201 protein-coding genes, 2 pseudogenes and 5 riboswitches (2 of these 208 only partly in view) are annotated in these 230686 nt (G+C 45.4%); of the genes and pseudogenes, 127 read left to right on the forward strand and 76 right to left on the reverse strand.

Annotated features, from left to right (window positions below; translation table 11 throughout):
* Both MST20_RS07615 and MST20_RS07620 read left to right on the forward strand, forming a co-directional pair.
* Positions 1–722 carry the 3' portion of an AbiJ-related protein gene (locus MST20_RS07615; protein WP_243941256.1) on the forward strand. It extends 571 nt beyond the left edge of the window, so the window shows 722 of its 1293 coding nt (coding positions 572–1293); its start codon lies off the left edge, out of view; it ends in the stop codon at positions 720–722.
* Positions 723–884: 162 nt separating this feature from the next.
* Positions 885–3587, forward strand: coding sequence for an ATP-dependent DNA helicase (locus MST20_RS07620; protein ID WP_243941259.1), 2703 nt, complete (start codon positions 885–887; stop codon positions 3585–3587).
* 209 nt (positions 3588–3796) lie between these two features.
* On the opposite strand, the gene MST20_RS07625 is transcribed toward MST20_RS07620, so the two are convergent.
* The 6 genes from MST20_RS07625 to MST20_RS07650 all read right to left on the reverse strand — a co-directional run bounded on the left by MST20_RS07625 (position 3797) and on the right by MST20_RS07650 (position 9394).
* On the reverse strand, positions 3797–4399 hold the full coding sequence (locus MST20_RS07625; RefSeq protein ID WP_243941260.1) for a response regulator transcription factor: 603 nt from the start codon (positions 4397–4399) through the stop codon (positions 3797–3799).
* Positions 4396–5535 (reverse strand): sensor histidine kinase, encoded by a 1140-nt coding sequence (locus MST20_RS07630; RefSeq protein WP_243941262.1) that lies wholly within the window; start codon positions 5533–5535, stop codon positions 4396–4398. The genes MST20_RS07625 and MST20_RS07630 overlap by 4 nt, the downstream gene beginning before the upstream one ends.
* Before the next feature lie 6 nt (positions 5536–5541).
* A complete protein-coding gene (locus tag MST20_RS07635; protein ID WP_243941264.1) occupies positions 5542–6279 on the reverse strand; it encodes an ABC transporter permease in 738 nt (245 codons plus the stop codon).
* Entirely contained in the window at positions 6276–7178 is a 903-nt protein-coding gene (locus MST20_RS07640) for an ABC transporter ATP-binding protein (protein ID WP_243941267.1), read from the reverse strand. Before MST20_RS07640 ends, MST20_RS07635 begins: the two co-directional genes overlap by 4 nt.
* A 264-nt stretch (positions 7179–7442) precedes the next feature.
* Entirely contained in the window at positions 7443–7754 is a 312-nt protein-coding gene (locus MST20_RS07645) for a nucleotide pyrophosphohydrolase (protein WP_075212816.1), read from the reverse strand.
* Positions 7751–9394, reverse strand: a complete 1644-nt coding sequence (locus MST20_RS07650) for a DUF2075 domain-containing protein (protein WP_243941269.1) — start codon at positions 9392–9394, stop codon at positions 7751–7753. The genes MST20_RS07645 and MST20_RS07650 overlap by 4 nt, the downstream gene beginning before the upstream one ends.
* Positions 9395–9871: 477 nt before the next feature.
* Between MST20_RS07650 and MST20_RS07655 the strand changes: the two genes are divergently transcribed.
* Both MST20_RS07655 and MST20_RS21250 read left to right on the forward strand, forming a co-directional pair.
* Positions 9872–10027: a hypothetical protein gene (locus MST20_RS07655; protein ID WP_243941271.1), complete on the forward strand. Its 156-nt coding sequence runs from the start codon at positions 9872–9874 to the stop codon at positions 10025–10027.
* A gap of 343 nt (positions 10028–10370) precedes the next feature.
* The gene (locus MST20_RS21250; protein WP_243941273.1) at positions 10371–10889 is read left to right on the forward strand and encodes a YecA family protein; all 519 of its coding nucleotides are present in this window, start codon (positions 10371–10373) and stop codon (positions 10887–10889) included.
* A 140-nt stretch (positions 10890–11029) separates the two neighbouring features.
* Here the strand turns inward: MST20_RS21250 and MST20_RS07665 are convergent, their stop codons facing one another.
* A complete protein-coding gene (locus MST20_RS07665) occupies positions 11030–11458 on the reverse strand; it encodes a MarR family winged helix-turn-helix transcriptional regulator (RefSeq protein WP_243941275.1) in 429 nt (142 codons plus the stop codon).
* A 120-nt stretch (positions 11459–11578) separates the two neighbouring features.
* Here MST20_RS07665 and MST20_RS07670 point away from each other — a divergent pair, with 120 nt between their 5' ends.
* Positions 11579–12166 (forward strand): NAD(P)H-dependent oxidoreductase, encoded by a 588-nt coding sequence (locus MST20_RS07670; protein ID WP_212110916.1) that lies wholly within the window; start codon positions 11579–11581, stop codon positions 12164–12166.
* A gap of 126 nt (positions 12167–12292) precedes the next feature.
* On the forward strand, positions 12293–13627 hold the full coding sequence (locus tag MST20_RS07675) for an FAD-binding oxidoreductase (RefSeq protein ID WP_243941277.1): 1335 nt from the start codon (positions 12293–12295) through the stop codon (positions 13625–13627).
* Positions 13628–13691: 64 nt separating this feature from the next.
* Here MST20_RS07675 and MST20_RS07680 read toward each other — a convergent pair whose 3' ends face one another.
* Complete coding sequence (locus tag MST20_RS07680) at positions 13692–13970, reverse strand: DUF2306 domain-containing protein (RefSeq protein WP_243941279.1); 279 nt, start codon at positions 13968–13970, stop codon at positions 13692–13694.
* Positions 13971–14155: 185 nt separating this feature from the next.
* On the reverse strand, positions 14156–16081 hold the full coding sequence (fbp, locus tag MST20_RS07685; RefSeq protein ID WP_243941281.1) for a fructose-1,6-bisphosphatase: 1926 nt from the start codon (positions 16079–16081) through the stop codon (positions 14156–14158).
* Between the two features lie 469 nt (positions 16082–16550).
* Positions 16551–16630: riboswitch (glycine riboswitch) on the forward strand.
* 146 nt (positions 16631–16776) lie between these two features.
* On the opposite strand from fbp, the gene MST20_RS07690 reads away from it, so the two are divergent.
* Positions 16777–18129, forward strand: a complete 1353-nt coding sequence (locus MST20_RS07690) for an amino acid permease (protein ID WP_243941283.1) — start codon at positions 16777–16779, stop codon at positions 18127–18129.
* Positions 18130–18415: 286 nt separating this feature from the next.
* Here the strand turns inward: MST20_RS07690 and ahpF are convergent, their stop codons facing one another.
* The 12 genes from ahpF to MST20_RS07750 form a co-directional block, all read right to left on the reverse strand.
* Positions 18416–19945 (reverse strand): alkyl hydroperoxide reductase subunit F, encoded by a 1530-nt coding sequence (gene ahpF / locus MST20_RS07695; protein ID WP_243941285.1) that lies wholly within the window; start codon positions 19943–19945, stop codon positions 18416–18418.
* Between the two features lie 13 nt (positions 19946–19958).
* Positions 19959–20522 carry an alkyl hydroperoxide reductase subunit C gene (ahpC, locus tag MST20_RS07700; protein WP_020453590.1) on the reverse strand — a complete coding sequence of 188 codons (564 nt, stop codon included), beginning with the start codon at positions 20520–20522 and terminating at the stop codon, positions 19959–19961.
* Positions 20523–20769: 247 nt separating this feature from the next.
* The gene (locus MST20_RS07705) at positions 20770–22065 is read right to left on the reverse strand and encodes a chloride channel protein (RefSeq protein WP_243941287.1); all 1296 of its coding nucleotides are present in this window, start codon (positions 22063–22065) and stop codon (positions 20770–20772) included.
* 13 nt (positions 22066–22078) lie between these two features.
* Positions 22079–22690 carry a DUF421 domain-containing protein gene (locus tag MST20_RS07710; protein WP_243941289.1) on the reverse strand — a complete coding sequence of 204 codons (612 nt, stop codon included), beginning with the start codon at positions 22688–22690 and terminating at the stop codon, positions 22079–22081.
* A 155-nt stretch (positions 22691–22845) separates the two neighbouring features.
* A complete protein-coding gene (gene adhE, locus MST20_RS07715) occupies positions 22846–25449 on the reverse strand; it encodes a bifunctional acetaldehyde-CoA/alcohol dehydrogenase (RefSeq protein WP_243941291.1) in 2604 nt (867 codons plus the stop codon).
* A gap of 280 nt (positions 25450–25729) precedes the next feature.
* Positions 25730–27133 carry a decarboxylating NADP(+)-dependent phosphogluconate dehydrogenase gene (gnd, locus tag MST20_RS07720; RefSeq protein ID WP_243941293.1) on the reverse strand — a complete coding sequence of 468 codons (1404 nt, stop codon included), beginning with the start codon at positions 27131–27133 and terminating at the stop codon, positions 25730–25732.
* Between the two features lie 29 nt (positions 27134–27162).
* The gene (locus MST20_RS07725) at positions 27163–28509 is read right to left on the reverse strand and encodes a GntP family permease (protein ID WP_243941294.1); all 1347 of its coding nucleotides are present in this window, start codon (positions 28507–28509) and stop codon (positions 27163–27165) included.
* A gap of 21 nt (positions 28510–28530) precedes the next feature.
* Positions 28531–30072 carry a gluconokinase gene (gntK, locus tag MST20_RS07730; protein WP_243941296.1) on the reverse strand — a complete coding sequence of 514 codons (1542 nt, stop codon included), beginning with the start codon at positions 30070–30072 and terminating at the stop codon, positions 28531–28533.
* Positions 30065–30796, reverse strand: a complete 732-nt coding sequence (locus tag MST20_RS07735; RefSeq protein WP_243941297.1) for a GntR family transcriptional regulator — start codon at positions 30794–30796, stop codon at positions 30065–30067. Before MST20_RS07735 ends, gntK begins: the two co-directional genes overlap by 8 nt.
* A 182-nt stretch (positions 30797–30978) precedes the next feature.
* Positions 30979–31413, reverse strand: a complete 435-nt coding sequence (locus MST20_RS07740; protein ID WP_243941299.1) for an EVE domain-containing protein — start codon at positions 31411–31413, stop codon at positions 30979–30981.
* Complete coding sequence (locus tag MST20_RS07745) at positions 31407–31799, reverse strand: rhodanese-like domain-containing protein (RefSeq protein ID WP_243941302.1); 393 nt, start codon at positions 31797–31799, stop codon at positions 31407–31409. Before MST20_RS07745 ends, MST20_RS07740 begins: the two co-directional genes overlap by 7 nt.
* A gap of 12 nt (positions 31800–31811) precedes the next feature.
* Positions 31812–32237, reverse strand: a complete 426-nt coding sequence (locus MST20_RS07750; RefSeq protein ID WP_243941304.1) for a MarR family winged helix-turn-helix transcriptional regulator — start codon at positions 32235–32237, stop codon at positions 31812–31814.
* Between the two features lie 152 nt (positions 32238–32389).
* On the opposite strand from MST20_RS07750, the gene MST20_RS07755 reads away from it, so the two are divergent.
* Positions 32390–33562, forward strand: coding sequence for an ROK family transcriptional regulator (locus MST20_RS07755; protein WP_243941306.1), 1173 nt, complete (start codon positions 32390–32392; stop codon positions 33560–33562).
* 36 nt (positions 33563–33598) lie between these two features.
* Here the strand turns inward: MST20_RS07755 and galT are convergent, their stop codons facing one another.
* From galT to MST20_RS07770, 3 genes are read right to left on the reverse strand one after another with little or no spacing between them, the layout of a single operon-like run.
* Positions 33599–35086 (reverse strand): UDP-glucose--hexose-1-phosphate uridylyltransferase, encoded by a 1488-nt coding sequence (galT, locus tag MST20_RS07760; protein WP_243941308.1) that lies wholly within the window; start codon positions 35084–35086, stop codon positions 33599–33601.
* Positions 35083–36084 (reverse strand): UDP-glucose 4-epimerase GalE, encoded by a 1002-nt coding sequence (gene galE, locus MST20_RS07765; protein ID WP_243941310.1) that lies wholly within the window; start codon positions 36082–36084, stop codon positions 35083–35085. The genes galT and galE (MST20_RS07765) overlap by 4 nt, the downstream gene beginning before the upstream one ends.
* A gap of 14 nt (positions 36085–36098) precedes the next feature.
* Positions 36099–37268 (reverse strand): galactokinase, encoded by a 1170-nt coding sequence (locus MST20_RS07770; RefSeq protein WP_243941312.1) that lies wholly within the window; start codon positions 37266–37268, stop codon positions 36099–36101.
* A gap of 242 nt (positions 37269–37510) precedes the next feature.
* Between MST20_RS07770 and MST20_RS07775 the strand changes: the two genes are divergently transcribed.
* The 6 genes from MST20_RS07775 (at position 37511) to ganB (ending at position 45565) form a co-directional block, all read left to right on the forward strand.
* On the forward strand, positions 37511–38503 hold the full coding sequence (locus tag MST20_RS07775) for a LacI family DNA-binding transcriptional regulator (RefSeq protein WP_243941314.1): 993 nt from the start codon (positions 37511–37513) through the stop codon (positions 38501–38503).
* Between the two features lie 142 nt (positions 38504–38645).
* Entirely contained in the window at positions 38646–39914 is a 1269-nt protein-coding gene (gene ganS, locus MST20_RS07780) for a galactooligosaccharide ABC transporter substrate-binding protein GanS (protein ID WP_243941316.1), read from the forward strand.
* A gap of 81 nt (positions 39915–39995) precedes the next feature.
* Entirely contained in the window at positions 39996–41252 is a 1257-nt protein-coding gene (gene ganP / locus MST20_RS07785; protein ID WP_075751753.1) for a galactooligosaccharide ABC transporter permease GanP, read from the forward strand.
* Between the two features lie 3 nt (positions 41253–41255).
* The gene (gene ganQ, locus MST20_RS07790; RefSeq protein ID WP_243941318.1) at positions 41256–42095 is read left to right on the forward strand and encodes a galactooligosaccharide ABC transporter permease GanQ; all 840 of its coding nucleotides are present in this window, start codon (positions 41256–41258) and stop codon (positions 42093–42095) included.
* A gap of 35 nt (positions 42096–42130) precedes the next feature.
* Positions 42131–44185 carry a beta-galactosidase gene (locus MST20_RS07795; protein ID WP_279599971.1) on the forward strand — a complete coding sequence of 685 codons (2055 nt, stop codon included), beginning with the start codon at positions 42131–42133 and terminating at the stop codon, positions 44183–44185.
* Positions 44186–44290: 105 nt separating this feature from the next.
* Positions 44291–45565, forward strand: a complete 1275-nt coding sequence (gene ganB / locus MST20_RS07800) for an arabinogalactan endo-beta-1,4-galactanase (protein ID WP_243942516.1) — start codon at positions 44291–44293, stop codon at positions 45563–45565.
* 159 nt (positions 45566–45724) lie between these two features.
* Here ganB and ald read toward each other — a convergent pair whose 3' ends face one another.
* Positions 45725–46855 carry an alanine dehydrogenase gene (gene ald, locus MST20_RS07805; protein ID WP_243941320.1) on the reverse strand — a complete coding sequence of 377 codons (1131 nt, stop codon included), beginning with the start codon at positions 46853–46855 and terminating at the stop codon, positions 45725–45727.
* A 313-nt stretch (positions 46856–47168) separates the two neighbouring features.
* Between ald and MST20_RS07810 the strand changes: the two genes are divergently transcribed.
* Together MST20_RS07810 and MST20_RS07815 are read left to right on the forward strand one after the other, a co-directional pair.
* Positions 47169–48593 (forward strand): alanine/glycine:cation symporter family protein, encoded by a 1425-nt coding sequence (locus MST20_RS07810; RefSeq protein WP_075751748.1) that lies wholly within the window; start codon positions 47169–47171, stop codon positions 48591–48593.
* 162 nt (positions 48594–48755) lie between these two features.
* Entirely contained in the window at positions 48756–50441 is a 1686-nt protein-coding gene (locus MST20_RS07815; protein ID WP_243941322.1) for a methyl-accepting chemotaxis protein, read from the forward strand.
* A 27-nt stretch (positions 50442–50468) separates the two neighbouring features.
* Here the strand turns inward: MST20_RS07815 and MST20_RS07820 are convergent, their stop codons facing one another.
* Positions 50469–50840 carry a YxeA family protein gene (locus MST20_RS07820; RefSeq protein ID WP_243941324.1) on the reverse strand — a complete coding sequence of 124 codons (372 nt, stop codon included), beginning with the start codon at positions 50838–50840 and terminating at the stop codon, positions 50469–50471.
* A gap of 181 nt (positions 50841–51021) precedes the next feature.
* Between MST20_RS07820 and MST20_RS07825 the strand changes: the two genes are divergently transcribed.
* The 8 genes from MST20_RS07825 to MST20_RS07860 all read left to right on the forward strand — a co-directional run bounded on the left by MST20_RS07825 (position 51022) and on the right by MST20_RS07860 (position 59273).
* Positions 51022–51729: a response regulator transcription factor gene (locus MST20_RS07825; protein ID WP_065643488.1), complete on the forward strand. Its 708-nt coding sequence runs from the start codon at positions 51022–51024 to the stop codon at positions 51727–51729.
* Positions 51726–52733 (forward strand): sensor histidine kinase, encoded by a 1008-nt coding sequence (locus MST20_RS07830; RefSeq protein WP_243941325.1) that lies wholly within the window; start codon positions 51726–51728, stop codon positions 52731–52733. Before MST20_RS07825 ends, MST20_RS07830 begins: the two co-directional genes overlap by 4 nt.
* Positions 52734–52824: 91 nt before the next feature.
* The gene (locus MST20_RS07835; protein ID WP_243941327.1) at positions 52825–53589 is read left to right on the forward strand and encodes an ABC transporter ATP-binding protein; all 765 of its coding nucleotides are present in this window, start codon (positions 52825–52827) and stop codon (positions 53587–53589) included.
* Positions 53564–55450: an FtsX-like permease family protein gene (locus MST20_RS07840; protein WP_243941329.1), complete on the forward strand. Its 1887-nt coding sequence runs from the start codon at positions 53564–53566 to the stop codon at positions 55448–55450. The genes MST20_RS07835 and MST20_RS07840 overlap by 26 nt, the downstream gene beginning before the upstream one ends.
* 146 nt (positions 55451–55596) lie before the next feature.
* Entirely contained in the window at positions 55597–56685 is a 1089-nt protein-coding gene (locus tag MST20_RS07845; RefSeq protein ID WP_243941331.1) for an acyltransferase family protein, read from the forward strand.
* A 183-nt stretch (positions 56686–56868) separates the two neighbouring features.
* Complete coding sequence (locus tag MST20_RS07850) at positions 56869–57096, forward strand: FeoA family protein (protein WP_020453562.1); 228 nt, start codon at positions 56869–56871, stop codon at positions 57094–57096.
* The gene (gene feoB / locus MST20_RS07855; protein WP_243941333.1) at positions 57093–59105 is read left to right on the forward strand and encodes a ferrous iron transport protein B; all 2013 of its coding nucleotides are present in this window, start codon (positions 57093–57095) and stop codon (positions 59103–59105) included. The genes MST20_RS07850 and feoB overlap by 4 nt, the downstream gene beginning before the upstream one ends.
* A gap of 15 nt (positions 59106–59120) precedes the next feature.
* The gene (locus tag MST20_RS07860; protein WP_243941336.1) at positions 59121–59273 is read left to right on the forward strand and encodes a FeoB-associated Cys-rich membrane protein; all 153 of its coding nucleotides are present in this window, start codon (positions 59121–59123) and stop codon (positions 59271–59273) included.
* A gap of 22 nt (positions 59274–59295) precedes the next feature.
* Here MST20_RS07860 and MST20_RS07865 read toward each other — a convergent pair whose 3' ends face one another.
* The 3 genes from MST20_RS07865 to MST20_RS07875 all read right to left on the reverse strand — a co-directional run bounded on the left by MST20_RS07865 (position 59296) and on the right by MST20_RS07875 (position 61243).
* A complete protein-coding gene (locus MST20_RS07865; protein ID WP_243941338.1) occupies positions 59296–59664 on the reverse strand; it encodes a VOC family protein in 369 nt (122 codons plus the stop codon).
* A 34-nt stretch (positions 59665–59698) separates the two neighbouring features.
* Positions 59699–59926: a hypothetical protein gene (locus MST20_RS07870; RefSeq protein ID WP_243941340.1), complete on the reverse strand. Its 228-nt coding sequence runs from the start codon at positions 59924–59926 to the stop codon at positions 59699–59701.
* A gap of 357 nt (positions 59927–60283) precedes the next feature.
* On the reverse strand, positions 60284–61243 hold the full coding sequence (locus tag MST20_RS07875; protein WP_243941342.1) for an iron-hydroxamate ABC transporter substrate-binding protein: 960 nt from the start codon (positions 61241–61243) through the stop codon (positions 60284–60286).
* 172 nt (positions 61244–61415) lie between these two features.
* Between MST20_RS07875 and MST20_RS07880 the strand changes: the two genes are divergently transcribed.
* From MST20_RS07880 to yidA, 4 genes are all read left to right on the forward strand, one after another.
* On the forward strand, positions 61416–61877 hold the full coding sequence (locus MST20_RS07880) for a DUF3052 domain-containing protein (protein ID WP_243941344.1): 462 nt from the start codon (positions 61416–61418) through the stop codon (positions 61875–61877).
* Positions 61878–62024: 147 nt separating this feature from the next.
* Positions 62025–62675 carry an MtnX-like HAD-IB family phosphatase gene (locus MST20_RS07885; protein WP_065643497.1) on the forward strand — a complete coding sequence of 217 codons (651 nt, stop codon included), beginning with the start codon at positions 62025–62027 and terminating at the stop codon, positions 62673–62675.
* Positions 62675–63724, forward strand: a complete 1050-nt coding sequence (locus MST20_RS07890; protein ID WP_243941347.1) for an iron-containing alcohol dehydrogenase family protein — start codon at positions 62675–62677, stop codon at positions 63722–63724. Before MST20_RS07885 ends, MST20_RS07890 begins: the two co-directional genes overlap by 1 nt.
* Before the next feature lie 155 nt (positions 63725–63879).
* Positions 63880–64692 carry a sugar-phosphatase gene (gene yidA / locus MST20_RS07895; RefSeq protein ID WP_243941349.1) on the forward strand — a complete coding sequence of 271 codons (813 nt, stop codon included), beginning with the start codon at positions 63880–63882 and terminating at the stop codon, positions 64690–64692.
* Between the two features lie 34 nt (positions 64693–64726).
* On the opposite strand, the gene MST20_RS07900 is transcribed toward yidA, so the two are convergent.
* Positions 64727–66265: an ABC-F family ATP-binding cassette domain-containing protein gene (locus tag MST20_RS07900; RefSeq protein ID WP_243941351.1), complete on the reverse strand. Its 1539-nt coding sequence runs from the start codon at positions 66263–66265 to the stop codon at positions 64727–64729.
* A 428-nt stretch (positions 66266–66693) separates the two neighbouring features.
* Here MST20_RS07900 and htpG point away from each other — a divergent pair, with 428 nt between their 5' ends.
* The gene (htpG, locus tag MST20_RS07905; RefSeq protein WP_243941353.1) at positions 66694–68574 is read left to right on the forward strand and encodes a molecular chaperone HtpG; all 1881 of its coding nucleotides are present in this window, start codon (positions 66694–66696) and stop codon (positions 68572–68574) included.
* 51 nt (positions 68575–68625) lie between these two features.
* On the opposite strand, the gene glpT is transcribed toward htpG, so the two are convergent.
* The 4 genes from glpT to MST20_RS07925 all read right to left on the reverse strand — a co-directional run bounded on the left by glpT (position 68626) and on the right by MST20_RS07925 (position 72940).
* Positions 68626–69984 (reverse strand): glycerol-3-phosphate transporter, encoded by a 1359-nt coding sequence (glpT, locus tag MST20_RS07910; RefSeq protein WP_243941355.1) that lies wholly within the window; start codon positions 69982–69984, stop codon positions 68626–68628.
* 22 nt (positions 69985–70006) lie between these two features.
* Complete coding sequence (locus MST20_RS07915; RefSeq protein ID WP_243941357.1) at positions 70007–70900, reverse strand: glycerophosphodiester phosphodiesterase; 894 nt, start codon at positions 70898–70900, stop codon at positions 70007–70009.
* A gap of 256 nt (positions 70901–71156) precedes the next feature.
* On the reverse strand, positions 71157–72092 hold the full coding sequence (locus MST20_RS07920; protein ID WP_243941359.1) for an aldo/keto reductase: 936 nt from the start codon (positions 72090–72092) through the stop codon (positions 71157–71159).
* Between the two features lie 83 nt (positions 72093–72175).
* Positions 72176–72940: a DeoR/GlpR family DNA-binding transcription regulator gene (locus MST20_RS07925; protein WP_243941361.1), complete on the reverse strand. Its 765-nt coding sequence runs from the start codon at positions 72938–72940 to the stop codon at positions 72176–72178.
* Between the two features lie 468 nt (positions 72941–73408).
* On the opposite strand from MST20_RS07925, the gene iolA reads away from it, so the two are divergent.
* The 15 genes from iolA to MST20_RS08000 all read left to right on the forward strand — a co-directional run bounded on the left by iolA (position 73409) and on the right by MST20_RS08000 (position 90167).
* On the forward strand, positions 73409–74872 hold the full coding sequence (gene iolA, locus MST20_RS07930) for a methylmalonate-semialdehyde dehydrogenase (RefSeq protein WP_243941363.1): 1464 nt from the start codon (positions 73409–73411) through the stop codon (positions 74870–74872).
* A gap of 75 nt (positions 74873–74947) precedes the next feature.
* Complete coding sequence (gene iolB / locus MST20_RS07935; protein WP_243941365.1) at positions 74948–75763, forward strand: 5-deoxy-glucuronate isomerase; 816 nt, start codon at positions 74948–74950, stop codon at positions 75761–75763.
* 27 nt (positions 75764–75790) lie between these two features.
* Positions 75791–76768, forward strand: a complete 978-nt coding sequence (gene iolC / locus MST20_RS07940; protein ID WP_243942519.1) for a 5-dehydro-2-deoxygluconokinase — start codon at positions 75791–75793, stop codon at positions 76766–76768.
* A gap of 31 nt (positions 76769–76799) precedes the next feature.
* The gene (gene iolD, locus MST20_RS07945) at positions 76800–78713 is read left to right on the forward strand and encodes a 3D-(3,5/4)-trihydroxycyclohexane-1,2-dione acylhydrolase (decyclizing) (protein ID WP_243941367.1); all 1914 of its coding nucleotides are present in this window, start codon (positions 76800–76802) and stop codon (positions 78711–78713) included.
* A gap of 13 nt (positions 78714–78726) precedes the next feature.
* A complete protein-coding gene (gene iolE / locus MST20_RS07950; RefSeq protein ID WP_075751726.1) occupies positions 78727–79629 on the forward strand; it encodes a myo-inosose-2 dehydratase in 903 nt (300 codons plus the stop codon).
* A gap of 12 nt (positions 79630–79641) precedes the next feature.
* A complete protein-coding gene (locus MST20_RS07955) occupies positions 79642–80946 on the forward strand; it encodes an MFS transporter (RefSeq protein ID WP_243941369.1) in 1305 nt (434 codons plus the stop codon).
* A gap of 24 nt (positions 80947–80970) precedes the next feature.
* Positions 80971–82005 (forward strand): bifunctional inositol 2-dehydrogenase/D-chiro-inositol 1-dehydrogenase, encoded by a 1035-nt coding sequence (gene iolG / locus MST20_RS07960; RefSeq protein ID WP_243941370.1) that lies wholly within the window; start codon positions 80971–80973, stop codon positions 82003–82005.
* A gap of 23 nt (positions 82006–82028) precedes the next feature.
* On the forward strand, positions 82029–82895 hold the full coding sequence (locus MST20_RS07965; protein ID WP_026589371.1) for a sugar phosphate isomerase/epimerase family protein: 867 nt from the start codon (positions 82029–82031) through the stop codon (positions 82893–82895).
* Positions 82896–82961: 66 nt separating this feature from the next.
* Positions 82962–83798, forward strand: a complete 837-nt coding sequence (gene iolI / locus MST20_RS07970) for a 2-keto-myo-inositol isomerase (protein WP_243941372.1) — start codon at positions 82962–82964, stop codon at positions 83796–83798.
* Between the two features lie 21 nt (positions 83799–83819).
* Positions 83820–84698, forward strand: a complete 879-nt coding sequence (gene fba / locus MST20_RS07975; RefSeq protein ID WP_243941374.1) for a class II fructose-1,6-bisphosphate aldolase — start codon at positions 83820–83822, stop codon at positions 84696–84698.
* Between the two features lie 207 nt (positions 84699–84905).
* Positions 84906–85844, forward strand: a complete 939-nt coding sequence (locus MST20_RS07980; protein WP_020453537.1) for a DMT family transporter — start codon at positions 84906–84908, stop codon at positions 85842–85844.
* On the forward strand, positions 85801–87078 hold the full coding sequence (locus MST20_RS07985) for an ATP-grasp domain-containing protein (RefSeq protein WP_243941376.1): 1278 nt from the start codon (positions 85801–85803) through the stop codon (positions 87076–87078). Before MST20_RS07980 ends, MST20_RS07985 begins: the two co-directional genes overlap by 44 nt.
* Before the next feature lies 1 nt (position 87079).
* The gene (locus tag MST20_RS07990) at positions 87080–87646 is read left to right on the forward strand and encodes a prephenate dehydratase domain-containing protein (protein ID WP_065643509.1); all 567 of its coding nucleotides are present in this window, start codon (positions 87080–87082) and stop codon (positions 87644–87646) included.
* Positions 87643–88881, forward strand: coding sequence for a DUF6421 family protein (locus MST20_RS07995; RefSeq protein ID WP_243941378.1), 1239 nt, complete (start codon positions 87643–87645; stop codon positions 88879–88881). Before MST20_RS07990 ends, MST20_RS07995 begins: the two co-directional genes overlap by 4 nt.
* Positions 88878–90167, forward strand: a complete 1290-nt coding sequence (locus MST20_RS08000; protein ID WP_243941380.1) for a valine--pyruvate transaminase — start codon at positions 88878–88880, stop codon at positions 90165–90167. The genes MST20_RS07995 and MST20_RS08000 overlap by 4 nt, the downstream gene beginning before the upstream one ends.
* 230 nt (positions 90168–90397) lie before the next feature.
* Here the strand turns inward: MST20_RS08000 and MST20_RS08005 are convergent, their stop codons facing one another.
* The 5 genes from MST20_RS08005 to MST20_RS08025 are packed head-to-tail and all read right to left on the reverse strand — an operon-like array spanning position 90398 to position 97407.
* Positions 90398–92524 carry a cellulose biosynthesis cyclic di-GMP-binding regulatory protein BcsB gene (locus tag MST20_RS08005; RefSeq protein WP_243942521.1) on the reverse strand — a complete coding sequence of 709 codons (2127 nt, stop codon included), beginning with the start codon at positions 92522–92524 and terminating at the stop codon, positions 90398–90400.
* Positions 92525–92529: 5 nt separating this feature from the next.
* A complete protein-coding gene (locus MST20_RS08010) occupies positions 92530–93792 on the reverse strand; it encodes a glycosyltransferase family 2 protein (protein WP_065643512.1) in 1263 nt (420 codons plus the stop codon).
* Positions 93785–95515 carry a DUF2334 domain-containing protein gene (locus MST20_RS08015; protein WP_243941383.1) on the reverse strand — a complete coding sequence of 577 codons (1731 nt, stop codon included), beginning with the start codon at positions 95513–95515 and terminating at the stop codon, positions 93785–93787. Before MST20_RS08015 ends, MST20_RS08010 begins: the two co-directional genes overlap by 8 nt.
* Positions 95505–96344, reverse strand: coding sequence for a diguanylate cyclase domain-containing protein (locus MST20_RS08020; protein WP_243941385.1), 840 nt, complete (start codon positions 96342–96344; stop codon positions 95505–95507). Before MST20_RS08020 ends, MST20_RS08015 begins: the two co-directional genes overlap by 11 nt.
* A complete protein-coding gene (locus MST20_RS08025; RefSeq protein WP_243942523.1) occupies positions 96325–97407 on the reverse strand; it encodes a lipoprotein YdaJ in 1083 nt (360 codons plus the stop codon). The genes MST20_RS08020 and MST20_RS08025 overlap by 20 nt, the downstream gene beginning before the upstream one ends.
* A gap of 284 nt (positions 97408–97691) precedes the next feature.
* Between MST20_RS08025 and MST20_RS21255 the strand changes: the two are divergent.
* Both MST20_RS21255 and MST20_RS21260 read left to right on the forward strand, forming a co-directional pair.
* Positions 97692–97850 (forward strand): annotated as a pseudogene (locus MST20_RS21255) (DUF4275 family protein); the annotation flags it as partial.
* The gene (locus tag MST20_RS21260) at positions 97838–98038 is read left to right on the forward strand and encodes an ATP-binding protein (protein ID WP_347880858.1); all 201 of its coding nucleotides are present in this window, start codon (positions 97838–97840) and stop codon (positions 98036–98038) included. The pseudogene MST20_RS21255 and the gene MST20_RS21260, both read left to right, overlap by 13 nt.
* A 314-nt stretch (positions 98039–98352) precedes the next feature.
* On the opposite strand, the gene MST20_RS08035 is transcribed toward MST20_RS21260, so the two are convergent.
* Entirely contained in the window at positions 98353–98718 is a 366-nt protein-coding gene (locus MST20_RS08035; RefSeq protein ID WP_243941389.1) for a MerR family transcriptional regulator, read from the reverse strand.
* A gap of 201 nt (positions 98719–98919) precedes the next feature.
* Here MST20_RS08035 and MST20_RS21265 point away from each other — a divergent pair, with 201 nt between their 5' ends.
* From MST20_RS21265 to MST20_RS08140, 20 genes are all read left to right on the forward strand, one after another.
* Positions 98920–99687 carry a carboxymuconolactone decarboxylase family protein gene (locus tag MST20_RS21265; protein WP_347880859.1) on the forward strand — a complete coding sequence of 256 codons (768 nt, stop codon included), beginning with the start codon at positions 98920–98922 and terminating at the stop codon, positions 99685–99687.
* Between the two features lie 607 nt (positions 99688–100294).
* The gene (locus MST20_RS08050) at positions 100295–101233 is read left to right on the forward strand and encodes a sugar-binding transcriptional regulator (protein ID WP_243941391.1); all 939 of its coding nucleotides are present in this window, start codon (positions 100295–100297) and stop codon (positions 101231–101233) included.
* Between the two features lie 125 nt (positions 101234–101358).
* A complete protein-coding gene (gene deoC, locus MST20_RS08055) occupies positions 101359–102030 on the forward strand; it encodes a deoxyribose-phosphate aldolase (protein ID WP_243941392.1) in 672 nt (223 codons plus the stop codon).
* Between the two features lie 81 nt (positions 102031–102111).
* Positions 102112–103293, forward strand: a complete 1182-nt coding sequence (locus MST20_RS08060) for a NupC/NupG family nucleoside CNT transporter (RefSeq protein ID WP_020453525.1) — start codon at positions 102112–102114, stop codon at positions 103291–103293.
* A gap of 30 nt (positions 103294–103323) precedes the next feature.
* On the forward strand, positions 103324–104625 hold the full coding sequence (locus MST20_RS08065; RefSeq protein ID WP_243941394.1) for a pyrimidine-nucleoside phosphorylase: 1302 nt from the start codon (positions 103324–103326) through the stop codon (positions 104623–104625).
* A 790-nt stretch (positions 104626–105415) separates the two neighbouring features.
* A complete protein-coding gene (locus MST20_RS08070; protein WP_165428479.1) occupies positions 105416–105808 on the forward strand; it encodes a DUF5082 domain-containing protein in 393 nt (130 codons plus the stop codon).
* A 9-nt stretch (positions 105809–105817) separates the two neighbouring features.
* Positions 105818–106087, forward strand: a complete 270-nt coding sequence (locus MST20_RS08075) for a YwqI/YxiC family protein (RefSeq protein ID WP_044789527.1) — start codon at positions 105818–105820, stop codon at positions 106085–106087.
* 17 nt (positions 106088–106104) lie between these two features.
* Complete coding sequence (locus MST20_RS08080; RefSeq protein ID WP_243941395.1) at positions 106105–107697, forward strand: ribonuclease YeeF family protein; 1593 nt, start codon at positions 106105–106107, stop codon at positions 107695–107697.
* Between the two features lie 15 nt (positions 107698–107712).
* Positions 107713–108492 carry a hypothetical protein gene (locus MST20_RS08085; RefSeq protein WP_243941397.1) on the forward strand — a complete coding sequence of 260 codons (780 nt, stop codon included), beginning with the start codon at positions 107713–107715 and terminating at the stop codon, positions 108490–108492.
* Between the two features lie 830 nt (positions 108493–109322).
* The gene (locus MST20_RS08090) at positions 109323–110768 is read left to right on the forward strand and encodes a DEAD/DEAH box helicase (protein ID WP_243941399.1); all 1446 of its coding nucleotides are present in this window, start codon (positions 109323–109325) and stop codon (positions 110766–110768) included.
* 113 nt (positions 110769–110881) lie between these two features.
* A complete protein-coding gene (abnB, locus tag MST20_RS08095) occupies positions 110882–112285 on the forward strand; it encodes an arabinan endo-1,5-alpha-L-arabinosidase AbnB (RefSeq protein ID WP_481747894.1) in 1404 nt (467 codons plus the stop codon).
* A 337-nt stretch (positions 112286–112622) separates the two neighbouring features.
* A complete protein-coding gene (locus MST20_RS08100; RefSeq protein ID WP_243941401.1) occupies positions 112623–114629 on the forward strand; it encodes an AAA family ATPase in 2007 nt (668 codons plus the stop codon).
* 215 nt (positions 114630–114844) lie between these two features.
* Positions 114845–115834 carry a choloylglycine hydrolase family protein gene (locus MST20_RS08105; RefSeq protein WP_243941403.1) on the forward strand — a complete coding sequence of 330 codons (990 nt, stop codon included), beginning with the start codon at positions 114845–114847 and terminating at the stop codon, positions 115832–115834.
* Positions 115835–115915: 81 nt separating this feature from the next.
* Positions 115916–116395, forward strand: coding sequence for a hypothetical protein (locus MST20_RS08110; protein ID WP_243941404.1), 480 nt, complete (start codon positions 115916–115918; stop codon positions 116393–116395).
* A 329-nt stretch (positions 116396–116724) separates the two neighbouring features.
* Positions 116725–118569 carry a beta-glucoside-specific PTS transporter subunit IIABC gene (locus MST20_RS08115; protein WP_243941406.1) on the forward strand — a complete coding sequence of 615 codons (1845 nt, stop codon included), beginning with the start codon at positions 116725–116727 and terminating at the stop codon, positions 118567–118569.
* A 40-nt stretch (positions 118570–118609) separates the two neighbouring features.
* Positions 118610–120019, forward strand: a complete 1410-nt coding sequence (gene bglH, locus MST20_RS08120) for an aryl-phospho-beta-d-glucosidase (RefSeq protein WP_243941408.1) — start codon at positions 118610–118612, stop codon at positions 120017–120019.
* 111 nt (positions 120020–120130) lie between these two features.
* The gene (locus tag MST20_RS08125; RefSeq protein WP_243941410.1) at positions 120131–120817 is read left to right on the forward strand and encodes a response regulator transcription factor; all 687 of its coding nucleotides are present in this window, start codon (positions 120131–120133) and stop codon (positions 120815–120817) included.
* A 5-nt stretch (positions 120818–120822) separates the two neighbouring features.
* Positions 120823–121827, forward strand: a complete 1005-nt coding sequence (locus MST20_RS08130; RefSeq protein WP_243941413.1) for a sensor histidine kinase — start codon at positions 120823–120825, stop codon at positions 121825–121827.
* A 100-nt stretch (positions 121828–121927) separates the two neighbouring features.
* On the forward strand, positions 121928–122689 hold the full coding sequence (locus MST20_RS08135) for an ABC transporter ATP-binding protein (RefSeq protein WP_243941415.1): 762 nt from the start codon (positions 121928–121930) through the stop codon (positions 122687–122689).
* On the forward strand, positions 122679–124619 hold the full coding sequence (locus tag MST20_RS08140) for an ABC transporter permease (RefSeq protein ID WP_243941417.1): 1941 nt from the start codon (positions 122679–122681) through the stop codon (positions 124617–124619). Before MST20_RS08135 ends, MST20_RS08140 begins: the two co-directional genes overlap by 11 nt.
* Before the next feature lie 130 nt (positions 124620–124749).
* Here MST20_RS08140 and MST20_RS08145 read toward each other — a convergent pair whose 3' ends face one another.
* Positions 124750–126912, reverse strand: a complete 2163-nt coding sequence (locus tag MST20_RS08145; protein WP_243942529.1) for an ArnT family glycosyltransferase — start codon at positions 126910–126912, stop codon at positions 124750–124752.
* A gap of 214 nt (positions 126913–127126) precedes the next feature.
* Here MST20_RS08145 and yhfH point away from each other — a divergent pair, with 214 nt between their 5' ends.
* Genes yhfH through aceA form a run of 3 tightly spaced genes read left to right on the forward strand, consistent with a single transcriptional unit; the run spans position 127127 to position 130182 of the window.
* A complete protein-coding gene (gene yhfH / locus MST20_RS08150) occupies positions 127127–127264 on the forward strand; it encodes a protein YhfH (protein WP_023856901.1) in 138 nt (45 codons plus the stop codon).
* A 42-nt stretch (positions 127265–127306) separates the two neighbouring features.
* Positions 127307–128896 (forward strand): malate synthase A, encoded by a 1590-nt coding sequence (gene aceB, locus MST20_RS08155; RefSeq protein WP_243941419.1) that lies wholly within the window; start codon positions 127307–127309, stop codon positions 128894–128896.
* Between the two features lie 14 nt (positions 128897–128910).
* On the forward strand, positions 128911–130182 hold the full coding sequence (gene aceA, locus MST20_RS08160) for an isocitrate lyase (RefSeq protein ID WP_243941421.1): 1272 nt from the start codon (positions 128911–128913) through the stop codon (positions 130180–130182).
* Positions 130183–130232: 50 nt separating this feature from the next.
* Here aceA and MST20_RS08165 read toward each other — a convergent pair whose 3' ends face one another.
* The gene (locus MST20_RS08165; RefSeq protein WP_243941423.1) at positions 130233–130391 is read right to left on the reverse strand and encodes a hypothetical protein; all 159 of its coding nucleotides are present in this window, start codon (positions 130389–130391) and stop codon (positions 130233–130235) included.
* Between the two features lie 206 nt (positions 130392–130597).
* Positions 130598–130702, forward strand: a riboswitch (TPP riboswitch).
* 113 nt (positions 130703–130815) lie between these two features.
* Here MST20_RS08165 and tenA point away from each other — a divergent pair.
* The 9 genes from tenA to MST20_RS08210 all read left to right on the forward strand — a co-directional run bounded on the left by tenA (position 130816) and on the right by MST20_RS08210 (position 141848).
* Positions 130816–131502 (forward strand): thiaminase II, encoded by a 687-nt coding sequence (gene tenA / locus MST20_RS08170; RefSeq protein ID WP_243941425.1) that lies wholly within the window; start codon positions 130816–130818, stop codon positions 131500–131502.
* A complete protein-coding gene (locus tag MST20_RS08175; RefSeq protein WP_043925260.1) occupies positions 131499–132098 on the forward strand; it encodes an ECF transporter S component in 600 nt (199 codons plus the stop codon). The genes tenA and MST20_RS08175 overlap by 4 nt, the downstream gene beginning before the upstream one ends.
* On the forward strand, positions 132073–133665 hold the full coding sequence (locus MST20_RS08180) for an ABC transporter ATP-binding protein (RefSeq protein ID WP_243942531.1): 1593 nt from the start codon (positions 132073–132075) through the stop codon (positions 133663–133665). Before MST20_RS08175 ends, MST20_RS08180 begins: the two co-directional genes overlap by 26 nt.
* Positions 133662–134396, forward strand: a complete 735-nt coding sequence (locus MST20_RS08185; protein ID WP_243941427.1) for an energy-coupling factor transporter transmembrane component T family protein — start codon at positions 133662–133664, stop codon at positions 134394–134396. Before MST20_RS08180 ends, MST20_RS08185 begins: the two co-directional genes overlap by 4 nt.
* Positions 134397–134589: 193 nt before the next feature.
* Positions 134590–135423: a BglG family transcription antiterminator LicT gene (gene licT, locus MST20_RS08190; protein WP_243941429.1), complete on the forward strand. Its 834-nt coding sequence runs from the start codon at positions 134590–134592 to the stop codon at positions 135421–135423.
* Positions 135424–135732: 309 nt separating this feature from the next.
* Positions 135733–137592: a PTS beta-glucoside transporter subunit IIBCA gene (locus tag MST20_RS08195; RefSeq protein ID WP_243941431.1), complete on the forward strand. Its 1860-nt coding sequence runs from the start codon at positions 135733–135735 to the stop codon at positions 137590–137592.
* On the forward strand, positions 137582–139000 hold the full coding sequence (locus MST20_RS08200; RefSeq protein ID WP_243941433.1) for a glycoside hydrolase family 1 protein: 1419 nt from the start codon (positions 137582–137584) through the stop codon (positions 138998–139000). The genes MST20_RS08195 and MST20_RS08200 overlap by 11 nt, the downstream gene beginning before the upstream one ends.
* Positions 139001–139166: 166 nt before the next feature.
* The gene (locus MST20_RS08205; RefSeq protein ID WP_243941434.1) at positions 139167–139619 is read left to right on the forward strand and encodes an AraC family transcriptional regulator; all 453 of its coding nucleotides are present in this window, start codon (positions 139167–139169) and stop codon (positions 139617–139619) included.
* Positions 139620–139766: 147 nt separating this feature from the next.
* Positions 139767–141848: a catalase gene (locus MST20_RS08210; protein WP_243941436.1), complete on the forward strand. Its 2082-nt coding sequence runs from the start codon at positions 139767–139769 to the stop codon at positions 141846–141848.
* Positions 141849–141912: 64 nt separating this feature from the next.
* On the opposite strand, the gene MST20_RS08215 is transcribed toward MST20_RS08210, so the two are convergent.
* Complete coding sequence (locus tag MST20_RS08215; protein WP_243941438.1) at positions 141913–142287, reverse strand: hypothetical protein; 375 nt, start codon at positions 142285–142287, stop codon at positions 141913–141915.
* A 142-nt stretch (positions 142288–142429) separates the two neighbouring features.
* Positions 142430–143623 (reverse strand): nucleoside transporter C-terminal domain-containing protein, encoded by a 1194-nt coding sequence (locus MST20_RS08220; RefSeq protein ID WP_243941440.1) that lies wholly within the window; start codon positions 143621–143623, stop codon positions 142430–142432.
* Positions 143624–143757: 134 nt separating this feature from the next.
* Positions 143758–143859, reverse strand: a riboswitch (purine riboswitch).
* 472 nt (positions 143860–144331) lie between these two features.
* Here MST20_RS08220 and MST20_RS08225 point away from each other — a divergent pair.
* The 5 genes from MST20_RS08225 to MST20_RS08245 all read left to right on the forward strand — a co-directional run bounded on the left by MST20_RS08225 (position 144332) and on the right by MST20_RS08245 (position 149114).
* Positions 144332–144628 carry a DUF4176 domain-containing protein gene (locus tag MST20_RS08225; protein WP_243941441.1) on the forward strand — a complete coding sequence of 99 codons (297 nt, stop codon included), beginning with the start codon at positions 144332–144334 and terminating at the stop codon, positions 144626–144628.
* 2 nt (positions 144629–144630) lie between these two features.
* On the forward strand, positions 144631–145269 hold the full coding sequence (locus tag MST20_RS08230) for a hypothetical protein (protein ID WP_243941443.1): 639 nt from the start codon (positions 144631–144633) through the stop codon (positions 145267–145269).
* Between the two features lie 18 nt (positions 145270–145287).
* Positions 145288–146721, forward strand: a complete 1434-nt coding sequence (locus tag MST20_RS08235) for an alpha/beta fold hydrolase (RefSeq protein ID WP_243941445.1) — start codon at positions 145288–145290, stop codon at positions 146719–146721.
* Between the two features lie 10 nt (positions 146722–146731).
* A complete protein-coding gene (locus MST20_RS08240; protein WP_243941447.1) occupies positions 146732–147895 on the forward strand; it encodes a hypothetical protein in 1164 nt (387 codons plus the stop codon).
* A gap of 124 nt (positions 147896–148019) precedes the next feature.
* Positions 148020–149114, forward strand: coding sequence for a hypothetical protein (locus tag MST20_RS08245; protein ID WP_243941449.1), 1095 nt, complete (start codon positions 148020–148022; stop codon positions 149112–149114).
* Positions 149115–149218: 104 nt separating this feature from the next.
* Here the strand turns inward: MST20_RS08245 and galE (MST20_RS08250) are convergent, their stop codons facing one another.
* From galE (MST20_RS08250) to MST20_RS08270, 5 genes are all read right to left on the reverse strand, one after another.
* Positions 149219–150211 carry a UDP-glucose 4-epimerase GalE gene (gene galE, locus MST20_RS08250; RefSeq protein WP_243941451.1) on the reverse strand — a complete coding sequence of 331 codons (993 nt, stop codon included), beginning with the start codon at positions 150209–150211 and terminating at the stop codon, positions 149219–149221.
* A gap of 28 nt (positions 150212–150239) precedes the next feature.
* Positions 150240–151238 carry a glycosyltransferase family 2 protein gene (locus tag MST20_RS08255; protein ID WP_020453486.1) on the reverse strand — a complete coding sequence of 333 codons (999 nt, stop codon included), beginning with the start codon at positions 151236–151238 and terminating at the stop codon, positions 150240–150242.
* On the reverse strand, positions 151238–153481 hold the full coding sequence (locus MST20_RS08260) for a glycosyltransferase family 39 protein (RefSeq protein ID WP_243941454.1): 2244 nt from the start codon (positions 153479–153481) through the stop codon (positions 151238–151240). Before MST20_RS08260 ends, MST20_RS08255 begins: the two co-directional genes overlap by 1 nt.
* Positions 153482–153620: 139 nt before the next feature.
* A complete protein-coding gene (locus tag MST20_RS08265) occupies positions 153621–154751 on the reverse strand; it encodes a 5-methyltetrahydropteroyltriglutamate--homocysteine S-methyltransferase (protein ID WP_243941456.1) in 1131 nt (376 codons plus the stop codon).
* A 73-nt stretch (positions 154752–154824) separates the two neighbouring features.
* Positions 154825–154934, reverse strand: a riboswitch (SAM riboswitch).
* Between the two features lie 90 nt (positions 154935–155024).
* A complete protein-coding gene (locus MST20_RS08270; RefSeq protein WP_243941458.1) occupies positions 155025–155576 on the reverse strand; it encodes a hypothetical protein in 552 nt (183 codons plus the stop codon).
* A 181-nt stretch (positions 155577–155757) separates the two neighbouring features.
* Here MST20_RS08270 and MST20_RS08275 point away from each other — a divergent pair, with 181 nt between their 5' ends.
* On the forward strand, positions 155758–156441 hold the full coding sequence (locus MST20_RS08275; protein ID WP_243941459.1) for a DUF3298 and DUF4163 domain-containing protein: 684 nt from the start codon (positions 155758–155760) through the stop codon (positions 156439–156441).
* A gap of 98 nt (positions 156442–156539) precedes the next feature.
* Here MST20_RS08275 and MST20_RS08280 read toward each other — a convergent pair whose 3' ends face one another.
* Both MST20_RS08280 and MST20_RS08285 read right to left on the reverse strand, forming a co-directional pair.
* Positions 156540–157070: a chorismate--pyruvate lyase family protein gene (locus tag MST20_RS08280; protein WP_243941461.1), complete on the reverse strand. Its 531-nt coding sequence runs from the start codon at positions 157068–157070 to the stop codon at positions 156540–156542.
* Positions 157071–157257: 187 nt separating this feature from the next.
* Positions 157258–158232 carry a LacI family DNA-binding transcriptional regulator gene (locus tag MST20_RS08285; RefSeq protein WP_243941462.1) on the reverse strand — a complete coding sequence of 325 codons (975 nt, stop codon included), beginning with the start codon at positions 158230–158232 and terminating at the stop codon, positions 157258–157260.
* 233 nt (positions 158233–158465) lie between these two features.
* Between MST20_RS08285 and MST20_RS08290 the strand changes: the two genes are divergently transcribed.
* Genes MST20_RS08290 through MST20_RS08310 form a run of 5 tightly spaced genes read left to right on the forward strand, consistent with a single transcriptional unit; the run spans position 158466 to position 164322 of the window.
* On the forward strand, positions 158466–159764 hold the full coding sequence (locus MST20_RS08290) for an ABC transporter substrate-binding protein (protein WP_243941464.1): 1299 nt from the start codon (positions 158466–158468) through the stop codon (positions 159762–159764).
* Between the two features lie 11 nt (positions 159765–159775).
* A complete protein-coding gene (locus tag MST20_RS08295) occupies positions 159776–160714 on the forward strand; it encodes a carbohydrate ABC transporter permease (protein WP_059230909.1) in 939 nt (312 codons plus the stop codon).
* Positions 160711–161559, forward strand: a complete 849-nt coding sequence (locus tag MST20_RS08300; protein ID WP_059230907.1) for a carbohydrate ABC transporter permease — start codon at positions 160711–160713, stop codon at positions 161557–161559. The genes MST20_RS08295 and MST20_RS08300 overlap by 4 nt, the downstream gene beginning before the upstream one ends.
* A 34-nt stretch (positions 161560–161593) precedes the next feature.
* Positions 161594–162829, forward strand: a complete 1236-nt coding sequence (locus MST20_RS08305) for an MFS transporter (protein WP_243941466.1) — start codon at positions 161594–161596, stop codon at positions 162827–162829.
* 14 nt (positions 162830–162843) lie between these two features.
* The gene (locus MST20_RS08310; RefSeq protein WP_243941468.1) at positions 162844–164322 is read left to right on the forward strand and encodes a glycoside hydrolase family 32 protein; all 1479 of its coding nucleotides are present in this window, start codon (positions 162844–162846) and stop codon (positions 164320–164322) included.
* 154 nt (positions 164323–164476) lie between these two features.
* Here MST20_RS08310 and pepT read toward each other — a convergent pair whose 3' ends face one another.
* Positions 164477–165709: a peptidase T gene (pepT, locus tag MST20_RS08315; protein WP_243941470.1), complete on the reverse strand. Its 1233-nt coding sequence runs from the start codon at positions 165707–165709 to the stop codon at positions 164477–164479.
* Between the two features lie 139 nt (positions 165710–165848).
* Here pepT and MST20_RS08320 point away from each other — a divergent pair, with 139 nt between their 5' ends.
* The 5 genes from MST20_RS08320 to MST20_RS08340 all read left to right on the forward strand — a co-directional run bounded on the left by MST20_RS08320 (position 165849) and on the right by MST20_RS08340 (position 171224).
* Positions 165849–166262: a hypothetical protein gene (locus MST20_RS08320; RefSeq protein ID WP_065644367.1), complete on the forward strand. Its 414-nt coding sequence runs from the start codon at positions 165849–165851 to the stop codon at positions 166260–166262.
* 95 nt (positions 166263–166357) lie between these two features.
* On the forward strand, positions 166358–166927 hold the full coding sequence (locus MST20_RS08325) for a sigma-70 family RNA polymerase sigma factor (RefSeq protein ID WP_243941472.1): 570 nt from the start codon (positions 166358–166360) through the stop codon (positions 166925–166927).
* Positions 166897–168288, forward strand: a complete 1392-nt coding sequence (locus tag MST20_RS08330; RefSeq protein ID WP_243941474.1) for a DUF4179 domain-containing protein — start codon at positions 166897–166899, stop codon at positions 168286–168288. The genes MST20_RS08325 and MST20_RS08330 overlap by 31 nt, the downstream gene beginning before the upstream one ends.
* A 156-nt stretch (positions 168289–168444) precedes the next feature.
* The gene (locus MST20_RS08335; RefSeq protein ID WP_243941476.1) at positions 168445–169764 is read left to right on the forward strand and encodes a PTS sugar transporter subunit IIC; all 1320 of its coding nucleotides are present in this window, start codon (positions 168445–168447) and stop codon (positions 169762–169764) included.
* 23 nt (positions 169765–169787) lie between these two features.
* Complete coding sequence (locus MST20_RS08340; protein WP_243941479.1) at positions 169788–171224, forward strand: glycoside hydrolase family 1 protein; 1437 nt, start codon at positions 169788–169790, stop codon at positions 171222–171224.
* 54 nt (positions 171225–171278) lie between these two features.
* On the opposite strand, the gene MST20_RS08345 is transcribed toward MST20_RS08340, so the two are convergent.
* The 6 genes from MST20_RS08345 to argR form a co-directional block, all read right to left on the reverse strand.
* A complete protein-coding gene (locus tag MST20_RS08345; protein WP_020453468.1) occupies positions 171279–171956 on the reverse strand; it encodes a Crp/Fnr family transcriptional regulator in 678 nt (225 codons plus the stop codon).
* Between the two features lie 109 nt (positions 171957–172065).
* Positions 172066–173016, reverse strand: a complete 951-nt coding sequence (arcC, locus tag MST20_RS08350; protein WP_243941481.1) for a carbamate kinase — start codon at positions 173014–173016, stop codon at positions 172066–172068.
* A gap of 21 nt (positions 173017–173037) precedes the next feature.
* Complete coding sequence (arcD, locus tag MST20_RS08355; protein WP_243941483.1) at positions 173038–174444, reverse strand: arginine-ornithine antiporter; 1407 nt, start codon at positions 174442–174444, stop codon at positions 173038–173040.
* A 53-nt stretch (positions 174445–174497) separates the two neighbouring features.
* Entirely contained in the window at positions 174498–175505 is a 1008-nt protein-coding gene (argF, locus tag MST20_RS08360) for an ornithine carbamoyltransferase (protein WP_243941485.1), read from the reverse strand.
* A gap of 29 nt (positions 175506–175534) precedes the next feature.
* Positions 175535–176770: an arginine deiminase gene (gene arcA, locus MST20_RS08365; RefSeq protein ID WP_243941487.1), complete on the reverse strand. Its 1236-nt coding sequence runs from the start codon at positions 176768–176770 to the stop codon at positions 175535–175537.
* Positions 176771–177037: 267 nt separating this feature from the next.
* Positions 177038–177478, reverse strand: coding sequence for an arginine repressor (gene argR, locus MST20_RS08370; protein ID WP_243941489.1), 441 nt, complete (start codon positions 177476–177478; stop codon positions 177038–177040).
* Between the two features lie 168 nt (positions 177479–177646).
* Positions 177647–177753: riboswitch (guanidine-I (ykkC/yxkD leader) on the forward strand.
* Between the two features lie 84 nt (positions 177754–177837).
* On the opposite strand from argR, the gene MST20_RS08375 reads away from it, so the two are divergent.
* From MST20_RS08375 to MST20_RS08400, 6 genes and pseudogenes are all read left to right on the forward strand, one after another.
* The gene (locus MST20_RS08375; protein ID WP_165428418.1) at positions 177838–178674 is read left to right on the forward strand and encodes a YitT family protein; all 837 of its coding nucleotides are present in this window, start codon (positions 177838–177840) and stop codon (positions 178672–178674) included.
* A 156-nt stretch (positions 178675–178830) separates the two neighbouring features.
* Positions 178831–179386, forward strand: a pseudogene (locus MST20_RS08380) (YfjD family protein).
* Between the two features lie 272 nt (positions 179387–179658).
* Complete coding sequence (gene ltaS, locus MST20_RS08385) at positions 179659–181578, forward strand: lipoteichoic acid synthase (RefSeq protein ID WP_243941491.1); 1920 nt, start codon at positions 179659–179661, stop codon at positions 181576–181578.
* Between the two features lie 129 nt (positions 181579–181707).
* Positions 181708–182355, forward strand: a complete 648-nt coding sequence (locus MST20_RS08390; protein WP_243941493.1) for a hypothetical protein — start codon at positions 181708–181710, stop codon at positions 182353–182355.
* Between the two features lie 144 nt (positions 182356–182499).
* Entirely contained in the window at positions 182500–182769 is a 270-nt protein-coding gene (locus MST20_RS08395; protein ID WP_243941495.1) for an excalibur calcium-binding domain-containing protein, read from the forward strand.
* A 139-nt stretch (positions 182770–182908) separates the two neighbouring features.
* Positions 182909–183769: a glycerophosphodiester phosphodiesterase gene (locus MST20_RS08400; protein ID WP_243941497.1), complete on the forward strand. Its 861-nt coding sequence runs from the start codon at positions 182909–182911 to the stop codon at positions 183767–183769.
* A 42-nt stretch (positions 183770–183811) separates the two neighbouring features.
* On the opposite strand, the gene cimH is transcribed toward MST20_RS08400, so the two are convergent.
* Positions 183812–185164, reverse strand: coding sequence for a citrate/malate transporter CimH (gene cimH, locus MST20_RS08405; protein WP_165428416.1), 1353 nt, complete (start codon positions 185162–185164; stop codon positions 183812–183814).
* Between the two features lie 573 nt (positions 185165–185737).
* Between cimH and MST20_RS08410 the strand changes: the two genes are divergently transcribed.
* Positions 185738–187996, forward strand: coding sequence for a glycosyltransferase (locus tag MST20_RS08410; RefSeq protein ID WP_243941499.1), 2259 nt, complete (start codon positions 185738–185740; stop codon positions 187994–187996).
* Positions 187997–188014: 18 nt separating this feature from the next.
* Here MST20_RS08410 and MST20_RS08415 read toward each other — a convergent pair whose 3' ends face one another.
* A complete protein-coding gene (locus MST20_RS08415; RefSeq protein WP_243941501.1) occupies positions 188015–188563 on the reverse strand; it encodes a pyridoxamine 5'-phosphate oxidase family protein in 549 nt (182 codons plus the stop codon).
* A gap of 94 nt (positions 188564–188657) precedes the next feature.
* Here MST20_RS08415 and pdxR point away from each other — a divergent pair, with 94 nt between their 5' ends.
* Positions 188658–190061 (forward strand): MocR-like pyridoxine biosynthesis transcription factor PdxR, encoded by a 1404-nt coding sequence (gene pdxR, locus MST20_RS08420; protein WP_243941503.1) that lies wholly within the window; start codon positions 188658–188660, stop codon positions 190059–190061.
* Positions 190062–190143: 82 nt separating this feature from the next.
* The gene (locus MST20_RS08425) at positions 190144–190980 is read left to right on the forward strand and encodes a polysaccharide deacetylase family protein (RefSeq protein ID WP_243941505.1); all 837 of its coding nucleotides are present in this window, start codon (positions 190144–190146) and stop codon (positions 190978–190980) included.
* Between the two features lie 37 nt (positions 190981–191017).
* Here the strand turns inward: MST20_RS08425 and MST20_RS08430 are convergent, their stop codons facing one another.
* On the reverse strand, positions 191018–191266 hold the full coding sequence (locus MST20_RS08430) for a hypothetical protein (protein ID WP_243941507.1): 249 nt from the start codon (positions 191264–191266) through the stop codon (positions 191018–191020).
* A gap of 333 nt (positions 191267–191599) precedes the next feature.
* Positions 191600–191791: a hypothetical protein gene (locus tag MST20_RS08435; protein ID WP_243941509.1), complete on the reverse strand. Its 192-nt coding sequence runs from the start codon at positions 191789–191791 to the stop codon at positions 191600–191602.
* A gap of 238 nt (positions 191792–192029) precedes the next feature.
* Here MST20_RS08435 and MST20_RS08440 point away from each other — a divergent pair, with 238 nt between their 5' ends.
* Complete coding sequence (locus tag MST20_RS08440; protein ID WP_243941511.1) at positions 192030–193076, forward strand: lactonase family protein; 1047 nt, start codon at positions 192030–192032, stop codon at positions 193074–193076.
* 84 nt (positions 193077–193160) lie between these two features.
* Here MST20_RS08440 and MST20_RS08445 read toward each other — a convergent pair whose 3' ends face one another.
* A complete protein-coding gene (locus tag MST20_RS08445; protein ID WP_243941513.1) occupies positions 193161–193508 on the reverse strand; it encodes a helix-turn-helix domain-containing protein in 348 nt (115 codons plus the stop codon).
* Between the two features lie 215 nt (positions 193509–193723).
* On the opposite strand from MST20_RS08445, the gene MST20_RS08450 reads away from it, so the two are divergent.
* From MST20_RS08450 to MST20_RS08465, 4 genes are all read left to right on the forward strand, one after another.
* A complete protein-coding gene (locus MST20_RS08450) occupies positions 193724–194713 on the forward strand; it encodes an asparaginase (protein WP_065644383.1) in 990 nt (329 codons plus the stop codon).
* 22 nt (positions 194714–194735) lie between these two features.
* Positions 194736–196163: an aspartate ammonia-lyase gene (aspA, locus tag MST20_RS08455; RefSeq protein ID WP_065644384.1), complete on the forward strand. Its 1428-nt coding sequence runs from the start codon at positions 194736–194738 to the stop codon at positions 196161–196163.
* Between the two features lie 243 nt (positions 196164–196406).
* Complete coding sequence (gene nhaC / locus MST20_RS08460) at positions 196407–197804, forward strand: Na+/H+ antiporter NhaC (RefSeq protein WP_243941515.1); 1398 nt, start codon at positions 196407–196409, stop codon at positions 197802–197804.
* A 34-nt stretch (positions 197805–197838) separates the two neighbouring features.
* Positions 197839–199170: an NAD-dependent malic enzyme gene (locus tag MST20_RS08465; RefSeq protein WP_075751660.1), complete on the forward strand. Its 1332-nt coding sequence runs from the start codon at positions 197839–197841 to the stop codon at positions 199168–199170.
* Positions 199171–199187: 17 nt separating this feature from the next.
* Here the strand turns inward: MST20_RS08465 and MST20_RS08470 are convergent, their stop codons facing one another.
* Both MST20_RS08470 and MST20_RS08475 read right to left on the reverse strand, forming a co-directional pair.
* Positions 199188–199577, reverse strand: a complete 390-nt coding sequence (locus MST20_RS08470) for a DUF1259 domain-containing protein (RefSeq protein WP_243941517.1) — start codon at positions 199575–199577, stop codon at positions 199188–199190.
* A gap of 84 nt (positions 199578–199661) precedes the next feature.
* Positions 199662–200450, reverse strand: coding sequence for a formate/nitrite transporter family protein (locus MST20_RS08475; RefSeq protein ID WP_243941519.1), 789 nt, complete (start codon positions 200448–200450; stop codon positions 199662–199664).
* A gap of 208 nt (positions 200451–200658) precedes the next feature.
* Here MST20_RS08475 and MST20_RS08480 point away from each other — a divergent pair, with 208 nt between their 5' ends.
* The 6 genes from MST20_RS08480 (at position 200659) to MST20_RS08505 (ending at position 208138) form a co-directional block, all read left to right on the forward strand.
* On the forward strand, positions 200659–200994 hold the full coding sequence (locus tag MST20_RS08480) for a hypothetical protein (protein WP_243941521.1): 336 nt from the start codon (positions 200659–200661) through the stop codon (positions 200992–200994).
* Between the two features lie 247 nt (positions 200995–201241).
* Complete coding sequence (locus MST20_RS08485; RefSeq protein WP_243941523.1) at positions 201242–202648, forward strand: cytochrome ubiquinol oxidase subunit I; 1407 nt, start codon at positions 201242–201244, stop codon at positions 202646–202648.
* Complete coding sequence (gene cydB, locus MST20_RS08490; protein WP_231005483.1) at positions 202635–203651, forward strand: cytochrome d ubiquinol oxidase subunit II; 1017 nt, start codon at positions 202635–202637, stop codon at positions 203649–203651. Before MST20_RS08485 ends, cydB begins: the two co-directional genes overlap by 14 nt.
* Complete coding sequence (cydD, locus tag MST20_RS08495; protein ID WP_243941525.1) at positions 203651–205375, forward strand: thiol reductant ABC exporter subunit CydD; 1725 nt, start codon at positions 203651–203653, stop codon at positions 205373–205375. The genes cydB and cydD overlap by 1 nt, the downstream gene beginning before the upstream one ends.
* The gene (gene cydC, locus MST20_RS08500; protein WP_243941527.1) at positions 205372–207123 is read left to right on the forward strand and encodes a thiol reductant ABC exporter subunit CydC; all 1752 of its coding nucleotides are present in this window, start codon (positions 205372–205374) and stop codon (positions 207121–207123) included. The genes cydD and cydC overlap by 4 nt, the downstream gene beginning before the upstream one ends.
* A gap of 163 nt (positions 207124–207286) precedes the next feature.
* Positions 207287–208138 (forward strand): NAD(P)H-hydrate dehydratase, encoded by an 852-nt coding sequence (locus MST20_RS08505; protein ID WP_243941529.1) that lies wholly within the window; start codon positions 207287–207289, stop codon positions 208136–208138.
* 37 nt (positions 208139–208175) lie between these two features.
* Here the strand turns inward: MST20_RS08505 and MST20_RS08510 are convergent, their stop codons facing one another.
* The 4 genes from MST20_RS08510 to katA form a co-directional block, all read right to left on the reverse strand.
* A complete protein-coding gene (locus MST20_RS08510) occupies positions 208176–209201 on the reverse strand; it encodes a pectate lyase family protein (RefSeq protein ID WP_243941531.1) in 1026 nt (341 codons plus the stop codon).
* Between the two features lie 332 nt (positions 209202–209533).
* A complete protein-coding gene (gene hemH / locus MST20_RS08515; RefSeq protein ID WP_243941533.1) occupies positions 209534–210487 on the reverse strand; it encodes a ferrochelatase in 954 nt (317 codons plus the stop codon).
* A 6-nt stretch (positions 210488–210493) separates the two neighbouring features.
* A complete protein-coding gene (locus tag MST20_RS08520; protein WP_347880860.1) occupies positions 210494–210910 on the reverse strand; it encodes a Fur family transcriptional regulator in 417 nt (138 codons plus the stop codon).
* A 116-nt stretch (positions 210911–211026) separates the two neighbouring features.
* The gene (gene katA, locus MST20_RS08525; protein WP_243941537.1) at positions 211027–212484 is read right to left on the reverse strand and encodes a catalase KatA; all 1458 of its coding nucleotides are present in this window, start codon (positions 212482–212484) and stop codon (positions 211027–211029) included.
* A 185-nt stretch (positions 212485–212669) separates the two neighbouring features.
* Here katA and MST20_RS08530 point away from each other — a divergent pair, with 185 nt between their 5' ends.
* Together MST20_RS08530 and MST20_RS08535 are read left to right on the forward strand one after the other, a co-directional pair.
* Positions 212670–214268: a catalase gene (locus MST20_RS08530; RefSeq protein ID WP_243941539.1), complete on the forward strand. Its 1599-nt coding sequence runs from the start codon at positions 212670–212672 to the stop codon at positions 214266–214268.
* A 304-nt stretch (positions 214269–214572) separates the two neighbouring features.
* The gene (locus tag MST20_RS08535; RefSeq protein WP_243941541.1) at positions 214573–215004 is read left to right on the forward strand and encodes an enoyl-CoA hydratase; all 432 of its coding nucleotides are present in this window, start codon (positions 214573–214575) and stop codon (positions 215002–215004) included.
* Positions 215005–215022: 18 nt separating this feature from the next.
* Here MST20_RS08535 and MST20_RS08540 read toward each other — a convergent pair whose 3' ends face one another.
* On the reverse strand, positions 215023–216234 hold the full coding sequence (locus MST20_RS08540) for an MFS transporter (protein WP_243941543.1): 1212 nt from the start codon (positions 216232–216234) through the stop codon (positions 215023–215025).
* A gap of 153 nt (positions 216235–216387) precedes the next feature.
* Here MST20_RS08540 and sigY point away from each other — a divergent pair, with 153 nt between their 5' ends.
* The 7 genes from sigY to MST20_RS08575 all read left to right on the forward strand — a co-directional run bounded on the left by sigY (position 216388) and on the right by MST20_RS08575 (position 220668).
* Positions 216388–216921, forward strand: a complete 534-nt coding sequence (sigY, locus tag MST20_RS08545) for an RNA polymerase sigma factor SigY (protein WP_165428397.1) — start codon at positions 216388–216390, stop codon at positions 216919–216921.
* On the forward strand, positions 216918–217241 hold the full coding sequence (locus tag MST20_RS08550; protein ID WP_243941545.1) for a YxlC family protein: 324 nt from the start codon (positions 216918–216920) through the stop codon (positions 217239–217241). The genes sigY and MST20_RS08550 overlap by 4 nt, the downstream gene beginning before the upstream one ends.
* Positions 217242–217460 carry a transcriptional regulator gene (locus MST20_RS08555; RefSeq protein ID WP_279599974.1) on the forward strand — a complete coding sequence of 73 codons (219 nt, stop codon included), beginning with the start codon at positions 217242–217244 and terminating at the stop codon, positions 217458–217460.
* Positions 217457–217669 (forward strand): PLD nuclease N-terminal domain-containing protein, encoded by a 213-nt coding sequence (locus MST20_RS08560; protein ID WP_243941547.1) that lies wholly within the window; start codon positions 217457–217459, stop codon positions 217667–217669. The genes MST20_RS08555 and MST20_RS08560 overlap by 4 nt, the downstream gene beginning before the upstream one ends.
* Positions 217669–218556 carry an ABC transporter ATP-binding protein gene (locus MST20_RS08565; protein ID WP_243941549.1) on the forward strand — a complete coding sequence of 296 codons (888 nt, stop codon included), beginning with the start codon at positions 217669–217671 and terminating at the stop codon, positions 218554–218556. Before MST20_RS08560 ends, MST20_RS08565 begins: the two co-directional genes overlap by 1 nt.
* Positions 218553–219329 carry an ABC transporter permease gene (locus MST20_RS08570; protein WP_243941551.1) on the forward strand — a complete coding sequence of 259 codons (777 nt, stop codon included), beginning with the start codon at positions 218553–218555 and terminating at the stop codon, positions 219327–219329. The genes MST20_RS08565 and MST20_RS08570 overlap by 4 nt, the downstream gene beginning before the upstream one ends.
* Positions 219330–219438: 109 nt before the next feature.
* On the forward strand, positions 219439–220668 hold the full coding sequence (locus MST20_RS08575) for a multidrug effflux MFS transporter (protein ID WP_065644406.1): 1230 nt from the start codon (positions 219439–219441) through the stop codon (positions 220666–220668).
* Positions 220669–220709: 41 nt separating this feature from the next.
* On the opposite strand, the gene bslB (MST20_RS08580) is transcribed toward MST20_RS08575, so the two are convergent.
* Together bslB (MST20_RS08580) and bslB (MST20_RS08585) are read right to left on the reverse strand one after the other, a co-directional pair.
* Entirely contained in the window at positions 220710–221183 is a 474-nt protein-coding gene (gene bslB / locus MST20_RS08580) for a biofilm surface layer hydrophobin BslB (protein WP_075751643.1), read from the reverse strand.
* 226 nt (positions 221184–221409) lie between these two features.
* On the reverse strand, positions 221410–221961 hold the full coding sequence (gene bslB / locus MST20_RS08585; RefSeq protein WP_243941553.1) for a biofilm surface layer hydrophobin BslB: 552 nt from the start codon (positions 221959–221961) through the stop codon (positions 221410–221412).
* Between the two features lie 313 nt (positions 221962–222274).
* Between bslB (MST20_RS08585) and MST20_RS08590 the strand changes: the two genes are divergently transcribed.
* The 4 genes from MST20_RS08590 (at position 222275) to MST20_RS08605 (ending at position 226425) form a co-directional block, all read left to right on the forward strand.
* A complete protein-coding gene (locus tag MST20_RS08590; RefSeq protein ID WP_243941555.1) occupies positions 222275–222937 on the forward strand; it encodes a rhamnogalacturonan acetylesterase in 663 nt (220 codons plus the stop codon).
* A gap of 114 nt (positions 222938–223051) precedes the next feature.
* Entirely contained in the window at positions 223052–224767 is a 1716-nt protein-coding gene (locus MST20_RS08595) for an ABC transporter ATP-binding protein (protein WP_243941557.1), read from the forward strand.
* 143 nt (positions 224768–224910) lie between these two features.
* Positions 224911–225219, forward strand: coding sequence for a PadR family transcriptional regulator (locus tag MST20_RS08600; protein ID WP_020453412.1), 309 nt, complete (start codon positions 224911–224913; stop codon positions 225217–225219).
* A gap of 12 nt (positions 225220–225231) precedes the next feature.
* Entirely contained in the window at positions 225232–226425 is a 1194-nt protein-coding gene (locus tag MST20_RS08605) for a chromate transporter (RefSeq protein WP_243941559.1), read from the forward strand.
* Between the two features lie 43 nt (positions 226426–226468).
* Here the strand turns inward: MST20_RS08605 and prpB are convergent, their stop codons facing one another.
* The 4 genes from prpB to MST20_RS08625 all read right to left on the reverse strand — a co-directional run.
* Positions 226469–227386: a methylisocitrate lyase gene (gene prpB, locus MST20_RS08610; RefSeq protein WP_243941561.1), complete on the reverse strand. Its 918-nt coding sequence runs from the start codon at positions 227384–227386 to the stop codon at positions 226469–226471.
* A gap of 12 nt (positions 227387–227398) precedes the next feature.
* Positions 227399–228838 (reverse strand): bifunctional 2-methylcitrate dehydratase/aconitate hydratase, encoded by a 1440-nt coding sequence (locus MST20_RS08615; RefSeq protein WP_243941563.1) that lies wholly within the window; start codon positions 228836–228838, stop codon positions 227399–227401.
* Positions 228839–228874: 36 nt separating this feature from the next.
* Complete coding sequence (gene mmgD / locus MST20_RS08620) at positions 228875–229990, reverse strand: citrate synthase (RefSeq protein WP_243941564.1); 1116 nt, start codon at positions 229988–229990, stop codon at positions 228875–228877.
* 78 nt (positions 229991–230068) lie between these two features.
* On the reverse strand, positions 230069–230686 hold the 3' portion of the coding sequence (locus MST20_RS08625) for a GntR family transcriptional regulator (RefSeq protein ID WP_243941566.1). The gene runs 54 nt beyond the window's last position; 618 of the gene's 672 nt are visible here — the last part of the coding sequence; its start codon lies beyond the right edge, outside the window; the stop codon is at positions 230069–230071.

Here is a 230686-nt window from a genome sequence, read left to right on the forward strand (position 1 = left end):
TACTAGAAAGTTATAATTATAGCTATAGGAAAACAACTGAAACAGGATGGCAATACGATGTCTTGGTAAGTGAAGAGGTTTTTAATGATATAAGGAAATTTTACTCCCCTAAGTGCTTTAATAACCAAAAACAATATGTTGAAACTGATAGCCTAAAAGAATTTATATACTACACATCTCCTTATTGTGTGTTAGATGCGATAGAATTTTTAGAGAAATATTGTAAAAATAACTATGTAGCAAAAATTAATGCAATATTAAAATTGAATGATATTTCTTTGAAATTAAATAATGGAAAAATTGAAAGTATTTCAGACAGTCATTTAAAGAAAAATACATTGATTTCAATTGGCGAGACAGGACTCAAAGAACTGCTTCAAGAAGCAAATACATATTATGAAAAAGGGAATTTAAAAATTGCTGTTGAAAAACTCTGGGATGCGTTTGAAAGGTTAAAAACATATTATGCTCCAACATTAGATAAGAAGAAATCAGTAAATAGAATTATTGATGATATGAGCCGTAACAAGGAACCCTTTAAAAAAATGTTTGAAAAAGAATTTTACGAACTAACAACGATTGGAAATAACTTTAGAATTCGTCATCATGAAACTACAAAAATTGATATTGAGGATGATGAGCATTACGATTACTTTTATAAACGGTGCCTTTCATTAATCACGGTTGCAAGTCAATATTTATATAATGGAAGAATAATTTAAATATATATAAGAATCTTTTCGAATAGATCGTTCAATAGACGTGATATTAACCCGATTATTACCTGATAAACCAACTTTACACATTACCATTAGAAAGTATTTATCTTTTTTCAGTTAGACATTTCATCAGGTGGGAAGTTTATAAATGGGGGTGAATGTTTTTTGAATAGAATTGACACTGAGATTTCAGATATTGATAAAGTCATTTGCAGAAATATTGATAGGTTTGACTCCTATGATAGAGGATTATTGTCACAAAATATTTTATCACAGCTTAGAAATTTTGTTGAACATATTTCATTAAAAGCATACGCTAATGGCCAAGATATTGAAAATAGCTATCAAAACATTGAGAAAGCAAATGCCTATGTTAAATCCAGAGGCAATTTAAAGTTTCTAAGTAAATTTCATAAACTTTTACAGATAACTGTATCCCATTATACGCTTAGTGAGGAAAACTCAGAAAGACTAATGTTGAAGTATTATGAGTATTTGCTTAAAATAAAAACCCTCCTAAAGAGCGAGTATAATCTTGATGTCCTAAATAACATAGATAAATACCCTATTAATATGGATTCAAATCTTAAGGAGTATTATAATAAAATCTCGAAGAAAATAAATCAACCATATTTGACTGGAAAAAGAAATACATATAAAGATCGTTACTATATTCAAAGAATAAAGCCATTTTTCGTAGATTACAATGTGTATTATGAAGTGACATTTACTGTTGCAAATGACAAAGCAAGCAAGTTTGATAGAATTATTGCGTTCACAAAACTAGAGCTTTCGCATAACTATGCTGTAAAACTCTCAATAAAAAATGACACTGTTAGTATTTTGGGAAAAAAAATGCCGATCCTAATTATTGATGGATGGGAAGTATCAATCCGTCCTTGTGAACTAAATAATTTTGCGAATATATTTGGGCTTTATTCTAAAATACAAAGTGGAAATACTGAGTATCGCGAGTTAATGAGATATCTAACTGAAACCGGACTAAATTTAGATGAGGTCATTGATTTTTCAGAAAGTAATTATTTGAGTATTAAGAGCCAAATAACTCAAAAAGCAAGGGTATTACACTTTTTTGATATAATGGACAAATGTCGTGAATTGACAAAAAGTAATAGTCCAGGAAGTAATATTATTAGATATTTACTTTACAGACTAAATAATAAAGTTATAAAACGGCAATACGAGTCTGGGGGATGCGAAGCATTATCAAATCTAAATTTGGATTATGGGTGTATACCATTTGATCAAATGCCGTTTAATACATCGTTAAGAAATCATAATCCTAAATTTTTGGATTTACTCGACTGTATCGAAACAACTAATCGAGATCATGAGGTTTTTGCAAGACTTATTAAAAACAATACAGAAATAAAGGGGCAATTATATACTCCCAAAAACGATATTATAAGTTTTGAAGGTATTGAAGGTTTGATGAGGGCTTATAACAGTAAGCTATATTATAAACATCAACATCGAAGGTTAGAGAATTATAAAGAATATTTTTATATAAAAGGTTATGAAGAAGATACGCTAAGTATTATACAAAAACTAAAAGAATTAGCTTCATCAGGAATTGATAATTACTCAAACTCAGTTCATTTTTGGTTGCAGTCTTCCCCCTATGATATTGATTGCGATGAGAAGAAATCTGCTCTAAAACAAATGTTTGAGAATTCCAAAGTAGCTTTAATATACGGTTCTGCTGGAACCGGAAAATCCACTATGATAAATCATATTTCAAACTTTTTTAATGACAAGAAGAAGCTCTTTTTAGCAAATACTAATCCGGCAGTAGATAACTTAAAAAGAAGGGTTAATGCTGCTAATTGTACCTTTAAAACCATAGCGAAATTTAAAGCACAGAGGAATTGCGATATAGAATTTGATTTATTGGTTATTGACGAGTGCAGTACAGTTAGTAATTTAGATATGCTTAAAGTTATAACTAAAGCTTCTTTCAAATTATTAGTTTTAGTCGGAGACGTTTTTCAAATCGATTCAATAGTTTTTGGAAATTGGTTTGACGTTGCTCGTTCATTTGTTCCCGAAACATCAGTATTCGAGTTAACAAAACCTTATAGAAGCAGTAACCCCAAGCTGCTTACTTTGTGGAGTAAGGTTAGACGTATGGATGAGGACCTACTAGAACACATTACCAAAAATAATTATTCAATTAGTTTGAACGAGTCGATTTTTGAGCATTCTGAAGAGGATGAAATAATACTATGTTTAAATTATGATGGGCTTTATGGAATAAACAATATAAATAGATTTTTACAAAGCAGCAATGAAAAAAACGCGGTTCAATGGGGTATTCAAACTTATAAGGTCAACGATCCCGTTTTGTTTAATGAATCAGAAAGGTTTGCTCCCTTAATTTATAACAACTTAAAAGGGAAAATAGTTGGCATAGAAACGTTTAAAGATAAAATACAATTCGATATTGAACTAGATAAAGTGATAAATCAGTTGGATTTGGAGGGATATGATTTTCAGCTGATAGCTAATTCGGATAAAGGTAATTCAATTATTCGCTTTTTTGTCAACAAGTATAGAAGCACCGATGAAGATGATGATTTATCATCTGAGGCTGTAGTTCCTTTCCAGGTTGCCTATGCTGTTTCAATCCATAAAGCACAGGGGTTGGAATATAAATCTGTTAAAATCATTATTACAGATGAGATTGAAGAAATGATTACTCACAATATATTTTATACGGCAATAACTCGGGCGAAGGAGAAATTAAAAATATACTGGTCGCCAGATACGGAGAAGAAAGTTTTAAGTAAAGTGGAAATAAAAAACAGCAGAAGGGATGTTTCTCTATTATCATCAAGATATAGTTAGCTAGTCAGATACTTTGACTTTAAAGATTCTTTAAACTCCCATAAGGGATCTATGTTCTGAAACATTATTATGGACTTTATAATACATCCTAAAACAAGAGTGTGGACGTTAGATGATATTGTTTAATAAATGGTTATCCTGAAAGCTCTAAAACCAATTAAGCTTCAAAATGTACATCAGAGAATCAACTACTAATCATCCGACCACACTCAAACCCACCCCTCCCCCTCCGCAACCTTCGCCGCCTCCGTCCGGTTCTTCGCACCCAGCTTATTCATAATCTCAGAAATATAGTTTCGGACGGTACCGGCTGATAAGAACAGTTCAGAGGAGATTTCTTTCGTCGTCTTACCGAGAGCGGCGAGGCGCAGGATTTCCTGCTCGCGTTCGGTGAGCGGGTTTACCTTGCGGATGGCATCAAAGGTGAGTTCCGGGCTGAAGATTCGCTTGCCTTCCTTACATTTTCGGATGGCGTCTGCGAGGTCGTCGATTTCTCCGTCTTTGAGCAGGTAGCCGTGGACATTGCTTTTGACGGCGCGTTCGAAGTAGCCGGGGCGGGCGAATGTTGTTAATATGATAACCTTACTTTTTGAGCCCCGTTTCGTCAGCTCTTCAGCCACCTCTAAGCCGCTTTTGACGGGCATTTCGATATCCATGAGGCAGACGTCCGGTTCTAGCTTGAGAATGGCGGTGAGCGCTTCTTCGCCGTTTGTCGCCTGGCCGATTACTTTCATGTCTTCTTCAAGATCAAGCAAGGATCCCAGTGCGCTTAACAGCATTCTTTGGTCTTCGGCAATAAATAAACAAATCATTGGGGTGCTTCCTTTCGTTCAGCTTTCTTTACAATTGGAACGGCGATGCTTAAAACTGTGCCGTTATGGGTTGAAACGTCGAGTGCGCCGTCGATTAATGCAAGTCTTTCCTTCATTCCGCGCAAGCCGTTTCCAAATGGTGTTTGCTGATCCATTCCCATTCCGTCGTCCTTGATGGTGATGCTTAGTTTTTCATCTGTTTGAGAGATGGAAATGGTGCAATGGGTGGCACGGCTGTGTTTGACGATATTTGTGGCGGCTTCGCGTATACACATGCTGACGATGTTTTGTGTGACAGGAGAAATATTTGAAAAATCGGAACCTCCCATGTATTCGAATGTGATGTCTGCAGCCCGCAGGATTTGCTGGATGTGGATGAGCTCTTCTGCGATCGTTGCCGTTTTCATATCAGACACGAGTTCCCGGACTTGTTTTAAGGCTGCTCTTGATGTGGTTTCCATTTCTCTTGCTTCTTTTCGCGCCCGTTCCGGGTCGCTGGCGATGGTACGCTGGACAAGCTGGCTTTTTAATGTGAGAAGTGAAAGAGTATGGCCAAGTGTATCGTGCAGATCACGGGCAATTCGTACACGCTCCTCGCGCTTGACCAGTTCCTTAATTTGCTGATTTGCCTCATCAAGCTCTTGTTCCAGTTCCATGCGGCGGTTCATGGAGCGGATGCCGTATGGTGAAATGAGCATAATCACGAGAAAGGGCAGAAAATAAAAGAGCCGATTTAGCAGGGATGGATCCTTCAGCAGATGATAGATAAAAGGGGCGACCAATACAACAACCAGGCTGGTAAGGCCGCGCCGAAATATCTTTTTTTCCCGGTAATAACCGATAAAGTTCGCTGAAAAAAAGCCTAAAAAGACTAAATTGATATCATAAAATACAGTGTAGATCAAAATGATTGAAAGCTGGATGGCCAGCCAATAAGTAAATAATTTTTTGTGCGGCGAAATAAAAAAAAGCTGGCGATATGTCACCAAGAAAAGCAGCACGAGTCCAAAACCGATCAGCTGCTTGATCCCCGAGGTCTGATTCGTCAAATAAGAAATGGGCAGCAGTAAATAGATTAAAAAGATATAGGGAAAAAAGCCGTACCGTTTCGGAAACATGCTGAAGTTTTTTTTCATTCTTACTCACACCGCTTCTTGTTTTCTTCTTATATATTTAGATAGTAGCATAATAACGATTGAATAGGCGAATAGGAAGAGAATATTTTTCCAGTTTGGCATTTGACCTCGAGCAATTTCCCAGGCACCGCTGCCATAATGATAGGACGGCAGCCAATAGCCGATATTCTGCATCATTTTTGGCATAATTTCAAGCGGCATCCACATCCCTCCGCATACAGCGAGGCCCATATACAACACATTGCTGATTCCGGCTGCTGTATCCACTTTTTTCATCATCCCGATCAATGTCCCGATCGCAAGAAACGGGAGCGAGCCAAGCAGGGCCCACAATCCGCACAGGAACCATTCCAATGGGGATAAAGAAACGCCGTTAATCAAGGCGCCGGCTAAGAAGATTACTGTAATCGAAAGAATATGAATGACGCTTTGCCCCGCCATTTGAGCGATAAAATAAATGTGGTCGGGAAGAGGCGTTACGCGAATGAACGTCGACCAGCCTTGGGTGCGTTCTTGAACCATGCGGATGCCGAGCGTCATGATCGAAGAGCCCATGACGCTGAATGTTGTCATCGACATTAAATAATGCGCATTCCAAGCCCCAGGGTCCGGAGCATTCGTATTGACGACATTTGTAAAAATATAATAAAAAGCAATCGGCATAGCCAATGACCAAAAGACAAAATAGCGGTTTCGAAGCATTCTTTTGATTTCCATTCTGCACTGCATCTGAAATACATTCATTTTACATCGTCTCCTTTGCCTGTCAGCTGGCGAAACGCCTCTTCAAGGTTTCCGCGTTCAATGTGAATATCATAAGCGCCGATCTTTTCTGCGAAAATGAGTTCCAATATTTTGTCCGTATTGGCTGTGTCGATATAAACCCGGTTGTTTTTACGAAAAATCTGTTCGATTTCCGGGTGCTGATACAGCCTCTCGAGCGACTGTTCCGGATCGACTATAAATGAAACCGAATGCTTCGATATTCTTGATTTTATTTGGAGCGGCGTCCCGTCAGCTACTATGCAGCCGTCTTTAAACAGCAAGATTCGTTGCGCGGCATCATCTGCTTCCTGTAAGTAGTGTGTAGAAAAAATGATTGTTTTTCCTTGCTCTGCGAGCGTTTGAACCGTTTGCCAAAAGCGGTTTCTTGAAGTGATATCCATTCCGACCGTGGGTTCGTCAAAAATCATCAGTTCTGGATCGCCGGCAAGCGCCAAGGCAAAGCCGAGACGCCGCTTTTGCCCGCCTGACAATTTTTCCGCCTGTGTTTTTAAATCCTTGTCTGTCAAACCTGTCAGCGCTCTAAGCTTCTGAAAGGATAGAGGATTTGGATAGTAGCTCCTAACGAGTTCGATGATTTCACCTGCACGCAAACCAGGCATCACACTGACTTCCTGCAGCATCGTGCCGATTTTTTCGCGCACCCGTTTTTCATGCGGCATGGAACCGAATAATGTGATGTTGCCTGCCGTTGGTTTTAACAGCCCCAATATCATTGAAATCGTCGTCGTTTTCCCGGCCCCGTTTGGCCCGAGAATCGCTACAATTTCTCCTTTTTTAATTGAAAAATCTATCTGATCAACCGCCGTTTTTTGGCGGAATGTCTTTGTCACATTCGTCAAGCTCACAACATTGCTCATGGTTTACAGACCACCTCCTGATTTACTCATTTCATTGTATAAGCTGAGGGAGGCGGATTTTAGTAAGTGATGTCATGAAAATCGGGTGACAAATGTCATTTTTTTTAACAATGTGCAGAAAGAACCGAAGGGTGTAAAAGCAAATGAAGTGGGGGGATTACGGTAAGATAACAAAGCAGAGCGCCATCATCATCAACGCATCATGGAGATAGAGAGAGCGGTCTTCAATTGTGAAACAAGCTCTCTCTACTTAAAAGGAGAGTCTTAGCCATTATGATTAACCGGATACTTCCTTCCATTCTTCACAATCTTCTCTTCCACAATCTCTTTCACGTCCAGTCCAAGATCGTTACATAACATGAATGAGTAAATTAAAACATCTGCGATTTCTTCACGGATGTTTTCTTTATTTGCTTTGAGTGCTTCTTCACTGCTGATCCATTGGAAGTCTTCGAGCAGCTCTGCTGCTTCGATTGAGATTGAGATGGCGAGGTCTTTTGGGTTATGGTATTGTCTCCAGTTTCGTTCATCTCTGAATTCGTTGATTGCGTTGATTAGGCTTTGGATATCACTCATGATGATTTTCCCCTTTCTAACTCGAGTAGTCTTTTTCTTAATTTAGGGTCTGTCGCATAAATATAGAGACCGTGTATGCCCCGTTTCATCAGGACATTTATTGAATTTAAGATGATTTGTTCTTTGATTTGTTCATTCTTTTCTGGCGATAAATCTGTACGAGAAATGAATGCCCCTGTATCTTTGTATTTTGAAGTATCAATTACCAGTTCGTCGTTGTCTTCATCATAGCTTACGGAAGGGCCGAGAACGACGCCGACGTAATTTAAATCAAACCCTTGAACAGTATAAATGGAGCCGACTTCTTTAATAGAATTCGGATTTTCGGCCCATGTCACTTTATCCTGGGTGCTGTTCCAGGGCATGTTAATCCCTTCTTCATCAACGATGTAAGTCTTTTTATCTTTTTTATGTAAATAATCAAAGGTCGAGACAATTCGAGAGAGACCGTCTTTGTTGTTTTTACTTTCAATGGCTTTCTTAAACGCAGCAGCATCTTCGAATATTTTTAGCTCGAAGGAGGAGTCTTCAGTCGGCAAAGAAAGAATTTTCTTTTCAACAAAGCTGTCAATCCACTTCATCGTTTCTGGATTGGCGTTCATTCTCATTTGGTCTGTAAGTTTTACGGTTTTCGCATCATACTGATTGATGATTTCTTCGAGCAATCTGTCGTTCCAATAACTTTTAATCTTTAAGACTTGTTTTGGATCAAAGATCACAACAGTGATTTTACTTCGCTTAATGATCTCATCCAGCTGGTTTTGGTAGCGGAAATTGTTATAGGAATCTTCCTTTGTCAGAAGCAGGTGAGCTTCGTCGACTAATACGATATCCGCTGTTGCTCCCGTCTTTGTTTTCTCGTTAATAAAAGGTGTTGGCTTCATGAGACTCTTTTTCTTCAAATTCGGTAAGCTGTTGGCGATGCTTTTATAAGTCTTCAGCATTTCGCTGTGATTTACCAGCAAGTAATTATCTGTTTCTCTCAAATAAGGGTCTTCGCTCTTCGCCAAATCTTGAATTGTATTAAACAGAGAGCTTAACAGGACACTTTTCCCTGTGCCGGCGTCTCCTTCAATAACAATGACATGATTTCCTTCTTTTTGTATACGTTCTTTACAGAAATCAAGGATCTTATTTTTAATATCGAGCTGCTGAGGGGAGAGCTCTTTATAAGGAGATAACTTATAAATGTCTTTATTCCTAAGGTTTTCAAGAGAATCGCTCACAACTTTCTCTTTTCTCAGCTTCTCCCAAATAACTTGAAAGATATTTTCATTATAAAAGGGTTTCTGATAGTAATTGTGCATTTCCCTAGACCTTGTCTGGCTCACGTTTTGAAGCTGATAGCGGTTATCTGCGATAAAATAGTTAATTAAATTTGATTCAATATTGTATGTCGCAGACTGGTGAAATTTCTCATGCCCGATTAATATAAAACGATTCAATTTCTTTCGCTTTTCATCATCTATATGATTCTTCAAACGCCGTGCAGCTTGAACCGTTTGCCCAATATATGCAGTCGGTTTCTTTTTCTCATTATAAAGGATGTACACAATCGGATAGTTATTTAAATGCAGTGTTTTTACAACATTCACATGATCTGAAGTAAACTTTCTCTTTTCAAACACAAGTTCATTCATTGTTTTTAGCCTCTGAATCTCTTTTTTAAAATAATAGTAACATATTTATGGCAGCTTATTGATATAAGTCTGCAAATGTTTTCCGGTGGTGATAAGTTCAATGCCGGGTGAGAAGACAGCAGAGGCTTTGCAGACGCGTAGAATAGGTGGCTGCTTATATCGCTGCGTTTGAATGCGATCCCGTCAAGGTTCGTTGCGGTGACGAGGAGCAGCCCGAAAAAGCAGTTTTTTTGTTAAAATAAAACCAGTATTAAGCCTAGATAGGAGGCGCTGTATTGGATTCTAAAACGTTGAATAGGATCAGAACGGCATTCGATCAAGGAATGAAACATAATCGTGAGCTGCGGGAAAAAAAGGGATCAAAAGCTGTGGAAGAATGTTAGTGAGCCGTATCGATTGGAAAGCTTGCTCCATTCTCTCTCAAAAATTGAATTGGACGATATACGTAAGAGTCTTGAGTTAAAAGGAATAAGCAATTTGAAGAAAGCGGAGTTAATACAGGAACTGGTTGTCGCGATTCCCAGCCATTTCCGCGGAATTCTATCGACATTTGACCAGGAAAGGTATGGTCTTTTTAAAAAAATCGTCAGTCATTCAGGTAAGATTCAGGTGCCGAGGAATGTATCCATTTAACAAATTAAGGCATTGATGGATTGGGGGATCATCTTTCCGATTCGTTTAGAAGGGAAGCCGGGGTTAACCGTTCCTATAGAACTTGTGGAACAGTTCTTCGCTTTAGATGAACAGGAATTACACCAGATGATTGATCGAAATACCGAGTGGATTCGGCTTAGTCATGGTTTACTATATTATTATGGGATTGTGCATACGTCTGCTTTAGTTGACATGGCGAGTGAATTGTTGAGGCAGGAAATAGATTTCAAAGAATTTTCAGATGTATTGACCAGTGCGAGCGACTATTATCAAACAAATGGGTTATTCACTGTATGGTTTCGTAGATAAAAGGGTGTACAATGTGGAGAAGACTTTTGAAGAAATAGAAAAGCGCTCAAGCATTGGGTATTATCCTTTTACAAAACAGCAACTGTTAAAAGCGGGAAAACCAGGATACGTGCAAAAAACGAGAGAAATGAAAAGGTTAATTCAGTTTTTACAACAGTATTATCATTTGACTGCTGAGGATGGTGAGGAGATTGCAGAGCGGTTAAATTTCATGATCTTCAATAATGCCAGTTTGAACCAAGCTGTAGAATTTTTTCAGCATCAATTTGAATTTCCTGATTTTGAATTCATTGATGATCTCGCCTATCATCTGACAGAATTGTTTAATCACTCTAGAAGGTGGATGTTGAAAGGTCACACACCAAAGGAAATTTCTCAAGGGAGAAAACCAGTGATTGCCTTATCTTCAGCCCAAAATCCTCAACCAGCAACGAATGTGATCGACTTTAAAAGTCGAAAGGCGATCGGTCGCAATGATCCTTGTCCATGCGGAAGCGGGAAAAAATATAAGAAGTGTTGCTTGAATTCTTAAGTGTTTGCGGGGGGCGGCACCGTGCGAAATTAGGCTATTAGCAAGCAAGAAAACAGTGTGACGATCCAGTTCGTCACACTGTTTTTTGCTGTGAGAAGCATACACCCGGGAGTTGTATGGCAACCCCAGAACCGTGGATATTAATAAAATAGCTTCTTATGAAGCACATCCAGAGCACGTTCAATCTCATCTAAGTCTTCCTTAGAAGTATCTTTTAAACGTGTGAGGAAACGAGATTCAATGATGTTAAAGGCTGTGTTCATCATAGCTTCCCCGTCCCGAGAGAGCCGAACGTATTGTTTTCTTCGATCTTCGGGATCCTCGAATTTTTCTATTAGATTTTTTTCGCTCAATTTTTTAAGTTCCCGGCTCGTATTTGACATTGAAATATACTGACAGTCGCTGATTTGACTGGGGGTTACAGGCTGGCTGACAAAAATATATTCGAGGATGCTGTACTGAACGGGTGTAACTGTATCTGACTTCACACCTTTTGTTATTTCATGTGTGACACGATGTACGGAAGTGGAAAACGCCACAAATTTTTGAAAAAGGCTGTTAGTTTCCAAAATGATCACCTCTTCATCAAAGATAGCAAATTAGTTATCAAAAAACAATTATCATTTGACAACTAATTGTGATAAAGCATATAATTTACTTATCAAATGATAAGTAAAGGGGTTGACATAATGAATATGCTCATTGTTTACATTCATCCGAATCATCATAGTTTAAACTATGCGTTCTTGCAGAAAGTCATTGAAGGAAGTCATCAGAATCCCATGATTAATGAAATAAAGGTTTTAGATTTATATGAAGAGGGTTTCGATCCAATCCTTCATTTTAATAAGGAAAAACGAAGGCGTGATATGCACAGTGACCCGAACTTTGAAAAGTATAGGAAGCAATTGATGTGGGCGGATAAGATTGTCTTTGTTTATCCAATCTGGTGGGGAAGGCCTCCGGCAATGCTGATGGGCTATATCGATCAAATATTTTCTTCAGACTTTGCTTATAAGGATAAAGGAGGGCTTTTACCGGAAGGGCTTTTGAAAGGAAAGTCAGTCGTCTGTATTTCGACTATGAAAGGTCCTGAGAAGTACCCTTTGTTTCTGCTGAATAACAGTCACAAAGTGTTGATGAAAAGAGCGGTGTTTCACTTTGTAGGAATCAAGCAAGTGAAATTCTTTGAATTTGGCAATATGGAGAGTCCTAAAGGAAGGCAGAGTGAAAAGTTAGAAAAAATATATCAGTATTTTAGAAAGGTAAATAGATAACCATAAAAAAAATACTTCTCAGTATTGTAAACGCAAAATCTTTCTATGAATCTATCAATCAGCCGTTTCATCGCTATGCAGAAATCCATAGATTAGTCATATAACAAATTACGGCGGTGAGAAAGTATGGGTGTTGAGTTGACCGGACGTGTTGTCATCCCTGATGATCCCGCGTATTCAAAAGCACGAATCAATTATAATCTAAACTTGTCCAAGTACCCCGGAGCAATTGTGTTTTGTCAAAATGAAACGGATATCGTGAATGCATTACAATGGGCCAGAGAAAATGAAGTTCCTTTCCGGGTCAGGAGCGGCAGGCATAGCTATGAAAATTTTTCACTTCTCAATCGCGGGTTGGTGATTGATACGAGTGATATGGATGAAATATGTGTAAACGTCAGCGATCGGACAGCTTCGATTCAGGCTGGTTCCGATTTAGGACATGTATACAGCACATTGTGGCAACACAGTATGACCATCCCGGCCGGTACTGAGTTTAGTGTTGGGCTTTCTGGACTCACACTGGGCGGAGGGATCGGGATGTTATCGAGAATATTCGGGCTTACTTGCGATAATCTCCTGAGTCTCAGAATTGCGGTTCCAGAAGGGAGAAAAGGGGCTCGCATTGTTGAAGCGAGCAGGAAAAAGAACCGAGATTTGTTTTGGGCATGCTGCGGCGGTGGCGGCGGCAATTTTGGGATTGTGACCGAGTTTACGTTTCGCATTTATTTAATCTCCACGGTCTCTCTTTTTAGAGTTGAATGGGGTTGGGGGCAGCTTGAAGAGGCATTTGATGCTTGGCAGCACTGGGCGCCTTTTACAGATCACCGCTTAACAGCTGAAATCGAGTTATACGCAAAAAGTCAAAATCAAATCGTATCAGATGGACAATATTTAGGTCCGGCGGATGAATTAAAACAATTGCTGCGCCCGCTTCTTCAACATACCGATCCGAAAACAGTCAAAATCAAAACGGTTCCATATATTCAAGCGGTTGATTATTTTAATAATCCAGCAGGCAATGTTCCTTCGTTCATCAAACGCTCCGGTTCGTTTATATATGAAGTTCTGCCGCAAAAAGCGATTCAGGTGATGAAACATTTCCTTGAGAATGCTCCGAATGAAAATGCCACGATTTGGCAGCAGACATTAGGGGGCGCCGTTAAACAAATCAAACCGACGGAAACAGCCTATTATCATCGGAAGGCCATCATTGCTCAAGAATATAATGCGAAGTGGACAGATCGGGGCGAAGAAGAAAGGAATGTTCGCTGGGTGGAATCATTAAGAAATGCGTTGAAGCCCTATACCGAGGGTGATTATGTAAATTGGCCCGACCTTTTTATACGCAATTGGCCGGAAACGTATTATGGGCGAAATTTTCATAGGCTCAGAAAGGTGAAAACAGAAGTGGATCCTTTTTATGTTTTCCGTTTTGAGCAAAGCATCCCGCCATTGTAAATGTCTTCGTTGGTAAGAATGTTCAAAGGCTTAATCAAAAATGATTAAGCCTTTGAAGAAAGCTTTATGAAAATACCTGCTTTTTAATGATAAATTCCGCAATCAGCAGGTTGATGATCCAGCAAAGCCAAACGGCTATTGTGTAGGAATGTTCATATGAGACATTCATTAGGTTATGCGTAATCGCAACTATTATATAAATCGTCATATTCGCAAATGAAAGAAAGAAGCTTCTCATCATCCATTGGCTGTGCAGTATGACTTTTTTTCCTTTAATCGACAGATAAGCAAGGATAGTCGTTCCAATGTATTTAAAATCAGAAATCCGATTGTACTGGGCCATCCTCCGGTTGCAAAAAAAGAGACATAAACTTCAAGAACAGTGACATGGTTGACGTTACCTGCGAGATCAATCGCCGCTTCCTTATCTATGAACGAGCAGAAAACCAGACCTTGTTAGCAATTTGCTTTACGAAGTGGAAAACCGTAAAAAAGAGCCCAGAGAATGATCCCTGAACTCACATTTCCTCACTTCATATACCGATACTCCCGCAATCTCTCCAAAATAGCTATTTCCTTCAAGAGTTCCTCACCAACATTCGTTTCCTTTACTTTCTTCCGCTCAAGTTCTTTATCCACTAATCGTTTCACCGTTAAGACATCAGTTCCGGTGCTCAGCACTTCCGCCTTGGAATTAAAGTGTTTATGGGCGACGAGCTGCATGCCGTAGGAGTTGTATAACAGCGTGTAGCCGGCGATACCTGTTGTCGATTGGTAGGCTTTGGAGAAGCCGCCGTCGATGACGATCATTTTTCCGTTTGCTTTGATCGGATCTTCTCCTTCGATTTCTTTTACCGGTGTATGGCCGTTGATGATATGGCCATGATCCGGGTTGAGGCCGAATTCTTTCAGGATGTTTCGGCAGGTTGCCTCGTCTTCACGCAAATAGTAATACGGGTTTTTCTTCTCTTTATGTGTTTCCTTCTCTTTAATGAAATACCGCTCAAAGGTCGTCATTGCGCGTTTTCCAAAAAGGGAGGAGTACTCGCCTGTCCATAAATACCAGACCATATCCGTCGCCAGATCATCGGTTTCTTCCGGGTGGGCGAAGGCTTTCCGTAAGAACCGTTCAAATACATCGAGCAGCTCACGGCCCGCATAGGCTCTGTCCTCAATCATCATCTCTTCCATATTGCCGTTTTCGTCTACAGGAATACAGCCGTGAATCAATAGGTTGCCGTTATATTTTAAATAAAGGCTGCCTTTTTTCATCATAAAATTCATATGGCGGCCCAGCTTTTCGGAATGCTGGACAGAGAACAGCAGCTTGTCCATGACTTCCGCTTCTTCCTTTAATAGCTCATCTGGCTGTTCCGGATTAACCGTCGCAAAGCAGGTGTTTTCCAGTTGATATGTTTTTCCGTTCAGCGTGATTTCATTTCGGGCATAATCAATCTTTTCCAGTAACAGCCGTTCCTCCATATTAAAGTTCGGCCGTCTCTTGATAATCGGGCTTTCAAGCTTGAATTGGATCATCGCAATCGCTTGATGAATTTTTGTGATTTGCTTAATCTCATCTTCCGGTCTGTTTTCGTCTGCTTTCGGACGGAAAGATGGGTTATCATCGTAATATTTTTCGGCAAGGTTCAAGAGCGGTCTCAGATTGATGCCGTACACGTCTTCAATAATATCCAAGTTGTCATAGCGGGCACAGATGCGGATAATATTTGCCAGGCATACTTTAGAGCCTGAATAAGCGCCTATCCAAAGGACATCGTGATTTCCCCACTGAATATCGACTGAATGATAGTTGATCAGTTCCTCCATAATCCTGTCCGGCTGCGGTCCGCGGTCGTAAATATCGCCGACCACATGCAGATGGTCGACCACCAATCGCTGCGTGCTATATGCAAGACCGGTGATCAGCTTATCAGCTTGGCCAAGCGCAATGATCTGATCTACGATTTTGGAGTAATACTGTTCTTTGTTGGCAGCTTCTTCTGTTTTATACAGCAGCTCCTCCGTAATATAAGCAAACTGAGAGGGCAGTGCTTTGCGTAATTTGGAGCGGGTATACTTGGAAGAGCAATAAGATACGAGCTTAATCATTCGATTAATCGTTTCTTTATACCAATCGTTTAACGATGCTTTCGTATCGTAATTATGTTTTATTAACTTCAGTTTGTCTTCCGGATAATACACTAATGCTGCTAATTCATCAATTTCTCTATCATAAATGACACCGCTGAAAATATCGCGTATCTTCTCTTTTACTCTTCCTGAACCATTTCGCAGCACGTGCTGGAATGCCTGGTATTCCCCGTGCAAATCACTGACAAAATGCTCGGTGCCTTTCGGCAGGTTCAGTATCGCTTTCAAATTAATGATTTCCGTTACCACTTTTTCTTCACAATCGTATTTTTGTGCGAGTAAATCTAAATATTTGGTTTCCAAAATCGTCCATCCCCTTTTTAGAATAGGAGTTGCCCCCTATGTACGAGCATTTGCATGATAAGGTGATTTTAAAAGTATGACATTATTTTTAAATAATTGACCTTTATATGATAGTACCGCATAACTCCTTTTTGAGACAATCAAAACGAGGGAAAGAGGCGCTGAGAGAGCGGAGAGAAAGCTTCTTTAACATTAATCGGACACCGCATTTCAGAGTAACCCGGCTTTGGCTTGGTCACTTTCATGGAATTGATTTCTTTCTATCCCAGCATTGTCTCGTTTTCAGAAATGAGAGGAAAATATTGTCGCTAGTATATAGGTGAGTTTAAGAATACTAGCGTTAACTATAACTAGGACCATTGACAAATCACTCAACCTCTATTAAAATAAAAAGTTATCTGATAGTAATCATCTCTATCGGAAAACTCAATACATGCAAGCTATGATTGCTGTGGGTCGCACTACAGCAGGAGCAGCTTCTGGAGAGACCGCGGAATTCTGCGGCGCCGAAGGGTTCACAATCTCAGGCAAAAGGACAGAAGAGTACCGAATATGTATTTGTCGTGCTGATGATTGTCAGCGTCACAAATACATTTTGATATTCTTATGACCACGAGATTGGAGGACATCCAATCTCTTTTTTATGGGCTTTTTTACTGCTCGTCGTTCACTAAAGAGGTAAGGAGGAGTTTGATTTGGAACAGCGAGAATTAAAGAGGGACTTATCCAATCGGCACGTACAGCTTATCGCTATTGGCGGGACGATTGGCACCGGGTTGTTTTTAGGCTCCGGTAAGGCGATTCAATTGGCGGGTCCTTCTATCATCTTTGCGTATTTCATTGTAGGTATTGCGCTTTTTTTCGTGATGCGGGCGCTGGGAGAATTGCTGTTATCTAAAGCGGGTTATCAATCGTTAACCGATATTGCCGAGGAGTATCTGGGGCCGCGTGCGGCGTTTGTCACCGGGTGGACCTATTGGTTTTGCTGGATTATGACGGCTATGGCGGATGTGATTGCCGTCGGTGTCTATGTGAAATATTGGTTTGATGTTCCACAGTGGATCCCTGCACTTATCTGTTTACTCATTTTATTAGGGCTCAATCTGTTGACTGTCAAGCTTTTTGGAGAATTGGAATTTTGGTTCGCTTTAATAAAGGTGATCACGATTCTTGCGTTAATTGTCATCGGTGTTATTTTGCTGGTGATCGGGTTTAAGACGCATACAGGAACGGTTTCGGTTACCAACCTTTGGGAGCATGGCGGTTTGTTTCCAAACGGATTTTCAGGGTTTTTGCTTTCTTTCCAAATGGTGATCTTTGCATATGTCGGTGTGGAATTAGTAGGTGTATCGGCGGCGGAAACGTCGAACCCGAAAAAAAATATTCCATCGGCTATTAATAAAATTCCTTTACGTATTTTATTTTTCTACGTCGGCGCGCTTTTCGTCTTACTATGTATTAACCCTTGGATGGAACTGAATGCAGCGGAAAGTCCTTTTGTGAAAACCTTCAGCTTAGTTGGCATCCCGCTTGCCGCGGGAATCATTAATTTTGTTGTATTAACGTCAGCCGCTTCTGCTTGTAACAGCGGGATGTTTTCAACTAGCCGGATTCTGTACAATTTAAGTAAAACGAAACAGGGCCCGGCCAGTTTTGCAAAGCTGAATAAAAACCATGTGCCGAGTCACGCGTTATGGGTATCAACCATTGTCCTGTCAGCAGGAGCGCTATTAAGCAAACTGATACCGGAACAAGCCTTTGGCATCGTGACAACCATCAGCGCGATTTGTTTCATATGGGTGTGGGGTGTGATTCTTGTCTGCCATATCAGATACAGGAAAACCCGTCCGCACTTACACGCAGCATCAACATTCAAAGCGCCATTCGCGCCGTTTATCAACTACGTTGTCCTGGCGATGTTTGCGGTCATTCTCATAATTATGCTGTTTGCGGATGCGACTCGCCCGGCCTTGCTGCTGACTCCTCTATGGTTTATTGTATTGTTTATTTTATTTTGGATGAAAAAAAACAGGACAAAAAGAACATGATGAGTCAAATTAAATCTCTTGAAAAAGACGGTGTACTGCATGCAGTATGCCGTCTTTATTTTTAATCAAGCGTTCCCTTTTATAGGTTTATATTTAATGCAGACATGAGAACGAGAGGAATGGAGTCATGGAATACAATTCATACATGAATGGACAATCGCAATATCCCGCTTGGTCCTATCCGTACAATTTGATCATATGGAAAGCGTTTGTCGGCCATGATGTATATGGGTTATAACATAAAAAGGCGCCATACTGCCGTTTAAGCAGCATAGCGCCTTTGGTGTTAGTTCCGGATCAAATAATCAAACGCCCCTAAAGCAGCATTCGCTCCAGATCCCATTGAAATAATAATTTGGTTATATGGTCCGTCTGTGCAGTCGCCGGCAGCGAATAGGCCAGGGATGGTGGTTTCGCCGCGTTTATCGACTGCGATTTCGCCGATGCGGTTGCGTTCGACGGTTTCAGGGAGCCATTCCGTGTTCGGCACAAGACCGATTTGGACGAAGACGCCTTGGAGCTCGACGTGTTTTTCTGCTCCTGTTTCACGGTCAACGTAAGTGATGCCGTTTACGTTTTCATCACCCGTGATTTCTTTTGTTTGAGCGTTTTTCACGACAGTCACGTTAGGGAGGCTGTAGAGACGTTTTTGCAGCACTTCGTCAGCTTTCAGCTCCGGTGCGAATTCAAGAACAGTCACGTGGTTGACGATGCCTGCAAGGTCAATCGCTGCTTCGATACCGGAGTTTCCGCCGCCGATGACGGCGACGTCTTTGCCTTCAAACAACGGTCCGTCACAGTGCGGGCAGTATGCGACACCTTTGTTTTTGAACTCTTGTTCGCCAGGTACGCCGATATTGCGCCAGCGTGCACCAGTTGAAAGAATGACGGTTTTGCTTTTCAGAACAGCGCCGTTTTCGAGTTCAAGATGGAAAAGATCTTTTTTCTCGAGACCTTTTGCGCGTTGCAGGTTCATGACGTCGATATCATAATCTTTGACGTGTTCTTCAAGGCTTGCCGCAAGCTTAGGTCCTTCGGTGCGCTTCACGCTGATGAAGTTCTCGATGCTCATCGTGTCAAGGACTTGGCCGCCGAAGCGTTCGGCAACAATTCCCGTGCGGATGCCTTTGCGCGCCGCATAAATTGCTGCGCTTGCACCGGCGGGTCCGCCTCCGACAACGAGTACATCGAACGGATCTTTATCGGAAAGCTCAGACGCATCTGTGCCGCTGCCCATCTTCACAAGAATTTCTTCAAGTGTCATTCGGCCGCTGCCAAAGGATTCGCCGTTCAAGTATACGGTCGGCACAGCCATAATGTTTTTGCTTTCGACTTCCGACTTGTATGCCGCACCGTCGATCATCGTGTGCGTGATGTTCGGGTTGAGCACGCTCATCATGTTCAATGCCTGCACAACGTCCGGGCAGTTGTGGCATGTGAGGCTGATATAAGATTCGAAGCGGTATTCGCCGCTGATGTTCTTGATTTGATCGATGATTTTTTGATCGACTTTCGGCGGTCTGCCGCTTACTTGCAAGAGTGCCAGCACCAAAGATGTGAATTCGTGACCGAGCGGAACTCCGGCGAATGTGACGCCTGTATCTTCTCCGGTACGATTGACGCTGAAGCTTGGCGTTCTGTCGAGCTGCGCCTTTTCAACAGTGATTTTTGATGACATGGAAGCCAGCTCTTCTACAAGAGCCAGCATATCCTTAGAGACACTGTCATCGCCTGTACTGACTTTAAGGACGATGTCATTTTCAATCATCTGCATGTATTGGTTTAATTGTGCTTTGATATTTGCTTCAAGGACCAATTGAATGCACTCCTTAGATTTTGCCTACTAGGTCAAGGCTTGGTGTCAATGTTTCAGAACCTTCTTCCCATTTAGCCGGGCAAACTTCGCCTGGGTTTTGGCGGACGTATTGAGCCGCTTTTACTTTGTTGATCAGGGTGCTTGCATCGCGGCCGATTCCGCCTGCGTTGATTTCAACAGCTTGGATCACGCCGTCCGGATCGATGATGAATGTTCCGCGGTCAGCAAGACCTTCTTCTTCGTTCAGCACTTCAAAGTTGCGGGAGATCGTTTGAGACGGGTCGCCGATCATCGCATAAGTGATTTTGCCGATTTTCTCAGAGCTGTCATGCCAGCCTTTATGTACGAAGTGAGTGTCTGTAGAAACAGAGTATACTTCGACACCAAGTTCTTTTAGAGCAGCATATTCGTTTTGAAGGTCTTCAAGCTCAGTCGGGCAAACAAATGAGAAATCCGCTGGATAGAAGCAGAAAATGCTCCATTGGCCTTTCAGATCTTCGTGTGTTACATCGATAAACTCACCGTTTTTGTAAGCTTTTGCTGCGAATGGTTGTACTTCTTTTCCGATTAGAGACATAATATCGTCCTCCTGAATGTAGTTTAAGAGAAATAAAAATTGTAAACTTTATTTCTCTATAATTATTATAATTATATACAAATTATCAAATAATAAATATTTTTTGTCAAGGGCTTTGTTTGGACAAGGTTTAGATAGTTGAGAATTGATTCTTCCAGTTAGAAAGGTGAGAATCGGAAGTTCTAAATGAAAATCATGCATATACGGCAAACAAAAAAGCCATCCGCAAAAAGGATGGACATCTCGTCTAAGACTTTTTCTTTTTTTTAGCGTTTTTGATCGTTTCTCCGTCAGCAACACCGTACAACCGGCTCTTCGGTGCATATACTTTTTGGGACGGCCATAGCCCATGGTGGCCGGAACAAATATAGCTAACAAGACAAGCGACAAAAAAGTACTCAATCCCTTTTCCATCAAACATTTCCAGTGCCAACAAGAACGCTGCAATAGGGGTATTGGCACCGCCGCAAAACGCAGCAATCAGCCCTACTGCCGCTAAAAATGAGAGGGGTAAATGAACAATGGAGTGTAAGGTGTTCCCTAGTGTAGCGCCCATGAAAAATAATGGGATTGCCTCACCGCCGACAAACCCCGTCCCCAAAGTAACAGCGGTAAAGATGAGCTTGGCGAGGAAGGCAAACGGAGGCACCTCTTCTTTAAAAGCCTGCTCTAACATGTCCAAACCTCGACCATTGTAGTCTTGTGAGCCGACTATTAAAAATAAGCATACAACGATGATTCCTCCCACAAAGGCTCGTTTCATATGGTTTTGATTAAAAATGCTCTCGGTGAATGCTTCTATCCCGTGTCTCAATTGGCTATATGTGACGCTTAATAGGCCGAAGATTACAGAAACAAGAAGAACTTTTACAAATGTGATGAAAGATAACTCTGGTAGTGCATGGATCATAAATTCTTCGTGCTTAACTCCCCAAGCCGCAGTCGTGATATAGTGACCAGTGAAGCTAGCGACAAAACAAGGGACAAGCGCTTCAAATTTAAGTTTTCCTAAAGCAGTCATCTCCATTCCGAAAACAGCGCCGGTTATAGGAGCTCCAAATGCCGCACCAAATCCGGCACTAATGCCGCTCATGATGACAATTTTCGTGTCTAACAAACTGACCTTAAATAACTTGTTGACCATTTGAGCCACACTGCCCCCCATCTGGACAGCTGCACCTTCTCTCCCGGTCGACCCACCAAAAAAAACCGTTATAAAAGTTCCGAGATACACAATAGGTCCCATTCTTTGCGGAACTTTTTTTTCCCCATTAACGGCGTCAATCACAAGGTTATTTAATTGGGCGGTGTCATTTAAGGTGTTATGTAAGAATACTTTTCCATAATTCATGTAGATGTAACCAATGACAAGTCCTCCAAGCGGCAGAAGGAATATGAGCCAGTCGTTTTTCTCTCTTATTTCACCCAGATAGTCGTTAGTTTCTAGCAGGAAGGCAGTCGTTGATCCCACAATTCCGCCAATGACGCCTCCGTATAATATCCATTTAACAAGAACCTTTAAAAAACTTTTATCCTGTATCACTTGACTGGTAACCTCATTTCAATTCTTTAGAATGCTTTTTGGAATGTATAGGGTCTTTAATTTCCGTAAAAATGTTATGTGATGAATTTGTTTGCGGCCCCGGAGGTTCAATAGGAGGTTGGTCGAGATTCCTTTCAATCAGCGATTTGAGCTGTTGAATATCCTCTTTAGTAACATATTGTTTATTTGGTTTTAACATATACCCTAACTGTCCGTTTGATTCGATTGTCGCCCATTGTAAGTCTTTAAATGATTGAATGTTTTGTTGTCTCAACCTTACTTCAAGCATATCTACAGTTAAACGCATTTTTTTTAAGTTATTAATATTAATTTGACCGTTTTCAACAACCACAACTGATTTTCCATAAATAAAGCTCTCTAAGGCATCAAATTTCAAAGCGCAATACTCAATTAAAAGAAGCGTGAGAATCATTAAAAAAGTGACGAGCATTGTAATCCAAATATTCCTGTCATTAACGGGTTGGATAATTAATGAACCAACAGCGATCATGATGACGGTCTGTGCAACAGTAAGCTGTGAAATTGACTTTCTTCCGGCTAACCGCAAAATGAGAACGCCTCCTATGACAATGACAACAGCTTTCCAGATGAACTGTAGGTCCAAGAACATTCCTCCTTTCAAAAAACAACGTAATAATTATATGTTGTAGAAGAGATATAAAATTATTCATGGTTGCACAGCCTAGACCGCAATTTTTTTAAGGTTTTAAAAACGGCAAAAAACCACCCTCTGCAGGATGGCTTTCACCTAATTATTGATTAAACGCCTTTAAAAGCCGAACGATAAATCTCAGCCAATTCAGATACCAACGGCAGCTTCGGATTGGCTGTCGTGCACTGATCTTCAAAGGCGCGTTCAGCCATGAGATCCACTTTGCTTTCGAATGCGGCGGCATCCACGCCGTTTTGTTTAATGCTCATCGGAATTTTAAGCTCTTTGGCGAGCGAGATAATCTCCTGGATCAGGCTTTCAACGCCTTCTGCAGTTGTTTTTGCAGGCAGGCCGAGCGTTCTGGCAATCTCCGCGTAGCGCTGATCGGCTATGAAGTGGCTGTATTTAGGAAATGCCGTGAACTTTTTCGGCTTTTCTGCATTATAGCGGATCACGTGCGGCAGAAGGATGGCGTTTGCCCGTCCGTGAGCGATGTGAAACTCCGCACCAAGCTTATGAGCTAAGCTGTGGTTGATGCCGAGGAAGGCATTGGAAAACGCCATTCCGGCAATCGTTGATGCATTATGCACTTTTTCGCGGGCCAGCTCGTCGCTGCCGTTTTTGTATGCTCTAGGCAGGTATTCGAAGATCAGCTGGATGGCCTTCATGGCCAAGCCGTCTGTATAGTCGTTGGCCATGCATGATACGTATGATTCAATTGCGTGAGTTAATACGTCCATTCCTGTGTCAGCCGTAATATGTTTCGGCACGGTCATGACAAATTGCGGGTCAATGATTGCGACGTCCGGTGTTAATTCATAGTCGGCCAGCGGATACTTCGTATTCGTTTCTTTGTCTGTAATGACAGAGAATGAAGTGACTTCAGAGCCTGTGCCTGATGTTGTCGGGATCGCGACGAATTTTGATTTTTCGCCCAGTTTCGGGTATTTGACGATGCGCTTGCGGATGTCCAGGAATTTTTGCTTTAATCCAAAGAATTCAGCATCCGGGTGCTCATAGAACAACCACATTCCTTTTGCGGCATCCATTGCAGAGCCTCCGCCGAGAGCGATGATGACATCCGGCTGGAATTTGGCCATCATGTCGACGCCGTTCATCACCGTTTCGATTGAAGGATCAGGCTCGACATCAGAAAAAATTTCACAATGAACGTAATCCGGGCGCCTTCTTAAGTAGTGTAGGACGCGGTCTACATATCCGAGTTTCACCATTCCCGGATCAGTCACAATCAACGCTTTTGAGATGTCAGGCATTTTCGCTAAATATTGGGTAGCGTGTTTTTCAAAATAGATTTTTGGAGGAACTTTAAACCATTGCATATTGACATTCCTTTTCGCCACTTTTTTCGTGTTGATTAAATGAACAGCTCCAACGTTTGACGAGACGGAGTTCCCGCCATATGTGCCGCAGCCGAGCGTTAAGGAAGGCATATAGGCGTTGTAAATGTCGCCGATCGCCCCTTGTGACGACGGTGCATTGACGATGATCCGCCCGGCTTTCATCCGTAATCCGAATTCTTTAACGGCTTCTTGATCGTTCGTATGAATTACTGCCGAGTGGCCGGTTCCGCCGAACGCCAGCATGTCTTCGGCGCGTTTTAATCCCTCTTGAAACCCGCTGACTTTGTAGCACGCTAAAACAGGGCTCAGTTTTTCCCTGGACAGCGGGTAATCCGGACCTACGCCGTCTAATTCAGCGATGAGAATTTTTGTATCTTGCGGCACTTTGACACCGGCCATTTCAGCGATTTTGAATGCCGGCATGCCGACGATATCAGCGTTTACCGCGCAAGTATTTTCATTGATGACCAATTTCTCGACCTTTGATTTTTCGGTTTCATTTAAGAAATAGCAGCTGTTTCTTGTCATTTCGACTTTGACGTCTGAGTAGATGTCTTTGTCTATGATGACGGCCTGCTCTGATGCGCAAATCATGCCGTTGTCAAATGTTTTGGATAAGATCAGATCATTGACGGCTTGCTTCAGGTTGGCAGACTTCTCGATGTAGCACGGAACGTTTCCAGGTCCGACGCCAAGGGCCGGTTTTCCGGAGCTGTACGCTGACTTCACCATGCCGGCGCCCCCTGTTGCAAGGATCAGGGAAACGTTCGGGTGGGTCATTAAGGCTTGAGTTGCATTCAGCGAAGGCGTTTCGATCCATTGGATGCAGTTGTCGGGTGCTCCTGCTTTGACGGCTGCGTCCCGAAGGATTCTCGCCGCTTCGCGGCTGCATTTTTGGGCAGATGGATGGAAAGCAAACACGATTGGGTTTCTTGTTTTGATCGCTATCAGGGACTTGAACATTGTAGTGGAAGTAGGATTGGTCACCGGCGTCACGCCGGCGATGACACCGACAGGCTCCGCGATTTCAATGACTCCGTCGTGTTCGTTTTCATTGATGATGCCCACTGTTTTATCGTATTTGATATGATGGTAGACATACTCTGTGGCAAACATGTTTTTAATGATTTTATCTTCATAAACGCCGCGCTTCGTTTCTTCGACGGCAAGTTTGGCGAGAGGCATGTGCTGATCAAGGCCGGCAAGCGCCATCTGTTTGACGATATCATCAATCTGCTCCTGATCAAAGCTGCGGAATTCTTCCAATGCCTTTAGGCCTTTTTCGACTAGCTGATCAATCATGTTTGAGGCATTTTGCTTTTGTTTCATTTCCTTTTCTTCGATTGCCATTGTAAACCCTCCAGTGAATGAATAGGAATTTGATTACAACAGGATGTCCAGGGATGAATGAGGTTGATATGGTTTGTGAAACATTTCACAAGTAAGGTTAAAAATTTTTATCCCTGAAGCGGATATCTGGTTTATTTTGGTATCAGTCCTCCTTTTCTGTGGCTGAATTTATCATATCACGAATTTGAAGTATGAGTTTGTGAAATGTTGAACAAAGTATGAAATTCAAAATTTGAGCAAAAATAAGAAACACTGCACCCCGAATTTCGGGGTGCAGCTTTTAATACCAGTCCGTATGAAACACGCCTTCCATATCTGTCCGCTCATACGTGTGAGCGCCGAAATAATCGCGCTGTGCCTGCAGCAGGTTTGCGTTTGAGCGGCCCGTCCGGTAGCCGTCGTAATAGGAGAGGGCGGTGCTCAGGCACGGGAATGAGATACCTGAGCTGATGCCTTCGCAGACGACCTTTCGCAAGCCGGACTGGTATTCTTTTAGTTTTTCAGCGAAGTCAGGTGCGACCAGCAGGTTGGACAGGTCCGGCTGTTTGTCGAACGCTTCACTGATGAGATTTAAAAATTGCGCACGGATGATGCAGCCGCCGCGGAAGATGAGGGCGATGTCCTTTAACGGCAGGTTCCATCCGTTCAGGTCAGACGTCATTTTATATTGAGCGAAGCCTTGTGCATAGGCGCAGACTTTCCCCATGTATAATGCCTGTCTGACGCGGTCGATCCACACGTTTTGATCCAGGGGCCGTTCTTCTGTTTCAGGTCCGGCCAATACGTTTTCGGCAGCTGTCCGTTCGTCTTTTAATGACGACAGGTAACGGGCAAACAGGGATTCCGTGATAATCGATGATGGAATGCCGTTATCGACGGCCTGCAGGCTCGTCCATTTGCCCGTGCCTTTTTGGCCGGTTTTGTCGAGGATGACGTCGATGAGCGGAGCGCCCGTGCGCTCATCCTTTTTCCGCAGGATCTCAGCCGTGATTTCGATTAGATAGCTTTTCAGCTCTCCTTGATTCCACGTCTCGAAAATGTCAGCGATTTCATCTATCGGCAGACGAAGCTTTTCTCTTAAAAATGTATAGGCTTCAGCGATAAGCTGCATGTCTGCGTACTCGATGCCGTTGTGCACCATTTTGACAAAATGCCCCGCGCCTTTCGGACCGATGTAGACACAGCATGGATCTCCTTCCACTTGGGCGGCGATTTTTGTGAGAATCGGAGCTGCTTTTTCGTAGACGTCCCGATCTCCGCCGGGCATAATGGATGGGCCTTTTAAAGCGCCGACTTCGCCTCCGGAAATGCCGATTCCCAGGTAGCCGATTCCGTTTGCTTTCAAACTGTCATATCTTCGTTCCGTATCTTCGTAGTGGGAGTTGCCGCCGTCCATGATGACATCCCCTTCTTCAAGCAGAGGAACGAGCGAGTCGATGACAGAATCGACCGGTTTGCCTGCTGTGACCATAAGAAAGATTTTTCTCGGTTTTTCTAAAGACTGTACGAAATCTTCAAGTTCATAGTACGGCTTGACTGTTTGGCCTCCTGTTTTTTGGACGAGTTGATCGGTTAAATCCCTTGTGTAGTTATAGACGGCGACTTGTTCGCCTTTGCTTGCCATGTTCAGGGCGATATTGCTACCCATGACTCCCAAACCTATGACACCGATTGTATTGCGCATGTAATACCTGCTCCTTCATGAAAACTTTTTTATACAAATAGGCTTAACAATAAAGTAAATCCTAATCCGGCCACCGCGATAATTGTTTCAAGCAGTGTCCAGGTGGCAAATGTTTCTTTCATGCTTAGGCCGAAATATTCTTTGAACATCCAGAAACCTGCGTCATTGACATGGGAAGCGATTACACTTCCGGCCCCTGTTGCAAGCACAACCAGCGCAAGATTGACATCGCTTTGTCCGAGCATCGGAAGAACGAGTCCGGTTGTGCTTAACGCAGCAACTGTCGCGGATCCTAATGAGATGCGCAGAATTGCGGCGATGACCCAAGCGAGCAAGATCGGCGACATGGCTGTTCCTTTGAATAATTCAGCTACATAGTCGCCTACTCCGCCATTGATCAAGACTTGTTTGAAGGCGCCGCCGCCTCCGATGATCAAGAGCATCATTCCGATTTGTGTAATGGCGGTTGAACAGGAATCCATCACTTGTTTGATCGGGATCTTTCTGGCGATCCCCATCGTATAGATCGCGACCAACAGGGAGATGACCATCGAAGTCGAGGCATTCCCGATTAAGCGAACCGCTGCCAGCAGGCTGTTGTCTGCAAGGCCCACCGTTTCTTGAATAAGCGTAATAACAGTCGAAATCGACATGATAATGACCGGAAGCATAGCTGTGAAGACGCTGATGCCAAAGGCTGGCGTCTCTTCAAGTTTGAACGTTTTCTGTTCACCGAGTGAAGCGATGCTGCCCATTTTCTCAAATGATTGCGGGACGATTTTTTTCGCCAGTTTCGTAAATAAAGGTCCGGCCAAAAGAACGGTTGGGATCGCAACAATGATACCGTAGAGCAACACTTCCCCGATATTGGCGCCGAGCTCTCCCGCGATAGCCGTCGGCCCCGGATGCGGAGGCAGGAAGCCGTGTGTGACGGATAAGGCCGCCGTCATCGGAATTCCGAGGTATAAAATTGAAATCTTCAATTCTCTTGAAATAGCGAATACAATTGGAATCAATAATACCAATCCGACTTCGAAGAATAATGCAACCCCGATAATAAAGGAGGCGATGACGACCGCCCATTGGATGTTTTTCTTCCCGAATTTGTTGACGAGGGTCATCGCAATGCGCTGAGCGCCCCCTGAATCCGCGATCAGCTTGCCCAGCATGGCGCCGAGCCCGAAGATCAATGCGATATGGCCGAGCGTTCCGCCGAGCCCTTCTTCAATCGTTTTGACGATGTCGTCAAGCGGCATTCCGAGTGCCAAAGCAACCCCGAACGATACGATAATCAAGGAAACAAACGTATTCAGTTTTAACCCCATAATCAAAAGCAATAGTGCGACAATCCCGATGGCTACGATCAATAATGGCATGATAACGCCTCCAATTCTCCCCTATTTTTTGCTGGTTAAGTTTCTTTGATAATTTGCAATTTGTGTATACTCGTTTTCAAGTGCTCGCGATAAGTTGATAAAGATCGGCATTAATGTTCTGTATTCTTTGGCCGATTCTTCTTTCGGCGCGTGCCTGTGCGTGCTTCCGATCATGTCGGAGACGACATCAAATGAATCGATTTTTCCTGTCGCGTACAGTCCCAAAATGCAGGCGCCGAGACAAGAGCTTTCATAGCTTTCCGGCACGACGACTTCCGATTCGAAAATATCGGCCATCATTTGCCTCCATACATCAGACCTTGCGAAACCTCCGGTCGCCTGGATTCGGGCAACGGGCTCGTCCATGCATTCTGTCAACGCCAGGAAGACGGTGTACAGATTGTAAATAACCCCTTCCAACGCCGCGCGAATCATGTGTTCTTTTTTATGCGACATGGTGAGGCCGAAGAATGAACCGCGCACATCCGGATTCCAAAGCGGCGCCCGTTCGCCTGCGAGGTATGGATGGAACAGCAGTCCGTCGGCACCCGGTCTGACGCGTTCGGCAATTTTGGTCAAGACATCGTACGGATCAATGCCGAGACGTTTTGCCGTTTCGATTTCTGATGAAGCAAATTCATCTCTGATCCAGCGAAGGACGATCCCGCCGTTGTTCACTGGCCCGCCGATGACCCAATGGTTCTCAGTTAAGGCATAGCAAAAGATTCTGCCTTTTTCATCGGTTTGCGGCTTATCGATAATCGTGCGAATCGCACCGCTTGTCCCGATGGTAACGGCGATTTCGCCTTTTTTAATCGCGTTGACGCCGAGGTTGGACAGCACGCCGTCACTGGCACCGATGACAAATGGCGTTTGCGGATCGATTCCCATCATCGCCGCCAGTTCCGGATTGCAATGATGGAAAATGGCTGTTGTCGGAACGAGCTTTGATAAGTGATCGGGTGTGATGCCGGCAACGGTCAGTGCTTCTTCGTCCCAGGCCAATGTTTTGAGATTCATCATTCCCATCGCCGAAGCTAAGGAGTAATCGACGACATATTGATCAAATAACTTTTTAAAAATATATTCTTTGATTCCGATATATTTTTTCGCTTTGGCAGCGGTTTCAGGATGTTCGTTCACAATCCACGTGATTTTACTTAGCGGCGTCATCGGGTGAATCGGCGTTCCCGTCCGTTTATAGATATTGTGCCCGTTCATTTCTTCTTTGATTTTATGAGCCCAGCCTTCGCTTCTGTTGTCTGCCCAAGTGATACAGGAGGTGAGCGGCTTGTCGTTTTCGTCCATTGCAATCACGCTGTGCATTGCGCTGCTGAATGAAATGAATGACGGCTGTTTGTCAGGATGCTGCTGCATGATTTTCGCCGTTGACTGGATGACGGCCTGAAAGATCTCATCCGGGTTTTGTTCAGCGGTCGAGATGTCCGGTGTGTGAAGCGGGTAGCCGATGCTTTCCTTTTGGATCACGTTCCCTTTTTCACTGAATAAAACCGCTTTCGTGCTTGTCGTACCGATATCTATGCCTAACATATAACTAGTCATTTTCTTGTTCGGCCCCTTTCGCCAGCATTTGTTGCGACAGCCACAGATCTTCAACTTTACCTTGCACGTCATCGAAATTTTGATGTAGGGATTTAAGCATCAGATCCCTGTCTTTCGTTTTGATTGCTTGGATATAAAGTTCATGGTTATCGAGAATTCGTTCAAAGTCTTCATATTTTTCTTTTAAGCGGGCCCGCATGGATAAAAGAATAAAGCTTTCCATCACAGGTTTGAGATTGTTCCATATCATCAAAATGTAAGAATGATTGATGGAGCGGACAATCGTTTCGTGAAATAAGACGTCTTGAAATGAGAACTCGTCGGCATCTTTGTATTTGATGGAGACTTTCATCATCTCCAATATTTTGCTGAGGTCTGTTACCAGTTCGTCGACATTGGCCTGTCCAAGCCGTTCGAATACGAATGTTTCCATCACCAGACGCACATCATAAATTTCTCCAATTTCTTTTTCGGTTAAACCGATGACAACGGCGCCCATCCGTTCCAAACGGATGATTTTTTCCGATGCCAGTATTTTTAAAGCCTCGCGGATGGGAGACCGGCTCACCGAGAATTCCGCAGCTAATTTATTTTCAGATAAAATGGTACCGCTTTCAATCAAGCCGGAAATAATGCGCATTCTCAGCTCGCATGCGACGCGAACACCTGTTGAAGCTCTTGAAAGCCACTTCTCCGGATATAAAAGACTTTTAGATTTGCTCATACACTCACCTTCCTAGTTATACGAGTATACTTGTATACAAGTATGATAACGCGATTATTTTGATTATGCAAACACTTTCATTTTAAATTTTTCGAAAAATTTTTCCATTTAGAAATCATTTGTTTTGCAGAAGCACTTTGAAATCCCCTCTAAAACAAAAAAATAAAGGGAGCAGCTGCCCTTTATTTTTTGACCATTTGTTTAACGATGAGTTTGAAGTCATGTTCGCTAATTTCTATGTGCCCAAATCGAAAGGAATAACCCCAGTGCCGTTTGTTTTTGATGAAAGAGAGGTGAGGAATGAATGGGTGGATCGGCGTTTCCCGGCATTTTAAAAAGTTGATCTTCCTTCTGTAAGGTGAGAATCCTTCTCCCGCATGAACCTTGTAAACTCTGTTATCACTCACTTTCCCTACAGCTGTAAACTTTTGATAAGGCGCATGATCTTTGAGATTCTGTTTTGGCGAGTAATAAATGATCCAATCACCAAGGTTCATTCTTTTTAAAGGCGCCTCTTTTCCGTGGCAAAGTTGTGCAAAGCCTCCGGATACACCTTTCAAGACGTGATCGTGCGAAGCCACGCCGATCCAATACCTTCTTTTCATTCCTTTCAGCATCCGCAGGCATCCTTGTCAGTATCCCCTTCAGTGCATGCTGACACAGGAAAATTCATTTCTCTCCATGCCGCGATCCCTCCGGTCAGCTCTTTCACTTGATAGCCTTTTTCTAATAAAAGTTTGGCTGCTTTAGCTGCCGTATTGCACCAGACATCCCAGCAGTACACAATGATTTCTTTATCTTTTGGAATATCCTCTAATCGATGAGGGAGATCGTGTTCAGGTATCACTTGAGCACCTTTTATCGTCAAGCTCCTGACTTCGCTTGGCCCGTTTCTTACATCCATTAAAAAATATTTTTCAGGGTTGTCCTTTGAAGATTTCAAATAATCCATGGGACTAATGGTGGCTTCTAAACGTGCATTGAAAAAATCGAGGGAATTCATAGGGTACGCCTCCTAGTTTTTATACTTTTTCCATACTTTTAAAAGCAAATCTTTAAATAACTTTTTTTCATCGTCAGTCAGAGGGGATAAAACCTCGTATTCTGTCTGTACTAAAATCTGTTTGCATGATGACAGTACATCGCTTCCTTTTTCAGTAAGGATTAGGCTGTATGCCCTGCGGTCACTTGCGTTTTTTGTCCTTTCCACAAAGCCTGAAGCTTCTAAATGGTCAACATGACTCACCATTGTCGTACGGTCGATCTGCAGTTGTTCAGAAATCAGTTTTTGAGAAGAAAAAGGATTTTCTTCAATAAATACAAGTACTCCGAATTGCCTGGCATTCAAGTTATACGGAGCGAGAACGTCAGCAAATCGATCCTCCATTTGCTGAAGAATCTTTCCTAGCAAAAATCCGTAGAATTGACTTAACTGTTCCAAAAATCGTCACCACCTAAAATAATCAATAAACAATATAGTCAGTATAACTGATTATATTTTCGAACGCAAGTTTTCTAGTTTTCGTTTGTTAATTTAATTAATTAACCGTGGTACAATAAAACCTACGATATGGTGTAAATGGAGGATTTCACATGCAGCGCGGTACATTTCAATTAATGAAATCGGTGAACAAATCGATCATTCTTAATAAAATCAGAACTTCAGAGCCGATTTCGAGAGCCGAGATCGCCAAGGAAACAAAGATTACCCCTCCCACGGTCTCAAGCATTGTCAAAGAGCTGATCGGACAAGGGCTCGTGAAAGAAAGCACGCTCGGTCATTCGAGCGGCGGAAGGAAGCCGACAATGCTGCACATCAACACAGGTGCCTTTTATGTCATTGGCCTTGATGCCGGGCCTGAGACGGTGGAGTGCGTCTTAACCGATTTAGCCGGAGGGATACTGCAGCGGACCTCGAGCCTGCTGAAAAAACCGCTGACAAACGAGACGTTCATTGATGTTTTAAAAGAAAATATTTGTGCGATTTTGGGACGGGCCGATGTCGATCAGGAAAAGATCATCGGGATCGGCATCGCAATGCACGGGGTCGTCGATGCTGAAACGGGAATGTCACGCATCGCACCGATTTTAAACTTAACCAATATTCCCATTAAAGATGTGCTGGAACAAGAATTCAACTTAACGGTAAGAGTTGAAAATGATGCCAGGGCGATGGCGCTTGGCGAATCGTGGTTCGGCGGCCGCGATGATGCAGGCAGTATGGCGGCCGTGAATATCGGCCGCGGCGTTGGTGCGGGGATTGTCATTAACGGAAAACTGTACCATGGAGCGGAAGGAATCGCAGGGGAACTGGGCCATATGATCATTGATATCAATGGAGAAAAGTGCGAGTGCGGCAACCGCGGCTGCCTGCAGACGATTGTGAGCGGAAAAGCGATTGCCGAACGGGGAAAAAAGCGGCTGAAAGAAAGTCCGGACAGCCTGACAGCCAAAGATTTGTTTGAAATGGCCGAGAACGGCTGCCAAACGTGTATCGAACTCTTTCGGGAAACCGGTGTGATCATCGGAATCGGGCTGACCAACTTCATTCATCTTGTCAATCCGGGCAAAATCGTGCTGGGCGGCGGAGTGATGAAAGGCGGGAGGTTCATATTGCCGGCGATACGAGAAACGATACAGCAGAAAGCCTTAACAGCCGAAGCGAGGCAGACAGAGGTGACGATAACGAAGCTCGGCGATGAAGCGACGCTTTACGGAGCCGTTTCATTGCTGTTGGCGGAGCTGTTTGATCCGGTGTTAAAATAAGCCGTTTTTTTCACCTATTTTAACACCGGTGAAGCCTTACCCCTGATGATTGACCGTGCGGATGAAGCGCATGAAAGCTTCGCGGTCTTTGAATACCCCGGCATCCTCAAGGGCTTTAACAAATTTCCGGCCAAGTTCTTTTCGTACAATGGATTCAGCCTGCTCCGGCCCGGACAGCTCTCCGTATTCGGTTTTGAGCTGTTCGGCCCATTCCCGGTGATGCGCTTCAACGGCATCTGACTGACCGAGCAGGAACTCTGTCACTCCCGCCAGTTCGGTCTTTAAGCGGGGCGGAAGGACGGCGAGGCCCATCACTTCGATTAAGCCGATATTCTCTTTCTTAATATGGTGAACGTCAGCATGCGGGTGGAATATGCCGTATGGATGCGCGGCAGATGTCCGGTTGTTTCTGAGCACAAGGTCGATTTCAAAAACGCCGCTCACGTTTCTTGCAATAGGCGTAATCGTGTTATGAGGCGTTTCATCTGTAAAAGCCGTAATTTCCGCTTGTTGATCCGAGTAGTTTTTCCAAGTCTGAAAAATATGATTCGCCGCATCGACAAGGCTGTTGATCGCCGTTCCTTTCAGGCGGATGACAGACATCGGCCATTTTAAAACAGAGGCTTCGATGTCCGGATGCTGTTTGATTTGAAAGGAGAACGCGTCTTCTGCGCGCGTCATCGCAAACTCATATCGTCCGGTCTGATAATGGTCATGGCTTAAAATAGACCCGCCGACGATCGGCAAATCGGCATTCGATCCGATAAAATAATGCGGAAACAGCTCTGTAAAAACAAGCAGCCTGCGAAAGGCAAGCTTATTAATTTTCATCGGCCGATGCTGCTCAGAAAATAAAATGCTGTGCTCGTTATAGTACGCATATGGAGAATATTGAAAATACCAGTTTTCTCCGGCGAGCGGGACTTTAATTATCCTGTGGTTCGCCCGGGCGGGATACCCGATTCGTCCTGCATACCCTTCGTTTTCTTTACAAAGCAGGCACGTCGGATAGCTGCGTGCTCGTTTTGCAGCGGCGCGTTCCCGTTTGATTTGCTCAGGGTCTTTTTCCGGCTTTGACAAATTGATCGTAATATCCATTGTGCCGTAAGGTGTATCCGTCTGATACGAAATATTTCTTTCAATTCGTTTCGTCTGGATATAGTTGCTGTTTTTGCTGAGCTGATAAAAATAGTCGGTGGCCTCCAGCGGCGATTGCTCGTATTTTTGCTGAAACACGGCATTGATGACAGAAGGTCTTGCAACAAAGCAGTTCATCACATTTGCCGCCAGCATGTCTTTCGCGTCTAAATCGTCGGTTATCACGTCGTGTTCGACTGCATAGGCTACGAGTTTTTCCAAAAGGTCGGGGATGGAGTCGCCGGAAGCCGCAGGGGCTTCCTCAGGAAATGATTCCAAGCCCAGCAGATGCATCACTCGGTTGCGTGCGTAGTTCACGTCAGCCGGTTCGATTAACCCTGCTTCAAGCGCTTTTTGAATGAGTCCGGCTATGTTTTGTTCAATCATGATGACACTTCCTTCCTGTACCCGTTTGGATGTGAGGAATGCCACTTCCAGGCGTCTTCAATGATCTTTGCTACAGAAGTGCGCGAAGGCCTCCAGCCCAGGACTTGCTTTGCTTTGTCAGAGCCGGCAATCAGGATGCTCGGGTCGCCGGCTCTGCGCTTGCCGATTTCGGCGGGAATGTCTTTCCCGGTGACCTTTCTCGCCGCATCAATCATTTCTTTCACCGAAAATCCTTCGCTGCTGCCAAGGTTGAATATATCGCTGTTGCCGCCTTCTCTTAAATAGTCCAGTGCCGACAGATGAGCGTCAATCAGGTCTTCAACATGAACATAGTCGCGGATGCACGTGCCGTCGGGCGTATCATAGTCATCCCCGAAAATCGTAATATGCGGTCTTTGTCCGAGAGCGGTTTGCAGGATGATGGGGACCAGGTGTGTTTCCGGATGGTGGTCTTCTCCGATCTCTCCCGTTTCTCTTGCTCCTGCGACATTGAAGTACCTGAGAGACACAAAGCTGATCCCATGGGCTTCTTCAGTCCGCTTCATGAGCTTCTCCATGATCAGTTTCGTTTCCCCGTAGGTGCTTGTCGGCTGCGTCGGCATGTCTTCTGTGATCGGTACCGATTCGGGCTCTCCGTAGACGGCCGCCGTCGAGGAGAATACGATTTTTTTCACATCGTGCTCGAGCATCGTCTGAAGCAAAACCTGTGTCCCGGATACATTGTTGTCGTAGTATTTAAGCGGATCTTTCATCGATTCGCCGACAAGTGAACTGGCGGCGAAGTGGATCACTTCTTCAATACGTTCCTTTTCAAAAACGGTGCGGAGGAAGTCGTGATCGCGCACATCCCCTTCATAAAAGGCCGCATCGGGATGTACTGCCTGCCTTTGGCCGGTCTCAAGGTTGTCAACGACAACGACGGTTTCACCCCTGTCTATTAATTGATACACGGCGTGTGAACCGATATAGCCGGCACCGCCCAAAACCAACACACTCATATCCATTCTCCTTTCTATATTTCTTTGGCGCCGTCGCCTATCGCCGCAGTATAAAAAGCAGCATCATAACCAACCGTTTCGCGGTAGACGGCATTGACGCGTTTTTTAAAGCTGTCTGTCCGGTCTTTTTCCACAATCGCAATCGCACAGCCGCCGAACCCGGCGCCGGTCATGCGGGCACCCAGGACGCCGTCTTGTTCCCAAGCCGCCTGGACAATGGTATCAAGCTCCAGCCCTGTCACTTCATAATCATCCCTTAAAGACACATGAGATTCATTCATCAGCTTGCCGAACCCGACGAAGTCGTCCTCGCGAAGTTTTTCCAGCGCTTTCAGCGTCCGGGCATTTTCGTACACCGCATGCTTGGCGCGTTTTCGATTGATTTCATCTCGGATAAGGTGCTGATGGGCTTCAAATGCATCCGCCGTCATTTCGCCCAGACTTGCAATTGATAACTCCTTCTGCAGATCGCGGAGCGCCTCTTCGCACTGGGCGCGCCTTTCATTATATTTAGACCCGGCCAGCGCCCGCTGTTTGTTTGTATTGATGATGATCACATCGTGTTCCTTCAACACGAAGGGCGCGTATGTGTAATGAAGTGTTTGGCAGTCTAACAAAATCGCGTGATCCTTTTTCCCCATGCCGATCGCGAATTGGTCCATAATGCCGCTGCCTACGCCGATGTATTCGTTTTCGACTTTTTGTCCGAGCTTCACCATGGAGATCGTGTCTGTCTGCAAACCATAAAGCCCTTTTAACAGAACGCCTGTCGCAAGCTCAATCGATGCGGAAGAAGAGAGGCCCGCCCCGTGCGGAATATTTCCGTAATACAAAATATCGGCGCCGTGAACGATTTGATGGCCTGCCGCTTTCATCAAAAGGAACATTCCTTTCGGATAGTTGGCCCAGCCGTCAGACTGGTCAAAGGCTAAATCGCTCAAGCTGCATTCAATTATGCCTTTGTCAGGGAAGTTCTTTGAATAGAAACGGATCATTTGATCATCTCGTTTCACGCCAAGGGCATAGGTGCCAAATGAAATCGAAGCGGGGAAAACATGCCCTCCATTATAATCCGTGTGTTCGCCGATTAAGTTGATTCTTCCCGGAGCAAAAAAGGTTCGCGGTGTCTTTTCTGTCTTAAAAATAGAGCGAAAGTCGTTTAATAAAGCGGCTGCAGTATTCATATATCCTCCCATTTGTTTGACATGCAGACTTAATAAATTAATTTAATTAAGTTTAACCTCAGTTTACTACGGGTTTTCATTTGGTGCAATAAAAAGTGTTTTTTTAAATGAAGCGTTTTCATGTAAAATTCTTATTGGCAGGGATAGGGCAATCAGCACTTGACTTCTACGACAATCAACGTTAAATTAGTAAAATATTTTACTGAAAATATGAAAGATGTTCATATGGAGGTTTTGCAATCGTGGCGACGATAAAAGATGTTGCAGAAAAGGCGGGGTATTCCATCTCGACGGTTTCCCGCGTATTGAATAACGACGAAAGCCTGTCCGTACCCGATGAGACGCGGGAGAAAATATTTGAAGTGGCGGAAAGCCTGAACTACCGCAAAAAAACGATTAGAACACTGGTAAAAAACATCGCGTTTCTGTACTGGCTGACGGATAAAGAAGAGCTCGAAGACGTGTATTTTAAAACGATGAGGCTGGAAATCGAGAAGCTCGCAAAGCAATTCAACGTTGAACTGACAACGTATAAAATTTCGGGCGGCATTGACGCCATCCCCGAAAACATTGAAGGATTCATTGCGGTCGGATCATTTTCAGATGATGAATTAACCCGGTTAAGGCAGATGACGCCTCACGGAGTATTTATCGATTCGACGCCGGATCCGGATCATTTTGATTCAGTCAGGCCGGACTTAAAGCAGATGACGAGGAAAACGGTGGACTTTCTTATTGAAAAAGGGCATGAAAAGATCGGCTTTATCGGAGGCACGTACCACAATCCTAATACCGATAAAGACGAAATGGACGTAAGGGAACGAACGTTTCGCGATTATATGAGGGAAAAAGGGCTCTTGGAGGAAGGCTTTATTTTTTGCCGCAGGGGATTTTCGGTGGAAAACGGCTACCATCTGATGGATAAAGCGGTTGAAACATTGGGCGAAAAGCTGCCGACGGCCTTCTTTACAGCGGCGGATCCGATTGCCGTAGGCTGCCTTCAGGCCTTAAATGAGAGAGGGGTCGCCATCCCGGGCAGGGTGAGCGTCATCGGCATCAACAACATCAGTGTAGCGAAATATGTATCTCCGCCGCTGACGACATTCCATATCGATATTCAAGAACTTTGCAAAAACGCCATTGAATTGCTTCTTGAACAAATACTTGAAAAGAGAAAAGCTGTAAAAACGCTATATATCGGTGCGGAACTGGTAGTCAGAAAAAGCACCAATTAAAAAAGGCGCGGGCTGTTCATAAGCCGCGCCTTTTTCGTAAAACATTTTACTGTAGTCAGTAAAATAATTGTTTACACTTTTTCTTAGACATGCTATATTGTTTTTGTAAAACGCTTTCAATCCAATAAAAGGAATGAGACAAATGATGAATATGAAAAAATATGTTGGAATCAGCAGTGTGATTGCTCTCAGTTTGTCTTTAACTGCCTGCGGACCTAAAGAGAGCAGCAATGAAACATCAGGCTCGAAGCAAAAGGAACTCGTGATCTGGGAAGATAAAGAAAAAAGCGAAGGCATTAAAGATGCCGTCGCCCAGTTTGAAAAAGAGCACGGCGTATCTGTCAAAGTCGTCGAAAAGCCTTACGCAAAGCAGATCGAAGACTTGCGGATGGATGGACCGGCAGGAACGGGGCCTGATGTGTTAACGATGCCTGGAGATCAAATCGGAACAGCGGTAACGGAAGGTTTGATCAAGGAATTAAAGGTGGATAAAGAGATCCAATCGATCTATACGGAACCGGCAATGAGATCCCAGGTGACAAACGGTAAGGTCTACGGCCTGCCGAAAGCGGTCGAAACGACGATGCTCTACTATAATAAAGATTTGATTTCTGAAAAAGAACTGCCGAAAACGCTGGATGAATGGTATGAGTATTCGAAAAAAACGGCTGACGGCACAAAATTCGGCTTCCTGGCGCTGTTTGACCAGATTTATTATGCGCAGAGCGTCATGGGAGGATACGGCGGTTACATTTTTAAAAGCGATGCAGACGGCATTTATGATCCGGCTGATCTCGGCTTGAATAACAAAGGTGCAGTCGAAGGAGCCGAGTACATTCAGAAGTTTTATCAAGAAGGGCTGTTCCCTGCCGGAATTATTGGGGAGCAGGGCATCAATGTGCTGGAATCGCTGTTTACGGAAGGAAAAGCAGCAGCGATCATTTCTGGTCCGTGGAATCTGGAACCGTTCAAAAAAGCGGGTATCAACTACGGGGTTGCCAAGCTGCCTAAGCTGTCCAACGGCAAACATATGAGTTCTTTTGTCGGCGTGAAGAGCTACAATGTAAGCGCTTATTCGAAGAATGCCGATCTAGCGGAAGAATTAGCCGTCTTTCTCGCCAATAAAGAAAATTCAAAGAAGAGATATGAGATCACAAAAGAAGTTCCCGCTGTCAAAGAACTGGCGGATGATCCTGCCGTCACAAAAAGCGAAGCGGCTCAAGCCGTTGCTGAACAATCTCAGTACTCAGAGTTGACGCCGAATATTCCTGAGATGAATGAAGTATGGACGCCGGCGGATGCGGCTCTGCAAACGATCGCAACCGGAAAAGCCGAACCGAAAAAAGCGCTTGATCAAGCCGCGGAAACGATTCAAGGACAGATCAAAGCGAAGCACAGCGGCAGCAAATAAGCCGCAGCATTGGTGTCAAACTTGTCTTAAGTTTGGCGCCATTTATGATCAGGATGTCCATATAAAGAGGTGAAAGAGAAGGTGCAGCATCGCAAAAAAGCTTTACTATTATCAATCATTCCCGGTTTGGGGCAATTCTACAATAAACAATGGATAAAGGGTCTGTTATTCCTTCTTTTAGGCGTCTCGTTCTTTGCGGTTTTTGGCGATTTGCTGAATATGGGGCTGTGGGGCCTGTTTACGCTTGGAACCGAAGTGCCGCGCGATAACTCGATTTTTCTATTGGCAGAAGGCATCATTGCCGTGATTGTCACCTGTTTTGGGCTGGCTGTCTATTACGCCAATTTGCGGGACGCCTACCAAAACGGAAAGCGGCGCGATGAACAAAAGGAGCTTAGTTCACTCAAGGAACAATATCATAACTTAATGGCTCAGGGATATCCGTATCTCATCAGCGGACCATCACTGTTCATTCTGATTTTTGCCGTTGTTTTTCCGATTTTGTTCAGCTTTGCATTAGCTTTTACAAATTATAACCTCTACCATTCTCCGCCTGCCCACCTTGTCGATTGGGTAGGGCTTAAAACGTTTGCCGACATTTTCACCGTTGATATTTGGCGGTCGACCTTTTTGGATGTTTTAGCTTGGACCATTGTCTGGACGCTTGTCGCTTCCACGCTCCAAGTCGGGTTGGGCATTTTGTTGGCGGTTGTCGTCAATCAGAAGGAAGTCCGCTTCAAGAAATTTTTCCGGACGATTCTGGTCTTGCCTTGGGCCGTGCCTGGTTTTGTTACCATTCTTGTATTTGCCGGCCTCTTTAATGATAGCTTCGGTGCTTTCAATCATCAAATCCTCGCTGCATTCGGCATCGATCCGATTCCTTGGATGACGAATGCTAATTGGACGAAGCTGGCGCTTATCCTCATGCAGGGGTGGCTCGGTTTTCCTTATGTGTTCATTGTGACGACCGGTGTTCTGCAGTCGATTCCGGAGGACCTGTATGAAGCGGCGACAATTGACGGTGCGTCCGCGTTTTCGAAATTCAGGCATATCACAATGCCGCTGATTTTAATCGCAATGGCGCCGATTATCATCACGCAATTCACTTTTAACTTTAATAACTTCAACATTATCTATCTATTTAATGGAGGCGGTCCGGCTGTTCCCGGGTCAACAGCGGGAGGAACCGACATTCTGGTGTCCTGGATTTACAAATTGACGATGCAGTCGAGCCAGTACTCTTTAGCCGCCGCATTGACGATCCTGCTGTCGGTCTTTGTCATCTCGATCGCGCTGTGGCAGTTCAGACGGACAAATTCTTTCAAAGAGGGGGCTTAACATATGAAGAAAAGAAAATTCTTTCGGCTCCTTCTGACCTATTCTCTGTTGGTTTTGATGACAGCCGTTATCATATATCCTCTGCTTTGGACGGTGGGAGCCAGCTTTAATCCCGGCAACAGTTTGGTCAGTACTTCTATCATTCCGGCAAATCCGACATTGGATCACTATAGAGAATTATTCGCCGGAAAAGAGAGCCTTCAATACGGGCAATGGTATATAAACTCGCTGAAAATCAGCATCTTTACAATGATCGGATCGATCATCAGCGTTTCTTTTACAGCTTATGCTTTTTCACGGTTTCGTTTTAAAGGTAGAAAAAACGCTTTAGTTTTATTCATGCTGCTGCAAATGATTCCTCAATTTTCAGCTTTGGTTGCACTCTTCGTTTTAGCGCAGATGCTGGGCATGATGAACAGCCATTGGCTCCTGATTTTGCTGTACATCGGCGGACTTATACCGATGAACACGTATTTGATGAAAGGGTATATGGACTCCATTCCCATCGATTTGGATGAGAGCGCTAAGATTGACGGCGCCAGCAATACAAGAATTTTTCTGCAGATTATTATGCCGCTATCCAAACCGATGATCGCGGTCGTCGCCATGAACGGATTCACCGGACCGCTCGGGGATTTCGTTTTGTCTTCGACGATATTGCGGACGCCGGAGTCGTATACATTGCCGATCGGTTTATACAATTTAGTCAATGAAGTGATGGGAGCCAGCTATACGACATTTGCCGCCGGCGCCATTTTGATCAGCATTCCGGTAGCCGTCATCTTTATCATGCTGCAAAAGAACTTTGTATCAGGGTTGACGGCAGGCGGAACGAAAGGATAGTCCGAGAAGAATATGGTCTGAAAAAGGAGAGTATTATGCCAAAAATTTATACGACACAAGCAAAATACATGCTTCACGGGGGAGACTACAATCCGGATCAGTGGCTTGACCGTCCGGATATTCTTGCAGATGACATCAAGCTGATGAAGCTTGCCCATACGAATACATTTTCAGTGGGGATTTTTTCATGGAGCGCTCTTGAGCCGGAGGAAGGCGTCTATACGTTTGAATGGCTGGATGATATGTTTGAGAGCATTCACCGGAACGGCGGACGGATGATATTGGCGACACCGAGCGGCGCCCGTCCTGCTTGGCTGTCGCAAAAGTATCCGGAAGTGCTGCGGGTGAATGCGGAACGTGTCAAACAGCTGCATGGCGGAAGGCACAATCATTGCTTCACTTCATACGTATACCGTGAAAAAACGAGAAAGATCAACCGCTTGCTGGCGGAAAGGTACGGCAGCCATCCTGCCCTTTTGATGTGGCATGTCTCCAACGAATACGGAGGAGAATGCCATTGTGATCAATGTCAGCACGCCTTCAGAGACTGGTTGAAAAAGAAGTATGACGATGATCTTAAATCTTTGAATGATGCATGGTGGACGCCTTTTTGGAGCCACACCTTCAACGATTGGTCACAGATTGAATCGCCGTCTCCGATCGGTGAAAATGCGGTGCACGGCTTAAATTTGGACTGGCGCCGTTTCATCACTGACCAGACGATCTCTTTCTTTCAAAATGAAATCGTTCCATTGAAGGAAATCACGCCGAATATTCCGATCACGACCAACTTTATGGCTGACACGCATGATCTCATTCCATTTCAAGGGCTGGACTACAGCAAGTTTGCCAAGCATCTGGACGTGATCAGCTGGGACGCGTATCCCGCCTGGCACAATGATTGGGAAAGCACAGCTGATTTGGCCATGAAAGTCGGCTTTATCAATGATTTGTACCGCAGCCTGAAACAGCAGCCGTTTCTTTTAATGGAATCGACGCCAAGCGCTGTCAATTGGCACGATTTTAATAAAGCGAAACGGCCGGGCATGCATCTCCTGTCTTCGATGCAGATGATCGCCCACGGATCTGACAGCATCCTCTATTTTCAATGGCGGAAATCCCGCGGCTCATCGGAAAAATTTCACGGTGCGGTTGTCGGCCATGACAATTGTTCCGAGAACCGCGTATTTAAAGAAGTGGCAAAAGTGGGGCAAACCCTTGAAGAGCTGTCTGAAGTCGTCGGAACGACCCGGCCCGCGGATGTCGCGATTCTCTATGATTGGGAAACCCATTGGGCGCTCGAAGATGCACAAGGTTTCGGGAAGAAAACCAAGCGGTATCCCCAAACGTTGCACGAGCACTACCGCGCGTTTTGGGAGCGTGATATTCCAGTCGACGTGATTACAAAGGAACAGGATTTTTCGCCGTACCGGCTGCTGATCGTTCCGATGCTTTACTTAGCAAGCGAAGAAACAGTCGCGCGTTTAAAAGCCTTTGCTGCAAACGGGGGCACATTGGTGATGACGTATATGAGCGGAATCGTCAACGAATATGACCTGACCTATTTAGGCGGATGGCCGCAAGATCTGCAAGAGATGTTTGGCATGGAGCCTGTTGAAACCGATACGCTCTATCCTGGCGACAAAAATGCGGTTCGTTATCAAAACCGGTCGTATGAGCTGAAAGATTATGCGACCGTGCTGAAGCTGGATACGGCAAATCCTGTGGGATTGTATGAGGACGATTTTTATGCGGACACGCCGGCTGTTACAAGCCATTCATACAAACAGGGGAAGACGTACTATATCGGTGCGCGCTTAAGCAGCCAATTTCATCGGGATTTTTATGAAACATTGATCAAAGAGCTAGCGATTGAACCGGCTTTTGACGTGAAACATCAGCCCGGTGTCTCCGTTCAAGTCAGACGGGATGAAGAAAATGATTATATTTTCATCATGAATTTCACAGAAAAACGCCAGCCCGTCGTGTTGGAGTCGGCCGTTAAAGATATGCTGAGCGGAGAAACGCTGACCGGGGAAATCGCATTGGAAAAATATGAAGCCAGAATAGCGGTAAAAACAAAAAAATAAGACCGGGGGACATCCGCTTTGAAAGTGGATGTTTCTCTTGCTGAAATAATGAAAGCGATTTCTTGTTTAGTGTGTGCCAATCATGAAAGGGGAGAAGCGGGATTCATGAAAAACGCGGTGGCTGTTTTTGTGGTGTTGATTTTTATTTTGGGCGCATTCGGAACAAGCGGTCCGGCGGAAGCCGTCAGAGGTTCCAGGGCGGCAGAAAGCGGTCTTTTTGTCGAAAAGGTTTCAGGTCTTCACAAGGATTTTATAAAAGGGGTTGATGTTTCGAGCATCATCGCTTTGGAAGAGAGCGGCGTCGCCTTTTACAATGAATCCGGAAAGAAACAGGATATATTCAAAACGCTGAAGGAAGCAGGCGTCAATTATGTCCGGGTGCGCATCTGGAATAATCCCTATGATGCCAACGGCAATGGCTATGGAGGGGGCAATAATGATCTGAAAAAAGCGATTCAGATCGGAAAACGGGCCACTGCCAACGGAATGAAGCTGCTGGCGGATTTCCACTATTCCGATTTCTGGGCGGACCCGGCGAAACAGAAAGCGCCAAAAGCATGGGCGAACTTAAGTTTTGAAGATAAAAAAACGGCGCTTTACCAATATACAAAACAAAGCCTTAAAGCGATGAAAGCAGCGGGCATCAACGTCGGCATGGTGCAGGTCGGAAACGAAACAAACGGGGGCCTTGCCGGTGAAACGGACTGGGCGAAGATGAGCCAATTGTTCAACGCCGGGAGTCAAGCCGTCCGGGAGACGGATTCGAAAATTTTAGTCGCCTTGCATTTTACCAATCCGGAGACGTCAGGCAGGTACGCTTGGATTGCCGAGACGCTTCATCGGCACCATGTAGACTATGATGTGTTTGCAAGCTCGTATTATCCGTTTTGGCATGGCACACTGAAGAATCTAACATCCGTCCTGACATCAGTCGCGGATACGTACGGCAAAAAGGTCATGGTAGCCGAGACATCTTATACGTATACGGCTGAAGACGGAGATGGACACGAAAATACAGCCCCGAAAAACGGTCAAACGCTCAATTATCCTGTCAGCGTTCAAGGGCAGGCGAACGCGGTCCGTGATGTGATTCAAGCGGTCAGCGATGTAGGAAAAGCCGGAATCGGCGTTTTCTATTGGGAACCGGCGTGGATTCCGGTAGGACCGGCACACCAGCTTGAGAAAAATAAAGCGCTTTGGGAGACATACGGATCAGGCTGGGCCACAAGCTATGCCGCTGAATATGACCCGGATGACGCAGGAAAGTGGTTTGGCGGCAGCGCCGTAGACAATCAGGCATTGTTTGATTTTAAAGGACGTCCATTGCCGTCTCTGAATGTGTTTAAGTATGTAGATACGGGAACACCATTCAAAAATTGACTTGCAGCCGATTTCTCGGATGAAGGCGAACGCCGTTTGCCGGAAAGCGGTTTAAAGCAGAATGAAAAAAGGCCGGATGATATCCGGCTTTTTTTCGTGAAAGGACAGTCAGAAAGCGTAATTAAAATTTTTCCATATTGACAGAGAGATAGAGTCCGCTTAACCAGCGATTACCGTTTGAAATGCATCTTCTACAGATACGTATTCATATCCAAGGTCGCGCGCGACGGCCTTGTAGGTGATGCTTCCGTTTGCAACATTGACGCCGAGAGCGAGCGCCTGATTTTCGGAGACTGCTTGTTCAACGCCTTTATTTGCGATTTGCAAAGCGTAAGGCATAGTGACGTTTGTTAAGCCGATCGTTGATGTCCGGGAAACGGCTCCCGGCATATTGGCGACCGCATAATGGACAACGCCGTGCTTCGTATAAGTCGGATCGTCATGCGTGGTGATTTTATCAACCGTTTCAATAATGCCGCCCTGGTCAATCGCCACGTCTACAACAACCGAGCCTGGGGACATCGACTGAATCATCTCTTCTGTGACAAGCTTCGGCGCTTTTGCACCAGGGATTAAGACTGCGCCGATGACAAGGTCAGAGTCTTTTACGGCTTCCGCAATGTTGAGCGGGTTGGACATAAGCGTTTGAATGTCTTTGCCAAACTGGTCATCGAGCTGACGGAGGCGCTCAGCGCTCAAATCGATTAAAGTGACGTCAGCCCCAAGTCCGACAGCGATTTTGGCAGCGTTCGTACCGACCACTCCGCCGCCGATGATCGTGACTTTGCCGCGTTTTACACCGGGTACGCCCGATAACAGGATGCCTTTGCCGCCTTTTGATTTCTCAAGAAATTGCGCGCCGATCTGCGAAGCCATGCGTCCCGCGACTTCACTCATTGGAGTCAGGAGCGGAAGCGTCCGGTTCACTTCGACCGTTTCGTAAGCGATGGCTGTGACGCCGCTGTCCACAAGCGCTTTCGCAAGCTTAGGTTCAGCTGCTAAGTGCAGATACGTAAATAAAACAAGTCCTTTTCGGAAATAGCCGTATTCAGAGCTGATCGGCTCTTTCACCTTCATGACCATATCCGCTTTTCCCCACACATCTTTCGCTTCAGCCAAAATCTCCGCTCCCGCGGCTCTGTAGTCGGCGTCCTCAAAGCCGCTTCCAAGTCCGGCTCCCTGTTCGATTAAAACTTGATGACCGCTTTTTTTTAGCGCGACTACGCCGGCCGGCGTAATGGCTACACGGTTCTCGTTGTTTTTAATTTCTTTCGGAATTCCAATGATCATGATGTCGTCCCCCTCAAATGAAATATGATTCTATCGCTAGTATAAATCTCTGAATCGGGAAGAGCATCGTGTGTAAAATTAAAAATGTAAGCGCTTTTTTGTGAAATTTAACAAATTGGTGAACGTTGAATAAGGTGAAAGGCTTGATGAGATAAGTTATCTATTAAAATTTTTTTCTTTAAAAAATAGCTTTGTTAAAAAAACAAATGTAAGCGATTACATTTTGTGTCGTTTCACAAACATAACCATTTTTCATTGTGATAGAATATCTCTTGCAGCTATGAAAGCGTTATCTTTGTTGGGAGTGAGTCATATGGATATCTTAGAAATACTAGGCAAGATTAATAAGGTATTATGGGGGCCGCCCAGTTTAATTTTATTATTTGGGACAGGCTTATTTTTAACGATTGTTTTAAAAGGACTGCAATTTCGCCGCCTGATCTATGCATTTAAGATCGGGTTTGGCAAGGAAGATAGCAAAGACGCGGCTGCCGAAGGGGATGTGAGCCATTTTAAAGCTTTAATGACAGCGCTTGCCGCCACGATCGGAAACGGAAATATCGCAGGTGTCGCGACGGCATTGACGCTCGGCGGACCGGGTTCAATCTTCTGGATGTGGGTTGTCGGGCTGTTGGGCATGGCAACGAAATATGCGGAAGCCTTGCTTGCTGTTAAATTCCGCGTAAAAAATGAAAAAGGGGAATATTCGAGCGGGCCGATGTATTATATCGAACGCGGACTCGGCCGCAGATTTAAAGGACTCGCCATCGCTTTTGCGCTGTTTGGCGCTTTTGCCGCTTTGGGGATAGGCAACAGCGTCCAATCCAATACGATTGCCGATATTACAAAGAACAGCTTCGGTATTGAAAACTGGGTGACAGGGCTGATTCTGGTTATTCTCGTCAGCGTCATTATCTTCGGCGGGATCCAGCGGATCAGTACCGTTGCCAGCTTCTTTGTGCCGATCATGGCTTTTCTTTACATGGGCGGGGCGATTTTGATTCTGATTTTGAATTATGACAAGATTATTCCGGCTTTTGAGCTGATTTTCTATTATGCTTTCCACCCTGTCGCAGCGGCCGGCGGTTTCCTTGGAATTGCCGTATCTGAAGCCGTTCGGAACGGGGTATCCCGCGGTATTTTTTCAAATGAAGCAGGCCTTGGGACGGCCGCGCTTATCGCCGGAAACGCGCGTGCAGACCATCCGGTAAAACAGGCGCTCGTCGCAATGACCGGGACATTTATCGTTACGATCGTGGTGTGTACGATGACAGGTTTAACCCTTATCATTACCGGTTTCTGGGACCCGTCTGGCGGCTTGATATCCGGCGCGGCCCATAACGCCAGCCTCGAAGGCGGGGCATTGACGAGTGCGGCTTTTGCCTCAGTACTCGGCGCGGCAGGCGAATACATTGTGTCGCTGTCGGTCATTTTCTTTGGGTTTTCTACAATTGTCGGCTGGTATGTTTACGGAGAAAAATGCTTCGAGTATTTGGCCGGTTCCAAAGGAATTGCGGGCTACAGGCTGGTCTACATCCTCGCCTGCGGCATCGGGACGGTCGCCAACCTCGTCACCGTCTGGGCATTTGCCGATATGGCGAATGCGCTGATGATGATTCCCAACCTGATCGCCATCCTGCTGCTTTGGAAAGTCATCAAAGCAGAGACAAATGATTATTTTCATCATTTCTATGAACATACCAAATCGGCGGGTCCGCCAAGTAAACCAATTCATTAATCAATCAAAAGCTCTGCCATCCCGGCAGAGCTTTTTCTTTGTTTACAATCATACAAAATCTCAAATTTTGACGAAAAATGTCGATACTATGAAATGAAGAAGTTATTTAATTTGAAAATTGCATTTCATCATTGATGACATAAAGGAGAAAGGAACACCATCATGAAAGTGAAAACAAAACTGCTGGGAATTATATCAATTTTAGTCGTTTCCATCGTTGGAATCGGAGCTTCCTCTGTTTTTATGATTTCTTCTACGGTGAAAAAGAATGAAGAACTCAAGGACAAGATGGAATTTCAAAAAGAGATTAAGCATATTCAATATCGTCTGACCGGCTTGTCGAATGACGAAAGAGGTCTTATTATGACCAGAGACAATGAATACAGCGAAGGAATGAAGGACAAGGCCGACGATGTTTTAAAGAGTCTTGACCGCGCCGGCAAACTGATCCGGGAAGACACATACAAAGCGAACGTCGAAGAAATTAAAGAAAATTTCAATGCTTATTGGAATTTAAATCAACAAGTTATCCAATCTTACGCTTCAAGTTCTAAAAAAGCCGAATCGATCCATTTCGGAGAGGAAAGAACATTAAGAAAAGAAGTCCTCGATCCGTCTGTCAACAAGCTGGTCGAAAGCCTTGAAGAAGAGGTGGAAGATCTGAAAGCAGAGATCAGCGCCAATGGGACGATGAGCGAATGGGTCATCATCACTGTCACAGGAGTATCAGCAATCGTTGGAATTGTTTTGAGTCTGCTGCTCTTGAAGTCTATTCTGGTGCCGTTGAGAAGCCTGAATCAGCAGCTTGGGGACATCGCCCACGGCGAGGCGGATTTAACCAAGAAAGTGATCGTCAAAAATAAAGACGAGTTCGGCCAGCTTGCCAATTCTTTCAATGCTTTTGTTCAGTCGCTGACGCAAATTGTGAAGCAGATCAGCAGTTCATCTGAGCAAGTCGCCGCATCCTCTGAACAGTTGTCGGCAAGCGCGGAGGAATCGAAATCGACCTCCGAACGGATTTCGGAAGAGATGCAGGCGATTGCCGACAGCAATATGACGCAAAGCGAAATGACAGAAAAAAGCTCTGAATCGATTCATGAATTGCTGGATCGTCTATCATCCGTTGCCTCCAATACAGGCAGCATAGCGGATCTGTCGTCGTCGATGAGAGACAAAGCCGAAATCGGCTCCGAGTCCGTTCATAAAATGCTCGATCAAATGAATTTCATTGATAAATCCGTCGACTCAGCCGGCAGCGGCCTGGAGGCGCTCGTGTCCAGCACGGCGGAAATCAGCAACATTTCTTCGCTCATCACCGATATTTCGGAGCAGACGAATTTGCTGGCGCTGAACGCGGCAATTGAAGCAGCAAGAGCGGGAGAACAAGGAAAAGGGTTTGCCGTCGTGGCGGAAGAGGTCCGGAAATTGGCGGACGAAACGAATAAGTCGGCGAACCATATTCAATCATTGGTCACAACGATCCAAAATGAATCGGTAGAAACGGTGAATAATATTAAAGTTGTTCAAGAAAATGTCAGCTCCGGAATCGCTCTGTCCCAGGAGACGACCGGCAATTTCACCGAAATTTTGAACTTGGTGGAACAGGTTGCTTCTCAAATCCAAGAAGTCGCAGCTTCTACTCAGCAGCTGACATCAGGTGTCGAAATGGTTCAAAACACCATTCAAACATTAGCTTCCGGATCACAGGAAACGTCGGTTGGCACAAAAGCGGTTGCTTCCTCAACTCAGGAGCAGCTGGCTTCGATGGAAGAAATCTCTTATGCAGCAGAATCGCTGTCTCAATTGGCTGAAGAACTGCAAACCGTCATTAACCGATTTAAATATTAAGCAGAAAACCCCATCAGGCGATGGGGTTTAATTGGTTTTCATGGCGGCTAAAGCGCCCTCGGGGATTTCCTCTTCGTGTATTTCAGTCAAGCTTCCGGCTTTCGTTCCGTACGCCCATACTTTGATGAAAGCGCCGGGACGCAGTTTTTCGTCCGCCTCTGCTTCAATCTGCTGTTTGTGTCCGCTTGCGTCATATCCGGTTAATGTATAGTTGTACTTTCCGTTGTTCAGCTTTTCTGCATGATCTTCGGCTTTGAGATAATAGGCCTCAGGCTTACCCTGGCCTTGTATGAAATCATCGGCCAGGGGCACAAGGCCACCTGTCGCTTTCTGCAGGATAAAAACGCCGGCAACGGCGATCAGAACTGCGGCAATCAGGCCGCCTGCCCGTGTCTTCATATACCTTCTCCTCTTTCATTCAGTTTGTGGATGGTATTATTTTATAAAAAAGGCGCAGGGAGAAGAAATTGATTCATATTACAATACACTTACATGATTGTAAGGTAGGATGAATCGCGGCGGCTTTTGTTTATCAGACCGCTTCGTGTCATAATATATCCAAACAAAAGGAGAGACCGAGATGCAAAAAGTGATGATTGTAGAAGACGACCCGAAGATTGCCGATTTGTTAAAATCGCATATTGTCAAATACGGATACAACGTTCATGTCGTGAAAGACTTTGACCGTGTCATCGATGAGTTCAGAAGCACGGCGCCTGATCTTGTTCTGCTTGATATTAATTTGCCAAGCTTTGACGGCTATTACTGGTGCCGGCAAATCCGCCAGGAATCGATTTGCCCTGTCTTGTTTATTTCGGCACGGACGGGCGAAATGGATCAGGTCATGGCATTGGAAAACGGCGGGGATGACTTTATCACCAAGCCGTTTCACGCCGAGATCGTCATGGCAAAAATACGCAGCCAGCTTCGCCGGGCTTACGGGGAGTATGCGGCAAAGGCAGAGGAACGGCTTCTTGAAAAAGAAGGACTGCGGCTGTATCCGGAAAGACTTGAACTGACATTCGGCGGTCAAACGGCTGCTTTGACGAAAAAAGAAGCCGATATTATCGAAAGCTTAATGGAACGCCATCCGAGGATTTCCGGCCGCGAAGATTTGCTGGCCAAGCTGTGGGATGATCAGGCCTATGTGGATGAAAACACGCTTAATGTCAACATTACACGCGTCAGAAAAAAGTTTCAGGAGCTCGGTATTGAAGATGCGGTGGAAACAGTGCGGGGCGCGGGCTACCGCTTAAATGTATCCTGGGTGAAGGCGGGAGAGGAATGAAGCTTTTTTTCAAAGAACACTATTTGTTGATTGCTGTGCAAGTGCTGCAGTTTATCACGATGCTTTCGGTGTACTGGCTTGATGGGTATCAGCACATCAGGCCGGCTTTTTATGCCGTTTTTCTCGGCTTTTTCTTTCTTGGCTGCTATCTTTTCTACCACTACTATACGCGCCGGAAGTTTTACAAACGGATGACGAGCGGGCTGGAATCATTGGATGACACCTTCAGGCAATCGAATCAGCCCCAATCCCCTCTGTCAGAAGCGCTTGAACAGCTGCTGAAAAGCCAGTACAGGCAATACCGCCAAGAATTAAAGAAGCTGGAGCTTGGACAAAAAGAGCATTTGACCTTCATGGAACAATGGGTGCACCAAATGAAGACACCGCTGTCGGTCATCGAACTGACGGCTCAAGATTTGGATGAACCGGAATCATCTAGCATCCGCGAGGAGACCGAACGGATGAAAACGGGCCTCAATACGATTCTCTATATGGCCAGACTGCGGACGATCGAGCAGGATTTCCGTATAAAACCGGTCGCATTGGCGGATATCGTTCACGAGGTCAATCGTGAAAACAAGCGTTTCTATATTCGTAGTCAAGTTTATCCTAAGTTCAAGGAAGTCAAAAAAGGCATCACCGTCGAAACAGATGAAAAGTGGCTGTTTTTCATCATTTCCCAATTTGTCAACAATGCGGTCAAATATTCGGCGGGAAAAAGCAATACGGTTATGATTTCTATTGGTGAAAACGATTCGGAAGCGGTATTGGAAGTGACAGATTTCGGCGCCGGCATCCCGGATACAGATCAAAAGCGGGTATTCGACCCGTTTTTCACAGGAGAAAACGGACGCCGTTTCAGAGAATCGACCGGAATGGGTCTTTACTTGGCAAAAGCCGCGGCTGACCAGCTCGGCCACCGGATCGAACTTGAATCGCAAGAAGGGAAGGGCACGACAATCCGGCTGATTTTCACGGCTACGCAAAACCTTACATCGATGTAATGAAAGTGAAAGAAGAATCGATAGTTCTTCAACAAGAGATTCAGGTAAACTGATCACAGATCAAAAGTTGAAGGTGAAAGGAGATCTTATGATGCTTCAGGTCAAACAAGCCAGTAAGATTTACGAAGGAAAAATTGCGTACCGCGCGTTAACAGATATTAACTTAACAATTGATAAAGGTGAATTCGTCGGCATCATGGGGCCGTCCGGAAGCGGAAAAACGACCCTATTAAATATGATTGCAACGATCGATGAACCGACGACGGGCGAAATATTGATCAGCGGCCAAAACCCGCATGTTCTCAAAAAAGAAAAATTGGCGAAATTTCGCCGCAGAGAGCTTGGATTTGTGTTTCAGGACTTTAATCTTCTGCCGACATTAACGGTTGAAGAAAATATCGTACTGCCTTTGACGCTTGACGGCGAAAAGGTCAGGGAAATGAAGCGGAAGGCAAACGATTTAGCCGAAAAGCTGGGGATTACCCAGATCATGAAAAAGCGCACATATGAAATATCAGGCGGCCAGGCTCAGCGTGCCGCTGTAGCGAGAGCGATGATTCACTCACCGAAGCTTTTGCTTGCCGATGAGCCGACGGGCAATCTTGATTCAAAGTCATCCAAAGATGTGATGGAAATGCTTGAGTCGATCAACCGCAACGAAAAAGCGACCATGATGCTTGTCACGCATGACCCTCAGGCGGCAAGCTATTGCAACCGGGTCGTCTTTATTAAGGACGGAAAGCTGTATTCGGAGATCAACCGCGGCGATAACCGCCAAGCGTTTTTCCAAAAGATTCTCGATACACTGTCCTTGTTGGGAGGGGATGCAAATGACCTTTCGTCAGTTCGCGTTTAACAACGTCATTCGCAACAAGAGGCTGTATGCCGCTTATTTTCTCAGCAGCATGTTTACGGTGATGGTTTTTTTCGCATTCGCGATCTTTGCTTTCCACCCGGTGATGACCAGTGATTCTTTGACCTCCGGCATCGGGCAGCACGCTTCCGTTGGCCTGTTAGTCTCCGGCGGCATTATTTTCGTCTTTTCTTTCTTCTTTGTGCTGTACTCAATGAGTTCGTTTCTTCAATCGAGAAAAAAGGAATTCGGCGTTTTAATGATCCAGGGGATGTCCATGCGCCAAATTCGCATGATGGTATTTCTTGAAAATATGCTGATTGGCTTTTTTGCGACAATCGGCGGGATTGTGCTCGGGCTTGTCTTCGCCAAATTGATATTGCTTACAGCGGAAAATGTGCTGATTATCGATAATAAGCTCGATTTTTATTTTCCGTTGATGGCGATGATTGTGACGTTTATTTCTTTTAACGGCCTGTTCTTATTTATTTCTTTTCTTGTGTCATTTGTGCTCAGGAGCGAAAAACTGATTGTTCTGTTAAAAGGAAACAAAATCTCCAAAGGGGAGCCGAAAGCATCTGCCTTACTTACGCTCATTGCAGCTGTGCTGCTTGCCGGAGGGTACTACACCGCTTTGATTGTCAAAGGAATAGGCGTTCTTGCGGCGATGGTGCCGGTGACGATTGTTGTCATTATCGGCACATATCTGCTGTTTACGCAGCTGAGTGTTTATGTGATCCGCAGACTTAAAAAACGAGAAAGCCTGTTTTGGCGGAAAACGAATATGATTTTGTTTTCTGATCTGTCTTACAGGATGAAAGACAATGCGCGGACGTTTTTTATGGTGGCCATTATCTCTACTGTCGCGTTCAGCGCCATCGGGACGCTGTACGGTTTCCAAACCCTGCTGACAAACGGAATTAAAGATATGAACCCGTATACGTTCTCGTATAAACCGCCGAAAACAAACAAAGACACCGAAAAAGACGTGGCTTTCATCAATGACACGCTGAATGAACGAAATATCAAAACAGATAAAGCTTCAGCTGTCCTTCAATATTTCGATGTCGACGGCAATGACATGCTGATTGTGAAAGAATCTGACTATAACAAGTTTGCCGATCTCGTCGGGGCCGACCACGTCAAGCTTGAAGAAGGGAAAGCCGCAGCTGCCGAGTATGATGTCAAGATCGGTCTCGAGGGAGAAGACGACCAGTCGCTCCCTTCGTCAATCCCTCTTGCAACCGGAAAACAGCTGAAGGCTGACAAAACGGTCCGTTCAAAAGCGTTATCTGAAAACCACTATTATATTGTGACAGACAATGATTTCGCACAGCTGAAAAAACCGAAAAGCGAAAACCGGTTCTATGCCTGGCAGGCAAAAGAAGCTGACAACATGTCTTTAGTGAAAGCCGGGGAGGTTTTGCATAAGAAACTGGATTACATGTATTTCGGGGCTGTAGATTATGAGGTATATGATTTAAGCAGAGGGTATGGCCCGATATTATTTGTCGGACTGTTTATCGGAATCGTCTTCTTCGTTTCAGCAGGAAGCTTTCTCTATTTCCGCTTGTACACTGATTTGGACGATGATAAGCAGAAATTCAAATCGATTGCCAAAATGGGCTTAACAGACCGCGAACTGCATAAAGTGCTGAACAGGCAGATCGGCATCCTGTTCTTCGCGCCTATCGCTGTTGCCCTTATCCATGGAGCCGTGGCGCTGACCGCTTTATCGCATGCCTTTCAGTACAATCTGTTCAAGGAATCCGCAATGGTGCTCGGCGTGTTCTTCGCCATCCAGGTCATATATTACTTCATCGTCCGCTTCTACTATACGAAACAGATAAAAGCGGCGATTTAAAAAAGATTAGACTACGTGTCTAATCTTTTTTTATACTTGCAGCCGGAAAATTTGGGATAAACATACCTATGCATTTTGCCTCTTTCCTCATTTGGATGATTATGTTAATTTGATGTTATTTCAAATTTGAAAGAGGAGTGATCGATTTGCAGGTAAAAGAAATATTTGTTATTCGCTTTGTCTCCTGCTTAAGCGTTGTTTTGCTTCATGCGATATCGATGGTGCTTATGGTGCGGGCGGACATGCTTGGAGATACGGTTTTCCGGGTTGTTGAATCTTTCAGAACGCTCCTGATGTTCAGTACGCCGGCGTTTATTTTCATTTCCGAATTTTTGCTCGCGCATGCTTACCCTGGCGGCGTTCCGGAAGGGTTTTTAAAAAAGCGGTTTAAAACCATTTTCATTCCTTTTCTATTTATCGCTGTTTTGGATGCTTTTATGACCGCGGGTCTGATGATGCAGCAATTTCATGCATCGGTCATTATTAAAAAACTGTTGGCGAATATTTTCTTGGGGAATTTCATCGGTTACTTCATCCTCGTCATCTTTCAATTTTACTTGCTGCACATGTGCTTCCATTCATTTTTGCAAAAGGCGTCGCCTAAATGGGTGCTTTCGCTTTCTTTTGTGGTCACAGCGGCTTATTTGAGCTATTTCACGTTCATTCAACCTCCGGTAGTACAGGAAGAGGCGCCGTTTCCTTTTTCATGGGTGCCGTTTCCCGGCTGGCTCTTTTATTTTTGTTTGGCCTATTATTGCGGCAAAAATTACGAGCGCTTTTTGGCATTGCTGGAACGATACAGGCATGCGGTATATGCAGCAGCTGCTGTGACCGGATGTTTCATTGTAGCGGTTTCCTATTTCGGACAAGACATCGGGGTGACGTCAAAGCGTCCGGATATCCTGCTTTATTCGACAAGCATCATTTTCTTATGCTTTCACCTGTTTTCAAAACTGAAGTCGGTGCCGAAGCTGATCATGATGATCAGCAACTATTCTTTTTCTATTTATTTATTGCACGCTTTTATCCTGATTTTCGGATTGGTCATTTTAACGAGCTTTGAAAGCATCGGTACGGTTTCGGCTGTTTTGCTTTTGTTTTTCATCTCTACAGGCGTTGCGGTTTTCATATCTTGGGCCGTCAATAAATTGAAGTACGGCTATATGTTTGTCGGCAAAATTTATGTCCCGAAAAAGAGGAGAATCGAGCAAAAAGTGAGCCATCATGCCGGTTAACGACTTAGCTTGATAGAGCGAAAAGCCAGAAGGGCAGATTGCGCCGCCGAAGCTTTTCGCTTTTTTATATTCTCGCAAAAATGTTCCGGTTTTGACACATCTTTTTTTAAATGGAAGGGGGCTTATTGCCTATAATCATATTATGATAACGATTATCATTTTCAGAATGTGGAGGCCTCAACGATGGTTTTAGCCGAATTAAAACAAAAAGAGAGAGCAAGAATCATAGATTTTTCAGAAGTGAATGAACTTGTTCAGCGCAGACTTATACAGCTCGGGATGAAAGAAGAAGCTGAAATTTGCGTGCAGCGGAAATTGCCGTTTGGCGGTCCGTTCATGTTTGAGTCAGGCGGACAGTGCCTCGGCATACGGCTTGAAGAAGCAAAAAAGATCAGGATTGAAAAGCTATGAACAGCAGGCAGATTGCCCTTTTCGGAAATCCGAATACGGGGAAGACGTCATTGTTTAACGCGCTGACAGGCTCCTATGAGTATGTCGGCAACTGGAGCGGGGTGACCGTTGAGAAAAAGGTCGGACTGCTCCGCCATAAACAAGGAATGATGGTCGATCTCCCCGGCGTTTATACATTGAGTCCGCTGTCCCGCGATGAAGGGGTCGTCACTGACTTCCTGCTCAATGAATCATTTTCAGACATATTGAATATTGTCGATGCATCCCAGTTAAAGCGGAATTTGCACTTAACTGTGCAGCTCCTCGAATTTGGTCATCCGCTCACAATCGGTTTAAATATGATCGATGTCGCAGGACAGCGCGGCGTCTTCATTGATCATCAAAAAATGTCTGCAGCGCTAGGTGTTCCGGTGATTCCTGTGATTGCCCGCAGCGGCAAAGGGTGTGATGAACTGAGCCGGCATTTGCTTCTTGAAAAAGAAAGGAGGGCGAAGCCGCTCGTCATCAATTACGGAAGCGCGGTAGAAGAAGCGATTGGCCGGATCGAGTCAATCATACCGGAACGTCCCGGCGTTTTAAAACGGTGGATGGCTCTTCAATATTTGGAAGGCAACTCGAAAATGAAAGAGCAGCTGGAAGACGCGGCCGACAGCGAACGGTTAAAGAAAATTTACGAGGAGACAGAAAAACGCCTTCTTCAGGAACAATCCGCAAAATCGCTGCATCAGCATATTTACAATGAGAGAGAACGATGGATTGACCGCATTATGTCATCCTCTGTTGAATATCAGTCAGACCGAAAACAGACGCTGACTGAACGCGTGGATCAGATTGTCACGCATCAGGTGCTGGGCATCCCGATTTTTTTGTTGTTCATGTATCTCATGTTCATGCTGACGTTTGATTGGCTTGGTGTTCCATTGTCTGATGCATTTGACGGTTTCATTGGCGGTCCGCTGACGGAATGGACGGCTTCGGCGCTGTCGGCAATGGGAGCCAGCCCGTTTATCGAGACGCTCATTCTCGATGGGATCATTGCCGGTGTCGGCGGTGTGCTCGTTTTCGTCCCGCAGATTTTTATTCTGTTTTTCTTCATTTCGGTGCTCGAAGATTCCGGGTACATGGCGCGTGTGGCCATGGTGATGGACCGTCTGATGGAGGCGATCGGTTTAAACGGTAAAGCCTTTATTCCGCTGATCATCGGCTTCGGCTGCAATGTTCCGGGCGTCATGGCTGCGCGAACTGTAGAGCAGCCTAAGGAAAGACTCTTGACGATTATGCTGACGCCATTTATGTCCTGTTCTGCAAGACTGCCGGTTTATGCTTTGTTTGCAGGGGCTTTTTTCGCGGCTCATCAGGCTTTTGTCGTCCTTTCTTTGTATGTGCTGGGCATTGCCGCAGCGCTTGTGCTGGCGAAGTTTTTATCCTCGTCCAAGCTCAAAGAAGAAAAGTCGTTTTTCGTGATTGAACTGCCGCCGTATCGTTTGCCTCAAGCGCGTACATTGTGGCGGGCAACATGGGAAAAGGGCAAAGGTTTCGTCCGCAAAGCCGGGACTTACATTTTTGGCGGATCTGTCCTCATTTGGCTTTTATCGTATACAGGGCCCGGCGGAACGGGCGTTGAGATGGATGACAGCTTTTTAGCGATGATCGGCGGAGCGCTCGCACCGTTGTTGATGCCGCTGGGGTTCGGCACATGGCAGGCAGCGGCATCACTATTAACCGGTTTTCTCGCGAAGGAAGTTGTCGTCGCTTCGATGAGCATCATCTATTTTGTACCCGAAGCCCAGCTGCAAGGCATGATGGCTGAGCAATTTACACCGCTGGCCGCATACGGATTTATGGCGTTCGTTCTTTTATACGTGCCATGCCTCGCGACAGTCGCGGTGATTAAAAAAGAAACAAACTCGAAAAAGTGGATGTTCCTGTCCATTGTTTACGGACTGGCCATTGCATATGTGATCGCGTTCTTGATTTATCAGGGCGGACGATTGCTTGGGTTATCATAGGAAGGATGTGACAGCATGCTGTTTAATATCACGATCGGAGCGCTCATCTTCGGTTACGCGGCATGGACGCTTATAAAATTTGTCAAACGAAGCCGGAAAGGAAAATGCGCCGCCTGTGAATTAAATCGTACGTGTCAGTCGGCTTGTGATGAGGTGAAAAACAGCTGAGATGCTCAGCTGTTTTTGTCTTTTAGACTTGCACTTCACTCATCAAAGCGAGGGTATTTCCTTCGGTATCTTTAAAGAAGGCCATCCAGGTTTCCGTTTGCTCGATTTTCGCCACCACATGCGGCTCAATTGGAAAAGAAACGCCTTTTGTTGCGATTTCGTTATATACTGCCGGCAAATCTTCAACTTGAAAATAGATGACGGAGCTTGCATGAGCAAATTCATCTTTTTCCGGGAGACTGAGAAGAAGCCGCAGCCCGCCGCACTCAAAGAAAGCCATACGATCTGTCTGAAATAAAAGGGACAGGCCTAATACATCCTGATAAAATGCCGCAGCCCGCTCCAGGTCTTTAACCGGCACCCCGATTTGTCCAACCTTTTCAATTCCCATCGTTATCTCTCCCTTTTTTGTCATTATTTTCATTTTACACAATTGGTTTCAAAATATCTATTTTTCGCTGTGTTTTTTGTTTCACGTGAAACAGCGGCGGCATGCGGATTAAATCATTGTTTTCATGGATGTTTATTGTTAATATGACTTCTGTTGGTTTAAATGGAAAACGGTAGATAGGAGGCGAACGTAATGAGTGAAAATCAAAAGGCTGAGCAGGAAAGAAAAGTTGGATATGAAGGGTTTGTGCTTCTTCTTTCACTCATCTTTATTTCCATCTTTATCACGACCTCATATGAGATACCGAGCAATCTGTTACTGATCGTTCTTTTTTTCATTGGCAGCGGCTATTATTCTATTAGGCTTGTGAGCAAAGGTCTGTTGAGAAAAAAGAGGGGACTTGGCTTTAAAGCCGCATTGTTTGCCTTTGTCGTTTGGATGGGATTATCTTTTTTGTTTCATGACATTTCTTATCCATTTACTTTAGAAGGGTTATTATTTCAAATATTGATGTTTTTTCTTTTCTACATTCCTTTCTTTTTTATCTTTCAATTTGCTTTTAAGATTTCAAACATACAAGAAAGAAAGCAGTAAAAAAAGCTGGAAATTCCAGCTTTTTTTACTTATTCTCCTTCTCGCGCTTCACCAGCATCTCCGTAATCAAATCAACCTGTTTGCTGACAGAGATCGGATCGTACGGGTAGAACGTGTCAAAGTCGTTGATAAAGACACGGTTGTGTTTGACGGCGTCAAGGTTTTTCCAGATGGAAGACTGCTTGAGCTTGTCCAGCGTCTTGCTGTCGCCGTTCGGGTTATAGTCTGTTACAAACATGTAGTCGGCAGCATATTCAGGTACGACTTCCAAGGATAGTTCTTTGATGTCGCCTTTTTTGAAGATGTCCTTTTGAATCTTTTCAGGTGCTTTTAAGCCGAGGGCGTTGTACACGGCCTGGCCCCCGCGGCCGCCGTTGTCATTGAACACCCAGAATTGGCCTTTTTCCGTGTTTTCATAAATACCGAAAGTAGCATTTTTGTCGACGACTTGAGCGATTTTTTTCCTTGCTGATTTCGATTTCTGTTCGAAATCGGCTAGGAATTGTTCAGCTTCTTCTTTAGCTCCTGCAATGTCGCCAAACATCTTAACGGTTTCCTGAACATTTTTCGCCGTATTATAAGGAATCACAACGGTCGGTGCGATTTTGGACAGTTTGTCGTAATTTTCATCGTTCATCACGACAATTAAATCAGGCTTCAGTTTCATGACTTTTTCCACATTAATCGGGTCGCCTAAATCTGTCACATCTTTCATGCGGTCCTTTAAAAACGGATTGGAGAAAGACCACGAGCCGGAGCCGACGACATTGGCGCCGACCGTGAACAGTTCACCGGCATAAAAGTCTGTCACGATGCGCTTTGGATGTGTTGGAATGTCCACTTTTCCACGCGTTGATTGATATGTTCTTGTCGTTTCTTCAGCCGCTTTTTCTTTGTTTCCGTTTGACGAAGTGCCGCTTCCGCAGGCGCTGACCATGATACACAACAGCATAACTAAACCGATTATCAATAAGTTCTTTTTCACTTGACCCTCCTGTTGATATAAAGCATATGGAATTCTCTAATTGATAATGATTCGCATTATCACTGTAAATATAGCAGATGAGTCCCTCTTTCGTCTATCACTTTTTTGCTAAGTATGATTCGTGCTGTTTTGGTTAATTTGTTACTATAAACAGAAAAAGGATTGATGAGGTATGGCAGAAACGAACCCGGTGATCAAAAAACTGCAGTTCAAGGATAATGGACAGCCCGTACTGATCGTGAATCCGCCTGAGGCATACAGCGGCATCATGGCTGAATTTCAAGGCCATGTCGATCATCAGGCCGAAGCTGACCGGTACGATTTTGTTCAGGTATTCGCAGCGACCAACGCAAAGTTGCAGGCTTTAGCCAAGGAGGCTGAGCGTCATCTGGCGGAAGACGGCCTGTTTTGGCTTTGTTACCCGAAAAAATCATCGAAAGTCTACAAAGGATCGGACTGCAGCCGCGACACAGTAGTCGGGCTGCTTGCGGATCAGGGCTATGAACCGGTTCGGCAAATTGCAATAGATGAAGACTGGTCCGCGCTCAGATTTCGCAAGGCGGAAAACATTAAAACGATGAAGCGCAAATTTGCCGTGACGGAAAAAGGTAAACAGCGTACAGATCAAGAATAATCCTATACGCTTCTTTTCAGAGAGGCAGAATATTCAGCTTGTGAACGAAAGTACACAAAAAAGAAATAATATTATGTTCAATGTTTCACAAACTCTTTGTATAATGAATCTAATCTTTTAAAATACCATAGAAAAGAGGTATGCAGCTTGAAGAAATGGGCATTTGTATCAGACTTTGACGGGACGATTTCCAAACAGGATTTTTACTGGATGGTCATTGATAAATATTTTCCGGAAGGCCGTGAATTGTTCAAGAAGTGGAAGGCCGGAGAATTAAAAGATATCGAATTTTTGGGAACCGTTTTTGCTTCAATTCATCAAAGCGAGCAAAAAATCATTGATGACATTCATTCCATACCGATTGATGAATATGTGCCAGACTTCATTCAGCATGTCCAGAAAAACGGCGGCGATTTCTACATTTTAAGCGCCGGCACGGATTATTACATTCATTATATTTTAAAGAAATACGGGATTACAGACGTTGAGGTCTTTTCAAATAAAGGCTTTTTTAAAGAAGACAATGTCCATATGGACATTGATGAGAATCATTGGCATTACTCTGAGCGCTATGGGATTGATAAATCAAAGGTCATTCAAAAGCTGAAAGAAGAATACGAGACGATTTATTTTGCAGGCGACAGTGAACCGGATTCGCACCCGGCTAAATTTGCGGATGTAACGTTTGCAAAGGATGCGCTCCAGGATTTGCTGCGTCAGCAGGAGGTGCCGTTTGTAGCCGTTGAAACATTTGAAGACATTGAACAGTATCTTAAAGAAAAAGGGCGGATCGTCTAATGCCGCGCCAGGTTACCAGCATAGCCATCCCCGCGGTATTGGACATTAGTGAAGGCGTGCTTGGCCGGTTGGATGAGATATTGAGAAAGCATCAGTTTGATAAGGCAATCATGTTTTTTGACGATTTTTCCTATCAGCAGTATGAGCATTCATTAAAAGCCGCCTTTCAACATGTCAAAGTAGAAGCTGTTTTGCTGCCGTCCAACCTGGACATACAGGAGCTTTTGAAGCAGGCATTTTCAATCGGGAATTACGATGTCATCATTGCCATGGGCGGCGGGTATGTTGTCGATTGCGGAAAATACATCGCCTTTTCCAAGCGGACCCCGTTCATCAGCATTCCGACGTCGGCATCCAATGACGGGTTTGCGAGCAGCAATTGCTCGCTTCAGGTCGAAGGGAAAAAAACAACCGTGCCGGCAAGGGTACCGTACGGAATCATAGCTGATTTGAGTATCATTCAAAAAGCGCCGGAGCACTTTATTTTGGCGGGGATCGGCGATCTGATGTCCAATATTACGGCTCTTTATGATTGGGAGTTTGAAGAGCGGCACGGGGTCAGCGATGTCAATGCGTTTGCGTCGATGCTCAGCAAAAAAGCGGTCAACAGCTTTGTCCGTACGCCGATGCAGGATATTAAACAGCCGATCTTTTTAAAAGAGCTTGTCAGTTCTTTGACAATGGGCGGCATCGCCACGGAAATCAGCGGAAACAGCGCGCCGATCAGCGGTTCTGAGCACCTGATTTCCCATGCGTTGGACAAAATTGCGGAAAAACCGCAGATGCACGGCATTCAAGTCGGGGTAGCCACCTACATCATGGCTCATGTACAGGATCATCGGGCTGAGCGGATTGAAAAGGTGTTTACGAGAACAGGCTTTTTTCAATATGTGAAAACGCTGGGTCTAAACAAAGATGAGTTTCGCGAAGCGATCAATTTGTCGCACACTGTCAAGCCCAACCGCTATACGTACTTGCATGAAGCCGGCTATCGCGAAAAAGCGCTTCGCATCCTTAATGAAGATCCAATTCTGCAGGAAATATTTTAAGCAGGCCAAGCGGCCCGAAAAACGCCTTATTTGCTGTAAGGCGTTTTTTCCGTGGGCATCTGACGAAAATGACGGGGAAAAGCTGTGATACAATAAAGAAGGTATGGGTCATAAGTACGACGTTAGGGCTCGATTCTGATCAGGGAGAGTGTAAAATGTACAAACTAATCGCGATAGATATGGATGGAACATTGTTGAATGATCTTCATGAAGTAACAGAGGAAGTACGGAATGCCCTGCATGCTGCAAAAAAGCAAGGCGTCAAAATCGTTCTTTGCACTGGCCGTCCCCTCGGCGGTGTAAGCCGCTATCTGGAAGAACTGAATCTAAATGAAGACGGCGATTATGTCATCGCCTATAACGGAGCGCTCGTTCAAAATACGCACACTCAGGAAGTCGTGTCAGAGCTGACACTCGGCTATGATGATGTGAAATCGTTATATGAGCTCAGCCAACAGCTTGATACGCCGATGCACTTTTTTGATTCTGCTTATTTGTATACGCCAAACCGGGAAATCAGTCCGTATACCGTTTACGAATCATACGTTACCAAAGTGCCGCTCCGGTTCCGGACGATCGAAGAAATCCCGAAGGACCTTCTCGCGCCAAAGGCGATGTACATTGATGAACCGGAAAAGCTGGACCGGACGATCGCCGCAATACCGGAAGACGTCAAGGAACGTTATACAATGGTGAAAAGCTCGCCGTTCTTTTATGAAATTCTTCACCCTGCGGCAAGTAAAGGAAATGCCGTTCAGCAGCTTGCCGACATATTAGGCATCGCACAAGAAGAAGTGATTTGTATTGGAGACAACGGAAACGACATGTCGATGATCGAATGGGCGGGATGCGGAGTCGCCATGGGGAATGCGATCCCTGAGGTAAAAGCTTCGGCCGATTATGAAACGCGTACGAATAACGAAAACGGCGTTGCCCACGCCATTCATGAGCTTGTATTGTCCAAATAAAAAAAAGCCGGCATTTCGAAAGGCCGGCTTTTACCTATTTGCGGCGCCATGCTTCAATCTGCCAGATATGAGTCACCCAGTCTTCATAAAAAGACGGTTCATGGGAAACGAGCAAAATCGTTCCCTTGTAGTCGCAGAGCGCTTGCTTTAACGCACGCTTTGCCGATGTGTCAAGATGGTTGGTCGGTTCATCAAGAACAAGCAGATTGCTGTTTGAAAGCATCAGTTCCGCCAGCCGGACCTTTGCCTGTTCACCGCCGCTGAGCGTAGCAAGGGGCTGGCTGATATGCTTTGGCGTCAAACCGGATATCGCGAGCGTCTGCCTGATGTCTTTTTCCGATAGATCAGGAAAGAACGCCCGCAATTTTTCAAGCGGCGTATCATGAGAAACCGGACTTTCCTGCCTGAAATAGGCCGCCTGTAAATGCTGTCCTGCTGTGACGGTGCCGCTTAGCGGCTTGAGATCACCGAGCAGCGTTTTAATGAGCGTCGATTTTCCGGCGCCGTTTTCTCCGGTAATGGCGATTTTATCGCCCCGTTTTACGGTTAGAGAAAGAGGCTTAAATAATGGAACGGTGTAGCCCGCCTTAAGATTTTCCGTTTTGAGTACGGTCATCGCCGGATTTCGCCCCGTTTTAAATGCAAAGCTGGGGACATAGGAATCTGCCGGTTTTTCGATTCGCTTGATTTTGCTTAATGCTTTCTCCCTGCTTTTGGCCTGCTTCGCCTTTCGGACCCTGTTCCGGTCGATAAACGCCTCTAGCTTTTTAATTTCCCTGTTTTGTTTTGCGTATGCGGCTTCAGCCTGTACCCTGCTTTGCGCATATTCCTTCAGAAAATATTGATAGCTGCCGGAGTACCGTTTGATCGTTTGATGCTCAAGATGGAAGGTCACCGTCGTGATCTCATTTAAGAAGCGTTCGTCATGTGAGATCACGAGAAAGGCGTGCTTATAGTTTTTCAAATACCCCGTCAGCCACTCAATATGTGCCGCATCCAAATAGTTGGTCGGCTCATCCAACAGCAGCACATCAGGTTCTTCAAGCAGCAGTTTGGCCAGCAGGAGCTTCGTACGCTGCCCGCCGCTTAAAGCCGCGACATCCTGATCAAGCCCGATTTCCGTCAAGCCGAGGCCTTGAGCGGCATCCTCAATTTTCGTTCCGATTTGGTAAAATCCTGAATTCTCCAGTTCGGATTGGAGCTCTCCGTATCTTTTCAACACGGCCTCCAGATTGTCTCCGGCGTCGGCCATTTTTTCGGCAAGCCCATTCAGTTGCTTTTCGATTTCAAACAGCCGGTCGTACGCTTGCTCCATGTACTGAAGGATGGTCGTGCCTTCCGTCAGCTTGGCATGCTGTTCAAGAAAGCTGGCCCGAATGTTTGGCTGCCATTCAATGTTTCCGTGATCGGGCAGAAGGCCGCCTGTCAAGATCCGCAGCAATGTCGACTTTCCGGCTCCGTTTGCACCGACAAGGCCGGCGTGTTCCCCTTTCAGCAGGCGGAACCCGGCGTCTTGAAAGATGATGCGGTCTCCGTATATATGGGTCAGATTCGTGACATGAACAATACTCATGGTGATTCTCTCCTTCAGGCTTATTTTTTGAAAAAACAAGCCATCTAAAGAGAACAGCGTGAAGCCTCGCTATCCTGTCCGGCAAAAAAAACGGGTAAGGCAAACTACACCTTACCCGCTACATATTTAAAATACATCAAGAAAGGATGTCAAATCATATCAAACTGTTCCCGAGATGGCTTGTCTAAAAAAGGGCAGACTTCTCCCGTCTTTAAGCCAATTCTCTTTTAAGAACAGTTGATAAGATTTTCATTCCTTTCCACCTCATTTTGGTCAAATTTACCTTCACAACACATTATATGAAGCGGAGTGCCGGTTGTCAAACCGCTGCCATATGAATTGACATCGTGCAGGCAGTGTGTTATTTAATTTGTGAACAGAATCGTACGATAGATGTATATCATATGAGCAAAAGAGGAGAGGGACAGATGGCTAAAAAAGAATTCAAAGCAGAATCCAAAAGATTGCTGGACATCATGATCAACTCGATTTATTCCCAAAAGGAAGTCTTTTTAAGGGAGCTGATATCCAATGCGAGCGATGCCATCGATAAAATCTACTACAAAGCGCTGACAGACGAATCACTGACGTTTAACAAGGATGATTACTACATAAAAATCTCCGCAGATAAAGAAAACAGAACGCTGACGATTGCGGACACCGGGATCGGCATGACGAAAGAAGAGCTTGAAGAACATCTTGGAACAATTGCCAAGAGCGGCTCGCTTGCGTTTAAACAAGAAAACGAATTAAAAGACGGGCACGATATTATCGGCCAGTTCGGCGTCGGTTTCTACGCCGCTTTTATGGTTGCGGACACCGTCACCGTCATGACAAAAGCCCATGGCAGCGATGAAGCGTATCAATGGGAATCAGCGGGGGCCGACGGCTATACGATCGAACCGGCTGCGAAAGAATCTGCGGGAACCGATGTCATTTTGAAGCTGAAAGAGAATACAGACGATGAAAACTATGATGAATACTTGGATGTCCATCGCTTAAAAGCGATCATCAAAACATATTCTGATTTCATCCGCTATCCGATCAAGATGGATGTCACGGTCAACAAGCCGAAAGAAGACGCTGACAATGAATTTGAAGAAGTTCAGGAAGAACAGACAGTCAACAGCATGGTGCCGATTTGGCGAAAAAACAAAAGCGAACTGAAAGATGAAGATTACGAGGCATTTTATAAGGAAAAGCGTTACGGTTTTGACAAGCCGCTCGCTCACGTCCATACAAGCGTGGACGGCGCGGTGAGATACCATGCGATTTTATTCATTCCTGAAAACATTCCGTTCAACTACTACACGAAGGAATTTGAGAAGGGTCTTGAACTGTATTCGAACGGTGTGCTGATCATGGAAAAGTGTCCGGACCTGCTGCCTGACCACTTCAGTTTTGTCAAAGGAATGGTCGATTCAGAAGATTTATCGCTCAACATTTCGAGGGAGATGCTCCAGCATGACAGGCAGCTGAAGCTGATTGCCAAAAACATCAGCAAAAAAATCAAGAATGAGCTGAAAAGCTTGTTGAAAAATGATCGAGAAAAATACGAGTCTTTTTATCAATCGTTTGGCAGACAGCTTAAATTCGGGGTATACAATGATTTTGGGACTCATAAAGATATGCTGAAAGATCTGCTGCTTTTCTATTCATCAAAAGAGAAAAAGCTGGTCACCCTTGATGAATATGTATCCAGAATGCCTGAAGATCAAACATACATTTACTATGCGTCAGGCGACTCGTATGACCGAATTGAAAAGCTTCCTCAAACCGAGCTGGTTTCGGAAAAAGGATATGAAATCCTTTATTTCACCGAGGATATCGATGAGTTCGCCATCAAAATGCTGGCGAGTTATCAAGAAAAAGAATTCAAGTCGGTATCCAGCGGCGACCTCGGAATCGAAAACGATGACGAGCAAAACCAAGCAGACGGGGCCGACAGCCAATACAAAGACCTCTTTGAAGAGATGAAAAAGACTCTTGATGGAAAAGTGAAAAGCGTAAGGGCGTCAAAACGGCTGAAGACACACTCTGTATGTCTTGCCGCTGACGGAGAAGTCACCATCGAGATGGAGAAAATCTTAAACGCAATGCCTGACAATCAGCACGTAAAGGCTGATAAAGCATTGGAAATCAATACAAACCACGAAGTCTTCAAAACACTGCAGGATGCTTTTGAAAACGACAAAGATAAATTCAAGCTGTACACCGGCATCCTGTACAACCAGGCGCTGCTGATAGAAGGCTTGCCAATCGAAGACCCCGTCGAATTTACGAACGATATATGCAAAGTGATGGCATAAAAATAAAAAAGATACATCTCAGCTTCATGTGAGATGTATCTTTTTTTGATGTTAATGCTTCACAACTTCCTGTCCCCGCACATTCCATGTCATCGCAAAGATGAGTGCTGCGATTGCACATGAAGCCGTTAAGAGCATAAAACCCGCATTCCAGCCGGATGCATCGACGATAACACCCATCAGCGCATTCGCCGTCAAGGTTCCGCCCAGGTATCCGAACAGACCCGTCAATCCTGCAGCCGTGCCTGCCGCTTTTTTCGGAACAAAGTCAAGCGCCTGAAGACCGATCAGCATGACTGGACCGTAAATGAGGAATCCGATCGCGATCAATGACGCCATGTCGATCATCGGATTGCCGGCTGGATTGAACCAGTACACAAGCACCGCGATCAAAACACCTACCATAAAGACAAAGCCTGCCGGTCCGCGGCGCCCTTTAAACCATTTGTCAGAGATCCAGCCGCAAAGCAATGTCCCCGGAATCCCCGCCCATTCATACAGAAAATAAGCGACACTTGATTTGCTCATATCAAAGCCTTTTTCTTCGCTTAAATAGGTTGGCGCCCAATCCAGAACGCCGTAGCGGACGAAGTACACAAAAATGTTGGCAAGTGCGATCGCCCACACCCATTTATTGTTTAATACATATTTGAAGAGGATTTCTTTCGTTGATAATTCCGTTTCAAATGCTTTCTTCGATTTGCTTGAATAATCGTTGCGGTATTCCTCGATTGGAGGCAGTCCGACAGACTGCGGCGTATCCCGGATCAGCCAGTAAGAAATGACAGCAACGGCGATGGCGACCAAGGCGGGCAAAATAAATACGCCTTCATAGCCTGTAGCAGATCCCGTAATGCCTGAGAAGATGGCGACGCCGGCAACGGCAATCGGCGCCATCAGTCCCCCGCCGACATTGTGGGCGACATTCCAAATGGCTGTTTTATTTCCCCTTTCGCTGACGCTGAACCAGTGGACAAGGACGCGCCCTGACGGCGGCCATCCCATGCCTTGGAACCAGCCGTTTAAGAACAGCATGATAAACATAATGGCGATCGATGAGGTGAAGAAAGGAACAAACCCCATCAATAAGCTGATGACAGCGGAAAGGATCAAACCGGCGGGCAGGAACATCCGCGGATTGCTCCGGTCTGATATCGTGGCCATCACGAACTTGCTCAGCCCGTAAGAGATGGATAGAGCGGATAAGGCAAAGCCGAGCGCCGACTTTGAAAATCCCTCTTCGATCAAATAAGGCATGGCAAGCGAGAAATTTTTGCGAATTAAATAGTATGCCGCATAACCGATGAAGATGCCGAGAAAAACTTGCAGTCTGAATTTCTTATATTCCGAATCAATTTGATCGTCCGGCATCCGCTCAATCGGCGGTGCTGGCTTAAACAGTTTTAACATGGTATACCCCTTCTTTATTCATTTACTTCTTTTCACGCAATACATCGCGCAGCCGGTCCGGAAAGTTGGTGAACATTCCGGTCGCTCCCCAATCGAGGAGCCGCTTCATGTCTTCTTTTTCATTCACGGTATAAGGATGGACCAGCATGCCGGTGCTTCGAATTTTTTGCACGTATGCCCGGTCAATGCGGTCAAAGTTCATGCCGAGTCCGACGCTGTAAGATTGATATTGTTTTAATTCGGCGTCAGTAATGGCAGCCGGTTTGTCGTACCATAATAATTGCACAAGCGGAATGTTTGGATTAGCGTTATGAATGATTTGTAAGCTTTCAGGACTAAAAGATTGAATGATGACTTTGCTTGAATGAATGTTTGCCCCGGCCAGTTTATATTGCTTCAGAATGTCCAGGAGCTTTTCTTCCATATGATCATAGTCTTCCGGTGATTTTGTTTCGATATAGTAGCGCGCGCTTCTCCCGAATGTTTGGATGATTTCTTCAAGGGTAGGCACTTTCAGCCCAACGTACTCCGGTTTTGCCCGCTCAGGATATGCTTCGTTAAACCAGGAGCCTGCATCAAGCTGTTTGATTTCTTTCAGCGTATAGTCTTTGACAAAACCCGTACCATTGGTCGTGCGATCCAATGTCTCATCGTGCATGGCGACCAAATGTCCGTCTTTTGTCATTTGAAGATCGATTTCTATGTAATCGCCTTTCATTTTTTGCCCAAGCTTATAAGCCAAAAGCGTATGTTCGGGAGCATGACCCGATGCGCCGCGGTGCGCGACATTTAATAGCTGACTCGGATTGAGCTGCGGCTGGGAATGGCTTGCCGCCTCAGCATGCTCGCTGAGTCCAAAACCGGCGGCAGCGATTGCAGCCGTTATAAAGAAGATGCTGCGGACAAGTTTTTTCATCAAATGATTTCCCCTTTCAAGTCGTTATGCTGAATGTTGGTGCCGGTTCATTCATACCGGTTTTTTTCGCCTCCTTATGTGACGAATAAAAAGAGAGATCCACAAAAAAACCCCTGGCACAAGAGGGTCTTATTGTGAATCTCCCATTCTCCGTCACTTGTATTAACTTCTTTCCTATCATACCAAAATTGGAAGCGCTGTCAATAGGATTTCAAAAATAAAGAAACCTATCTTTTAAGATAGGTTTCCTGATCATTTAGCGGGCGAACAGCCGATCGATGAAATCAATGTCCTCTTGAGACAGATTGACTTCTGCCGTTTTGAGGTTGTCGATCAGCTGATCAGCGCGTTTGGCGCCCGGAATCAATACATCGATTTCAGGTCGTGCCAAGTACCAGGCCAACACGATATGGGCGATGTCAACATTGTGTTTTTCCGCGATCGACGCAAGCTGGTTCACTTTTCTAATGTTTTCTTTGAAGCGTTCGCCTTGGAAGTTTTCCATGTCTCTTCTCAGGTCGCCTTCCGGGAACGTTGTATCTTCGCTGTATTTTCCGGCGAGCAATCCGGAGACGAGCGGGAAGTAAGGAACAAATGAGATGTTATGCTCTTGTGTATACGGGAAGAATGTCGTCTCAGCTTCCCTGTTTAGCAGGTTGTATTCGCCTTGGAGCACATCCACCAATCCGTCTTTGTTCGCTTCTTTCAGCTGCTCAAGTGAAAAGTTGGATACCCCGATCGCTCTGATTTTGCCTTCCTGCTTCAGTTCATGGAGCGCTTGAACCGCTTCGTCTTTCGGCGTGTTCTCATCAGGGAAATGGATATAGAAAAGGTCGATGTAGTCAGTTTGCAGACGCTTCAGGCTTTCTTCAACGGACTTTTTCAAAAATGCAGGGGAGTTGTCAAAGACAAAATCGTCGCCTTCTTTCTTATGAGCGGCTTTTGTCGCAATCACGACATCCTCGCGGTTGAATTCTTTGAGGACTTCGCCGATTAATTCTTCGGAACGGCCGATGCCGTATATGTAGGCGGTATCTAAAAATGTGACGCCGTTTCTGATCGCTTCCCGGACCAATTCTTTTCCCGTTTCTTCATTGAGATTCGGATAAAGGTTATGTCCTCCGACGGCATTGGTTCCCAAACCAATCGGGAATACGTGCAAGTCTGATTTGCCAACTTTAACTTTTTTCATTGAATTCCCCTCCTGAAATGATGTGTTGATAAATAAGCTTGGCCGGCCGCTTGGAAACAGCCGGTCAAGGGTGTCCACTTCAACTATACATGTTTTGCCAAATGGATTTCAATGTTGCGGTCTTTACAGTACTCGTGATATTCCTCATCAAGCGCCTGAGATGTGACGATCGCGTGCAATCTGTCAAACGGTGCGTACGTCAGCAAGGTCGACTTCCCGAATTTGGAATGGTCGGCCAGCAAGTATACTTGTTTTGCTTTTTCGGATATTTTCTTTTTAATTTCATATTCAAGCAGATCGGAGTTCGTCAGTCCATGGGTAAGTGTTGCTCCTGTTGCCGACATGAAAGCTTTATTAATATTATATTTATCCAATGTTCCCGGATCATCCATGCCGACGAAAGACTGCGTTTTCCGTTTGTAGTTGCTGCCGATGATGATCAAGTTTATATTTTGCATCGCTGCAGCAGCGTTGATAATGTCGAGACTGTTCGTTAAAACGGTTACATTTTTATTTGGATCAAGAGTTTCCAATATGGATTGAGTCGTTGTGCCGGAATCGATAAAGATCAGGTCATGGTCTTCAATAAAGCGTGAAGCGTAGTGCGCGATTTTCATCTTGGCATCTTTGTTTTGAATGGTTCTGTTTTCAAATGGGATTAAGGCCGTTTTTTCGATCGCCGTTACGCCGCCGTAGACTTTTTTTATGACTCCTTTCTCGGTCAGCTTGTTAATGTCGCGTCTGACCGTGTTTTTGGAAACATTAAAAACCTGGCAAAGCTCATCAAGCGAAACGGTGCCATTGGTCAAAATATATTCTTCCATTTCTTTGATCCGCATTAACTTCATACCAAGTATCTCCTTCTAGTATATTTGGCTAAATATATATAATAAACCAAAAGTTAACCAATAATTGCTTAAAAAATGATAACATTGGTGATTGTTTTTTGCAAGATTTGTCCTGTTTCTTTTTATTATACAATGTTTTTCTAAATCGTTTTAAGTTTTTCTATAAATCTTACAAAAGAAAAATTTAATGATTTTGATTGACTTATGGGTAAGAGCGGATTAGAATATAACCAAGAAGTGACCAAAACGTGATAAAGTTGAGAAATTTCTGAGTGTAAACGTTTTATTGCGTCGCGGTTCTTTTGATAAAATCATCGTTCTATTCATTCATTTCTTTTGTAAGCGTTTCATTCCTGTTTTTTGCGAAAATCCGTTATGCACTGAAGAGCCGTTCGGCATTCATACATAATGGCTGGAACCTGCCCCATCTGTACCAGGAGATGTTTAATATTCAAGGAGGTTATAAGAATGGCAGAAATCAGAAAGTTAAGAAACTATATTAATGGAGAATGGGTTGAAAGCAAAACCGACAAATATGAAGATGTAATCAATCCTGCGACGAAAGAAGTGCTGTGCCAGGTGCCGATTTCGACGCGCGAGGATATCGAATACGCAGCGCAAACAGCGGCTGAAGCGTTTAAAACATGGTCAAAAGTGGCTGTTCCGCGCCGGGCAAGAATTCTATTTAACTTTCAGCAGCTTTTGACTCAGCATAAAGAGGAGCTCGCCCACCTCATCACGATTGAAAACGGAAAAAACACGAAAGAAGCGTTGGGCGAAGTTGGACGCGGCATTGAGAATGTCGAGTTTGCAGCTGGAGCGCCTTCCCTGATGATGGGAGATTCACTTGCTTCAATTGCAACCGATGTTGAAGCGGCGAACTACCGTTACCCGATCGGAGTCGTCGGCGGAATTGCCCCATTTAACTTCCCGATGATGGTACCGTGCTGGATGTTCCCGATGGCCATTGCGTTAGGAAACACATTTATTCTGAAACCTTCCGAGCGGACGCCGCTTTTGACGGAAAAGCTTGTTGAACTGTTTGAAAAAGCCGGACTTCCTAAAGGGGTCTTCAATGTCGTATACGGTGCGCATGATGTAGTAAACGGCATTCTCGAACACCCGGAAATTAAAGCGATTTCATTCGTCGGTTCAAAACCGGTCGGCGAATATGTCTATAAAAAAGGAAGCGAAAACCTGAAACGCGTTCAATCGCTGACAGGCGCTAAAAACCACACCATCGTTCTGAACGATACCAATCTTGAAGACACGGTAACAAATATTATCGGAGCTGCTTTCGGATCTGCCGGCGAACGCTGCATGGCATGTGCAGTAGTGACGGTTGAAGAAGGAATCGCAGATGAATTCATGGAGAAATTGGTTCAGAAAGCATCTGAAGTCAAAATCGGAAACGGACTTGACGACGGTGTATTCCTCGGACCTGTCATTCGCGAAGACAACAAGAAACGCACACTCGGCTATATACAAAAAGGAGTTGAAGAGGGTGCGGAACTTGTCTGCGACGGACGCGAAAATGTGACAGATGAAGGCTATTTCGTCGGCCCGACAATCTTTGACAATGTCACAACTGATATGACGATCTGGAAAGACGAAATTTTTGCTCCTGTATTGTCAGTCATCCGTGTGAAGAACTTGAAAGAAGCGGTTGACATCGCCAACCAATCCGAATTTGCAAACGGCGCATGTTTGTTCACATCGAATTCGAATGCGATCCGCTATTTCCGTGAAAACATTGATGCGGGAATGCTCGGCATCAACTTGGGCGTACCGGCTCCGATGGCATTCTTCCCGTTCTCCGGATGGAAGTCTTCGTTCTTTGGCACATTGCATGCGAACGGAAAAGACAGCGTCGATTTCTATACGCGCAAAAAGGTCGTCACTGCAAGATATCCGGCGCCTGACTTCAATTAATTGTGAAAAAACCGGGCGGCGCGGTTCCCGCGCTGTTCGGAATCATGTTTCAAGATTGAAAAGGAGGCTTTATCCATGAGTCATTTGTTGCGCAAGCCGCAGGCGAATGAGCTGTCACAAGGCGTGAAGCTTGTACACGAAGTGAAAAAATCGAATTCGGATCTCAGTTATGTGGAGTTTAAAGTCCTTGATCTCGCACCGGGATCCAGCTATGAAGAATCGCTGAGCAAACAAGAATGCTGCATCGTCGCGCTTACCGGAAAGATTACCGTCACCGATCTTGAACAGACATTTGAAAATATCGGCACGAGAGAAAGCGTTTTCGAAAGAAAACCTACCGACAGCGTATATGTGTCAAATGACCGCAAGTTCGGCATTACCGCGGTTACAGAGGCAAGAGTTGCCCTGTGCTATTCCCCTTCTGAAAACCAGCTGCCGACGAAACTGATCAAAGCTGAAGACAACGGTATTGAGAAGCGCGGGAAATTCAGCAATAAACGAACCGTTCATAACATACTTCCGGATTCAGATCCTTCAGCGAACAGCCTTTTAGTCGTCGAAGTCTACACTGAAAGCGGAAACTGGTCCAGCTATCCGCCGCACAAGCATGATCAAGACAACCTGCCTGAAGAGTCCTTTTTAGAAGAAACATACTACCATGAACTTGACCCGCAGCAAGGCTTTGTCTTTCAGCGCGTCTACACCGATGACCGTTCTATCGACGAGACGATGACTGTCGAAAATGGAAACGTTGTCATCGTGCCGGCCGGATACCATCCTGTCGGGGTGCCTGACGGATACACATCCTATTATTTAAACGTGATGGCAGGGCCGACGCGGAAATGGAAGTTTCATAACGATCCTGACCATGAATGGATTTTGGAACGCTAACAATAAGGCAAGGAGAGGCTGTTGAAGATGAAGTATATGTTTAATGAAAAGAAAGAATTTGACATTGTAGCGATCGGCCGCGCATGCATCGATTTAAACGCAGTCGAATACAACAGACCGATGGAGCAGACGATGACATTTTCAAAATATGTCGGCGGCTCCCCGGCTAATATTGCAATCGGCAGTTCCAAATTAGGATTGAAGACCGGCTTTATCGGCAAGATTCCGGATGACCAGCACGGCAGATTCATCGAAACCTATATGAGAAATACGGGTGTCGATACGTCACAAATGGCCGTCGATAAAGACGGACATAAAACGGGGCTTGCTTTCACAGAGATTTTAAGCCCTGAAGAATGCAGTATTTTAATGTACAGGGATGATGTTGCAGATCTTTACCTTGCCCCTTCTGAAGTGAACGAAGACTATATCGCGAAATCAAAGATGCTTCTTGTGTCAGGTACGGCGCTGGCTAAAAGCCCTTCCCGCGAAGCGGTGCTGAAAGCCGTGCAGCTGGCGAAAAAGCATCAAGTGAAAGTGGTCTTTGAGCTTGACTATCGTCCATATACGTGGACATCTGCGGAGGAAACGTCCGTTTACTATACGCTTGTTGCCGAACAATCGGACATTGTCATCGGAACGCGTGATGAGTTTGATGTAATGGAAAATAAGAGCGGCGGCAGCAATGAAGAATCTGTTCAGCATTTGTTTGCACATTCCGCAGATCTTATCGTTATCAAGCACGGTGTCGAAGGTTCATATGCATACAGCAAATCCGGGGACGTCTTCCGGGCGAAAGCATACAAAACGAAGGTCTTGAAAACGTTTGGAGCGGGCGATTCATACGCTTCCGCCTTCCTCTACGGACTCGTTTCAGGCAAAGATATTGAAACGGCGCTGAAATACGGAAGTGCTTCCGCATCCATTGTTGTTTCCAAGCACAGTTCATCTGAAGCGATGCCGACAGTCGCCGAGATTGAAGCGCTTATCGCGGCTCAGGCTTAAATGAAGAATATGAATAAAGGTGGGATCGTTTGTGGGCAAGAAAATACGTTTAACCACAGCACAAGCGTTAATTAAATTCTTAAATCAGCAGTACATCCATGTAGATGGTGAAGAAACACCGTTTGTCGAGGGAATCTTTACGATTTTCGGCCATGGGAACGTCGTTGGCATCGGTCAGGCGCTTGAACAGGATGCGGGTCATTTAAAGGTGTTTCAAGGCAAGAATGAGCAGGGAATGGCGCATGCAGCAATGGCTTACAGCAAGCAAATGCTGAGAAGGAAGATCTATGCCGTGTCGACATCAGTCGGACCGGGAGCAGCTAATCTTGTGGCCGCCGCAGGTACGGCGCTTGCGAACAACATTCCGGTTCTCTTGATTCCAGCTGATACATTTGCAACGAGACAGCCTGACCCTGTTCTTCAGCAAGTAGAACAGGAATACAGTGCGGCGATTACGACGAACGATGCTTTGAAGCCTGTTTCGAGATATTGGGACAGGATTACGCGCCCTGAACAGTTGATGAGCAGTCTGATTCGCGCTTTTGAAGTGATGACAGATCCTGCAAAAGCAGGTCCTGCAACGATTTGCATTTCTCAAGATGTTGAAGGCGAAGCCTATGATTTCGATGAAAGCTTTTTTGAGAAACGCGTTCACTATATTGACCGCAAAGAGCCGAGTGAGCGTGAACTGAAGGGAGCAGCGGAACTGATCAAGTCGAGCAAAAAACCGCTCATCTTGGTCGGCGGCGGAGCGAAATATTCCGGAGCGCGCGATGAATTGATCGCCATGTCTGAAGCTTACAATATTCCGCTGGTGGAAACCCAGGCCGGGAAATCCACAGTTGAAGCTGATTTTGCTAACAACTTGGGCGGAATGGGCATCACAGGTACGCTGGCGGCAAACAAAGCGGCTCGAGAGGCTGACCTGATCATCGGAATCGGCACGCGCTATACCGATTTTGCGACATCATCAAAAACCGCTTTTGACTTTGACAACTCAAAGTTTTTAAACATCAATGTCAACAGAATGCAGGCATATAAACTGGATGCTTTCCAAGTCGTTGCCGATGCAAAAGTAACGCTTGGCAAGCTGCACGGTTTATTGGAAGGCTATAAGAGCGAATTCGGTTCGATCATCAGGGAGCTGAAAGACGAGTGGCTTGCTGAGCGTGACCGTTTGAGCAAGGTAACATTTAAGCGCGAAAACTTCACACCTGAAATTAAAGATCATTTTTCTCAAGACATACTCAACGAATACGCGGATGTGCTGCAAACCGAGCTCCCGCAAACAACGGCATTGCTCGCCATCAATGAAACAGTTGATCCGGACAGCGTCGTCATTTGTTCAGCAGGCTCTTTGCCGGGAGATCTCCAACGGCTGTGGCATTCAAACGTACCGAATACGTACCACCTGGAATACGGCTATTCCTGCATGGGATATGAAGTATCGGGAACGCTCGGCTTGAAATTGGCTCATCCTGATAGAGAAGTTTATTCACTGGTCGGAGACGGAAGCTTCCTGATGCTTCACTCAGAGCTCATCACAGCAATCCAATATCATAAAAAAATCAACGTACTGCTCTTTGACAACTCAGGATTCGGCTGTATCAACAACCTGCAAATGGATCACGGAAGCGGCAGCTACTACTGTGAATTCCGAACAGCAGACAATCAGATTCTCAACGTTGACTACGCGAAAGTTGCCGAAGGCTATGGAGCGAAAACCTACAAAGCGAACACGATTGAAGAATTAAAAGCAGCGCTGGAAGATGCCAAAAAACAAGATGTCTCAACATTGATCGAAATGAAGGTGTTGCCGAAGACGATGACGGACGGCTATGACAGCTGGTGGCATGTAGGTGTTGCAGAGGTTTCCGAACAGGAAAGCGTGCAAAAGGCGTATGAAGCAAAAGAAAAAATGCTGAAATCTGCAAAGCAGTATTAAAGGAGGCACCAGGATGGGCAAGACACAAATTCTATGGGGCATCGCTCCCATAGGATGGCGGAACGATGATATTCCGGAAATCGGCGCGGGAAATACACTTCAGCATTTGTTGAGCGACATTGTTGTTGCAGGCTTTCAAGGCACGGAAGTGGGCGGCTTTTTTCCGGAACCGGCCATTCTCAATAAAGAGCTCGAGCTGAGGAACCTAAGGATTGCCGGCAAGTGGTTCAGCAGCTATATCATTCGGGACGGCATTGAAGAAGCAGCCAAGGAATTTGCGGCTCACTGCCAGTACTTGAAAGACGTCCATGCCGATGTTGCGGTCGTATCAGAACAGACGTACAGCGTGCAGGGCTTGGATAAAAACGTGTTTAAAGAAAAGCCTTATTTCACCGATGAAGAATGGCAGCGGCTATTTGCAGGTTTAAATCACCTCGGGGAAATCGCCGGCCGGTACGGCCTGAAGCTTGTCTACCATCATCACCTCGGCACAGGTGTGCAGACAGAGGAAGAGGTGGACCGGCTCATGGCCGGAACTGACCCGGCACTCGTGCACCTTCTGTATGATACTGGGCATGCCTACATTTCAGATGGAAATTATATGAACATTTTAGAGAAGCATATGGACCGGATTGGGCACGTTCATTTTAAAGACGCGCGCCTCAAGATCATGGAGAAATGCAAGCAGGAAGGAAAATCGTTTCAACAGGCGTTTTTGCAAGGGATGTTCACAGTTCCAGGCGACGGCTGCATCGATTTTAGAGAAGTCTATCAAACGCTTCTAAAGCACGGCTATTCCGGCTGGATCGTTGTGGAAGCCGAGCAGGATCCCGATGTTGCCAACCCGCTTGAATACGCATTGATCGCCAGAAAGTACATCGATCGTCACTTGTTGAATGTCCCAGCAACCAATTAGGGGGGCTCTAAATTGAGCAATGGAAGTGCAGCAGTCTCACCATTCAATAAACGAACCGTCGCAGCAGCTTTGGCAAATTACATTGATGCAGGCTCCATTGTCGCAGGATCGGCAGGATTATCTTTATGGGTCAGTTACCTGAAGCTTTCTGATACACAGATCGGACTGCTCGGCGCGTTTAGCGCCAACGCCATCTCAGCGGCAATCGGAGCGCTGCTCGGAGGCTTTTTGGCCGATAAAATTGGCCGAAAGGCTGTCTATACGAACAGTATGCTGGTTTATGCACTGGGGATTTGTTTAGTATTGTTCGGCACCAGCTTCCCCTTTTTGTTAAGCGGTTACATGATTATCGGTTTATCGGTAGGAGCTGATATCACAGCTTCCTGGACGATCATCGCGGAGAACGCACCTAAGAAAAACAGGGCCCGTCATTGCGGTGTTGCACAGGTCGCATGGGCTGCGGGAGCGGTTGTGGTCCTGCTGCTGTCGGTCCTGCTCGGTGATTTAGGCTTATTGGGCAATAAAATCGTGTTTGGGCATTTGCTCGTTATCGCATTGATCACCTATGTTCTGCGGAAAAGACTGCCGGAATCCGATGCCTGGCAGGATCAATCCGAATCGGCTCAAGCCGTCAGAAAGCCGAAGACGTCTTATCTCGATTTGCTTCAGCCTAAGTATTTGAAAAGCATTTTATTTTTAATGGGCGTGTACTTAATTTGGAATCTGGCCGCAGGTGTCATGGGGTTTTTCATGCCTTACATTTATCAGCAGGTCGGCGGTGTGTCAGCGACCATGGCAAACATTTTGCAGATGGGGCTGTTTATTTTCACCGGGCTTGGCGTCGCTTTTATCTTCATGCCGTTTGCAGACAAATACAGGAAGACAGTGTTTGGGATCTCCGCATTTGCAGCGGTGATCGGCTGGTCATTGTTTCTGCTTCCGGCAGAAGGCATGCCGATCCTCATCCTCTTTATCGTGATGATCGGCATGAATAATGGGGCCGGGCAACAGGCCAACTATCAGTTATGGGCGAGTGAAATTTTCCCGACGGAATATCGCGCGTCTGCACAAGGATTGATGTTCTTCCTCGTTCGTATTTCAATCGGAGCCTGGAGCCTTTTCGTTCCAATGATCATCTCGAATTTTGGAATTGCATTTATGGCTGCGATTCTCCTTGGATGTGTAACGGCCAGCATGATCATCGGGCTCGTTTTTGCACCGAATACATCCGGTAAGTCGCTTGAAGAAATTCAGGAAGAGCTGTACGGGACTCCTCCGGCTCAAGCTGGGCAAGTGCAAACAAGAAAAATTATGTAACTATTTTTGAAGGAGTGGCTATCAATGAAATTACGCATTGGTGTTATTGGTACAGGAGCAATCGGAAAAGAGCACATCAACCGCATCACGAATAAATTGGCCGGCGGCGAAATTGTCGCGGTCACCGATGTAAACCAGGAGGCAGCTCAGCAAGTTGTAACAGACTACAGCCTGAACGCCAAGGTCTATCCGGATGACGACAGTCTCATCGCAGCCGAAAATGTAGACGCAGTCTTAGTCACAAGCTGGGGACCGGCACATGAATCAAGCGTTTTGAAAGCGATTAAAGCGAACAAATTCGTATTTTGCGAAAAGCCTCTGGCGACGACTGCGGAAGGATGCATGCGGATCGTCAATGAAGAAATCAAAGCGGGCAAACGTCTCGTTCAAGTCGGCTTTATGCGCCGTTATGACAGCGGTTACGTACAGCTGAAAGAAGCGATCGACAACCGGGTCATCGGCGAGCCTCTCATGATCCATTGTGCGCACCGCAACCCGGTTGTAGGCGACAACTATACGACAGATATGGCTGTTGTCGATACGCTTGTCCATGAAATAGACGCCCTGCACTGGCTGATCAATGACGACTACGAATCCGTTCAGGTCATTTATCCGAAAAAATCGAAAAACGCGCTTCCTCATTTGCGTGATCCGCAAATCGTCATCATCGAAACGAAAGGTGGAGTCGTGATCAATGCGGAAATCTATGTCAACTGCAAATACGGCTACGATATCCAGTGTGAAATCGTCGGCGAAGACGGAATCGTGAAGCTGCCTGAACCATCAAGCATCTCTCTCAGAAAAGCCGGCAAATTCTCGACGGATATCCTTATGGATTGGCAGCGCCGCTTTGTAGCCGCTTACGATGTAGAAATCCAAGATTTCATTGACTCGATCCAACAGAAAGGCGAGGTCAGCGGGCCGACTGCATGGGACGGCTATATCGCCGCCGTGACGACGGACGCCTGTGTGAAAGCTCAGGAATCCGGACAGAAAGAACCTGTGGCGCTTCAAGAGAAACCGGAATTCTATCAAACGTTTACGACTGTTCAAAAATAAAAACTTTCCGAGGAGTGATAAGTATGAAATTAGCATTGGATCCATCGATGTATCGCGATGATTTAACTTTGGAGGAAACGGTCTATAAAACGGCGGAGCTTGGCTACGAATATATCGAACTATCGCCGCGCGAAGATTTTTGTCCATTCTATAAATATCCGAAAGTCGATTCAGCTAAAATCAAACAATTAAAGCGGCTTTTAAGAGATACCGGTGTTAAGCTTTCATCGCTCCTTCCGCTTTACCACTGGGCCGGTCCTGATGAAGATCGCCGTCAGGCAGCTGTGCGCAATTGGAAAAGGGCAATCGAAATTGCGGTTGAGCTAGAAGTCGATTTGATGAACAGCGAATTCAGCGGTTCAAAATACGATCCTTTAACAAGTGAAGAAAAATTTATCAAATCCATGGATGAGCTTTTGCCAGTCTTTGAAAAAGAAGGCATTAAACTCAATCTTCAAGCCCATCCATACGATTTTATCGAAACACACAAAGGTGCGATGGATATGATCCGAGCGCTTGACAAGGACTGGATCAATCTTGTCTACTCGACTGCGCACACGTTCTTCTATGACGACGGAAAAGGCGACATCGAGACCATGTTTGACGAAGCCGGCGACCGCCTCACACATGTTTTATTCGCAGATACTTATAATCATAAAGCGGCTCATGGCCTTCGCTACATCGTCAATCCGCCTGACGCGAAAGTAACGGTTCACCAGCATTTGGACATTGGCCAAGGCGAGGTCGATTTTGATACGATTTTCAGAAAGTTGAGAGAAATGAAGTTCGACGGAATTGCGACGAACGCCGTGTTTGCCTGGGTTGACGAAAGAGCGGATGAATCAAGCAGATTCATGCTTGAAAAGCTGAAACAGGAATTACTAGGATAAGCCCCTGAGTTCGGCGCCCTGCCGAACTCGCTCTTCACAAGGATATTTAGATAAGGAGAATCTAATATGAAGCTATGCTTTAATGAAGCAACGACGTTGGAAAATTCAAACCTAGCAAAAGACCTCGAATACTGTGAGAAGCACGGATACGACTATATCGAAATCCGGACGATGGATAAGCTGCCTGAGTATGTAAAAGAACATTCTCTCTCAGAGTTAGCCGAGTATTTTCAAACGCATCATATTAAGCCGCTGGCCTTGAATGCCCTTGTTTTTTTCAACAACCGCGATGAAAAAGGCCATCGTGAAATCATCGAAGAATTTAAAGGCATGATGGAAACATGCAAAACGCTTGGTGTGAAATATGTGGTCGCGGTACCGCTTGTCACCGAACAAAAAATCTTAAAAGAAGATATTAAAGCAAGCTCCGTCGAAGTGCTGACAGAGCTGTCAGGCATCGCGGAGCCGTACGGTGTAAAGATCGCTGTCGAGTTTGTCGGTCATCCGGAGTGCACAGTCAATACGTTCAGCCAGGCCTATGACATCGTCATGACCGTGAACCGCGATAATGTCGGCCTTGTTTTTGACAGCTTCCACTTCCATGCAATGGGTTCGGATATTGAGGATTTGAAAAAGGCGGACGGCAAGAAGATTTTCATCTATCATATCGATGATACGGAAGACTTTCCAATCGGCTTTTTAAGAGATGAAGACCGTGTTTGGCCGGGACAGGGGGCCATCGACTTGGATGCCCACTTATCAACTTTGAAAGACATCGGTTTTTCGGATGTCGTATCAGTTGAATTGTTCAGACCTGAATACTATAAGCTGAGCGCGGAAGAAACGATTCGAACGGCCAAAGAAACAACAGTTGAAGTTGTTTCAAAATACTTCAAGATTTAATACGGGATAGGAGGGGTGAACGTGGCTTTCGTTTCCATGAAAGAACTTCTTCAAGAAGCAAAGGAACAACATTATGCAATCGGTCAATTTAATATTAACGGCCTTCAATGGACAAAAGCGATTCTACAGGCAGCGGAAGAAGAACGGTCACCTGTCATCGCAGCCGCCTCAGACCGGCTCATCGATTATTTGGGCGGATTTAAGACGGTTTCCGCAATGGTTGCGGCTTTGATGGAGGAAATGTCGATCTCCGTTCCCGTCGTGCTTCACCTTGACCATGGCAAAAATCCGGAGCGCTGCAAGCAAGCGATAGACGCCGGTTTTAGCTCAGTCATGATCGACGGCTCGCATTCACCAATTGATGAAAATATCGCCATGACAAAAGAGGTCGTGTCATACGCCAGAATTCGCAATGTTTCGGTTGAAGCAGAGGTTGGCACCGTAGGGGGCATGGAAGACGGGCTCATCGGCGGGGTGCAGTATGCCGACATCGGTGAATGCGAACGCATTGTCAAAGAAACCGGTATCGATGCTTTGGCAGCCGCGCTCGGCTCTGTTCATGGAAAATATCAAGGCGAGCCTAATTTAGGATTTAAAGAAATGGAAAAAATCTCACGGGTAACGGACATTCCGCTTGTTCTTCATGGGGCTTCGGGCATCCCGGCTGATCAAATCGCTAAAACGATCCGTCTGGGCCATGCGAAAATCAACATTAATACCGAATGCATGGTGGCCTGGACCGAGAAAACGCGCAGCATGTTTAAAGACAATCCCGATTTATATGAACCCCGCGCCTATATGACGCCAGGGATCAACGCAGTCAAAGAAACGGTCAAACATAAAATGAGAGAATTCGGGTCATCCGGAAAAGCGGTATGCACCCAAAAGATAGAAATATAATCTAGACCAATATCGCCTCCACTCACTTATCGAAGTGAGTGTTTTTTTGTGCGCAGTATTTGTAAAGATATTCTAAAGGTTCAAAAGAATGATTGACTGTAATTGATATAATAGTTATAATTTCCCTCATAATCCATTTTGATCAGAAAAGATTTTATTTTCTGAAAATAAATGACAGCAAGACAATAACAAAATCAGGTGAATGCTATGCGGACAAACGTTTTAAAGTATCGGGTTCATATTTTATTTATCGTATTATGTTTGATCGGCGGAACGACATGGGCTTTTCAAAAAGCCGGGTTGAGTGACAGCCTTCCATTTTGGTCTGCCGGCATGAGATTTATGATCGCAAGCATTTTGATCGCGGCGTTTCTTTTGATACGGAGGCAGTTTGTGCTGTCAAAGGAATTGCTGGTGCTGTCGTTTTTGAACGGCATCATGTATTTTTCCGTTCCGTTCGGATCTGTTTATTGGGCCTCTCTTTATTTGCCGAGCGGGTTGGTGTCTATATTAGCGGCAAGCATTTCAGTCTTTGCCCTGATGATCAACCGCCTCGTTAAGGGGACACCGGCGACGAAATTGCAAAAATGGGGGATATGCCTTGCTTTGCTCGGCATTACAATCGTGTTTGGCAATCAGCTGTTGATCAAAGTCGATGTTATTGAAATCGTCGCCATGATTGTGATTTTGTGTGCGATGTTTGGCTCGGCTTTTATTCAAATCAAAGTACAGCAAAGAATTCGTTCGCTTCCAATCTTAAGCTTTAACTCCCTTTCAATGCTGAGCGGCGGAGCGGTATTGCTCATCAGCAGCCTCATCTTTGAAAGCGGGACAAGAACGTTTTCCGGCGTGAGCCTTTATGCGCTGCTTTATCTAGCGGTTGTCGGCTCGATATTGGGTTTTTGGATCAACATTTATCTGCTTAAAAAATGGCACATCTCAAAAGCGACTTCCCACTTGTTTATCTCCCCTGTCATTGCGCTTTATATCGGATTTCTGTTTCTGGATGAAAAACTGAATGCGAATATTTATTTAGGAACGCTGTTTGTCATATTCGGTGTGATGTTCATCAACTTAAAAAAAGAAGAGAGGATCGCGAAAATTGACGATACGAAACAAAAACTTGGCCATCATTTGTCAAAATAAGCACTTGCCATTTATTTTTGAAGAAGCTGAGCGTTTAGGATTGAAGGTCACGTTCTTTTACAATTCAGCCGAAGATTTCCCGGGGAATCTTCCGGCTGTGGAACGCTGTGTGCCGCTGCCGTTATTTGAAGATGAGGAAGCGGCGCTGGAAATCGTCAAACAGACATTTGTCGAATTTCCGTTTGACGGCGTTATGACACTGTTTGAGCCGGCATTGCCTTTCACGGCAAAAGCCGCTGAAGCTTTGAGTCTGCCGGGGCTTCCTTTCACAACAATGGAAAACTGCCGCAATAAAAATAAAACCCGCAGCATCCTTCAGCAAAACGGCCTGAATACGCCGGTTTTCCACGAGTTCCATACGCTCGCTGACCTCGAAGACAGGAAACTGACTTATCCATTAGTCGTCAAGCCGGTCAACGGCTTTTCAAGCCAGGGCGTCGTCCGTGTTGATGATCGGAAGGAGCTTGAGGAGGCCGTCCGGAAAGTCGAGGCCGTCAACGAGAGGGACCTTAATCGATTCGTACACGGCAAAACGGGCATCGTAGCCGAGCAATTTATCGATGGGCCGGAATTTGTGATTGAAACGCTGTCGATCCAAGGAAACGTACATGTTCTTTCGATTGGATACAAAGGGAACAGCAAAGGTCCGTTTTTTGAAGAAGGCGTCTATATTGCTCCGGCTCAATTGAAGGAAGAGACGCGCCTTGCGATTGTCAAGGAAGTGACAGGCGCCGTCTCAGCGCTGGGCATTCATCAGGGGCCGGCTCATACAGAGCTGAGGCTGGACAAGGACGGAACACCTTATGTTATCGAGGTGGGCGCCAGAATCGGCGGTTCAGGGGTTTCCCATTACATCGTCAAAGAGAGCACGGGCATCAACTTTATGCAGCTTGTCTTGCAAAACGCAATAAAGCCGCTGGAGAGCAGCGAGTTTAAAGAAGAGATCCGGCCTGTAAAGACGGCCGGCAATTATATCATTCCTGTACAGGGCTCCGGCACTTTTGAAAAAATTGACGGACTGGAAGAAGTCAAACAGAGGCCGGAGGTAAAGCGGGTGTTTCAATTTATTAGAAAAGGCGTGGAAATTCTGCCGTACCCGCATTTTTCCGGTTATCCCGGTTTTATATTAACAAGCCATCATTCATATGAAGAATGCGCAGCTTTCTACCGGGAACTGGATGATGAGCTTCATATCATATATCAAAATAATTTGACGGGTACAATAGGAGGTTAAGATGATCTCGACTAAAGTGCAGGAAGAGCAAGCCGTGATGATTGTCCATACGCTCGGTCCCAAAGGCACGAACTGCGAAAAAGCCGGCCTGCTTTGGCTAAAAAACAAAGGGGTCCGCGGGGAAGTCAGGCTTTATGAAACGCTGGAAGAAGCGCTGCCTCATGTTAAATCGACAGAAAATTCAGTCCTTTTAGGCTGCGCCGTTTACCCGTTTTTGCATCAAATTGTATTTGAGAATCTTGCTGATTTAAAGATCATAGACAGTTTTGTGATGCCGACATACAACATGGTTTTTGCCGCAAAACAGCACACGATGGCATCAGACATTCAAACCGTCGCTTCACACCCCGCTCCCGCCCATCTGGCGAAGCTGTTCAGCAGCCAAGTCCAATTTGTCACCAGCAATGCACAAGCGGCCCTGGCCTGTGCTTCAAACGCGGCTGACGGCTGTATCACGACGATTAAAGCAGCTGATGAACACGGTTTGAAAGTCATTCAAGATTTTGGGGAAGTGCCGATGTGTTTTACGATCCACGGGCTTAAATCAATCGAAGGAGGAAGCCGATGACGACATTGATAGGGGACATTGTAAACTTGGTCAACGAGCAGATTGTACCGAACATTCATGAATTGCAGACGTACCAAAATGATAAAGGACAGATTACAGAGCATCACGAAAGGGCGGAACAGCTTCTGCTGCAATTGATAGAAGACGCAGGGACCATTTATGAAGCGGTTCACCTAACGGCTGCAAAAGAGGCGTTTAAACAGGACGTCTTGGACTGGATCGGACGCGGATTAGGAGAGACGCCGTATTTTGACCGGTTATTGACGGCTTACCGGGCTCCGAATGATCAGGAAACGACCTTTTTCGCGGCGCCGATCGTGACGCCGAATGGGCCACATGCGAAAGGCTGTTATTTTGAAGCCTTTTTGGCCGTTCGTGAAGAACCTGCGATGATGAGGCCGATAGAAGAGGAGCTGCCCCATCCTGAAAACGGCTGTCAATCGCTCAAGCTTCTCGCCGGAACAAAGGGGTTCACGGAAGAAAAATGCATCGTATTCTTCCCGGAAAATGTGAAAACAAAAGAGAAGATTACATCACAGACATTTGCGATTTTCTATTTTAATAAGTTTTATCACATTTACCATGAGGACACGCTGAAAAGAGCGAGGGCCATTTTTGAACATGCGCCTTTCAAGTCGGCTCAGCTTTCCCCCGACCGCACATATGAAGCAAGGGTGCTGTGGGGCTACCTTCATGACTATTTTCATCATTGCGGAAAAAAACCTTTTCATCTGCATATTCAGGCGAAAATGAATTTTTTCGCAGGCATTTTAGAAGAAGTCAAGGTCGATTGCCAAGCGATCCTCACCTTGTGGGAGCGGCAATATGACGGCTGGGAGGAAATTATCGAATTTGTTTTGTATGAACGGCTGCTGCGCTATCCGAGCCAGCATAATGCAACGCAGAATTTTGATTCCGGGACAGGCTATTTTCTGTTCAGCTGGATCATTGAAAACGGCCGTTCCATTCAAAAAGGAGAAGAGAAACCCGTGTCGCTTGACCTTTCCCGATGCATGGACGATTTAAAAAAGCTTGTGGCTGAAATCGAACAGCTGGAAGAGATCGAGGATGACTCGGCGTACAAAGAGGCGGCGGAACGCTATGTCAGACAATACCTGCCTCCCGGACGGGAAGGCGAGCGATTCAGCGTCCCGGAACAATATTTCATTGACGAGATCAATAAGAAAATCGAAACCGCCCGTCTTCGGTTTGAGCGGGAGAGACTAGAAGCGTGAAGCTGGAATTAAGCAAAATCGGAGAAAAAATGAATGAGAAGACAGGGGTCAGGGCTGTGATGAACGATATTCAGGAAGTCCTGGCCGGCGGAGAGCGGTCATACATTAATTTAAGTGCGGGCAATCCAATGATTTTGCCCGGCGTGTCAGCCATGTGGAAGTCGGCTCTTGCCAATCTGCTTGACGATGACAGGTTTTCATCGGTAATCGGCCAATACGGATCGAGCTATGGGACCGATGAACTGATTGAAAGTGTTGTCCGCTTCTTTTCAGAGCGGTATCGCGCCGACATTCGAAAAGAGAATGTGCTGATTACAGCCGGAAGCCAGCAGCTGTTTTTTCTGGCGATTAATTCGTTTTGCGGAATGGGAAGCGGGTCTGTGATGAGAAAAGCCTTGATACCGATGCTTCCCGACTATTCGGGATACAGCGGAGCGGCATTGGAGCGGGAGATGATTGAGGGGATTCCTCCGCTCATTTCGGTATTGGATGATCATACGTTTCGATATGAGCTCGACCGCGAGGCGTTTTTAGAGAGGATGCGGACCGATCCGTGCATTGGCGCTGTCTTGCTTTCACGGCCGAACAATCCTTGCGGAAACATCTTGCCTGGCGAACATGTAGCATTCATTTCTGACGCCTGCCGAGAAGCGAATGTTCCGCTGTTCATTGATTCCGCATATGCTCCGCCTTTTCCCGCGATTCATTTTATCGACATGGAACCGATTTTCAACGATCAGATTATCCACTGTATGAGCCTTTCAAAAGCAGGCTTGCCTGGCGAAAGGATCGGAATCGCCATCGGGCCGTCCAGGTATATTCAGGCAATGGAAGCTTTTCAGTCGAATGCGGCGATCCATTCTTCAAGGCTGGGGCAGTATATGGCGGCATCTGTATTGAATGACGGGCGCCTCGCCGACGTGTCGCTAAATGAAGTCAGGCCGTATTACCGCAATAAATTCAAGCTGCTCAAGGAAACCCTTTTATGCAAGATGCCTGAAGACATCAAATGGTATTTGCACCAAGGGGAAGGGGCGCTTTTCGGATGGCTCTGGTTTGAAGACTTGCCGGTGACTGATGCGGCGCTGTATGAGTATATGAAAGCCGACGGAGTCATCATCGTTCCCGGCTCATCTTTCTTTCACCATCAATCCCGGTACATAGCGCATTCACACCAGTGTATACGAATCAGCTTAACCGCGGCGGATGAAGATATCATAAAGGGAATCGATGTTTTAGCTAAAATTGTGAAGGATGTATATGAGAAGCAGGTTGAATACTTATAAAAAAACAGGGGCTAAAGCAAGCCCCTGTCAGCGTGTCGACAAACCCTCGCATTCGTTGTCAGGCCTGCGCGTCGGTGCTCACGAATTCCAACATTCGCTCCGCTCCGATGCTCGGCCTTCCTAGACTGCAAGGGTTTTCAATCACGCTGAAAGGATGACAAAATCCCAAAACTAAGAGCCGTTTTGGGATTTTGTCAACAATCTGATAGGGGCTAAAAGCAAGCCCCTTTTTATTCGTCAATCTTTCCGCCGGCATTGGCCTTTCTTTTTCTGCGCCTTGCCGTTGTCAAAATCAGAATAACCGCTGCCGCTATGATCACGATCAGGATGGCAATGTACAGTACATGTTGCTGATTGCTTTCCTGTTTATCATTCGTTTTGGTTTCAGCGGATTTTGCTGTCAGCTGTTGATGGTTTGTAAACAGCTGATGGCTGTCCGTTTCATTAACGACGGTTGCTGCGAAATCATTGCTGTTTAAAAAGTTGATCATTTCTTTTGTGACAGCTGTGCCTTGCCCTTTAAACGGCGCGAAAACAGCCATCGAGTAATTTGAATCCCAAAGCGATGTTTGAGTAAACGCGATTTGTTTCGTCGTTTCATTCAGCATTTGAAAAGATGACACATCAAATGTCCCGTTTTTCCCCGTCGGAACAGCCAATTCGGATGTTTTTTCCTTCAGCAGAGAGAATTGATCGACACTTCCGATGAAGATGATGTTTCTTCCTTTCATGTCATCCGGTTTGACTTCAGAGGATGTTTTTACTGTGAATGCCTGCCTGGCTTCGCTGCCGAAGGAGCCGACCACAAGCGAAAGTTCATGAAGCTTTGTCTGATCCGCGTGGTCGGGCAGGATCATCAGCGTTTTGTTGTCCTGATCGCCCGCGTAGGGAAGCGGCCACTCTTGAAAGTTGGCTGAAGCTGACGTGTCGCTGACATGGTAAGACAATGCACTCTGTTTGTCGATAAAAATCCATTTGTCATCGTTCGCCGCATAGCAGGGGTTGTTCTCTTTCAAGCCTGAAGTGACAAATTGAATATCGATGTAACGATTTTTTTGCAAAAGTTTCGGATCGACTTTTAAAGAAACATGGTAAAAGCCGTTTTTGTCTTCTTTTCCTAAATCGTCAAGTCCGACGGAATGAGGCTGACCATTGATCATGACCTTCAGCTCCGCCTGTTCCGCAGCTAATTCGCTTTGATCGGCCTGCTTTTGAATCGTTTCCGATTTTTTCATTGTAAGTGAAAGCTTTGCAGGTTGATTTTTGTCTAATAGCGCCGGTGCTGGATAATAAAAATGCTCGGAAGATGTCTGTCCGGAACCAATTGTCAAATCCCCCGTCCCGAAATCCTCGAGTGTCAGCTTGCCGCCGTCCCGTTTATTATGCTGCTGCAGTTTGCCGATTGCCAGCGTGTCGCCGCTGAGCTGGGCGGCATACGTTTTGTCGGTGATGACGCTGATTTTTTCAGAAAGAACATCATCAGATGATGCAGCCGCAAACAATACAGGCTGTTGCTTATCCTTTGCTTTGAGCATCCGTTCCGCAAGCAAAAGCTTGTCTTCTTTTGCGTCGAGCTTCGCTTGTTCCAACAGCTTTTTCATTTTGCCGCTCCAGTGATGCTGGACGCCGATCACAATCGTCGGCCTGTCGATTTTCGTCAGGTCAGATTCGCCCAAAATTTTCGTGCTGATGCTATTGTCAACCGTTTTGAGGTAAGCTTCCGTTTTAACTGCAGCTTCGATTTCAGCCGAACTTGGATGGTCCGGAATGATGATTTCCGTTTTTTCCACGGAGCTGCCGGACTGGGCGAACGGATAAGGATAATGTTCGAGCGCAACTCCTTTAGATTCGTTCTTTTCCCCGATATTCAGACGGCTGTCCGGGTAAATTTTGATCCAGTTCCCGGAAGAGTCCTGTCTGACGCAGACGCCTTCATGAACCACACCGTAAAACTTCAGTGATAAGCTGTGAAACCCTTGAGACGAATGGCTTTTGTTTAGCGCGAGTTTCAGCGTTTTCTTCCCGGCATTCCCTGCAAGCTTAACCGTTTTGACCGGTTCGCCATCAATCTCGGCTGTTAAAGAAGACGGTGAAATTAAAAGGTCTGAGGCCTCGTATTCAAGTGTGAGTTGCTGATGGGCAGAGGAGGCGCCCGCTGGAATTTGATACGTCAGCTCGGCGCTGTCTTTTGCCCCGTACAAGGTCAAGAGATCGTTTGTGAGAACTTGCTGTTTGGCTTGTTCCCGGCTGTTTTCCCCGAGGATCGAGCCGTCTACTGTAATGTCTTTGGCCGCCGCAGTTTGTCCCGTCGCCGTGATTAGCATAAGGCTTGCCAGACATATGATGATATACTTCAAAAAAGTCACCCGCTTTTCTTTTGATTGTATCGTTCTGTTTTGTACCATTTAACCTCTTGCTTGAACAGACGGTGCTTGATTTCTACGAATAAAGAATAAATCACGAGCGCAATCCAAGCCTGCGAGTATGTAAAGTACATCAGAAAAACGATGAAAAAGTTCTGCCTGTTCATTTCTGTTTTTTCGATGCTCAGTGTAATCATGACCTCCGTCATAAATAGAAAGAAAGCCAAAACCCATAAGATGATAGATAAAAAACCGAATGAAAGGTGCAGATTATAAAATAAATTGATCACAAAAAGCGCATTTGACATGATGACGCCAAAGAAAAACAAAAAATACGTAAAAAAGAAATAAAACAAATCAAAAATAATCCGTTTTCTCTTCAGCTTGAAAAATTGAGCCAAAAATTTCAGAACGACATACTGGTTGCCGCGCGCCCATCTTGTCCGTTGACGCCACCAGACTTTCCACGTTTCCGGCTCCTGTTCCCAAGTGACGGCCGCCGGGAAGAAGCGGATGTGGTAGCCGAGGTTGTAGACCCGGATCGTAAGCTCGGTATCTTCGGCCAGCGCCTGATCGTCCCAGCCGCCCAGCTGTTCGATAATGCTTCTCCTGATGGCAAAATTGGTGCCGGGAATCGTGGCGATTTTGAACCATTTCCATCTCCCGCCCTGTGCCATCCATTGAAAACAAATCGTTTCGATGTTAATAAATTTTGTGAGCAATGTTTTCGCCGCATTGATAACGCGGAATTTTCCCACCACCGCTCCGGCTTTCTGATCATTCATGAGCCCGAGGACAAGGTAATAAACCGCCATTTTTTCCGGCGTGTTGTCGGCGTCATATACACAAATGACATCCCCGCTTGATTCGGCAAAACCGCAATTGAGCGCCGTCGATTTTCCCTTTCCGGCATGCGGGGGTTTGGTCACGACCATTTTAATAAAGTCGTATTGTCTGGAAAACTCATCTACGATGTCGCCCGTCCGGTCGGATGAATTGTCGTTGATAACGATAATCTCTAGCAGATCCTTCGGATAATAAAGATTCACCATCGCCTTCAGGGTTTGCCGAATCACGACCTCTTCGTTATGCGCCGGAATCAGAACGCTGACCTTCGGAAGATCCTTCACGTTCTCTTTCCACTTCGGAATGTTCCGTTCGAAGGTCATATAGTGGCGGAATCCGCCCTGCATCAGAAACATGTGATACAGAAGCATGACCCATATTAAGCTTAACGAGACTAGGAACAGAACATTACCCACGGTTTTTTCTCTCCTTAAAGATTCGTTTTTTTAATGTGGCTCTCAAGTAAAGGGTATAGCTCACAAACATGACGACAAACAAGAGTACAATAAGAGAGAGAATCCAAAGCGCCTTTTCCAGCGGGCTTTGCTGGTGATGATCGAAAAACGTTTCAATGGCGCTGACTTTGCTTTTTACTTGAATCGTTCCATCTCCGCTTGTGTGAATTTCCACTTTATCTGTTTTAACGGTTTGCTTTGTCTTTTTAATATCGAGCCATTCGCTGTTCGGAATACGTTCCATTTGATCAACCAGCTCAGGGAGATATTTCATTCCAAGGTAAGGATGATAAAATGCGCCGGCTACTCCGCCTTCAAAACCGATCATTTGAGAGATGCGTTCCTCGATTTTGCCGAGCGGATTTTGATCCGATTGATCGACATAGCCGATGGTCTCGGGATAGAGCGTCATCCCATGGAGCATAGCCGGATTCGTAACAAAAGGCCCGGCGCCTGACGTTTTCCATGTTGTATCGCTAAGCTGAACCTGGCCGAACAAGCTTGTGAAATACTGTGAGGCGATCTGATAGCCGTGCTCTGACATCGTATAGTGCGGCGCTTCAAACGCGAGCGGATACAGCCCTTCCGCGGTGAGGTCTTCAATAGCGTTCGTCAGCTTCTGCCGCGTGTACGTTTCCTCATTTTTTCTGAACGGCTTCAAATAGTTTTGATATGCTTCTTCATTTGGAAAGTTTTGTTCCTTTTGCAAAAGTGTTGCGGGCTCTTGCGCATTTTGCGATGTGATCGGCTGATCGGCTTTAGCATCCCAAAACTCGAATCCTTCACCGGTTTCGCTGTAGCGGTATGTATGGGTATACCCGTGAACAATTACACTGCCGCCCATATCCTGCAGCTTCCTCAGCACTTTGACCAGCTTCGGTTTTTCAGACATATAGACTTTGTCGCCCGTTTCAGGATTGACATATACCGGAATCACAGAAAGGATAAATGGAATATTTCGTTTATGAAGATAAGCCCCGGCTTGGAGCAGCAGTTTTTCATCCGACATTGGGCTGATATCCTCAAGCCGCAAATATAACAGCGTGCTGTCCGGGGTTTCACCAAATGCCTGTCTGAGCTGCTTAGCGGCGAGGAGGTTGTTGTTGAGCAAATCGGTTAAACCGATGTACACGTTACTTTTGCCGGTTTTCCATACGAAAGGGTGAGCTTTTCCGTCGTCAGCTTTGTATGTGTACAACGCTTTTCCCTTCAATCCCGATACCTCGAGGACACGAATTCCGCTTTCTAAAGAGGTATCGTTTTCCTCATTTGTGCTGCGAATCTGATACACATTGTCTTCGCTTTTCAGCGAAAGATCTGCAAATTGGCTGAACTGCCCGGCGTTAAAGCCGATCGCTGTCACAGGTTTTTGGAAAGAGCTGATCAGCTGCGCGAGCTTCTTGTTCAGCTTTCTTTTCGTTTGTCCGTAATAGATGACGCGGTCGTTTCCTGCCAGATCCGCAGCTTTGACATCCGTATCATTTACAACGGTCACACGGGATGTAAAATGTCCGGCGATAAGGTCGAGCATTTTCACATCGGCTGATTTTTTGCCATCCAATGTTGAATAGACGATGAGAATGCCGCGCTCCTGCTGCTTTGCCTCGGCGGTGTCCGGAACATGAAAAGCCGCAGCCAGGATAAGTACAGCCGCGTATAGAAGTAATATCCGCTTACAGTTCATTCATCATCATCTCGTTTTCTAGTTCATCTAAAAATTGCTCAGCAGTCTTTAAATCGTTTTGATATGATAAGTGGCACACGTGGAAGGTCAAGGTGACATACTTGCCGTTTTTCAGCTGGTATGTGTCCAGCTGTTTCTTCAGTTTTTCAAGGACGGCAGGCATATGTTCAACAGGCGTGTGTGTCAGCAGGATGCCGAACCGCTCTTCGGCGGGACGGAATTTTTTATCCGTTTCCCGGACACATGATCTGATTTGACTGCTGACAAATTGAAAGAGACGGTCGGTTTCGTTTTCTCCGTACAGGGATTTGAACTCTTTGAAATAATGCATTTGAAGCAGTAAAAAAACAAACGAGTTGCCATACCGCTCCGCCCGCTTGATTTCTTCCGAGAGCTCCAGCTTCATCCTCTGTTTATTATCAAAGCCTGTCACCCTGTCAATTGCAACGAAGCTATTGATCTCGTCTTGAAGGTGTTTGACAGAGCGGTGGAGTCCGATCGCGATGTCATGGATTCTCCCTGACATGAAGGAGAACAGCAAAAGCGCTATTCCCCAGATGACGAGGGTTTGCAATTCCGTTTCTGACGAAGCGTCTGTGTGAAGAAACATCATCAAAGTTCCGAGAACAAACAGGACGATGATCGTCCCAGACAGTGCGTAAATCGATCCGAGCCATATTCCCGCTGCGATGATGGCAAGTGTGATGCAAATGATGAGAATGGATTCGGACTGCGGGGCTGAGACATAATGGATGAACAACGCAAGAGCTGCTGCAAGCCCCGTCATATAAGCGAACATTTTTTGCGAATCATTGAATGATATTTTCATTTAAAAGCTTCCTTTCGGCTAATAGGGGCAGCAGATTATCAAAAGAATGCGTATCATTTCCGCTCATATATCCCCCATAATACGTCGCGGACGAATCAAGAATTTCAAAATCATTCATTCGATCATACAGCGCTTTGATGACGGCTTGATCTTCGTTTTGGTTGATGAAAAATAATATCGCCAACGCGTAGACGGATGGAGACTCGTATTGAACCGCCGGCTTTTTTGTATCGATCGAGTACCGGCCATACAGTTTGCCGCCGGTTTGAAACGTCTGTTTGAGCCAATCCGCTAATACAGCGGCTTTTTGATCCTTCGGCGGTAAATGCCAAGCTGTGTAAAGCTGATCAATGAGATTGACTTCATGGTCATAGGTGTATGCTTTCGTTTCTGTACTGTACACTTTCGGGAGAAAACCGTTTTTCAAAGGGGCGCGGTAAAGAATGTTGGCGTTCCGCCTTTCAGTTTCCTTATCTATCACTCCGTTTTTTTTCAAGACGGATAGCGCATCTGGCATGATATAGGAAAGCGTGATATCCTTTGATGCGGATTGAGAGGCGGAGTCGTAAAAGTCCGTCAATATCCCGTTGTTCATGTTGTATTTTTTTAATGCGGAACCGATGTTCAGAGCGGTTTGTTTATACTCGCTGTTTCCCCATAGAGCTGCCGCTTGATCGAGGCTCACCATGATTCTGAGATCATCGATCAAGGCGTTTACCCCGCTTGCCTGGCCGTTTTGGATTTGCCATGAGACCAGGTTGTTTTTCATAAGGAAGGATTCGGTCAGGTGCTGATATTGCTCATGAAAATGCTCGCCGTCTTTTTTGCTGATCAAAAACGCCATCCACAAACCAAGCGATTCCGACAAGTAAACAGGCTGGTCAGAAAAGCTGGTTTTGATCAGCCCCTGATCGCTCATTAAATGATGGTAAACGAAGTGTTCGGCAGGCTGCAGCGCTTCATCATTTTTGTCGTCATCTGGCTGATCTTCAGCTTTGATACAACCGACGGCCAGACTGACGGATAAAAAGCACAGGATCACACCAATCCATATATACCTCATGGGTGCTTTCACAATAGATCACCCCGGATGTTTTTTTGAGAATGATTTTGACTTATTTATTATAAATGAAAAAATGGAGATTGCTAGATTTTTTTGATCTTTTTGGACTATCCAAAAAGAGGTCGTAAGTCCAATAATAAAATGTTTTTCCAGCAATAGTAGGATTTTTGTATTGATTTTCACGAGAAATACCAAAAGAAATGAATGGAGGACGTGAATGGATAGCCTGTGTGAGACCAGAGTGATCAGAAAAAATCTTGGTGAGGGATTGATTCAGCTATGAGATGAAACCGTGTTTTACCGGCGGACAGGCGCAGCTGAAGCGCGCTTGCCTTTTGTTTGATCAGCACTCGGATGACGCCTGTATGCTTGAACAAGATGAAGAACTGACAGCAGCAGAAGATGCATATATAACGGATAAAGACATGACATGGGCATATGTAGTGGCGCATGGGCCCGGCATACGGGCAAGTTCTTTAACTGCTTCAACCGAGCCGATCCCTCGCGTTCGCGGCAGAATGGCGGCTACGGCCTCGCGATCGCCACATTGATCTTTGAGCAGCACCGAGGCAAGATCTATGCGAAGAGTGTGCCGAACGAGAAGACGACGTTTTATGTTCAGCTGGACTGACTAAAAAGCATATGGCGGGGGGAACGTGTAACAAACAACCATGTTGAAACAACTGTGTAATCATTGGAAAAGCTCGGCATACAGCCGAGCTTTCAGCGTGTCGACAAACCCTCGCATTCGTTGTCAGGCCTGCGCGTCGGTGCTCACGAATTATAACATTCGCTCCGCTCCGATGCTCGGCCTTCCTAGACTGCAAGGGTTTTCAATCACGCTGAAAGGATGACAAAATCCCAAAACTAAAAGCCGTTTTGGGATTTTGTCAACAATCTGAAAGCTCGGCATACAGCCGAGCTTTTATCTTACAGTCCAGTATACTAAATTTTCTGCGTGTCTTTCCTTTCTTGAAGTTCGTACATCGCAACCTTATAACTTATTACTTCTAAATGTTTTAGGTTTTCATTGATTTTATTCTGCACTTCTAATTTATGCTGCATCATCATTTCTTTTCTTTGCAGGAATGTTTCATCGCCTAATTCATAAAGATCGATATATTCTTTTATTTTAGAAATGGGCATTCCTGTCAATCGCAGAGATCGGATAAAGTTGATCCATCTCAAATCGTCATCATTATATATTCTACGACCATTTGAATCTCGAGAAATGTTTCTTAACAAACCTTTCGTTTCATAAAATCTGAGTGTATTTGCAGACACATGTAAGCTATCAACTACATATTTCATTGAAAATGACATCCGATCCGTCCCCTTTCGTTATAGTTACTATAACGAAATGCGGATCAAAAAAATAGAAAAATGCTTTAGTAACCTCTAGCTAATAGCAAATTCTATTGTAAAAACTTATATTTGACTTCGAGCAGCAATAATAAACTACATTAGAAGTACCGGGAAATAGAAAATCTTAGAACTGGAGGCAATTAAGCAATGAACTCAAACTATGAAAATGGAAAAAAACTTTTTCAAGAAACTGATGAAGCAGGAATCCAAGCGGTTATTCATGCTTTAAGCGATGTATCTCCCCACATAAGTCGGTACATTATTGAATTTTTTGGGCAAGTTTTCAATAATCCCGTACTTACCCATCAACAAAGAGAAATGATCGTGATCTCTGCGTTAACATCGTTAGGTGATACTCCAAATCAACTCAAATGGCACATGAACTTCGGTTTGAAAGTTGGAATTATGCCGTACGAAATTATTGAAATTGCTACCCATTGTATTCCGTTTTGCGGCGCTCCTCGTGCTTTAAATGCCATTAACATTGCGAAACAACTTTTTGCAGAACAAAATATCGAAGTAAACATCGAGGACGAACTACTACATTCTGTAGGGGAACGACGGGAAAGAGGCATAGCAAAACTTCAAGAAATCGACGGCCAACATGGTGAGGCGGTTGCCGATTCACTTGCCGAGATTGCCCCTGTATTAGCTGAACAAATCATTGAATTTGCGTTTGGTGAAATCTACAGCCGCTCAGGACTAAACCCTAAACAGCGCCAACTCGTCACATTAGGAGCCTTAACTGCTCAGGGTGGATGCGAGCCACAGTTGCACGTTCATCTCAATGCCTCCATTCGTGTAGGTCTAACGAGACAAGAAGTGATTGAGGCATTATTGCAATGCTACCCATACACGGGATTTCCTAAAGTCTTGAATGCTATAAATGTTGCCAAAACGATATTTTTAACATAGGTATTCACCGATAGGGCAAGTTGATAAAAAGACCGGACTTCACTCACAGCGTTTTTCCGGTCTTTTTACATACTAACTTGATCAATTCATTTTGAGCACTTCCGACTCATAGGACCTAAAAGCATTTTTCATGACCGTAATGACATCTTTAATTTTCATGTATCCTTAGGTATAACCCAAGGAGTCTCTAGCTGACACAGGATAACGTATCAGAAATACCGTAACCACAACGACTTAACGATGTTTCAAATTTTTTTTGACATCGGAACTTGGCACTTCAACAGGTCAAAAACTCAAACGATTCACTGGAAATTTTATTCCGATACTCACCGTTTCAGGAACTTTCAACAGATGTTTTTTAGTTATTTACAGAAGTTTGCGGGTGGTATCAGCGACGCTGGTATTACTCCTAATGGCGAGGATACAATAAACGAGCAGGCCAAGTGGCTGCATCATATCAAGTCGAAGACGAAGCGCATGAAGACTTTCACGAACGATCTGCTGTATCTCATCGACGACACAGGGGCGCGGACGGAATTCAGCTGGATGAGAAGGAGCATAAACCTATATAATATGGGTTAAAGCGTTACTAAAGGGGAGGAACGTGATGGACAAGGAAAAACAGCAATTGAGCATTGAAGCTGCGAGGCTCTACTATCAGTCTGACTACAGCCAGCAGCAAATCGCCGAACAGCTGCAGATTTCAAGACCGACGGTATCAAGGCTGCTGCAGTTCGCCAAGGAAAAGGGGTATGTCCAAATTCGCGTCATGGATCCGTTTGAAGATATGGATGCGCTCGGTGCGATGCTTGAGGAAAAATACGGGCTCCTTGAAGCGCATGTTGTCTTTTCGCCGACTGCGGATTATACGACCATCACGCATTATCTCAGCCGTTTCGGGGCCGAATACATGCACAGCGCAGTCAAGGACGGCGACATTGTCGGCGTCAGCTGGGGGACGACAATGTACCAAATCGCCCAAAATATGCAGCACAAACAAGTGAAGGGCGCAGAGGTCGTCCAACTGAAAGGCGGAATCAGCCACTCCAGCGTCAACACCTATTCGTCTGAAACGATTCAGCTGTTTGCCGAAGCCTTTCAAACGATGCCGAGGTATTTGCCGCTTCCGGTCGTGTTTGACAATCCGGAAGTCAAACAGATGGTTGAGCGGGACAGGCACATTAAGCGGATTATAGAAATGGGCAAACAGGCGAACATTGCGTTATTTACAGTCGGCACGGTCCGCGATGAAGCCCTGCTGTTCAGGCTGGGGTATTTTCATGAAGAGGAAAAAGCCCTTCTGAAAGAACGTGGAGTCGGCGATATTTGTTCGCGCTTTTTTGATGCGGAGGGAAACATTTGCAGCCATGCTATCGACTCGCGGACGATCGGCATTGAATTGGCTGACTTGAGGGAAAAAGAACGGTCGATTCTCGTAGCGGGCGGCAGCCGGAAAAAATCCGCTATTCATGGTGCACTAAAAGGCAAGTATGCCAATGTGCTGATTATTGATCAGCATACGGCGAAAGAACTGCTAGATGATTAAAGTGTCCAGGAAGAACAGCCTGGATTTTACTTTATTTTCTATTGAACAAAATTTCATATGATAATTTACATCTGTTCAAAAATCGGTTATGCTGAAACTATCTTATACAAAGGAAGTGCTAGTATATGACGATTGCAAATCTCATTGATCATACAGCATTGAAACCGCATACACAAAAATCCGAGATTAAGAAATTAATAGAAGAAGCGAAAACACACCAATTCGCTTCAGTTTGCGTCAACCCGACATGGGTTGAATTCGCCGCCAAAGAGCTGAAAGGAACGGAAATCGATGTTTGCACAGTCATCGGTTTTCCGCTGGGCGCCAACACGACAGAGACAAAAGCGTTTGAAACGAAAGACGCTATCGCAAAAGGCGCGACAGAGGTGGACATGGTCATCAACATCGCCGCATTAAAAGACGGCGACGATAACTTTGTCGAAGCGGACATCCGCGGTGTCGTCGAAGCCGCAAAAGGTAAAGCGCTTGTTAAAGTCATCATTGAAACGTGTCTGTTAACAGACGAAGAAAAAGAGCGGGCCTGCCGCTTGGCTGTTGCTGCCGGTGCCGACTTTGTCAAAACTTCAACCGGGTTCTCAACCGGCGGAGCGACAGCGGAAGACATCGCCCTCATGCGGAAAACAGTCGGACCTGACATCGGTGTCAAAGCATCCGGAGGCATTCGAACAAAAGAGGATGTTGAAAGCATGATCTCAGCCGGAGCGACCCGGATTGGTGCAAGCGCAGGCGTTTCCATCGTCAGCGGAGCAGAAGGAAAAAATGAAGATAACTACTAAGATCCAGCGTGGCGGGAAGCGAAAGCTTCCTGCGCGCAGATACAAAAATGTAAGCGAATACATCGCCAGGAGGATCAAAACATGAAATATCTTATCGGGCTCATCGGTTTATTTGTCGTCTTAGGGCTTGCATGGCTGGTCAGCAGCGGAAAGAAAAGAGTGAAGTACCGTCCGGTTATCGTCATGATCGTGCTGCAATTCGCATTGGGATATGTTTTGCTGAACACGGGCGTCGGAAACTATCTCGTCGGCGGGTTTGCCAAAGGCTTCGGGTATTTGCTTGAATATGCCGCAGAAGGTGTCAATTTTGTCTTTGGCGGGCTGGTGAATGTGAATGAATCCACATTCTTCATCAGCGTGCTGCTCCCAATTGTTTTTATCTCTGCTTTAATCGGTATTCTGCAATATTGGAGAATCCTTCCGTTTATTATAAAATATATTGGTCTTGCGCTTAGCAAAATCAACGGGATGGGCAAACTTGAGTCATACAATGCCGTGGCCTCGGCGATACTGGGGCAATCTGAAGTATTCATTTCGTTAAAAAAACAGCTGGGCCTGCTGCCTAAGCACAGACTTTACACGCTGTGCGCTTCAGCGATGTCAACCGTCTCGATGTCAATCGTCGGCGCCTATATGACGATGCTGAAGCCAGAATACGTTGTCACCGCGCTCGTCTTGAACTTATTCGGCGGATTTATTATCGCTTCGATTATCAATCCTTATGAAGTCGATCGAGAACATGATATGGTAGAGGTACAGGAAGAGGAAAAACAATCCTTCTTTGAAATGCTGGGCGAATATATTATGGATGGCTTTAAAGTCGCCGTCGTCGTGGCCGCCATGCTGATCGGATTTGTCGCGATCATCGCAATGATTAACGGCATTTTCAGCGCCGCACTAGGCATATCATTCCAGGAACTGCTCGGATTTATTTTTGCGCCGTTTGCCTTCCTGATGGGTATTCCATGGCATGAAGCGGTGAATGCTGGAAGTATCATGGCAACCAAGATGGTCTCAAATGAATTTGTCGCGATGCAGTCTCTCGCACAAGGCAGCTTCCATTTCAGCGGCCGCACCGAAGCGATTGTTTCTGTCTTCCTCGTCTCATTCGCCAATTTCTCATCGATCGGTATTATCGCCGGCGCTGTTAAAGGACTAAATGAGAAACAAGGAAACGTCGTCGCACGCTTCGGCTTGAAATTGCTGTACGGCGCAACGCTCGTCAGTTTCTTGACAGCGACCGTTGTAGGATTGATCTATTGATAAACATTGAAAAAAGGACTGGTGATCACAATGAGAATGGTTGATATCATCACTAAAAAACAAAATGGAGAAGAATTGACAACAGAAGAAATTCAATTTTTCATTAAAGGCTACACAGACGGCAGCATTCCAGACTATCAGGCGAGCGCTCTGGCGATGGCCATCTATTTTCAGGACATGACGGACAGAGAACGGGCCGATCTCACAATGGCGATGGTCAACTCTGGCGAAACGATCGACCTTTCCGCGATTCAAGGCATCAAAGTCGACAAACACTCAACTGGAGGCGTCGGCGACACGACGACGCTCGTACTTGCGCCGCTTGTCGCAGCTCTCGACGTCCCGGTCGCCAAAATGTCGGGCCGCGGACTTGGTCACACAGGGGGAACAATTGACAAGCTCGAAGCGATCAAAGGGTTTCACGTGGAACTTTCTAAAGACGAATTCATCGAGCTCGTCAACCGCGACAAGGTCGCCGTCATCGGCCAAAGCGGAAACTTGACGCCTGCTGACAAAAAACTGTACGCCCTTCGTGATGTGACAGGCACGGTCAATTCGATCCCGCTGATTGCCAGCTCGATTATGAGCAAGAAAATCGCCGCAGGGGCCGACGCGATTGTCCTTGACGTCAAAACAGGCGCCGGCGCCTTTATGAAAACCGATGAAGACGCCGTCAACCTTGCGAAAGCGATGGTCCGCATCGGAAACAATGTCGGCCGCCAAACGATGGCTGTCATCTCCGACATGTCCCAGCCGCTCGGGTTTGCCATCGGGAATGCCCTTGAGGTGAAAGAGGCGATCGATACATTAAAAGGGGAAGGTCCGGAAGACTTGACTGAGCTTGTCTTAACATTGGGCAGCCAAATGGTCGTTCTCGCCAAAAAAGCAGAGACTCTTGACGAAGCAAGAGAGAAACTGATCGATGTAATGAAAAACGGAAAAGCGCTGCAAAAATTCAAGGACTTCCTGCAGAACCAAGGCGGCGACAGCTCTGTCGCGGATAACCCCGAAAAGCTGCCTCAGGCTGCCTATAAAATCGACGTTCATGCCAAAGAAGCGGGCGTCGTGTCTGAAATCGTCGCCGATCAAATCGGCGTCGCGGCCATGCTGTTGGGCGCCGGCCGCGCAACAAAAGAAGACAAAATCGACCTCGCCGTCGGCATCATGCTCCGCAAAAAAGTCGGCGACGCAGTCGAAAAAGGCGAACCATTGGTTACTCTATACGCAAACCGCGAAAATGTCGATGACGTCATCGCAAAAGTCTACGACAACATCCAAATCTCCGAAAAAGCCGAAGCGCCGAAGCTCGTGCATACGGTGATTACTGAATAGAAGAACATGCAGAACAGCACATACCCTTGGGTGTGTGCTGTTTTTATATTCATGCGGGCCTTTTTTCTCATTTACCTATTTTAATCTTTCTTGTAGCATGAAATATGTCTTAGGTGTCATCTTTTTACATGGACGGAAAGGTATAGATAAATAGGAGGTTTTTTTAAACGTGGTCAAACGCATTCTGGTATCTTTTGGTATTAGTGTTTTAATCTTTATCCTTATTGGTATATGCTCATTTATCCTATATGCCATACTGTCGCATTTTTATATGCAATCTTTTGTGACGGGCGAACCATCCCAGGATGAAGCGCTGGGATGGGGGTATTTGGGTTTGTTGTTTATTTCATTCATATTGGCAATTTTGACAGGTATAATTGGCGGAATCATTTCCTTTTGTATATATTTCAAAAAATTCAGGAAATGGAGCAGTTAAAAGGGAACTGCCGGAAAATCCGGCGGTTTTTAAAACGAATAGTTTGAGAAAAACCTTGGGTGAGTGCTGTTTGTTTGATGTCGCAAGATTTGAGGAAGGCATTTGAACTAAACACCTGACGCTATTTCAAAGAACATTGTGCGAAGCTTGAATGGATCAATTGAAGAAAATCCAAGAAAACCAAGCCTATTATCCTATTTACCTAATTTGGATGATATTGTAATATGAAAATGGTCTGATTTATAAGAACGTTAGATTCACCCATAAAGCAACAATATACCTAACGGAAATACAGGGGAATAAGCGAATAGTAACGTGCGGATTTTTATTTCTGAAAAACGAGGTGAACCCGACATGTCAAACCATGCTGCTAAAATCGCTTCTTTGGAAAAAGATATTTCTTCTTTATCTCACAATATAAAGGATACACAAAGCAAAATCGCTGAACTGAAAAAAGCAAAAACAGCTATTACCGGTGAACTTCACACCCTTTCAAACAATGCTACTCTCATCAATCAACCAGATATCACTTCGCATATATGGAATGGAAGACATACAAATCAATTTATCAATATTAGATCAAATATTGCACACAGCTATCAAAATATACAGAGAGAAACAGATGGTCTGATTTCACATATTGAACAGGAGATTGAAAATCTTGAACTGCAAATCTCTAATATGGAGATGTTTCTAAGCATACAAAAACAACAGCTTACAGATATAAAAAAACAAGTCAATCATTGAGGTGAAAGAATGGCAGAAATAAAGGTAAAAGCAGAAGAAGTCAAAACGGCGTTTTCAAACCTTCAGACAAAAATCAGCGCACTTTCGATATCAGGTTCAAAAGCCGATATCGCTAATTCTTCAATGGATGTAGTGAACAAAATAAAAAAAATCGAAAAGGAATACGAGCAGCTATTAAAAAAATACAAGGAGGCGCTATCTTCAGTTGAAAAGGACGCATGGTCAAACATTAAAGTCCTGATTGATACTGATAAAAACATCTCTCAAAAAATGAAATAAGGAGGGCTGGTTTTCTCTTGAAAGTTTTAGATGTCTCTGAAGTCATTGACGCGATAGACCAATTGATTAAGGAAAAAAAGCAAGAGGAAAAAGAAATCAATGCCATAAGGGAAAGTGTACAAAAAATTGCAGAGCTTGATGATGCATTAAAAGGAGAAGGCGGAAATGCGATCAAAGAACACTTTTCGGTTCTTCATCTTCCCGTGCTGCTATATTTTCAGCACTTTATTGATCAATACATACAGAATTTAAAAGATATTAAAGCGAAAATCAGAACTTATGAATCAACAGAAGGTTTTGTAAAAGAAGAATTTCTGACGCATGATGTCAAAAAGGGCTTAACAGAACTGAAACGTCAAACGAATGATACGGTTGATTCGATTAATGACGAATTTGATAAAATCAGCCACTTGATTGGGGGCGGATCTATCTCTTTGGCATCATTTAATGAGCATATTTCCGAAGCAAAAAAACATGTGAACGACACGGTGTCTGATTTAAAAGAGCTTGATCGCGATACTAATTCTATATTAAAACAATCGTCACATTCGATCGCTCAGCTATCCAAGCTCACTGAAAAGGTGAACACTTGGTCAAAGGGAGGCGCGATCCTATCTAAAAAAACGATTAAAGAGGTTGAAAACTACTTTTCTGAAACAGATGTCGTTAAACAGATGATTGACGAAGCCGTTGATTTAGCAGAAAAACAAGACGATCCGACAATGATGGGCAGAATCGCTGAATGGCTCGATTTAATCGGTACAGGAAACGGCGCTTTGGCCGTAACAAAAGGCGTCATAGCCGTGAATGTACTAGCGACGAAAATGATTGAGCTTGAAAAAGACGGAAAAGGAAACTTCCGCGTGAAAGCCTCTCCGAAATGGACGCAGGGAGCTAACGGAAAATACGATTCCAAGGTGGCTCAGTTTGTTTACAACATCCTGAAAAAAGGCGATCCAAACTCAAGCAAACCAATCAAAAAATGGCTCGGCAAATTTCAAAATAAACCAAGCGGCCTTTTGAGAAAGATTGTTGGATTGGGGCCTAACACAACAAGAATATCATATGAAAAGATTTTAGAAAGCCAAAGTTTCCTAAAGCATAAGCCAGAGGAACTGAAGAGCTATAAGACTAAGGTTGATGTGAAAGGGACTCTTGGGAAGTTTAAGGATGAAGTAGCTCCTGGAAAATTAGTTAAAAGGGTTCCTGGTTTTGGAACTGCATTTTCTCTATTAACGAATTCATCAGAGTTTTTTAGTGATGAAAACAAAGATAAAAGCAATGGGGAAAAATGGGGAAGGTTCTCCGCAGGAATAGGAATGGATGTCGGAGTTGCGGGCTTAACAACTGGTGGAGCTGCGATAGGATCTCTTATTTGTCCAGGCCCAGGAACTCTTATTGGAGGAGCGATTGGAGCAGGAATTGGTATTACCGGATCTATAGTTTCTGGAGATTCAGTGAAAGAGTGGGGAGAAGATACAGGTGAATGGGTAGAAGATAAAATAAATGATATGAAGGAATGGTCGGAAGAACAAGTTTCGAATATTTCAGATTCAGTATCAGATGGGTTTTCAAAAGCCAAGGAATTTGTGACTGGTTGGTTCCGTTAAAGAGGAGGAATTTTAATGATTGATTCTAAAATTATATTAACAACAAATGAACTTGTTGCCGCATTGTTACTGTGTAGATATGATAAAGCCGCGGAGGATATAATTAATGATCAGCTATTGATTCAAACTGAAAAAGATATTGACCCTTTCTCAACTCAAACTGAAAATCTTTTAAAACAAAGAGGATATTGGGCTACTGACACAGAATCTAATTTACAAAAAGGGTTAGAAAATTTAATTCACTTACTCATTCAATCAAAGCGAAAAGTCCGCTGTATCCATCGAAAAAGGGTGTTGATTGTACACCATGTTCAAAATGATGAATTTATTGTGCAGGAGATTGAAAATCAAAATCATAGTTTTTCGATTTTAAGAAGCCGCGATCCGTTTTTAGAAGTGTTGAAAACATTTTATCATTCATATACGGATAAAAAACCAGAACATGAGATTTTTGAAATGGATGAAGATTCATTTGACGAGTTTCACGAGGTTGAAGCTGAAGTTATTAAAAGAATGGCGGAGGACCCAAAAACTCATCCGTCTATTAGTCAATTTTCTTTTGATTTTTTAGCAAACGATCAAGAACTTGACAATATTTCTTTTGTTGAAAGTGACTATATTCAAAACCAAACAAGATTAGATCAAGTTGTGTTTTTATTAAAAAGCGACGATTTCATTTGGCATTTAGATTATGAAAATATTAAAAAAACCGGTTCTCTTTATCTTCAGCCGGTAGCAGTGGGTGAATATTTTGAGAAAATAGTGGCCGTCATGAATGAATTTTATGATTTATAGAATGTAGAAAGGACTAATTTTATGTTTTCAATAAAAAAAAGCTTCTTTTTTTGGTTAAGAAGCAACGTTGTTATATTATTGTTTACAGCTTTTTTGTTAGCAAGCTTGCCTTATAGGAATGAGGATGAGAGCGGTATCTCAATTTTTTTATTTGCTTTTTTATCTGAATGCTTTTTAATATTACTTTCTTTTGTATACGGTACTAAAACAAAAAAGCAATATACTAGCCCACGAAAAAGGATACTTAAGAAGTCAAATGTGACACAAGGTATTTTAGTATTTCTTTTCATAAGTATCTTTTTTAGTTATGCATTAAATGGAATGGTACCTTTTCCAAGTTCATTGCTTTATATTTCATTAAGTGTCAACTTAATAATGGCTATATATTCTTTAATTGCCCCCTCATGGGTACTAAAAATATATGAATACAATATATATGAAGCACCGAATGGGTGGATAAGCGATTTGCTCCGGTATTTTTTGTTTTTCGCATGGTCGGTTAACTATGAGGTTCAAGTTGTTTTATACCGGCTCCCATTTCTGTTGCAACGGTTATTGGGTATTATTTTTATAATTGTTTTGCTCATAAATATATTTTTGATTTCTTCAATGTTTTAAAGGAGCAATTGAATGTAAAACAGTCGTTTCTTTTGGCTGAGAAGCAATTTTTTTGTTGTTAACAGCTTTTTAAGTTGATTAGGGTGTTTCTTACGGCTGCACTGATTGCAGCCTCTTTTTCATGTCTTTTTGAAATCAGTCATGATTCGCGTATAATCACATTCATAACACCATCATTCACTGGAAATCATATGACCAAAAGGAGTCCATACATGAGCAAAGCCAGTTTTAAAGAATATGCATTAAGCGGCGATATTACGAAAGCGCTCGATCAATTAGGGTATAAGCAGCCGACTGCGGTGCAAAGCGAGGTGATTCCCGCGGCGCTTAAAAAGCGGGATGTTGTTGTGAAATCGCGGACGGGGAGCGGGAAGACGGCCGCTTTCGGAATTCCGCTTTGCGAGTTGACCGAATGGGAAGAGAACAAACCACAGGCCTTGATTTTGACACCGACACGCGAGCTTGCCGCTCAGGTTAAGGAGGATTTGACGAACATCGGCCGCTATAAAAGAATAAAAGCAGCGGCTGTTTACGGGAAATCGTCCTTTGAACGGCAAAAAACGGAGCTCAAGCAAAAATGCCATATCGTTGTTGGGACGCCGGGCCGCGTATTGGATCACATTGAAAAAGGAACCTTTCCATTAGAAAAACTGAAATACCTTGTCATCGATGAGGCCGATGAAATGCTGAATATGGGATTTATCGATCAAGTGGGAGCGATTATCCGCCATTTGCCTGAAGAACGGCTGACGATGCTGTTTTCCGCAACTTTTCCGGAGGATGTGGAGCAGCTATCTCTTCAGTATATGAAAGACCCTTTGAAAATCGAGATTAAAGCAGGCGGTATGACAACTGCAGACATCGAGCATCAACTGATCATTGTAAATCAAAATGATCCATTTTCGCTTTTAGTGGATCTGATCATTGTTGAAAACCCGGACAGCTGCATCGTCTTTTGCCGCACACAGGAGCAAGTGAATGAGTTGCAGCGGCGCTTAGCCGGTTTGGGTTATCCGTGCGCGAAAATTCACGGAGGCATGCCTCAGGAGGAACGTTTTGCCGTGATGAACCGCTTCAGACGGGGAGCGTTCCGCTATTTAATCGCGACAGATGTGGCGGCAAGAGGTATCGACATTGAGAACATCACACATGTCATCAACTATGAGCTGCCATTAGATCAAGAAAGCTATGTGCATCGTACCGGCAGAACAGGCCGAGCCGGCAGCCGGGGAAAAGCGATTACTCTTGCCAGTCCGCGTGAAAAAAGGATGATCGCTGATATTGAAGACTATATCGGCTTTCCCATTCCTATGATTGAGGCGCCGTCAAAAGGAGAAATTGCACGGGCAAAAGCGGCGTTTCAAAAGAAAATCAATAGGAAGCCGGAGCTTAAAAAGGACAAGAGCGAACCGTTAAATAAAGAAATCATGAGGCTCTACTTTAACGGGGGGAAAAAGAAGAAGCTGAGAGCCGTTGATTTCGTCGGAACGATTGCTAAAATTGACGGCGTCTCCGCTGAGGATATCGGGATTATCACGATACAAGAGCAAGGTTCATTCGTTGAAATTTTAAACGGCAAAGGGCCGCTCGTCTTAGCTGCGATGAAAAACACGACTGTGAAAGGGAAATTGCTGAAAGTGCATAAAGCGAGGGAATAATCTCAGGCTGCCGACTTTGTCGGGAGCTTTTTTGTTCGTAATAAACCTTGGATAAGCAACATATGATGGATTGTCAAAAAATGAAAGCGTTTCAAAAGAAAGGAGAACCAAATATGAAAAAGTGTTTCATTCAAGTCCTTGCATTGCTTTTCATCATGGCTGCATGTTTCACGCCAAACCAAGCCTCCGCACAAACTCAAAAACCTGTATTTTCGGAAGTGACGGTTCACGATCCATCCATTATTAAAGCGAATGGCACGTACTATGTGTTCGGCTCTCATTTAGCTTCGGCAAAATCGACGGACCTCATGAAATGGACGCAAATTTCCTCGAGTGTCCACAATGGGAATCCGCTGATTCCGAACGTATATGAAGAATTAAAAGAGACCTTTGAATGGGCTGAATCTGATACGTTGTGGGCGCCTGATGTCACCCAGCTTGAGGATGGCAAGTTTTATATGTATTACAACGCCTGCCGCGGGGATTCTCCGAGATCTGCCCTCGGACTTGCTGTCGCACACGACATTGAAGGCCCATACAAAAATAAAGGCATTTTCCTAAAGTCGGGAATGGATGGGATCAGCAATGACGGGACGCCTTATGACGCGACAAAGCACCCAAATGTCGTCGATCCCCACACATTCTTTGATCAAAAAGGAAAGTTGTGGATGGTGTACGGCTCCTATTCCGGCGGAATTTTTATTTTAGAAACCGGATTTCCGCTTCCGGGACAGGGGTACGGCAAAAAGCTGATCGGCGGCAATCACAGCCGGATTGAAGGCGCATACATTCTCTACAATCCTGAAACACAGTATTACTACCTGTACATGTCCTTCGGAGGGCTTGCCGCTGACGGAGGGTACAACATTCGCGTCGCCCGCTCAAAAAATCCTGACGGCCCTTATTACGACGCAGAAGGCCATGCGATGATTGACGTCCGCGGCAAAGAAGGAACGTTGTTTGACGATCGTTCAATTGAACCGTACGGTGTCAAACTGATGGGAAATTTCTCATTTAGCAATCACAACGGCTATGTGTCGCCGGGCCATAACTCTGCCTTTTACGACGAAAAAAGCGGCGGGTCTTATCTGATTTTCCACACGCGTTTTCCGGGACGGGGCGAGGAGCACGAAGTCCGCGTCCACCAACTGTTGATGAACAAACAAGGCTGGCCGGTTGCCGCCCCTCACCGCTATGCCGGAGAAAAGCTCGAAAAGGTGAAAACATCAGATGTGATTGGCGCCTACGAATTGGTGCGTCATGGCAAAGACATCTCCGCAGATATTAAAGAATCGAAAGAAATCCGCTTAAATCAAAACGGCAAAATAACCGGCGCAGCGGCCGGAACGTGGAAGAAAACGGGAGACAACAAAATCGAACTTAAGCTCGACGGAAAAACATATGACGGCGTGTTTCTGCGCCAATGGGATGCGGCTGCTAAGCGGAAGGTGATGACGTTTAGCGCGTTGTCTCGTGAGGGAGATGCGGTTTGGGGGAGTAGTGACATGCAAAATTAATATAAAATTGAGCGAAACAATTTTAAAAGTTAATCTAGAGAGCTTTATCGACAGGACAGTATATAAAAAGGAAGGAGTGGTTTAACACCACCCTTTTTTTGTTGGCAGGCCTATAATTACATACAGCTGTAAAAATTATTTAAAACAAAACTAAAGTTGAAATATAAAGAAAAACAACCGATAATATAGATGTACTTGGCTTTAATGGAAGAAGTGTGATTTTTTGGGTGGTTACTGAAAATAGTTCGTATTGTTTTTAGGAAAATCGATAAGTTGATAGAGTTTGATATTTGAAAACAAAAACACAATATATTTTTGAAGGGATCGATTAAGTTCTATGTTAATATCATCTTTTATAAATGGTTACAAATCATATAATAAAGCTTATTTTGTTCCCATTACTATAGGGTTACAGGATAAATATACAGTATACATAGGCAATAATGGAGTTGGGAAAAGTGGAATTTTAGAAGCAATAGACGTTTTCTTCAATAATAGAGAGTGGAATGTTTATAAAGGAGCAAAAAAGGATGATGTCTATATTTCTCCGGTTTTCTTGATTAATAAAAAAGAGTTTAATGCAAGGTTTGAGAATCATAATAGATTTAATAGGGCAGAAATAAATGAATTTAAAAATACAATAGCTGATCTAACTAAAATAAGCGACTATATATGGGGTAATTTAGATGGTATTGTACGAGGTAGTTCTCGTAGAGAGCATATAGATAAATTTTTTGAAATGAAAAGAAAATTAGAGGATAGGTATAAAGAAGATTACTATCTATTAGTTATAGGTGTTAAAAGTAATGGGAAAACTACCTTAAATCCCTTTCAAGGGTACTTAGGAAAATTAATTGAAGATTCGGAAAAGAGGATGGATAAAATCAGGAAAATGATTTTGTTACACTACTCTTATGTTTATATTTCAGTAGAACAAAGAGCAAATGATATACTTAAAATTGAAGCGGAACAAATGCAAAAGTTGATGAGTAGGGATGTACTAGAGTTAGTAGATAAAATTATTGAACAACCATTAAATATTGAAGGTAGAAATATTAATTTTTTAAGTTTCATAAATCAAAATCTTGATGAGTTTATGGATGAAATAAATGAGAAAATAAAATGTATTGATACAAGGTATGATTATGGGGTTAGTGCAAATTATAAAAAACGATTAACAAGGACTGATTTAAGAGATAAAATACTTGAAGCTTATTTTTTAAAGAAGTCATTAAGACATAATCAACGGGAAATTTCAAAATTAAGTTCTGGAGAACAGAGAAAGGCTTTAGTAGACATAGCATATGCTTTTCTTTCTAACTTTAATCAAAAGGAAAAAGAAATCGTGTTAGCTATCGATGAACCAGAAGTTTCATTAAACGTTGCAAACTGCTTTGCTCAATTTACTAGAATAGAGGATTTAGCTAATAAATTTAATAGCCAGATAATAATTACAACACATTGGTATGGTTTTTTACCTATAACAACTAAGGGGCAGTTAATACATTTAGAAAAAAGTATTGATAATTTAAAAATAAACCAATATAGCTTTTTTAATTACTTGGATAATCAAAGAAGCTTTCCAGAAGATGTAGAATTGAAGAGTATGTTTGATTTGGCTACTAGTATCTTAAGCTATATAAAAACAAATGAAATTCATAGTAATTGGATAATATGTGAGGGTGGAGACGATAAAATTTATCTAGACACAATATTACCAGAAAATAAAGAATACAGAATTCTACCAGTTGGCGGCTGTGGAAATGTTGTGAAGTTATTCAATCTTTTACTTAATCCCCTTCTTATAGATAAGAAAGAGAGAAAAGAGTTTAAAGGAAAGATTCTTTGCATTATCGATACAGATGAGACTAAAATGAATTATAAATTTGAAAATTTAAAAGATATGCCTATATCCTTAAGACGATTGCAGGTGTTTAAATCTAATAATGAAGAAGTTATAAAATTATTAGACGTTGCAAAACAAGGAACCATTTATGAAAAAACAGAGATAGAAGACTGTCTTGATCCACAAATTTATTATAATTCAATAAAAACAGTAATTTTGTCAAGCCAAGACAGTAATATTATAGACTTATTTAATAATTATGAACTCAATAGGGAAAAGAAATTTTCAAAAATAAGCGGAGACGATTCATTGTTGTTACCCAATGGAAATGAAGCATATAGAAGAAAGAATGAGTTAGTTTCTTTCCTAGAGAAGCCCGAAATTAAAATGCTTGTAGCAAAAGAATACAGTCAGGAGTCTCAATCTACAAATATAACACATGCATTAGCCATTGAAATTATAGAGTATTTTGAAGAATCGATGATAACAGTCAGTTAGAAAATGGCTTCTTAAAATTCCTTTAAGTTCAAATTATCTGTTGAAATAAAAAAGATATTAAATTCATTTAATTCCTTGATTGCTATTATTTTGGCAATCAAGGTTTTTTGTGGTTATTTCATCTAGTTAAAGCAACATTTTGACGAATCTTTTCCAATTCGATAACATAAAAATAGTTCACGAAGTGTAATATCAAACAAAAAGGATGAGACGCAATGTGTACAAGTATCACGTTGACGACTGCGGGTCGGGAGCATTTATTGGCGAGGACGATGGATTTTGATTTTGAGCTTAACGGGGAAGTGCTGTTGCATCCGCGTCGTTACAAATGGAAAAGTGAAGCAGACGGCAGCGAGCATGCCGGCCGGTATGCGTTTATCGGGATGGGCAGAAGGCTCAATAATGCACTGTTTGCCGATGGTGTGAATGAAAAAGGATTGTCTTGCGCGGCGCTTTATTTCCCGGGTTATGCTGTGTATGAAAGCGAGACTAAAAAGCACTGCCGCAATCTTGCGCCGCACGAATTTGTGACATGGGTGCTGTCGGAATGCGGCGATTTGGAGGAAGTGAAAAAAGCGGCTGTTTCCGTCAACATTGTTGAGAGAGAGGTCAGCTTGCTCAGTACGGTGACGCCGCTTCATTGGCTATTAACGGACCGCTCAGGTGCGAGCATCGTTGTTGAACCGGCGGCCGGCGGGATTCAAATTCATGATAATCCGGTCGGCGTACTGACGAACAGTCCGGATTTTCCATGGCATTTGACCAATTTGCGCAATTTTATCGGTCTTCAGCCGGGACAGTTTGCCGCGAAGAAGATGGGAGACATGACGCTGTCGGCTTTTGGTCAAGGTTCCGGGTTGTCCGGATTGCCGGGAGACTTTACACCGCCATCCCGTTTTGTCAGGGCTGCAGTTTTGAAAGAGCACATGAAGCCCGTGTCTGACGAAACAGAAGGCGTTTCTGCCGCGTTTCATATTCTCTCCAATATGAATATTCCCAAAGGGATTGTCATGACTGACAATGGCGAAGACGATTATACCCAATATACGGCGGTGATGTGCAGCGAGACGTGCAGCTACTATTTTCATCATTATCAAAACAGGCAGATTCAAAAGGTTTGCTTATTACAGGAAGACCTGAACAGCTACGAAATAAAGGCGTTTCAGCCAAAGCAGGAAGAGACGGTTCATTCTCTTCAATCATAAACGGAAGAAGGAACAACATTGCAAAACAAAGCAGCAAACAGACTCATTTTATTAGGCATTAGCTTACATAGCATATATTGGTTGTTTATATTATTCTTATTTTTTCATTTCAAACATCAGCTTGACGCTTATGCCGTTTGGAATCCAAATGTCACGGACGGATATATGGAGGCTGGAACTTTCGTAGCCACGCTAAAATTGATGATCTACTCAGGCACATTATTTAATTTGGGCCTCTTGTTCATTTTGGGCTTGTTGATTGTGATATTAGCACAGTCGGTCATTTTTATTGCCCTGGAAATCACCGCTTACGTGAAAATCAAAAAAGATCCGTTTTCCCCATGGGGACCTTTTATTTTAGCGATGGGCATTAAAAACATTTTCACAAACTTATCAGGGATTCCGTTCATGGTTGCCGGATTCATTCTTCATAAGCAGCAGGAACCGAAAGACGCAGTTGTACAGCCGGCAGCGCGAAGGAAAGCAAGGCGAAACCCCGCATTGCTTATGAAAAAGGCGGCGAAAGCTAGAAAACATAGAAATAAAGGTATAAAGTCTTAGTTTTTAGTTTTCATGTATTCTGGTTTTTATGAGACATTTGTAATGAAAGCGTTGACATGAACAAAAACAGGTGCTACAGTATAGTTACAAACTAATATCAGCAAGTTTCTTAAGGATTGTTACTGCTTTTGCAGGCAAAACCTAAGTTGCGTACAGCTTTCGGGGACTTCGTCCCGGTCAAGCCGGCGTAATTTAGGTTTTTTTTATACCCAAAATAAGGAGGTGATGTGAGATTCCGAGGATTCATTGCGGTTCCAAGCCAATAAAAAAGCCGGGTGAAGGCGGCCACCTTCAGTCCGGCAGATTCCCCCAAAAGAGGAGGTACTCATATGGATTATAATAAAGTATCGAAGGACATTTTACAACTCGTGGGCGGTGAAGAGAACGTACAGAGCGTGATTCACTGCATGACAAGACTGCGTTTCAACCTTTATGACAATGCGAAGGCAGACCGCGCGAAACTGGAAAGTCTGTCGGCTGTAATGGGCACCAACATCAGCGGCCAGCAGTTTCAAATCATCATTGGAAATGATGTCCCTAAGGTGTACAAAGCGATCATTGCCAACAGCGGACTCAGCGATGAAAAAGCGGGCGAGCAGCAAGCTGGCAAAAAGAAAAACGTGCTGTCCGCCATCTTTGATGTGATATCAGGCGTATTTACGCCGATTCTGCCGGCGATCGCCGGAGCGGGTATGATCAAGGGGATCATTGCTATCGCCGTCACGTTCGGCTGGATGAGCGAAAACAGCCAGGTCCACACGATTTTATCGGCCATCGGCGACGGAGCATTTTACTTCCTGCCGATTTTGCTGGCCGTCAGCGCTGCACGTAAATTCGGCAGCAATCCTTATGTTGCGGCGGCGATCGGAGCGGCGATTCTGCATCCCGATCTGACAGCGCTTCTCGGTTCAGGGAAAAGCATTTCCTTTGTCGGATTGCCTGTAACCGCTGCCACTTATTCGTCAACCGTCATTCCGATCCTGCTCGCGATTTGGATTGCATCTTACGTTGAGAAATGGATTGACAGAGTCACCCCGACTTCGTTGAAGATGATTTTTGTACCGACACTGACGCTGCTGATTGTCGTGCCTGTCACATTAATTACAGTCGGTCCGCTCGGTGCGATTGCAGGGAACTATCTGTCTATCGGTGTAAACGGTTTATTTGAAAATGCCGGTTTAATCACGATGGTTCTTTTAGCCGGAACGTTTTCTTTGATCGTCATGACAGGAATGCACTATGCTTTCATTCCGGTGATGTTCAACAACATTACGCAAAACGGCTACGATTATTTGATACCTGCGATGTTCTTGGCGAATATGGGGCAGGCTGGCGCGTCATTTGCCGTCTTTCTCCGATCCAGAAATAAGAAATTCAAATCATTGTCGCTGACGACAAGCATCACGGCTTTGATGGGGATTACAGAGCCGGCGATGTACGGTGTCAACATGAGGCTGAAAAAGCCGTTTGTCTCTGCGCTTCTCGGCGCCGCTGTCGGAGGAGCATTTTACGGCATCACCGGCGTAGCAGCATATATTATTGGCGGAAACGTCGGTTTGCCTGGAATTACGACGTTTATCGGCCCGACTTTTATACAGGCCATGATCGGGATCGTCATCGCGTTCTTTGCCGCAACAGCGTTTGCTTTTGTATTGGGATTTGAAGACATTCCATCAGATGAAGCCGATGAACCGGCGGCCGCTCCATCTGAAGCGGGCGCGGGAGAAATCATTCAAAGCCCGCTGAAAGGCGAAGTCAAATCATTGAGTGAAGTGGATGATGTGACATTTTCAGGAGAAGTCATGGGAAAAGGCGTTGCCATTGAGCCAGAAGAAGGTAAAGTGGTGTCGCCGGTATCAGGCACGATCACAACCGTTTTTAAAACGAAGCACGCCCTCGGAATCACAAGCGACAATGGGGCGGAAATTATTATCCATATCGGAATTGACACGGTGAAATTAAACGGCGAGCACTTTACTGTGCATGTCAATAAAGGTGACGTTGTAAAGCCGGGAGACCAGCTTGTCTCTTTTGATATGGATGCGATTAAGGATGCAGGCTATCAGTTGATTACGCCGGTTATCATCACAAATACGGACCGGTACCAGTCGATCAAGCCTTTGAAATCAGATGAAAGCGTTGAAATTGAGGAAGCGCTGATCGCGCTGGCGTAGAGAGAGGAAAGCTCGACAAATTTGGATGAGGTGAAATGATATGACTGAACAAACGAAAAAATTTCCTGAAGGTTTTTTATGGGGCGGAGCGGTTGCCGCAAACCAAGTGGAAGGCGCCTATCATGTCGGCGGAAAGGGGCTCTCGACAGCAGATGTGTCGCCGAACGGGGTCATGTATCCATTCGATGAGTCGATGGAGTCATTGAACCTGTATCACGAAGGCATCGATTTTTACCACCGCTACAAAGAAGATATCGCTCTTTTCGCCGAAATGGGATTTAAAGCATTCCGGACATCGATTGCCTGGACGCGGATTTTTCCTAACGGCGATGAAACTGAACCGAATGAAGAGGGACTCGAATTTTATGATCGCCTCTTTGACGAGCTATTAAAATACAATATTGAGCCAGTCGTGACGATTTCCCACTACGAAATGCCACTCGGACTGATTAAAAAATACGGCGGCTGGAAAAACCGGAAAGTGATCGAATGCTATGAACATTATGCGAAAACGGTTTTCACCCGCTATAAAGACAAAGTGAAATATTGGATGACGTTCAACGAAATCAACATGGTCCTGCATGCGCCGTTTACAGGCGGTGGCCTTGTATTTGAAGAAGGCGAAAACAAGTTAAATGCGATGTACCAAGCGGCGCATCATCTATTTGTCGCAAGCGCTCTTGCCGTTAAAGCGGGGCACGACATCATTCCGGACGCTAAAATCGGCTGTATGATTGCCGCAACGACGACATACCCGATGACGCCAAAACCGGAAGATGTGCTCGCCGCGATGGAGAATGAGAGAAGAACGCTGTTTTTCTCGGACGTACAGGCACGCGGAGCTTATCCGGGCTATATGAAGCGCTACTTTAAGGAAAATGGAATTGCGATTGAGATGGCTGAAGGTGATGAAGACATTCTGAAGGAAAACACCGTCGACTATATCGGTTTCAGCTACTACATGTCAATGGTTGCGAGCACGAATCCGGAAGATTTGGCAAAAACGGAAGGCAACTTGCTCGGAGGGGTTAAAAACCCGTACCTTGAATCGTCCGAATGGGGCTGGCAGATCGACCCTAAAGGAATCCGCATTACGCTGAATACATTGTACGACCGCTATCAAAAACCGCTTTTCATTGTTGAAAACGGGCTCGGCGCCGTCGATGTCGTCGAAGAAGACGGTTCGATACAAGATGACTACAGAATCAACTATTTGCGCGATCACTTAAAAGAAGTAAGAGAAGCGATCGCAGACGGCGTCGACTTAATCGGCTACACATCATGGGGCCCGATCGACCTGGTCAGCGCGTCCACCGCCGAAATGAAAAAACGCTACGGCTATATTTATGTCGACCGTGACAATGAAGGAAACGGCACGTTTGCAAGAACGAGAAAGAAAAGCTTTTACTGGTATAAAAAAGTGATCGAAACGAATGGCGAGAGTTTGTAATATACAAAATGGCTGTCCTTTACAGGACAGCTCTTTTTTTCTCTGTAGCGCATGAAAACGATTTGCTATACACTTGACTTAGAAAAAAAGACAAAAAGCGCGGTGAGACAAATGTTTAAACTGCTGTTGATCGAAGACGATGAATCGCTGTTTCAGGAAATAAAAGAGCGGTTAACCGGGTGGTCATATGAGGTGTACGGCATCGACGATTTCAGCGAAGTGATGCAGGAGTTTGCGGCGATTAAGCCCGATTGCGTCATTATCGATATTCAGCTGCCGAAATATGACGGGTTTCATTGGTGCCGGCAGATCCGTTCCCGTTCCAACGTTCCGATTCTCTTTCTATCTTCTCGCGACCATCCTGCTGATATGGTCATGTCCATGCAGTTCGGAGCGGATGATTATATTCAGAAACCGTTTCATTTTGACGTGCTGATTGCCAAAATCCAGGCGATTTTCCGCCGTGTTTACGACTATAATACGGAGCCTGAGATTTTGAAGAAAACGTGGAGCGGTGCAACCGTTGATCCCGAACAAAACCGCGTCAGCAATAAGGCGGGGTCGATTGAACTGACGAGGAATGAAATGTTCATTTTAAAACAATTGATCGACCAGAAAAACAAAATTGTCAGCAGGGAAGAATTGATGAGAAGCTTATGGAACGATGAGCGCTTTGTCAGCGATAACACGCTGACGGTCAACGTAAACCGTTTGAGAAAAAAACTGGATGCCTTGAACTTGGGGCAATATATCGAGACGAAGGTCGGCCAAGGCTATATGGCGAAAGAAGAAGGATGATGAGAATGCTGAAAGCGTTTTTGACCGAGAGGCGAAGCTGGATCGCCATATTTGTCTTGCAGCAGATCGTCTTTCTGTTTATCGCTTATGTCGATGCATCCATTCCTTTTACATCGATTTTATATATGACCTATTTGTCTTCGTTTATTTTTATCGTTTTTGTACTTGTCCGCTTTCGGAAGGAAACGAAGTTTTACAAAAGTCTGGAAGAATGGGATCACAATCTCGATGTGACAAACATTCGAGAGGCGGAAACGCCTTTCGAAACGATGATTGAAAAAAGCATAGCCGAACAAACGAAACAGTTAAAGCAAGAGGCGGCACAGCATCGCCTGGCATTGGAGAATGAAAAGGATGAGCTCATGGCCTGGATACACGAAGTCAAAACGCCGCTTACCGCCATGCATTTGATCATGGAGACGATTGACGATCAATCATTAAAATCGAGACTCGACTATGAATGGCTGCGCGTTCACTTGCTGCTCGACCGCCAGCTTCATCAAAAGCGGATGTCATTTATCGAAAATGACTTGTCCCTTGAAGCTCTAGAGCTCAAACCTTTAATCTTTAAAGAACTAAAAGATTTGCAATCATGGTGCATTCCAAAAGGGATCGGGTTTGATATACAGCTTGACGCCGGGGAAGTGCTCAGCGATGCGAAATGGCTGTCTTTTATCATGAGGCAGCTGCTGACAAACGCGGTGAAATACAGCGAATCATCTGATATATTGATTAAAAGCTATGAACAAGATGGCCAGGTGCATCTCGCAGTTCAAGATTTTGGACGGGGCATCGATCCAAAAGATATACCGCGCGTGTTTGACAAAGGCTTTACATCCACAACGGAGCATCATGATCAGGCCGCCACGGGAATGGGGCTGTACTTAGCGAAAAAAGCGGCAAAGCCGCTCCTGATTCATATCGAGGTTGATTCTAAACCGGGAGCCGGGACAACTTTTACGCTGATTTTTCCGAAGCGGAACGAATTTTCCCGTGTGCTGGGCGTGTGACAAAAGTGTCACACGCTTTTCTTTTTTGTTCGCTGAATCGAAGGAAAACGGCTGTCCTCCTTTCTATAATAAACATATCCAGTCAAAAGGAGATTTAAAAATGATGATTTTAGAAGCGAAAAAAATACGAAAAAGCTATGGAAATAAGCACAATAAACACGAAGTGTTAAAGGGAATCGACCTTCAGATCCAAAAGGGTGAATTTGTCAGTATTATGGGCCCGTCAGGTTCAGGCAAAACAACATTGCTCAATGTTCTGTCCTCCATTGACCAGGTGAGCGGCGGAACGATTACCATCAACCAAGCTGAGATGACGAATATGAAGGAAAAACAGCTTGCCGAGTTTAGGAAGCAGCATTTGGGATTTATCTTTCAAGAATACAATTTGCTCGATACGCTGACAGTGAAAGAAAATATCCTTCTGCCGCTGTCGATTACGAAAATATCAAAAAAGGAAGCCGGTCAAAAGTTTGAGGAAGTCGCGAAAGAATTAGGCATCTTTGAGCTGAAGAATAAATATCCGAATGAAATTTCCGGCGGGCAAAAACAGCGCACATCAGCAGCCAGGGCGTTTATTCATGAGCCGAGCATTATTTTCGCTGACGAACCGACCGGTGCGCTTGATTCGAAATCCGCATCAGACTTGTTAAACAAGCTGAGCCAGTTAAATCAAAAGCGCCGGGCCACAATCATTATGGTTACCCATGATCCCGTCGCCGCGAGCTTCTGCAGCAGAGTGGTGTTCATTAAAGACGGACAAATTTATACGCAGCTGAATAAAGGCGGACAAGACAGGCAGGCGTTCTTCCAGGACATCATGAAAACGCAAGGCGTGTTAGGCGGGGTTCAGCATGAGTATTAATCAGCTCATCTTCCGCAACCTGAAAAAGAATATACGAAACTATTACCTTTATGTGTTTGCGTTAATCTTCAGCGTGGCGCTTTATTTTGCGTTTGTTACGCTGCAGTATGATCCGGCGATCGATGAAGTGAAGGCATCGATAAAAGGCGCGGCGGCTTTGAAAGCAGCTTCCATTCTCCTAGTGGCAGTAGTAGCGGTTTTTATTTTGTATGCCAATACGATTTTTATTAAGCGGCGCAGCAAAGAAATCGGTTTATTCCAGCTAATCGGCATGAGAAAGCAAAAAATCTTCCGCATTTTAAGTTTAGAAAATGTCATGCTGTATTTCGGCTCTTTGGTCATTGGGGTGTTTGCCGGGTTTTCGATCTCAAAGCTCGTGCTTATGACTTTATTTAAAATAGTAGATGTTCAAGCTGAAGCCGAATTGAATTTTTCCGGAGAAGCGCTTGTGCAAACTGTCATTGTATTCTGCGGAATCTACCTTCTGGTGATGGTGATGAATTATACATTTATCAAAAAGCAAAGCATTTTATCATTATTTAAAGCGACATCATCTACGGAAGATCAGGTAAAGAGAATATCCGTTTTTCAAATGATCATTGGCTTATTGGGCATCTTGTTTATTTTGTCGGGATATTATCTTTCAACTGAGTTGTTCAGCGGAAAATTCAAGACCATAGATGAGCTGTTTTATGTGATGAGCTTTATTCTCGGTACCGTTATCATCGGAACGTACCTCTTTTATAAAGGATCGGTCAGCTTTGTCTCCAACATTATCCGCAAAAGCAAAGGAGGCTACTTAAATATTTATGAAGTGCTGTCCCTTTCATCGATCATGTTCCGGCTGAAATCAAACGCTCTATTATTAACGATCATCACCACCGTTTCGGCACTGGCGATCGGTTTGTTATCCTTGTGCTATATTTCGTATTACTCCGCAGAGAAAACCGCCGAACAAAATGTGGCAGCTGATTTCGCCATGACAAATCAAAAGGATGCAAAACGGTTCGAACAATTATTGGATGAAAATAACATTTCATACAACAAAAAAGAGATTCATGTCATTCAGGCGACTTTCAATCTGGAACAAATTGTTAACGGAGATCCTGAAGATATGTCTGGCGACCCGGGGAAATTACCCCTCGCCGTGGTCAGTGATACAGAGATTGACGGGATTGACGTGCACGTAGGAGACGTCATTTTCTCAGGATATAACGACCTTCTCCAGAAACTTATGGCTTTAAAAGAGACCGGTGCCGTTAAGGTAAAGAGCAGGCATGAGACAATCCCATTAAACTATTTAGGCTTGAGAAAAGAGTCGCTCTTATCCTTCAACTTTACCAGCGGCGGATTGCCTGTTGCCGTTGTGGATGATGCGCTGTTTAAACGTCTGAGCCAAGACAAAGATCCAAAATTACAGCAGAAGTCGAGTCTTTTTTACGGGATCAATTTAAAAGATGAAGATCAGATTCAGCAGGCAAATGAATTGTTTGCAACAGTGAATCAAAACGATCAGCATTTATCGCTCCTCGATGCAAGCACAGCTCAAAAATCGCTTTTCGGACTTGCCATGTTTATCGTAGGATTTCTAGGACTTACGTTTCTGATCACGTCAGGATGCATCCTTTACTTTAAACAAATGGATGAAAGCGAAGATGAGAAACCGAATTACACGATCTTGAGAAAACTTGGTTTCACGCGCGGGGACCTTCTGAAGGGGATACGAATCAAGCAAATGTATAACTTCGGCATTCCATTGGTTATCGGCCTATCTCACAGTTACTTCGCCGTCCAATCCGGCTGGTTCTTATTCGGAGCAGAGGTGCGGACGCCGATGATCATCGTGATGGTGCTGTACACCGTTCTGTATTCTATTTTCGGTTTGCTGTCCGTTCTTTACGGTAAGAAAGTGATCAAGTCGGCACTGTAGCTGAGCCGTGTGGAATCTCGTGCAGCTCGGCGGAAAATGATGACCCTATATGGAGAAAAATTCCTTTATCATATTGAAGAAAAGCATAATCAAAAGCCCATCGGACTCATTCGATGGGCTTCCTCATTTCCTACAGCTCAACCTTGTAGAGCGTTTGCTGCTGTCCGCCGCCCGGGCCGCCTCTTGCGCCCTGTTGTACGGAGCTGTCTGAATTGTTCGTGGGACTGTTGTATTCGTCAGACGAAATTTCGGTTCCGTTTTCTTTGATCCAGGAGACGAGCTCACTGTTGCCTGAGTTGTCACTGATCAGAAAGTATTTTACTTTTCCTTCTTTGACGAGGTTTTTCAGCTCACTGACCGACAGGATCGGGTCTGTGCCATTAAAGCCTCCGAGCGCCATGACATTTTCGTCGGCATTGATGATATACGGGGCTGCGGTTACTGTTGTCAATGTCGCGAACAGGTACTCTTCGCCGGTATTATTTTTCCGGAGGTATGTGAGCAATCCTGTGTCCACATCCGAGCTGAACATTCCGCCTCCGTTGGAGCTTTGCAGCTGAGGCCCCGATTCAGGAAGAACGCTGTTTCCTCCGTAAAGGATCGGTGTTGCCGACCAATAGACCGGTGTCAAAAGAAGCACGCACAAGCTGATGATGGTGAGCTGCTTTCCGAATGGATGGCTTCGCTTCAGCATCAGTAAGGCGATGGTGACACCAAGCCCCATGATTCCCATGACATACATCCAGGCGCTGCCGATTTGGTTTGTATAAGCACTTAAAATGTACACTTGGAATGCTGCCGTTGTCAGAACGGCCGCCGGCAGCAAATAGCTTGCCCAGTCTTTGTGATTTTTGTAAAGGCCGTACATTGCGTACCAGCCGATTCCTGACAGCGTGGCGATCGGCGGAGCCAGCATAATCAGGTAGTAGTGGTGAAAGAATCCGGCGATGCTGAAGAACCCGGCGACAGGAACGAGCCATGCAGCCCAAAAGATTGTTTCTTTCATTTCGCCCGTTTTTTCGCGGCGGCTGCGGAACCAGCTGATGATCATGCTGAGCAGTCCGAATAATGCGAATGGAAGCATCCAGCTGATTTGGCCCGATAAAGCCGATTGGAAGAGCCGCAGCGGTCCTGCGTCACCGGTGCCGAACATGTTCATGCTCTGTCCGCCGCCTTGACCTCCTCCTGGTCCGCCATTGCCTCCGCCCGGTCCGCCACCGGTTGGCGGCTGACTGCCGCCGTTTGCCCCTTGAGAACTGCCGTCAGACGAACCGCCCGCGCCCGGCGGCTGCATCGCGCCGTTTTGTCCATCGGAGCCGTCGGACGAACGGTTTCCGTCTTGAGTTTGTGCATTGCCGTCGGTCGCGCTGCCCGCAGCCGGCGGTTGCATTGCACCGTTTTGTCCATTGGAGCCGTCGGACGAACGGTTTCCATTCTGAGCTTGCGCATTGCCGTTCGGCTGCTGTATGTCTCCTCCAAAACTGTTCATATCGCCGCGGGCGTTGCCCGTCGTCTGGCCGAGCAACCGCTCTGTGCCGTTGTAGCCGAAAGCCAGTTCAAGCACGGAGTTGGTTTGGCTGCTTCCGACATACGGGCGGCTGCCGGCTGATGTATAGTCGACAGCAAGCGCCCAAGAAAGCGAAACGCCGATGAGAACAACAAGCGATAAAACCGCTGACACGATTTTTTTCTTCCAATTCGCATGGGCCGCGATGAGATAAAACAGCAAGAACGCGGGCAGCACCATAAATGCCTGAAGCATCTTCATATTGAACCCGAGGCCGATGAGGCCAAATGCAGCGAGAAGCCAGAGCAGCCTGCCTTGTTTGACCGCCTTCATCAGGCACCATGTACCAAGTAGGAGCGTGAAGACGAGCATGCTGTCGATATTATTCGTCCGGCTTACGGCTACCGCGATCGGCGTCAGCGCCATCACCAGCGCTGAAATGCGGGCGGCGCCTTTTCCGAATTTCGGCTTAATTAGTGCGTATAGCAAATAGACGGAACCCGTTCCTGCAAGCGCCTGCGGCAAAATCACACTCCATGTATGCACGCCGAAGATTTTCGCAAATATGGCCTGAATCCATAAAACGACGGGCGGCTTATCTACTGATACGAATCCGGAAGAGTCGAATGACGCAAAGAAGAAATTGTGGAAGCTTTGCGTCATGCTTTTGACCGCCGCCAAGTAATACTGGTTGGCGGCATCGTCTTGCCAAATGTTATATGTATTCAGAATAAGAGCTGCCAACAAAATAAGAATCAGAATGACATCAAGTTGTTTGTTTTTTATTTTCATCATCACTTTCACCTCTTTATGTTCCCTATTCTAGAAGAAAAATATGAACAAGTTATGAATAAAAAGAGAACAATCTATTTTTATTTGAATGGAAAAAAATAAATATTTTTTGGAAAAAGGTGTGTACTTTTTTCTTTTTGCGCTGTATACTGTACTACAACAGAAATATAAAACATAAAACTGTTCTATAAAAAGGAGGGTGACACAAATGAGCTTGAAAAGTCCGATGGAATTTTTCAGAACGCTTCCAAAAAAAACTTGCCCTGAATGCGGCGAAAAGATGGAGGAGCAGGCTGAATCTTATTTTATGGAATGCGAGCGCTGTCTTTCCAAAAAAGGCGAGTAAGCAAACTGTTTTATAACAATGCATGTAAAGGGGTAGGGAGACATGAAAACAGAGGAGAAGAGAATTCACATCACCGGATCGATGAATTCGCAGTATGAAGAGATTTTGACAAAAGAAGCGCTGGAGTTTATCGGACGTCTTGAACGCCATTTTGGGGGAAGAAGGCGGGAGTTGCTGCATTTGCGGACGATCAGGCAGGCTGAAATTGATCAAGGGAAGAATCCCGGTTTTTTGGCGGAAACGAAACACATCCGCGAGGCGGACTGGACGGTCGCGCCGCTCCCCCGGGATTTGGAGAACCGCAGGGTTGAAATCACCGGCCCGGTCGACAGAAAAATGGTCATCAATGCTTTAAATTCAGGAGCGAAAGTCTTTATGGCCGATTTTGAAGATGCGAACTCGCCAACTTGGAAAAACTGCATTGACGGCCAGGTTAATTTACGGGACGCGGTTCGCGGGACGATTTCCTTTACGAATGAACAAGGCAAACGCTATGAGCTGAAAGAAAATCCCGCCGTCATCATTGTAAGACCGAGAGGATGGCACTTGGAAGAGAAGCATGTGCTGATCGGCGGCAAGCCCGTGTCAGCAAGCTTGTTCGATTTTGGCCTTTATTTTTTCCATAACGCAAAAAAGCTGATCAAAAAAGGAAGCGGCCCTTATTTCTACCTTCCAAAAATCGAAAACCATCTGGAAGCAAGGCTGTGGAACGACGTATTTGTTTATGCGCAAAACGATTTGCGCATTCCGCAGGGCACCATTAAAGCGACGGTTCTCATTGAAACGATCCTGGCGGCTTTTGAAATGGATGAAATCCTCTATGAATTGAAGGAGCATTCAGCCGGACTTAACTGCGGCAGATGGGATTATATTTTCAGCTTTATTAAGAAATTCAGGAACAGGGATGAAGTCATTCTTCCGGACCGCTCAGCCGTGACGATGACGGTTCCCAACATGAGAGCCTACTCCCTCTTGGCGATTCAAACGTGTCATAAACGCAACGTCCATGCGATCGGGGGAATGGCGGCACAAATTCCCGCTAAAGACAAACCTGAGATCAATGAAGCCGCATTTGCCAAAATCCGTGAAGATAAGGAACGTGAAGTAAAAGACGGCCATGACGGAACATGGATCGCACATCCCGGCATGATTCAAACGGCGCTCGATGTATTCAATCAGCATATGCCGTCTGCGAACCAGATTCATAGAAAGCGGGAAGACGTAAAGGTCAAGGAAAAAGACTTGCTGGAAGTACCGCAAGGCCGGATTACAGAAGCAGGCGTCCGTACTAATATCAGCGCCGGCATCCGTTATTTAGCTTCATGGCTGTCGGGCAGAGGCGCCGCTCCGATCGACCACTTAATGGAGGACGCAGCAACGGCGGAGATTTCCAGAGCCCAGCTTTGGCAATGGATTCGCCATCCGAAAGGGGTTCTTGACGATGGCCGGAAAGTGACCTCCGAAATGGTTAAGATGATGAAAGAGGAAGAAATGCAGAAAATCTTCGAAGAAGCCGGTATGAAACATTTTCGGAGCGGCCGGTTCGAAGAGGCCGGACAGTTATTTGAACAGCTGATTTTGGATGATGAATTCGCGGAATTTCTAACGATACCCGCTTATGAAAAAATATGATGGGGGAATGTGCGATGCTGAAAGAAAAACAACTCGCAGAAAGCTGGGAGCATGAAGAACGCTGGAAAGGGATCACAAGGCCGTATCAAGCGGCTGACGTCATTCGGTTGAGGGGGACGCTCGAGATTGAATACACGATTGCAAGGCGCGGCGCCGAAAAGCTGTGGAAGTTTCTCCACACAGAGGATTTCGTGCCGGCGCTGGGCGCTTTGACCGGGAACCAAGCCATGCAGCAAGTAAAAGCCGGATTGAAAGCGATTTATTTAAGCGGCTGGCAGGTGGCTGCCGATGCCAATATGTCAGGGAGCATGTATCCTGACCAAAGCCTTTATCCGGCAAACAGCGTGCCGGAAGTCGTCAAAAAAATCAACCGCACACTGCAGCGCGCCGATCAAATTCACCATATGGAAGGAAAAGAAGACATCGATTGGTTTGCTCCGATTGTGGCCGACGCTGAAGCGGGCTTCGGCGGACAGCTGAATGTGTTCGAGCTGATGAAAAGCATGATTGAAGCTGGCGCCGCGGGAGTTCACTTTGAAGACCAGCTGTCGTCTGAGAAAAAGTGCGGGCATTTGGGCGGAAAAGTGCTGCTTCCAACGCAAACAGCGGTGCGTAATTTGATTGCCGCGCGTCTCGCCGCAGATGTGATGGGAGTCCCGACCATTCTTATTGCCCGTACGGACGCGAATGCGGCCGACTTGATCACAAGCGACGTCGATTCATATGATGCGCCGTTTTTGACGGGAGAGCGAACAGCGGAAGGGTTCTTCAAAACAAAGCCGGGCCTTGATCAAGCGATTGCCAGAGGTTTGGCGTATGCGCCGTATGCCGATTTGATCTGGTGTGAAACGTCTGAGCCGAATATTGAAGAAGCCCGCCGATTTGCACAGGCGATCCATGAAAAATTCCCGGGCAAACTGCTCGCCTACAACTGCTCCCCTTCGTTCAACTGGAAGGCCAAACTGGATGACAACACGATCTTGAACTTCCAGAAACAGCTCAGTGAAATGGGCTATAAATTTCAATTTGTCACACTGGCAGGCTTCCACGCCTTAAACCACGGCATGTTTGAATTGGCACGCCAATATAAGCACCGCGGAATGGCGGCGTACTCTGATCTGCAACAGGCCGAGTTTGCCAGCGAAGTCCACGGCTATACGGCGACAAGGCATCAGCGCGAAGTCGGAACGAGCTACTTTGATGAAGTCGCCCAGGTTGTGACAGGCGGAACTTCATCAACTACTGCACTGAAGGGATCGACTGAAGCGGAACAATTTCAATCATAAAAACGTAAAAAGCCGCCCAATCACGGGCGGCTTGCTTGTTGTCTATCAAGTTAGCAATTGACATCATTGGAAGGGGCGGTAAAAGGGTTTTCCCTAATAACAGTCAGTGTCTGATGATTCTTGTTGGTTCTTTTGGCCGGCCGGTTGTCTTTGCTGAAAGAATAGAACAAATACACAGCCATTGTCAAAATCAAGATAAACATCATCATAAATATCCCCTCCAAATTTTTTTGTCTTCACTATATTAGACGAACAAGCCTGCAAAAAGGTTTCAGAAAATTAACATTTTTCCATAAATATTTTTTGCCCGCTGCATCTTCTGTATGAAACCCGGCGGTTCTATACAAGAATAAAACTGAAAAACTCAGGTTGACATCATAATCATTGATGTGTAGAGTAAAAGTTAATGTAATAGGAAGTCCACTAGGGGAGCCGTAAGCCGGCTGAGACAAGAAGCGATCTTGGACCCTTTGAACCTGATCTAGTTCATACTAGCGTAGGGAAGTGGAGCCGGTGTCTTTATGATTTCATCATACAAAGGCCGCTCCATTTTGGGGCGGCTTTTTTGCGTATAAAGCGGCTCGCTCCCCCTGTGCCTTCCTTATAAAACCGATTGCTGAGGAGGCTATCTACATGAGTTTTTCTGCAGAACTGCGCCGCGAGGCAGACCCTATTTTTGAAGCCATTTTTGAGCATCCGTTTGTATTGGGGCTGGCGTCCGGGAGGCTGAAAAAGGAGCAGCTTATTCATTATGTGAAGCAAGATTATGAGTATTTGAACGCTTTTATTCAAATCTACGGAATTGCGATTTCCAAGTGTCAAAACCGGAAAGACATGGAGATGTTTCATGAGCAGATTTCGTTTGTATTAAACAGCGAAGTACACCCGCACAACAACCTGTGCCGGGCCGCAGGGGTGGAGTATGAATCTCTGCAGGGCTATCCGCTTGCACCTTCTGCACATCATTATATCCGCCATATGCTGACGGCGGCGCACGAAGGCACGCTGGGAGAGATATTAGCCGTCTTGCTGCCTTGTCCGTGGACATATTGGGAGATCGGAAAAAAATTGATGATGGACGTTCAGCCTGACCCGTCGCATCCATTTTATGACTGGATCTGTTTTTACGGAGACAGAACCGATTCAATCACGACAAAGTTTTGCGCCCGCCTGGATGAATGGGCCGAAACAGCGGGCAAGGCTGAAAAAGAAAAAATGAAGGAGCTCTTTTTGCAAAGCTGTCAGCTTGAATACGGCTTTTGGGAGATGGCTTATACGGTTGAAGATTGGCCTGTGGAAATGGAGGCGGTGAGACGATGAATTGGAACATGAAAGAAGTCGTGATGGCAGTGATCTTGTCTGTTGCATGCGGCGTCATTTACTTAGGATGGTCCACCTTGTGGATCCCTGTTTCAGCTATTGTCGGGCCCGTCGGTGCGAACTTTATGTTCGGTATCTGGGTGATCGCCAGCCCGATTGTCGCTTATATCATCCGTAAACCGGGGGCGGCGCTGATTGCCGAGACGGCAGCTGCGGCGGTCGAACTGCTGACCGGAAGCCACTTTGGGCTGTCAGCATTATTAATCGGTGTGTTCCAGGGAGCCGGTGCGGAAATCGCGTTTGCGATCTTTCGCTATAAGCGTTATAACTTGTTTACCCTTATGCTTTCCGGTGCGCTTGCCGCGGTCGGAAGCATGACATACAGCCTGATGGCGAATGGTTTTGCCTACTATACGACGCAAACGCTGATCTTGACGCTTATCATCCAAATCATCAGCGGCATTGTACTCGGCGGCTGGCTGGCAAAAGCCGTTGTCGAAGCGCTTGCGAAAACGGGAGTCCTGAATCAGTATGAGATCATGAAGGAACAGCGGAAGAAGGATGATGCCGATGCGTTCATTTCTCGGATGCAGTAACCTTTCCGTCCGTTTTTATCATCGTCCTGAAACAGTCCTGGACCGGGTCTCGCTGTCGATTGGGCAGGGCGAAAAAGTGCTGATACTCGGTCCGAGCGGAAGCGGCAAATCGACGCTGTTGTCCGTGCTTTCCGGCATCATTCCTGAACATATCGAAGCTGAAGTCACAGGCGAAGTCAACCGCAGAAAGAGCGCCGGCGTTATGTTTCAGGATCCGGATTCGCAGTTCTGCATGCTTCATGTTGATGAGGAAATCGCTTTTAGCCTGGAAAACCGGTCCGTCTCCCGAAAAGATATGGACGGCATCATCTCGGAGCTGATGGAGCAAGTCGGATTAAAGATAGATAAGAAAACGCCGATCGAAACCTTGTCAGGCGGGATGAAGCAGAGACTCGCATTAGCGTGCCTGCTCGCTCTGGAGCCTGAAGTGCTGTTTTTTGACGAGCCGACTGCGCAGCTGGACCCGGCCAGCCGGAAAGACATCTTTGCCTTGCTCCGTAATGTTTCCCGAAAAAGCGGACAGACGATGGTGTTCGTCGAACACGTGCTGGACGGCTGTATCGAGTGGATGGACCGCGTCATTCTTTTCAATGGAAAGGGACAGATCACTGCTGACGGAAAGCCGGAAGAAATCGTGAAACATTTTCAGCCGGAGATGAAAGCGGCGGGCATCTGGCAGCCGAAACTGTACCCTGCGGTATGGGAAGATGTCATCACACAAGATGATCATCCGCTCGCCGTCAAGCTCTCTTCTACATTGAAAATGAAAGAGGAGGAAGCGAAAAACAGGCCTGCAGCGGACAGAGACATATTGATCCGCGCAGACGACGCGGCGATCGGCTATCGGAAAAAGATCGTGGCCGACGGCATCACCCTTGAGATTCCAAGGGGGGAATGGATTTCGGTCATCGGCGAGAACGGCAGTGGAAAGAGTACGTTTTTAAAAAGTCTGATCAGGCTTGAAGCGGTCAAAAAAGGGCGCCTTTATCTGGAGGATCGGGAGCTGAAGAAATGGTCCGACCGTACGCTCTATGAGAAGGCCGGCTTTGTTTTTCAAAATCCCGAGCTTCAATTTATTCGGGACACGGTGTTTGATGAGATCGCGTTCGGGGCGAGACAGCGGGGTTGGCCGGAGGACCGGGTCGAAAAGAAAACGGCTGAATTGCTGCAGGAATTCGGACTTGATGCTCATCAAAAAGCGCACCCCTTTACATTAAGCCTCGGGCAGAAACGGCGTTTAAGCGTTGCGACGATGCTTTTGTTTGACCAGGATCTGCTGCTGCTTGACGAGCCGACATTCGGTCAGGACGAAAGGACGGCGCAAGAATTAATCAAGCGGTTAAAGGAACGGCAGGAACGGGGAACGACAATTGTGATGGTGACGCATGACATGGACATCGTAGACGAGCATTCAGGCCGGGTCATCGTGTTTCATCAAGGGGAAGCGGCATATCAAGGAACGCCGTATCGATTATTCTCTGATCAAGGCCTGGTCCGCCGCTTTTCATTGATACCGCCGCTTCATTACCGGTTCATGCATGAAAGAAAGGAGAGGGTTCCCGTATGAAAAGCAATGGTTCACTTCTTTCGGCATTGAACCCGAGCGCCAAGCTCTTTTCCCACCTTCTGGTTATGTGCATGCTCATGTTTGTTTCAAATCCGAAACCGACTCTATTCATTTGGCTGTTTGCGGTTGCCGTCGGAATTTTTTTCGGGGGATGGACTTTGTCTTATTTAAGTAAACGGCTGTTGCCTTATCTCGTCTTTTTTATTCTCGTATTCTGGATGATGGCCGCTTTTGGAAAAGGCGAGGAAACGATTTGGGAATGGGCCTGGTTCCGCGTCACCGAGGAAAGCGTCGGCAATGGGCTGACAATCGCGCTCCGGATGCTCGGCTTTGTCACATACGGTCTTTTGTTTACATCAACAACCGATTTGACGCAGTTTATTATGAGCCTGATTCATCAATGCAGACTGTCGCCTAAATGGGCTTATGGCTTGCTGGCCGGCTTCCGTTTTGTCCCGCTTTTTCAGTCTGAGCTTTCGCAGATGAAGGCAGCGCACAAAATCAGGGGCTATAAACAAAAAAACAGCTGGAAGGCGTTTATTCGCTATGCGCTGCCTTTGTTTTCGCAAGGCATCCGCAAATCGGAAAGAATCGCCGTTGCTATGGAAGCGAGAGGGTTTACCGGTACAAAAGACCGCACCTACTATCAAACAGCGCGGCTTTCCGGAAAAGACTTCGTTTATTTTGCGGGTCTGGCGTCAGTCGCAGCGGGAATTTTGCTTATTTTTTAAAAGGGTTTTTTACAGGGCCGCACTGCGGCTCTTTTTTTATAAATCGGGAACGGACGGGCATTCTGTAAAATGTAAATATTTCGGACGTTGACTGAAACATATTGACCTAGGCCAAAAAGGTTGTACAATCAATGTGTACCATATGAAAAAAGAAATATAAAAAAATCCCCTTACAAGATGGGAGTGGCGCGATGTGAAAATTGCCAAAGTGATCAACAACAATGTGATCAGTGTTTTAAATGAACAGGGTCAGGAATTAGTGGTCATGGGCAGGGGAATCGCTTTTCAAAAAAAGCCTGGTGAAGCGGTGGATGAATCGAGAATCGAGAAGATTTTCAGGCTTGATAATAAAGATGTATCAGAAAGATTTAAGACGCTGTTGGACGAAATTCCGATCGAATTTATGGAAATGTCTGAAAAAATTATCTCCTATGCGAAATTAAAGCTCGGCAAGAAGCTGAATGACAGCATTTATGTCTCGCTGACCGACCATATTCATTTCGCCGTCGAACGGCATAAAAAGGGTCTGGATATTAAAAACGCCCTGCTTTGGGAGACGAAACGGCTGTATAAAGATGAGTTCGCCATCGGCAAAGAGGCGCTGGCCATCATTGAAAAGAAGACGGGGGCAGCTCTTCCGGAGGATGAAGCCGCCTTTATCGCGCTCCATATCGTAAACGCCGAGCTGAATGAAGAAATGCCGAACATCGTCAATATTACGAAAGTCATGCAGGAAATTTTAAGCATCGTCAAATATCACTTTCATATCGACTTTGACGAAGAAGCGCTTCACTATTACCGCTTCATTACCCATTTGAAATTTTTCGCGCAGCGGCTGTTCAGCGGAACCTATATGGAAAGCCGGGACGACTTTTTATTTGAAACCGTCAAAAATAAGTACCGTGACGCTTATGTCTGCACTAATAAAATCAAGCAGTACATCGAAAAAGAATACGGCCATCAGCTGACAAACGAAGAGCTTCTGTATTTGACGATTCATATCGAGCGGGTCGTTCATCAAAAATAGAGGATGATGTCAAAATGAAAGCGTTGACAATTGGATAAATGTATGCTACTTTTTACTTACATCAACTTATACAGGTTGTTAGGATTGTTACTGATCATGCAGGCAAAACCTAAATGACTGTGAAGCGGCACTCTTATGCCCTTGTTTCACAGTGATTTAGGTTTTTTTATTTACTTGATGTCTTAACACGGGATTGTTACTGTTCGGCAGGCAAAACCTAAACTAAGCCTTCTTTGACGGGCTCTAGTTTAGGTTTTTTATTTTATAACAGCTTGATAGGGCTTTAGGAGAGACAGGAGATGATCAACGATGGATGTTCAATCAATGGCAAAAAATATTTTGGCGCGCGTCGGCGGGGAGAAAAACGTTTTATCGCTAGTCCATTGCGCGACAAGGCTCCGCTTCAAACTGAAAGACCGTTCCAAAGCAGACAGGGAAGCGCTTGAAAATACGGATGGCGTGGTAACCGTAGTGGAGAGCGGCGGACAATTTCAAGTCGTTATCGGCAATAAAGTTCCTGAAGTCTATCAAGAAATCGGCCGGATCTCTCAACTGTTGGAAGGTTCTGCGGCCGATCACGGTCAAAAAGAGAAAGGAAGCCTCGCCGGTAGATTGGTAGATGTCGTATCCAGCATTTTCACTCCGCTGCTCGGCGTCATGGCGGGAGCGGGGATTTTAAAAGGCCTGCTTTTGATTTGCACAAATGCCGGCTGGCTCTCGCCGGAAGAGACGACATATACGATTCTATACGCGGCAGCCGACAGCCTGTTTTATTTCCTGCCTTTGCTGCTCGCCGTTACGGCCGCCAAAAAATTCGGAGCGAACCCGTTCATAGCGCTGACGATTGCCGGGGCGCTGATCTATCCAACGATACTCGAACTGAAAAACAGCGGCGCCCAGACGGAGTTTTTCGGCATTCCGGTCGTCTTGATGAATTATACGTCAACCGTTATCCCGATTATCCTTGCCGTATTTGTGATGAGCTATCTTGAAAGATTATGTATGCGCTTTATCCATGAAAGCGTGAAAAACTTTATCACCCCTTTAATCTGCCTGACGGTGATGGTGCCGTTAACCTTGATCATATTCGGGCCGCTCGGTGTTTACACAGGAAACGGGATCGCGGCGGCGATTCTGTCCGTTTTTGATCTCAGCCCGATTCTGGCAGGAGCGATTATTGCGGCCTTATGGCAAATCCTTGTCATCTTCGGCATACACTGGGGGATCGTCCCTGTCATTTTGAACAACATTGCCGTCCACGGCAAGGACTACATCAAACCGGCGACGGCAGCCGCCGTGTTTGCCCAAACAGGAGCCGCATTTGGCGTCATGCTGAAGACGAAAAACAAGAAGTTGAAGGCATTGGCAGGTTCTGCTGCCGTTACCGGGATATTCGGGATTACAGAGCCGGCCGTCTACGGGGTGACGCTCAGACTGAAAAAGCCGTTTGTATGCGGTGTCATCAGTGCGGCGGCAGGCGGAGCCATTATCGGATACTCCGGCAGCGTCGCCCTCGCTTCCGGCGCCCCGGGCTTGTTGACGATTCCGATTTTTTACGGACCGGGCTTTCTCGGCTTTATCATCGGAATTACAGTTTCATTTGTTTTATCAATTTTGCTCACTTACATTGTCGGCTTTGACGACCCTGTGGAGGAGACGAAAGAGCCGCCTGTTGAAAACAGCGGCGGTGAACCAATTTACAGCCCTTTGCAAGGAGAAGTCCTGCCGTTAACAGAAGTATCAGATAAAGTGTTCGCATCGGGGGCGCTAGGAGAAGGAATCGCGGTGCTTCCGTCAAAAGGCGTTGTCACCGCCCCTGCGGACGGCATCGTGACAACGGCATTTCCGACGGGTCACGCATACGGCATAACGTCAGAAAACGGAGCCGAGATTTTAATTCATATCGGAATGGACACGGTCAGACTCGACGGAAAGCACTTCAATGCTAAAGCGGTGCAGGGGCAAAAAGTGAAACGGGGTGATATACTCGCAGAATTCGATCTGGACGCTTTGAAAGAAGAAGGGTTTGACGTGACAACACCGATCATCGTTACAAATTCCGGTCAATACACGGATATCATTCCAACGGATCAAAAAAAGGTGAAAACTGAAGAACAGATCATCACTTTAATTTCATCACCATGGGAGGAAAATAATCATGAAATATAAAACATTAGCTCAATTTCCGGAAGATTTTTTGTGGGGCGCGTCTACTTCCGCTTACCAAGTGGAGGGCGCTTGGGATGAAGATGGAAAAGGGCCTTCCGTCATCGATGCGCGCGAAAGCTACCCGGAAGGGACAACCGATTTTAAAGTCGCAAGCGACCATTACCACCGCTATAAAGAAGATATCGCTTTGTTTGCGGAAATGGGCTTCAAAGCGTACCGTTTTTCGATTGCCTGGACGCGCATCATTCCTGACGGGGACGGCGATATTAATCCGAAGGGCATCGAATTTTACAGCCGTTTGATCGATGAACTCCTGAAATATGGAATCGAACCGATTGTTACGATGTACCACTTTGATCTGCCGAATGCTTTGCAGAAAAAAGGGGGCTGGTCGGACAGGGCCACGATTGATGCCTTTGAAAAATATGCGAAGATCCTTTTTGAAAACTACGGAGATCGCGTCAAATACTGGCTGACCATTAATGAACAAAATATGATGATTCTCCACGGGGCTGCACTCGGCACACTCGATCCGAACTTGGAAAACCCGAAAAAAGAGCTTTATCAGCAAAACCATCACATGCTTGTCGCACAGGCGAAGGCGATCAAGCTTTGCCATGAGATGCTGCCGGAAGCAAAAATCGGTCCTGCGCCGAATATCGCGCTCATCTATCCCGCTTCTTCGAAACCGGAGGACGTGCTGGCGGCTTTTAACTATAATGCGATCCGCAACTGGCTTTACTTGGATATGGCCGTATTCGGACGGTACAATACAACGGCATGGGCATATATGAAAGAAAAAGACTGCACACCAGTCATCGCCGAAGGAGATATGGATATTCTGCGGTCAGCCAAGCCGGACTTTATCGCGTTTAACTACTATACATCGCAAACGGCTGAAGCGAGCAGGGATGACGGCAGCGACACGGCTGCGCGAGGCGGCGACCAGCATTTGCAGACGGGAGAAGAAGGCGTATACAGGGGAAGCAGCAACCCGCACTTAAAGAAAAACGCATTTGGCTGGGAGATCGACCCTGTCGGTTTCCGTTCGACGCTACGCGAAATCTATGACCGCTATCAGCTGCCGCTGATCATCACTGAGAACGGCCTCGGCGCGTTTGATCAGCTTGAAGACGGAGATGTCGTAAATGACGACTACCGCATCGATTATTTAAAGGAACATATTAAGCAAATTCAGCTGGCGATCACGGATGGAGTCGATGTTTTCGGCTACTCCCCATGGTCTGCCATCGACTTGATTTCAACCCATCAAGGCTGTTCAAAACGCTACGGATTTATTTATGTGAACCGCGACGAATTTGATTTGAAAGACTTGCGCCGCATTCGCAAAAAAAGCTTTTACTGGTATAAAGACTTGATTGCTTCAAACGGCAAAACACTCAATTAAACAAAGAAAGAGGATGTTCGGATGATCTCTGAATATCCTCTTTTTTGTTGTGAAAATGATCATTTTAAAATATACAGAAAATTTTAAAAATATAAATGTATTTATTTTTAAAGCATGTTACATTCGAAACGTAACGAACAACAATCAGGAAAGGAAGAAAAACCCTATGAAATTCAAAATCGAAACACTTCCAAACTATCGCATTGCATATATGCGCCGAGTTGGTCCATACGGCCCCGCCAACATTGAGGTAATGGAAGCGTTAAAAAAATGGGCTAAGAAAAAAGATCTTCTTGAATCCGCCATTCTGTTTGCGATTCCACAGGATAACCCGGAAACAACACCTCCTGATCAGTGTAGATTTGATGCTTGTATTGTGATACCGCTTGATTATCAAGTCGATGATTCAGTTTTTGAGGGGGAAATTTCCGGCGGAAAATACATGATTTACGATGTTAAACATACAGCAGAAGATATTCAAAAAGCATATTCTGAAATTTTTTCATCTCTGCAAAATAATGAATTTCAACTGGACAACAGACCAATGATGGAAAAATACATGGGTGATATGGTGAGCAACCCGTATTGTGAAATATGTGTACCTTTAAAATCGGTTTAATTCGTTTTCTTGTCCAAACTTTGAATTTATTAAAAAACACATTTCCCCTTAACGAGCGTTGCGTTTAACTCGCTGACAGACAGGGTAAATCATAAAATAGCAATCCAGATCAACTACATAGGGAATAAGAATGGGGAGGGATGACAAGTGAATAAAAATGATGGCCGCCGCAACGTCAATGAGCACAGCAAGGATCAGCAACTTGAACAGTACCGGTCTGACAACCGGGGCAAAAAAATGACGACGAACCAGGGTTTGCGCGTATCTGAAGACGAACACTCCTTAAAAGCAGGCGTGCGCGGTCCGACGCTGATGGAGGACTTTCATTTCCGTGAAAAAATGACCCATTTCGACCATGAACGGATTCCGGAGCGGGTCGTCCATGCGAGGGGTTTTGGCGCGCATGGCTATTTCCAGGTTTATGAGCCGATGACGGAGTATACGAAAGCAAAGTTTCTTCAAGATCCGTCAGTGAAAACACCGGTGTTTGTCAGGTTCTCGACTGTAGCCGGTTCCAGGGGATCGGGTGATACCGTCCGCGATGTCAGAGGATTCGCGACAAAGTTTTATACAGAAGAAGGGAACTACGACCTCGTCGGCAACAACATCCCTGTTTTCTTCATTCAGGATGCCATAAAGTTCCCTGACCTTGTGCATTCCTTTAAGCCGGAACCGAATAACGAAATGCCGCAGGCTTCTACGGCGCACGATACGTTTTGGGACTTTGTCGCCAACAACGAAGAAACGGCTCACATGATCATGTGGGCGATGTCAGACAGGGCGATTCCGCGAAGCTACAGGATGATGGAAGGCTTCGGTGTTCATACGTTCAGGTTTGTAAATGAAGAAGGCAAGGCGCGCTTTGTTAAATTTCACTGGAAGCCTGTCCTCGGCGTCCATTCGCTCGTCTGGGACGAAGCGCAGACAATCGCCGGAAAAGATCCCGACTATCACCGCCGCGATCTGTGGGAAGCGATCGAAAGAGGCGATGAAGTGGAGTATGAGCTCGGCGTGCAAATGATTGACGAAGAAGACGAGTTCAAGTTTGACTTCGATATCCTTGATCCGACAAAGCTTTGGCCGGAAGAAATCGTCCCTGTCAAAATCATCGGCAAAATGACGCTGAATCGAAACCAGGATAACGTTTTTGCCGAAACGGAACAGGCCGCTTTCCATCCGGGCCATGTTGTCCCGGGCATCGATTTCACAAACGATCCGCTTTTGCAGGGCCGGCTCTTTTCCTATACGGACACACAGCTGATCCGATTGGGAGGTCCGAACTTTCACGAAATTCCGATCAACCGGCCGGTCTGTCCGTTCCATAACAACCAATATGACGGCTATCACAGGATGACGATTAATAAAGGGCCTGTCGCTTATCATAAAAATTCGCTGCAAAACAACGATCCGGCGCCTGCTTCAGAAGAAGAAGGCGGATATGTGCACTACGAGGAAAAAGTCGAGGGCAAAAAAATCCGCCAGCGCAGCGAAAGCTTTAATGATCACTATTCGCAGGCAAAGCTGTTTTGGAACAGCATGTCTCCCGTTGAAAAAGAACATATCATTTCGGCGTTCCGCTTTGAAGTCGGAAAGGTCAAAAGCAAGGACGTCCGCCGCCAAGTCGTTCATATGTTTAACAGGGTTGACGGGGAGCTTGCCAAGCAAATCGCTGCCGGTGTAGGTGTAGAACCCCCTGAAAAAGACGAAGGCTCCAACGTGACGTTCAAATCCCCTGCACTAAGCCAGGAGAACACGGTGAAACGACCGCAGACGAGGACCGTCGCCATTTTAGCAGAACAAGGTTTTGATGATGAGGACCTCAGCCGGGTGTTGAAAGAGTTCAAAAAAGCCGACATCATGCCGGACATTGTCAGCTCGGCACTCGGTGTGATCAAAGGGACCAGCGGCACAGAAATAGAAGTCGGAAACACTTTGCAGACGGTCGATTCCGTGCTGTACGATGCCGTTTATATTCCGGGCGGCCAAGAAAGCATTGAACGCCTGCAATTGCATAAAGCCGCATCGGATTTTATCAATGAAGCATTCGGACATTATAAAGCGATCGGAGCCGCAGGCAAAGGGATCGACCTCCTGCTGTCCGCCGCCGGATCCCATGCGGCTGCACAGCCGGGCATTATCACCTCTCGCGATGATAAGAACAAAGACGACTTCGGCAAAAAGCTGGTCGAAGCGATCGGCGGGCACCGGCATTGGGATCGACAAGTTTAATAGTGAAGAGATTTCTAAGCACCCTGTTTCAAGGGTGCTTTTTCAAATAATGAATAAAAACAGTTTAAAACTTCCTAGATAGAATAATCCATGATGAAAATACCGTGATAATCTGTAATGAAACCAATATTCGAATCACATCAACTCCCGCTAATGTGATAAAGCCCATTTGCATTCCGATGATGAGCACGAGAAGGTACACGGATAAAGCAATCATGGAATACTGCATTCCTTTTTGTCTGATGTGTTGAGATCTTTCATCCTTTTGTTTGAATTGCGGGTAGAGGTATCCTCCGGCAAAACTTAAAAAAGCTAATGTGCCAAACATTAAAAGTTCCATTAAAGATATTGAACCAGCAGCTAAGCCGAAGATCATTTTTGCAAGAAATATAAAGACAAACAATCCTCCAATAATGTAATAGGTTTTTCGCAAAGCCATGACATCTCCTCCTTATTAGAGTTTTGTATTTTTACCCAATTATATAGTAAAGTTCACTTTACGTAAAGTAGACTTTACAAAAAACAACAAAAAAACTTGCCACGTGAATGGCAAGTTAAGAGATGATTGATTAAAAATTCGGTTACCACACAAACAACCCGACAATCCCCGCGCTCAACAGCGACACCGCTATTCCGCTGACAAGGAGCTTCCACACATTTCTTCCGATAATCGCCGATTTTTCCCCGTTAAATAAGGAATTATACGTTCCATAGATCATCCCGATCGTACTGAAGTTGGCAAACGACGTCAAAAATGTTGTGGCCACGGCGGCTGTATGGGGTGAAATCGCGTCCAGCTGCGTTTTTAAATCCATCATCGCGACGAATTCATTCGTGGCGAGTTTCATGCCCATCAGCTGCGCGACATACATCGCGTCACTCGGCGCCAGTCCAAGCAGGAATGCGAACGGACTGAAGATGTAAGAAAAGATTTTTTGAATCGTCAAACCGTCCATGATCAACCCTAAAATTCCGTTCAAACATGAGGTTAAAGCGACATATCCGATGACCATGGCGAGAATGACGATGACCATGTTCATTCCGACCATCATGCTGTTTGAAATCGTTGAGAAAAAGTCCTTTTTCTCTTCTTTTGGCGGTACGTAAATGATGTCTTCATCCTTATCGACTTCCACCGGGTTTAAAATGCTGGCCAAGATCAACGCATTTAAGCAGTTCAACGGAATCGCTGTAAATACGTATGTCGCAGGAACCATTGTTAAATAGGACCCGAGAATCGATCCGCTGATACTGCTCATGCTCATGATGCCGAACGTCAGCAAGCGGTTGTCCTTTAATACGGCCAATTGCCCGCGGATGACAGCGAGAGCTTCAGTATTGCCCAGAAACATCATTTGAATCGAAAAGAAACTTTCTAATTTAGGAAGGCGTGACACTTTCGAAATCACCCAGCCGATCTTATCAATCATCCATGTTAAAATTCCGAAATAAGCCAGTATATCAAAAAATGTCACGACGAAGATAATCGGCAGCAAGGCGCTGAAGAAAAAGTCAACGGTTTCATTGCCCATCACGGACGGAAAGGCAAACGCGATACCGTCGCTTGCACAAGCGATCAGCCACGAAAAGAAAGAGGCGATCAGGTTGATGGCCCATCCGCCGATTTTTGTCCCAAGCATAAACCACGTCACCAAAAGCTCAACGATGAAAAGGGAGAGAATCGGCCTCCATTTTATGCTTTTCTTTCGCGGGGAACAAAAATAAATCACGGACATGACAATAAAAATGCCTAAAATGTTAATGAGAAAATACATGATGCCAACTCCCGAATGTTTTTTGAAAATAAAAAAGCTCTTACTTTTCATGGGTTCCGATAAAGAAAGCATGAAAAATAAGAGCAAATGAAAAATAGATATATTGTTTGCGCAATACACTTTTTACATGATCAAATCTATTCAAACTTCCTTGTAGTCTGGCGATTTACGGTTGCCAGGTAGAAACAATCAGACCCTATTACTGATTATATACAAGAAGTGATCTTCTATTATTTTGACTGTATTTTATCTCGAGATTGTGCAAAATTCAAGCTAAAAATATATTTTCACAATAATTTTTCAAATGAAGTCACTTCTAAGAAGGTTGCATATTGAGAGATGCACAGAAAAACATGTAAAAAATGGAAGATGACTAGATTCTTTTTATTAGAGGAAAATCGTAAGCGATTACGCTTTATATCTTCATGATGCCGCCTATTATGGCGGTTTTTTTGTGAAACTTTATCTGAAAGTTCCCGTAAGTATGATGGAACACTTCAGTGCTAAGGCCTCACTGTAACATACTAATGACACCGACGAACCTTACGTAAAGAGCGAACATTAAATCAAAAGTCTTTGATTTAAATAGGTAAAATTTCACGGTACTTTAGTTCGTTGAATGAAATGATGCCTTTTTGCTATGATTTTCCTATGTTTTTACAACTTGTATATATGTCCAATTTCAGAGAAAAAGAGGGATAATCAATTATGCTGTTAAAAAAGAACTATCTTCCTGTCGGCAGTGTTGTCGGCTTACATCATGATTCAAGACGTCTGCTTATCATTGGGCGGCAAATGTTTTCTGAGACAAACCATGTCATCAGAGATTATGCAGCTGTCGACTATCCAAACGGATTTACCGACCCGAAAGAGCAGCTAGTGTTATTTAATAAACAAGATATAGAAGTTGTGTACCATTACGGATATGTGGATCAAAAAGAATTGCAGCTTGATGAGTTGCTAACAGAAGCTGAAGCAGGAAAAAACGAAAATAAGGAGCAATGACGATGGGACATTTTCGCTTCAACAAAGAACTTTCACATAAGGCAGCGGGGACCATCAGTCAGCTGGAAAACGCCTTTAGCCATGTATTTGAGAATATGGTGTTTTTTCGTGAAGAATTAGACCGGCACAGCGGAAAAGCCGCCGCAGCGCTGCAGAAAAAAATGAGCGACAACATCAACTTTTTCAGTAAAGCGAGCAGCTGTTTATTATATTTTGCAGACAGTGTCCGGTGTTTTGCAAAAGCGGTCGAACTGACGGACGAATCCGACAAACCGGCCAATGTTCAGCCGCAGTCAAGATCGGAAAGAAACCATACATTTTCGGCTGAAAGAGTCCAAAGTGAAATAAAAGTAAACGGTGAATCGTTACACCAGGCAACCGGAAAGTTTGAATCAAATTTATCCACACTTGATGAAGTTTTGCACCATTTTGACACAATGCTCAGAGAAATGATGTATGAAACAGAATTTCCGTGGGAAAAATTCGATGACGTCTGGTCTGAAGCAAAGTCGCACATCAAATCGATCATGACGGAACTTAAAAAAAGAGTCAAAGAACTTTCCGCAAACGCCAAAAACATCATTAAGGAATTAAAGCGCGTCGATAACGTAATCTCACAACAACTGCAAAGAGTGAAATGATGGAAGGGAAACAGAGTTATGGCATATTATAATAGAGAGCCAGAAATCACAAACATGATCAAAAGCCATGAAAGCAGAGCAAATCGAATACTGCAGCACGCTCAATCCAGCCGTTTGCTTGAAGCTTTTAATAAAATATGGGTTTCGATAGAAAATAAAGAACTTCCGAACTTTGTATCAAAAAACGTAATGGATTTTAATGTGGCTGATATCAAATCGGAAATCAACGATTGGATAAAAGATTTAAAAGATTGTCAGGAGAATGCCAGGCGCAAGTTTGAGTCTATGGAAGACCCCTCACCGGAAGACTTAAGAAAACGCAACAATATTACGAGTGACGTCGTTCTTTTAATTAGCCAATACGAGAATCTAAAAAATGGCCTTGATCAGGTTGAACAAGATTTCAGCAATGTCGCCCGCACCCACCGCGCCCCAATGCGCGAAGCCTTGACAGACATCTCAATCTTGTATAATTCAGTTAATCATGTGAAAGGTGATTTTTCGGATTATAAGAATGTTTCTGTTTATGTGCATGGGATTGAGGATGATGGGGATGGATTTAATAAAAGTGTTAGAAAAGCAGCAAAAGACGGTGATATTATAATACGTATAAATAGTGATAAAACAAGAGAATACTATATCGTTGAAATAATAAACGGCGAAAAAGTAATTAAGAGAGTAGAAGGATTGAAAAAGTTAAAGGATTCAAAACAATACAAAGTAAAAGCAGGAAGATTGCATATTGTTTACGAAACAGAGCATATGAATGAACATCGCCAAGCAACAAGTGACGACTTAGCAGAAAAGCTAAATGAGATGGGGCTGATGAATGAGGAGACAAAGATCGATATGTTCGGCCACAGCTATGGCGGGAGAAGATCGCTGCAATTTGCGATGGATTACCCTGATCATGTCCGAAGCATCACAACAATCGGAACCCCATATGATAAAAATCTCTTAGCTATCGGCGCTAATAGAGCACGTTGGCTCGCAGACAGTCCTCTTGCTAAAAGACATACTACTGATACGAGTGAATATTTAGATTTTAAAGAAGATAACAGAAATAATGATGATGGAAAAGACTACAGCAATGCTTATACAGATATGGACAGCGAGGCGATGACTGAAGACATTAATCATTTAAAATCCGCCAATCCTGAGGTCTATCAAAAGCTTCAGAAAATGGACATCACCGCTGCTGCGGGATACAGAACAGAGGATACTGTGAGTTTTTCCCCTTACTATACCGCAAGCGGGAAACATAAAATAAACAGTGATGATATTGTTTCAGTCGAAAGTCAACACGGGGATGTTTTAGGCGATCTCATTGATGAAAAGCCGGAGTTTGAAGTAAAAGGTTCCGGTGTCACCAAACCGGGGCATATTTATGAAACTGAGGACTCTGATTTTGTTAACTTAATTGAAGAAGTTAACAAAAAAGAAGCAGAATAGGAGCAGTTCAATGATAAGAAAAAGGTTTATAAATTTAAGCGCATTAATAGTGCTCTTGCTGGTAATCACCGGCTGCGGAAAAGATCAAAATCAGGAGATAACGTATAAAAAAGGCTTTCCTAAGGAGGATAGCCGTGGATTAACTGAGTTTATGAAATCCTACCTTACTGGCAGTACAGATCAAAAAATCATAGAAGTGAATGATGTTACTTTATTTTCAACAGTCAATCACCAAGGACAAGCAATTCGGTACTTTCAATATACTCAGGATCAGTTAAAAGAATATTATAAGCCCTTGTTTACTGCAAAAAAACCTAAAATGATTTTAAATAATTTGTACCAAATAGAACGCTTACAAAAGTTGTTGCACCATCCTATACAAGACAAAGAAAAATATCATCTACCTGCTATTAAAATGTTGTCGAACAATCAACTGGAAGTGAAAACAAAGAAAAATAAAAAAACATTGGATTTGCCGCAGCTTTTGAAAAACTATGGAGTAAAGAAATCCGATGAATTAGAGATTAATTTATATGCAGTGAATTCTAAAAGCTTTTCCGTAGTTATTCAAGATTTTAGTATGAAAGATCGTATTAATAGCACAATAGGACTTTTCATAACGCAAGAATTAACAAATATTGAGTCGACAGTTATCACTAAAGAAAAACTGCAAAACACATTATCAACAGGAAAGTTAAAAGATTACTATGATTTATTTACCAAGGTAGACAATTCAGGAAGATATTCGCTCTTATTTTTTGATGATATGATTTTAGATAAAAGGACCAATCAATTAATTGATATTAAAAAAGATGATTATTTAAGCAAAGACGGTAAATATGTTTATATTAACGGAGCTAAAGAAAAAGAAACAAATGTAATGCCTGATGGTATTCAACAGATACAAACCGTGGATAATTATTTAAAAGGAAATGACAAATATGAAGCTCAATTTAAGTTTGACTTCAAAAAAATTGCAAAAGAGATGGATTTTAACGCGGGCGATGCAAGGATAGCTAATATCCAATATTTTAATAAAGATTATGTAGTTTTGTATATTTCATATCACGGGAAGCCAATTGGGACAGCGGGTTCTGTTAATGTACTAGTCGATTTACAAAAAAACAAACAACAGCCAACCGCTTATTTAGTTGATTTAGGAATTGAATCATAGAGGGACTGAAGAGTTTTTATTCAGTCCTTTTCTTATTTGACAAAGGTAGGCCACAAAAGTGGGATAAGCCTTCTGTCATTTTTGGAATTCAAATAAAAAGGAACATAAAGGATAGAAATACTCAATGAAAAAAAGATGGTTTATATACTTAGGCATTTTCATAATATGCTTGCTGGTGTTTACCAACTGCGGAAAAGACGATGATGCATTCACATATCAAAAAGGATATCCAAAAGAAGACAGTCCGGCATTTAAAGAGTATATGAGAATTGAAAGTGGATTAGCGGGCGATGCGACGTTAAGACATGAAAATCATAAGTATACGGTTATGCGCGGTGGTAAAGATGGGCTTCGTTATTATCAATATACAGATAAAGAGCTTCAGGATTCATATGCCGTACTTTTTTCATCTGATCAAATGTTTTACTCTCACATAAACAATAGCAGGTTTTTGGATGCCAAAGGGTCCATTCGCTATATAATAGGACGTCAGCTGCCCAAGTTGCGGTTAGATCATACAAATATGCTGCAAGTGCAAACTGAGTTAGGCGAAAAAAAGATAAAGCTGCCCATAAAAGCAACAGCTGATTCTGAAGATATTTATCTCTATCTTTATGCTATTGATAAAAAAAACATGCTGATCGGAGTAAAGGATTATACAGGCGATGGAGATACGAAGACATATTATATATTTTTAAAACAAAATCTTTTAAAATACCAGATTGTCAATAAAGATGAAGTGCCTGCAACAATCGAGTCAGGAAAACTAAATGATTACCTGTCTGTTTTTCCAAAGGTGACGGAGGATGGAACATATCTACACTTATTTGATAAATACATTTTCGAAAAAAAGACAAACCTAGTCAGAAAAATCAGAGAGGATGATTATTTAAGTGAAGACGGAAAATATGTATATCTCAATGGGGCTGAAGACAAGGATATCATGTCTGAAGGTGTCCAGCGCATTCAAACTGTGGAAAATTATCTGAAAAGAAATTATAAGGATGAAGTGCAATTTAATTTGGATTTTGAAAAGGCTTTTGATGGAGCAGGTTTGAAAGTGAAAAAAGTGAATTCGGCTGAAATTAAATATTTTAATAAAAATTATGTGGCCATCCAATTTTCATATGATTTCATCTGGTATGGCTCGGGATATATTGATATGCTGATTGATTTGCAGGACAAAAAACACCCGACTGCTTACTTGATAGATTATTAGGATGATTGGGTAGTCGATTAGATTTACAGTATCCATTTATCATTAGAAAAAACCGCACCTCCATAGTTAGACACTATCTAACGATAGGGGGTGCGGTTCATTTTTCACCCTTGCTTCACCTTCTCCGCCGCATACCCATTCGGATTCGCCGAGTGCCAGTTCCAGGCGTCGCGGATGATTGCGATCAGGCTGTTGTGCTTCGGGGTCCAGCCTAGTTCTTTTCTGGCCTTGGAAGAAGAAGCGGCAAATGTTGCTTGTGAATCGATGTCCGTTTCTGTCAGCTTTGCGGCGATGAGAGGAATGCCTGTGACATATTGGGCGGCAAGGATGATTTGTTCAGCGGAGTAGCTTTCGCCATAGCTGAGATTGTAGATTCGGCTATCCTTGCCTTTCCGCATGTGACTGATGGAGAGCACGTGTGCTTCTGCCAAATCCTGAACGTGAACATAATCGTGGAAGCCTGTTCCGTTTTCAGGGTGATCTATGTGAACAAAAGGAAGGTGTCCGAGAGCGGTTCGCAGAACATTTGAAATGAGATGTGTTTCGCTCCCCCGGTCTTCGCCGATGATGGCGGATGGGTGGGCGCCGCACGCATTGAAGGAGCGGAGGATCACATATTTCAGGCCGTACGCTTTTTCCGCTTCCATCAGCATTTTCTCCATCATCCGTTTGACCTTGCCGTGCGGGTGAACGGGCTCAGGTTCGGTTTCTTCCGTGACAGGCAGGTCTGGACTGCCGTAGACGGCTGCGCTTGACGCGAAAACGATCCGGCTGACATCGTATTCTTTCATCACGCCAAGCAGGGTTTCCATGCCTGTCATGTTTTCGTTGAAAGAAGAAAAAACGCGATTCGACTGTGATGGAATAGGTGATGCTGCGAAATGCATGACGGCTTCAATGTCCTCGTTTTCAAATACTTGCTTGAGAAAATGCCGGTCGCGAATATCCCCTTTATAAAACGCAGATTCGGGGTGAACGGCTTCTGCGTGTCCCGTCGCCAGGGAATCCACAACGACGACTTTTTCTTTTTTCTCAATTAACGTGTAAACGGCGTGGGAACCGATATAACCGGCTCCCCCGACAACTAGTATGCTCATCGGAATCCCTCCTTTTGGATCTCTCGTTCTACATGATATGGCGCTGCGGAGCTGCCGCCCGCCGCTGTTCTTCAAATCCGTATTTGCCGTCAATGATATATAGCGGCCTGTCTTTCACTTCGTCATAAATGCGGCCGATGTATTCGCCGATCGCTCCGAGAATGATCAGGATAAAGCCGCTGAACAAGCATTGCAAAATGATCATCGAAGACCATCCGGTAATGGTGCTTGTCGTAAACAGCTTCATGCAGACGACGATGAAGGCGTATATAAAGCCGACCGCTGACAGCGCGATTCCTGAGTAGCTTGCCAGTTTCAGCGGCTGAAAGGAAAAAGAAGTGATGCCGTCGAGCGAAAGCTTCAGCATTTTTTTGAGCGGGTACTTCGTTTCCCCTGCAAGCCGTTCGTGGCGCTCGTAATAGACGGCGGTCTGCTTGAATCCGAGCCAGCTGACAAGGCCGCGGACGAACGGGTTTTTTTCTTTCAGCTTGTTCATTTCATTGACCACCTTCCGGTCCATGAGCCGGAAGTCTCCCGTATCCACCGGGATATCAACGTCTGTGAGTTTTCTTAAAATGCGGTAGAACATGGCGGCCGTTTGCTTTTTGAAAAATGTTTCTCCTTCGCGCTTTGTGCGGACGGCGTATACAACGTCAAAGCCTTGGCGCCATTTTTCCGCCATTTCCAAAATCAATTCGGGAGGATCCTGCAGATCGGCGTCGATCACAACGATCGCTTCGCCGGCAGCATAGTCGGTACCGGCCGTAATGGCGATCTGATGACCGAAGTTTCTTGAGAAATTGATGCATTTTACTGCCGGGTCTGACTGAGCAAGCGACTTCAGCATGTGAATGCTGTCATCGCTTGAACCGTCGTTTACAAAAATCAGTTCATAGGGATCGCCTGTCGAGTCCATGACGGTTTTTAATCGGTCATAGGTGCTTTGAAGCACTTCCGCTTCGTTGTAGACAGGGACTACGATTGAAAATGTGACTTGTCTCTGCATATTCATCACCTTTCCTTTCATCAATCAAGCTCCACTTTATAAAGCGTCTGATTTCCGCCAGGTCCGCCTGACTGGGAATCGTTATCTGAAGAAGAGCTGCTGTATTCGCTTTTTGAAATTTCTTTTCCGTTTTCTTTAATCCAGTTGGTGATTTCTGAATTGTCTTGACCTCGGCCGTCGCCGATCATGAAGTACTTGACTTCACCGTTTTTGACGAGCTTCTCAAGTTTTTCAACCGTCAAAATCGGATCGCTTCCAGAGAATCCGCCCATCGCCATCACAGCTTTGCCTGTTTTGATGATGTAAGATTGAGCAGATGTTGCGCTGGAGACTGCAAATAAATATTTTTCACCAGTGTTGTTCTTTTCAAGGTAGCTTAACAGTTCTTCATCGACTGATTCGCCGCTTCCAGGGCTGCCGCCCCCGCTTGGTCCGCCTTGTTGACGGCTGCTTGCGCCTTCGCCGTTCTGATTTTGGCTGTTTTGGCCGGAACCGGTATCAGCTGAAGAATCATTGCTGTTTGAACCAGGACCGAAGCCAGGTCCGTTATTGTTGTTTTGATCACTGTCTGTTTGACCGTCTTGGCTGCCGAATCCGGGAGGTCCGCTGCCGTTGTTATTCTGCATCTTCCCTCCGCCTCCGCCGCCAAATGATTGTGCGGATTTAGGTCCGGCCTGCGGAATCATGCCGTTTACACCGTCAGCGAGCGTTGCTGTCGTCCAATAGAAAGGTCCGATCAGCATGCCGAGCAGCGCTGCAAGTGCTACATAGTAGCTGAATGACTTTCCTTTTTTGAAAAAGATGAGAAGGCAGCTTGTGACAATGCCGAAAGCGCCGATCAATATGCTCCAGATAATCCCGATTTCGCTGAGATAAGGACTCAAAATATACAATTCAAATGCGGTTGTCAGCAAAATTCCGATCGGCAGAAGCTGTTTTTTCCAGCCGCTTTCTTCCTGATAAAGGCGAACGAGCGCCGTCCAGCCTGCACCTGACAAAGCGGCGATTGGAGCTGCCAGCATAATCAGATAGTAATGATGGAAGAATCCTGCGATACTGAAGAATGCAGCGACCGGCAGAAGCCACATCATCCAGAAAATCGTTTCAGTCGTTGTTTCATTGAATTTTCGTTGCCCGCGAAGGCCCGTGATCAGCAAACCGATGATGCCGAAGAGTACAAACGGGATCAGCCAGCTTGCCTGTCCGGAAAGCTCAGATTGGAATAGTCTGAGAGGACCAGGGTTTCCTGTGCCAAACATGCCGCTCGTGCCGCCACCGGGACCTCCGCCGCCGCTTTGGACATCACCCTGCTGGCCGTCCGGTCCGCCTGAAGGCATCTCGCCCCCGTTTGGCGGAGCCATTTGTCCATTTGCCGAGTCTGAGTTGTTTTCAGTATCGCCGCTTTGCTGCTGCGGCATTTCCTGCTGCTTGTTCTTTTGATCTTGATCAGCTGAGGAGGTTCCGCCCCCGCCTGCACCGTTTTGGCCTGTGAGACGCTGGATGCCGTTGTAGCCAAACGCCAGCTCAAGGACAGAGTTGGTCTGGCTGCTTCCGATATAAGGGCGCGAACTCTCCGGCTGGCTGTCAACGACGACCGCCCAGGAAACGGAAACACCCGCCAGAACAATCACGGCTGTGATTAGAGACACAACTTTTTTGCGAATCGTCGTTTTTGCTGCCATCATGTAAAACAGCAGGAATGCCGGTAATACCATGTAAGCTTGCAGCATTTTGACGTTAAAGCCGACGCCGACCATACAGAATGCGCCGAGCAGCCAGCCGATTTTTCCTTTGTGGACTGCTTTAAACAACATCCAGGTTGCAGTCATCAAGCAAAGGACGAGAATGCTATCGACGTTGTTTGTATGGCTGACGGCAACGGCAATCGGCGTACACGCCATAATAAGAGCTGAAATTCTGGCCGCCGTTTTGCCAAAAGTAGGTTTTACAATAAAGTACAAGAGTGCTACGGAAATCACTTCGGCAATGGCTTCAGGGAGAACGACGCTCCAGCCGTGCACGCCGAACACAAGTGCAAAAAGTGTCTGAATCCAGAGTGCGACAGGCGGTTTATCAATTGTTACAAAGCCTGCCGGATCAAATGATGCGTAAAAGAAGTTATGAAAGCTTTGGGTCATACTTTCGACGGCCGCCGTATAGTAGGCGTTGTCTGTGTCACTATTCCAGATGCCGTACAAGTTTAATGCTGCAGATAATACAAGAATGAAGACCAGGAATATATCGATTTTCCTTTTCTTAATCATTGTTCGATCACCTCACTAAAGAGCATTATAGAAGCCAAATATGATCAAACTATGAACAAATCAAGAAGGAATTTTAAATTGTATAGAGGGGCAAAAAAAAGAGACATGCCGTCATTAGGCATGTCTCAAATATGAGATGTTATTTCCATACGTCTTCAGCGATCTCGACGACATGGCGCAGTTTTTCCCATTGCTGTTCTTCCGTCAGGAGGTTGCCTTCTTCTGTGGAGGCAAAGCCGCACTGCGGGCTTAGGCACAACTGGTTCAGGTCGACGTAGCGAGCCGCCTCTTCGATACGCCGCTTAATGGCATCCGGGTTTTCAAGCTCACCGAATTTGGATGTGATGAGACCGAGGACGATTTGCAAGTCTTTCCGTTTGACATAGCGAAGCGGTTCGAAGCCGCCGGAGCGCTCGTCATCAAATTCAAGGAAAAGTCCGTCTAAATTGAGTCCGTCGAAAATCGTTTCTGCCGCCGCATCGTAGCCGCCTTCCGCCACCCATGTTGACTGGAAGTTGCCGCGGCAGATGTGCATGGTGACCGTCAAATCGTCCGGGCGTCCTTCAACTGCTTCATTAATCGTGTTGGCGAAAGACTGGCGCAGTTCATCAGGCTGGCGGCCAAAGGCTTTGATCTGCTCATGTCCTTTGTCTGAGAAAAATACCGACCAGGCCGTATCATCCAGCTGCAAATAGCGGCAGCCGGCGTCGTAAAATGCGCGGATCGCTTTTTTGTAAGCCTGCGCGACATCGTGATGGAACTCATCCAGATCCTCGTACGGGCTTTCTCCAAGTTTTCCTCTGAAAAATAGCATATTCGGGCTCGGAATCGTCATTTTCGGCGTATGTGTGCCCGCAATATCATGAAGAAATTGATAATCTTCCAGCATCGGATGGTTTGTAAAATCGACTTTGCTTGTTACTTTGATGCCGCGCGGCTTTGTTTCAACATTATGAAATTGAATGCCCTTGTCCGCTGTGTATCCTTCGACACCATCAAGGTCTTCGAGAAAATCAAAATGCCACCATGACCTGCGGAATTCCCCGTCAGTAACGGCTTTAAGTCCAATTTCTTTTTGCTTTTCCACAATGCGCTTGATCTCTTCGTTTTCGACTTCGCGCAGTTGTTCAGCGCTAATTTCACCGTTCGCTTTTTGAATACGCGCTTTTTTTACGGGCGCAGGCCTTAAAAGGCTTCCCACCTGATCAGCTCTGTACGGTCCGATTTTTCTTCCAGGCGTTTGCTTCAGTACATCTGTTGATTGTGTCATGCTTCATCCCTCTTTCTTTATAGACATAAAAAAGCCCTTCCCGATAAGGAAGAGCTTGATATATTCAATCTCCTCCTTATCTTCAAGAGCACGAACATGCTCTTAAGGATTTAGCACCATTCTGTCATAGACAGCGGTTGCCGGGTTTCACAGGGCCAGTCCCTCCACCACTCTTGATAAGGAAAACCTTTTTATGCGATTTTTTTAATAATTTTAATATTAATACTTTTTATAAAAATGTCAATGGTTAATAAAAGAGCATTTTTAATTTATTCAAGTATTTTTCCAGACGGTTTTGTACTTTTTTTGATATTTTTCATTTTCTTCTTCTGCGATTAAACCCGCGGCAGTGCTTTTGATATCGTCATCATGCAAGGCATCGTATAAGTGTCTAAGGCTTTGGATAATATCAAATCGAATCAGCGTGTAATTTTTTTCGTCAAGACAGCCGTTAAAACGATCAACGAGGTGCTTGACGACCATTTTCCGCTGTTGATCCCCTGCCAAACCGACTCTCCAAATTGACTGAAGGCTGTGTCTTGCGGTGACGAACTTCTTATCATATGTCACTTTCCACAATGCAGAAAAATCGTTCAGCATTCTGTTTTCCGGGTCGCTGATGGCTAAATGAGAGAGAAATTGCGCTGCTCTCGATCTTTTATGATTGTCTTTATCATCAAGGTCTTCTATTAATTGATCCCATACCTCATAAGCCCAATCGACTTCATTTTCGGTTAAGGACAGGATGTGTTGATATGCTTCATATTGGAGCTGTCGATCGTCTGACTCCAAATCTCTAAAATACATTTGAATCGCATCGTTCATGGATCGCCACCCTTTCCGTTTTTATCTGAGAACAGCATAACCCGTTCCATGGCGTTTGACAATCAGGTTGAATTAGAATATTTTCCAAAAACTGAAACTTTTTATCGGGTTCACCGGTCTATCATGTGTACCTGATTTCAAAGTGGGTATGATAAACAATGAAAGATTAAGGAGGGTTCTTATGAACAAAAAAACAGTGTTTAAAGCGTTAGGTATGTTGATGACAGGGGTATTGTTTTTTGCGCTGTACAGTGCGGCCGCACTTCCTTCTGCACACGCGGCAAATGAAAAAAAGCCGACGGTCACGAGCCATACTTACAAAAACGTTAAGGCTTTGAAATACCCGCAGGTTGCAAATGTAAGCACCAAATCTCTCCAAAATAAGATCAACAAAGATTTTAAACGTTATATTGAGCAGTCTTACAAAGATTATGTAAAAAACAAGAAAGACGGTCAACAGCACGGATACCAAACCGATTACCAAACGTCCTTTGAAGTGAAATACCGGACTAGCCAAAAGCTGAGCATCCTGACAAGTAATTATGTCTACTCCGGCGGAGCGCACGGAAATACGGCAGTCCGCTCTTTCAACTATGACCTTGCCTCTAAAAAACGGGTGTATTTATCAGACATCCTAAATACAAAATCGAAAATGGATAAGACAAAAACATATATTTACAACTATATTCAAAAACACAGCGACATTTTCTTCCCGGATGTGAAGAAGAAAGACATCGTCCTTGGTAAAAACACGGCTTTTTATTACACAAAAGACGGCATTGCGATCGTCTTCCAGCAATACGATGTAGCCCCTTATGCTGCCGGAAATCCGGTCGTTGCCGTTCCGAAAACGGTGTATCAATAAATAACAGCCCCTATTTCGCAGGGGTTTTTGTTTTGAGGGAAGAAGGATTGGGGAGGTTTTGGAAGCCCTTTCATAAAGCGGCAGCTGACGGGCATGAGTCAGCCCGGCGTCAGTTCGCAGATTTTTTCTAAATCGAACAGCTCGCAGACATAGAACATGCACTGCCGGCCGCTGATGATCTGATATTTTTTAAAAGCATATGTCCGGTCTGCCGCAACAGGTACAAGGTGTGTGAAATGTTTTCCCAGGCAGTCGCCCGTGCTGAAAATTTCACGCCTTGACTCCAGTTCTGCAATGATTTTCCCGATGGGAAGCCTTTCTTCCTGCAAATCTTGTTTGATGGCGGGCGGCAGTAAGTTTGTTTTGACATAGACATAATTATAAGATAAATAATCAGCGCCTGATTTCAAAGAGGAGGTTCTAAACAAGATGTCATCATCGCGTTGAAACAGCCTCGCTTCTTCAGGTGACAGCTTGTCATAATCAATATTATTTTGCTGAAAAACTTCGATTTCGGCTTTGCCGCCGATCAGCGTTTCAATCGCTTTGGTTGTTGAACCATCGGTTTTGGTTAACATGTCTTTTACAAGAGCAACAACAGTTTCAGGAAAAAAGTGGCTTACGCTCAATGAAAGGCACCTCCGTACCAAAATTAGAATTTTTTGAAAACTTGTCTTTAAATTTATCATGTGGAGGTGGATTTGTCTAGAAAAATAAGTTAAATTTTAGGTTAGTAATGTAAATTTTATCTTTTTTTAATTGAATAGATATATGGAAAAAGGAGACGTCAATGTCTCCTTTTTTTGTGCCATTAATTTAAGTCGTCTCTCCTTCTAAAAGCTGTACGGGCAAATAGGTTTCCAGCGGCAAGTCATCGAATTCGCCTTCAATGGCTTTGGACAAAATCTCGATGGCCGTCTTGGAAATGAGTTCGATCGGCTGCTGGATGGTTGTCAATTCCGGGAGGATAGACTGAACCGCTTCCGTTCCGTCGTAGCCGATCACCTTTAATTGCCCGGGAATGTCTTTTTTGCGTTTTTTTGCTTCGGTGATGACTGTAGCGGCCATGAGGTCATCACTGGCGAAAATGCCGTCAGCTGCAGGCTGTTCATCAAACAGTTCTGAGATGATTTCCCGGTAATTTTGATGAAAGGGAACTTCATATGTAATCGGCTGTCTCCCGTGTTGTCGCATCACATCTTCATATGCTTTTCTTCTAAGATTTGCCGGTGTTTTCAGCTCAATTGGTCCGTTGATATGGATGATGTGCCGGCAGCCTTTTGCAATTAACAGTTCCGTCGCTTTTTTTCCTCCGTCATAGTTGTCGGAGCCGATGACGGGAATCGTTTCCGATAAGTAATGGTCGATGGCGACAATCGGCAGGTTTTGCTGATGATAATTTAAAATTCCCCTGTTGTAAGTCACGGCGATGACGCCGTCCACTTGATTTCGCATCAGCATTTCCAAGTATTTTTCTTCTTTGTCTTTACGGTTCAAGCTGTTGCAAAGCAGCAGTTTGTAGCCCATGGCAGCGCAGATGCTCTCAATATGAAAGGCCAGTTCGCCGAAAAACGGGTTGCTGGAGTTCGGGATGATGAGCCCTATTAAATGGGTTCGTTTACGAAATAAAGAGCGGGCCAAATCGTTTGGAAAGTAATTGATGTCTTCCATCGCTTTATAGACTTTTTCTTTTGTTTTTTCACTAATATAGCCGCGGTTATTTAATACCCGGGATACGGTTGTGGGTGAAACTCCCGCTTTTTTTGCAACGTCGTGAATGCTAGGCTTCATTCCCTTTTCCCCCTGCTTTTTTACTGAAATGGCTTACAATTCTCGTCACGCACTTATTTTAGAGAATCGGGCCGATATGTGCAAGAAAATGCCATGATTCTGAGAAATGTACCGGGATGAATGAATGGGAAAAAGATATGTCAACCGGTTGACATATGAAACCGGTTGACATACAATTCACTTGAAAGCGCTTTTATTTGTTAATTTATGAAAAATGGGGGGAAGTGACAAAGATGAAAAGGTGGCTCTTCGGAATTTTTTCGTTGTTGCTGATGTTTGCAATGTGGGGCTGCAGCAATAGCAAAAGTGCAAATAGCCAAGATGGGAAAACGCTTACGGTATGGGTGCACGTATCTGATGATAGTGAAGAAGGAAAGGTCTATCAAAAGCGGGTGGACGCTTTTAATAAAAAGTATGCCTCTGAAAACGTCGAGGCCAAAATTGATTTCATCCCCAGAAGCGGAAACGGTGGCGGATATGAAGACAAAGTGAACGCGGCGCTGACAACGAACACCCTGCCTGATGTGATCACTTTGGACGGACCGAATACGGCGGCTTATGCGAAATCGGGCGTAATTGCGCCATTGGATGAGTATATCAAAGACCAGGATGATTTATTGCCAAGCATTAAGCAACAGGGAACCTACCAAGGGAAACTGTATGCGATCGGCGTCAGCGAATCATCGGTCGGTATTTACTATAACAAAAAAATGCTGAAGGATGCCGGTGTTGACTTGAAAACGCTGCCAACGGTTGAGAATCCATGGACGTGGGACGAATTTCTTGAGCTTTGCAAAAAGCTGAAAAATAAATATGACAAACCGGCAATCGATATGCAGTTGCAGTCAAAAGACGAAATGCTGACGTATGCGCTTTTGCCATTTGTTTGGTCGGCCGGCGGCGATGTCCTTTCAAAAGATGGCAAGAAAGCGGAGGGTGTTTTTAACGACAAACCGACCGTTGAAGCGATGACATTTATTCAAACAATGCTGAAAGAGGCTTACACGACCCGGACTCCGGTTAAGCAGGCGTTTGAAACGGAAAAATATCCGATGAAAATGAGCGGTGTCTGGACGGTAACCGATATGAAAACAAATTTTCCTAATGTCGATTATGGTGTGATGCCGTATCCTGTTTCGCCAAAAACAAAAAAGCTTGTGTCTCCTTCAGGAAGCTGGCAGTTTGCCATGACACAGACGTCTGAAAACAAGGAGTGGGCGGCAAAATTGGTCGATTGGATGACAAACAAGGAATCCAACCTGGAATTGAGCCGTTCGATCGCCGCGCTGCCTGTGCGCTATTCATCAGAGAAAGTGCTGGCAAAAGAATTCTCAGATGAAATGAATGTCTTCTTGCAGCAGCTGAAAGAAACGGGGCATGCACGACCGGTGACACCGGCATATCCACAGGTCACACGCGCATTTCAGCAAGCGATCGATGACATCAGTTTCTTTGATCAGCATCAGGATATTCAATCGGTGCTGGATACGCGTGCAAAAGAAATGCAATCAGCCATCGATAAGGCAAACTAGAAGGTGGAGCCATGAATAAAATTCCGTTGAAAGAAGCAAGGACGGCCTTTCCGCTGAAAAAAACCCCTGCCGATAAAATAGGGTGGCGGGACAATATGCTGGCCTATACATTTTTAGGTCCGGCCTTGCTGATTTTGTCAGTGTTTCTCGTGATTCCTTCGATTATGGCGGTTTACTACGCATTTACAGATTATTATTTGTTAACACCTGACCTGCGCAAGTTTGTCGGATTTGACAACTTTATCAAATTGTTCAAAGACCCTATTTTCTTAAAAAGTTTGAGCAACACATTGAAATTTGTTGTCCTTGTAATTCCGTTACAGATTGGGGCCGCTCTCGGGCTGGCCCTTCTGTTGAATAAAAAGCGCAAGGCCAACACGTTTTTCAAAGTCGCATACTTTAGCCCCGTCGTCATGTCGCTTGTTGTCATCTCCGTTTTGTGGCTGTACTTGCTGAATCCGAATGAAGGAATGATCAATAACGTACTGACGCATGTCGGATTACCGCCACAGCCGTTTTTGACAAGTCCTGATCAGGCGATCTTTACAATTGTTTTCGTTTCAGTCTGGCAGGGAGCCGGGTTTCAGATGCTGATTTTTTTAGCGGGCCTGCAAAATATTCCCGGAGATGTCTACGAGGCGGCGCAATTGGATGGTATGAATAAATGGCAGCGGTTTATTTATATTACATTGCCTTTGTTGAAACCGACGTCGGTTTTTATCTTTATTACGACGCTGATCAGTGCGTTTAAGCTCCTCGTGCAGCCAATGGTCATGACCCAGGGGGGACCTGTCAATTCAACGATGACAGTTGTCTATTATATTTATCAAACGGGATTTACCGATCGGATGGTCGGCTATGCAAGTTCAATTGCGCTCTTGTTTGGCACGATGATTGGATTGGTGACGCTTGCGCAGCGCAAGTTGGTGAAGGAGGATGAAGGCGGATGAGAAGGAAATTCGGACCTTTGACGATACTGGAATATATATGCCTTGTTTTGCTGGCGGTTCTGTTTATATTTCCGCTGATTTGGATGGTCGCTTCATCGATGAAACCGGAAGCCGATATTTACAACAATATCAGCAGCATAAAAGCGTTTCTCCCGTCTTTTCATCCGTCGGAATGGTTTCAATCCTACAGGGAAGTGCTGTCACGGTTTGATTTACTCATGTATATCGGTAACAGTCTGTTTTACGGTTTGTGTGTGGCAGCGGGGGCGGTCATCATCAACGGTATGGCGGGTTTTGCATTCGCCAAGCTGCAGTTCACAGGTAAAAAAGTGCTGTTTGCCATATTGCTTGCGCTTTTAATCGTGCCGATGGAAACGATTTTAATCTCGCAGTTTACAATTGTTCATAAGCTCGGACTTGTTGATACGCGCCTTGCCGTGATTTTGCCGGCGCTTGCCGGGGCTTTCAATATTTATTTGTTCCGAAACTTTTTCATGGCGATCCCGGGGGAGATGATTGAGTCGGCCAAGCTGGACGGAGCCAATACATGGCAGATTTTCTGGCGGGTGATGCTGCCGATGTCCAAACCGGCTGTTGCTACGGTGGGGACATTGGCTTTTATCGGCAGCTGGAATGACTATATTTGGCCGCTGATGGTTTTGACGGATAAGTCGAAATTTCCGATCCAGGTGGCGATTACAGCCATCAACAGCACCGAGCCGGTTTATACGAACCAGGTAATGGCTGTCCTGACGATTTCCACGATTCCGCTGATTCTGATCTACATTGTCGCCCAACGCTACATTTTAGATGGCCTGGGCGGTTCAGGGACAGGCATCAAATAGATACATCCAAATCGGGTTAAAGGAGCAAATGAAAATGAAAAGCTCAAACAGTCTGTATTGGAAACTAAGCGCTTATTTTTTCTTTTTCTTTTTTACTTGGTCTTCCAGCTATTCTTTATTTGCGATTTGGTTAGGGCAAGAAATCAATTTGAACGGGTCCGCGACGGGCATTATCTTTTCTGTAAACGCTATCTTTACTTTGTGCATGCAGCCTTTGTACGGTTTTATCTCTGATAAGCTCGGGCTGAAGAAAAACATATTGTTTATGATCAGTTTGCTTCTCGTATTGACGGGTCCCTTTTATATTTTCGTCTACGGACCGCTTTTGCAATACAATGTCTTTCTTGGGGCTATCGTCGGCGGATTGTATTTGGGAACTGCTTTTCTCGCCGGAATCGGTGCGATTGAAACTTTTATTGAAAAGGTCAGCCGCAAATATCAATTTGAATATGGAAGAGCAAGGATGTGGGGGTCCCTCGGCTGGGCTGCGGCGACATTTTTTGCAGGTCAGCTGTTCAATATCGACCCGAATATCAACTTCTGGGTTGCGTCTGTTTCAGCAGTCATATTGGTGGCCATTATTGTTTCCGTAAAAATTGAGATGACAGATGATGAAAAGGAAAGAGCAGACTCGGTCGGATTAAAAGACGTGGGAGGTCTTTTTCTCTTAAAAGATTTCTGGTTTTTGATGTTGTACGTGATCGGCGTAACTTGCGTATACGGCGTCTATGACCAGCAGTTTCCGCTTTACTACGCTTCCTTATTTCCGACTCAGGCCTTGGGGAACCAAATATTTGGATACCTTAACTCATTCCAAGTATTCATTGAAGCGGGCATGATGTTTCTTGCGCCTTTCATCGTCAATAAGCTTGGTCCTAAAAAAAGTTTGATTTTAGCGGGGCTGTTAATGGCTTTCCGTATTATCGGCTCCGGACTTGTCAGCGGACCGGTCGGAATTTCAGCGATGAAACTCATTCATGCTTTAGAGTTGCCGATTATGCTGATTGCGGTGTTTAAATATTTGGCGACTAATTTTGATAATCGTCTTTCATCCGTACTTTATCTTGTCGGCTTTCAATTCGCATCCCAGGTAGGCACGTCGATTTTTTCGCCGCTTGCGGGAGGTTTATACGACAGCATCGGATTTCGCCACACTTATCTCATCATGGGAACAATGGTTCTTTGTTTCACCATGATTTCGATTTTCACCTTAATAGACTCAAAGAAAGACGTTGAATTTGTTCAAAGTCTACAAAGAAAGCATATATAGAAAGGATGTCACAGATGAATAGAATTCAGCAGGCAGAAGAAGCATTGAAGAAAGCCGGGAAAAAAGTGAATCACCGATATCGAATGGGCTATCACATGATGCCTCGGGCAAACTGGATAAATGATCCAAATGGACTTATTCAATATAAAGGGGAGTATCATGTCTTTTATCAACATCATCCGTATGATGAGAATTGGGGGCCGATGCATTGGGGCCATTTGAAGAGCAGGGATCTCATTCACTGGGAACACTTGCCGATCGCTTTAGCCCCTGGCGATGCATTTGATGAGAGCGGCTGCTTCTCAGGAAGTGCAGTCGAATATAACGGCGACCTCGCTTTAATCTATACAGGGCATAATATGATAGATGAAGAGAAAGACGTTTTCTATCAAAATCAGAATATAGCAGTCAGCAAAGACGGTATCGTCTTTGAAAAACTGAAAGAAAACCCTGTCATCGCAGAGCCGCCGGAAGACAGCTCCCGCCACTTTCGCGATCCGAAAGTATGGAAGCATCGTGAGACCTGGTATATGGTGATCGGAAACGCCTCAAAAGAAAATGTCGGCAGGGTCATTTTATACCGCTCGCCTAACTTTGTAGATTGGGAATATGCAGGCGTCCTCGCCCAAAGCGACGGAAATCTCGGCTTTATGTGGGAATGTCCGGATTTCTTTGAATTAGACGGCAAACACATTTTGCTGATTTCCCCTCAGGGTATAGAGGCGGATGGTGATTCATATCAAAATCTGTATCAAACAGGCTATTTGATTGGAGATTATGATGAAGAAACGAATGAGTTTGTACACGGCTCATTTAAGGAATTGGACCATGGCCATGACTTTTATGCCGTGCAAACTTTGTTGGATGACAAAGGGCGCAGAATTGCGATTGGCTGGATGGATATGTGGGAGTCAGAGATGCCGACGAAAGCGGACGGATGGTGCGGGGCTTTAACTTTGCCGCGTGAATTGACGTTGAAGGATGATCACAAAATTTTAATGAACCCCGTCGAGGAGACTCAATTACTTCGTGAATCGGAACATCATGAATGTGCCAATCAATCGATTTCCGGCAGCTATTTGATCAAGACAGCCGAAAAGCTTCTTGAAGTGGTGGCCGTTTTTGATTTGACAATTTGCAGTGCCGAAACGGTTGGCTTAAAGATTCGGGGGATTGCTCAGGAAGAGACAATCATCCAGTACAGCTTGGTTGATCAAAAGCTGACGCTCGACTGTTCAAAGTCCGGCAAAGCACGGGACGGTGTCAGAAACGTACGGCTTGAAGCGGAGGAGAAGCTCACCCTGCATCTGTTTCTTGACAGATCGTCTATTGAAGTATTTGCAAACCATGGTGAAGCGACAATGACCAGCCGCATATATCCCAAAGAAGGAAGAGCCGGGATTGAGCTGTTTTCTGAGAAAGGCAATGTACGGGTTGAAGAGTTCACTTACTGGACGTTAAAAGATATTTGGAAAGGCGATGAAGCCAAATGAGCAGAATTTTTTGCATCGGTGAGACGTTAATCGACTTTATCCCAGTCCAAAAAGAAATTGCCTTGCAACATGTTCTAATTTAGGCAAAGCGCAGATAAAGGATGATCTGGCAAAAAAGCGGCTGTTTTGCAGCCGCTTTCCGCTTTTTTTCGTATTACGCTCTTTCTTCAAACAACTTCACAATTTCCACGATGACATTCGCGGCTTTGACCATATTGTCGGCGGAAATATACTCGTATTTTCCGTGAAAGTTTTCCCCGCCTGTGAAAATGTTCGGACAAGGAAGCCCCATGTATGAGAGCTGGGAGCCGTCTGTACCGCCGCGGATCGGTTTCACAACCGGCTCGATGTCCAGATTTTTCATCGCTTCATAGGCAATGTCGACAATCTCTTTGACCGGTTCGATCTTTTCCCTCATGTTGTAATATTGATCATTCATGTCCACTGTGATGCTGTTTTCGCCGTATTTGGCTTTAAGGTCGTTTGCAATTTTTTGGACGGTGGCTTTTCTCTCGTTAAATCGGTCTCTGTCAAAATCCCTGATGATATAGGAGAGATTGGTTTCCGAGACATCGCCCTTGATCGAAAGCAGATGATAGAAGCCTTCATAACCTTCAGTAAATTCAGGGGCTTCGTTTTCCGGAAATCCGGCATGAAACTGCATCGCAATTTTGGCGGCATTGACCATTTTCCCTTTTGCTGTGCCCGGATGGACGTTCGTTCCTTTACAAGTGATTTTCGCGGCTGCGGCATTGAAGTTTTCGTACTGCAGTTCGCCGAGCGGCCCGCCGTCAACCGTATACGCGAATGCGGCGTTGAACGCCTCGACGTCAAACTTGTGCGGCCCTCTGCCGATCTCTTCATCAGGCGTAAAAGCGACTCTGATTTTCCCGTGTTTGATTTCGGGGTGCGCAATTAAATATTCGATTGCCGTCATGATTTCAGAGATTCCCGCTTTATTGTCAGCACCGAGCAAAGTCGTTCCGTCGGTTGTGATCAACGTATGTCCCGCGTAATTTGCAAGCTCGGGAAATTCCTTGGGCGATAAGACGACATTGAGGGATTCATTCAGCACAATGTCCTTTCCGTCGTATTGTTCGATAACCTGCGGATTGACGTTCTTTCCGGTAAAATCTGTTGCTGTATCCACATGAGCCAGGAAGCCGATCGTCGGCACCTCTTTTTCCGTATTCGAAGGAAGCGTCGCCATCACATAGCCGTTTTCATCGATTGTGACGTCCTTCATGCCGATCTCTTTCAGCTCTTCGACAAGCATATTGGCAAGCGTCAGCTGCCCTGGAGTGGAAGGCGTCGTCTGACTGTTTTCATTTGACTGCGTATCCACTTTCGCATAAGAAATGAGACGTTCAATCAGTTTGTTCTTCATGTTTCCTTCATCTCCAATTGTTGGTTTTATGTTTATCTTATCATTCATGGCGGGCGAATCGAAAACTTTTATTCCTGTGTAGGAAAATTTAGTATAATATAGTTCTAAAGGATCATCACAATTGTAAGGGAGTATTAAAATGGCTAAAGGTTATACAAATGAAGGAACGAAATGGGAGTTTGCACATTCCTTCTGGCTTGTTTTCACATGGGTTCCTTTTGGATTTTTAAGCTGGTTTGCATTTATTTATATCGCAGCGCGAACGAAACAAAGAAAATGGTTATTTGCCGGGATCGGATATGCAGCGGCTGTTTTATTCGCTGCTTTTACAGCCAGAACGTTCCTCTTCGATTTGGCTATGAAAGCCTTGCTTATCGTTTGGATCATCTCAATCATTCATGCTTTCAAAACAAGGGCCGAATATTTGGTGCGGCTTGAAGCCGTATATCGAATCAAACGATCAAGTATGAATGAGCTGAGGGAAGAGCTAAAACATGAACAGGAACCGTACGGCCAAACCGAAACTCCTAAAGTGACGCTGACAAAGAAATAAATAGAATCCGCTATTTTCGGTGAAATAGCGGATTTTTTTAATGCAGAGAAAAAATTCCGTCCTTTTGAAACTTTTCTCATCCATTCTCTTCTCTAATGTTTGAAGGAGGCGCAGCAGTGAAGCAAATCAGATTAGTTAAGAAAGCTGTCGCAGGCAATGCCAAAGCTTTTGAAATGCTGTTTCAAAAGCACAGTGATCAGCTTTACAGAACAGCTTACATATATGTGCGAAATAAGGAGGACGCGTTAGATATCGTACAAGAGACGGCGTACAAGGCATTTTTATCGATTGCCCAGCTGAGGAATCCCGAATACTTTTTGACATGGCTGACGAAAATCCTTATTCATCATGCATATGCCTTATTGGACAAGAAAAAGAAAGTGGTTTTAATGGACAGGCCGCTGCAGGATGAAGGCCAGGAGCAGGAGGTGGATGCGGACGACAGAATGGGGATGCTTGAAGCCGTTCAGCGGTTGCGAAAAGAATATCAAACCGCCATCATTCTATTTTATTATCACGACATGCCGATTCATGATATCGCCGGGGTGATGAATGCTCCCGAAGGAACTGTTAAGACCTATTTGAAAAGAGCGAAGCTTGAATTAAAACAACTACTGACTGGGGGAGAAGACGCATGGACAAACAATGGTTCAAAAACGAAGTAAACAAGATCGATGTTCCTACAAAAGAAATCCAAGAATCAATCGATAAAGGCATCAAGCGGGCCAAGCGGGAAAAAACGTTTCGGCCGAAGCGCGCCGTGAAAAGGACCGTTTTTGTTTCAGGCGCGGCCGCCGTGCTCCTTCTCGGCAGCGGCTTCGTTTCCCCAGCGATGCAAAGCGTGTTGGCTGACGTCCCGCTGTTTGGAAAAGCGTATCAACAATTCCACGACTATGTCGGCCAAAACTTGGTGACGGGCCAGCTTGTCACTGAACTGAACGAGAAAGTGTCCAGCAACAACATAGACGTGACGGCGACAAGCGTTTATTTTGACGGCGGAATCATCGGTATGACGTTTAAGGTAAAAAGCGATACAAGAAAAGATTTAGATGATGGAGCGAGCATGATTCATTTCACATTATTTAATGGTGAGCGTAAATGGGCTATCGCTTCTCAAGGAGACATAAAGAAAACAGAGGACGGCTATACCGGCTACATTCAAACGGGCTATCCAGACAAACATATTCCCGACAAACTGACACTCCCGGTTACGATCACAGACATTAACGGAATCAGAGGGAAATGGAAGTTCGACATTCCGGTTGATAAACTGCCGTATAAAACGCTCCACGTAACCAAAAACAATACACAATCGGCTGATGGCCATAAACTCGCCGTAAAAACGGTAATTCTCGGAAAAGAATCGACTGTCATCGACTATGAAGTATCCAATTCAGAGGAATATCCAAACGATCGTACATCAATTATAAAAGTGACCGATGATAAAGGAAATGAAATCCCTCATATAAGCGGAGGGCAGTGGACGACAGACAGTACAAAAATCGGAAACAAGGTTCGTCACGAAGAAAGGCTGATCCTTGGAAAAGTGAATAAAGGAACAAAATACCTCAAGATTGAGGCAAGCAGCAGTATGGGCGATTCTGAAAAGACGCTGCCTCTCACAAAAACGCCCGCCGCGCTGAGCGCTGACCGTCATGATTTCCAGATTGCGGTTGATCAGGTGAAACAAAACGGCAGCAAACTGTCTGTCGACTATCATTTGAAACATGTCGATCAATCTAAGATCGATATGGACAGCATGCAAAATTTTTTAGAAACGATGTCGCTTGTTGATTCGGATTATAAAGGCTTTGACGAGGCGCCGATGGGACACAGCGTAAAAGGTAATTTTACAAAAGTGCTTGATCCTGAAAAACTCCGATTCCGATCAGACTTTACGTTAGATGGTGAATTCGGAGCGAAAAGCTTCAGCCTTGACCAATATTCGCTTGCTGTCGAGTTTGGTTATTTAAGCGCATTTTACTCTACACCGTTTAAGCCGATCAAAGTGCAATTGCCACAGTAAAATAGATGACCCGCTGTTTCAGTGAAACGGCGGGTTGTCTGCTTTGCTGGCCTCCCAACCTGAAAAATTTCCTCTCCCACAGGAAAAAATATGCACCAAAAAGAAAGCGTTTTCATTGTAAGGTAAAAGCAAACCACTAAAAAAGGGGGAGAGTAAATGAGCAGGATGGCGAAGGTGACCGAGGTGTTTGAGCGGGTCGCTTTTAAAATTACAAGCTTCAAATACATCATGGTCATTAAGTCGGCGTTTGTCACGCTGATGCCGGTCATCATTGCCGGGGCGTTTGCGGTTTTGATGCAGAATATGGTGATGAGCCCCGAGACGGGACTTGCGGTTTTCAAGCCTTTTCGGTTCTTGTCTGCGCTTGAGCCGATTATGGCGTCGATCAATTATGCGACGCTGAACTTTATTACGATCGGCGCAGTGTTTTTGATCGGGATTGAGCTCGGAAAGCTGAATGGGCATGAATCATTTTTTCCCGGCTTGATGGCGTTGATGTCCTATATCTCTGTCATTCCATCGACGGTGCTGTTGGAAGTGAACGGTTCGATGCAGGAAGTGGTTAATGTGCTGGCCAAGGAATTTACGGATCCGAAGTCGCTGTTTTTGGGGATGTTTATTTCGATTGTGTCTGTTGAAATCTTCAGCAAGCTTTCAAGCATGGACCGGCTTAAAATTAAAATGCCGGACAGCGTGCCGGCCAATGTCTCTGTCTCGTTCGGCACTTTATTTCCTTCGATTATTACGGTCACGATCATCGCCAGCTTCGGATTTGCTTTTCATCGGCTGACGGGCGTATACCTTCATGAAGCTGTTTACAATGTTGTGCAAAAGCCGCTTGAAGGAGCGATTCAAGGCCTTCCCGGCATTTTGCTGCTCGTGTTTGTCGCACAGTTTTTCTGGGTCATCGGCATACACGGAAACCAGATGGTGAAGCCGATCAGGGAGCCTTTGCTGCTCGCTTCGATTACCGTCAATATGAATGCATACGCTGCCGGCGAATCGATTCCGAATATCATTACGATGCCGTTTTGGGATGTGTACATGAGCATCGGCGGATCCGGCGTCACGATCGGTCTGTTGATCGCGATTTTTATCGCGGGGAAACGGGAGGATTTGCGCAGCATTACAAAAATTTCGTTTGGTCCCGGCATCTTCAATATCAATGAACCGGTGATCTTCGGAGTTCCCGTCATGCTGAATCCGTTAATGGCGATTCCATTTATTGTGACGCCGCTTGTGACGGGTGCGATCGGTTACATCGCGACAGCGGCGGGCTTTGCCGGAAAAGCCGTTGTCATGGTGCCGTGGACGACACCGCCGATTATCAATGCCTGGCTGTCGACAGGAGGAAGCCTCGGCGCCGTCGTCACACAAATCGTATGCATCATCGCCTCCGCCCTTATTTATCTTCCGTTTGTGATGTTGATGAATCGAAGCCTTACGGTCAGTTCTGAAAAAAATGTTTCTATGTAAAGGCGTTGAAAGGAGCGAACAAAATGGCGAGACAAACGTGGAAGATTCCCGACGATTTTATTCTCGGCGCAGCAGCGTCGGCGTGGCAGACAGAGGGGTGGGACGGGAAGCGGCCGACACAGGATTCTTATTTGGATATGTGGTACAAGAATGATCCGCATGTATGGTATGAAGGATACGGACCGGCGGTGGCAACCGATTTTTATAACCGCTATAAAGAGGATATCCATCATATGAAAGAGATTGGCTTGACACATTACCGGACATCGATTAACTGGTCCCGCTTTCTGATTGACTATGAAACAGCAGAAGTTGACGAAGTGTACGCAGGCTATATCGACGATGTCATCAATGAGCTGATTACGTCAGGTGTGGAGCCGATGATTTGCCTTGAGCATTATGAGATTCCCGCAGTTTTGATGGAGAAATACGGAGGATGGGGGTCTAAACATGTCATAGATTTATTTGCGGCATACGCGGAAAAAGTATTTGAACGGTATGGAGACAGGGTGAAATATTGGTTTACTTTTAATGAACCGATTGTCCCGCAAACGCGGATTTTCCTTGATGCAATTCGATATCCATATGAGCAGAACATAAAAAAATGGATGCAATGGAATTTTAATAAGGCATTGGCGACGGCGAAATGCGTCCGGCTTTTTCACACCCGCAAATCCGATTGCCTCGAAGGCGCCAAAATCGGCGTTATTTTAAATCCTGAGGTCACGTATGCAAGGTCGAGTGCTCCTCATGACCAAAAAGCGGCCCGCATCTATGATTTGTTTTTTAACAGGGTTTTTTTAGATCCGAGCATCAAAGGCGCCTATCCCGATGAATTGATGGAGCTTTTGGTCAAACACGACATTCTGTTTGACCATCATGAGGCGGAGCTTGACATCATCAAACAGCATACAGTAGATTTTGCCGGCATTAACCTTTATTACCCCCGCCGTGTAAAAGCTCCGTCAAGACAGTGGAATGACTCAACGCCATTTCATCCCGCTTATTACTATGAATACTTTGAGCTGCCCGGCAGAAAAATGAACCCGTTCAGAGGATGGGAGATCTATCCCCGCATTGTCTATGATATGGCGATGAGAATCAAACATGAGTATGGAAATATCGAATGGCTGATTGCGGAAAACGGCATGGGCGTCGAACATGAGGAGCGTTTTAAAAATGAAGAGGGGGTCATTCAGGATGACTACAGAATCGATTTTATTTCGGCCCATTTGCGAGAGGCGGTGAAAGGGATCGCCGCCGGCGCAAACTGCAAAGGATATATGCTTTGGGCGTTCACGGACAACGTCTCTCCGATGAACGCCTTTAAAAACCGCTACGGCCTTGTTGAGATCCGATTGGAGGACAACCGCAGCAGGGCGCTGAAAAAATCGGCTTACTTTTATCGGGATATCATCAAAAACAGACGGTTTGAAACAGAGGAATTCCGGTATAAATAAAGGCGGCGGGGGGAATCATCCCGCTTGTCGCCGGGATGATTTCTCATATATGATCTACATAAAATACTCCGGCCGATTGATCATAATCTGCTTGTTCATTTGACTGATAACGCCTTCACAGCGAAGCTTTTTCAGGACGGCGCTGACGGTTTCGCGGGATGTCCCTGAGATTTTGGCAATTTCAGCAGCGGTGATCGGACAGTTGATGACGGTTGAATTGCTTTCTTTTTGACCGAGGCTTTCGGTTAAATAGTAAATGGCTTGTGTGACCCTGTCATGGGCATGGGAGAGTGTAATGCGCTTCAGCCTTTCCTCGTGGAGGGCAAGGATGTCTGATAAATGATTGAGAATATCGTAAAGCAGGTTTTTGTTGTCCCGGACGAGATCTTCGAAGATGTTCATGGGTATATAGTAGAGTTCAATATCTGTTAAGGCTTCGGCGGCATAGTGATAATGCTCATCCCGAAACAAGCCTCCAAATGGGAAGAGGGTATGAGGACGGACATAGTCGGTATAAAACATGGATCCAGCTTCGTTTGATTTTTCGAGTTTGATAAAGCCGTCGAGAAGAAGGTACATTCGTTCCCGGGGGTCGTCTTCCATAAATAATATCTGGCCTTTATGGTAAGTGCGCCAATAGATAAACTGTTTCATATCTTCCAGATCTCTTTTATTCAGGGAAGCGAGAAGAGGAAACTTTTTCAGTTGATGTACGATGTCTTTGTTCTTCATATGGACCACCCTTATCGATTTTCTGATGTTGCGGTTATATAGTTTAAATTTTACTTGTTTTTGACGATTGGCAAAAGGAAGAACCCTCCCCGAGCCCTTCCTTTTGCTTTTAGGCTTGTTCGACAATCGTGCCGGCATTTCCTTGGAGAGCGTCTTTGGCTAAGTTCAGGGATGTGATGACCGTTTTGTTGCCTTTTTTGGCTTCAGCAAATTGGATGGCTGCTTTGACTTTTGGCAGCATGCTTCCTTCTGCAAATTGCTTTTCTTTTATATAACCTTTCAGTTCTTCGGTGGTGACGCGTTTCAGCGCGCGTTCTGTCGGCTTTAAATAATCGACGGCAACATAGTCGACACCTGTTAAAATGACCAGTTCGTCAGCCTGCACAAGTTCCGCCAGTTTGCAGGCGGCAAAGTCTTTGTCGATGACGGCGTCAATACCGGAGACGGCATCGCCGTTTTCAATGACGGGAACGCCTCCGCCGCCGGCCGCAATGACGATATGTCCGTGTTCGACAAGATCATTGATCACATCATGTTCAAGGATCGATACCGGAGCTGGAGACGGTACGACGCGGCGCCAGCCTCTTCCGGCGTCTTCTTTAAAAACGAGGCCGCCGTTGCGGCTGTTCATCAGTTCTTTCGCTTCTGCTTCGCTGTAAAACGGACCGATCGGCTTTGTCGGGTTGCGGAATGCTTCATCATCGCCTCGGACGGCGACGCGGGTAATGACAGTTGCCGCATGTCCGCCTTTCCCTTTCGCATGCAGCGCCCGGTCAAGGGCATTTTGCAGCCAATAGCCGATCATTCCCTGGGTCATGGAAACACAAGTTTCAAGCGGCATCGCCGGCGTTTTCGGAGAATCCGCCTCTTTTTGCTGAATCATCAGGTTTCCGACCTGTGGGCCGTTTCCGTGCGTGATGATTAATTCAGCGCCGCTGTCGATCATATCCGCCAAATACATGGCCGTTTCTTCAAGCGCGCGCTTTTGCGCTTCTGCGCTGGCATCTCCGGTTTGGATGGCATTACCGCCAAGTGCGACGACAATTTTTCTTTTTTTCATTTGATCATCACCTCTGTTTTATTAAATTGAAATGCTTCCCGCAGCCAGCCTGATCACGGCGATGACAGCCAATATAAGAATCGCGGCGGCAATCAAAAGCTCGGCTTTATTGAAGACGGGGCCTTCTTTTCCTTTGCGGACAGCCCGGAATACGAGAATGCCCGGAACGTATAAAATCATGGTCAAAAGCAGGTAATCAAGTCCTGCGGCATAGACGAGCCAGACGCCGTAAATGCTTGCGATGATCCCGATGATGAGGTTCTTTCCCCGGTCAGGTTCTTTGTGCAGCCAGCTGTATTTAAGCTGATAAAGCCCGGAAAACAGATACGGGATCAAGATGGCCGAGGAAGCCAGGGAGAATGCAAACTGGTAGGCCGTATCCGAAATGAGAAACGTCAGCAAAAACAGCTGGATAATGGCGTTTGTCAAAGTCAGCGCATTTGTCGGCGCACCGTTTTTATTTTCTTTGCCGAACCATTTCGGGAAGACCCCTTCGCGCGCCGCGATCAGCGGGAGTTCGCCCGCGAATAATGTCCAGGCCAGCCAGGCGCCCAATACGGAAATGATCAATCCCAAGTTGATGAGCACAGCTCCCCATTTGCCGACGATATGCTCCATGATCGCAGCCATTGAAGGATTCGGAAGCCCGGCCAAGTTTTGCTGATTCATGACGCCGAGCGACAGCATCGTAATCATGACGTAAATCACGAGTACACTGATCAAGCCGATGACAGTCGCTTTGCCGACATCGCTTGATTTTTTGGCACGGCTTGAGAATAAGACGGCCCCTTCAATTCCGGTAAACACCCATACGGTCACCAGCATCGTGCTCTTAACCTGTGTCCCGATGGAACCGAGCGACAGCCCTTTTCCCCAGAAATCGTTCGTAAATAAATCAAGATGAAACACAAAGATAATGGCGATAATGAAAGCAAAAATCGGTACCAGTTTTGAAATGGTCGTAATTAAGTTGATCATGGCAGCGGACTGTACCCCGCGCAGGATCAAAAAGTGCACGCACCAGAGGATTACGCTTGCACCGATAATCGATGCGACGTTTTGTCCGTCTCCAAACGCAGGGATGAAATATCCGACTGCGCTGAACAGCAGGGTTCCGTATGCGACATTGCCGAGAAGGGCTGCGAACCAGTATCCCCAGCCGCTGTTAAACCCCATAAAATGGCCGAATCCTTCCCGCGCGTAAGTGAAAATACCGCCGTCTAAATCAGGCCTTTTCGTCGTCAAGTTTTGGAAAGAGAAGGCCAGGGCAATCATGCCGACTCCGGTGATGATCCAGCCGATTAAAATGGCTCCCGCCCCCGCTCCTGAAGCCATGTCGCTTGCAAGGTTGAAGGCGCCCCCGCCGATCATCGATCCGATGACAAGCGCGATAAGTGCAAACAGCCCAAGTTTCTTTTCTTCCGCCATTTTTGTCACCTCATTCGGTTTAGAATGGAAAAGGGAGTGAGCCCCTTTTCCTGTCAGTCAAGATCGCCGAGTGTCGCTGCCATGACCGCTTTAATTGTGTGCATGCGGTTTTCAGCTTCATCGAACACTTTAGAGTGTTTGCTGCGGAACACTTCGTCCGTCACTTCCATTTCTTTAAGGCCGTGCTGATCGTAAACGTTTTGTCCGTAAGTTGTATGAAGGTCGTGGAAGGCAGGCAGACAGTGCAGGAAGATGACGTTGTCATTTCCTGTTTTCTTGACGAGATCCATATTCACTTGATAAGGCTTGAGCAGTTTGATCCTTTCAGCGAACTTGTCTTCTTCTCCCATGGATACCCAGACGTCCGTATACAGAACGTCGGCTCCGGATACGGCTTTATCTGTATCGCTTGTGACGGTAATTTTTCCGCCGGATTCTTTGGCGAACGCTTCCGCCATTTTAACGATGTCCTGATCAGGGAACAGCTCTTGAGGCGAGCAGATTCTTACGTCCATGCCGACTTTGGCGCCGCCGATGAGCAGGCTGTTGGCGACATTGTTCCGGCCGTCGCCGATATAGGTGAGTTTGATCCCTTTTACGCGTCCCGTATGTTCTTTCACTGTCATAAAGTCCGCAAGCATCTGTGTCGGATGCCATAAATCGGTCAGCCCGTTCCATACCGGCACACCGGAATGCTCTGCCAGGGAAATCACTTTTTCGTGTTCAAATCCGCGGAATTCAATTCCGTCGAACATGCGGCCGAGAACTTTGGCCGTGTCTTCGATCGATTCTTTTTTGCCGAGCTGAATGTCGTCTTTGCCCAAATATTCGGGATGTGTACCGAGGTCGATACAGGCTGTTGTGAAAGCGCAGCGCGTTCTTGTAGAAGGCTTTTCAAACAGCAAAGCGATGTTTTTGCCTTCCAAATAGCGATGCTTGATGCCTTGCGCTTTTTTTTCTTTTAATTTTTGGGCAAGATCGAGCAAATAGAGGATTTCTTCTTCTGAAAAATCTTTTTCAGCTAAGTAGCTTCTGCCTTTTAAATCAATTGTTTGGTTCATGGATCTCTCTCCTTTTTCTTTAGGTTTGTCTATTTCACGTCTTCGCGGTAGAGCGGCATGCTCATGCAGCGCGGGCCGCCGCGTCCTCTTGAAAGCTCCCCGCTCGGGATTTCGATAACTTCAATACCCTGTTCTCTCAAACATTCGTTAGAAATGTAATTCCGGTCATAGGTGACGACGACACCAGGAGCGATCGCGAGTGTATTGGAGCCGTCATTCCACTGCTCCCTGGCTGAAGCGATTTCGTCTCCGCCGCCGCAGAAGATCAAATTGACATCTGACAGGCCGAGCGTTCTTTTCAGCACTTCCGGCAAATTGTGTTCTTCAGTCGTATGAATGTCGTTTGCCGTTTTTCCCCTCTCAAGAACGAAGATCCGCATGTCTCCTTCAGGCCCCTGGATGGCGGGATGGATCGTGAATTGATCACGGTCAACCATCGTGAAGACGGTATCTAAATGCATAAAGGCTCTGCTCTTCGGTATTTCGACGGCCAGTACGCGGCGAATCCGGCTCTGCCGCTGAAATAAGTTCCGGACAAGACGCTCGATCGCCTGAGCCGTTGTCCGTTCTGATACCCCGATCGCTACGGTTTCTTCATTTAAGACAAGCTCATCTCCGCCTTCAATATTGAATTTGAAATCACGGTCGAGCCAAACCGGAATCTCATGCCCTTTAAAACGCGGGTGGTGATTGATAATGTAGCGCATAAACAGCGACTCTCTCCTGCGAGCAGGCTCTTTCATTTTGTTGATGGTCAGTCCGCTGCCGATGGCGGCCGCCGGATCTCTTGTAAAGTAAAGGTTTGGCATCGGATCGAGATAAAATGGATAATGGTCTTCCATCAGCTCATGAAGATGCGATTTCTTTTCGCGTTCCAGCTCATTTTTTCGAATGCCGCTCATCACATGTTCGACCATCGAATCGGCGTCAAAGGTGAGCAAGAACTCTTTCAGCCTGTCGTAAGCGCCGTTGATATCCGCCTTGCTTTCTGTTAAAAGCTCATCGATAAACCGCTCGCGGACGAAAGCGTCATCCAAGGCTTCGGCCGTCAGCTTTTCTAAATAAAGAACTTCAACTCCCTGTTTCTTTAACGTTTCTGCAAATTGGTCATGCTCTTTTTGCACCGCTGGCAAAAAAGGAATATCGTCAAAGAGAAGCCTTTCCAGATATTCGGGTGTGAGGTTTTCCAGTTCCCGACCGGGCCGCTTCAGCATGACGGTTTTCAAAGGGCCGATTTCAGAGTAAACGTGTATCGGTGTTGTCATGATCATCCCGCCTCCTAAGCTCTTTTTGTTACATGTACAGCGTAAAACAGGAAGGAAAAGCGCGATGTGAAAGCGATAACAACGAAAACGTGATATATTTCACATGTTTTTTGATGAAGCAAAAACAAAAATGAATAATTATGATAAATCGAAAATGAGTCCTTGCAGGAGCAGAGAATAGAACGTATAAAACGTGTATATTTTTAAAGGGGATTTCTCGAAAAAAATTTTTTTGAAGGGCAAAAAAAGCTGATCCGGACGGCCGGATCAGCATAAGTGATCACAAAATGATTGGGCTGCCTCAGGCGATTGGGAAATCACAAGGCATGTATCGTTCCCGCATATACAGCCCAGCATTTCCGGGCTTCCGAGCTTATCAAGAAGGACGCCGATGGCATGGGCGTTGCCGGGCATTGTTTTAATAATGATCAAGTTGTCCGTCCGATGCACATGCAGGACAACGTCGGAGATTTTATCTTTCAATATTTTGGAAGGGTTGATGGATAAAGAAGCATTTGTCGTGTAGACAAGCTTTCCGTTTTCACCGGGCTGTTTCACAAGATACATGTCTTTAATATCGCGGGAAATGGTAGACTGCGAAACGGCGATGCCGCGTTTTTCCAGCAGGGATGCCAGCTGTTCCTGATTTTCTACCGGATGTTCGAGAATGGTCTGCTTGATGAGCCATTGCCGTTTTTGTTTGTTCATAAGAGCGCCTCCCAGCAAAACACGTATATCTATTATTATAGAACGGTTTTATCGCCGGAAGATGGAAGCTATTTTACAAAAAAACAAATCTTTCAGGCTGTTAAAGGGGTTGATAGACCCCAAAATTTCACTTATAATGCTTGAAGATGACAAATTGATAACAGAGAAAAGGTGGTTTTCTAGGGTTCCGCAGTGCGTTCCGCGCTGGTCTGGTCCGAGAGAAAACACATAGCGAAGATATCGTTATGACACGGTGGGATAAAAGCCCAGGAGTTTTTGCTCTTGATCAAAGAGCTTCTCTCCGGGGCTTTTTTACTTTTTACAGGAAATCGACTACGGATAAGGAAGGGGATGCAGTTATGAAAAAGAAAGCAATGGACATAATCCTGATTGTGATAGGCGCATTTTTCTTTGCGTTAGCCGTGAATCTGTTCGCCATCCCGAATGACTTGGGAGAAGGCGGCGTCACGGGGATCACGCTGATTTTATACTACGTTTTTGAATGGTCTCCGGGCATCACGAACTTTGTGCTGAACGGCATTCTTCTGATCATCGGCTATCGCTTTTTGGATAAAAAAACGACGATTTATACCATCATCGCGGTGGCGGCCAATTCGTTTTTTCTGCATGTCACTGAAGATTGGACGGTGCCGGCTGATGAAGTGATCATCAGCACGATCTTTGCCGGGGTATTTGCCGGCGTCGGCATCGGCATGATCATCCGTGTCGGCGGAACCACTGCCGGGTCCGCGATTCTCGCGAGAATCGCCAATAAATATTTTGACTGGAACATCAGCTATGCCTTGCTGATGATCGATTTAGTTGTCGTGTTCAGTTCCTACTTTATCATCGGAGCTGAAAAGCTGATGTTTACGATTGTCATGCTGTACATCGCCACAAAGGTCATGGATTTCATTATCGAAGGGCTCAACACGAAAAAAGCGATCACGATCATTTCCGAGCATAAAAACGAGATCGCAGCGCAGGTCAATACTTTGATGGACCGCGGCGTCACGATATTAACGGGACGCGGACACTATACGGGCGATTCCAAAGAAATTTTATACATTGTCATTAATAAACAAGAGCTGTCCATGCTCAAGAAAATTATAAGAAGCACAGATAAAAAAGCATTTGTCATCATCCACGATGTCAGGGATGTATTCGGCGAGGGATTTGTTGATATTTCAAAATAGGGGAAGGCTCCCGGCAGATGGCCGGAAGCCTTATTGCATTCATCGGGTCTGATCATCTGCTATTAATAAATACATGAAGTTTTATGCAGAAACCGGTTTCTGTGGTAAGGTAGATTGTGGCATGAATATCATGAATATAGAAATCCGCTTGCTGAAGTGGAACAGAAAGAAAAACAGCCAATTGATGTGAAAAGCCGAATGTTCTTTAGAGTATGGGTTTGCGGGGACTGCAGGTTTCGGATTGGTCGGAGCATGGCTCTTTTATGAAGCAATAAAACTCGACTCGACATATTCATTGCTGTACCTGGGAGTCGGACTTTTCGGGATCATCTATGGTTTGATTACTTTTCTAATGATATTTCCGGTCTTCACGAAAAAAGGAAACATCATCTTCAGCATGATCGAGGGAGAAGGCGGACGGCTGTTCTCAGGGAAGAAATCTGTGTTGTTCAAGGACATCAAAAGCCTTAAAATGGCGCAGCACCGCTGCAGCCCGAAAGGCATTTTCTTTATGGATATACTGATAGAGATGCGCGGGAACGGCATGGTGCGGATTCCGACGTACAACATTCTTCCTGAACCGGCATTTTATCAAGCGGTCGAGCTATACATTCTGCCCTATATGACGGAGGAAGCGCGTGCGGACTGGATCGGCCGGTTCACAGAAGCGCAAAGAAAAGCTTATTTAAATGAATTTCATAAAGATATTTAATCCTTCGGGAAAAAGCAATTTTCGAGGTGAATGAAAATAACTGAAACCTTTGGGGAAATTCATTCGTCTTAATTAGAGGCCGTTATCTTAAGTGCGGAAATTTTTTTTCGCAGGCGCGGACTGTTTGAGTGAGGGAAGCCGGGGGTATTTCGCCGTGGACGTGCTTGAAAAACCGCCGAGACTTTTAGTAGAATGATATATTATCGTTTCCTCACGCTTCTTTGACTGAAACAGAAAGCGGTCTAAAAAAGTTTAAAAAGGTAGAGGTTATCATGAAAAAAATATTCTCTCATAAGCTAAGCTTTTTTTTGTTAGCTGTTGTTTTTGTATGGGCTAAAACCTATGCTTCCTACTTTTTAGAGTTTAATTTGGGTGTGAAAGGGTCTACGCAGCAAATGCTGCTGTTTATCAACCCATTCAGCTTCACGATTGCTGCACTCGGTTTGGCTTTGTTTGCAAAAGGCCGCCGGACGGCGATATGGATCATCATCATTGATGCTGTGATGACGTTTGCTTTATATGCAAATATCCTGTTTTACCGTTTCTTTGATGACTTTTTGACGTTTGCAAACTTAAAACAAGCCGGAAACCTCGGCAACATGTCGGATGGCGTTTTTGACATCATGGCATTTCATGACGTTATCTATTTCGTCGATTTGATCATTCTGATTGCATTATGTGTGAAGCTGCCTGAACTGAAGGCGGCACAACTGAAGAAAAGATGGGCTGCAACTGTCGTTGTCGGCGGAGTGGCGCTGTTTTTCATCAATCTTGCAGTTGCTGAGACAGACCGTCCGGAGCTTTTGACAAGAACATTTGACCGAAATTATATCGTCAAGTATTTGGGGCCTTACAATTACATGATCTATGATGGTGTTCAGGCTGCCCAAAACGCGAGCCAAAAGGCATACGCGAGCAGCGACGACCTGACGAGCGTCATCAACTATACAAATTCGCATTATGCGAAACCGAATGACGAGTATTTCGGCGCAGCAAAAGGCAAGAACATCATCAAGATTCATTTGGAAAGCTTTCAGACGTTTTTGATCGATTATAAGCTGAACGGAAAAGAAGTTACGCCGTTCTTGAACAAGCTGGCGCACGGCCAGAATGACATGATGTATTTCGATAACTTTTTCCATCAGACCGGTCAGGGTAAAACCGCGGATGCCGAATTGATGATGGACAACAGCCTTTACGGACTGCCTGAAGGCAGCGCGTTTGTAACAAAAGGGCAAAATACGTACCAGTCCCTGCCGGCGATTCTGAACCAAAAAGAAGGCTACACAAGCGCCGTGATGCACGGGGATTACAAGTCATTCTGGAACCGCGACCAGGTGTATAAACAAATTGGCTATGACAAATTCTTCGATGCCAGCACATATGACATGTCAGAGGAGAACCTCGTCAACCTTGGCTTGAAAGACAAGCCGTTCTTTGAAGAGTCAATTCCGAAACTGAAGTCGCTCAAACAGCCGTTCTATGCCCATTTAATCTCCCTGACAAACCACTATCCGTTCATTTTGGATGAAAAGGATGCCACCCTTGAAAAGGGAACGACGGGAGACAAAACGGTAGACGGGTACTTCCAGACGGCGCGCTATCTTGACGAAGCGCTTGAAGATTTCTTTAAAGAGCTGAAAAAATCGGGATTATATGATGATTCCGTTATCGTGATCTATGGCGACCACAACGGAATCTCAGAGAATCACAACCGTGCGATGAAAGAAGTATTAGGAAAAGAGATTACACCGTATCAAAACGCGATGAATCAGCGCGTACCGCTTATGATCCGCGTTCCGGGCAAAAAAGGCGGAGTCAATCATACGTATGGCGGAGAAATGGATGTCATGCCGACACTTCTTCACCTGCAAGGTATTGACAGCAAAAAATACATCAACTTTGGTACAGACCTCTTTTCTAAAGACCACGACGAAACCGTGGCTTTCAGAAATGGAAACTATGTAACGCCGAAGTACACGATGATTGATACGACCGTATACGATACAAAGACAGGAAAAGAGATCAAAGGCAACCAGGAAACGGAAAACCTGAAATCGCAGGTGTCCGAACAGCTGGATCTGTCCGACCAAGTACTCTATAAAGATCTGTTAAGATTCCACGGGATTTCGGACTTCAAGCCTGTTGATCCATCAAAATATCATTACGGAAAAGAAAAAACCGGCGAGTAAAAACGAAAAACCGCCTGACGCTTCATAAAGCAGTCAGGCGGTTTTTTTGTGTGCTGGTCCGCCATTGTTCTAAGAAGCCGGCCCGGCACATAGATTGATAGGAAAGAGGACAGAACAAGGATAGAGGATGTGAGTACGTTGACCAAATCTCAGTATTTTTTTAAATTGCATCCTTTGATGGTGCCGGCCGGTTGGACGGTGAAAGAAAATCATTTGTATCAAAAGCCGATTCGCGATCCCCGCCGTACGCTCTTCATCTTGGAGAATGAAAGCTCCGGTAAAATGGTACAAGTTGAATATGCTGGAGAACTGAAGTACGTCATCAGGATGCTAAATGCTGATCAAACGCTGGTCAGCGAAGATTCAGACACGTCGTATGAACAGCTGGTCGAACGGTTGGAAGATAGGATTCGTGTTTCCGGTGGCGCCTGTAATTTGCTGAGGCTTAGAATCCCGGCCGGCTGGACGGTTGTGCATCACTCATTAACCGATACAAACCCCGATGAATTGGCGCCTGACAGCAAGGCCTGGCGGTCAGATTTCAAACGGGATCTTTTGAAGCTGCGGCATGATGAAGAATGCCTTCTGCTCGATGTAGAGTGGTATCCCGAATGCAGTCCGGCGGGCCATTATGCGCTGAAATTGATTAAAAATGGGAACTGGAACAGTCCTTTGGAAGACATGCTGTGTATCCATCCGAAGGAATTAGCCTATGAGATTAACGCTATTTTGAAAAAGACATGTGAACATCAATATGTTGATGAAGCCGGCGCATAACGCGGCCGGTTTTTTGTGCGAAAAGTCCTTTGTTCAATACATACTTTTTATTCAATAAAATGTCATATTTTTCTTGAGTGAATAAGAAAAATATTTTATGATGGTAAAAGATACATAAGAAATAGACGAAAGGGGTCAAATGGGATGAAAAAAATAGCAGCGGGGCTTTTGTCTGCCGGTCTTATCATCGGTTTTTCCTGGGGTGCCAGCGATGTGGCAGAAGCAAAAACGCAGGTGAAAACGTACAAAAACTGCAAAGCTTTAAACAAAGACTATAAAGGCGGCGTCGCACGTTCGAAGTCGGTGAAAAACAAAGGCGGAAAAACGAAGTACAAGCCCTATGTTTCAAAAGCGCTTTATGACGCCAATAAAAAGCTGGACCGAGATAAAGACAAAATTGCCTGTGAGCGCTGATATATCCAAAAAAAGATCTCTGCTGAGGGGTCTTTTTTGTTTATCAGGAAATTTATGAAAATTAAAGACTGCTGAAACATAATCTTAACAGTGCGAACCTATACTTTGGCAAGAGAAGAGCAAAAGGGGAGTGGATGATGTGTCAGCATTATTAAAAAAATTGATGTTATCTTCATTGATCGGGGTTTCGATCGGGTCAGCACTGTTTGCACCGGATGCGGGAGCGCAAGAGCCGGCGGCGAAGCCTAAAAAAGTGGCTGTCATTGCGCACAGAGGCGCTTCGGGATATGCGCCGGAAAACACGATGGCTGCCTTTGAAAAGGCGCTTCAGATGAAAGCGGATTATATCGAGCTGGATGTTCAAATGTCCAAGGACGGGGAGCTTGTCGTCATTCACGATACGACCGTAAACCGTACGACAGACATCGGCTCAGTGCTGCCGGTCGCCGTAAAGGACTTGACACTTGCCGAGCTGCGCAAGCTTGATGCTGGCAGCTACTTCGGTCCTCGGTTCGCCGGGGAGCGCATTCCGACATTTGAAGAAGTGCTTGACCGGTATAAAGGGAAGATCGGAATGCTGATCGAATTGAAAGAACCTGCACGCTATCCGGGAATCGAAGAAAAAGTATCAGCGGCATTGAAAGAGCGGAGAATGGATAAGCCTAAAAACGGGAAAATCATTGTACAATCGTTTGATTTTAACTCTGTTTACAAAATTCATCAGCTGCTACCATCGATGCCGACAGGTGTCTTAACGTCAAAAGCAGCTGACTTAACAGATGCAAAGCTCAAGGCATTTTCCGGCTATGCCAAATATGTGAACGCCAACTTAAAAAATGTGGCCGCTGATCCTACACTTGTGCCGAGGATTCATGCGCTCGGCATGAAAATTACGCCATGGACCGTCCGCTCCCGCGATGAAGTGCCTCCGCTTTTAAAGGCCGGCGTTGACGGGATTGTGACAGACTTTCCCGACTATGTTCCGAAAAAAGTACGCTAAAAAGTAAGCCTGCAGTTCACGCTCTGCAGGCTTTTTCATTCATCAATAAAACTGGGCTAACAGCAGCAATGTCAGTGTAACGGTTATCGCGCCGCCGATTCTTGTGGACACCTGAGCAAACGGCATAAGCTCAAGGCGCTCTGCGGCGCTGAGAATGGCGATGTCCCCCGTTCCGCCCTGACCTGAATGGCAGGCATTGATAATCGCAGTTTCGATCGGGTACATGTTCAGCCACTTTCCTGTAAAAAAGCCGACGGCTATCATCGTGACCACAACAGATACGATCGTTATAATATTGGCGATATTAAAAGCAGCGATCAGCTTGTCCCATGGTGTCATGGAGACGCCAATGGCAAAAAGCAGCGGATATGTCACAGCAGTTGAAAAGAAGCGTGACACGCCGTAGGCGCCGTTTTCCAAATTCGCCGGAGCCAAACGAAACAGTTTCACGGCAACAGCCAAGAGAAGCATCATGACGGGTGCTGGAAATCCGAACAAGTCATGTGAAAGCATACCGACTAAATATAGTGAGACGGCAAGAATGCCTCCCGATGCAAAGTGGGAAAGATTAAAAACGCTTTCTTTGTCTTTGTCGCGGCTTTCAAGCGGCAGTGCGTCCCCGCTTTCGAAACGATCGACTTTTCCGTTGCCTGTCCATTCAGGCTTTTTCTTTCCCATTACGTTTAAAACCCCTGACAAAATGACAGCGCTTAAGCTTCCAAACATAATGGAAGGAATGACAAGTGCAAAAGCTTCCCCTTGTGACATGTGCATGATCTCCGAATAGCCGATTGACAGCGGAATGGCTCCCTCTCCAACCCCTCCGGCCATGATCGGAATCACAATGTACAGAAGCGTATGCTGAAATCCGAGGCCGAGCATTGTACCAACTGTCAGACCGACTGCCGCTGCGGCAATTGTCCCTGCAATCAGCGGAATGAAAATTTTAATGAACGCCCTGACCAGCGTTTCTCTTTTCATCCCTAAAATGCTTCCCACTACAATGGCTGAGATAAACAAATAAAGAAAGTTTGAGTTTTCTGTAAATTCAGTTGTTGATTTGATAATGTCATCGGGAATGAGATGGTAATAGACGATCGCTGAAGGAATAAACGTCGCAAGTATAGCGGCACCGCCGACAGAACGAAGAAGCGGCAGCGACTTTCCGATTTGGGCGAAGGTGAATCCGAAAAAGCCCATAACCGCAATGGCTGTTAAAATGTCGCTTTTCAGATCGTGCATATAGACAAACGTCACAATCAAAGCGAAGAGCAGCAAGTATACGGGCAGCGGAATGATGCCGATTTTAACATTCATTGCTCTTGCGAAAAAATTTTCATCCGGTTCTTTCGTTGTTTGAATCGGTATGTGTTGTACCTTTGTTTTTGCTTCCATATTCTTTCCCCCATCCTTTTTGTTCTCCCTTTGCTCTGAGTTATTTAACTAAATTAAGTATACTAAAAAAATCAAAATTCAGACAACCGTGCAGGAAGACCTAGCTGTTTTCCCATGATGATCTAGAGCGGCTCCATTTGGTTAAAGACGTGTCTGTACACTGTTTAATAGCCTTGTACAGGCTGTTTTTGACCCCGGCAATTCCCGAATTCCCTTTTGCTGGAATGGAAATCGACACAAAAAAGCTGTTAATCCGTCAAAAATAAATCAAACATTTAGGAGCAGAGACCTTTTTTCTTGTGTGAACCGTTGATACATTCAGCTCCCGTCCCCGAACAGACACAGGACGTCTGCGACCAAAGATTCAATCTTGAGACGGCATATATGTGAGGGTTATCAATATGAACCTTATGGTTTTTTTGAATAAGAGTCTATAGTCTTATATTTTTTATTATTTTTGAAGAATTTTAGGTCTAAAGATGGTAATATATTCGAGTGCAAAAGAATGAAATAAAGGAATACTTTGGAGAAACCCTTTGGGAAGGGTTTTTATCCGCACATAAGGAGAAGAAAATGGAATTTATTTTACACTGCTATCCCGCAGCAATGATTGCCCTGATTCTCATCGGGTATTTGGGATCTTGGATGAATCCGCGTTTCAAGAGATTTTTAATCATATTGTGTCTTATGACGAACGGCGTGTATATTGTTTGGCGGTTCGGCTATACACTGCCTGTCTCTCGTCCCGCCGACATCGTGATGGGCGTGATCCTGATTGCAACTGAATGTATCGGCTTTTTACAGCTCTTGGTCTTTTATACGCTAGTATGGAAGGAAAGGAAGCGGGAGCCGGAAATGCTTGGTGATCAAGACCATTGGCCGAGTGTTGATATTCTGATTGCAACTTATAACGAGGAGCGCCATGTGCTGAAAAAGTCAGTGGCAGGCTGTCTGAACCTCGATTATCCAAAAGAGCTTGTCAACATTTATTTGTGTGATGACGGAAGGCGGACAGATATTAAAAAGCTGGCTGAGGAACTTGGCGTTCATTACGTTACAAGGCCAAGTAATGAGCATGCAAAAGCAGGGAATTTAAACCATGCGATGAGCTGCTCGAACGGGGAACTGATTGTGACGATGGATGCCGATATGGTCCCGCTTCCTTCTTTTTTGCAGAAAACTGTCGGCTATTTTAAGAAGGAAAAAGTGGCTTTTGTTCAAACGCCTCAGGCCTTCTATAATGAAGATCCTTATCAGTACAACTTATTTTCCGGAGCGAACATTCCGAATGAGCAGGACTTTTTTATGCGCAGGCTCCAGGCCGGGAAAGACCGTTTTAATGCCGTCATGTACGTCGGCAGCAATACGGTTTTCAGAAGAACCGCTTTGGAGGAAATCGGCGGTTTTGCGACAGGCGTGATTACCGAGGATATGGCAACCGGAATGCTTTTGCAAACGAAATTTAAATCTGTTTTCGTTAAGGAAGTGCTTGCCGTCGGTCTTTCGCCGGAAACGTGGACAGATCTTTTGAAGCAGCGCGACCGCTGGTGCAGGGGAAACATTCAGTGCGGAAAGAAGTGGAATCCGCTTTTCTTAAAAGGTCTTACACCAATGCAGCGCATTCTTTATTTTGACGGTATTCTCTTTTGGTTTTTCGGCGTTTTTAAGATGGTCTATATCCTGGCGCCGCTCTTGTTTTTGCTGTTTGGCATACATAGCTTAAAGACCGATTTGTGGTCGATCACCTCGTTTTGGCTGCCTGCGTTTTTAGGTTCTTATCTTTCATTTAAAGCTGTTTCGAACCGGCAGCGCAGCATGAGCTGGAGCCATATTTACGATACATCGATGGCACCCCACATGGCGATATCGGCTTTGTCGGAATTCATTTTTAAAAAGCGGTTTGATTTTAAAGTGACACCGAAGGGCGTCAACACAGATCGGCGAAAATTCAAATATACGACGGCGCTGCCGTGTGCGATTCTGCTTGGAATGACACTGTTTGCGCTCGGAAAAACCCTTTATGAATTTTTATTTCTGCATACTTTTGATATGAACGTCACATCGTATAATTTATTTTGGGTTCTCTATAATATGACAGGTCTCATACTTGCGCTGCTCGTTGCCTTTGACAGGCCGAGATTTCGAAGCTCTGAACGGTTCACAGTCAACAAACCGGCGGCTTTTTCCACCGTTTCAGGCAATGAGCACGAATGTGAACTGATCGATGTGAGCGACACGGGCGCGCGTATCAGGCTGCCTTATCAGGCTGATTTAGACATGTACTATCATGTGGATGGTCTGATCATAGATGCGGTCGGAGAAGTACCGGCTCGGGTGATGTGGACGACGAAAGACGCGGACGACATTGAAATCGGACTGCACTTCAAAGAGATGGACAAGGAATTGTATGTCAAGCTGATCGGTTTTATGTTCAATGAAGAAAATGCGAGAAAGGCTGACCGGGAAAAGCGGGCTGATACATTGTCAACAGTGCTGCGCTTTTTCATGAAAACTGAAAAAAGCCCGGATGCATTCAAGAGAAAACACGTCCGCGAGGCCATTCAAGGTCTGGGAACACTGCTGTTTCCCAATGATGCAGAGAAAGGCGCTCACGAGATCATGATTAAGGACATCAGCTTGTCAGGCTGTCAGATTGAATCCGGCGTCCCGCTTGAGATGAATGAACATGTGCTGGTTTCTATCGGTGAGAAGGATTCGGATCAGCGGCTGGCGCTCGTCTGCTGGATAAAGAAGCGGAGAAAGCGGTACACAGCGGGATTGAAATTTATAGATGAATATTCGGCACAATCCATAGGAGACCCGGTAGCATGAGCTGCGGGTCTTTTTTTGTCAATGGTCTTCCTGTACGGTCCGCCCGTTTTCGAATTTCATGTTTTGATTCAGCATGTTTTCTTTAGCTGTTATCTCTATGGGATGAATTTTAAGGACAACGGTTTTGCTGCCTAAACTCGATCTGTACTTTTCAACATGGGTTTTGTGAAGCGGAGAACTGTAGTATCCAGGTACGTATTTGTCGAGAAGAGCCTGCATCGCAGATGTTGCTTCATCTAAGTCTGTGATCATTGACGCTGTGCCGAAAAGAATGACGCTCATATAAGCGGTATCTGTTTTAGCGGGAATCGGGTGAACCATTGTTCCGTATTGTTCGCTGACTGTGAAGCATACGTTTGGATTTTCTTGCAGCATATCCATTTTTCGTCCCTCTGAGGCACCGTGAAAATAAATGAAGCCGTTTTTCCAGACGAAATTCAAAGGGATGACATATGGATATTCATCTGCTGCCATGCCGAGATATCCGGTTTGCGCTTCTGTTAAAAATTGATTAATCTTGTTTTTATCTGTGCAGGCAAGCTGTTTTTGACGAATTGAATGAGCCATCACATTCACGCTCCTTTTTATTGTTAAGATGATTTTAGGTTGTTATTGTCCCTTTAAAAAGAGACAATCATAGAAAACTTGATGAGGTCAGAAAATGATAGAATTAACTCCTTTACTCAATAAACAGCTTAAAACGCCTCTGTATATACAGCTTTACGACTATATCAAAAAAGAAATAGAGACCGGCGGCATCCCCGCGGGATCTCTTTTGCCGCCGATCCGCTATTTATGCGAACATTTGCACCTAAGCAAAAATACAGTTGAAAGCGCCTATCAGCAGCTCACTGCAGAAGGCTATACAGAAAGCAAGCCAAGGATCGGCATCAAAGTGCTTCCCTTGGAGAAAACACTGATGCCGCCTGGTCAATTGAAGGTTCATACCAACCGGGCATCCAAAGAAACAGGACAAGCTACAGCGGCAATGTATGATTTTAAATATGGTGATATCGATTTAAGCCATTTTCCGTTCAAAACATGGAGGCGTTGTCTGCAAAATGCATTGGACAGTGAAGATCATGAATTATTACTGTATGGTCATCATAAAGGCGATTTCGGTCTTCGTACGGAATTGGCGAAATATTTGTTTCAGGCAAGAGGTGTCCGCTGTGCACCTGAGCAAATTGTGATCTGTTCCGGTACGCAGTATGCAGTCGGACTTCTTTGCCAGCTGCTCTCAATGAACGGCCGATTGGTTGCGGCGGAAAATCCGGGATATGATGGTGTGCGTTCCGTTTTCCTTAACCATGGATGTGATATTCAGCCGATTGGTCTGGAGCCGGATGGGATCAATTTGTCTCAGCTTGCTGCAAGCCGGGCCAAACTCGTTTATATTACGCCGTCACATCAGTTTCCGTATGGAATGGTTCTGCCGATACAAAAGAGGCTGAAATTGCTTGAATGGGCAAGCCGTGAGAAGGCCTATATTATCGAAGACGACTATGACAGCGAATTCCGCTATCAGGGCAGGCCTATTCCATCTTTAAAAGCGCTTGATAAAAAAGAAAATGTCATTTATTTAGGGACTTTTTCAAAGTCATTTCTTCCGGGAGCGAGATTGAGTTATATCGTTCTGCCTTCAAAGCTGGCGGATGAATTTCAAGAAAAGCTTGGCCGCTACAGCCAGTCTGCTTCCCCCATCATTCAAAAAGCGATGTTTTTATTTATGAAAGAAGGTTTTTTCGAAAGGCACATCCGTAAAATGAAAAAAGTCTATCAAGAAAAGCACAAAACATTAATATCTGCCATTAAAACGCATTTCGGAAATGACGTGGAAATCATCGGCGAAAAAGCGGGGCTCCATATTTTGATGAAGACGGGCCGACATGCGCAAGACCTCATACATCAAGCGGAAAAACTCGGTGTGAAAGTTTATCCGGTATCAGATTTCTGGATTCAGCCTCATGAAAGCAGCTCTTCCATCGTCATGGCGGGATTTGGGGGTCTTTCTGAAGCGGAAATTGAAGAAGGGATCAGCATACTGCGTGAAGCTTGGCTCTAAATCATCAAAGCAGGAACGGTGAAAAATGCCCGTTCCGCACCGATATTAAAAAGGATTCAATAGATAGAAAGCGGGAATACTTGTGAAAAAAACGAAACTGTTCATTTTGCTGTTTATGTTGATGGGAATGCTGTACGGGTGTTCCGGTCATGAAACAAAAGGAGAGGAAAAAACAGAACCAAATACGGATCAAACCGCGGCAAAACAATCAAAACAGCAGGCGGCACATGAATTATCATCCAAGTGGATCAAAGTGAAAAGCCCCGCCCGCATTCCGATTCTCATGTATCACAGCATTTCTTCAGGAAACAGCCTGCGCGTACCGGAGGCGGAGTTCCGCGGACATATGAAATGGCTGAAGGATAACGGCTATTACACACTGACACCTGAAGAAGCCTATATTGTCTTAACTCAAGATAAAATGCCTAGTGAAAAATGTGTGTTGATTACGTTTGATGACGGTTATACTGATAACTTTACGAAAGCCTTTCCGATCCTGAAAGAATATGGTCAGAAGGCGACCGTATTCATGATTGGCAAATCGGTGGGCGGAAAGAACCATTTGACAGAGAAACAAATGAGTGAAATGAGGCGAAACGGAATTTCAATTCAAAGCCATACCATTCATCACGTTGAATTGAACGGACTGGCACCGGGACAGCAGCTCGATGAAATGACGCGTTCCAAAGCGCTGTTTGATCGCATGTTCAGCCAAAATACGGTCATGCTGAGTTATCCGGTCGGGCGCTATAATGAAGATACGCTGAAACTGGCAAATCAGGCAGGCTATCAAATGGCTGTCACGACAGAACCGGGAGCGGCATCTAGGGAGCAGGGGATGTATGCGCTCCACCGCGTCCGCATCTCGCCGGGGATGTCACCCGCCGCGTTTGGCCGGATGGTGGAACATAACAGGTAATCAGAAAAAGCGGCTTCTTTACAATGGCCGCTTTTTCTTATTTTTTGGGGTGTTGTTTGCCTTTCCCCATGATCAGCTGAAGATTCGGGCGAATCGTTTCAGCAGACTGCCGGGCCGGCGCCTGTTCCGGAGCAGAATCAATCACCTTTAAAAAGACAGGCGGTGCAGCAGTCTTACGGATCGTCATGTTATGATGATCCGGCTTTTGATAGGATCTGTTGTTTCTTTTATCAAAGAAGAACGAATACAGGATCAGCAGAGCGAACAAAACCAGTAAAATGATCATACGGAATAAAACCTCCTCGTCATCTATTTCTTCTTTTAATATCGAACATAAGGGCGCAAAGTTTTACATGTTATGTCTTAAAAAGAATTTTTTGTGACTTTTGAATCGGTTTTAGAGTAAGTATCTTGTTGTCTTTACATCTTTCCCAATCTGCTGTCTGCTTAAACAGATGCTTTAGTGAACGGCGGTTTTTCTACGGTATGAATGGTGGAAGAATTTTAGAAGATGAATGAAGTGAAAAAACAGCATGTCAGCTGCAAAAACGCGATTTGCAGCCGCTGCTGCGGATGGGAAAGGCTTGAAAAATTGCTGAAAAAGGGAGCCGTCCGGTTATCAATCTCCGCCGCCTCCGCCGCAGTCCCCGCCGCCTCCATCTCCTCCGCATGAATCGCCGCCTCCGTCAGAGCCGCCGTAGAAGAAGGAAGAAGAACCTCCGTCTCCGTAGGAGCCTCCTCCGCTGGCGGACCCGCGCGAGGAATGAAAAACCATCAGCAGGACGATAATTCCGAGGATAAAAATGATCATATGAAGACCCTCCTTATGTATATGGCTTCTGTTTTACTACGGATAAAAGAATGGAAAGTTTCGAAATTTTGTAAATTTATAGGCTGTACAGCTCGATTGTTTTTTGCAAGCCTTCGTCATAACAGGACAGATGATGCGAAGGAACATGGGGTTTCGGATTTTTTACACACCATCTCATGCTAATTGGGCTTCAGTGAGTTAAAATAGGAATGACCGTATCTGAAAGGAGAGGATCAAGATGCCGAAGTACAGAGGTTATATCGGAACATATACAAAAGCAGACAGCGAAGGGATTTATACATTTGAGCTTGATACGGAAAAAAAGGCGTTAAGCACGCCGAAGCCGGCAGCAAAGCTGGGCAGTCCGACATATTTGAATATCGCCAAAGACAATGAAATGCTCTATGCGGTGGTCAAAGACGGCGATAAAGGCGGGGTTGCCGCATACCGTGTTGACGGTTCCACAGGAGAGCTGACTTTCGTCAATCAGCAGGCAGGAGAAGGACCGTCACCTTGCCACGTCAGCGTCGATCAGAATAACCGTTATGTTCTGTCCGCCAATTACCACAGCGGGACGATCATGGCATACCCTTTAAATGAAAGCCGCGGCTTGCTTGAGCCTTCAGCAAAAGTGCAGCATCAGGGATCAGGACCGCATGAAAGACAGGAAAAAGCGCATACTCATTATTCCGGTTTCACACCTGGTGAGAAGTATGCAGTGGCCGTCGATCTCGGAACGGATCAAATCATCACGTATCAATTGAAAGAGGACCGGCTTGAAACCGTAAAAAAACACGCTGTTGCACCGGGCTCAGGGCCGAGACATATCGAGTTCCATCCGCAGGAAAAGTATGCGTATGTATTAACGGAGCTGAGCAATGAAGTCATCGTGTTGGAATACAACCCCGATTTGGGTGAATTCAGGGAGATTCAAGTCATTTCGGCATTGCCGGAAGGCTTTGACGGTGCGAGCCAAGGCGGCGCCATCCACATCACTAAAGACGGCAAATTTGTATACGCTTCAAACCGCGGACACGACAGCATCGCCGTCTTCAGCATCAACGAGTATTCGGGCGAACTTTCCCTGGTTGAACACGTATCAACTGAAGGGGAATGGCCGCGCGACTTTGAGATTGATCCTTCAGAGCAATTTTTAATCGCTTCTAATCAGGAAACAGGGACATTGACATTGTTTGAAAGAGACCGGACAACGGGCCGGCTGACGCTTTTGCAGTCCGGAGTTCCTGCTCCTGAAGCGGTTTGCGTTAAATTTTTACATCAATAAAAGAAAAAAACTTGATTGGCCTTTTTAGCCAGTCAAGTTTTTTCTTTTTATAATACTTGCAGCATGCGGTTAACCGCTGTCATTTTACCCCGCATCCAGCTCTTTTTTGACCTTGATAAACGCGACCATCTGCTTGATTTCTTCTTCGGAAAGAAGCGTCCCGTCAACTACCAGCTTGAGCTTATCCCACTCCGTCAGTTCAATGGCTTCGTTTTTAGCCGTTTCATCCCGGGGATCGTCAACTCTGCCAAGCAAAAAATCGGTGGAAGTATTGAATAAATCAGCGATTTCGATAAGCGCCTCTAAAGAAGGGCGGCGGTAGCCCGATTCATAGCCCGCGTAAGTGCTTTTCGCAATACCGAGGCGGTCGGCAGTATATTGCAATGACCATTTTTTATTTTTTCTCAGTGTTGTTAATCGATCTAAATTCATATCTTACGCTCCTTTTAATACACAGTGATTATAGCACATTATCAGCAAAAGTGTACGCGAAATGAATAAAGTTTCTTGATTATTTCACATTTGAGGACTATAATTGCATTGAAGGTACGCATAAAGCGTATACATTCCTGATGTATCAAGCCTTCTTTGCTAAAATAGATCTTGCTTTATACTGTATAAAACTACTTCTTAAAGAGGTGTAGCACATGAAAAAGTTACTGCTGTTGACCACCGGCGGGACCATCGCTTCAGTAGAAGGCGAAAACGGACTGGCTCCGGGGGTTAAAGCGGAAGAGCTTCTCAACTATTTATCTGATGACCATTCTCATTATACGATAGATTGCCAATCTTTAATGGATATAGACAGCACCAACATGCAGCCTGAACATTGGGTGATGATGGCTGAGGCTGTATATGAGAATTACAGCCGCTATGACGGATTTGTGATCACGCACGGAACCGATACGATGGCCTACACCTCGGCGGCGCTTTCATACATGCTGCAGAATATTGATAAGCCTGTTGCGATTACGGGTTCCCAAGTTCCGATTACATTTAAAAAAACGGACGCGAAAAAAAATATTAAAGATGCGGTCCGCTTCGCGTGCGACGGTATCGGCGGAGTTTACGTCGTCTTTGACGGCCGCGTCATTTTAGGCACGAGAGCGATCAAATTAAGAACGAAAAGCTACGATGCATTTGAAAGCATCAATTATCCTTACGTTGCTTTCATTCATGACAAGGAGATCGAGTATAACAAACGGATTCCCGAAGTGAAGCCAGGCGCTTTGAAACTCGATACCTCCTTAAATACCGATGTTTGCCTGGTGAAGCTTCATCCCGGATTAAAGCCTGAGTTTTTTGATTGTCTGAAAGGTTCATATAAAGGTATTGTGATTGAGAGCTACGGAAGCGGCGGCATTCCTTTTGAGAAAAGAAACATTTTAGAAAAAGTGAACGAGCTGATCGATTCCGGAGTAGTCGTAGCGATTACGACGCAATGCCTTGAAGAAGGAGAGGATATGAGCATTTACGAGGTCGGCCGCAAGGTGAACCAGGATGCCATCATCCGCTCGAGGAATATGAACACCGAAGCGATCGTTCCGAAGCTGATGTGGGCACTAGGAAAAACCGGACAACAAGCTGAAGTCAAAAAGATTATGGAAACGCCAATTGCAGACGATATCATCATTTAAAAAAAGAAAGCAGGGTTAAAAAATGAAAGCTGAAATGACATACCGGACGGAAAAGGATTTTCTCGGAGAAAAGAAGATTCCGGCCGATGTCTACTACGGTATTCAGACATTGCGGGCAGCGGAGAACTTTCCGATTACAGGATATAAAATCCACGAAGAAATGATCAAGGCGCTGGCAGTGGTGAAAAAAGCGGCCGCGCTTGCCAACATGGAGACAAAACGTCTTTATAAAGGCCTTGGAGATGCCATTGTCCAAGCCGCTGATGAGATCCTTGAAGGAAAGCTGCACGATCAATTCATCGTTGATCCGATTCAAGGCGGCGCAGGCACTTCAATGAATATGAACGCGAACGAAGTCATCGGAAACCGTGCCCTTGAACTGCTCGGCCACAAGAAAGGCGAATATATTCATCTGAGTCCGAATACGCACGTCAACATGTCTCAATCGACAAACGACGTATTCCCGACGGCGATTCACATTTCAACGCTCAAGCAGCTGGAAAAGCTGCTGGACACAATGGAATACATGCTTGACGCGTTTAAGAAAAAAGCGCGCGACTTTGACCACGTCATTAAAATGGGCCGCACACATCTTCAAGACGCCGTGCCGATCCGCCTTGGGCAGGAATTTGAAGCCTACAGCCGCGTGATCGAACGCGACATCAAACGGATTAAACAGTCGCGCCAGCATCTGTATGAAGTCAATATGGGAGCTACCGCGGTTGGAACGGGATTGAACGCGGATCCGCGCTATATCGAAAATGTCGTCAAGCACTTGGCTGAAATCAGCGGTCTTCCGCTTGTCGGCGCTGACCATCTGGTGGATGCGACGCAAAATACGGACGCTTATACAGAAGTTTCAGCTGCATTAAAAGTGTGCATGATGAACATGTCGAAAATCGCCAACGACCTTCGGTTGATGGCATCAGGTCCGCGCGCAGGACTTGCCGAGATTTCTCTTCCGGCAAGGCAGCCGGGTTCATCCATCATGCCGGGGAAAGTCAATCCGGTTATGGCCGAGCTGATCAACCAAATCGCATTCCAAGTGATCGGAAACGACAATACGATTTGTCTTGCTTCTGAAGCCGGACAGCTCGAACTGAATGTGATGGAGCCTGTGCTAGTCTTTAATCTCCTGCAATCCATCAGCATCATGAACAACGGATTCCGTTCGTTTACCGATCACTGTGTAGCAGGAATCGAAGCGAATGAAAAACGCTTAAAGGCATATGTAGAAAAAAGCGCAGGCGTCATTACTGCGGTCAACCCGCATCTTGGCTACGAAGCAGCTGCAAGAATTGCAAGAGAAGCGATTTTAACAGGGCAATCCGTCCGCGATCTCTGTCTTCAAAACGATGTGTTGACAGAAGAAGAGCTTGATCTGATTTTGAATCCTTATGAAATGACAAAACCGGGGATTGCCGGGGCTGAACTTTTAAATCGGGATTAAGCTGGAAAAAACAGTACGCGAAAACACTCTGAAGCATTTTACCGGGATAGAAACACAGAGTGTTTTCGCTTTCCTTCAATAACTTTATGAAGAGAAAGGATAACAGCGGTGAAGTGGTACCGCATTAGCCTTTTTCATGGTATACTGTTCGTTGTTAGTTAAATTTTTAAGAAAAAATTGAAGCAGATTGCTATTTTTATGTAGTTTATTTTGAAAGCGTTTCAATAATAAGGGGGATTTAGGTTGAAAACAGCACGGTTACCATCAATGTTGGAAATCATTTGTGTATTAGGTGCATTTTTAGCGATAGTTTGTTCATTTACAGTCAAATTTGATCTGCCGATTCAGCTGGCATTGTTTATTTCATGGTTTTTAGTGATTTTGCTCGGTCTGCGTCTGGGGCATCGGTATGAAGATTTGCAAAAATCGATTACAAACGGAATTTCAAACGGACTCGAAGCGATATTGATCCTGATTGCCGTCGGCGCGCTGATCGGCACATGGATAGCCGGCGGTGTTGTGCCGACTTTGATTTATTACGGGCTTGAGTTTATCCACCCGAGCATATTCCTGCTTGCCACGCTCATTATTTGTTCGATCACCTCTGTGGCCACAGGTACATCTTGGGGTACTGTAGGAACGGCCGGGATCGCCATGATGGCAATCGGTGAAGGGCTGGGGCTACCGCTTCCGCTTGTAGCCGGAGCCGTGCTGTCCGGAGCCTATTTCGGAGATAAATTATCACCGCTTTCTGATAGTACAGTGCTTGCGTCATCCCTTTCAAAGGTCGAAGTGATTACCCATGTCAGAGCGATGTTGTATTTGTCGGTTCCAGCTTATTTGATCACGGCGGTGTTGTTCACCATTACCGGATTTATTTACGGTAGTAAAAATGTCGATTTACAGAAAGTCGAATTTTTGAAAACTTCTTTGCAAAACACGTTTGATATTCATATTTGGATGCTTGTTCCGGCTATTATCGTCATCGTTCTTTTGGCGATGAGAAAGCCGTCTGTACCGACGATCGCGATCGGCGCACTTTTGGGCGCGATCTGGGCTGCGGTCTTCCAAGGCATGAACTTTGCGGATGCACTTGGCACAGCATACAACGGCTTTTCCATCGACACCGGGATCAAATTTATGGACGAGCTCTTAAACCGCGGTGGAATTCAAGGCATGCTCGGTTCGGTCGTCGTTATCATTCTAGGTCTGGGCTTTGGCGGCCTCTTGGAGCACTTAGGCGTTTTAAAAGTGATTGTCTCCAAGTTCCAGCAAAAGCTGACTTCTGCCGGCAACGTCACATTCTCGACGATTATCGTCGCTTTCCTGGCGAATGTGTTCGGCTGCGCGATGTACGTCTCGCTCATTTTAACACCGAAAATTATGGAGAAAAGCTATGACAAGCTCGGAATTGACCGGAGGGTGCTGTCCAGAAACGCGGAAGTCGGCGGTACGATGACGTCGGGCATGGTGCCGTGGTCAGACAACGGCATATATATGGCGGGGATTCTCGGCGTGTCAACCTTCTCTTATCTGCCGTTCATGTGGCTGAGCTTCGTTTCAATCGGCCTTGCGATTTTGTACGGATACACAGGTAAATTTATTTGGTACACCGATAAAAAAGACTCGCCGGTTCAGTAGCCGATTTTAAAACAATTGATGGAGGTATTCTGTTATGAATGGCAACAATATTATTCGGAATTTGATGCTGGAAATCCCTTCAGCACCCGGAAACCTTGGAAAGGTGACAACGGCGATCGGACTTGCCGGCGGTGATATCGGAGAGGTTGAAACGATCAAGGTGGGGCCGAATTATACGATGCGGAACATTACGGTTCAAGTTGAGCATGAAGAACAGCTTACCGAGATTCTTGAAGTGATCCGCAACTTAAAAGAAGGCATCCATCTTCATACCGTTTCCGATGACGTGCTGGCTGCACATGAAGGCGGCAAAATCCGCATGAAAAGCAAGATGCCGATTCGCTCGCTCGCTGATCTGCGGCGGGTGTATACGCCGGGTGTCGCGAATGTGTGCGAGCTTATTAAAGAAGAGCCGCAAAAAGCGAATATCTATACTGGCATCGGCAATTCGGTTGCAATTGTCACGGACGGCACGGCCATCCTTGGCTTGGGAGACATTGGGCCTGTGGCGGGAATGCCTGTTATGGAAGGGAAGGCCGCACTTTTTGACCAGCTTGCGGACATCAGCGGAATTCCGATTCTGCTTGATACGAATGATCCTGACGAAATCGTGCGGACGGTAAAAAACATCGCGCCCGGATTTAGCGGTATTTTGCTTGAAGACATCGGTTCACCGCATTGTTTTGAAATCGAAGAGCGCCTGAAAAACGACCTGAATATTCCGGTTATGCATGACGACCAGCACGGTACTGCGGTGGTGACGCTGGCGGCCGCCATTTCAGCCGCCAAGAGTGCAGGGGTCGATCTGAAGCAGGCCCATGTCGGCCAAATCGGCCTGGGCGCGGCGGGGGTCGCGATCTGCAGAATGTTTATGGCATATGGGGTAAAACGTGTCGTCGGAACGGATAAATCGCTTGAGGCGATGGCGCGTTTAGAGAACTATGGCGGCCATGCGGCTGAAAGCATCGAAGAATTGATGGAAAGCTGCGATATCATCGTCGCGACAACCGGCGTTCCGGGATTGATCAATAAGAAATGGGTTCGGGAAGGCCAGGTGATTTTGGCTCTGTCCAATCCGAAGCCGGAGATTGAGCCTGAGGATGCGCTCGAGGCCGGGGCAGCCTACGCTGCGGATGGACGGTCTGTCAACAATGTGCTGGGGTTCCCCGGTATTTTCAGGGGCGTGTTAAATGCCGGAGCGGAATCGATCAGCCACCCGATGCTGGTCGCGGCCGCCGAAGCGATTGCATCCTGCACAAAACAAGGCGATCTCGTGCCTGATCCGCTGAATCCTGACGTTCACGAAATTGTGGCCAAAGCAGTCGAAAGGGTCGCACTTTCAGAAATGGGAAAAATGAACGGATAAAGAAAACAGCTGCTGCTTTATCGCAATACGGATAAAGCGGCAGCTGTTTTTCTTGCGAATGTTAACGGCGGTTCTACAGATTGAAAATGAATATATAAAATATTCGGTTTTGTAAAAATCCAATGATTGTGGAGAGCGCTGATGATGATGCCTTGATCGACAAGCTTTTTTGTAAACTGCGGAACTTCTTCAGGCAAAATTGCGACTTCGGCCATATTTAAGGCGATTCCGTTTTGATCGAGCGACTCGAACATGACTTCTTCCATGCCGACTCCCCGGCTTGGTCTTCCTTGAATCGTGATGCGCAAATTTCGTTTGATGCCGACAGAACAGACATCGTGTTCAATGTGCGGCTCCCCATTTAAAATATGTCCAAACTGCTGGCAAAGCGAATGAAAATTTTGCATCTGCTGAACCTCCATTTTTAAAGTTACCACGATTTTATGAAGGGAACCTGCATATTTAGAATCCTTTAAAAATGGACGATCCTTTTATTTGATGATTTCTTCACCGCCCGGCTTGTTTGCATAGTGGTACATGAAGCCCATCATGAACGCGCCTCCGATCAGGTTCCCGAGGGTTACCGGAATCAAGTTATGGATTGCGCCTGCAATCGAAATCGTATCCGGATGCTCGGTCACCAGGGAGACGGCAAAAGTGGCCATGTTCGCGATGCTGTGTTCATAACCGGAAATAAAGAAAGTAAAAACAAACAGCATCATAGAGAACATTTTCGCTCCGTCTCCTTTTTGCGCCATTGGAACAAAGAACGCAAGGCAGACAAGCCAGTTACACAAAATCGCTTTGAAAAACAATTCGGTCATCGGCGTATTCATTTTATGCTCCGCCACGCTAAGAATAAAGCCGGTGGAAGAAGAATCTTTAAATAAACCGGTCGCAAAGATGAGGCCTGCGAAAAACACGGCGCCCATTAAATTTCCTGCATAGCTGAACATCCACAGCTTGATAACAGTGGGCCAACGCATTTTTTTACGAAGCGCAGCCAATGTATAATAAAATGTATTTCCCGTAAATAAATCTCCTCCGCCATAGACGATTAGAATAATGGCGCCCCCGAACGTGATTGCTGCAATTGGATATGTGAACGGAGAATGTTCAACATAAAAGAGATTCCCCGTTTTAAATGCTACAATGACGCCGAACCCGATAAACATACTGGCCAGCATAGCCCGTAAAAGATAACGAAGCGGGCTTTGCATAAAGATGCTTTGCTTTTTTAAGGCAAGCTCTTCGACTAGAACAAGTGATTTTGATTCCATGTTTTCCACCACCATCAAGTGTTTACTTAAGAAGTATCTATCATAAATACAACCTAAGTATAGCAGGATATTGTGAAGCATTTCACATATTTTGTGTATTTTGTTTGAACAAATGTATGGTTCGATTTTCATAGAATAAACAGGGTATCGTTATTGTTTATTTTTAAGTCATAAATATTCCATCAATTCGTTAATGCCGGAGGGAGCGATGTTTCAAAGATGGCTGTACAGGGAGGGATACGGCAGCAAGCAGGTAAATGCGCAGTGCAGTCAGCAGGTGCTGCATGAAGGCATAGATGAAGGACGTGCGCAGAAGGCTGAAGGGAGATTTCACAGATTGGACAAAATAGCAGGACTTTCCTTCAGGCGTATTCAAACTGAAGAAAAGCGCCAAATTTGTTTGATTGCATATCACGGTATTCATTTGACCCACAAGGCTTTGCACAGAGAATCGCAACCGTTGAATGACGAAATGCTCCGCGGGAATGAGGGGCATTTTTCTCATTCAGATTTAGTTCTTGTTAACCACCGCGTCACAAAATAGCTATAATTTCTTCGTATAATTGTCACAATGACATCCATAAATTAGGGAATATGTACTTTATTTAAGAAGGAATTCGCGGTAAAGTACAGGTATAAATAACCATCCGGATAATAACAGAACATCAATGTGGGCTGAGGTCACCCTTTTGTCTGTGATCATATTCATAAAATCCATGTGAAACTTTGAGCAAGGGTGATGCCCATTCGGCAACGGGTCCGGCTAGAACAAAGAGGAGGAGACTGGAACAGTGGACGAACTCATTTTGGCAAGATTTCAATTTGCTTCAACAACGATCTTTCACTTTATTTTTGTGCCGATGTCAATCGGGCTTGTCTTTATGGTTGCTTTAATGGAAACTCTTTATGTCGTAAAGAAAAAAGATATTTACAGAACGATGGCTAAATTTTGGGGGCACTTATTTTTAATTAATTTTGCAGTCGGTGTGGTCACCGGGATTTTACAGGAATTTCAGTTCGGAATGAACTGGTCGGAGTACTCCCGCTTTGTCGGTGATGTATTCGGCGCTCCGCTCGCGGTGGAAGCGCTGCTCGCTTTCTTTATGGAATCGACGTTTATCGGTTTGTGGATATTCGGCTGGGACCGGCTTCCGAAGAAGATCCATTTGCTGTCCATCTGGCTTGTTTCGCTTGGAACGATCATGTCGGCGTTTTGGATTTTAGCGGCCAACTCGTTTATGCAGGAGCCTGTCGGATTCGCGATTAAAAACGGCCGCGCGGAAATGACCGATTTCTTTGCGATTATTAAAAACCCGCAGCTATGGGTTGAATTTCCGCACGTCATTTTCGGTGCGCTTGCCACCGGGGCGTTTTTCATTGCCGGTGTCAGCGCGTATAAAATGCTGAAAAAACAGGAAGTGCTCTTTTTTAAAAAATCCTTTCAAATCGCGATGATTGTGGCGCTTGTTTCCGGCATCGGCGTAGCGTTCAGCGGACATGAGCAGGCTCAGCATCTGATGAAGAGCCAGCCGATGAAAATGGCTGCCAGCGAAGCGCTTTGGGATGACAGCGGCGATCCGGCAGCTTGGACGGTGCTTGCGAACATTGACGCGGACAAGCAGGAAAACAAATCAGAGCTCAGCATCCCGTATGCGCTCAGCTATTTGGCTTATAAACAATTCAGCGGCGATGTGCCAGGAATGAAGACGCTGCAAAAGCAATATGAAGAAAAATACGGAGAAGGAAATTATATTCCGCCGGTGAAAACGACGTTTTGGAGTTTCAGAATCATGGCCGGTTCAGGACTTTTAATGATCGTTGCCGCTTTGACTGGCCTCTATCTCAGCTTCCGCAAAAGACTTGAAACAAGCAAATGGTTTTTGCGGACGATGGTAGCTTTGATCGCCTTTCCATTCATTGCAAATACGGCGGGGTGGATCATGACTGAAATCGGACGCCAGCCGTGGACGGTGTTCGGTATTTTGACAACGGCGCAGTCCGTGTCGCCGAACGTATCAGCGGGAATGCTGCTGTTCTCCGTCATCGCGTTTACAGCGATTTATCTTGTACTGGCGCTCGTTCTTGTCTACTTGTTTGTGCGGGAGATTAAAAAAGGGGCTGCACACCATGACCACCATCATGATGATTCCGTATCGACAGACCCGTTTGATCAGGAGGTTTACCATGGTATCTCTTAATGAACTTTGGTTTATATTAGTCGCTGTGCTGTTCATCGGTTTTTTCTTTCTTGAAGGCTTTGATTTCGGCGTCGGAATGGCGACCCGGTTTCTCGGACGCAACGAGCTTGAACGGAGGGTGATGATCAATACGATCGGCCCTTTCTGGGATGCCAATGAAGTCTGGCTGCTGACTGGAGGAGGCGCGATTTTCGCGGCTTTTCCGAACTGGTATGCCACGATGTTCAGCGGATATTACATTCCGTTTGTCTTTGTTCTTCTTGCATTGATCGGCCGCGGGGTCGCGTTTGAATTTAGAGGAAAAGTCGAAACCGCAAAATGGAAGAAAACATGGGATTGGGTCGTATTTTTCGGCAGCATCCTGCCCCCGTTTTTGTTCGGTGTTTTATTTACCAGCATCTTGCGCGGCATGCCGATCGATGCCGATATGAATCTGCACGCCGGTTTTACTGATTATGTGAACGTTTATTCCGTAACAGGGGGAGTCACCGTTACGCTTCTCTGCCTGCTGCACGGTCTGATCTTTATTACGTTGAGAACGGAAGACGACTTGCGCGACCGGGCAAGACAGCTGGCCAAAAAAGTCGTATTCGCCGTTTTGGCGGCGCTTGTTGCCTTTGTTGCTTTATCCATTTTTGAAACGGACTTGTTCACGGGCAGGGGACATGTGACGATACCGCTTGCGGCTTTGATTGTCGTTTGCTATGTGCTGTCGATCGTATTTATGAAACAAAAACGCGACGGCTGGACATTTGCTATGACAGGGGCAGGGATCGCCCTCACAGTGGCGACGATTTTCACTGCGCTGTTCCCGCGCGTCATGATCAGCTCGGTCAAAAGCGCATATGATTTAACGGTTTATAATGCTTCATCAGGAGACTATTCTTTAAAAGTGATGACGATCGTCGCGCTGTCACTGCTTCCTTTCGTGCTGGGCTATCAGATCTGGAGCTACTATGTTTTTCGAAAACGGGTCAGCAGTAAGGAGCCAATGATTTATTAATGGGAAAAGATCTTTTGCAATATAAAGGAATGAAGCGAATTCTTGCAGCACTCACCGTACTGACATGCATGCAAGGCGCAGCTATTATCATGCAGGCCGAATGGCTTGCTGAAGCGGTGACCCGCCTTTTTAACGGCGAGCGGGTCGGTTCGCTTGTTCCGCTGATCATCTTATTTACCGCCGCTTTTTTATTCCGCCACGCCGTGACCCTTGTCAGGCAAAGGCTGATTTTTGATTATGCCGCCAAGACGGGGGCGGACCTAAGGAAAAAGTTTTTGGAGAAACTTTTTCAATCCGGCCCCAGACTGGCGAGAAAAGAAGGAACAGGTCACGTCGTCACACTCGCGATGGAAGGAATTGCGCAGTTTCGCCGCTATTTGGAGCTGTTTTTGCCGAAAATGATCAGCATGGCCGTTATACCGCCGGCGGTTGTCTGTTATGTCTTTTTTAAAGACACTTCCTCCGCTGCAGTCTTAATGATTACGATGCCGATTTTAATCGCATTTATGATCCTGCTCGGTTATGCGGCAAAAAGAAAAGCTGACAGCCAGTGGAAGACGTATGAGATGCTTTCAAATCATTTTACTGATTCCTTGCGCGGCCTGGAAACATTGAAAGTGCTGGGCATGAGCCGTTCACATACGAAGAATATTTTTCATGTGAGCGAACGGTACAGGAAGGCGACGATGGGCACGCTTAAAATTGCCTTTCTGTCTTCGTTTGCACTTGATTTTTTCACCATGCTGTCCGTGGCAACCGTAGCCGTTTTTCTCGGTCTCGGTCTTGTTGACGGCACCATCATGCTGGAGCCGGCGCTTGCCATTCTGATTCTTGCGCCTGAGTTTTTTCTCCCTGTCCGGGAAGTGGGCAATGACTATCATGCTACATTGAACGGCCGGGAAGCCGGTAAAGCGATCAAGGCGATATTGGAGTCGCCCGGTTTCAAGGATGAGGAGCCTTTGGATCTTGAGCGATGGTCAGACGACGATCAAATCGAGTTCAAGCATGTAGAGGTGCAGCATGATGAGGAGGAAAACTCCTCTTTATCCGGCATTTCTCTATCGTTTAAAGGAAAGAAAAAAATCGGAATCATCGGGGAAAGCGGGGCCGGAAAATCTACGCTTATCGATGTGCTCGGCGGTTTCTTGGAAACGAAAAGCGGCGTGATCAAAGTCGGGGGAAAAGAGAGGACGCATTTGCAGACGGATAGCTGGCAAAATCAGTTCCTGTATATTCCGCAGCATCCCTATATCTTTCCGGATACGCTCGGAGCCAATATCCGTTTTTATCATCCCGGCGCTTCTGACGAAGAAGTTGAACAGGCAGCAAGAGCCGCCGGGCTGACGGAGCTGATTGATCAGCTTCAGTCCGGCTTAGAGGAGCGGATCGGTGAAGGCGGGAGGGCATTAAGCGGCGGACAGGCGCAGCGCACAGCCGTTGCCCGGGCTTTCCTGGGCAACCGTCCGATTCTTCTTTTAGATGAGCCGACCGCTCACTTGGATATCGAAACAGAATACGAGTTGAAAAAAACGATGCTGAAACTGTTTGAAGACAAGCTGGTTTTTTTGGCAACCCATCGTCTTCACTGGATGCTTGATATGGATGAAATCATCGTGCTGAAGGATGGGCAGGTGGCTGAAACCGGTACACATCAAGAACTGATTGAAAAGCGGGGCGTTTATTACGAGCTCGTGCAGGCGCAGTCGTTTGGAGGTGCATCATGAACAATGAAGACGGGTGGATTCTGCCCTATATCAAGAAAAATATAAGGCTTTTGATCATTGTCGTGTTGCTTGGCGGGATGACGACATGCTCGGCTGCAGCTCTCATGTTTACCTCCGGTTATTTAATATCCAAAGCGGCTACGCGTCCGGAAAATGTTTTGATGATCTATGTCCCGATCGTAGCGGTCCGCACCTTCGGGATTCTGCGCTCGGTGTCGCGCTATGTTGAGCGGTTGACCGGACACCATATCATCTTGAAAATTTTATCCGATATGCGCGTCAGGCTTTACAGGATGCTGGAACCTCAAGCTTTAAAATGGCGTGAACGCTTCCGGACGGGGGATATGCTCGGCATGTTGGCCGACGATGTTGAGCATTTGCAGGACATGTATTTGAGAACGGTATTTCCCGGGCTGTCGGCGCTTCTTTTATATGGCGTATTCATCACTGCTATCGGCTTTTTTTCTTGGCCTTTTGCAGGGCTGATCGCGATCTATGCAGCGGTTTTCGTGTTTCTTGTTCCGCTTGTTTCCCTGCTTGTGACAAGGGCGAAAAATGTTGCGCTGAAAAGAGGACGAAGCCTCTTGTACCGTCAGCTGACAGACGCGGTCATGGGCGTGGGCGACTGGGTTTTCAGCGGCCGGCAAAACGACTTCGTGCATGCGTATGAAGCGGCAGAACAGGAATGGCTGGCGATCGAAAGGAAACGGATGCGCTTCAGTCGTTGGAGGGACTTTGCCATGCAATGCCTGGCGGCAGGGCTTGTTCTTCTGATGTTAATATGGGCGGGCGGACAAAGCGCGGAAGGCGCCTTGGCTCCTGTGTTTATTGCGGCGTTTGTCCTTGTTGTGTTTCCTTTGACAGAAGCTTTCTTTCCGCTTTCAGACGCAGCGGCGTCAATCCCTGAGTATCAGGATTCTTTAGAAAGAATGGACGGGCTTGAGCCGGCGAAAAGGGAAGAAATTGGAGCCGCTGTTCAGCAGGAACGGGCGGAGGCCGTAGGTTTGGACGATGTCACGCTTCGCTTTGAAGATGTTTCTTTTTCTTATGAAGAAGGCCATCCGGTGTTGGACGGTGTTTCATTTATATTAAAGCAGGGGGAAAAGACCGCTTTGCTCGGGCCGAGCGGCGCTGGTAAATCGACGATCTTGTCGTTGATACAAGGGGCGCTCGCTCCTTCTAAAGGAAACATTACATTGAACGGCATTTCTGCGCAGTCGCTTCAAGGAGAAATCTCACGCGCAGTCTCCGTTTTTAATCAGCAGCCGCATCTGTTTGATACGACAGTTTTGAATAATATCAGGCTCGGGAACCCTGAAGCGAGCGATGAGGACGTGTATTGGGCGGCGCGCCAGGTGAAGCTTCACGATTATATTCAGTCTCTTCCTGAAGGATATCATACATCTGTTCAGGAAACGGGCATTCGTTTTTCAGGCGGAGAACGTCAGCGGATTGCATTGGCGCGGATTCTGCTGCAGAATGCGCCAATCGTTGTATTGGATGAACCGACCATAGGTCTTGATCCTAAAACAGAGAAAGAGCTTCTATCAACGATGTTTCAAGTGCTTGATGGAAAGACGGTTCTATGGATTACACACCATTTGGCAGGAGCCGAAGCGGCCGACCGGATTCTGTTTTTAGACAAAGGGAAGCTTGCAATGGCAGGGAGCCATCAGCAGCTTTTGGAAAACAATCCGCGCTATTCAAGGCTTTATCGTCTGGATGCGCCTGTTGGCCGGCTTTCTTAGTAGAAAACCGCAAAAGACAGCTTCAAGCCGCGAAGCTGTCTTTTTTATATGGCCCGCTCATCAACTGCTTTTATTTTGCATGTTAAAGTTCGGTGAAGGGTATGATTCAGTTAGTATTTAATTAAACGTTTGTTTAAACTTTGTATTGAAAGGTGTGATCCGGATGTCTGCAGAACAATTGCCGATATGGACGAAAGACTGCGTGAAGGGCTCATTGCCGAAAAGGGGGAATGGAAGTCATAAAGGAACTTATGGAACCGGCCTTTTGCTCGCGGGAAGCGATGACATGCCGGGAGCGGCTCTCCTTGCAGGAATCGGAGCGATGAGGAGCGGTCTTGGAAAGCTTGTCATCGGAACGTGCGGAAGTGCCATTCCGTTGATCGTCCCCGTTCTCCCTGAAGCGACGTATTGGCGGGACGGCTTAGAAAAGGCGGCGTCCGGCGAGATTACCGAACCTTACCGGGCGATTGCGATCGGGCCGGGGCTGCCGTCTTCGCAAGTGACTGAGCAAGCGGTCCGGAACGTATTGGAAAAAGGCTGCCCGGTTGTCCTTGATGCGGGTGCTCTTGCAAAACGATCGTACCAAGAAAGGGAAGCGCCGGTGATATTAACGCCGCATCCGGGCGAATTTTCGAGAATGACAGGCTTGTCCATTCAAGAAATTGAGGCGAATCGGGCCGGTTATGCTCGAGATTATGCAGAGGAACACGGTGTGACTCTTGTCTTGAAAGGCCATGAAACGATCATTGCTTTCCCGGACGGCGAGTGCTGGAGGAATGTAACGGGAAACGGGGCGCTGGCAAAGGGGGGAACCGGAGATACGTTAACCGGGATGCTTCTCGGGATGCTGTGCTGTCATGAGAATCCGAGAGAAGCGGTGCTGAATGCTGTCCACTTGCACGGTGCATGTGCGGACGCATGGACAAAGACCAGATCGGCTCATACGCTTCTCGCGCATGAACTTTCTGATCTGCTGCCTACGGTTTGGAAAGCGTATGTGGATGGAAATGAGTGAAACGCTCGGAATGCCTCCGAACGTTTCTCCTCAAAGTTTATGGATTGACTTTGCCGACTCCGGCATTTTGCTTGACGATTGATTTTACATTGTCGACATTGTCGAGTGAGTAGCTGTATGGCGGATTATAGGTTGTAGTAGAGGTAGTCGGCATGCTGCCCCTAGAGTTTACAAATTTGTTGTTGGATACATGCCAATAGCCCGGTGAACTGCTGTACCAAGAGACAATCGGATCTTTGGCGTTTTCAAAGAGATTGTTCTCAATTTTGATGCGCGCGCCCATCCTTGAATTAATACCGCTTTCAATGATGTTGCTGTAATAGTTGTTGTAAATGTGCCCCTCTCCGAAACGGAATGACGGCACACGCGAATTCAGATTCTCAAACCAGTTATGGTGGAATGTAATCGTCCGGTTGTAATTGTCGCTGTCCGATGAGCCCATCAGCATGGATTTCCACCCATCGTGGACATAGTTCCAAGAGAATGTAATATATTCCGCATCTCTTTTGACGTCAAATAATCCGTCATAGTAATCTTTGTCAACGTTCAGGCTGTGGTAAAGCTCATTATGATCAACCCAAATGTTTTTAGAAGGGCCTTCAATGCCGATCGCGTCTTTATCGCCTGAGGCGACCTCGTGAATTTTCAAGTTGCGGATGATGATGTTGTTGGCGCGCCATATTTTGATGCCGATACCTTTGAGTTCGCCTTTGGTCCCTGACCCGACAATCGATACGTTTGACACGTCTTTGACGTCAATCTTTGATGCGGATGTATTTGAAGTTGTAATGGTGCCGTTGACATAAATTTTTAAAGGCGTATTTGCATTCTTATTTTTTAATGCCGCAATCAGCTGATCTCCCGTTGTGACGGTTACCGTCTGACCGCCTTCTCCGCCCGTTGTTCCGCCGTTTAGTGTCGCGAAACCTTTTAAGCTGAAATCGGCAAGCGGATTGACTTTGCCCGAGCTTAACGAAGAAGCTGCTTCTGCCGAAACCGCCGCTGTCAAAGACCCGATAACCCCTAATACAAAGATAAAGATGATGCTGATTAATTTCTTCATATGAATTCCTCCTCTTCTTTTTTCATGCCGCCGTTGTATAGGAAGCGCTTACAATTACGGCGGATACCGAGTGATGGACACTGGCTATCCCTCCCTTTTATTGGAATCAGAGAGAGCATAGCACATGTTTCTCAATGATCTGAATAATCATGATGTGAGTTGGAATTGCGCATAATCTGGTGATTATGCCAAATGACACGAATCTGAGAATAAGCGTATTTAGATAAAGGTCTTTCATCATAATGGTGCAAAAAAAAGAATCTATGGAAATGAAAATCCACAGATTCTGATTCTAAATCATGTTTCTTCAGTTTTTCATTTTTCGGAGCGATCTACAGCTCTGCTTTCTCCTGTTCTGTGCTGTTGTATGTTCGCTCCACGACTGCGGCAAGCGTATCGATAAACCGCGGATCGGTGTTCGGCATAGGCGGACGGTGGTAGCTTGCGCCAAGCTCGTCCGTAACCGCTTTGCACTCATAGTCGTTGTCATACAGAACTTCCAAGTGGTCAGACACAAAGCCGACCGGTGCGTAAATAAATGACCGGAAGCCTTCCTGATACAGTTCCTTTGTTAAGTCTTGGACGTCCGGGCCGAGCCACGGATCGGGCGTGTTGCCCTCACTTTGCCAGCCTACGGCGATCTGATCAAATGAGAGCCGTTCTCCGATTAGTTGGGCCGTTTTCTCGAGCTGATCCGGGTATGGATCGCCATGCTGCTTGATTTTTTCCGGCAGGCTGTGTGCTGAGCAGACAACAACCGCTTTTTTCCGTTCTGTTTCAGACATGCCGTTTAAAATGCTGCCGATTTCTTCAGACCAATAGCGAATAAAGCCTTCTTCCTGATACCATTCGTCAATCGATGCGATCGGGGGGCCGCCGATTGCTGCTGCGGCCTGTTTGGCGCGCCGATTGTATACTTCGGTGCTGAAGGTGGAGTAGTGGGGAGCTAAGACGACGGAAACGGCCGCTTCAATTTGGTCTTTTTTCATTTGTTCAACCGCATCCTCGATAAACGGAGAGATGTGTTTTAAGCCGAGATACATCACATATTCGACTTCATCTTGGCGCTCGTTCAACGTTTTTTCCAACTCTTTTGCCTGAGCGAGCGTAATTTTCGCGAGCGGAGAGATCCCGCCGATATGCTTGTAGCGTTTTTTCAAGTCTTCAATCATATCATCGGACGGCCGTTTTCCATGACGGATATGTGTGTAATACGGAATGATATCTTCTTCCTGATAAGGGGTTCCGTATGCCATGATTAACAAGCCGACTTTTTTTCGGTTCATATGTCTTCACCTCTGCTGCTGTTTTTGGCATGTTGTACAGATTCCGTAAATTCCTAAATAATGCGAGTTCACTTTAAAGTTCGTCAATTGAGCTGCTGCATGCTCAATCTCTTTGAGGTGAGGATAGTCCAGATCAGCGATCTTCCCGCACGATTTACAGATGACATGATAGTGCTCTGATGTAAACAGTTCATATTTGCTTTTTGCGTCTCCGTGGGACAGCTCTTTTAAAATGCCGAGCTTCACAAATAATTTCAAGTTGCTGTAGATAGTCGGAAGACTCATGTACGGCAATTCCCGGTGAATGTCTTCCGCCGATGGATGGCCGCCCAAAGAGACAATCGTTTTTAAAATCAGGATGCGCTGGGCCGTTATTCGTAAACCCCGTTTCTTTAATAAAGGGACGAGCTGTTCGTCTTCCACACGTAACATCCCCTGTCGTTCTTTGATTAAGGGCAGGCACCCGCATGTTAAAGAAGACGGGTGCCTGTACCTGAGAAAATGAGAATAAAAGTGAGAATGATTGAAATGAATGAGCCTCAGACTTCCTGTGGAACGGACAAGCCCAATCCTTGGGCAACTCGTGTGCCGTATTCCGGATCTGCTTTATAGAAATGCTGAATTTGACGAAGCTTAATTTCGTCTTTTGTCACCGGCTTCATCGAACCTACGATATTGCTGACAAGACGGGTCCGCTCTTCTTCACTCAAGAGGCGGTAAAGATCGCCGGCCTGTGTATAGTGGTCGTTATGGTCGTAAGCCGTGCTGTCCGCCGAACCTGACACCGGATAAGCCGTTGTTTTGTTTTCCGGAGATTCCTGAGGGCCTCCGAAGCTGTTCGGTTCATAATAGACAGAGCCGCCGCCGTTTGAATCAAAGCGCATTTGTCCGTCTCTTTGATAATTATGGACCTCCGCTTTCGGACGGTTGATCGGCAGACTGTTATGGTTTGCGCCGACGCGGTAGCGGTGCGCATCCGCATATGCGAACAGGCGTCCCTGAAGCATTTTGTCGGGAGACGGTTCAATGCCGGGCACTAATGTTCCAGGGGAGAATGTCGCTTGTTCAACCTCTGCGAAATAGTTTTCCGGATTCCGGTTTAGAACCATGCGGCCGACTTCAATCAGCGGATAATCTTTTTGCGACCATACTTTTGTAACATCGAACGGATCAAAACGGTACGTATCCGCATCCTCCAGCGGCATGATTTGAACGTATAGCTTCCATGCCGGGAAGTCTCCTTTTTCAATGGCCTCATACAAGTCCTGCGTATGATAATCGGGATTTTCACCCGCAATCTTTGTCCCCACTTCTTCGGTCAGGTTTTTAATGCCTTGTTCTGTTTTGAAGTGGTATTTGATCCAGACACCTTCTCCTTCGGCATTCACCCATTTGAATGTGTGGGACCCGAAACCGTGCATATGCCGGTAAGTGGCGGGAATGCCTCTGTCAGACATCAGGATGGTCACCTGGTGCAGGGATTCAGGAGACAATGACCAAAAATCCCATACGGCATCCGGGTTTTTCAAATGTGTGACTGGATGGCGTTTTTGTGTATGAATGAAGTCAGGGAATTTAATCGCATCGCGAATAAAGAAAACCGGTGTGTTGTTTCCGACGAGATCATAGTTCCCTTCCTCTGTATAAAATTTAACAGCGAAACCGCGCGGGTCGCGGACGGAATCGGCTGAACCGTTTTCGCCTGCAACAGTTGAAAAACGGACGAATAACGGCGTGCGCTTTCCAACTTCTGATAAAAATTTGGCTTTTGTATATTTGGAAACGTCATTTGTGACTTCAAAGTAACCGTGCGCACCGGCGCCTTTTGCGTGTACAACCCGTTCAGGTACACGCTCTCTGTTGAAGTGGGCGAGCTTTTCGAGCAAGTGGACGTCCTGAATCAGTGTCGGTCCGCGAGAACCAGCTGTCATTGAGTTTTGGTTGTCTCCAACGGGAGCGCCCCAGCTGGTAGTTAGGTTGTTTTTATTTGTCGTCATCAAAGGATCACCTCGCGTAAATTTTAATTACAAAACAATGATAACATTTCTCAAGAAAAAAACAATATTTATTTATAATTATTATAAATAAAAATTCATTATCGTTGATTTAATATATTGTAACTTGAATAACTTCCTGAACTTGGGATAAATTATTGTTAATTCCAAATAAAGGAGGTAAAGGGATGGATCAGCGTTCAAACGAGCAGAAATCTGACATGGAGACGGATGATACGTTAACAAACCGGCAGGGCCACCCGATCACAAACAATCAAAATGTCAGAACCGTGGGCAACCGGGGGCCTTCTACATTGGAGAACTATGATTTCTTGGAGAAGATCAGCCACTTTGACAGGGAGAGGGTTCCCGAGCGGGTCGTCCATGCCAGGGGAGCCGGAGCACACGGCTATTTTGAAGCTTATGGGACAGCAGGCGACCAGTCGGTCTCAAAGTATACGAGAGCAAAACTGTTTCAGGAAAAAGGCAAGAGAACCCCGGTGTTTGTCCGTTTTTCGACGGTGACCCACGGGATATCTTCACCGGAAACGCTTCGCGATCCCCGCGGATTTGCCGTTAAGTTCTACACGGAAGACGGGAACTGGGATCTGGTCGGAAACAACTTGAAGATCTTCTTTATCCGCGATGCGGTGAAGTTTCCTGATTTAATCCATGCATTTAAGCCGGACCCGGTTACGAATCTGCAGGATGGCGAAAGAATCTTTGACTTCATTTCCAACACACCTGAAGCGATGCACATGATCACATTCTTGTTTTCGCCTTGGGGCATTCCGGCAAACTACCGGCAGATGCAGGGGTCCGGGGTCAACACGTACAAATGGGTGAATCAAGATGGAGAAGCCGTCCTTGTGAAATATCACTGGGAACCGAAGCAGGGCATAAAAAATTTGACGCAAAAAGAGGCGGAAGAGATTCAGGCGAAGAACTTCAATCACGCCACACAGGATTTATATGAAGCGATTGAGCGGGGAGACTATCCCGAGTGGGAGTTGTTCGTTCAAATCATGAGCGATGATGAGCATCCTGAACTCGATTTTGATCCGCTTGACGATACGAAGCTATGGCCTGAGGAGCAATTTCCTTGGCTTCCTGTCGGCAAAATGGTATTAAACAAAAATCCGGAAGACTACTTTACAGAAGTCGAACAAGCGGCATTTGGAACAGGGGTTCTTGTCGACGGACTTGATTTTTCCGATGACAAAATGCTTCAGGGACGTACGTTTTCCTACTCGGATACACAGCGATACAGAGTAGGGGCCAACTATCTGCAGCTGCCGATCAATGCGCCGAAAAAAAGGGTGGCAACCAATCAGCGGGGCGGCCAGATGCAGTACAAGGTCGATTTAGGCAAAAATCAAAGCCCGCACATCAACTATGAACCTTCAACCATTAACGGGCTGAAAGAAGCCAAGCAGGATGGCAAAGAATATACCCCGCATGTCGAAGGAAATCTGGTGCGCGAAAGTATCGACAGGCAGAATAATTTCAAGCAGGCCGGGGACACGTACAGGCATTTCGAAGATTGGGAAAAGGACGAGCTGATTACGAATCTGGTCAATACACTTGCCCCCTGCGATCAAAGAATTCAAACGAAAATGATCGATATGTTGAAGCAATGCGACAAAGAATATGGAAGCAGGGTCGAGGAAGGATTAAAAAACGCTTCCAGCCAAAATACATCCAGCCGGGAGCCGATCGGGGCAGAAGGCGCCGAAGATGCGCCGAGACAGGCGGAAGAAAAAGGGCATAGTGAAGATCCTTATTAAAAGATCTTCATTGTCTATTCAAATTGATATTAAGATATGGATGCGCTTCAGCGTATCCTTTTTATTTTGGAATAGAGACAATCGCTTCAGTCGTGGAGGGAAAAGAAGAATACAAAGAGAGGCTTAGGGTGTTCGCTCTAATTTGTCGAGAAAATAACGAGCAAAAGAAGTTTATCCCTGCTTACACCCTTTAACTAATATTTTCCTATATTCAACAAATGTACAAATTCACAGCAAAGAAGCAAACGGAAAATATGGTAAAATTAAACATGTGTAAAAAGTTGAAAAAAAGGGAGGAGTTTTCATGTTGAAAAAGTTGGCAGTTGTCATTTTCATGTTGGGAATCATGCTTTGCGGCGCCGGCGGAACGTCTGTTTTGGCATACGGAAAGTCAATTTCTCAGGAATCGATTCATCCCTACAGCACGGCATATACAGATGTCAAGGTGGTTGGCAAAACAGTCCGCTTTTATATTAAAGGATTGGAGAGTCCGTTTAATCAGACTTATTATGAAAGAGTCGCATGGACAAGCACTGATGAGGAGCCTGATACATTAAAGGACAACATTTTATCTGTGAAAATACCGGCGAAAACGGGAAGCAGGTATGAGGCAAATTCAAGCGAAAGGCTTGAGCTGGTCAGAGAAAAGGTCAATTCAGGCGATATGGTTTACGGATGGGCAAAAGCGCAGAATGGCAATTGGTATCCTGCCGGTTCTGCTAAAATATCTTATTGAGCAAGCAAAAAGCAGGCATCATCCCCGCCTGCTTTTTGTACGTATCGAAAACTGCTTTGAAACGAGCATCACTCCTGCCCCTGCCAATGACAAAGCCCCGGCAAACCAAAACACCTCCCGCAGCCCGAACAGTTCAGCCGTTTTTCCCGCCACAACCGGTCCGAGAAAAAAACCGAGCGCATAAAAAGATTGATAGAAACCCATCACAGACATTTTGAGCTGAGGCGTACCAAGCTGGACGACCTTGCTGACCAAAAGCGGAAAAATAAACCCCAATGTCAGTCCTGTCACGGCGTGGATCACACACACTGCGAAAAGGGTCTCGGCGAACGGCAGCAAGGAAAAGAAAACAGCCGTTATCACATAAGATATCCATATCAGTGCATCGGCGGCCTTGAATTTGTAAAAGATACACCACACGGAAGTCAGCGTTTGCGGAATAAAAAAAGCGCACATGATCCAAATCAGCTGCTTCTCATCGATGCCGACCGATTCCACGTAAATCGGCGTGAACCCGAACACAGTCATAAATAGCACGGCGTGGGCTAAAAACGATAATGTTGTAATCACTTTTAAATCAGGAAGGCGCAACGTCTGTTTAACATAGTCTGACAAAGCCATCCCCTTGGCCGTATGGCGGGGCCCGTTATCTTTAATGTAAAATGACAGAATCAGACCGATGCACGAAACGGCAACACCGATCCAAAACGGAAACATCCAGCCGAACAAATGGACGAGGTATCCGCTGACAGCCATGCTGACAAATTGGGGGAGAACCGTTAAAAACTGCAGAATGCCCATCGCTTTTGACGATTGATCTTTTGTGAAATACTGCGAGTATAAAACGGTTGCCATCACCCACATCGCCGCAGTCATACCGGCGAGCAGTCTGGCCGTGATCACCATGATGAACGAATCGAACAACAGAAATATGCAGCAACTCAACAGAGACATTGCAAAGCCGCTGATCAACAGCTGTTTTCTAAGCGGCGAAAGAACATCTGACAGGATGCCGAACGGAAACCGCAGTAATATTTGGGTGACGCCGTAGCTTCCGAGTACGATTCCTATCGCTGAATATGAAAATCCGATGTTATCTAAATATAATCCGAAAACAGGGACATAGATGTATGTAGCAAACCAGAAACAAAAGACGGCACCCCAAAAGATGATATGATCTTTCTTTAAAATTTGTTTTTTTTCATAGACAATTTGTTTTTGCAGTTCCATCCCTTTTTACTCTCACCCCTTTAAATTCAAGTACATCATAAACCCCTGTCGGAAAACAAGACGATTTTTTATCTTCTTGAAATACAATTGAACGGTTTGCTTGCAGCCGTCGTCTTAGATACAGAGACAAAAAGAAAGGGGGTTGGCGTTTTAGTGGATCAAGCAGATGAAAAAGAACTGATCATACAGGCAAAAGACGGGGAAGATGCGGCTTTTACGAAACTGTTTCAGCTTCATTACCCCTTTGTATATCAATATGTTCTGAAATTAACGCTGAACCCTGATCTCACAGAGGACTTGGTCCAGGAAACGATGCTGAAAGCGTATGTCAGCCTCCATCAATTTCAGGGCAACGCGAAATTTTCAACATGGCTGATTTCAATTGCTTCCCGGCTGTTTATCGACCATCAGCGCCGGAAAAAACGCGAAAACCGCAAAACGCAAGCAGCAGGGGAGGAAGCCTTGCGAAAAATGAAATGGAAGTCCGCCCTTCACGGCCACGAATGGAGCGAATACTTGGAGCTGTTTGCTGCTCTTGAGCCTGAGTTCAGAATGCCAATCTTGTTAAGACACTATTACGGGTTTACTTACCCTGAAGTGGCAAACATGCTGAAAATAAAAGAAGGTACCGTCAAATCGCGGGTGCATCATGGATTAAAGAAAATCCGAAAGGAGTGGGGACAGTGAATGAACGAGATGAAAAAGAAACGGTTACACATTTGAAACGCGAACTCGAAAGAATGGATGATACTTTTGTGCCGCCGGTTCCTCAAGTACTTGAACTGAATCAGCGCTTAGCGCGGTTTAAGCAAGAACGCAAGCGGGCGCTCAAAAAGGAATTGCTTTGTTTTATCGTCATGGCGCTGGTGATTTTATCGGCTTACTTGACGATTTCCGTTCAAGTACCGGCTGTTTTTATTATGGTGCAGGGAGCGGCGCTTATATTGCTGCCAGCGCTCGCCCTATTAGAAAAAAGGCGGCGTACGGCTGACGGGGAGGCTGATTAAATGAATCTTGATATGACTCAGGAAAAACTGCTGCTGCTGCTTTACATTTCACCGCTTTTATTTGCGCAGAGTATCTTTCTATTTCTTCATGCGAAGAAAAAGGGAGCCAATGCGTGGTTTTGGGGCATATGGGGCTTGATCCAAACACCGATGCCTTTATTATTCTATTATTTATTTGTTGTAAGGCCGTTTCATAAGAAAAGGAGGCCGTCATCATGACTGAAGCAGATATACCTTGGGCACTGCTCGCTCCTTTCATTGTGCTGTATTTCATTTTAGCGGTGTCCGCATTGGTCAGTTGCATGAAACAGGAGAAAACGAATGGCCCAAAGTGGATGTGGATTTTGATCATTTTCGGGATCAGTTTTGTCGGCCCCGTCTCTTACTTTATCATCGGTAAAAAAACATATGAAAGGAGGCGGGTGTGATGCTGTCCGTCAATGGCTTAACAAAAATGTATCAGCAGCACCAAGCTGTCCGAAATGTCAGCTTTGACCTTGAGCATCAGCAATGCGTTGCCCTTCTCGGGCCGAACGGGGCGGGAAAAACGACGACATTGCAAATGCTTTCCGGTTTATTGGCGCCTACATCAGGAGGCATCCGCTTTTTGGGGAGGGAATCGATAAACAGGCTGGAAATTGGATATTTGCCTCAGCATCCTGCGTTTTTTTCATGGATGACAGCTTTGGAATATATGGTGTTCGCTGCAAGACTTTCTAAAATGAAACGTCGTGAAGCCCTGGAAAAGAGTCGAACCGCTTTGCGCTATGTCGGTCTGGAAAAGGAAGAAGACCGGAAAATCAGCGGTTTTTCAGGAGGGATGAAGCAAAGGCTCGGGCTTGCGCAGGCCTTGGTTCATGAGCCGAGCCTGTTGATGTTGGATGAACCTGTTTCCGCGCTCGATCCGGCGGGGCGTCGTGAAGTCCTTGATATGATGAAAGATTTAAAAAAGAAGATGACAATTCTATTTTCGACTCATGTGCTGCATGATGCCGAAGAGGTGTGCGATCAAGTGATCATGCTGAAAGAAGGGGCTGTCAAATGGTCTGGTCCGCTTCACAGATTGAAGAACCGGCATTTCAAGCCATCTTATATCCTGGCAGCTGAAGAGAGCCTTGAAGGATGGCTGGAACACCTGCCTTATGTCAGCAAAGTCGTGTATCATAAGCCTTCACAAGCTGAATTTTATTTAACAGATCGGTCTGACAGCCGCCGACTGTTGGCTGAATGCTTGAGCAGACAAGTATCGATTGTTCGTTTTGAACAAAAAACGATGTCGTTGGAAGATATGTATTTGAAGGTGATGGGGCTATGAATTCATTTTTTATGTTATTTCAAAAAGAATGGACGGAAAGCTGGAGGGACGGAAAGCTGCTTTGGCTGCCTGTCATTCTGATTCTTCTGGGCTTGATTCAGCCGCTCAGCCTGTATTATATGCCCCAAATTCTCGATATGGCCGGCAATTTGCCTGAGGGAGCCGTGATCGATATACCAAGGCCGGGAGGTGAAGAGGTAATGGCGAGCACCTTGTCCCAGTTCGGCACGGTCGGTACGGCAATTTTCGTTTTGAGTGTGATGGGCAGCATTGTCCACGAACGAAACCAAGGATCCCTTTCATTGGTGATGGCGAGACCTGTCAGCCCGCTGCAGTATATCGGCAGCAAGTGGCTTCAGCAGGTGCTGCTCGTATTGGTTTCGTTTGCTGTGAGCTACGGTTTGGCTTTTTATTATACAAACCTTCTATTCGGAAAGGTTGAATTTGACCGATTTTTATTTAGTTTATTCGTTTACAGTATATGGATTGTATTTGTCATGTCGGTCACGATGTTTTTCAGCGCTCTGTTTCGCCATATCGGGGGGATTGCCGGCATGAGCATCAGTTTCATCGCCTTTGTTTCACTGGCGGGTTCCTTATTTCCCCGTTTTACCGAATGGATGCCAGATAAGGCGAAAAGCCAGGCTGGCTATTTTATCATGCACGGTTCATGGGACCAAGCTTTCGGCTGGATGGTGTTTTCGTCTTCGGGAATTGTGCTTCTTTTGTTTATGTCCACCGTTTTTGTTTTTAAAAGATATGAATCTTACTAATCAGCCGGGCTCGCCCGGTTTTTCTAATTGTCATCTACATAACTTAAGGTATACAATACACTGGTAGGTTCTGAGGGCGGTATGTAAGAATATAAAAAGGAGTGATCCAATGGGTGCGTTTAACAGCCAGGCAGATCTTGCGGCTCAGTCGAAAGCTAAGCCGAACAGGGTATGGATCGCTGTCATATTGGGTATTTTATCGGGAATCGGTCCGGTTGTGATCGATTTATATTTGCCCGGTCTTCCGCAGATGGCATCTGATTTACATACGAATGCTTCCGTCGTTCAGCTCAGTTTAACATCGTGTTTACTGGGGCTGGCAATCGGCCAAATTGTCATCGGTCCTTTCAGCGATGTCCTTGGAAGAAGGCTCCCGCTGATCGTTTCGCTGTCCGTTTTTGCCGCGGCCTCTTTTTTATGTGCTATGACATCCTCTGTATGGGTCTTGATTGCGATGCGCTTTATTCAAGGTGCAGCCGGTGCAGGCGGCATCGTCATATCACGCGCGATTGCCCGTGATCTATATTCCGGTACAGAATTGACAAAGTTCTTTTCGCTTTTGATGCTGGTTAACGGGATTGCGCCTATCATATCCCCGGTAGCGGGCGGACAGCTGATGAAATGGACGACTTGGAACGGCGTATTTTTCATCATCGGCCTTTTTGGCTTGCTGATGATTTTGTCCGTAATATTCGGGGTGAAAGAGTCGCTGTCACCGGAAAACCGCACGGCAGGCGGGTTTAAAGAGACGTTTGTATCATTTGGCAGGCTCTTCGGCCAGCGCACATTTATGGGATACGCCTTGGCGCAAGGGCTGATCGTAGCTGGGATGTTCGGCTATATATCGGCCTCTCCGTTTGTTTTGCAGGACATTTACAAATTGTCGGCGCAAGCCTTTAGTTTTTGTTTCGCATTAAACGGCTTGGGCATCATTATCGCAGCTCAGATTACGGGCAGGCTTGCCGGCCGGTTCGGCGAAGCGTCCCTTTTGCGGAGCGGTTTACTGCTGTCTTTTACCGCAAGCGTTGTTTTATTTGTTTCAGTCTTTTTCAAAGCGCCGCTGATTCTGATTTTAATCCCGCTGTTTGTCGTGGTTTCCTGCATCGGAATCGTGACGACGACCAGCGGATCTTTGGCGATGCAGAGCCAGGGAAAATCGGCCGGAAGCGCATCTGCGCTTTTAGGACTGCTTCCGTTTATTTTAGGAGCTGCCGCGGCACCGCTCGTCGGTATTGGCGGAAGCCATACAGCTTTACCGATGGCAGTCGTCATTCTGTTTTGCAATATCAGCGCGCTCGCTTGTTTTAACATGCTGGTTCGGCGGGCAGCGCTTAAATGAAAAAAAGCCTGCCGGTTCTTTTGCCGGCAGGCTGAAATGTTTTAGCGTGGCAGGATATCAACTGTAGCTTCAGCGTGGTTGTAGTTTCGTCCGAACTTTTGCAGCTCCGCGGTGACTCTGTGAGTTCCTGCGTTTGGAAGTGTTTTCCGAACCATGACCAGTTTGAACGCAGAAGAGCTGAAAGCGTAAACCGGCACTCTGACGGTTTGCCCGTCATTTAAAATTTGTGTATAGTTCAGTGTTCTGCCGTTCAGCGAATCTCTTGTGTTCGCATGGAAGCGGTATGGAAAGTTAAATTCAACATAGCTTGAACCGACAAAAGAGTTCGGTTTGTAGGTGACTTCAATGTCTGAGGTTGTCCACTCTTTGTTGCTATCAACCGTTTCGACATGAAGCGTCGGAGCGTTTCTGAAAAAAGTGGCGCTCGCTTCCTCGGTCGGAAGAATGAAAGAAAACAATGCTGCTGAAGTTAATAGCCCGACTCCCATTTTTCCGATAAATTTACGTTTCAACATGTACTTCCCCCTCCTAATGAATGTTTTAAAAAAAGATGAAAAAGGAAAAAATAAGTCCGTAATCTACTATATTCCTTTTCCTGCCCCATCAATCTATCACTATTTACCAATCAAGTAAATATCTTTCGAAGAAAATTCTAAAAACTTTTAAAAAATGCATGATATGTAAAGAGAAATACAGCAGAACGGCTGCCAGCAAATTGATGCCGGCAGGCCGAACATTGTTTTAACGAGGAACAATCTCCAAAGTTGTTTCAGCATGGTTGATGTTTTTTCCATTTTGCTGCAGTTCAGCAGTAATTCTGTGAGTGCCTGCATTTGGAAGCGTTTTCCGAACCATGACCAGTTTGAACTCAGAAGAGCTTAAAGCATAGACAGGGACACGGACCGTTTGTCCGTCATTTAAAATTTGTGTATAGTCAAGCGTTTTTCCATTTAGTGTATCTCTTGTGCTTGCATGAAAGCGGTATGGAAAATGAAATTCAACATAGCTTGAACCGACAAAAGTGTTGGGTTTATAAGTGATTTCAATGTCAGAAGTTGACCACTCTTTATTGCTGTTAATCGTTTTTGCCTCAAGGACAGGCTTCTGAGTCGGGTTATCCGGTTGCGGCTTAGGCGACGGCTTGAATGGCGGCGGACAAAAGATCGGTCCTCTAAAATGATTTGTTTTCACCTCTTGGGCATTTGCCCCTTGGGTAGGAATGACAAATGAAAACAATGCTGCAGAAGCTAATAGACCAACACTGATTTTGCGAATGAATTTTCGTTTAAGCATCGATAAGTTCCTCCTAAATGCAATGTTAATGTAGTAGAGGACGTCCTATTATGTTCAAGAAAAGGTAGAAACGAGATCGCGATCAACTATATTCCTTTTCTTGTTTATTTAATCTATCACCATTTACCAGCCAAGTAAATATTTTTAGATAAATTTCTAAAAAAAATTAGTATAAATTGATAGTTTTCTGTCAATTCATAGCCTTTTTTATAAAAAGGAGTCGTATAAAGAACAAAATGGTTAAAAATGTATATTGGGTTGCGATTCTTTAAGGGGCGTTTTAATATAAAACAAAAAGGAATGAGGGGGCTGGATGATGAGAGACGTTCAGTTGTTTTTGGCCGGTGATTCAACGGTTTGCGATTATGATAGCGACAGGGCGCCGCGTGCAGGCTGGGGACAGAAAATTGGCGCGTTTTTAAGCGTCAGTGTTTTGATCCGCAATGAAGCGGCATCAGGGAGAAGCTCAAAAAGCTTTATTGAAGAAGGCAGGCTGGAGCGAATCATGACACAGATCCGAAGCGGCGATTATTTGTTTGTCCAGTTTGGTCATAACGACCAAAAGCCGGATGATCGCTATACAGAGCCATACACAACTTACAAGCAGCATTTGCGCCGGTATATAGATGACGCCCGGTTAAAAAAAGCCAATCCGGTCCTCATTACACCGGTCCAGAGAAGATCATTTGAAAGCGACGGCCGGTTCAAAAATACCCACGGAGACTATCCTGATGCGATGATACAGCTTGCGGAAGAGCTTCGGGTGCCGCTCATCGATCTCGCCTTCAAAAGCCGTCAATTGCTTGAATCGCTGGGACCCGAAGCTTCCAAAAAACTGTTTTTATGGCTTGAACCGGGGGAACACCTCAACTATCCGGACGGAGCCAGGGATGACACCCATTTTTGCGACTACGGGGCAAACGAAATCGCTAAACTGGTTGCACAGGGAGCAAAAGAAACGGGAATTCCTTTATAAAACAGTCTACTTGAGAATAATTTTCAATTATTTTTCGGAATTTTTGCACTACCTATGCAAAACTATGATACGATCAATCTCGTAAAGATTCTCAAAAGGAGTGCACATCATCTTATGATACGCCGCTTTTTTTCATACTATAAACCTCATAAACGTCTGTTCTTCATTGATTTCAGCAGTGCGATCATCGTCGCACTGCTTGAGCTGGCTTTTCCCCTAGTCGTTCAGTGGTTCATCGATACGCTGATTCCCGGGGGAGACTGGCTTGAAATTGTCTGGGTAAGCATCGGCCTCTTACTGATTTATTTGCTCAGCACGGGCTTGCAATACATTGTCAATTATCTCGGGCATAAGCTCGGCATCAACATCGAAACGGATATGCGCCAGGAGCTTTTCCAACATGTACAGCGCCAATCTTTCCGCTACTTTGACAATACAAAAACTGGACATATCATCAGCCGCATCACAAATGATCTGTTTGATATCGGAGAGCTGGCCCATCACGGACCGGAAGATTTGTTCATCGCCGTGATGACCTTTTTAGGTGCATTTTGGATCATGCTGACGATTAATGTGAAGCTTGCTTTGGTTGCTGTTCTGTTTGTGCCGTTATTGATTATTTTAATCACTTATTCAAATATCAGGATGAACCGCGCTTGGCGCCAGATGTACAGCGAAATCGCCGATGTTAACGCCCGGGTTGAGGACAGCGTTTCAGGCGTTCGCGTCGTTCAATCTTTTACGAATGAGCGCTTTGAGATTTCCCGGTTTTTAAAGAACAATCAAAAGTTCCGCAAGGCGAAGCTGAAAGGCTACAAAACGATGGCTCTCACGACTGCCGGGACCTTTTTGATGACGCGGCTGATGATTCTGGCAGTGCTTGTGTACGGAGCTTGGCTCAGTTTTTCCGGGAATATGTCCTACGGGGAATTCGTCGGGTTTGTTCTTTATGTCAACGTGTTGTTTAAGCCAATTGATAAAATCAGCGCCATTTTGGAGCTTTATCCGAAAGGAATGGCAGGATTTAAGCGGTTTACGGAGTTGATCGATACAAAGCCGCAGATTGTCGACCGCAAAGATGCGATTGATGTTCCGGAGTTGGAAGGAAACATCGTCTTCAAGAATGTGACGTTCGGCTATGAAAAACATAAACCCGTCCTGCAAGGTGTCGATCTGTCAATTACAGCCGGAGAAACGGTCGCTTTTGTCGGCCCTTCGGGAGCGGGTAAAACGACGATCAGCTCGCTGATTCCGCGTTTTTACGATATAGACGGCGGGGCCATCACAATTGACGGCATCGATATTCGCGATATGACAAAACGTTCTCTCCGTTCGCAAATCGGCATCGTCCAGCAGGATGTGTTTCTTTTTACGGGGACGCTCCGCGAAAACATCGCCTACGGAAAACTGGATGCGACAGATGAAGAGATTCAGCGGGCCGCTAAAATGGCGCATTTGGAACAGCTGATCGAGTCGCTCCCGGACGGTTATGAGACCCAGGTCGGCGAAAGAGGGCTGAAGTTGTCAGGGGGCCAAAAGCAAAGGATCGCAATCGCCAGGATGTTTCTTAAAAATCCGCCGATTCTCATATTGGATGAAGCCACATCAGCACTTGACACAGAGACGGAGCAGGTGATTCAAAACGCTTTGACAGAGCTCGCAAAAGACAGGACGACGCTTGTCATCGCTCACAGACTTGCCACGATCCGCAATGCCGACCGGATTGTGGTCGTGACAGAAAACGGAATCGCAGAAGAAGGAACACATGATGAACTGGTTGAGCGCGGCGGTATTTTCGCGAATCTTCATCGTGTACAGTATCAGTCGTAAATGTTTGAAACAGGCAAGCCCATGTTTGGGCTTGTTTTTTTAAGGGCAAAAGACCTTGAAAAGAGAGAGAACCGATGCTACACTTTCGTTATAAACTATCGATATCGGATTTCGATATTGGATTTCGTTAAGGGGGTGCGGTATTGGAAGATAAAGTATTGCGAAAGCTATTTCTGGGATTTATTCAAATTCATATTTTGCACCATGCCAGCGAACATCCGATTTTCGGATTGTGGATGCTAGAGGAATTGAAAGAGCACGGATATAACATCAGTGCGGGAACGCTGTATCCGATCCTTCATTCAATGGAATCTGACGGACTTCTTCGAAAAGAAGAACAGAATGTGGACGGGAAAATCAGAAAATACTACTCAACCACGGAAAAAGGAGCAAGCGTACTGAAGGAAGCAAGGTTGAAAGCATATGAACTTTTTAAAGAAATTAAAGAATAGAGGAGTGGAATGATGACAAAGCATAAAGCGGACAGAAGCTTGAGGTCGCTGCTTGACATTCTATTCGTTTCAACCAGGCTTGGGTTGACATCGTTCGGAGGACCGATCGCCCATTTAGGATATTTTCATGCCGAATATGTCCGCAAAAGAAAATGGATGGACGAAAAAAACTATGCCGATCTGGTCGCTTTATGCCAGTTCCTGCCCGGCCCTGCCAGCAGCCAGGTGGGGATCGGAATCGGTGTCATGCGAGCTGGCATCATTGGAGGCATCCTAGCGTTCATCGGGTTTACTCTCCCATCTGTCATAGCACTCGTATTATTTGCCATGATTCTGCAAGGCTTCGATATCGGGACAGCCGGCTGGATTCATGGGTTGAAAATCGTAGCCGTAGCCGTAGTCGCCCATGCCATTATAGGGATGGCGCAAAAGCTGACACCTGATAAAAAGCGCAAGGCGATCGCGCTGTTTGCTCTAGTCGCCACCCTTCTCTGGCAGACGGCTTTTACACAGGTCGGCGTCATCCTGCTTGCCGCTTTCGCCGGTTATCTGATCTATAAAGAGCAAGCTGAAACGGATGATTCCGTCATGCGGTTTCCTGTGTCGCGCCGGTTTGCGGCGATTTGTCTCAGCTTGTTTTTCGGGCTTCTCATGCTGCTGCCGGTGCTCAGAGAAATGACATCTTCCGGCTGGATTGCTATGTTTGACAGTTTTTACAGGTCGGGTTCTTTGGTCTTCGGAGGAGGGCATGTGGTCTTGCCGTTATTAGAACGGGAATTTGTACCGACGGGATGGTTAAGCGAAGAGGCTTTTCTAGCCGGGTATGGAGCCGCTCAAGCTGTCCCGGGGCCTTTGTTTACATTCGCTGCATATCTTGGTGCGGTGATCAGCGGCTGGCAAGGCGGATTGCTCGCCACAGCGGCGATTTTTCTGCCGGCGTTCCTGCTGATTCTGGGGACGCTGCCCTTCTGGGATACGCTGCGCCGCAATCCTAAAGTAAAAGGCGCTTTAATGGGAGTGAATGCAGCCGTTGTGGGAATGTTGATTTCCGCATTTTATCATCCGATCTGGACCAGCTCGATATTGGCGCCGATCGATTTTGCATTCGCCGCGGTTTTGTTCAGCCTGCTTGTCTACTGGAAGCTCCCGCCATGGATCATCGTTGCGGCCGGTGCTGCCGGCGGCGCGTTGATGCAGCTGCTGTAAATGGAGAAGGCTGCCGACAATTTCGGCAGCCTTTTTTCGCGTATCAACGATGTTCTTTTCCGATTTCGGGAAGCACCGTTTTGGCGATATTTTCGTCCAGTTTTTCATAGTCGTAGTAATGAATCGCATCGTATAATTCTTCGCGCGTCTGCATGTCATTGAGTACACCCTTTTGCGTGCCTTTTTCGAAAATTTCCGCGAAGACCCGTTCATAAGCTTTCGCGGCAGCGCGCAGGGAAGTCACCGGGTAAATCACCATGCTGCAGCCGAGCATTTGGAATTCGTCCGCCGTGTAATAAGGCGTTTTTCCGAATTCGGTCATATTGGCGAGGAGCGGCGCTTTAATGGAGGAGGCCATTTCCTGGAATTCGGCGGCGCTCGTTAATGCTTCCGGAAAGATGGCATCGGCTCCCGCGTCGGCATATAAATTGGCGCGTCTGACGGCGGCTTCCATCCCTTCCGCTGCTCTTGCGTCCGTGCGTGCCACAATGACGAGCGAAGGGGCGGTTTCTTTTATCGCTCTAATTTTTGCGATCATGTCTTCTGCCGGGACAAGCGTCTTTCCGTTTAAATGTCCGCATTTTTTAGGCAGCTGCTGATCTTCGATTTGAACGGCTGCGACCCGGCTCTCAGCCATTTCAGCCGCTGTGCGTGCCGCATTTAGGACACCGCCGTAGCCGGTGTCGATATCGACCAAAAGCGGAAGATTTGCGGCTCTCACAAGTTCGCTGGCTTTTTCAGCGATTTCCTGGGAGTGAATCATTCCGAGATCAGGGAGCCCGCGGCTTGCCGTGTAGGCTGCCCCGGAGAGATAGAGCGCTTTGAAGCCGATGTTTTTTGCGGTAATGGCTGCCATCCCGTCATGAACCCCGGGTATTTTCAAAATATCAGGCGCTTTCATCAGCTTTCTGAATGCAATGGCCAGTTCTTCCTGAGTTGATTGTTTCGAGACAATCCACATATTCAACACCTCCTAAATCACAAACAATTCCATAAAGTCCGGCACAGGTGTACCGCTTAATTGGCGAGGATCGTTCAGCAGGGCGTTGATTCGCTCCGCTTGCCCCGCCGGAAAGCGCGTTTTTAAGTTATTGATAAATTTATCTTTTAACAGCGGGATGCCTTCGTTGCGGCGGCGCCGATGACCAATCGGGTATTCGACCGCGATTTTTTCCGAGTGTGTGCCGTCTTTGTAGAACACTTGAACAGCGTTGGCGATCGAGCGTTTTTCCGGGTCGAGATAATCGGTAGAATACTGTTTGTTTTCGACTGTCGTCATTTTTTCGCGCAGCCTGTCGATCTCCGGATTTTGCGCGGTTTCGTCTTCGTAATGGTCAGCGGTAATATCGCCGTAAATCAGTCCGATCGCTGTTATATACTGAAGACAGTGATCACGGTCAGCCGGATTGTGTAATTCTCCCGTTTTGTCGATAATCCGGATGGCCGATTCGTGCGTCGTGATCACGATTTGATCGATCTCATCAAGTCTGTCCTTCACTTCAGGATGAAGCCTGATCGCGGCTTCAGCAGCCGTTTGAGCATGGAATTCCGCCGGATATGAAATTTTAAAAAGGACATTTTCGATGACATAAGAGTCGAGCGGTCTGGAGAGCGTCAATTCTTTTCCGCCGAATAGGACATCCTGAAACCCCCACATTGGAGCGGACAAAGCGGTTTTATATCCCATTTCGCCTTTCAAGGTCATCATTGCGAGCCTCACGCCGCGGCTTGTCGCATCACCGGCTGCCCATGACTTTCGCGAACCGGTATTCGGAGCGTGGCGGTACGTCCGCAGGCTTGAATTATCGACCCAGGCTTGGGAGACGGCGTTGACAACATCCTGTTTTGTCCCCCCCAATAGTGAGCATGCCACAGCAGTGGAGGCGACTTTTACAAATAGCACATGGTCAAGCCCGTTTCTGTTTAAGCTGTTCTCGAGAGCAAGAACGCCTTGGATTTCATGAGCCTTCACAATTGCCGTTAATACATCGTGAATGGTAAGCGGTTCCTTGCCCGCCGCGAGCCGCTGCCTGCTGACATAGTCAGCGCAGGCTAAAATCGCTCCAAGGTTATCTGACGGGTGGCCCCATTCGGCTGCCAGCCATGTGTCATTATAATCGAGCCAGCGGATCATGCAGCCGATATTGAAGGCTCCGTGAACAGGATCGAGCTCAAATTGCGTTCCCGGGACGCGGGTGCCGTTCGGGACGACGGTACCCGGGGCAATCGGACCGAGATGTTTGGCGCACTCCGGATATTTGAGCGCCAAAAGGCCGCAGCCCAGTGTATCCATTAAGACGTAACGGGCGGTTTCAATCGCTTCTTCGCTTGAAATCTTGGCATTTACCGTATAGTCTGCGATCTCTTCCAGCAATTGATCGCAATGTTGGAGCGTTTGACTTTCTGTTTTCATAACATTTATCTCCCTTCTTTCTGAATCAAAGGCGAACTATGGATGAAGATGACGCGGTCCGGTATAGTGAACTCTCGGGCGGAACAGCCTGTTGTCTTCGTGCTGTTCAATGACATGTGCGCTTAGACCGACCGAACGTGCCGCGAAAAATATCGGAGTATAGAGGTCGATCGGTATGCCGAGCAGATAATAGACCGGAGCCGCATAGTAGTCGAGATTCGGATACAGGCCTTTTTCTTCGCGCATCAGCTTTTCGCCGGCATCGCACATCTCATATAAATCCTGTCTTCCGGTTTTATGAGATAGCGAATAGAGCGCCTTTTTCAGCAGGGCTGCGCGCGGGTCCATTTTTTTCATATAGACGCGGTGCCCAAAGCCCATGATTTTTTCTTTTCTGCTTAACTTATGCTCAATCAGCTTGCAGAAGCCCGACTTTGTTTTTCCTTCGAGCAGCATGTACATCACTGCTTCATTCGCGCCGCCGTGCAAATGTCCTTTAAGCGATGCCGCGGCGCCTGTGAAAGCACCGTATATGTCTGTGTTTGTCGATGCGATGACCCTTGCTGCAAATGTGGAGTTCGGCATTTCGTGCTCGCTGTACAGCATTAATGTTTGATCAAAGACGGCTGTTTCTTGCGGAGTCGGTTCTTTTTCCGTCAGCATGTATAAAAAGTTCTGGCTGAATGAAAGCTGTTTATCAGGCGTGATGACATTTTTCTGGTGAAGGATGCGGTAGCTGTTGGCGGTAATATTCGGAACCTGTGCGATCAAGCGCAACGCTTTGCTTCTGTTTGCTGATGGAGACCTGTCATTCAATTCGGGATCATATCCTGCCAAAGCGGAAATCCCGGTTCGAAGGGCATCCATCGGATGGGTGTTATTCGGAAGCGCCTTCAGAATGGTATAGATTCCGCCGGGCAGTTCATACGAATTTTTTATAGCGCTTTCAATTCCTTGCAATTCCATTGGATCAGGCAGTTTATTTTGAAGGAGAAGATAGACGAGGTCAAGATATGTTTTTTGTTCTGCAAGTTCGATTAAATCATAGCCTTTAATGACGATTTGTTCCGCTTCCGTATCTAAGTAGGAAATGTTTGTTTCCCCAGCAATAACGCCTTCTAATCCCGGTTTAAATACACCTTGTTTGCCCATTTTTCCACCTCTTATTCGTTTTTTAACTTTTGTGTCAAAAAAAACGTGCTGTGAGAATGGCATTGGCTTTTCGGCGGATTAGTATGAACGTTCCAGCGTTTCTTCAATGGAACGCAAGCTTCGTTTAATGTGGGAACGCATGGCGGCTTCTGCCAAAACGCTGTTTTTTTCTTTGACGGCATTAAAAATGTCCAAATGTTCATTGAAAGATACAGACGGTTTGTAGTCAGGATTTTTGTATCCGCTGATTCTGCGATACCGTTCAATCCTGCTTTCAAGCTGATCCAGAAAACGTTTTGCGGTTGCATTTGTGCTGATGGCGTGCAAGATGGAATGAAATTCTGATCCGTACTTGACCGTATCTGTTTTGCGGCCCTTTACGGCAGCCAGTTTCATCAGTTCGATGCGGTCTTCAAGCTGATGAAGGGTCTCCGGCGTCACCAGCTGTGCGGCTTCGGCAGTGAGCAGTCCTTCAAGCGCTTCCCGAACTTTAAAAACCTCTTTCGCTTCAGCGAGCGAAATCGGGCATACGCGAAGCCGGCCGTTCGGCTGTTTACTGACTAATCCTTCAAGCTCCAGCCGGTAAAGAGCCTGGCGAAGAGGCGTTCTGCTGATGTTTAAACCCTTTGCAAGACTGTCTTCAGCAAGCTGTTCAGAGGGAGGGTATTCAAGTTCGATAATTTTCGTTCTTAATTC

The organism is Bacillus sp. B19-2 (genome assembly GCF_022832475.1).
GTDB classification, from domain to species: Bacteria; Bacillota; Bacilli; order Bacillales; family Bacillaceae; genus Bacillus; species Bacillus paralicheniformis.

Excerpts from the sequence above, each read along its gene's own strand:
- MST20_RS07625 (WP_243941260.1), bottom strand. The coding sequence starts at position 4,399 with ATGATTTGTTTATTTATTGCCGAAGACCAAAGAATGCTGTTAAGCGCA.
- MST20_RS07630 (WP_243941262.1), bottom strand. The coding sequence starts at position 5,535 with ATGAAAAAAAACTTCAGCATGTTTCCGAAACGGTACGGCTTTTTTCCC.
- MST20_RS07635 (WP_243941264.1), bottom strand. The coding sequence starts at position 6,279 with ATGAATGTATTTCAGATGCAGTGCAGAATGGAAATCAAAAGAATGCTT.
- MST20_RS07640 (WP_243941267.1), bottom strand. The coding sequence starts at position 7,178 with ATGAGCAATGTTGTGAGCTTGACGAATGTGACAAAGACATTCCGCCAA.
- MST20_RS07645 (WP_075212816.1), bottom strand. The coding sequence starts at position 7,754 with ATGAGTGATATCCAAAGCCTAATCAACGCAATCAACGAATTCAGAGAT.
- MST20_RS07650 (WP_243941269.1), bottom strand. The coding sequence starts at position 9,394 with ATGAATGAACTTGTGTTTGAAAAGAGAAAGTTTACTTCAGATCATGTG.
- MST20_RS07670 (WP_212110916.1), top strand. The coding sequence starts at position 11,579 with ATGAATATGCTCATTGTTTACATTCATCCGAATCATCATAGTTTAAAC.
- MST20_RS07675 (WP_243941277.1), top strand. The coding sequence starts at position 12,293 with ATGGGTGTTGAGTTGACCGGACGTGTTGTCATCCCTGATGATCCCGCG.
- MST20_RS07680 (WP_243941279.1), bottom strand. The coding sequence starts at position 13,970 with ATGGCCCAGTACAATCGGATTTCTGATTTTAAATACATTGGAACGACT.
- ahpC (WP_020453590.1), bottom strand. The coding sequence starts at position 20,522 with ATGTCTCTAATCGGAAAAGAAGTACAACCATTCGCAGCAAAAGCTTAC.
- adhE (WP_243941291.1), bottom strand. The coding sequence starts at position 25,449 with ATGGCAATCGAAGAAAAGGAAATGAAACAAAAGCAAAATGCCTCAAAC.
- gnd (WP_243941293.1), bottom strand. The coding sequence starts at position 27,133 with ATGCGCAATACAATCGGTGTCATAGGTTTGGGAGTCATGGGTAGCAAT.
- MST20_RS07725 (WP_243941294.1), bottom strand. The coding sequence starts at position 28,509 with ATGCCATTATTGATCGTAGCCATCGGGATTGTCGCACTATTGCTTTTG.
- gntK (WP_243941296.1), bottom strand. The coding sequence starts at position 30,072 with ATGACTAGTTATATGTTAGGCATAGATATCGGTACGACAAGCACGAAA.
- MST20_RS07735 (WP_243941297.1), bottom strand. The coding sequence starts at position 30,796 with ATGAGCAAATCTAAAAGTCTTTTATATCCGGAGAAGTGGCTTTCAAGA.
- MST20_RS07740 (WP_243941299.1), bottom strand. The coding sequence starts at position 31,413 with ATGCTGAAAGGAATGAAAAGAAGGTATTGGATCGGCGTGGCTTCGCAC.
- MST20_RS07745 (WP_243941302.1), bottom strand. The coding sequence starts at position 31,799 with ATGAATTCCCTCGATTTTTTCAATGCACGTTTAGAAGCCACCATTAGT.
- MST20_RS07755 (WP_243941306.1), top strand. The coding sequence starts at position 32,390 with ATGCAGCGCGGTACATTTCAATTAATGAAATCGGTGAACAAATCGATC.
- galT (WP_243941308.1), bottom strand. The coding sequence starts at position 35,086 with ATGATTGAACAAAACATAGCCGGACTCATTCAAAAAGCGCTTGAAGCA.
- galE (WP_243941310.1), bottom strand. The coding sequence starts at position 36,084 with ATGAGTGTGTTGGTTTTGGGCGGTGCCGGCTATATCGGTTCACACGCC.
- MST20_RS07770 (WP_243941312.1), bottom strand. The coding sequence starts at position 37,268 with ATGAATACTGCAGCCGCTTTATTAAACGACTTTCGCTCTATTTTTAAG.
- ganS (WP_243941316.1), top strand. The coding sequence starts at position 38,646 with ATGATGAATATGAAAAAATATGTTGGAATCAGCAGTGTGATTGCTCTC.
- ganQ (WP_243941318.1), top strand. The coding sequence starts at position 41,256 with ATGAAGAAAAGAAAATTCTTTCGGCTCCTTCTGACCTATTCTCTGTTG.
- MST20_RS07795 (WP_279599971.1), top strand. The coding sequence starts at position 42,131 with ATGCCAAAAATTTATACGACACAAGCAAAATACATGCTTCACGGGGGA.
- ganB (WP_243942516.1), top strand. The coding sequence starts at position 44,291 with ATGAAAAACGCGGTGGCTGTTTTTGTGGTGTTGATTTTTATTTTGGGC.
- ald (WP_243941320.1), bottom strand. The coding sequence starts at position 46,855 with ATGATCATTGGAATTCCGAAAGAAATTAAAAACAACGAGAACCGTGTA.
- MST20_RS07810 (WP_075751748.1), top strand. The coding sequence starts at position 47,169 with ATGGATATCTTAGAAATACTAGGCAAGATTAATAAGGTATTATGGGGG.
- MST20_RS07815 (WP_243941322.1), top strand. The coding sequence starts at position 48,756 with ATGAAAGTGAAAACAAAACTGCTGGGAATTATATCAATTTTAGTCGTT.
- MST20_RS07820 (WP_243941324.1), bottom strand. The coding sequence starts at position 50,840 with ATGAAGACACGGGCAGGCGGCCTGATTGCCGCAGTTCTGATCGCCGTT.
- MST20_RS07825 (WP_065643488.1), top strand. The coding sequence starts at position 51,022 with ATGCAAAAAGTGATGATTGTAGAAGACGACCCGAAGATTGCCGATTTG.
- MST20_RS07830 (WP_243941325.1), top strand. The coding sequence starts at position 51,726 with ATGAAGCTTTTTTTCAAAGAACACTATTTGTTGATTGCTGTGCAAGTG.
- MST20_RS07835 (WP_243941327.1), top strand. The coding sequence starts at position 52,825 with ATGCTTCAGGTCAAACAAGCCAGTAAGATTTACGAAGGAAAAATTGCG.
- MST20_RS07840 (WP_243941329.1), top strand. The coding sequence starts at position 53,564 with ATGACCTTTCGTCAGTTCGCGTTTAACAACGTCATTCGCAACAAGAGG.
- MST20_RS07850 (WP_020453562.1), top strand. The coding sequence starts at position 56,869 with ATGGTTTTAGCCGAATTAAAACAAAAAGAGAGAGCAAGAATCATAGAT.
- feoB (WP_243941333.1), top strand. The coding sequence starts at position 57,093 with ATGAACAGCAGGCAGATTGCCCTTTTCGGAAATCCGAATACGGGGAAG.
- MST20_RS07860 (WP_243941336.1), top strand. The coding sequence starts at position 59,121 with ATGCTGTTTAATATCACGATCGGAGCGCTCATCTTCGGTTACGCGGCA.
- MST20_RS07865 (WP_243941338.1), bottom strand. The coding sequence starts at position 59,664 with ATGGGAATTGAAAAGGTTGGACAAATCGGGGTGCCGGTTAAAGACCTG.
- MST20_RS07880 (WP_243941344.1), top strand. The coding sequence starts at position 61,416 with ATGGCAGAAACGAACCCGGTGATCAAAAAACTGCAGTTCAAGGATAAT.
- MST20_RS07890 (WP_243941347.1), top strand. The coding sequence starts at position 62,675 with ATGCCGCGCCAGGTTACCAGCATAGCCATCCCCGCGGTATTGGACATT.
- yidA (WP_243941349.1), top strand. The coding sequence starts at position 63,880 with ATGTACAAACTAATCGCGATAGATATGGATGGAACATTGTTGAATGAT.
- MST20_RS07900 (WP_243941351.1), bottom strand. The coding sequence starts at position 66,265 with ATGAGTATTGTTCATGTCACGAATCTGACCCATATATACGGAGACCGC.
- htpG (WP_243941353.1), top strand. The coding sequence starts at position 66,694 with ATGGCTAAAAAAGAATTCAAAGCAGAATCCAAAAGATTGCTGGACATC.
- glpT (WP_243941355.1), bottom strand. The coding sequence starts at position 69,984 with ATGTTAAAACTGTTTAAGCCAGCACCGCCGATTGAGCGGATGCCGGAC.
- MST20_RS07915 (WP_243941357.1), bottom strand. The coding sequence starts at position 70,900 with ATGAAAAAACTTGTCCGCAGCATCTTCTTTATAACGGCTGCAATCGCT.
- MST20_RS07920 (WP_243941359.1), bottom strand. The coding sequence starts at position 72,092 with ATGAAAAAAGTTAAAGTTGGCAAATCAGACTTGCACGTATTCCCGATT.
- MST20_RS07925 (WP_243941361.1), bottom strand. The coding sequence starts at position 72,940 with ATGAAGTTAATGCGGATCAAAGAAATGGAAGAATATATTTTGACCAAT.
- iolA (WP_243941363.1), top strand. The coding sequence starts at position 73,409 with ATGGCAGAAATCAGAAAGTTAAGAAACTATATTAATGGAGAATGGGTT.
- iolB (WP_243941365.1), top strand. The coding sequence starts at position 74,948 with ATGAGTCATTTGTTGCGCAAGCCGCAGGCGAATGAGCTGTCACAAGGC.
- iolC (WP_243942519.1), top strand. The coding sequence starts at position 75,791 with ATGAAGTATATGTTTAATGAAAAGAAAGAATTTGACATTGTAGCGATC.
- iolE (WP_075751726.1), top strand. The coding sequence starts at position 78,727 with ATGGGCAAGACACAAATTCTATGGGGCATCGCTCCCATAGGATGGCGG.
- iolG (WP_243941370.1), top strand. The coding sequence starts at position 80,971 with ATGAAATTACGCATTGGTGTTATTGGTACAGGAGCAATCGGAAAAGAG.
- MST20_RS07965 (WP_026589371.1), top strand. The coding sequence starts at position 82,029 with ATGAAATTAGCATTGGATCCATCGATGTATCGCGATGATTTAACTTTG.
- iolI (WP_243941372.1), top strand. The coding sequence starts at position 82,962 with ATGAAGCTATGCTTTAATGAAGCAACGACGTTGGAAAATTCAAACCTA.
- MST20_RS07980 (WP_020453537.1), top strand. The coding sequence starts at position 84,906 with ATGCGGACAAACGTTTTAAAGTATCGGGTTCATATTTTATTTATCGTA.
- MST20_RS07990 (WP_065643509.1), top strand. The coding sequence starts at position 87,080 with ATGATCTCGACTAAAGTGCAGGAAGAGCAAGCCGTGATGATTGTCCAT.
- MST20_RS07995 (WP_243941378.1), top strand. The coding sequence starts at position 87,643 with ATGACGACATTGATAGGGGACATTGTAAACTTGGTCAACGAGCAGATT.
- MST20_RS08015 (WP_243941383.1), bottom strand. The coding sequence starts at position 95,515 with ATGAACTGTAAGCGGATATTACTTCTATACGCGGCTGTACTTATCCTG.
- MST20_RS08020 (WP_243941385.1), bottom strand. The coding sequence starts at position 96,344 with ATGAAAATATCATTCAATGATTCGCAAAAAATGTTCGCTTATATGACG.
- MST20_RS08025 (WP_243942523.1), bottom strand. The coding sequence starts at position 97,407 with ATGAGGTATATATGGATTGGTGTGATCCTGTGCTTTTTATCCGTCAGT.
- MST20_RS21260 (WP_347880858.1), top strand. The coding sequence starts at position 97,838 with ATGGGCATATGTAGTGGCGCATGGGCCCGGCATACGGGCAAGTTCTTT.
- MST20_RS08035 (WP_243941389.1), bottom strand. The coding sequence starts at position 98,718 with ATGAAATATGTAGTTGATAGCTTACATGTGTCTGCAAATACACTCAGA.
- MST20_RS21265 (WP_347880859.1), top strand. The coding sequence starts at position 98,920 with ATGAACTCAAACTATGAAAATGGAAAAAAACTTTTTCAAGAAACTGAT.
- MST20_RS08050 (WP_243941391.1), top strand. The coding sequence starts at position 100,295 with ATGGACAAGGAAAAACAGCAATTGAGCATTGAAGCTGCGAGGCTCTAC.
- deoC (WP_243941392.1), top strand. The coding sequence starts at position 101,359 with ATGACGATTGCAAATCTCATTGATCATACAGCATTGAAACCGCATACA.
- MST20_RS08060 (WP_020453525.1), top strand. The coding sequence starts at position 102,112 with ATGAAATATCTTATCGGGCTCATCGGTTTATTTGTCGTCTTAGGGCTT.
- MST20_RS08065 (WP_243941394.1), top strand. The coding sequence starts at position 103,324 with ATGAGAATGGTTGATATCATCACTAAAAAACAAAATGGAGAAGAATTG.
- MST20_RS08070 (WP_165428479.1), top strand. The coding sequence starts at position 105,416 with ATGTCAAACCATGCTGCTAAAATCGCTTCTTTGGAAAAAGATATTTCT.
- MST20_RS08075 (WP_044789527.1), top strand. The coding sequence starts at position 105,818 with ATGGCAGAAATAAAGGTAAAAGCAGAAGAAGTCAAAACGGCGTTTTCA.
- MST20_RS08085 (WP_243941397.1), top strand. The coding sequence starts at position 107,713 with ATGATTGATTCTAAAATTATATTAACAACAAATGAACTTGTTGCCGCA.
- MST20_RS08090 (WP_243941399.1), top strand. The coding sequence starts at position 109,323 with ATGAGCAAAGCCAGTTTTAAAGAATATGCATTAAGCGGCGATATTACG.
- abnB (WP_481747894.1), top strand. The coding sequence starts at position 110,882 with ATGAAAAAGTGTTTCATTCAAGTCCTTGCATTGCTTTTCATCATGGCT.
- MST20_RS08100 (WP_243941401.1), top strand. The coding sequence starts at position 112,623 with ATGTTAATATCATCTTTTATAAATGGTTACAAATCATATAATAAAGCT.
- MST20_RS08105 (WP_243941403.1), top strand. The coding sequence starts at position 114,845 with ATGTGTACAAGTATCACGTTGACGACTGCGGGTCGGGAGCATTTATTG.
- MST20_RS08115 (WP_243941406.1), top strand. The coding sequence starts at position 116,725 with ATGGATTATAATAAAGTATCGAAGGACATTTTACAACTCGTGGGCGGT.
- bglH (WP_243941408.1), top strand. The coding sequence starts at position 118,610 with ATGACTGAACAAACGAAAAAATTTCCTGAAGGTTTTTTATGGGGCGGA.
- MST20_RS08125 (WP_243941410.1), top strand. The coding sequence starts at position 120,131 with ATGTTTAAACTGCTGTTGATCGAAGACGATGAATCGCTGTTTCAGGAA.
- MST20_RS08130 (WP_243941413.1), top strand. The coding sequence starts at position 120,823 with ATGCTGAAAGCGTTTTTGACCGAGAGGCGAAGCTGGATCGCCATATTT.
- MST20_RS08135 (WP_243941415.1), top strand. The coding sequence starts at position 121,928 with ATGATGATTTTAGAAGCGAAAAAAATACGAAAAAGCTATGGAAATAAG.
- MST20_RS08140 (WP_243941417.1), top strand. The coding sequence starts at position 122,679 with ATGAGTATTAATCAGCTCATCTTCCGCAACCTGAAAAAGAATATACGA.
- yhfH (WP_023856901.1), top strand. The coding sequence starts at position 127,127 with ATGAGCTTGAAAAGTCCGATGGAATTTTTCAGAACGCTTCCAAAAAAA.
- aceB (WP_243941419.1), top strand. The coding sequence starts at position 127,307 with ATGAAAACAGAGGAGAAGAGAATTCACATCACCGGATCGATGAATTCG.
- aceA (WP_243941421.1), top strand. The coding sequence starts at position 128,911 with ATGCTGAAAGAAAAACAACTCGCAGAAAGCTGGGAGCATGAAGAACGC.
- MST20_RS08165 (WP_243941423.1), bottom strand. The coding sequence starts at position 130,391 with ATGATGATGTTTATCTTGATTTTGACAATGGCTGTGTATTTGTTCTAT.
- tenA (WP_243941425.1), top strand. The coding sequence starts at position 130,816 with ATGAGTTTTTCTGCAGAACTGCGCCGCGAGGCAGACCCTATTTTTGAA.
- MST20_RS08175 (WP_043925260.1), top strand. The coding sequence starts at position 131,499 with ATGAATTGGAACATGAAAGAAGTCGTGATGGCAGTGATCTTGTCTGTT.
- MST20_RS08180 (WP_243942531.1), top strand. The coding sequence starts at position 132,073 with ATGCGTTCATTTCTCGGATGCAGTAACCTTTCCGTCCGTTTTTATCAT.
- MST20_RS08185 (WP_243941427.1), top strand. The coding sequence starts at position 133,662 with ATGAAAAGCAATGGTTCACTTCTTTCGGCATTGAACCCGAGCGCCAAG.
- MST20_RS08195 (WP_243941431.1), top strand. The coding sequence starts at position 135,733 with ATGGATGTTCAATCAATGGCAAAAAATATTTTGGCGCGCGTCGGCGGG.
- MST20_RS08200 (WP_243941433.1), top strand. The coding sequence starts at position 137,582 with ATGAAATATAAAACATTAGCTCAATTTCCGGAAGATTTTTTGTGGGGC.
- MST20_RS08205 (WP_243941434.1), top strand. The coding sequence starts at position 139,167 with ATGAAATTCAAAATCGAAACACTTCCAAACTATCGCATTGCATATATG.
- MST20_RS08215 (WP_243941438.1), bottom strand. The coding sequence starts at position 142,287 with ATGGCTTTGCGAAAAACCTATTACATTATTGGAGGATTGTTTGTCTTT.
- MST20_RS08220 (WP_243941440.1), bottom strand. The coding sequence starts at position 143,623 with ATGTATTTTCTCATTAACATTTTAGGCATTTTTATTGTCATGTCCGTG.
- MST20_RS08225 (WP_243941441.1), top strand. The coding sequence starts at position 144,332 with ATGCTGTTAAAAAAGAACTATCTTCCTGTCGGCAGTGTTGTCGGCTTA.
- MST20_RS08230 (WP_243941443.1), top strand. The coding sequence starts at position 144,631 with ATGGGACATTTTCGCTTCAACAAAGAACTTTCACATAAGGCAGCGGGG.
- MST20_RS08235 (WP_243941445.1), top strand. The coding sequence starts at position 145,288 with ATGGCATATTATAATAGAGAGCCAGAAATCACAAACATGATCAAAAGC.
- MST20_RS08240 (WP_243941447.1), top strand. The coding sequence starts at position 146,732 with ATGATAAGAAAAAGGTTTATAAATTTAAGCGCATTAATAGTGCTCTTG.
- MST20_RS08245 (WP_243941449.1), top strand. The coding sequence starts at position 148,020 with ATGAAAAAAAGATGGTTTATATACTTAGGCATTTTCATAATATGCTTG.
- galE (WP_243941451.1), bottom strand. The coding sequence starts at position 150,211 with ATGAGCATACTAGTTGTCGGGGGAGCCGGTTATATCGGTTCCCACGCC.
- MST20_RS08255 (WP_020453486.1), bottom strand. The coding sequence starts at position 151,238 with ATGAAAGGAAAGGTGATGAATATGCAGAGACAAGTCACATTTTCAATC.
- MST20_RS08260 (WP_243941454.1), bottom strand. The coding sequence starts at position 153,481 with ATGATTAAGAAAAGGAAAATCGATATATTCCTGGTCTTCATTCTTGTA.
- MST20_RS08265 (WP_243941456.1), bottom strand. The coding sequence starts at position 154,751 with ATGACACAATCAACAGATGTACTGAAGCAAACGCCTGGAAGAAAAATC.
- MST20_RS08270 (WP_243941458.1), bottom strand. The coding sequence starts at position 155,576 with ATGAACGATGCGATTCAAATGTATTTTAGAGATTTGGAGTCAGACGAT.
- MST20_RS08275 (WP_243941459.1), top strand. The coding sequence starts at position 155,758 with ATGAACAAAAAAACAGTGTTTAAAGCGTTAGGTATGTTGATGACAGGG.
- MST20_RS08285 (WP_243941462.1), bottom strand. The coding sequence starts at position 158,232 with ATGAAGCCTAGCATTCACGACGTTGCAAAAAAAGCGGGAGTTTCACCC.
- MST20_RS08290 (WP_243941464.1), top strand. The coding sequence starts at position 158,466 with ATGAAAAGGTGGCTCTTCGGAATTTTTTCGTTGTTGCTGATGTTTGCA.
- MST20_RS08295 (WP_059230909.1), top strand. The coding sequence starts at position 159,776 with ATGAATAAAATTCCGTTGAAAGAAGCAAGGACGGCCTTTCCGCTGAAA.
- MST20_RS08300 (WP_059230907.1), top strand. The coding sequence starts at position 160,711 with ATGAGAAGGAAATTCGGACCTTTGACGATACTGGAATATATATGCCTT.
- MST20_RS08305 (WP_243941466.1), top strand. The coding sequence starts at position 161,594 with ATGAAAAGCTCAAACAGTCTGTATTGGAAACTAAGCGCTTATTTTTTC.
- MST20_RS08310 (WP_243941468.1), top strand. The coding sequence starts at position 162,844 with ATGAATAGAATTCAGCAGGCAGAAGAAGCATTGAAGAAAGCCGGGAAA.
- pepT (WP_243941470.1), bottom strand. The coding sequence starts at position 165,709 with ATGAAGAACAAACTGATTGAACGTCTCATTTCTTATGCGAAAGTGGAT.
- MST20_RS08320 (WP_065644367.1), top strand. The coding sequence starts at position 165,849 with ATGGCTAAAGGTTATACAAATGAAGGAACGAAATGGGAGTTTGCACAT.
- MST20_RS08325 (WP_243941472.1), top strand. The coding sequence starts at position 166,358 with ATGTTTGAAGGAGGCGCAGCAGTGAAGCAAATCAGATTAGTTAAGAAA.
- MST20_RS08330 (WP_243941474.1), top strand. The coding sequence starts at position 166,897 with ATGGACAAACAATGGTTCAAAAACGAAGTAAACAAGATCGATGTTCCT.
- MST20_RS08335 (WP_243941476.1), top strand. The coding sequence starts at position 168,445 with ATGAGCAGGATGGCGAAGGTGACCGAGGTGTTTGAGCGGGTCGCTTTT.
- MST20_RS08340 (WP_243941479.1), top strand. The coding sequence starts at position 169,788 with ATGGCGAGACAAACGTGGAAGATTCCCGACGATTTTATTCTCGGCGCA.
- MST20_RS08345 (WP_020453468.1), bottom strand. The coding sequence starts at position 171,956 with ATGAAGAACAAAGACATCGTACATCAACTGAAAAAGTTTCCTCTTCTC.
- arcC (WP_243941481.1), bottom strand. The coding sequence starts at position 173,016 with ATGAAAAAAAGAAAAATTGTCGTCGCACTTGGCGGTAATGCCATCCAA.
- arcD (WP_243941483.1), bottom strand. The coding sequence starts at position 174,444 with ATGGCGGAAGAAAAGAAACTTGGGCTGTTTGCACTTATCGCGCTTGTC.
- argF (WP_243941485.1), bottom strand. The coding sequence starts at position 175,505 with ATGAACCAAACAATTGATTTAAAAGGCAGAAGCTACTTAGCTGAAAAA.
- arcA (WP_243941487.1), bottom strand. The coding sequence starts at position 176,770 with ATGACAACACCGATACACGTTTACTCTGAAATCGGCCCTTTGAAAACC.
- argR (WP_243941489.1), bottom strand. The coding sequence starts at position 177,478 with ATGAACAAACAAAAACGGCAATGGCTCATCAAGCAGACCATTCTCGAA.
- MST20_RS08375 (WP_165428418.1), top strand. The coding sequence starts at position 177,838 with ATGAAAAAGAAAGCAATGGACATAATCCTGATTGTGATAGGCGCATTT.
- ltaS (WP_243941491.1), top strand. The coding sequence starts at position 179,659 with ATGAAAAAAATATTCTCTCATAAGCTAAGCTTTTTTTTGTTAGCTGTT.
- MST20_RS08395 (WP_243941495.1), top strand. The coding sequence starts at position 182,500 with ATGAAAAAAATAGCAGCGGGGCTTTTGTCTGCCGGTCTTATCATCGGT.
- cimH (WP_165428416.1), bottom strand. The coding sequence starts at position 185,164 with ATGGAAGCAAAAACAAAGGTACAACACATACCGATTCAAACAACGAAA.
- MST20_RS08410 (WP_243941499.1), top strand. The coding sequence starts at position 185,738 with ATGGAATTTATTTTACACTGCTATCCCGCAGCAATGATTGCCCTGATT.
- MST20_RS08415 (WP_243941501.1), bottom strand. The coding sequence starts at position 188,563 with ATGGCTCATTCAATTCGTCAAAAACAGCTTGCCTGCACAGATAAAAAC.
- pdxR (WP_243941503.1), top strand. The coding sequence starts at position 188,658 with ATGATAGAATTAACTCCTTTACTCAATAAACAGCTTAAAACGCCTCTG.
- MST20_RS08430 (WP_243941507.1), bottom strand. The coding sequence starts at position 191,266 with ATGATCATTTTACTGGTTTTGTTCGCTCTGCTGATCCTGTATTCGTTC.
- MST20_RS08435 (WP_243941509.1), bottom strand. The coding sequence starts at position 191,791 with ATGATCATTTTTATCCTCGGAATTATCGTCCTGCTGATGGTTTTTCAT.
- MST20_RS08440 (WP_243941511.1), top strand. The coding sequence starts at position 192,030 with ATGCCGAAGTACAGAGGTTATATCGGAACATATACAAAAGCAGACAGC.
- MST20_RS08445 (WP_243941513.1), bottom strand. The coding sequence starts at position 193,508 with ATGAATTTAGATCGATTAACAACACTGAGAAAAAATAAAAAATGGTCA.
- MST20_RS08450 (WP_065644383.1), top strand. The coding sequence starts at position 193,724 with ATGAAAAAGTTACTGCTGTTGACCACCGGCGGGACCATCGCTTCAGTA.
- aspA (WP_065644384.1), top strand. The coding sequence starts at position 194,736 with ATGAAAGCTGAAATGACATACCGGACGGAAAAGGATTTTCTCGGAGAA.
- MST20_RS08465 (WP_075751660.1), top strand. The coding sequence starts at position 197,839 with ATGAATGGCAACAATATTATTCGGAATTTGATGCTGGAAATCCCTTCA.
- MST20_RS08470 (WP_243941517.1), bottom strand. The coding sequence starts at position 199,577 with ATGCAAAATTTTCATTCGCTTTGCCAGCAGTTTGGACATATTTTAAAT.
- MST20_RS08475 (WP_243941519.1), bottom strand. The coding sequence starts at position 200,450 with ATGGAATCAAAATCACTTGTTCTAGTCGAAGAGCTTGCCTTAAAAAAG.
- MST20_RS08480 (WP_243941521.1), top strand. The coding sequence starts at position 200,659 with ATGTTTCAAAGATGGCTGTACAGGGAGGGATACGGCAGCAAGCAGGTA.
- cydB (WP_231005483.1), top strand. The coding sequence starts at position 202,635 with ATGGTATCTCTTAATGAACTTTGGTTTATATTAGTCGCTGTGCTGTTC.
- cydD (WP_243941525.1), top strand. The coding sequence starts at position 203,651 with ATGGGAAAAGATCTTTTGCAATATAAAGGAATGAAGCGAATTCTTGCA.
- cydC (WP_243941527.1), top strand. The coding sequence starts at position 205,372 with ATGAACAATGAAGACGGGTGGATTCTGCCCTATATCAAGAAAAATATA.
- MST20_RS08505 (WP_243941529.1), top strand. The coding sequence starts at position 207,287 with ATGTCTGCAGAACAATTGCCGATATGGACGAAAGACTGCGTGAAGGGC.
- MST20_RS08510 (WP_243941531.1), bottom strand. The coding sequence starts at position 209,201 with ATGAAGAAATTAATCAGCATCATCTTTATCTTTGTATTAGGGGTTATC.
- hemH (WP_243941533.1), bottom strand. The coding sequence starts at position 210,487 with ATGAACCGAAAAAAAGTCGGCTTGTTAATCATGGCATACGGAACCCCT.
- katA (WP_243941537.1), bottom strand. The coding sequence starts at position 212,484 with ATGACGACAAATAAAAACAACCTAACTACCAGCTGGGGCGCTCCCGTT.
- MST20_RS08530 (WP_243941539.1), top strand. The coding sequence starts at position 212,670 with ATGGATCAGCGTTCAAACGAGCAGAAATCTGACATGGAGACGGATGAT.
- MST20_RS08535 (WP_243941541.1), top strand. The coding sequence starts at position 214,573 with ATGTTGAAAAAGTTGGCAGTTGTCATTTTCATGTTGGGAATCATGCTT.
- MST20_RS08540 (WP_243941543.1), bottom strand. The coding sequence starts at position 216,234 with ATGGAACTGCAAAAACAAATTGTCTATGAAAAAAAACAAATTTTAAAG.
- MST20_RS08555 (WP_279599974.1), top strand. The coding sequence starts at position 217,242 with ATGAATCTTGATATGACTCAGGAAAAACTGCTGCTGCTGCTTTACATT.
- MST20_RS08560 (WP_243941547.1), top strand. The coding sequence starts at position 217,457 with ATGACTGAAGCAGATATACCTTGGGCACTGCTCGCTCCTTTCATTGTG.
- MST20_RS08565 (WP_243941549.1), top strand. The coding sequence starts at position 217,669 with ATGCTGTCCGTCAATGGCTTAACAAAAATGTATCAGCAGCACCAAGCT.
- MST20_RS08570 (WP_243941551.1), top strand. The coding sequence starts at position 218,553 with ATGAATTCATTTTTTATGTTATTTCAAAAAGAATGGACGGAAAGCTGG.
- MST20_RS08575 (WP_065644406.1), top strand. The coding sequence starts at position 219,439 with ATGGGTGCGTTTAACAGCCAGGCAGATCTTGCGGCTCAGTCGAAAGCT.
- bslB (WP_075751643.1), bottom strand. The coding sequence starts at position 221,183 with ATGTTGAAACGTAAATTTATCGGAAAAATGGGAGTCGGGCTATTAACT.
- bslB (WP_243941553.1), bottom strand. The coding sequence starts at position 221,961 with ATGCTTAAACGAAAATTCATTCGCAAAATCAGTGTTGGTCTATTAGCT.
- MST20_RS08590 (WP_243941555.1), top strand. The coding sequence starts at position 222,275 with ATGATGAGAGACGTTCAGTTGTTTTTGGCCGGTGATTCAACGGTTTGC.
- MST20_RS08595 (WP_243941557.1), top strand. The coding sequence starts at position 223,052 with ATGATACGCCGCTTTTTTTCATACTATAAACCTCATAAACGTCTGTTC.
- MST20_RS08605 (WP_243941559.1), top strand. The coding sequence starts at position 225,232 with ATGACAAAGCATAAAGCGGACAGAAGCTTGAGGTCGCTGCTTGACATT.
- prpB (WP_243941561.1), bottom strand. The coding sequence starts at position 227,386 with ATGTGGATTGTCTCGAAACAATCAACTCAGGAAGAACTGGCCATTGCA.
- MST20_RS08615 (WP_243941563.1), bottom strand. The coding sequence starts at position 228,838 with ATGAAAACAGAAAGTCAAACGCTCCAACATTGCGATCAATTGCTGGAA.
- mmgD (WP_243941564.1), bottom strand. The coding sequence starts at position 229,990 with ATGGGCAAACAAGGTGTATTTAAACCGGGATTAGAAGGCGTTATTGCT.